The sequence below is a fragment of the Lebetimonas sp. JH292 genome (assembly GCF_000523275.1).
In the GTDB taxonomy this organism is placed as follows: Bacteria; Campylobacterota; Campylobacteria; order Campylobacterales; family Nautiliaceae; genus Lebetimonas.
This window is the reverse complement of the sequence record NZ_ATHQ01000001.1, coordinates 1,274,988-1,456,545: the sequence shown is the minus strand read 5'-3', so window position 1 is coordinate 1,456,545 and position 181,558 is coordinate 1,274,988. Positions and strand designations below refer to the sequence as shown.

The following is a 181,558-nucleotide window of genomic DNA, read 5'->3' as shown; positions in this document are numbered from 1 at the left end:
CTTTGATTTTTGGTATTATTTTATCCGTTATTGCATTTATTGTAGCTGATGAAATAGAAATTTGATAAAGCTCTTCAATATGTGATTTTATATCTTTGTAGCTCATTCCAAGTGCATATAATGATAATATCTTCTCTTCTATTTCATCACTTATCGTTGTTTGATGTTTTTTTATTATTTGAGGCTCAAATCTACCCTCTCTATCTCTTGGAGTAGCTAATTCAAATTCTCCAGATGTTGATTTAACTGTTTTCTTGTTATAACCGTTTCTTCTATTTCTTTTACCTTCTAAAACTTCATCTGCAATATGAGATTCTATTTCTGCTTCAAGTGCAGCTTCTACCAATTCTTTAATTAATGGAGCTAATACTCCATCTTTCCCACCTATCTTTTTACCTGCTAATAAATCTTTTACTGCTTTGTCAAAATTAAATTTCTCCATGTCAGTCCTGTCTTCTTTAGTATTTTACCTTGACTGACACGGAATTGCTAACTAAAAATTTTTTATTTTTTTATTTTTTCCACATTAGGATGAAAAGCTTTTGTTGAAACAATTATTTTATCCCCTATTTTTAAATTTTTTGTTTCTTTTTTTGTTATAACAATTTCTGTTATCTGGTTGCCTATGGAAATAACAGCAATATTTATAACATCATTTTTTTTAATATCTATTATTTCACCTTCAAATGCAAATTTTGCCGAACCGCTGTGTTTTAACAAAACATCTTTGGTTTTTGAATTTTTAATTATTTTTCCCCCGTTTATTTCAATTACCCTGTTTGAAAGTTTATAAATTTCGCTCGGTGAATGTGAAACCATAATTGTTGTTAAATTAAATTTTTTATGTAAAATTAAAATTTCTTTTTGCAGATTTTTTCTCATATTCGGATCAAGAGCAGAAAAAGGTTCATCCATTAATAAAATTTTAGGTTTTCTCATAAGTGCCCTGATTAATGCAACCCTTTGTTTCTGACCGCCGCTGAGTGTATTTGGAAATCTTTTTTTAAGCTCTTTTAAATTAGTTATTTCAAGCAGATATTCGGCCAAATCATAATCTTTATTTACATATAATAAATTTTCGATTACATTCATATTTGGAAAAAGTGCGTAATCTTGGAAAACAAATCCTATTTTCCTTTTCTGAGGGGGCAAAAAAATTTTTTCATCCTGCCAGACTTCATTATCCACAATAATCTTACTGCTGCTTTTTTCAAGTCCGGCGATAATTCTTAAAAGTGTCGTTTTTCCACTGCCGCTTTCACCCATTATTGCCAAAAATTCATCTTTTTCAAGGTTAAATTCCACATCTAAATCCATATTGCCGTTGCTTCCGTGAAGTTTTTTAAAAATTTTAAAATAATTCATATTTTCTCTTTTGCTTTTCATTAAAAATATATACAAACAATAAAACCAAAAAACTTATAATAAGCATTATGGCACTGTAAAAATGAGCTGATTTATAATCCATCATTTCTACATAATCATATATTGCAACACTTGCTACCTCAGTTTTTCCTGGAATTGAACCACCCACCATCAATACAACCCCGAATTCACCCACAGTATGGGCAAAAGTAATAATAACCGCAGTCATTATCGAACTCTTCATATTGGGAAGTATTATTTTAAAAAGTGTGGTTAATTTCCCTTTACCGCTTAAAAAGCTGGCCTCTATCAATTTTTTATCTATATTATCAAATCCGTTTTGCAAAGGCTGAATCATAAACGGAAAAGAATATATACTGCTTGCGACAACAAGCCCTTCAAATGTAAAAACAAGTTTTATATTAAAAATTTCATAAATTATTTTTCCTATAAATGAATTCTGTGATAATAAAATAAGCAGATAAAATCCGAGCACTGAAGGAGGTAACACTATAGGAAGCGCGCTTAACGCCTCTAAAACCGGTTTTATTTTTGATTTTGTATTTGAAAGAAAATAAGAAAACGGAATACCTACAAAAAGCAATATAAGCGTTACTGAAAAAGCCAGTTTAAATGAAAGGAAAAACGGTGTTAAATCAATCAACACTGACTCCTATTTCACTTGCCCTAATCATTAAAAAAACCTTCTCTCCTATATTAATATTTAATTTTTCAAATGATTCTTTTAAAATCAACACTTCTATTTCTTCATTGTTAAAATTACAATAAATATTTGTAAAAATTTCACCAATTTCAATTTTTTCAACTACAGCCGCTAAATTATTTTCTATTGTGCTTTTACATTTTTCTTTTGACAAAGAAACCATCGTCGGTTTAAAAAATAGAAAAGCTTCATTTTTAATTTCAAAATTTATCTCAAGCATAACAACCTTTATCGTTTCATTAACGCTTTTAAACGTTAATAAATTTATATTGTTTTTATTTTCAATATTGATTAATTCGGCCTTTATCTTATTCATTTACATTATATCCGTATTTTTTAAAAATTTTTTTTGCTTCTTTTGAAAACAAAAAATTATAAAAACGAAGCCCTTTTTTATTTAACAATACCGCCCCCTGATTAATAGAATTGTAATTGTGAGGCAATTCAATCCAATTTTTGTACATTTTTGTTTTTGGAGAAAAAAGAAGGGCTTTTGCCACAATTCCGGCATCTGTTGAATGAATAGCATAATTAAGTGCTGCCGAAACTGTTTCGGCATATACAAGTTTGTTTTTTATTTTTTTGTATAATCCCGTATTTTTTAAAAATTCGACAGAGGCTTTCCCGTAAGGCGCTGTTTTCGGATTTGCAATGGCAATGGAAGCAGAATTTAATATTATATCTTTATAACCACCTTTTAAAAGGTTTCTGCTAAAAAGAACTATTACCCCTTTTGCATAAATTTTAGGTTTGGTTAATGTCAATCCTTTTTTATACAAAGCAAAAGGATATTTCATATTGGCAGCTAAAAACACATCATAATTTGCCCCGTGCATTATCTGGGCGGTAAGTTTTCCGCTGCTGGCCAAAATTAAATTAATTTTATCCTTGGGATAATGTTTATTGTAAGATTTTATGATTTCAGGCAGTGCATAGGCATTTCCTGCGGCGGATGCTACATATATTTCATTTGCGGATAAAAAAATACTTAAGAAAAAAATAATAAATTTTTTCATTTATAACCCTTTTAACTTTAATTTTTAAATATAATGCAAATTTTATTCTAATATTATACTTATTCGTTATATAATTTATCTAATTCCATATCATTCATATGTTCTCTTCCCGCTTCAACATCATCTATAATTTTATTAAGCTCTGCATGCCTTTTAATTAAGGCATCAATATGAGGATTTTCAGCAGCTAATTTTTCCATTACTGGGATTAATTCTGGGCAACATTCTTTAAACATAGTATCTCCTTTTTATGAAATTATACCTAAAAAGGGCAGCAAGTTGGATTATCTTCTTCATCTTCTTGAAATTCTTCATAAAAATCATCATATTCTTCATCCAATTTTTCTCTGTTTTCTATTGGCTTACATTCTGTACATTCCGCTATTTCATATTCCTTATATTCATCTTTATTCAAAAAATTTTCAACTTCGTTAAACAGATGAAAATTCACATACTCAAAATTATTATTAAAACCGGTTTTAATTTCTATAAATTTGTCACACAAATCCGAATGAATTTCAATTTTTTTATTATCATTGTCTATTATAAGTTCATAAGCCATTTTACCCCTTTAAATGTATTTCATATTTTTTTTCAAAATCGTTTTTTACTTCTAATGTTAAATTTTTAAAATAAAATTTTCTCCAATTTAAATTAATGCCTTTTGGAACAACAAAACTTCCTCTGTTGCCTTTTATATCCGCAATTTCAATATCGGCGTTTAAAGGAAGTTTTATTTTTGTTGTTTTATTTATTCTGTAAAATTGATTATTTATTTTCAGTTTAACACTTGGGAAAATCTCTTTTAAATCAATATTTTTAATATATTCATCTATATTTGATTTAATATTATATAAATTAAAAAATTCCCTCAGCATTACAAGATGGGTATAAACTTTATCCTTTAAACTCGGCAATTGTTTGGAAGCTTCTATACAAAAAGCCTTTATATTGTTTTTTAAGCACCATCCCGTCAATGCTTTTTTTTGCTCATTGTGAATAGTCGAACTGAATGTTTTGGTATTAATAATGGAAACTGGCCATTTTAAATATTTATTAGCATTTTTTTTAACAAATTCTGCTTCTTTAAAAAGTTTAAAATTTTTATATTCAATTTCATCAATTACTACACTCTGTCCCCACGAATGCCTGTATTTTGAGCTAAATCCGTATCCGTCATGCATAGAAATCAGTAAATCCGGTTTAAAATCAAGTATTGCCTCTTTAAGAAGTTCCACACAATAAAAATCAGGGTCCTTTTTTGAAATATAATCAAATTTTCTATTCATATCCCCGTTATATCCCCTTACATCCGCTAAAATTGAAGTAAAATTGCTTCTTGGAATAATTAAAACATCAGCTTTTATATCCATATCCACCAATAAATCGGCAGCTTTGTAAGCCCCCATCTCATTTCCGTGTATTCCACCGATAATCAATATTCTTTTCCCCTCTCGTTTTTTATGAAAATACTCAAATGGTTTTTTAGGCAAAATAATATGATTGCCGGATCTGGCAAAAGATAAAGTAGGAAGTATTAAAGAAGAGTAATTAAAAAATTTCTTCTTTTCAATTAATAGCCTTTTTTTATAATTATACATCAAAATTATATAAAATTTACTTATATTAATAATAATTTAAACTTATTAAGTTAAAGTTGCAAAAATTTTAAGGAGACATAATGCAACAAATGATTTTACAGGAAAAATATCCGGTATTTGTATTGGATATATATAAAAATGAAACACACTATAAAACAACCGATGAAATAATTAAATTTTTTAAAGAAAAAATTAATTCCCATCCTGTATGCACATATATAGGAGAATTTGACCATTTTACCCATACCAAAAATTTACCGAACGGAGAAATTGCAAAAGGTATTAAAGACTGCAAAATTATTATATTTTGTTTTGGAAATAAAATATTAAACGGAAAAATAACTGCCGTGAGACCAAGAAGTATTGGTGTTACTGAATTTGAAGATAAATTTGAAATAGCTTTTCTCGAAGCTCCTGCTTTAATCGCAAATGATGTTATGGAAAAATGGGTAAAAGATATTAAAGAGAATCTATAACTACTTTCACATCAGCTCCCTTAGCAAAATAAGGGGCTGTTGTAACTATTGAATCAACCCCTGTTTTTGCATACTCTTCCACATTATTAGCATTAATTCCTCCTGCACTTATGGGCAAGTTCTACTATTTTTTTGGTTGTTTCAATATCCACTTTATCAAGTTGAACTACATCCACTTCAATATCTATTAATTTTTTAGCCATTTCTAAATTATCAGCTTCAACTACCCATTTTTTTTCAATTGTTTTATGTTTTATTTTTTTAAATTCCTTAAAAAATTTATCCCAGCCCCCAAAAAGTTTTACATAATTATCAAAAACCAAAACCGTTTCATTTGTTGTAATTCTGTGGGGCATTGCACCTCCGTCTATTATAGCGTTCAGGGCTATTTTTTTAGTAAAAGGAATTATTTTTCTTGTAGTTAAAATTTCAATGTATGGGTTGATGGCTTTTGCCTTTTTAACCATTTCATATGTGTAGGTAGATACGGAAAGCGCATATTCAAAAATATTTTGCGCAACTTTCCAAAGAATTAAAACATTTTCCCCCTCGGCTTCAAATATTTTACTGCCAGCAGTTAAAAATTTAGAATCTTTTTCTTTAAAATTTACTTTTAAATCAAGTTCCCTGCATAATAATTCAACTAATTTATTACCGGTAACAACAGCATCTTTTCTGGTATAAAAAGTAATCTTGCCCAAACCCTCAATATTTAAAAGTTTGGAAGTCAAATCAAAATAAGGCATATCTTCGCTGATAAGTCTTGCAATATCCTCTTTTGTATAATACATCTTTTTTCCTTATATATTTTTTTATATAACGTTGGATGAATTATACAACATTTAAAAATAAAAAAGCAAGTTATATCAAATTGAAGATGGAAAATTAAGGGAAAAAGAGAAGAGTTACCCTTGTCTTTCTTTTATAATTTCTGCTGCAACATTTTGAGGATACCATTGAATATGTACCTCTACCTTGAGTCATACTTCTAAGGTCTGTTGAATATCCGAACATTTCTGCAAGAGGTTACAAACATTTAATTTTTGGAACAGCTTCAAGTGGAGTTAAAACTTTAACTTTTGACTTTTTAAAGCCTTTTTTATCCCGAGTGACAATATAATCAATTCCGTTTAAATAAGCACTTGAATAAATAATACTATCTTCGAAATCATTAAAATCACTCTTAAGTGCACCAAGTATAGTATTTTTATTTACTTCACTTATTTCAAAAATTTTTAAAAGTTTATAAATAACTTCATTAGCAGTAATAAATCGTATCAATACTTGAAGCGCATAGATAACCTATTACTTTTTTATTCTCAATTGCACTAAATATTTTATATATTTCGTCAAAAAAAGGTTCTTCTAATTTTTTATTTTTAAAAATTTCTTTTTCAATTGCTTTATAATATCCGATAATATTAACTATTTTGTGCATCATGAAAAAGAACTCATATTAATACCAATTCTCAATTAGTTAGTTACTTTAAAAATATTTAAAATTCTCATTATTTCAATATTTTCATCATTTTCAATTGTCAATTGGTATTAATTTTTTTTAATTTACAAACAATTTCTCTTTTAAATCCTCTCGATTTCCTTAACCGTCAAACACCTTTAATTATAAAAACAAAAAAAAAAGAGAAGAGTTACCCTTGTCTTTCTTTTATAATTTCTGCTGCAACATTTTGAGGAACTTCTTCATAATGATCAAATACCATTGAATATGTACCTCTACCTTGAGTCATACTTCTAAGGTCTGTTGAATATCCGAACATTTCTGCAAGAGGGATAAATGCTGTCACTTTTTTAATTCCATGGCTATCTTCCATAGAGTTTACTTGTCCTCTTCTTCTGTTAACATCACCGATAACATCACCCATATACTCTTCCGGTACTTCTATTTCAACTTTCATAATCGGTTCAAGTATTACAGGATTTGCTTTTTTGGCACCTTCTTTAAATGCCATGCTTCCGGCAAGTTTAAACGCCATTTCGCTTGAGTCAACCTCATGGTAACTTCCGTCATAAAGTTCCACTTTAAAATCAACCACCGGGAATCCTGCCAATACTCCGCCCTGAGCTGCTTCCTGGATACCTTTGTCAACTGCTGGAATATATTCTCTTGGGATTACCCCACCTTTAATTAAATCAACAAATTCATAACCTTTACCAGGTTCTTGCGGAATAAGTCTTATAAATACATGCCCGTATTGACCTCTACCACCTGATTGTTTTGCATATTTGTATTCTTGTTCTACTGTTTTTTTGAAAGTTTCTCTGTATGCAACCTGAGGTTTACCTGTATTACATTCCACTTTAAATTCTCTTTTAAGCCTGTCTACAATAATTTCAAGATGCAGCTCACCCATACCTGAAATAATTGTCTGACCGCTCTCTTCATCAGTTGCAACTCTGAAACTCGGGTCTTCTTCTGCTAATTTTTGTAATGCAATAGCCATTTTTTCCTGGTCGGCTTTTGTTTTAGGCTCAACCGCAACTGAAATAACCGGATCAGGGAATTCCATTTTTTCCAAAATAACAGGTCTAGATTCATCGCATAAAGTATCACCTGTTAAAGTGTTTTTAAGACCGACTATTGCTCCGATTTCACCGCTGTAAAATTCACTGACTTCTTCTCTTTTATTAGAATGCATTCTAAGAAGTCTTCCGATTCTCTCTTTTTTGTTTTTAGTTGAGTTTAATACATAACTGCCTGCTTGAATTACACCGGAATAAAATCTTGTAAATGTTAGTTTACCTACAAACGGGTCAGTCATAATCTTAAATGCAAGTCCGCTGAACGGTTGGTCGTCACCCGGATTTATGCTTATTTCCTCACCTGTTTTTGGATCAATTCCCTTAATCCATGTAACTTCTGTAGGAGAAGGCAAATAATCAATTACAGCGTCAAGCAATGGTTGAACCCCTTTGTTTTTGAATGCAGTACCGCATAACATTGGAACAATTTCTATATTTAATGTAGCTTTTTTAATAGCCGCTTTAATTTCATCAGCAGTAATTTCTTCTCCGGCAAAATATTTTTCCATTAATGCCTCATCTGTTTCAGCAACTGATTCAATAAGTTTTTCCCTGTATTCTTCCGCTTTATCCCTAAGTTCAGCCGGAATGTCTTCAACTTCGTATTTACTTCCAAGCGCCGCTTCATCTTCCCATACAAGAGCTTTCATTTGAACCAAATCCACAACACCTTTAAAATTTTCTTCCGCCCCGATTGGAATTTGAATAGGTACCGGATTTGCTTTTAATCTTTCTTTTATCTGTTTTTCAACTTCATAGAAATTTGCGCCAATTCTGTCCATTTTGTTTACAAATGCAATTCTTGGGACATGATATTTGTTTGCCTGTCTCCAAACTGTTTCACTTTGTGGCTGAACACCGCCGACGGCACAAAATACTGCAACCGCACCGTCAAGCACCCTCATACTTCTTTCGACTTCAATAGTAAAGTCAACGTGTCCCGGAGTATCGATAATGTTAATTTGATGTTCTTTCCAAAAACATGTTGTAGCAGCCGAAGTAATTGTAATACCTCTTTCTTTTTCCTGCTCCATCCAGTCCATAGTCGCCGCACCTTCGTGCACTTCACCTATTTTGTGACTAACACCGGTATAATATAAAATTCTCTCCGTTGTTGTAGTTTTACCTGCGTCAATATGAGCAGCAATACCTATATTCCTAACTTTTTCGATAGGCGTTTTTCTTGGCATTTTATCTCCTTAAATTTTTTGAAATTATATCAGACTTTGAAGTTAGTAAAAAAGAAAGGAAAAGACATTTCTCCATTTTCAATTCTCCATTTTCCATTAAATTATCACCATCTGTAATGAGCAAATGCTTTGTTTGCCTCTGCCATTCTGTGAGTATCTTCTCTTTTCTTGAATGCCGCTCCTCTTTCGTTTGCCGCATCCCAAAGTTCGTTAGAAAGTCTTTCCACCATTGTTCTTTCATTTCTGTTTCTTGCGGCATCAACTATCCATCTGATAGAAAGTGTTTGTTGTCTTTCAGGTCTCACTTCCATAGGAACCTGATAAGTTGCCCCACCGACTCTTCTGCTTCTAACTTCCAAAAGCGGTTTTACATTTTCAATAGCTTTGAAAAATACATCTATTCCTTTTTCTTCACCTTTGCTATCCAATCTTTCAATAGCACCGTAAACTATTTTTTCGGCAATTGTTTTTTTACCGTCCCACATAATTTTATTAATAAATTTTGTAACTATTTCACTCTTAAATACCGGATCCGGCATTACCGCTCTTTTAGGCGCTCTTCTTCTTCTCATAAAATCTCCTTCTCTTCAGTTTTTTTACCCATATACAGGGACTTACTCTACCAGCTTTGGCAGTGAGGAGGCATTTCAAGTTAAAAGTTAAAAGTGAAAAATTAAAATTTATAACTTTTCATTTTATACTTTTCACTTAATAAATCCTCCTACTATAACCAAAATGCAAATTAACCTAAACTACACTAAAATCAAAATTATTTCTTACCGGCTTCTGCTTTTTTAGTACCGTATTTACTTCTTGAATGTACTCTTCCCTTAACTCCGGCAGTATCCAACGCACCTCTTACGATGTGATATTTAACCCCAGGTAAGTCTTTTACCCTACCGCCTCTTACAAGCACAATGCTATGTTCTTGCAGGTTATGACCTACACCAGGGATATAACTAATTACTTCATATCCGCTGGTAAGTCTGACTTTTGCAACTTTTCTTAAAGCTGAGTTTGGTTTTTTAGGAGTAGTTGTATATACTCTTGTACAAACTCCTCTTCTTTGAGGACAGCTTACAAGTGCAGGTGATTTTGATTTTTTAATAACTTGTTTTCTACCTTTTCTAACTAATTGGTTTATAGTAGGCATTCTTTTCCTTTTATTAGTTTTTTAGTGTGGAATTATATCAAAATATCAGTTAAATATTTAATTTTTTTATTTATTATTTACTTAAAAAAAGGAAATTAAAAATTAAATAAATTTTTTATCGGTAAATTTTTTTCAATCTGTTTTTTTATCTCTTCTTTAGCCTTCCTTTTAATTTCTGCTTTTAAAAATTTACTTGCATCAATTTTTATAGATGGAGAAGTTAATTTACCTTTTAATTTAACATAAATTGGTCTTTTCATTATTTCCAAAAGAAGTTTTGCATCTATATATTCTTTATCTAAATCTACAAAAGCTTTTTTAGAAGAAATATGAGTCAGTCTGCTTTTCATATCCAGATCGCTTACAATTTTTTTATCATTTATAATAGAGTGAATAGTTGTTTTTTTATAAAGCTCTTTTGTTAAATCAAAATGAGCCAGAGAATTTATTAAAAAGCTAAGCTTATTAGGCAAAAAATGACCGTCAATCAAATTAGCATCCAAAACACCTTTTTTACTTAAAACATTATATTTTAAATTAATATTTGCAGTTGAATCAAAAACCTGAGGATACATTAACATATCCATAAGTTTTACAACATATAAATTTTTAGCGTTTAATGTAAAATCGTTGTTTAATAATTTATAATTTATATTACCTCCGAGTGTTTTAGAGTTTCCTGTAATTAATAAATCTTTATCCTTTTTTATATTTCCGTTTACCGTAATTTTACCTTTTAAATGTTTTTTTGTTGCAAAATAGAGTTTGTCTAAATTTGGAATATTTATTGAATAAGTGCCTGTAAATATATTTTTATTAATATTGTATTTTCCATCCGGCAAATTAGCATTAGCAACATTTGAATTTAATTTTGTATTTATATAAGCAATAGAATTTTTTATATTGACATTTGAATTCAGATTATATGAAACAGCAGCATTTGTAAAATTAAACTCTTTATATAAAACGTATTTATCTGTTTTCCCTTTTATATTGGCATTTATTTTTCCGTTTATTTCTTTGTTAAAATTAATTTTTCCATTTGAGTTTATATTTCCGTAACTGTATATCGGCTGATAAACCATATAAGGCAATTTTTTTATTTATATTTCCGCCCGCTAAATATGCGATTCCTTTTACCAATAAATTATTTGTTTTTCCTTTTACAATTCCATCTGTTTTAAATTTTCCTCTTATTTTTTGATTAATAACAGGTGTTAAAACAGATAAATTATCGGCAAGCAAAGTATATTTAGAATTTAAATAATTGTTTTCAAAATTACCTTTAATATTTGCTTTTAATAAATTAGAAATTAAATTGGCAAAAAAGTCTATTTTTTTACCTTTCATTAAAGCTTTTGAATCTAAATTAAGTGTAGTTTTTGGAAGTGTTAAATTATATTCTTTTTTCAATAAACTTCTGTTAACAGTTGCATTTTTAACAGAAGCCAAAATTTTTCCGTCCAAATTGTTAATATCGATACTGTTTAACACAATGTTTGAATTTAATTTTCCGTCTATAAATTTAGGTTTATTTACTATATAAAGCAGGCTTGCCAAATCCAGATTTTTAATATCTGTCAATATTTTTGAAACTTGCTTATTTTTTAATTCTATAAAATAATCAGTGTTACTCTTTGCAAAATTTGTAATTCCTTTTATTTTTATATCTTTGATATTTCCTTTAATATTCCCACTTGTATCCACACCGCCTCTTAAAGGGTAACTCACAATATTTTTTAAATTGTTTAAATTAGCAATATGTATATTGTAATTAATATTGAAATTTTGTGAAAAAAGTGAATAATTCCCTTTAATATTTGCTACCGAATTTTTTAAAAATTTAATTTTTAAATCAATACTGCCAAAGCCAACCCTAAATTTATCAAAAGAGATTTTAACAGGGGATTTTGAATTAATCTGACTTTCAACGATAGGTTTTAAAAGCGCGTTTCCCGGAGGCGTAAATAAAAAAACTATAAAAGCTGCAAATATTACAATAATAGAAGAGAAAAAAATTAAAAATTTTTTCATACCTTCCCCTTTTTGCTAATTATAGCAAAAATAAAATTATGAATTTTTAATTAAATATATAAATTTTCTTTCCTTAAAAGAAGGTATATTCATCTCCTGTCTGTATTTAACAATGGTTCTTCTTTGCATATTTATATTAAATTTCTTATTTACAAATTCAAGAATTTCCTTATCGCTTAAAGGTTGAAACATTGTTTATATTATTTGCAAAAAAATCTTTAAATGCAAATATACCCCATTCTGTCTGAATAAATTTATTCTTTATTGCCCTTTATAATCTGTCGCATACCAAGTTCTTTCGCCTCTACAGAAATTTATTTTAACATCCGGATAAAACTGGCTGTTCATCATAATAATTAAGTCATCTTTTTCAAAAAAAATATGCATATCCGGAACAATATGTTCTTTGTTTTTTTTAAATTCAACGGCAGGGGGATATTTTAAACGCTTTCAAAATATATTTGGCATCTTTAAAACGTGGATGGTTGATAAATTTGTCCATAGAACTGAAATTTTTAATTATATTACTTAAAAGCAGGCTGAGTTCATCATCTAAATCATATTCCACAAGCTGGAACAAATAAGTCTCTTTAAAATTTTCTGCGCCTATTCCGCTAGGCTCCAAGTATTCAAAGCGCTGTCTTACAGATTCCACAAATGTAGGCGTAACATTGCAAATATTGGCAATTTCTTCTATATTTCCCTCAAAATAACCCTCTTTATTTATATTTAATATAATCTGTTTTGCAACTTTTTGGGATTTTTTTGTTTATCTGTTCTTCCAAAATTTCATATAAATTTTTTTCTTTTTTGCTCAAAGCTTCTATAGAATCGGTTGAAGCGTTTGAAACACGGTTTACATATTCACTGTAAGCTTTTGGTGAAGTTTTGTTTGATATTTCAATACAGGGATTTTCATAAGATATGGTTCTTAAATGCTCATCGAGTTCTGTAACTGAATATTTTTACAATATTATATGCAATTTTTGTTCTAAACGAAAACGGCTAAATTATCCGATTCAAAAAGAATCGGAACTAATACCTTATACGTACAAGTCCGTTCGGTTTAGCAATTTTCATCTGACATGCAAGTCTTGCTTTAGGGCTGTTTTCATTCAACATTTTCATAACAGCTTTTTCTTTTTCATTCATTTCACTTAAATACTCCATCCCTGTTTCAATATATACAACACAGGTTCCGCATTCTCCGTCTCTGCAACCAAAAGGTAAAGCGGAACCTGATGCTTCCACAATATCCTGGATAGTTTTACCAGGTTTAACATTTACAGCTAAAAAATCATTTACTCTCTACTCTTGTTGTCATTTTTTACTCCTTTTTTTTATTCAAATGGTTTTATAATTATATCTATTTTTATAATACACTGACATGCAAGTCTAATAGGTGTTTGTCTGTTATACTGCTGGGCTATTTCAGCCTCTTTTTTTGAAATGGCTCCCATTTCTATCAAAGTGTTAAGTTCTTTATCTTCCATATATACCGGAACGGCTTCCGGGTCATAACCCTCTTCATCCGGTTTTAATGATCTTTTAATTTTAATTCTTCAAATTTAACGTATTTTAACCCCGTTTAGTTTTGCAACTCTTAAAAGTAAATCACCTTTTTTTGCAAAAATCCTTTTATCCATTCCTTCACCGAATCCGCAAACATTTATTCTCCTTTTTTGTGTTCTCTAATCCATTTTAATTCTTCTTCCACCTCATCATAAAAATCATCATCTTCCACCGCTTCAAGCTCATCTTCCCTGCATCCGAAAATTACGCCTTTTTCCAAAAAATGGACTTCATAAATTCTTATTACCTGTAAAAAATCCCCAATATGCTTAACATATCCCTCTTCCCCGGGTTCAATCAAAATGGCGTTTCTTTCATAAAAAGGGTTTGTTCCGTCATTTTTTATAGGGACTTTTATCCTGACCCCTTTACACTGCTGCAGCTGCTTGCGCCAAGACAGAATCTACAAGGAGACGGCCTGCTGAATGTGTCCCATATTTCCGCAGCACTCGGGGAATAACCGTTTTCAAAATTTTTATAAATATTGTAAAAGATTTTCAAACTCTTCTTTTCAGCTTTTTTAAACTCTTCAAGTTTACCCATAACCTCTCCTTAAAGATTCATCTCTTTTTTAATCTGTTCAGCCCATGCGGCCACTCTTTCTTCGGTCAAATCCGGCTGATTAATATCATCTATGGCCAAACCGCAAAATTTTCCGTCTTTCGCAGATGCCGAATACTCAAAATTATATCCATCAATCGGCCAGTAACCGTATTCACAATCGGCTCCAAGCTCTTTAAGTTTTGCCAAAGCACTTACAAAATGTTCCCCGTGTGTAACCTGATCCCCGGCACCGAAGAAAGCGACTTTTTTACCGCTTAAATCCGGCATTTCATTTTCAAGCTCAAAAAGCGGGGGGTCCCCCTGTCCCCAGGTTGAAGAGCCTAAAAGCAACACATCATATTCTTCAAACTGTTCAATGCCGTCAAAATCCTCTTCTATATTTATAAGTTCACTCTCTTCAAAAAATTCCTCAAGCATTTCTGCGGCATTTTGGGTAACTCCTCCGCTGCTTCCTACAAATATTCCAATTTTTGCCATTTTTAATCCTTGCATGGTTTATACTGTAAATATGTTTTATAGGCTTTATTTAACATTTTTTCCCCGTCTTCATATAGTTTTTCAAGAGTTCTATAACTAAAACGGTGCGCATCTTTAAAATATTTGTTAACCAAAACAATTTTATCCGCAATAACGACACATCTACCGAAACCTTCATGACTCATTTCCATAACAACATTTTTTATTTGCATATATGCAGTTTTAGTTCTTCTTTTGTTTTCTTACAAGCTCTTTTTTAAAATCTTCTTTGTCAAATTTAATTGCTTTCATTATTTCCCTTTTATATTTCCAAAAATCAAGTCTCGGGTCTTTTTCAGTTTCAAAATGCATAATTTTTTTAATCCAAGGCGGGGGATTATTGTTTAACATATATACAAACTGATTTAACAGTTCTTCAATATAATGCCAGAAGAGATAATTTCTATTCCGTTTTTTCGATTGGAAGTATCTGTTTCAATAATTCCGCTTGTTGTATATCCCTCTTTTGTAATATCGTAAACAATAATGAATAACTTTTTTTTTATCATCAGTTTTAGCCATGTGAAAGCTCCTTATTCAGTATGTTCGCAACTTCAAATAAAAAATATGCCCCGCCTTCATAAAGCTGGTCATTTTTTAACGCATTACTTCCTAAAGAGTGCAATATCCGTTCCCCGTGGAAATTACTGATTAACATATCACACTCATTTAAAAAACTTTCAGCATCTTCCAAATCACCCACCAAAGCATTCTCCGCTTTAATATCTTTTAACACATTTGATGGGGTAGTTGCTATTACAGCCTTTATTTTAGCCCCTGTAATGACAAATTTGTTATCGCTTATTACAAAATGGGTATTAAATTTTTAATATCATCTAAAGTAATGTCTCCGTTTCCGAGTTTCCCCTGTCCTTCTCTTAAACATCCGTCAAGCGAGGTGGAAATATCCGGAAGGGCATATGTTTCAAAACCGAAACTTTCGCAAAAACTTTTTATTTTTTCAATTTCAACAGGCTGCAGGGAGATTTTTTGGCCAATATCCATTCCGCTTGCCACACCGCCTGCAAAATCGGGCGTGTTTACGTAACAGTAAGGTATGTCAATTTAAATTTATTAATTTTATTTTCCACAGCTTTTAATATTGTTTCATATCCGCCCTCAAGAACAGCGGTAATATCTATTACGGAAGTGTTGTACATAGCAATTGGTTCATTATAATGACTTGTCAGAAAAACTTTTGTAAATGAAGCACATCCTTTAGAACCGTGCATTAAAGGAAGGCAGTTTTTAACCCCCATAAATGCCAGAGCAGCACCCATAGGCTGGGAATGTTTTATAGGATTTACCTGAAGCGGTTTTTTTACTGTATTCATAATTCAACCTCCCAAGGTGCTTTTTTTGAGTAATTTTTAAATAGGATTATCCAAAACATTGTCCAAATCTTTTGCTAAATTTAGAAAGGAATTTCTTCTTTTAAAAGCGGTATACAAACTTCTTCCCCCGCCTAAAAGAATGTCAGTGCCATATTCTTCCACTATTTTTATCTGCTCAGACGCCGGGGATTTCATTAAAATAATATCTTCTCCCAAAATTTCTTTTGCTTTTTTTATATCACTTTCAACAGATTTTGCAACAGAAGTGGCTATAACTTTAATTCCCAAATCCTTCAGAGCTGAAGCTATAGACCATGCTTTTTCACCTCCTGTATTTAAAATAGCGTTTTTTCCTCTGAATTTTTCAATATACGGTTTTAGCTTTTTATCGATTTTAGCTTCTTCGTTTTTTGTTACTTCAATAGCTTTTTCAACAAGTTCAGAATCTCCCAAAGCTTTCACTTTTTCCGTAAAATGAGGCGGATATCCAGGGAATATCATATTTTTCTTTCATTTTCCTGCAAAGCGTTATTAAAGATTTTGAACAGTTTATTACGTTCAGTTTTGCCCTCCAACACAGGGGTAATTTGCCACAAATCACCAATAAAATTATAACTATTATCTTAATATCATCTTTTGTGCCTATAAGATATTCCAACACATCTTCACCGGCAAGTCTTGAACCGAGATTTTTACTTCCGACAAAACCCGGTGCATGCACAGGCACTATTGGAATATTAAATTTTTCACTTTTTGTTTTACAAACTGAATCTATATTATCACCTATAAGAGCGGTTACACAGGTCTGGTATACAAAAATGGCCTCGGGAGAATATTTTTTCATAATATATTCAATGGATTCATCAAGCCTTTTATCGGAGTCTGTCTTGTTTCCCACGAAGCGCCGAGGCATGTTTGGGGGCCGTGAACCAGATTCTGCGCACCTTCAAAAGCGCATCCTCCCGCTCCAAGACCGGGTTTAACTATATTACAGCCTTGTTTTTTATTTTTTGAATGCTCGCAGGCACTCTCATTTAATAATTCTTTTATTTTTTTTCTTCCAACCATATCAGCTCCTTTTAAAAAAAAATATTAAAAGAAGAAAAAAATTGAAGATTATCTTATTAAATCGAAGAAGTAATCGGTTGTTGCTATGTCTTTTGTTTCTTCATCTAACCTATCAAGAACACCGTTTACTATCCATGTTAACAGATTAAGGGCCTCATATCCGCTTATTGAATATCTGTGCAAATGATGTCTGTCGAATATAGGAAATCCTATTCTGATTAGTGGAATTCCAGATCCCTGTAAATCTCTTTTCCGTAAGAGTTACAAATCAACTGGTTCTGTGAAAAGAAGACTTCTCATATGCCATAAATCTTTTCCTGCCCATACATGTAAATCATCTTTTGCAGGAGAAGTGTCAAGCAGCGTTCTCATCTCTTCTTCCCATCCTTTAGGAGCGTTATTACATAATACATGTGTAGGTTCTGCACCCATTTCAAGTAAAAAGCTTACAACTCCGAGTAAAAAGTCAGGATCGCCCCAAATGGCAAATTTTTTACCGTGCATATACGGATAACTGTCCTGCATTGCATCCACAAGTCTTCCTCTTTGAAGTTTCAAAGATTCGGGAACCTCTTTACCTGTAAGTTCAGATATTTTCATTATAAAATCATCAAGTTTCATTGTTTTTTCATTTTATATTTACCGGCAGGTGAATCAAACTGGTCGGAATGGTCTCCTAAAATAATATAATCATAACCGAATTCATCAAGAATTTTCTTAATTTCCCTTATGCTTCCAACATAAGGCTCAAACCCGGGAATTATATTAATTCTCTCTTTTTTGTTTGTTTTATCAACATTTCCTTCTGTAAGCTGGCCTAAAATACCGTGCATCATATTGTCATATCCGGTAATATGGCTTCCTACAAATGAAGGTGTGTGTGCATAAGGAATAGGCATACCTTCAGGAATGAACTCTCCTTTGTCTTCTTCAATGGCTGTAGTAATAAACGCACCTAAATCATCACCTATAACTTCAGCCATACACAGCTATCATATCCGGTTTATAAAGTGCACAGCAGTTTTTAAGCCCTTCTTTCATATTACTTAGACCTCCGAAAACCGCCGCATCTTCTGTCATGGAATCACACATAAGGCATGGTTTTTTCAAATCCGAGTGCCGCCATTACAGCCCCTAACGGCTTCTACAAATTCTTTTACCTTTTCAGGGTCGGTTGCCCCGGCTGCGCTTTCAAAATTTTTTTTATTTTTAAAAAGTTCCTGATTTTCCCACGGCGCATCATCTATTTTCCAAACAGGCGAATTAATAGCAAGGTCCATATTTGCTGCAAAAATTGCAAAACCGTCATATCCGTGATAAGGACCGCTGTAATCCCATGAGTGCATTTGTCTATATGGAAGCCCCATTTTTTGGAATACATATTTTTCTTTAATACCGGAACCTACAAGGTCAGGATGTAATTTTTTAACAAAAGCTTCAAATTCATACTCATTTACATCGTCGTAAATAATAGTGGAATTACTGATATCTTCTTTTGTTCTTTCATAATCGTCGTCTTCATAAGCCCCGATAATGTGTCTTGGTCTGAGACCGCCCACAAAAAGCATTACTTTTTTACCCTCAAGTCTCGGTCTGTATTTTTCTATTACAGCATCAACCATCGGTTGATATTTTGCAATTACCTTTTCAGCATTTTCCTGAATTTTTTCATCAAAAAAAGATGCTATTTTTCTAAGGGATTTTGCTATGTTGGTCGGTCCGAACATATTAAACTCAGCCCATGGAACGCCGTATTCCCTTTCTATATGCCTTGCGATATAATTCATACGATAACAGTGCACAAGAACCCTTAAACCCATCTCTTCAAGTAAAATTCTGCTTGTCCAGCCGTCGCCTCCTATGTTGTAATCCCCGAGAATTGCTATATCATAAGGGCCTGGCTCTATTTCTTTACCGTAAGTCGGGACATTAGGATCAACTACATAATCTCTTATTACGTCATTTGCAATATGATGCCCCAAAGACGGTAATACCCCTGTTGAGAGGAAAAAGCTCATCAATTTCTTTTTTATCACCGCCGAAAACGATGTCTTTTTCCTGAAAATCAGAACTAAAGTTCATTGTTCCAAAAGTATCAACCCCGGTTGTTCCTATATAATAGTTTCTTCTTCCCGCACGGGAGTATTGACCGCGACCCCATACAACACCTTTACTTCCGGCATATGCGCATCCTCTTTGGCTCATAACACCAGGAACCGTTTTTTTGTTGCTTCTTACATTTCCCGCCGTTTTTTGGCTTTCATCTTCCGGAGTAGCAACACCTAAATGTCTTGAGCGGTTTTTTGCCGCTTTTTTAGGATAAACACTCAATACTTCTTTTATTGCTTCTTCCTGTAATTCAATTAAGACGCTTTTTTTACTCTGAAATGCTCCATAGAATCAAATTTTTTGCATAAATCCATAGTTTCATCGTCACTGTCAACCCTTTTTGAAATTTCACTCATAAAAATCAGATATTTTTCTCCGTCTTTTTCAATATATTTGTCATCTTTCAAATAAGCTGCCAGTGCCTTGAAAAGAAACGTGTCTTTATTGCAGTAAACAATTTTTTCCACATCTCCGCCTCTTGGGCCCATTTCAAGTTCAATTGCATTAATGTCATCTATTCCGCCAATTGATTCAATAAATGCATCCAGTTTTTTTATTACTTCTTCATCCATATTGTTTCCCATATCTGCTGGAAATTTTAAACCTATTATAAACTTTTCTATCCTTTTAATTTTTGATTTACCAACTTCATCTTCCAAAACATCCTCTTCAAGACCGAATTCCATTAATAAATCTTCCAAATCATCCATTTCAAGCGGTGTAGGAATAACTTTAAAATCATTTTCTAAAATTTTTCTTGCAAGTTCTTTGTATTCCAAAGCCTGATCAGATGTAGGAGAATATATATTGTTTCTTAGAACAAAATGAATCATTTGAGTCCCTAATGCTTTAGCAAGTGCATTTGCCAAATCATATTCCCTGTCTGTCATTCTTGCATTACAAATAAGCCCCGCAAGTCTGACTCCACCTGTGTTTGCATATTTCAAAATACCTTTTGAAATGTTGTTAGCCGCATACATGGCCATCATTTCACCTGACATAACAATATAAACCGCCGCAAACAACGTCCCCTAAAACATCGTAAGATACGGAATCCAAACCGTCCTCTTCATAAGCACCCTCTTCTTCAAGAAAGTTAATCGCTGTAATAACACCTCTTCCCGCACAACCGACACCAGGTTCAGGCCCTCCGGATTCCGCACAGTTAATCCATCCTCCCTTAGTATCCGGACTAAAAATTCCGGCTCCGTGTTTTAACACATCTTCAAGTTCCAAATCTTCAACTGTTCCAGCTTCAGCAGCAAGATGTAAAATAGTGTCCTGAGCTTTTTCGTGTAAAATAAGTCTTGTAGAATCCGCTTTAGGGTCACAACCGACTATCATTATATTTTTTCCAAAATAATAAGCCATAGAAGCCAATGTATTTTGAGAAGTAGTAGATTTACCGATTCCGCCTTTTCCGTAAAAGGCAATTTGTCTTAATTCAGCCATTTTATCTCCTTAATTTTTTTTTGTTAAAAAACCGGAAAAAAATACAAAATATTGACAAAAAGAAACAAAAGAGAAACAAATTTGTAAAAATGTTTACGCTTTGTAATGGAAAACTTTAAGATACGTTTGATACTCAACATGCCCTATATAATCACCTTCCGCACTTGAAATGAGGCGCTGCATTGTAACCATACCCACCACCTTGTCATTATCCCTGGCGACCAACAAAACATTACCTTTTTGTTTATACAGTTTTGTTATACCTGTTAACTGTTTAGTGAAATCTATTTCAAAATCTTTCTCTATTGAAAACAGCTCCCCTATTAAATGCGCCATCTCAGGAAGGTCTGTTTCTTTTGCCTCTTCATCCTTTTTTTGTTTTGATATCACATATTTTTGGATGTAAAATATCTATTACTTTTAAAGCATGGGCGTTTAAAGGGTTCCCCTCGACATACAATATTTTCAAATTGTTAAGATTGGCAAGGTTTTCGGGTAAATCTTTTATATTGTTATCATCAATATACAATTCTTCAAGCTTTGAATAATTAATTATCTCTTCTGACAATTCGGTAAGTTCATTTGAGCTGTAGCACAAATTTTTAATTTCACCTGATTTAAACATTAAAAATTCTTTTAGCCCGCACCCGTCGGCGGAAAAGCTTTCCAAATAAGGGGCAAAATCATCTCTTAAATAAATCTTTTTGTACAGGATTGTTAGTATTCAAGATCTTCCATATCTATAACTTTTAATTCAGAAATCCTGGGCGTTTAAAACATTTAAAGAAACAAGATATGACACTTCATCCGGAATTTCCTTTATTAAATTTGAAGAGATATCAAGTCTTTCCACATTGCAAAGGGATTTACAAATTGAAGAAATTCCTTTTATAAAGTTATTTGAAATATTAACTACCCTTAAATTGCTTAAACTCTGACATTTTTGCAGCACATCGACATTTTCTATCAAATTGCCGTTTGCATTTTTCACCCAAAACTTCAGGCAAAACTTTAAAATTATTCTTGGATATATTTAAATTTATCAGTTTTTTTAAATTTTTAATACTCTCAGGCAGCGCTTCTAAAAAATTGTCACTTAAATCCAGCGTAACAAGATTTTCAAGCAGTTCAATAGAACCTGGAAGTTCTTTTATCTCTTTAGAGCTAAGGTTCAACCTTGTAATATATAAAGGATTGTCAATATTTTCACCTAAAGCCTTATGTTTAATAAGCCATTTTTTAAGTTCACTCCATCCGTTAATATCCATTTTAATCTCCTTCAGCCAGTTTTCTTATTCTCTCCCACCTTTTTTCTATCAGCATTTCTATCTCTTTAAAATCATATTTACCGAATTTTTTTTAAAGGTTCTCTGCAGCAGCATCTGTTGCATTCAGTTACCAATTTTTTTGCCTTTTTAAAAGGTAAAGAAGTATTCTCAAAAATTTCAATAGCCTGTTTTACATTTCTTTTTTAAATCTTGTTATAATCCACCCACAATGTATCTTCCACAATGTCATGAATCTGACCGGCCAGCTCAACAGCTTTTCTTTTTCTTTTTCCAATTTCTTTTTTTAGTTCTCCATTTTTTCCTCCTTTTAAAATGAAAACGAATAAATATTGTTAAAATTTATTTCACAATCCCCATAGCTTAAAAAAACCAGTTTTTCTGTTTTTTCAAAATTGTATTTTTTGAAAAGTTTGTTAATATTTTTAATATCCGGGCTGTATGATATTACTCTTTTTAACCTTTTCCGCTTCATATTCATCCTTTGATATCCAGGGTCCTAAAAAAACATCTTTTGAAGTAATAGAGCAAGAATGCTGAAAACTGTCTGGAAGTGCAAATTTTAATGAGCTGTTCCTTTGCATTTTTAAAATCTATTTTCTACCATAAAATATTTAATCTGAATATTTTTTTCATATTCCACCGTCAGAATTACGCCCGCTAACATATTTTCTTTATATATTCCAAAAACAAATGCGGAAAAGTGTCCACCTCAATGTCCATCTCTTTTGCAATTGAGATTATTTCGGGTGTATCTATTAATTTAAGCCATCTTATAAATTTCCTTGTTGTTACAATTCTTAAAACCTCTTTTTTAGCCTCTATCCCCGCAGCTTTTAAATGATACATAAGCGTGGAAGAGCCTGAATGTTTACCTATTGGAAACGCTTCAAAAGGCTCGTAGGCATCAGCATGTATGCCGCTTTCATGCGCAAAAAGCCTTTTACTTTTTTTATTAAGTTCGGTTCATCAAAACCTGTTCAAACGAAGCATTATGTGTGTGCATTTCTATAGGCAAAAGATTTAATGACGTCAGCTTTTTAATAATTTCATATGTTTTTAAAGGGGTAAGTATTCCAACCGTATCGCAGAATCTAAACCATACATACAAAAACCCCCTCTTTTTTTGCCTCTGTAATTGTTTTTTCAAGATTGTTTAATATCCTTTAAATTCAACTTCTAGCTTTCACACCGCACTCAAGTGAGGCTTCCAAATCTTTCATCACGGCTCTGTTCCATGTCATCATACGCACATCAAGTTCTAAAGAAAGCAGTGTTTTTATATCTCTTTTTTCATCTTCCCCCATAGCCGGAATTCCTATTTCAAGCTCGTCTGCACCACACTCCACAAGCATTTTGGCAATTGCTATTTTTTCTTTTGTGTTAAAAGCCACATAAGGGGCCTGCTCTCCGTCTCTTAGGGTTGTGAACCTACACTCTGGGCATACGCACTGTTTATTTTTCTGTGTTGAACAAACATAACACCCCTGTCTCCTGCTTTATAAATTAAAAATTCTTTTGCTGAGCCGAAGTGCTGGTTAATCATTCCCTCACCTGCGGTTGTAACGGCAACTAAAATGGTTTTATTCTCTGAGCTTAGATTTTCTTCAAGTTCCCTTGCTCTTTCATTTGCCTTTTCAAGGATTTTTCTAAATTCTTCTATCTTGTTTTTCGCTTCTTTTCTTGCTTTCTATAAGACCCACGGCATCGGCCCTGCACTGTCTGCAGTGTTTCATAAGCCTTACATCCACACCGCAGGCTTATATATATTGTGTAAAAACACCCCCATTTCTTTTAATTTTTTTGCAACTTGGAAGATGCTTATCGTTTATTCCCGGAATTAAAACGGAATTGGCTTTAATTAAAATACCCTTTTCCACACATTTTTTAATACCCTCAAGCTGTCTTTGAAGCAGAATACCAAAATGTCTTTTATGGTCGTAATAAACCCAGGAATATATTTTTGAACCTATTTCCCCTGTTTCATCAACAGCTGTTTATTGTAACGGTGACATGATCAACCCCGTATTTTACAAGTTCATCCACATAATCAGGAAGAGCCAGCCCGTTTGTTGAAAGGCAGAGTTTAAGATCAGGCGTTTTTTCCCTGACCAGCCTGAAAGTTTCAAATGTGTTTTTCGGATTTGCAAGGGCGTCACCCGGGCCTGCAATACCCAAAACACTCAGACGCTGAACCTCTCCCCCCACATAAAGTACTTTTTTTATCGCTTCTTCGGGAGTCATTCTCTCACTTGTAACACCGGGGCGGCTTTCATTAGAACAGTCGTATTTTCTGTTGCAGTAATTGCACTGAATATTACATGCAGGAGCCACAGCCGCATGAATACGGGCATAATGATGATGTGCATCTTCACAGTAACACGGATGGTTGTTTATTTTTTCTTTTATATCTTCCGGTAAAAAATTTTTGTTTGTTGAATTCATTTTTTTCTCCTTATTTAAAACGTTCTAAACAATAGAATAAATATTGCATATACATAAAAAAAGGAGCAGTTTTGAAAATAAAATATAAAAATAAATTTTATTATTTGGAAGATATACCGCTTCTTTATATGATAAAAATTCAATCCCGGTTGAATTTGATACTCAGCTTATAATAACCATGCTTTTTATAAGGTTTCAAAATATATAACAGTTATTGTCCTGTTTGATAAAGATAATGAATTCTCAGACATTTACGGTTTAACAATTAAAATGGAAGATAAGGAAACTATTACAAAAGCGCTCATTTTAATATCAAAAGACGGGGCAATATATTATGATCCTGATGATGTTTATCAAAAATTTAATTTAGAAAAACTAAAAAGAAAAATAATCTCTTCAAAAGAGATTTATAACAATAAAGGAATATGAAAGAATTAATTAAAAACATAAAAAAAGAGATTAAAGAAAATAAAACAGTTCCTTATTTGGGTATAGGAATTTTTAAAAATGTTAAAACAAAAGAGGGCGAGCAGATGCCTTATGATTCCGATTCACTTATTTTCCGAGACTAATGTATGAATTTTCAAGAGCAGCTATGCATTTGGAACAAAGAAGAGGTTATGAATATATCCAACAGCTGACAAACTGGATATATTCCAAACCGTTTGAGCCTACGGAAATACACAAAGAAATTGTAAATTTAAATCATATACTTATTGTAGGAAATACAAACAAAGCAGTATATAAAAACCGATGATGAAGAGCTGAAAAACGCACGAAACATTTTTTTTAAACCTATGGGTTCGACGGATTATGTAGATTGGATTACAGAAGTCATGGGCGGATTTGCGGTTCCCGCTTTTTTAAAAAAATACAGAAAAGGCAAAAAATATCTTTTTTTAGGTGCTGATTTTTCAAAAGACACAGAAAGGATGGTGGCAAATGAACTGACTTTGGATTTAGATGGAGGATATTATGTAAAAGAACCCCCTCTTAGTAAAAAAGAGGAAAAATTTTTAAAAAGACATAATTTAACACATATTCCGATATCTCTGGAAGAAAGGTTTAATATGGATAACGAAAAAATATGTTCGTTTTGCGGAAGAAAACAGAGCGAAGTGGAAAAAATGTTTTCCACTGAAAAGTCAACAATTTGCAGCGAATGTGTAAAAACATGTAAAGTGCTTCAAAAAGCAAACTACCTTCAAGAAAAGAAAAAATTGTGGGACATCTTGACAAATATATAATTGGACAGGAAAAAGCCAAAAAAATACTGGCAGTTGCCCTGTATAACCATTACAAAAGAATTGAAAACCCTGTATATAATGACATAGAACTCGAAAAAAGCAATATTATGCTGATAGGCCCGACAGGCAGCGGAAAAACGCTTCTTGCAAAAACACCCGTTTGCCATTGCGGATGCGACTTCTTTAACAGAAGCCGGATATGTGGGGGGTATATTATCAAGGCTTTTGGTTGCGGCAAATTACAATTGTAGAATTTGCACAAAAAGGCATCATATATATTGACGAAATAGACAAACTTGCAAAAAAAAGTGAAAGTGCCGCCATAGGAAGGGATGTTTCAGGAGAAGGAGTGCAGCAGGGACTTTTAAAAATACTGGAAGGCTCTGATGTGTATGTGCCTGTAAAAGGTAATAAAAAAAGCAATTCCGACACTGTTTTAATAAACACATCCCATATTTTATTTATATGCGGTGGTGCATTTGTAAAATAAAACAAAAATATTTGATAATAAAACAATACCGGGCGTTTTTTGACATGGACGGAATAGAGCTTGTTTTTGAAGAAGAAATAATGCTTCCTGTTTTATATTATTATTACAAAAGATTTTATTTTAGGCAGTAAAAAAGAGCCTGTTTATGAATTTAAAAAGAGCGAACAATTGAATTAAATACTTGAAAGTTGAAAATATATTATCTTTGTATTAAAAATTTTTGATATTTTAAAGTATCTTCAATGTCCTCTTGTCAGACCTTTCTTTTTCAATAAGTCTCTTGGAAAAATATGGTGAACATCACCTCTTTGTTCAATCAAGTTTTTTACGGTAATATCTTTCGATAAAAAACCTTTATTATTAAAATAGCATTGAAAAAACGTTAAATACAGGACTTGTAGAACTTGAAGTATTTAATCTTTGAATTAATTCTGCATTCCAAAGAAATATTTTTTATGTCAAAATCAAATCTGCTTTCAGGGGAACCGGAATATCAGTAAGGACAAACCATTTTTTTACATATTTTTCAATTAAAGCAGATCATCGCATTTACAGATCTAATCAATCTATTATCAACAAAACCTGCGGATTTTATAATCATTAAAAATCTTTTAAAATTTGTTTCGTTAATAAAGTTCTTTACGTTGAATTTGAATGTAAATGCAACTCTTAAAATATCTTTGTAGGTTGGATCATATATTCAGCAATATGAGAATAAAATTCAGGAGCAATCGCTAAATGGCTAAAATAATCTATTGCTTTTCGCAAAAGATTACCGCCATATTCTTCATTTGCTGCAATTTTTGACATAACAAAATCTGCCTGACTTAATTCAACACCCTGACTATTAATTCGGATAAAGATTTCTGTTACCTTTTCAATATCGAGATGTCCGCTTAATTCTATAAGCCCAATCTGTTTTTTGGGAATATTTATCAAATCCTGAAAAACTGTCTGAATTTTTAATTTATCCTCTCTAAATAGTTTCCAACTATATCGAATAAATTACCGTTAAAAACAGTTGAAATATCATCTACCCATTTTTTGTCTTTTGCAATAGCAGGTGTTAAAGTCTTTTTTTCTTATGATAAACCGTCTTTGAGTTTAATGTTTGGGTTTCTCCAAGCAATGATATATCCGATTGGATAACCTTGATACCCATCAAATCTCTGACTTTCGTAGAACTCCATACAAAAGGCCTTTGAATTTCGGGAATTGCTATTTCTCCTGATTTTACCCAAGATATCAGGGTTTCGATTAACGGCTGATTTACTGTATATCCCACGAAATAAGAGATTTGCAAATTATCTGTTTTTCCCCTTCAAATTTACTTATTGCATCTTCATAATCAAGGCCTCCCAAAATATTGAAGTAGGTAATGGATTAAAACTCGTTGATTATTTCCACCACCTTTAAAAGTAACTTCTTTGAAGAAGTAAACATTGTGCGTAAGTATGAAAATCTGTTTTATTCCATTAGTTCCGTTTTTTACATTTACTACAATTTTATCCCCAACTCCTGTATCATTTGTGCTACCTCTTAACATATGATAAAAATACCCTCTTCAAGCATAAAATTTGTAAAACCAAATAGCTTTAAAATCTTGTTAATTTCATTTACTGTTGGTATTATCAAGTTTATGTATTAGCTTACCAATTTCAATATCTTCTTTACCGACAATCTTTGTTTTTAAAATTTCAGAATTTTCATATTTGGATAAATCATCAAATGTAAATTCATCAATAGGGTCATAAGCCTTTCTTCATCTACATCATCACTTCTTTTTTGCTTCTTCTATAAATTTCTGAATACCAGTTGCATCTTTGTATATAAAAACATCTATTGGTGAAGTTGCCCATTCTAAATTACAGTGTGGATGTAGAAATATCAGCAATCACTTTTCCTTATTTCGGCATTTTTTTCGCTTTTTAGTATCTCTTCTTCCATTTTTCAACTATGGCTTTTTGTTCGGCAAGCGGGGGAAGGGCAATTTTAATATTTTTAAATGAATTTACAGATACACCTCCTCTTAACCCTTTCTCTTTGTTTATTAAATTCAGATTTAAAATGTGGAGAGTTATACAAAATATAGATATTTTAAAATTTACTTCATTTATGGTATTTCATACATCTTGTGCGGTAATACCGATTTTTTTACCAGAACTACCACCTTCAATACAAATCAATACTGTATTTTTAGGTGCAATTTTGAATTTTTCTAATTCTTTTGTAGGATTATAGTTTATTCCTCTCATATTAAATTCTACATCTTTTGTCCCAATATAAATTAACCCTTTTTGTTGTTTTGTATATTTAGCTTCTTTTTCTGATTTATTTATACTGTTACCAGTGTATAATTCTGCTAATTCACTTATATAACACCAAACCCAACCATTTTTTCTTTTTCTGTTTTTATGTTTTAAAAGTTCGCTTGCAGGTTCAATATTAGGGTTTTGTTTTCGCCAGTCGGCCGTTAACTTACCTTGTATAGCTTCTTGTAAAATGGATTGTTTGAGCTTTTTGGATTTGGATTTCATTTATTGTTTTATTTATTTTATCATACAGCTTTATCAATCTTCTGGCTTGCGGATGAATAACAGGCATATTGTCAATATTTTCACCTCTATCCACCATGAAAGATAAATAATATTTATTTCTATCTAATACTTTAATTAAGTATTTATGGTGATTTAGAGAGTATTTATCGTTTTCGTCAATTAAAAAACAGCGACTTAAAGCCCGTCCATTAGGAACATCACTCATTACGATTGCTATTTCACCTCTTGTGTGATTGGCGGTAGCGGTTTTTCTTTGCGGATTTTTTTCTTTTTTATGAGTTTTTCTTTTTCTGCTTTTATGCTTTTAAAAGTTCGCTTGCCGGTTCAACATCCGGGTTTTGTTTTCGCCAATCTTTGGTTAGTTTGCCTTGTATGGCTTGCTGTAAAATAGCTTGTTTTATATCATTCATCCTATTCAATGAATTCTGAAAAATGGTTATTGCCTCGGCTTACTTTCCAAGCTACCTCGCTTTCTTTACGGTTGTTCCACCACTCGTTTAAATTCATCAAATCTTATTGGTTTTGTTTTGCTGTAAGATTTTTGTCCTTTGGGTAAGCGGTGTTCGTAATACCAAATCTCTTTTGTAGGGCTTCCTTTTTCAAAAAACAATAAATTTTTTTACACCATCACCGGTAATTGAGCCATCGGGCAAAACAATAACAGCCCGTCCTTTGGGTTTTAATAGTTGTAACATTAAAATCACAAACAAGTCGGCAATTACATCCACTTGGTCTTTTCTTCCAATGCTGTTGTATTCTGTTTTTAAACTGTCTTTATATACATAATCGGGAACATCCATTTCGTGCAAAATCAAATTGGTTAAGCCCAAAACATAAGCAACTGGTTTAAGTTGCAAAATATATTCTTCATCAACGGTCAAGCACTTTTTCGCCCAATTTCGGGTTGGTGTGTAATATTCGCCTTTGTTTCCTGCATCACGCAATTCGTAAAATGCTTTCGTAAATATTATCAACAATATGCTTGTCTTCCGAATTATTAAAGTCAATTTCGTTAAGTTGGGTTTTTAATGCTTGTCAGTTCTCGTAATGTTGTAAACAGTTCTTTATCGTTTTGGGCATTGCTGTCTATAAAATTCAAAAGTTCATCGCCTGTAATTCCTTCGGGGTCGCTTGCCCAATTTCTCCATTGAAATTTTTCAGGAATTACCATCTTTTATGATTTCAAGTTCTTGGTCTTTGTCGTCCATTATTTTTAAAAACAACATCCAACCCAATTGCTCTAATCGTTGAGCATCGCCAGAGATACTCTTTTTTAATTGTTTTCGTCTTTATTTTGTTTTTCATCGTTTGATATTTTGCCTTTATAATTAAGAATTTGTTTATCGTTTAATTCCAGTATCTTATCTACATTTTCCCGCCAAAAATCTATTGTAATATCTTGTCTGTTTTTTGCTCTTAATTCGGCCTGTTAAGCGTATCAATCTCATCTTTTGTTAAATTTTTTGCAATATAAATATCTTGTTTTCTAACCATTTCACATCTCCAGGAAGTAAGTGCCATATTTGGTTTGTTGGCATTGGCACGCGAAACGATTATTTCTGCAGCAGTTTGTCCGGTAACGGCAAATAGCAACTTATTTTGTGTTTCGGTAAAAAACATTTGAGTAGCTTTGTATTTCACGAATACGCTCCAATAGTTCATCAAAATAATCGGGTCTGCCATCAGGATTTTTCAGGCGTTCGTCATCCATTACCCTTTGACCATATACTCTTTTAAGTTTCGATTTGCCCAAATTCTAAATTGAGTTCCTGTCAAGTATTCCTTGACAACTGAAAGTTCGTCTAACTCTCCTTCTTTCAGAATATTTTGAATGTGCAGGCTGATATTTTGTTTTGTGGTGGCAAAAAGTTCGGCCAATTGATTTTGATTCATCCAAACTGTTCCGTCCTTTGCCATCAAAGAAACGTATATGATGATTTGATTTTCTTTCATAAACTATGCTACCTTATAAAGTTCTTTTTCTACTTCTTTCAATGCCTTCTGTGCTTTCAATGGTTAATAACCCGTCATCGGCATATTTATCTAATAGTTTTTCCAAAACAAGTCTTGCTTTTTCTCCATATTTTGTAAAATAATTACGCTTTTTCACCTGATTTGCCCGTTCTTTTCTTGTTAATGGTTTTGCATCATATGCAATATGGCAAATCAAATCGAATGGGTCAAAATCTTTGCCTACTTCATCTTTTAGAGCGTCAAATAAAATTCCTTGTTCTTCCAATTCTTTTAACTTTTAAAGTGTTTTAAAACATCAAGATATTGCACTCTTTCGTTGATAATATTTACATCTACGCCGTTGACATAATATTTTACTCCTGTCTCTTGTTTCATCCTCTAAATTTGTTAAATCGTCGTCTTGTGTTACATCTTTTATCATTACAGGTTCACCGATTGGTAACATTACGAAAATCCATAATTGTAAAATAGGTTTTCCCGTATTCCTCATTTATTCGTGTGCCTCTGCCTATAATCGTCATTAATTTTGAAGTCGTTGCAATAACAGGATAAGGCTCACTTGGATTGATAAAACTGTCTAATTCTCTCTTACCATTTGCATTACATATTTGTTGTTCTCTTTGAATAAATCGGCATTGGCGTTAGCCAAAGCAGTTCTCATTCCTTCTGCGTGTTCAATGTCAACACAAAAAACAATAGTTTTAGCAAAGCGGTCGTAACCACTTTGTAAGGGGCAAGGAAACCATCATCAATTCCTTGTTTTAATGAATAAGTGTAAATCGGGACTGAATTTTTTATAAGCATCTTCGCTTTTACTATCTGAAAGTCCTTCTGGCTGTTTGGTCAATGAGTGAAGTTCTGTCTGCAAGAAAAAGTATTCGTTTTTTTGCACCGCTTTTCCAAAGTCTGTAAATTGTTTTTTACCGCTACCGTCTTGATGGTAATCTTGTTTTGCTATTTTTTTAACATCTTCGGTTTCAATCCCTCTATATTTTTTGTATTTCTCCCACAGGAATATAATCTGCAAATTTTCTTTTTCCTCTTGTTGTAATTTTCCCTTTTACATTGTGATGAATTTTGTTTTATTATTCATTTTTCAAATCTTTTTTTTTTATTTTCCAATATAAAATTTAATTCCTATAATACTAAATAACGGAAAAGTAAAAATATGACAGCGTAGTGGAATTTAGCAAAAATTTTACGTTAAAAAAATTGCACTCAACCCGTAAAGGCGCTTGCGTTTGCAATTTTTAGCAAAATTTGAGCGGTGCGTTAGCAAAATGAAGCCCTGAAGCTGTCATATTTTTATCTTTGTAGTTATTCTTATATATTTTACCATTTAGTCAGTGCCTTTTAAAAAACAGTTTATATGATTTAAAAAGAGCGAACAATTGAATTAAATACTTTTATTTCACTCAAATCCTCGGGAATTTCCTGAACTTCTTTTCCAATGCCCCTTAATTCCAGAGGAATATCTTTTCTGTATTTTTTACCTCTTAATGTAGGGGTTTTAAGTTTACCGCTTTTTGTAGTGCCTATTTTATATTTAGAGGAATTTAAAAAATATTTTTCAAATTCTTTAGTATAAGGGTAATCCCATGTTATTGTACCGGTTGATGGACATATAGCCGCACATTGCGGGTCCTCATAAACACCTGCGCACTCAATACATACTTCAGGTTTTACATAATAACGTTTTTCACCTGTAGGGTTTGATAAATCATCAACAATTGCGTTAACCGGGCAAACCTGTCTGCATGCATCAGTTTATACAGCTTTCTCCTATAATTACAGCCATTTTTTTCTCCTTATTTATATAATTTACTCCCACACTTACGTGTGCTTTTCTTAGTTCAATGGAAATATTTTCCCTGTAGGGCTTTGGTGAAACTTTAGGTGACATAAGCCCTTTTTTGCACTCTTATTACATAATTGTTACTTTTTCCAACATAGGCATATCCCATACAATACAGTCATCCACAGGACACACATCCGCACATTTAGGGACAGCCGAATCGACACATTCTATACATTTTTCCGGTTTTACATAAGTAAACTCTGCAAATTCCAAAGGTGAATTGTCCACACTAACTATAGCTGTTGCCGGACATTCATCTATACATGCCCCGCAGTATAAATCCTGAGTAACCATATCGGAGGATTGTTTTTTAACATATTCTGAATTTTTTCAATTGCATCTTTTATACTTTCGTTTTTATCCACTTTCACAGGGAAAATATTAAAAGAGTTTGCTATTTTTGAAGCTCCCGGTCCTATTTGTATGCAATAAAGTAAATCACACTCTTTTAATTTTCCGAATTTAAACAAAAGTTTTTCCCTCTCTTCATCAGGTTCGCTTACAAATTCTACTTTTTCAACAAACTCATTTTTATCTTTATCTAGCGCTTCTCTCTCTTCTAACGGAACTGTTTCTATAAAAGGTTTTTCTTTAACTGTAGGGAGCATTAAGCCTTTCTTTTTATGAACCCTTATTTTGTATTTACCTTCACTGTTTCCTTTTTCGTAATATTCACTGAATTCTTCAGTATAAGGCATATCCCATACAATACACCCTTCTGTCGGGCAAGCTTCGGCACATCTTGGCACATCTGCGTGTCCTACACACTCAACACAGGCTTCGGGTTTTACATAAAAGCGCTCACCCATAAACGGATTTCTGTCTTTTGAATCATCCAAAATTGCAGCAACCGGGCATTCTCCTGCACAGTCCCCGCAGCTTACACAAGTCTCGGTTATCATCACAGCCATTTTTTTCTCATCCAGAACATGCACCGAGATAACGAAGCCAGATTTCCGGAATATCGCCCGGGTTTTTTCTTTTGGCAAATTTTCAATCTGCTGGGCCTGAGGATGCCCGTTGTGAGCCGCTTTTATAAAATATTTCATTGATTTTTCTGTATCTTTGTCTTTGTAATAGAGGGCAAGTTTAAACTGTGCATTTTTGTCATTAAGCTCTGCTGCTTTTTCATAATATTCAATATATTTTTTGTTATTTTCTTTTTCATAAATGTTTGCTAAATAAAAAAATGCTTTTGCTTCGTATTTGATTTTAAAAATTCAAACATATCCATAATTACCCTTTTTTTAACCTATATACTAATTCTATAAAATAATCCAGCAGTATATGCAATGGACGGATAATCGGATTTTGAAACAGAGTTTATAACAAATTAAAAAAAGTGGAAATATAATTGAAAATATTCCAATCATAAGACTCCCGGAATTTGGTGAAAGCTGAAAAACAATGTTTCCTATTCTTCCAAGCCTTCCGAGGATTAATGCCGTAATTAAAATCCCCCCTATAAAACATTCTTTCTCCGTATTTTTCAGGTGCAACTACATAAAGTTTGTCCCCAAACATCAGCGTTAACGAAGGATGAGGTTTAATATCTATTCCCGATCTTCTGACTTTTGTAACAACTGCCCTTAAAGATTTCAGCTCATGCAGATATACATCCTCATTTTCCTCCAAATCGTCCGGATTTTGAGATTCAACCCTTTCTATGATGGTGATTTTCAACCTCTTTACCCAAATCCACCCTGAACATAACAGGAAGCATTCTTATAAAAAAAATTGTCACAAAAATACAAAACGGATAAACTTATAGGGTCGTTTTTAACTTCAAGAGCACTTGCGAGGGAAGGGACATTGGTCAGAGAGCCTGTAAGAATCCCGTCTATTACGCTTTTATCCAAATTAAAATATTTTCCCAGAAAATAAACACAAATAAAAATACTGAGTAATAAAAAAACTGCTATTATATTTAATTTAATCCAAAAAACCGATAAAAAATCAATTTTAGAAGATGAAATCAGTAAGAGATATTGAAAAAAATCTCTCTAAACAGAAAAATGTTTCAAAAAACGAAATATCCTCATACGAAATATTTGCAAATCTCCCGATAGATATTGTTTCAGCTACAGAAGAAAAAATTATAGAGTTCTGGTGGGAAGGAGATAACATAGAAAATATAAAATCTATGGCGGTTGAGAGCATTGAAAGTGTATTAAAGGAAATAAATGAATAAAAAAACTCTCTTTTGGCTTAAAAAAAACAATTTTAACCCGCTTGATATAAATATGCAGGACAATTACGGAAACACTGCACTTATGAAAGCCGCAATGGAAGGGAATATAGACGTTTTTGAAGATTTGTTAAATAACGGTGCGGATATTTTTATAAAAAACAACGACGGAAACAGTGTTTTATGGTTTGCCTGTTTTTCAAACTCTAAAAAAATAGTTGAAACCACTAATGTATGCCGCATCAACCGGAAAAAATGAAATAGCTGCAATGTTGATTAACTGTTGATTTGGCTGTGACACCTCAGATATTAAGATTACTCAGAAACTAATTTTTTTATCTCTTTTTGCAAAACTATTCTTTGAAGCGGATGAATTTGAAGGTTTCCCCTTTTTCATATTCTGAAACTTTCCCTTATAAACGGATGGAGATTATCTTTAATTTCAATAAGAAAAAGTAAATATTTTATTATATCTGTTTTTAATCTTTCATCTAGTCTGTTTTCCACTAATTTAACAAATTCACTTGCAGCTAAAGGATCGGCATAAATATCGTTCCAGATTTTACCGTTTATACCCTTATCAATTGCTAAATCCTTAAATTCAGGAACAAGTTTTAAGACATTATACTGACAAAGACATCCTCATCTTCTATCTGTCTTGGGTGAGAACCGGAAGGTCTGTAAAAAGCCCACTCCATTCTTGCCTGCGGGTCCCCTTTTTTTTCAAAATCCGGCTCTTCGCTTAATTTCGCAATTTCTTTTTTATAATGCAGATTTTCCAAAAATCCTCTTTAAAGGCTTAAAATGAATAACATCCCCGTATTTTTTTACTTTTTTGGTTTTTTAAATTTTCATCATTTTTACCGCCCCCGAAAGATTCATTATAAAGACTGTTATAAACCTCTTCAACACTTTTATTTCTGAATTTTTCCAGCAAAATTTCATTTTCATCTCTTTTACCCGTTCCAAATATTTTTCTTTCTCTCTTTCATACGGGAAGGATGCTTTAATAGTATATGAAAAAGCACATGTGCATACAGATATTTTAATGTTTCATTATCATAATAAGAAGCTTTTTTTTCATCAAAATATATTTTTTCACCGTCTGTTTCAATAACTTCATATTTATTGTTTTTTTGAATTAAAGGAATATTTAATGCCAAAAAACTTAAAAAGGGATTTTCAAAAAGAAATTCTATTCTTATTTTTTCAAATATATTTTTATATTCAGATGATATATTCGCCATATTTGCTTAGCCACTCTTCAAACTTTGTTCCTCTTTTACAGTCATAATATTCAACCAAAGCCGACTCCAGAGGAGATGCATTGGTTTTGTCTATTTCGGGAAACTCTCCGTTTAGAAGAGTAACCGATAGCTCCGTAAATCAACGGTAAAATTTCATTTATATTATCATTATGCTTTAATATATTTGATAGCATATGATAACTTCTCGGAGTTGCAAAGGCCGGGTTTGAATCATCCTCAACAACATCTGTAGAAAGCAAATCCGGACGAAAGCCCAAAAACCCTATAATATAATGGGCTTAAAATCTTCATATTTTGCTTCCACATACAAATGAACCATTCTGTTTACAAGTGGAGAGGGAAGCCTAAACACAACCCCTTTATCCTCCATTCTGTTTCCCGCGGCAATAATTCTCCAGCCTTTTGGAAGTTTATATTCTCCTAACTGCCTGTTTAAAATAAGCTGATAAACAGCTGCCTGAATAGAAGGAGCGGCGGAATTTAGTTCATCTAAAAACAAAATTCCTTGTGAATTTTCATCTTTTGGGAAAAATACAGGAGGCATCCAGATTGTTTGATTTTCTTTAATGGAAGGAATACCCCTTAAATCAACAGGGTCAAGCTGTGAGAGCCTTATATCGATTAACTGAAGATTCTTTTTCTTTGCTATATCCGCAACTATATAAGATTTTCCTATTCCAGGGGAGCCGTGTATAAAAACCGGAATATCTGTATTGATTAAAATTTCTAAATATTTATATAATTCACTTGTGGAAATGGAAACAGACATTATATTTGCATTTCTTTCATTTTACCCATTGCTATTTCAGCCAGTTCAAAACCAAACTCTTCACACTCTTTTAATTCTTCGCCGGTTGGTATAAGCTTTTTTTTAAAGGTTTGTTTGCATTCTGAATTTTAACTTTGACATTCTCTCATGAAGCATATCCGCAGCTTCCCCACTCCATCCGTAAGAGCCGAATGTTGCCCCTATTTTACCGTTATTTTCAATAAGTGCAACACAGGAAAGCAAATCCCATGCCGGTTTTACGGCATCTGAATTGATAGTGGGAGAGCCGATTAATACAACATCCATATTCGGTGTTTCTAAAGCTTCAAGGTCATATACACCTGAAACGAATTTTATCTGCACCTTTTGCAATATGTTTGGCCATTTTTAATGTATTTCCGTAACTGCTTATATAAAAAATTGAAAATATTTTTTGAATATAACTCATGGGATTTGTTCTTAAAACAGGGCCGTGCAAAGATGCAATAATTGAAATATCAAATTTTTTGTAAAGCTTTAAAGCGTTTAAAATAAACGATTTAAACGGTCTCATAATATGCAGATAATAATATTTAAATGCATAGGAAAAATCGCCCACCTTGTCGTCAAATAGTCTTTCATCCTGCTCATAGTATCCGGCCAGTGAAGAAAAGGTGTGCTTAAAAATTCTATTGTTTTATTACCTAAAGAAATTTTTTTTCCCGTGCCTGCCACCTCAAAATTTACATCTTTTTTCATAAGTTTAAAAAGGGCTCCCGAATGGTCTGGTTCTAAATGGTGCAAAACTATATACTTAATTTCATCATAATCGCAAACCTCTTCTAAACGCATGAAAAACTGCGATGAAAATTCTTTTTTGACTTACACATACACCCTCATCCCCTCTTATTACATAAGAGTTGTAAGAACTTCCGTTTGCCGTTCTCATAATAATGTCAAACGTTCTGATTTTAGAATCAAAACGCATAATTTTATTGCATGTTTCATATCTTAATATACATTACTATCTCGCCCTCCTTTTTAATATTACACTGACACCAATAAGACTCAATGTTTTGAGCTTTTTTTCAGATGGTTCATTAAGACATTCCATTCCTTTTTCAACAACCGCCACGCATGTTGAACCCCCGACCCTGCATCCAAATTCCATTGAAGCCCCTGTTTTCTCAGCTATTTTTCTAGCGCTTTAACTTTTATATTGTCATCTTTTAAATATACTGTTGCCATAATTATCCTTTATTTAATTATGTAATATTTTTATCTTTAGTTACTTATATTTACTCAGTGCCTGAAAAAAAGCATTAAATTATTTTAAAGCCGGATAAACAAATTCTTTTGGCATTATGTTTTTTAACCGGGAGCTTTTTACTGCATAACCGAATCAAAAAGAGAATCAATCAATTCATAATTTTTACTTATATAAACAAAAGAGTCCTCCCCCATAAATTTAAAAATATTGATAATATGCCAAGCTTCTTTTTTTAATGTCATTTTAACCTCCTATTGAGATGATATAATGGATTTTTTCATTTGTTTTTAAAAACCTCTGCCACGCCTTATCGTAAAAGGCGCCTATAGCACTGACCTTCCATCCCCTTTCAACCGCTTCTAAATATATTTTTTGCCCAAGCATACCGGGATTTTATCAAGCGTAATTAAATAAAGTGAAAATTCATCTAAAAATTTAAGCATGTAAAAAAAGAAAAAATAAAAATCCAAATATGAATCTCTTTTTTTTTGTATCCACTTCCCATTCGGTATAGTTTGTCGGAAAGACTTTTATTACAGGGATTTTTTAAGATACTTTTGTCTTTTTAATCTCCCCTGTGTAAAAAGCGGCGAGTGCAAATTCTTCATTACAAAAGCCCATAAATTTATTTATTTTTTTATATTCTTTTATTTCTGTTTGATAAATCTCTTTTTTGCATATTTTTGAAGCGGCCAAAAGAGGTTAATTTTGATTTTTTGGCATTAACATGATAAATCCCGCTTATTATGTTTTTTATTCCCCTTATCTGGACATACAGTTCTGTAGGATGTAAATTTCCGGCTGAGGGTATGTTTAACCTGATATAAGGTTTTTTATTGATTTTTTAAACAATCTTGATAAATAAATTTTTTTAACATCTGTTAAATGGGATATTCCTTCATTAAAGGCTGACTTTCCCAATCTATAAATTTTGTATTTTTAGCAACATTTTTATATGTAAGCGAAGTTTTTTCATACATCAGTTTACCCCTGTTTTTTTAATTATATGCATTTTTTATTCGGATATGGATGCCTGATGACTTTTCTTTAGAAAAATGTAAAAACTGCAAGGCTTTAAACTCATACAAACATATGAAACTCTTATATGAAATATCTAATTTATTAAACAGTTATGAAGATATTGGAAAAAGTATTGAAAAAAGTCTAAATTTACTAAAAAATGAGCAATATTTTGAAAGAGGAGCCCTTTTTGTTTATGAAGAGGAGAACAATTGTCTCTCTTTGTTTGCATCTGTTGGCCTTACATCCCAACAGAAAAAATTAGCTATTTACAAATTAGGAGAAGGCGCAACACTTGGCACAAGAAACACATCAATTATTTCATATGTGGCGGTTCCCATTATAAAACCAATATTCGGCTCACTTTCCATCAGAATACAGGTTTGAAAATATAATTGCAAAAAGCACAAAAATGAAAAAAATTTTTAATTTAGTTGAAAAAATCGCCCCAAGTGATGCAACCGTTCTTATCAGGGGGGAAACCGGAACAGGAAAAGAATTAATTGCCACCGCAATACACAATTTAAGCAGAAGAAAAAACGGCCCTTTAATCAAATTAAACTGTGCGGCCACTTCTTGAATCCGAACTTTTCGGACATGAAAAAGGTGCTTTTACCGATGCAAAGGAAACAAAAAAAGGACGTTTCGAACTGGCCAACGGAGGAACGCTATTTCTTGATGAAATAGGAGATATTTCACCAAATATGCAGGTAAAACTTCTGAGGAAATTTAGAAAAGATTTAAAATTTATGAAAGAAAAGCTCATTCAGTATCCGTGGCCCGGGAATATAAGAGAACTTCAAAATATTGTCGAAAGGATAGTGCTGATTTGCCCTGCCGGAGAAATTAAACCGGAAATGCTTGATTTTGTACTTCCTTATAGTTTCCAAAAAGTGTAGATTAAAACGGGACTGTTATAAATTCCGTGTCAGTCAAGGTAAAATACTAAAAATGAAAGGACTGACATGGAGAAATTTAATTTTGACAAAGCAGTAAAAGATTTATTAGCAGGTAAAAAGATAGGTGGGAAAGATGGAGTATTAGCTCCATTAATTAAAGAATTGGTAGAAGCTGCACTTGAAGCAGAGATTGAAACATCAAACAACGATAAGTGATGAAATAGAAGAGAAGATATTATCATTATATGCACTTGGAATGAGCTACAAAGATATAAAATCACATATTGAAGAGCTTTATCAAATTTCTATTTCATCAGCTACAATAAATGCAATAACGGATAAAATAATACCAAAAATCAAAGAGTGGCAATCAAGACCTTTAGAGAATATATATCCATTTGTATTTATGGATGCAATTCATTATAAAATTAAAGAAGATGGGAAATATGTAAATAAAGCGGTTTATACTATATTGGGAATTAATATAAGAGGAAAAAAAGAAATTTTAGGACTTTATTTAAGTGAAAGTGAAGGAGCAAATTTCTGGCTTCAGGTTTTAACAGATTTAAATAACAGAGGAGTAGAGGATATACTTATTGCAAGTGTTGACGGATTAAAAGGATTTCCGGAAGCCATTAATTCAATATTTCCAAAAACAGAGGTTCAGTTATGTATAATTCATCAGGTTAGGAATTCATTAAAATATGTAGCTTCTAAAGATAAAAAAGAGTTTATGAAAGATTTAAAAAAAGTATATCAGGCAATATCCAAAGAACAGGCTGAAACTGAACTTGACAATATTGAAGAAAAATGGGGAGATAAATATCCTATAGTCATTAAATCCTGGAGAAACAAGTGGAATAATTTATCTAATTATTTTAAATATCCAAAACCTATAAGAAAAGTAATTTATACAACCAATATTATTGAATCGGTTCATAGACAATTCAGAAAACTTACTAAAACTAAAGGCGCTTTTCCAAATGAAAACAGCTTACTGAAATTACTCTATATGGGTATACAAAATACAGGAAAAAATGGACTATGCCTATTAAAAACTGGAATCTTACACTCTCTCAACTGGCAATTTTCTTTGAGGGAAGACTGGATGATGCTTTAAAGTTATGATATAATTTCCTCAGCTGACACGGAATTATGAACGGTCTCCTCTCAACTGGCAATTTTCTTTGAGGGAAGACTGGATGATGCTTTAAAGTTATGATATAATTTCCTCAGCTGACACGGAATTATGAACGGTCTCCTTTTATCTCTATATTCTGCAACAGTTGATAATAAATCAAGAGTTTCAAATTGAGCTTTCTCAAGTTTAAATGTAGCTTTTTTAACTTCTTCTTGTAAAGTTTTATTATATTCTTTTAATATTTTCCCCTGCCTCTAAAGCTTTTAATTTTACTTCATTATCTCCTACATCTGTAATCATCACACATAATTTTTTGTTGTCTTTTTAGTATTGTTTTGCGTTCTAACCTGTTTAAATTTTTTTATTGTGTCTATAATGTCTTTTTCTACTCTTCTTAACAATTTTAAATAAGTAACGTCTGCAATGTTTTGTTCTTTAAATTCCAACCGTTTTCTTCCATTTCAACTTTTTCAGCTTCAATTTGTTCTTTTTTTTCTCTTTGTTTTTCCTGTAAAGGATCAATTCCACTTGCAATTTTTTCTCTAATTTCCAAATTCATTTTTCTTGCCTGCATAAGCTTTAACACCTTTTTACCTGTTTTTCTTATGCGCAAATATAATCCTTCTTCAATTCTAATCCATTCTTCTTTGCCTGTCGGCTTAAGGTTTTTAATAACAACGGCTGTAATCTTTTTTGTCCCCAGATTTGTCCCCAAAATCGCATTGTTTTTGCCCCGGGGACAACTCTGGGGACAAATTTTTTTAAATAACAACACGTTTAACAGAATAACGTATTTTCGGGATGTTTAACATTAAAGTGTCTGAGATTAAATTGTTTTAAAAGTAGTATATGATGCAGGAGAGATGCACCAATATTTAGTTTATAGTAGATTATTAAAGCTATGAAAGTTTATAAAATTTTATTGACTTCTATTAAAAATATGTATACTAATGGTTTATATTTAGTTGTCGAAAAAACTAAAAAAGTTTGGAGATTAAGATATAAATTAAAAGAATGGAAAACTCATAAACCTTTTACAGGCAATAGAGTTAAAGAGTTTAGTACAAAAAGGAATAGACTTACAAAAATGGAAAAAACAAAAAGAGTTAGAAAAAGAGAGATTACAAAATAGGAAAAGTGATACAAGAAGTGTAAACAAAACCTATAAAGCTAAAGAAGTTTTACATATTTTACGAGATTTATTTGAATTTGGAATTGATAATGATTATTTAGATTATAATCCAGCCTACAATATAAAAATTGATAGAATATTACCACAACACAAAGAACAGCACATCTCTGCTTTATTAGATATTGATGATTTAAGAGAACTTTATAAAAAAATATTAAACATAGAAAATCCGATAACTTCAAAGATAATTCAATTTCAAGCTTTGACTATCCTCCGTAATGGAAATATCCGTAATCTTAGATGGGAATATATAAGAAGTAATGAAAGCTACACATAGTGATTTTAGATTACCACTTACAGATACTTTAATTGCAATTTTAGAGTCTTTTAAACGATTAAGTGGAGATAAGGAGTTTGTATTTATTTCAAGTAAAACTAATAAGCAAACAAAAAGGCTATAAAGTATCTACACATCTACATCTACAAATTTTTTTGATTTTTGCTTTTTTATCAATAAAATTATAGTTCTAACTATAAATTTTGCTATAATTCTTTCTAGTTATACTTCTTAAAAATTTAAATACTACTTATAAGAGGTATTTTTATGAGGAATTAAAAAAAGATGAAAAACTATTAGCAATTATGGGTGCAAGAGGTGTGGGGAAAACTACGACACTTCTTAAATGAAAAATTATATATGGATTGATGCAGAAAATCTTTTTGAAATAGCAGATACTTTTTTTAAAGAATATGGCAAATTTTTAAAAAAGGCTTAAAAAATCAATTGATCATGCAAAAGCTGATTTAAGTAGAAGTGCATATGGAATGTTAAAAAAAACTATTAGCCTTTTTGTTTTCAATGTTTGCATCTCTCATCCTTTTAAACCAAATATGCAAGAACTTCTTATAAAAATGGATATGCCAAAGACATAATATGACATATAAAAAATTATTAGAAAGCCTGAAAAAAATTTTGAAATAAATGAGTATCCTTTTGAAATTAAAATAAAACAAAAAAACATATAAAAAATTTAAATATGCTTATATAGTTGTTGATGCTATGGAAATTGGCAGCGGAAATAAGATTCCGCTTTGGCTATTCGGATTTTTTTTATTAATTTTTAAATTTTTTTTTATAAACTTACTAAAACTAAAACAAATTGAATTAAATTAAATTTGAATAAAGAATCTTTAATATCAAAAAAAATTCTCTTAATTTAAACTATCAAATACTCCTCCAAGTGTTTTTAATAAATCTATAAATGATACTATACTACAAAATATGCAAGAGTTATTTTTTAGATTAACTAATCCAAATTTGTCTCAGTATTTTTCAACGAATATTATAAAATTTTCAAATATCACTTTTTTGCTTTTTAAGAATTTTTTACAAACACAAGATTTAGAAAAATCTTTAATTGTTACTAAGTATTTATTACATAATTTTCTAACAATAGAAAATAATTTATCAAAAAATAATGATACTCTTGAAAAAAAATAGTATTAAAAATTTTTTTAAACCTTTAAATAAAAATAAAATATTCACAATAATGAGGAACTCATAAATATTTTAAATAAATTGAAACACAAATATCCAATATATTACGAAATTTTCTTTAAAAACTTCAAATGTTCCTTTTAAATTTTATGACTTTAAACATTTCCTTTTTAATGTTTTTATGCTTTTTTTAGATAATTTAATAAAAAAAACAAAAAAAATAATGAAAGAAGAATTCTTAAAAGATTCACGTCCATGGGTTGTTCTACTACAGTATTGCATCTTACAATAGAAATGCTTCTTGAGTTACCTTCTGAAAAAAGAAAAAAAGTATTTATAGTTGCTGGAAATGCCAATTATTACAGAAATATAAAAACCTGAAATTAGATATCCAGCACCAAATGCCTCATTTAGATGGTGTACAGAAAGACTAAAAATAAAACCAGCAACAAAATATTTAACTTCTTTAGCACATAAATATAAATCTATTGTAATGCTTCTTGGAGTTAGGAAGGCTGAATCAAATATAGAAAAAAGAGAATTAAATTTCATAGGTTTTACTAAACACAATAGTGTTTTTTTATCTTCTAATAGCTTTAAATCCACAAGACCCAAGCTGTGGCAAGACAAGATTTGGATGTTGGGTATGTACAGTAGAATATTTTCAGGCATAAGTTGTTTGATAAAATCAATTAAAAAATAAATTAAAAGGGAAAAAACTAATTTTGGATGAAGAAATAATTCAAATACAGCATGAATGGGAAAACGATGGAGACTTTTTAAATGAATATAACGCAAAAGGATTAATTAGAAAAAATATATATAAACATTTAGATGAAGTAATAACAAGCTTTGCTAAAGGTAAAATAGATGTTAATTAAGAATAGAAATGAAAATTTTGAAGGATTAATTACTAAAAATAAACACCATGCTAAAATTGAAATTGAAACAAGTTATTTTCCTAAAAGTTTGAATAAGTTCTTTTTCTTTGATGGAGAAAAAATTCAAGAACTCTCAAATTTTGAAAATAAAGAATTGAAAGAAATGCTTGAATCGGTATTAAAACTTGATATATATGACTTTAAAAATTTTATTAAAAAAATATAGAAAACGAAAAAGAAAGCTTTAAAAGAATTTGAAAAATTAATTTGCTTTTAAGTCCTACTTAGATATGAAATATTATGAGAAGAACTTTCTAAAATTATTAATATAAAAAGAAAAAGAGACTAAAATAGAGTTCAAAAATAGATTAATCCAAGAAAAAATAAATACCGTAAATGACAGTATAAATGTATTAAAAGAAATAAAATTATCTCTTAAATCAAAAAAATTTTGAATTGCTTAAAGAATATAAAATCTGACATTAATTTAAGTCCTCTCAGCATCTTCTGGGCAAAAACAAATTATTGCCACTTCTTTAATTTGGGGAGTAAGTGAATATTTAGGAAAACATATTCCAATTTTATCCTAATGCTCAGGTAATAATGCTTCCTACTCCTAGTGAACTTAGGGCTGAAGAATTTGAACTTTTAAATAAGCATATTTCAGATAGATATTGCTTAACTCCTACATTACCAAAGGTTAAAAAATGCGAACAACAAAATTCATAGAAGAAAGTATCCCAAAAATTGCAAAACTTTATACAGATATTATTGCTTTAATGGTAGCTAATAATGATAATATTGAATTTAAAAATGAAAAAGAATTAGAAAAATATCTTGAACTTCATGCCCAAAGAGGCTTTGAAATTTTAACTTCTTCTTTAAACCAAAACAGTTTTTAGGCCATAAATCTTATAATTCGAGACCGTTCATAATTCCGTGTCAGCTGAGGAGATTATATCATAAGTTTAAAGCATCATCTAATCTTCCTTCAAAGAAAATTGCAAGTTGAGATAAAGTAAAACTCCTATTCTTTAAGAGACCGTTCAAAATTCCGTGTCAACTGAAGAGATTATATCATAACTTTAAAGCATCATCCAGTCTTCCCTCAAAGAAAATTGCCAGTTGAGAGAGTGTAAGATTCCAGTTTTTAATAGGCATAGTCCATTTTTTCTCTGCATTTTGTATACCCATATAGAGTAATTTCAGTAAGCTGTTTTCATTTGGAAAAGCGCCTTTAGTTTTAGTAAGTTTTCTGAATTGTCTATGAACCGATTCAATAATATTGGTTGTATAAATTACTTTTCTTATAGGTTTTGGATATTTAAAATAATTAGATAAATTATTCCACTTGTTTCTCCAGGATTTAATGACTATAGGATATTTATCTCCCCATTTTTCTTCAATATTGTCAAGTTCAGTTTCAGCCTGTTCTTTGGATATTGCCTGATATACTTTTTTTAAATCTTTCATAAACTCTTTTTTATCTTTAGAAGCTACATATTTTAATGAATTCCTAACCTGATGAATTATACATAACTGAACCTCTGTTTTTGGAAATATTGAATTAATGGCTTCCGGAAATCCTTTTAATCCGTCAACACTTGCAATAAGTATATCTTTTACTCCTCTGTTGTTTAAATCTGTTAAAACTTGAAGCCAGAAATTTGCTCCTTCACTTTCACTTAAATAAAGTCCTAAAATTTCTTTTTTTCCTCTTATATTAATTCCCAATATAGTATAAACCGCTTTATTTACATATTTCCCATCTTCTTTAATTTTATAATGAATTGCATCCATAAATACAAATGGATATATATTCTCTAAAGGTCTTGATTGCCACTCTTTGATTTTTGGTATGATTTTATCTGTTATTGTATTTATTGTAGAGGATGAAATAGAAATTTGATAAAGCTCTTCAATATGTGATTTTATATCTTTGTAGCTCATTCCAAGTGCATATAATGATAATATCTTCTCTTCTATTTCATCACTTATCGTTGTTTGATGTTTTTTTATTATTTGAGGCTCAAATCTACCCTCTCTATCTCTTGGAGTAGCTAATTCAAATTCTCCAGATGTTGATTTAACTGTTTTCTTGTTATAACCGTTTCTTCTATTTCTTTTACCTTCTAAAACTTCATCTGCAATATGAGATTCTATTTCTGCTTCAAGTGCAGCTTCTACCAATTCTTTAATTAATGGAGCTAATACTCCATCTTTCCCACCTATCTTTTTACCTGCTAATAAATCTTTTACTGCTTTGTCAAAATTAAATTTCTCCATGTCAGTCCTTTCATTTTTAGTATTTTACCTTGACTGACACGGAATTTATAACAGTCCCTTTTTTACCAAGACATCTCCTTTTTTTAAAAATTTTTTAAATTTTTCAAATTCTATTTTTAATATAATTCCGTCACTTTCCATTGCACAGTTTGCCGGATAAGGCATTTTTTCAAAATTTGCAAGTTCCGCTATAAGTGAAGGTGCAAAAAACTTATGAATAATAAGTTCGTTTCCTTTATTGTCAACCTTATATACTCTTGCAATTCCTTCTATTAAAAGATGTAAATAATGAGGTTCTTCTTTTTCATAAAAAACTATATCTTCTTTTTTAAGGTTTTTTACAATAATAAAATTCTTAATTTCATTAATATCTTTATCATCTAAATTTTTAAATAAAAAAATCTCTTTGAAATTCATCTTCTGCCTTTATATTATCTGGTATTTTCTGAGTTCTTCTTCACTAATTCCCTCAATCAATCCTAATTTTTGTAACTTTTCTATAACTTTTTGTTCCACATCAACATCTGGCGGCCATTCACGCTTAAATCCGTCAAGCTTATTTTTATTTGTCCCGTCAATTCCTATTATTTCATCTATCCAGACATCACGCAAAGCGTCAATATTGTTTGTTACTCTCCACACAAGCATATAAGGGTTATTTGTCTCATTAGTATTTATAAAAACAACTATTCTTATATTATTTTTTAAAGCTTTAATATTCTCAAAAATATCACGGGCTTTTTTTTCTTTTTTATATTTAATTACGCATATTGGATTTTTCGTATCGGTAAAATACTGCTTTACTCCTTCAATTAATGGTTCAATTTCTTTTAATTTTTTTAACAATTCTTCATCGCTTAAAATATTCAATTTTTCATTTTTCACTTTTAATTTTTCACTTTTAGTTGCGTCTATTCCAAGTTTTCCGCCGACCAGTTCTTCAATGCTTGAATGATCAAGCTCATCAACTATTCCTTTTGAAATTAAAATTTTTTCTTTATCAAAATTATTTAAAATATATCTTGTTAAATTTTTATAATCCCTAAGGGCCGGTGCATCATCCCCAACAAAAACAGCATGTTTTACAAAGCTCATCTGTCCCGTTCCCCATAAAGAGTGCATTATTTGAAGAGAATGTCCCGGGTATCTTGGAGCAATTTTTGCCAAAATCAGATTATGAAAAACTCCGTTTTCAGGCATTGCATAATCAATTAAATCCGGAGCCGTAGTTTTTATAAGAGGCAGAAAAATCCTCTCGGTTGCATACCCCATATATTTGTCTTCCAAAGGGGGTTTGCCCACAACCGTTGCATAATATACAGGTTCTTTTTTTGTAGTAATAACCTCTACATTCATAACAGGAAAAGGCTTTTTAAGCGTATAATACCCGGTATGGTCTCCGAACATCCCTTCAATTTCTATTTCATTCGGATTACACCATCCTTCAATCACTATATCCGCATCTGAGGGCACTTCCAAATCATTGCTTATGCATTTTACAAGTTTTGGATTTTCTCTTCTTATAAATCCATAAAGCATAAGTTCAAATATCCCGGGCGGCATTGGGGCCGTTGCACACCATGTATAAAGAGGGTCTCCCCCTATTGCAATACTTACAGGCATTTTAAGCCCCGCTTTTTTATATTCCCAAAACAGATGTGCACTGTCTTTATGAATCTGCCAGTGAAGTCCAAGTCTTTTATTATCATATATCTGAAGTCTGTACATTCCGACATTTCTGCTCTCTCCGTCAATACTTTTTGTATAAACCTGTCCCATTGTTATAAATTTACCGCCGTCAAGAGGCCAGGTTTTTAAAATCGGCAAATCATTCAAATTTACCGCTTCTAAATTCAGCATTAGGATAAAATTCTTTTAAAATTTCGGCAGTTTCTTTTGCACGTGTTGCTTTTGAAGTAATTATAAAATTTATTACAGGATAAATGTTTTTAACGGCCTTAAAAAATTCTTTTGCCCTGATTTTTCCTTTTTCTATCAGCGGCCTGTCAAAGTCATGTCCTCTAAACTCATACTTTTCCATCGCCAAAGAATGTCTGATAAATAAAAATTTTTTCATTATACCCTCCTTAAGAGTACTCCTGTTAAATAAAGCGAATTTGGAATATTCAAAATATACGGATGGTCAACATCCTGTTTAAGAAATTCAATAACTTCCAAATTGCATTTGTTTATTATACTACTACTTAACGCCAAATCCAACAAGTCTCTTGAATTAATGGCATTAGAACAGCTAAAAAGTGCCAAATATCCATTATTTTCAAGAATATTAAGCGAATTTACAATTAAATATTTCCATCCTTTAAGCGCACCTCTTTTAGCTTTTTTATTTTTTGCAAATGCCGGAGGATCAATTATTATTAAATCATATTTCTCTTTTTCATTTTCCAAAAATTTAAATACATCGGCTTTTATTATTTCATAATTGTTAATATTATTTAATTCGCAGTTTTTTTCTATCTGAGAACAGGCTAAAGCAGAAATTTCTACAAATTTAGTAAAATGGGCATTTGCATATATTCCAAATCCTCCTGCGTTTGCAAACAAATCTAATATCTTTTTATTACCATATTCACCTACAATTTTTCTGTTTTTTCTCTGATCAAGAAAAAACCCTGTTTTTTGACCTTCTTTTAAATTGGTTAAAAATTTTTTATCATTTTCAATTATCAAAAATTCATCATCCACATTTCCAAAAAGAGTTTCATTTATAATTTCTAATCCCTCTTTTTGCCTTATTTTATCACCTTTTTCATATATGCCTTTTGGATTTAACAAATCTATTAAAATTTCAATAATAACGCCCTTAAAATTATCCATTCCGGCAGTTGTAAAAGAAACAACAAGATTATCTCCGTATTTGTCTACGATAAGTCCCGGTAGAAAATCCGCTTCTGAGTGTATAAGTCTAAGAGAATTAGAATAAAATTTTTTCTCCAAACTTAACATAATATTTTTACTATTTAAATCGGCACCCCTGTTTTTTAAAGCTTTTTTAATTCTTTCATAAAAAAATTTCCTCTCAATTTGTGTTTTTTCAAAACTTATAACCCTTGCACTGATCTTACTTAAAGGGTTTATAAAAGCAGTTGCCACATATTCTCCGTTATAAATCAAATCGACAACACTTCCTTTGTCGCAATCGGGAATATTTATCAGTTCGTTTTTATAAACCCATGGAAATCTTTTTTTTAATTTTTGGAAAGCCTCTTTAGTTATTTCTACTTTCATACATTAAACCTAAAATGCATTACATCACCGTCTTTTACAATATATTCTTTTCCTTCCAGCCTCATAACGCCGGCTTCTTTTGCACCCTGTTCGCCATTATATTTTATAAAATCCTCATAACTTATAACTTCGGCCCTGATAAATCCTTTTTCAAAATCTGTGTGTATTACTCCGGCCGCCTGAGGGGCTTTTGTACCTTTTTTAATCGTCCAGCTTCTAACTTCAATTTTTCCTGCCGTAAAATAACTTATCAAATTTAGTTTTTCATACGCTTTTTTGATAATCTGATCAAGTCCGCTTTCGCTTGCCCCCATACTCTCTAAAAATTCTTTTCTTTCCTCATCGCTCATTCCGACCATTTCTTCTTCTATTTTCGCACATAGTTTTATTACTTCCCTGTTGTTTTTATTTGCATATTCTTTTAGAGCTTTTACATATTCATTGTCCTCAGCCAATCCCTCTTCATCAACATTTGCTCCGTAAAATATTTCTTTATTTGTTAAAAAACTGAGTTCTCTTTCAAGTATTTTAAAAGCATCTTCATCTTTTTTTGGAAAAGTACTGACCGGATTTCCCTCAGCCAGCCATTCCATAAGCTCCTCGGCTAACTCAAGCTGGGCTTTAGCTTCTTTGCTTCCTTTTGCCTGTTTTTGTAGTCTTTCTATCCTTCTTTCAAGAGTCTGAATATCGGCATATAAAAGTTCCTGTTCTATTATTTCCACATCCCTTATGGGATCTACGCTGTTTTCCACATGAATAACATTAGGATTTTCAAAACATCTGACCATATGCAAAATTATATCTGTCTCACGAATGTTTGCCAGAAACTGGTTTCCAAGACCCTCACCTTTACTTGCACCTTTGACAAGTCCCGCAATATCTACAAATTCTATGGTTGAATATTGAATTCTATTTGGATTTACTATTTTGGCAAGCTCGTCAACTCTTTCATCCGGTACAGGAACTATAGCTTTATTAGGTTCTATTGTACAAAACGGATAATTTTGAGCTTCAGCATTTTGTGTTTTTGTAAGTGCATTAAACGTGGTGGATTTTCCAACATTAGGCAGTCCGACAATTCCAACTTTCATATATATTTTCTCCTTAGTTTTTATGAAATTATATCTTATTTTAATTATTTTTTATTTTGGGAAAATAAGAAGGAGAATCAAAGAGATTTTAAGTAGTTTATAAACGTATCAACCCCGAATCCGCTTGCACCGTGGGGATTAAATCCCCACTCTTTTTCTACAAATGCTGGTCCGGCAATATCCAAATGAGTCCATTTGTCTTTATTTTTTACAAACTCACTCAAAAACACTCCAGCAGTAAGCGCACCGCCGTATCTGCTTGAAGCAATGTTACAGATATCGGCAATATTGCTCTTTAACAGTTTTGGCAAATATTTATTAAACGGAAGATATGCAAAATGTTCACCAGCCAATTGCGCATTTTTAATAATATTTTCTATTTTTTCTTTATTAAAGCCCATTGCACCGGCTGTATAATCTCCAAGGCCTACGACACAAGCTCCTGTAAGAGTGGCAAAATCATAAATTTCATCATATTCTTTAATTTCTTCATCAGCGTAACACAGACAGTCAGCCAAAACAAGTCTTCCCTCGGCATCTGTATTTCTGACTTCAATAGTTTTTCCATTTTTTGCCCTTAATACATCATCGGGTTTATAAGCGTTTCCGCCTATCATATTTTCAGCCGCTCCCAAGATGACATGAACTTCTATATCGAGTTTAAGCTCACTTACAGCTTTTATAATTCCAAGAACTGTAACCGCACCTGATTTATCACTTTTCATAGTTACCATATAATCGGCGGGTTTTAAGCTTAACCCCCCGCTGTCATAACATAACCCCTTACCGATTAATACAATTTTTCTTTTAGGATTTTTCGGTTTATATGTTAAATGAATAAGCCTTGGAGGATTTGAGCTTGCTTTTCCCACGGCATAAAAAGCATGATATCCGTTTTCATATAAATAATTTTCATCATAAATTTTACATTCAAGTCTGTTTTCTTTTGCAACATCTTCGGCAATTGCTGCAAGTTTTGGCGGTGTTATTTCATCCGGAACAGAATTGATGACATCTCTTACAAAATTTATTGTATTTGCTCTTATTTTTGCTTCTTTTATTAATTCATCAAAATCTCTTTTTGAATTAATCGCTATTTTTTTAACCGGATGAGAGGCTTTTTCACTTTTATATTTGTCAAATTCATAATCGCCTAATATAAATCCTTCAAAAAAGGAAATTAAAATTTCTTCTTTTTTGGTATTTGGAGGCATAATTTCCACACTTTCAAATTTATATTTTTTAAGAGATTTTATAATTTGGGCACTTGCTGTTTTTACATTTTCGGCATTGATTTTTTCAATCCCGACATAAATTCTTTTTTTTTCAGCCAAAACCAAAACTTCGCCGTCTTTTCCGTTAAATCCGTATTCTTCGAATTTTTTTGCTCCGTTTATAATAATTTCTGCTTTAACTTGACCTTTTCCTTTAATAAATTCCATTTAATCCTCCTCTTTTTTATTTAAATACCAAAGAAATGAAAACAATATTATTACAAAAGTTACACCGAAATACCAATGATGTTTCAAGAATTTTAAAATTGCCAAAATCTCCTCGCCGAATATATAACTTGGGATTATTGTAACACCAGCCCAGACAAATGCACTAAATAAATTAACCAAAGCAAATTTCTTTGCATCATAATTCAAAATACCTATTGTCATTGGAATAATCGTTCTCATCCCATAAATAAATCTTTGTATAAAAACTACCCATATACCATATTTCTTAAGAAGCAGTTTTGCTTTTGCAAATTTTTTTCTGTGCTGTGTTAATTCTTTTAAAATCCATTTTCTGTTAAATCTCCCGAGATAAAAATATATCTGGTCTCCACTGAATCCCCCCAGTGTGGCGACAATAATGGCAAGCTCCAGATTCATATCACCTGTATGTGATAAAACACCTGCCATAACAAGTCCGGTTTCACCTTCAAATATACACCAAATAAATAAAATTATATATCCGTATTGTTTAAGAAGATAAATTAAATTCTCTTCACTGAAAAATTCTTTTATGGAATGTAAATCAAAAGCCCAAATAAAACTTATAAACAGTGTTAAAATTAAAAATTTTTTCATTAAATTTCAAATTTCAAAATTTTTTTTGCACTCATCATATCTTTATCTCCCCTGCCGGAAAGATTGACAATGACTATTTTATCTTTTATATTCTCTAATTTTTTTAAATAAGCTACGGCATGAGAACTCTCAAACGCCGGAATAATTCCCTCTTTTTGACTTAACCATACAAAAGCATCCAAAGCCTCTTTATCAGTTATATAATCGTATTTAATTCTTCCGGCTTCATAATGAAATGCATGTTCCGGCCCGATTCCCGGGTAATCAAGTCCGGCTGAAATGGAATAAGCTTCTTTAATCTGTCCTTCCTCATCCTGAAGGAGATAACTCATTTGGCCATGTAAAACTCCAGGTCTTCCAGCGTTTAAACTAGCTCCATGTTTTCCACTTTCAATTCCAAGCCCCCCTGCTTCAACTCCAATACATTGAACATTTTTTTCTTCTAAAAAATGCGAAAATACACCCATTGCGTTGCTTCCTCCCCCTATACATGCTATTACATAATCGGGAAGGGAATTTTCCTTTGCCAAAATCTGAGCTTTTGCCTCATATCCTATTATAGCCTGAAAATCCCTAACAAGCATAGGATAAGGATGGGGACCCGCAACAGTTCCTATTACATAAAAGGTATCCCTTGCATTACTTACCCAATATCTGATTGCTTCATTCATAGCATCTTTTAATGTTCTGCTGCCGCTTTTTACAGGATGCACTTTTGCACCCAAAAGCTCCATTCTAAAAACATTGAGTTCCTGTCTTTTTACATCTTTTTCACCCATAAAAACATCACATTCAAGTCCGAAAAGTGCCGCAGCAGTTGCTGTTGCAACACCGTGCTGACCGGCACCCGTTTCTGCAATTACTTTCTTTTTACCCATTTTTTTTGCAAGTAACACCTGACCTATGGTATTGTTTATTTTATGCGCACCTGTATGGTTTAAATCTTCTCTTTTTAAATATATTTTTGCATTAAGCTCTTTACTTAAATTCCCAGCATAATATAAATTTGTGGGACGTCCGATATATTCTTTGTAATAATAATCCATTTCTTTCCAAAAATTTCTATCAAATCTCACACTTTTATAAAAATTTTCCAATTCTTCAAGAACAGGCATTAATGTTTCAGGTACGAATTTTCCTCCGAATTTGTCAAAATGCCCTTCTTTATCAGGATCATATATAGGTTTTGGAATATACATTAATTTCCTTTTTAATTTTTAACTTTTAAAAGTGAATCCACTTCAACTCCAAGCTCTTTTAATCTTTTTTCCCCATCTAAAAATTCAAGTTCTATTAAAAATGCACAAGCTTCTATTTTCCCCCCGATTTTTTGAATAAGTTTTACAGCCGCTTCAGCGGTTCCGCCTGTTGCGATTAAATCATCAACAAGTAAAATTTTCGGATTTTGGCATTCTCTAAAAGCGTCAATATGAATCTCTATTTCATCAAATCCGTATTCCAATGCATATTTTTCACTGACAGTGGTAAAAGGAAGCTTTCCTTTTTTTCTAAGGGGAACAAAACCTTTTTTAATAGCATAGGCTATTGCCGAACCGAAAATAAAACCTCTGCTCTCAATCCCGCATACAAAATCGACATCTTTATATTTATCTGCAAAATAATCGATAACTTCGGCAAAAAGCCCCCCGTTATTAAGCAGTGTTGTAATATCTTTAAAAATTATTCCTTTTTTAGGATAATCAGGAATATTTCTTATAGATTTTTCTATTTTTTTAGCCAATTTATTTTTCATTTTTTTGCCTATTTTACTTTTTCCAAATAATCACCCGTACGTGTATCAACTCTTATTTTATCACCCTCGAGAATATGACAAGGAACTGTCACAACAGCCCCTGTTTCGAGTGTTGCGGGTTTTCTGCATGCCCCGCTTCTGTCTTTGTTGCTTACAGGCTGTGTTTCAATTACACTAAGTTCAACACTTCCTGGAAGCTCAACACCTATAACTTTTCCGTTATGAAATAAAATGTCCACTTCCATTCCGTCTAAAAGAAACTGTTTACTTTCTTCAAAAACACTTACATCCACCGGAATCATTTCATAAGTATTTGTATCCATAAAATAATAAATATCCCCTTCATTATAAGAATATTGATATTTTTTCCTTTCAAGATGAGGCTCATCCGCTTTATCCCCTGCATGAAATGTTTTTTCTATCACCCTGCCGTCAATTAAATTTTTGAGTTTTGTTCTTACAAACGCCGCACCTTTTCCGGGTTTTACATGATGATATTCAACTATTTTATAAGGTATACCGTCTAGTTCTATATTTAAATATTTTTTTAAATCATTCATACTGTATGCCATATTTCCTCCTTAAATTTCCGCAAAAGCCACACTTAAAGCGGCTTTTAAGTTTCTAAGTTCATTTAATACATCTTCATTAACATGATTATCTACAATAATAACAGCCATTGCCTGACCTTTTTGGTTTCTGCCCAGTCTGAAATCGGCAATGTTTATTTTGTTTTTCGCAAGTGTCATTCCGACTTCACCTATTACCCCGGGTACGTCGGTATTTTTAAAGAATATCATTTTACCTTTAGGCTCAAATTCCAAATCAAATCCTTTAAATTCAACAATTCTCGGATATTCATCAAGCATTGTGCCACTTATGGAATATTCCCCTTCATCGGTAATTATTTTTATATTGATAAAATTTTTATAAGTAGTGTTTTTAATTTCTTGGGTATTTAATTCAATTCCTTTTTCTTTGGCCAAAAATTCCGCATTTACATAATTTACACTGTCTGTGATATTTTTAAGAAGCCCCACTACTGTAAATGTTAAAACAGATTTTTCTTCTTTAGCGATATCCCCGCTTAAATTTACTTTTACTTTTTTGATTGATTTTTTAATTATTTGAGAAAGGATATATCCCATTTTTTGGGAGAGTTCAAGATATTTAATAACCCATTCAGGTGTATTTGCCGTATTAATAGGAAGATTAAGAGCATTAGGATAACTGCTGCCCCTGAGGGCTTCTATAATGGCTTCGGCCGCCTGGGTTGCGATTCTTCTTTGTGATTCTACGGTATTTGCCCCTATATGAGGTGTAACAGATATGTTTTCGAGCTCAAAAAACGGATGATTTGTAGCCGGTTCTTTTTCAAAAACATCTATTCCAAGCCATCTTATTTTACCTGATTTCAATCCTTCGTAAACATCTTTTTCATTATATAAACCTCCTCTGGCACAATTGATTAACACTACCTCGTCTTTCATTTTTTCAATTTCTTTTTTTGTAATCATATTTATTGTTTCAGGTGTTTTAGGAGTATGGATTGTAATAAAATCACATTTTAATATTTCCTCAAAATCGGTTGTATAATTACAACCTAAATCTGTTGCTTTGCTTGGATCGATATAAGGGTCATATGTAATTACTTCCATTTCAAGTGCTTTTGCTCTCACTCCCACCCTGCTTCCTATATTTCCAAAACCTATAATTCCGAGTTTTTTACCTGCAAGTTCAATTCCAAGCCATTTTTCCCTGTTCCAAACATGTTCTTTTTTCAAATTCCATACAGCATTTGTAAAACTTCTTGCCCCTGCAAATAAATGAGCCATTGTAAGTTCAACTGCTGCCAATGTGTTTGCCGTAGGAACATTCATAACAATAATACCTCTTTTAGAACAGCTTTTGATATCAACATTATCAACCCCTACCCCCGCTCTTACAATTGCTTTTAATTTTTTAGCTGATGTAAGAAATTTTTCATTTACAGGCGTTGGGCTTCTCGTAATTACACCATCAGCATCTTCAATTACATTTAAAAGTTCATCTTTTGAAAGTCTACTTGCATCAACGAGTTCAATATCTTTTGCTTTTTTTAGTATTTCAAATCCGGTTTTGTGAATTGGATCGCAAATTACTACTTTCATTTAAATCCTTTTTATTATTTTTTGTAATTTTATCGGAAAATTATAATTTTTAAATAAATTCAATATATTTTCAGCTTCTTTTAAATTTTTAAAAATCACATAAACTGAAACATTTTTTTGTTTAATCATTGAATAAGGGACTTTTTTGGTTTTCAAAATTTCCAAAACATTAAAAAGCGAAAACCTGTCTGTACCTTTTATTATTATTTTATATAAAATAACTGTTTTTATTTTTTTAAAATCAATTTTTTCAAATAAAACCCTTGCGGGAAGGGCATTATATTTAAAATTAAAAATTTCAGGAAATTTTTCAGGTTTACTTGTCTTAATTTCAACTTTTTTTTCTTCATATTTTTGCCAAATAAAATTTGGTTTTGAAATTTTAACATAAGTTAATACAAGCAAAGAAAAAATTAAAACGCTTAGCAAAGAAATTATTATTTTCATTCAGCAAGCTTAATTTTATCTCCATTAAGTTCTATAATTTTACCTTGGAATTCATCGCCCACATTATATTCATTTTTCATATCTTCTTTTCTAACCAGTGCTTCAACATCCCCTAAATCTACAAAACTTCCAAAATCAGTAATATGTTTGACTTTTCCTTTTACATTATCTCCAATTTGATAATTTTTTGCAAATTCTTCATAAGGATTTGAAAGAACATCTTTTCTTGAAACAATCACTTTATTATTTTCCGGCTCTATTGTAATTACTTTTACTTCTATTTCATCGCCGATATTTAACACATCGCTTGCTTTTTCCCCTTTTTTAAAACTTACAAATTTATTTGGTAAAAGAACACTTATTCCGTCTATTTCAACAAAAGCGCCTACATTTATAAATTTTGTAACAACACCTTTTAATATGTCGCCTTTTTTATATTTTTTAGAAAATTCTTCGGCAGGTTTATCCAAAAGATTTTTTCTGCTAACTCTCAGTTTTTCTTCATCCGTGTTAATTTCCACTATTTCAACATCTATTTCCTGCCCCAGAGTTAAATCATTCATACCGTCCCAGTTAATTTCACTTATATGCAAAAATCCCTCAGCCCCGTTTCCCAAATCAACAAAAGCGCCGTAATCTGTAATATGTGAAACACTGACTTTTACAACATCGCCTTTATTTAAATCTTTAATTTCTTCCCAAGGGTTAGGCAGGGCTTTTTTAATGGAAAATATTCTTCTTACAGGATCAACAAGCATTACTTCAACATCATCTCCGACACTGATATATTTCTTATGATCTATTTTTTTATAAAAAATTTCATCTTTTGGAACAAAACCGCTGATTCCGTCTATATCTATTACAAGACCGGAATTTTTAACCTTTGTAACATTTGCAGATATTATTTTCTCTTTTAAGCTCTCTAATTTTTCTTTTATTTCATTTAAATATGCTTTTCTATCAACTACAACAGAATTTTCTTTAAATTCTTTTACCTTTGCTTTTACCTTTTTACCGATTACACTTTCATCTTCTTTAAGACCGCTCAGGCTTTTTGGCAAAAATATTTCACTATCGTCTATATGGGAAATAAATCCGCCTTTTATTATTTTTTCCACATTAAATTCAACTATATCACCGATATTCAATTCCATGTTACTTCCTTTATTTTTGAGATTATTTTTTCTACCAGCCATTCCGGAGTCGAGGCACCGGCACTGATTCCGCAAAGCTTTTTTCCTTTAAACCACTCGGGGTTTATTTCTTTTTCATTTTCTATTAAATGGCTCTGGGCATACTCTTTTGCAATATTATATAACTGTTTTGTATTAGAAGAGTTTTTACCACCTATAATTATCATTATATCCGCATCTTTTGCAAGAGCCCTTACAGCATCCTGATTCTCAAATGTTGCATTACAGATGGTGTTGAATACCCTGACTTCTTTATAATTTTTTATTAAATAATCAGTAATTTTTAAATAATCCTGAATTTTTCTTGTAGTTTGTGCAACCGTCGCTATATGCTCTTTAAGTTTTATTTTTTTAAGTTCATCAATATCCAGCACAACAAAAACCCTCTCATGAACGCTGTAACTCATAACACCTTTTATTTCAGGATGATTGATATCCCCGAAAATTACAATATCATATTCAAGTCTGCTCATCTCCTCCACAATTTCTTGGGGTTTTTTAACAAAAGGGCATGTGGCGTCAATTATTTCAACTTTTTTTTCTTTAAGCTTTTGTAAATCTTTTTTCGGAATACCGTGGGTTCTTACAATCACCCTTTTTATGTTTTTATCTATTTTTTCAATTGAATCAACATAATTTACATTATAATTTTTGGCAAGCCTTTTTATTTCAAGTGGATTATGTATAAGCGGACCTAGTGTAACGGCATTTTTAGAATTTTCGGCAATTTCAACCGCTCTTTTTACACCAAAACAAAATCCCTAAATTTCGGGCTTTTTTAATCAGCATTTTCCACCCTGAACTTAGCTATTTTATTAAACAGATTAAAAAAATTAGGAAAAGATGTGTTTATACAATCAATATCAATAATTTTAACAGGGCACAAAAGCCCCAAAATTGCAAAGCTCATGGCAATTCTGTGGTCTCCGAATGAATTTACGGTTCCGCTTTTTGGAAAAGAGCCCGTTATTTTATATCCGTCTTCAGATTCTTCTGCCTCTATTCCTAAATTTTTAAGATTTTTTACAACCGCTTTAATTCTGTCTGTTTCTTTAACCCTGAGCTCTTTTGCATTTTTTACCTCGCTCTCACCCTCGGCAACTGCCATAGCGATACTTAGTGCAGGAAGCTCATCTATCAGCCATGGTATATTATTGCTAACTTCCACCGCCTTTAAATTATCGCCTTCAACTATAATATCCCCTATGGGTTCGTATTTATTCTCTTTTAAAATATATTCTATATTTGCTCCCATTTTTTTAAGAATTTCATAAGCCTCAGTTCTTGTAGGATTAAGCGTAACATTTTTAATAACTGCTCTTGATTTGGTAATGGCGGCGGCTACGGCAAAGAAAAAAGCACTGCTCGGGTCATTTGGAACTTCAATGTCAAGCGGTTCTAACTTGCTTTCAAGCGGATTGATTTCAATCTTAATTTTCCATTTTCCATTTTATATCTGCTCCCATACCTTTTAGCATTCTTTCTGTATGGTCCCTGCTTAAAAATGGCTCTCTGTAAACAGATTTGCCGTTTGCATTGAGTCCGGCCAAAATAAGGGCGGATTTAACCTGGGCGGAAGCTATTTTACTTTTATATACAAAATTTTTGAGTTTATCGCCTCTTATGGCCAAAGGAGCCAAATCACCACCCTCTCTTCCGTCTATTTTTGCGCCGATACTTCTTAAAGGATTGGCTACCCTCGCCATAGGGCGGCGTCTTAGGTATTTGTCTCCGGTTAATACAAAAAAGCCGTTGATTCCGGCTAAAAGCCCCATATATATTCTTATACTCGTTCCTGAATTTCCACAGTATAAAACATCGTCGGCTTCTTTTATCTCTTTTGGGGCACCTATAAGTATTTCATTATTATCATCTTTTATTTCGGCCCCGAGAGCTTTTGCGATAGAGAGCGAATTTAAAGTATCTTCAGCCCTTAAAAAATTTTTTATTCTGCTTGTTCCTTTTGTAAGCAAAGAAAAAATAGCACATCTGTGAGAAATTGATTTATCGGCATCTACAATAAATTCTTCATTAAATCTTTTACCTGCAACCACTTCTAAATTCATCTTAAGCTAAAACCTTTTTCTTCCAATTTTTTTATTATTTTTTGCATTATATCATTTATTTCATTGTCTGTTAAGGTTTTTTCACCCTGAATTACAAATCTGATAGTAAGTGAGTTACTTTTTCCTAAATCATAAATATCTATAGGATAAAAATCTATTAACTCTTTTATATTTAAATTATCTATTAATTCAAATATCTGTTTGTATGTAATATTTTTATCTGTAACAATGGAAAGGTCTCTGTTTACTTTTGGAAATTTATTGATAATTTTCGCCTCTTTTTTTGGTCTTTTCAATTTATTCAAATCAATTTCCGCAAAAACTGTATCTTCAATATCAAATTCTTTTTGTACTTTTGGATGCAACTTTGCCACTACTCCAATTTCTTTCCCGTCTTTTATGATTTTTGCATTTTGATATGGATGGGCTAATGGATGAGAATCATTTTGCATTAATTTAAATTCTCCTATTACAGAAGACAATTTCTCAATCATATCTTTAAATTCAACTTTTTTTGGTTTTCCCTGATTGGTTATGTTTTCAAATTCTGCATTCGAGCTGATAACATAGGCTGCTTTTGTTAATTCGACTCTGTTTTTATTATAAACACTTCCTATTGTAAATAAATATATTGATTTATATCCGTTTGCCCTGTTCCTTTTAATATCATCCAAAAGCTGCAAAAGCAGAGTGCTGCGCAGTGTTGAAAGTTCATTTACAATAGGGTTGGCCAAATCAAGCTTTTCATCAACAACTTCAAAACCATATTTTTTTAATCTCTCTTTATCATCAAACACAAAATGAATCGCTTCATAAAATCCGAGAGAAACAGATTTTAATTTTAATTCGTTTATAAAATCAATTTTGTTTATAATATCGTTTATTCTGTTTTTTTCTTCAAAATTTAAAGGTGAAGATTTTATTTCATCTATTCCGTATATTCTTAAAACCTCCTCGGAAACATCCTGAATATTTTTTACATCCGCCCTGAATTCTGGAATTTTTACCCTGAATGTCTCATCTCCTATTATTTCAATGACAAACCCAAGCTTTTTTAAAATTTCGACAATTTTTTCTTCCTCTATATTCTGACCGATAATTTCGCAAATTTCTTTACTTGAGACATTTAAAACAAGGGGTTTTTTCTCCGTTATAAAATCTATCTCAGATGAATATACTTTTAAATTACTCTCTTTTATAAAATAATCCATACCAATTTTTAAATCAGGCTCACTGCCTCTGCTCGCTTTAAAAAAATATTCATCGGTTTTGAGTTTATTAACAAATACAATTTCGCTTACATATTCAGGGTCTATATAGTTGGCGTCAATAATAAATTGAGAGGGATTTTCAAGTTTTATATCGTTTTTAATTCCGACCTGATATTTTCCGCTTTGGGTTTTTAATTCGTCAACACCGTTATTTTCTTCAAAACTGCTCTTAACGTCCGATGCAACCAAAAGCACTCCTGTGGCGTGCATTGAATATTTTATAAGTTCGTCCAAATCATTTTTTGCTTCTATTTCGCACAAACTCAGTCTGTATTTAATTTTAAGATTACTTTTAACACTTCCCTGAAAAGCTTTGATTAAATGTGAAGAATGTTTAATATCTGTTTTTTCAAATTTTACAATTCTTCCTATACCTTCTGGTATTTCTTCATATGTAAATTCTTCGGAAATTATATTTTTGTTAAATGCGGCTGCCAGTTCCCTTGCAATTCCGTATATAGAAAAACAGTCTCCACTATTGGCGGTAATTCCGAGTTCTATTATTTCATCGTTTAGATAATTTCCGGCGTATTCGCCTTTTTTGAGTTCCCCTAACGAATTGTCCAAAACCAGTATTCCTTCATGAAAATCAGGAAGACCAAGCTCCCTTGCCGCACAAATCATTCCGTTTGATTCAATTCCTCTAAGTTTCGCTTTTTTTATTTTAATTTCAGGCAATGATGCCCCTACTTTTGAAACAACAACAAACTGGCCCGCAGCCACATTTTTTGCACCGCATACAATCTGAAGTGTTTCATCCCCTACATCAACTTTACATACATTTAATTTATCTGCGTTGGGATGTTTAACGCAATCAATCACTTCCCCTATTACCACATTTTCAGGAATCTCTATTTTTTTATAACCTTCTACTTCATTTCCTATTCTGTTAAGTGTGGTTATAATATCTTCGGTTGATATACCGTCTAAATTTATAAATTCTTCCAGCCATTTTCTTGTTACTATCATTTAAACTGCTCCATAAGTCTTATATCTCCTTCATACATACTTCTTAAATCATTTATCCTGTTTATAAGCATTGCAAATCTTTCAACTCCAAGTCCGAATGCATATCCGCTTACATCTTCATACCCCACGGCTTTAAATACATTCGAATCAACCACTCCGCATCCCAAAACTTCAAGCCATCCGGTATGCGAACACACCCTGCATCCTTCGCCTTTGCAAAAAATACAGCTTATATCCACTTCTGCACTCGGTTCCGTAAAAGGAAAAAAAGAAGGTCTAAATCTGACTTTTACATCTCCGAACATATGTATTAAAAAACTTTCAAGTATAAATTTTAAATTTGCAAAACTAACTTTTCCTTTTTTATCCACCACAAGCCCTTCTACCTGATGAAACATGGGAGTGTGTGTCAAATCGTAATCCCTTCTGAAAACGGCTCCCGGACTTATTGCTCTGATAGGAGGTTTTTGAGAAAGCATTGTTCTGATTTGTACAGGGGAAGTGTGAGTCCTGAGCAGTTTTCCGTCGTTAAAATAAAAAGTGTCCTGCATATCGCGGGCGGGATGGTATTTAGGAAGATTTAACGCCTCAAAATTATGAAATTCATCTTCTATCAAAGGACCGGTTTCAACGGAAAAATTCATTCTTGTAAAAAAATTAATGATTTTATTCATTGTATCTGTAATCGGGTGAATCGCCCCTGTGGTTTTTGGAGAATATAAACTTACATCTATTTTTTCAAGTTTCATTTTTTCTTCAAGCAGTTTTTCTTCTAGTTCCACTTTTTTATTTTGAATCAAATTTATGGTTTTTTCTTTTAATTCGTTAAGTTCTTTTGCTACTTTTTTTCTTTCTTCTTCGTTTAAATTTTTTAGTTTTTTAAATTCCTGTGTAATAAGACCGTTTTTACCTAAATATTTAACTCTTAATTTTTCAAGTTCATCCAAATTAAGAGTGTTTTTAATTTCGCTTAAATCCACTAAAGCTCCTTAAAATTTTTGGATATAATACCAAAAAAAAAGGAGGCTTTCAATGGATTGTATATTTTGTAAAATAGTTAAAGGTGAAATTCCAAGCAAAAAAGTAACGGAAAATGATAAATTTTTGGCTTTTTATGACATTAATCCGATAGCACCCGTTCATGTTTTAATAATTCCGAAAGAGCATTTTGAAAAATTCGATTCAACTCCGGACGAAATTTTTCCTCAAATGGCAGAATTTATAAAAGAAGTTGCCAAAACACTAAACCTAAGTGATTACAGATTAATAACAAACAACGGTAAAAACGCAGGACAGGAAGTTTTTCATCTTCATGTTCATATGGTTGCAAATCCGGATGGAAAGCTCAAATGGCCAAAACTTGTATAATTAATGAAAAAAGTGAGCAGTGAGTTGAGAGTTGTAAGTAGCCAAGTACCAAGTAGCCAAGTAAGTTTTAAAATAAAGGAGAAATTTTGAAGTATATCGGAGCCCATGTAAGTGCGGCGGGAGGTGTTGAAAATGCCGTATTAAATGCAAAAAAGATAGGTGCTGACGGTTTTGCCCTGTTTACAAAAAACCAGAGACAATGGTTTGCGAAGCCTTTAAGTGAAAAAAATATAGCTAAATTTAAAGAATATATGCAAGAGCATGGTTTTAGCCCTGATGCAGTTTTACCTCATGACAGTTATTTAATAAATTTAGGGCATCCGGAAATTGAAAAAAGAGAAAAATCTCTAAAAAGCTTTATAGACGAGGCTAAACGGGTTGAAAGTTTGGGACTGAAATACCTTAATTTTCATCCTGGAAGCCATCTGAAAAAAATAAGCGAAAATGAGTGTCTTGATTTAATAAGTGAAAGTTTAAATAAAGCTATTAAAGAGACTGAAAGTTGTATTTTCGTAATTGAAACAACTGCTGGGCAGGGAAGTAATCTTGGATATAAATTTGAACATTTGGAATATATTATAGATAAAATTACCGATAAAGAAAGAATAGGAGTGTGTATCGATACGGCACATATTTTTGCAGCCGGTTATGATATAAGAACAAAAGAGACATATGAAGAAACTATGAAAAAATTTGATGAAACTGTCGGTTTTAAATATCTTAAGGGTATGCATATAAATGATTCAAAGGCAAAATTTGCAAGCCGTGTGGACAGACACCATTCTTTGGGAAAAGGCGAAATAGGACTTGATGCATTTAAATTTATTATGCGTGACAAACGGATTGACAATATTCCTCTGGTTCTGGAAACAATTGAACCTGAAATTTGGGAAGAAGAAATAAAACTGCTTAAAAGTTTCGAAAATGTATAAATATTTACATATTTTTGAGTCTCCAAAACTTTCCGGAAGTGTTGAAATAAGCGGCGCTAAAAACGCGGCATTACCGGTTATTGCTTCTACAATACTTGCCAAAAATGAAGTAAACCTGTCAAATGTCCCGGAAGTTGCCGATGTAAAAACACTCCTTAAACTTTTTGGATATTTGGGTGCAAGCTATAATTTTAAAAACAACACTTTAACAATAAACACATCTACAATAAACAACACTACCGCAGTTTATGAAATTGTAAAAACAATGAGAGCATCAATCCTGGTTTTAGGCCCTTTGCTTGCAAGGTTCGGCGAGGCAAAAGTTTCTCTTCCCGGAGGCTGTGCCATAGGGGCAAGGCCTGTGGATTTGCATTTAAAGGCACTGGAACTTATGGGGGCTGATATCACAATAGAAGGCGGGTATATTCATGCAAAAGGCAGACTAAAAGGTGCAACAATAATATTTGACAAAATAACAGTCACCGGCAGCGAAAATATAATAATGGCGGCGGCACTTGCAAAAGGGAGAACCAAAATAATAAATATTGCAAAAGAACCGGAAGTTAATCAATTATGCCAGATTTTAGAAAATGCCGGCGTTAAAATAGAAAGAAAAAATGACGAAATAGTAATTGAAGGCACCGATGGTGAACTTTTAAATTTTCCTAAAATTAGCATAATTCCTGACAGAATAGAAGCGGGGACGTATTTAACCGCAGGTGCAATTACAAATTCCAACATATTTTTAAAGAATGTGATACCAGAGCATATTGAGAGTGTAATAGTCAAACTTTCCCAAATGGGATTTCCTATTGAAGTGAGAGAAAATGAAATAGAAATATTTCCGGCAAAAAAAATAAACCCTGTAGACATAACAACTTCCGAATATCCGGGATTTCCCACAGATATGCAAGCACAGCTTATGGCTGTCGCCACTCAGGCCGAAGGTGTCAGCTCTATAGAAGAGAGACTTTTTGAAAACAGATTTATGCATGTGCCTGAACTAAACAGACTCGGGGCAAACATACAAATACAAGGAAAAATTGCCACTATTAAAGGGCCTACCCAGTTAATAGGTGCTGATGTAATGGCAACAGACCTCAGAGCCAGTTCAGCCTTAGTATTGGCCGGACTTATTGCAAAAAACGAAACAAAAGTGCACAGGATTTATCATCTTTTCAGGGGATATGAAAAACTGATTGATAAATTTAAAAAACTTTCAGCCGTAATGGAGCTAAAAAGTGAAGAAAGGCCTTAAAATTTTTTTAATTTTTATCAATTATTTAAGTATTTCAAAATAAATTTTTGCAACCTCTTTTCTATTTAATTTTCTCCCCAAAAAATATTCCATTGCAAGAACTCCCTGGAAAACCAGCATATCAATACCGCTTTTGGTAATTAGATTATATTTTTTCGCAAGCTTCAAAAAAGGCGTTACTTTTCCGTAAATTACGTCCACGGCATATTCAGCGTTTAGAAAAAGTTTTTCAATAATCTGAGCTGGGGCCGGCAGAATATTTTCATTAAGCCCCGCACTTGTTGTATTAATTATTAAATCGTAATCAAAATTTTTAAAATTTTTCCAAGTGAAAGTAACTTTGCCTTTTTTTTGAAAAAACTCAAGCCTGTTTTCGCTCCTGTTTAAAATGTGCGCATCAGGCAGCACATAACTTAAGGCCCTGGCTGTTCCTCCTGCCCCTATTATTAAAACTTTTTCAAACTTAAAATCTTTAATTACTTCCAAAAATCCTTCGGCGTCTGTATTGTATCCAACAATTTTTCCCTCTTCTTCCACAAGCGTATTTACCGCTCCAATTTCTTTTGCCTTGCCCCTGACCTCATCGGCCAATTTATATGCCCATTCTTTATGCGGCACAGTGACATTTGCGCCTTTTATTTTAAGTTCTTTAAATTTTTTAACAATCTCTTCTCCGTCACTCAATAAAAATCTTGTATAACAGGCATTGATTTTTTCTTTTTTAAAAAAAGAGTTGTGCATTAAAGGAGATTTGGAATGGCTTACGGGATTTCCAAAAATTAAAAACATTAATTTGCCATTTTCCATTGTCCATTTTCCATTTTACATTGAATATCCTTCACTATTCACCACCCTGCCGCTTTGCAAGCGGCCGGGCAGGCTCACAACTCACAACTCACAACTCACAACTCACAACTCACAACTCACTACTAATTACCTTGTCAAATAAATATAAAATTCTTCTTTTTCAAAATAAAATTTAATTTTTAAAGCTTTTTTCTTCTCAACCAAAACCTTTAATTTTTCCAAATCTTCAAAAACTTTTGGAAGGGTCAAATCAATTTCTATGTCTTTTTTTTGAAATTCGCTTTTTACGTTTCCCACTATAATATTTGCAAACTCCCCTACCATATCTATTAAATCTTCTTTATTTGTCAATTCTTCGCCGATTAGAATTTTTGCTAAGCTCCTCAGCAAAAATCAGTATCATTAATCCATCTACATCCCCGTAAAAACCTATCGAACTCGATACATAGTTTTTATTTATGTCTATTTCTATTTCCGTATATTCCGGTTTTTCTTTTTTTGCTTCTATTCCTGTTAAAAGTTCAATTGTTTCTATTGTAGATTTTACAAAATAAGGCAAAAGTTCAACAAGTTCTTTTGTAATTTTTCTTTGGGTTTTATAAACAATTTGCATATTGGCCTTGGCCTCTTTTAAAACATCACTTTGTAAAAAAGTCTTCTCATCTGCAAAAAACACAAATCCCACAATTTCCAAATCTTCAAGAAGTTTAGGCTGCACACCTTTGGTATCAAGCCCGATTATTGTAAGAAGTGCTCCGTATTCAGCGGCTTCAACACCAAGTTTCGAAAGAAATCTGACAGCATGAATATTAAGACCTTTTACATTATTCATATCAAAAACAAATACTCTAAACCCGGTGAGCAAAGAACGTCTGAAATATTCAATATCAAACATATTTATTATATCGGCATCCAAAAAACCCTCAAAAAAGAAATATACAATATCGTTTTTTGTCACGGCACTTATTGTATTTGCAAACTTAGAAATGATACTGTTTTTTATAATAAGCGCATTTTGAGTATTTATATTATGTTCATTATCCACTACAACAGGCACATAACCTTTTTTTACTAAGTTAAAAATTATTAAATTTTATGCAACAGATGTAAATATCTTTTGTAATTATTTCTTCCGATGTAAAAAGTTTTTCAACTTCTTCATTTTCATAAATATTGAAATATCTGTTTTTAATTCTAAGGGCAATATCCACTATTTGTTTATTGGCAGAAAATATTGCACATTCTATATTGTTCTTATACAGTCTTTCAAATATATCGTTTAAAAAACGCATGCCGGAAATATTAACACTGATAATTTTACCAAAATCAATACTGACATATTTAATTTTTCTGTTTATAAAATTATTGATATCCTGGGGTGTTATTATTAAAGAAGCGTTTTGAGAATCCAAAAACCCCTGAGGCCTGATTAAAACCTTTTTACCTGTATAAGATTTTAATACCCCCATTTTACCTGCTTAATTCTTTTAATGTTGAAACCAATGCGCCCAATTTATTATTAATTTCTTTGAATTCAAGCTCCGGTTTTGAATCTGCAACGATTCCGGCTCCGGCTTGAAAAATTACATTATCTTTTTTAATCAAAGCACTTCTTATTGTTATGGCACTGTCCATATTTCCGTCAAAGCCAAAATACCCGACACTTCCCGCATAATAACCTCTTTTTACCTTTTCATATGTCGCTATTAGCTCCATTGCCTTTATTTTAGGGGCACCGCTTACGGTTCCTGCGGGAAAAGTGGCTTTAAACACATCAAACATATCGTATTTTTCATCTTTTATTCCCACAACATCGCTTACCAAATGCATTACGTGGGAATATCTTTCAACCCTCATAAAATCCTCGACATTCACACTCCCACCCCTGCTTATTCTTCCTACATCGTTTCTGCCCAAATCCACAAGCATTACATGTTCGGCTCTTTCTTTAGGGTCGTTTATCATATCGTTTTCCATTTCCAAATCTTCTTTTAGGTTTTTTCCTCTTTTCCTTGTTCCGGCTATCGGTCTTAACAAAACAACATCATCGGTAAGTCTTACCATAACCTCCGGAGAAGAGCCTATAATTGAAAATTCGCCAAAATCTAAAAAATAGAGATAGGGGGATGGATTTTTACTTCTAAGTTTCCTGTAAAAAGAAAATTTATCAATTTTTGCTTTTAAATAAAGTCTGTTTGATAAAACAATCTGAAATATATCCCCCGCTTTAATATTCTCTTTCGCTTTTTCCACTATTTCAAAAAACTGCTCTTTATTAAATAAAAAATGTGGCTCTTTTTCTATTTTTATAGGTTTTAAAGGCAGATGTTTATATTCCGAAGTCAGCAAATCCTTTATAATATATAAATATTTTTCCATTTTTTCATCATTAATAATAACTGTAATTTCAGAAGATTTATGAGAAAGGCCTATTATAATTTTAGGCCTTATCATATAAAAATCGGGTATATCGGTTTCGTCTTTTAATTTATCCATTTCCTGTTTTAAAACAGGTTCGAATATTTTCACCATATCGTAAGACACATATCCTATAAATCCGTCAACAAAGCCGATATTAAGCTTTTGCAAAATTTTTTTATAATAATTTTTATCGATATCTTTATAATATTTTTTTAAAAAGCTAAACGGGTCTGTATTATAAACTTCTTTTTTATTATTTTTAAAATAAGCCGTTTTATTTCCGTCAAAAACAACTTTTTCCTTTTCGCCGACAAAAATAAAACTGAAATTTCCGTTATCGTTGTTTATAACACTTTCAAGCAAAAAAAGTTTTTCACCTGGAAAAAGTGAAGAGATTTGAGAATATATAGCCACTGCTGAAAGTTCGTCTAACAAAAATTTTGTATATACCATTATTTAACCTTAAATATAAATGCATTTTGGGTTAATTTTTCTTTAACTTTTTTCAAATTTTTTCTTGCATCTTTTTCATTTCTAAACGGACCGATTAATATTTTTGTAACAGATATTTTTTTATGGTTTTTTATTATATAAGTATGATAAATCTTGTAATCAAAGCCTTCTTTTTTTATTAAATTCAAAAATTTTTTATCCGGCTTTTTATATTTTATTAAAGCTGCCACCTGAATATAATATCTGAGTGAAACACTTTTTTTAACTGATGATTCTTTTTTTAGAGTATGTGTGGGTTTATTTTCAGAAATTTCTGAAGTCTGTTTTTTTGATTCTTCCATACCGCTTTGGCCACTGTTTTGAGGCGATTTGTTAATCCTGTTTTCATTGACTTTGGCTTCATTATTTTCATTTGTATTGTTTATAATTACATTTTTATTCAATTTTTCACTTATAGTTGACGTGTTTTCCTCAATAGGAACTTCTTTAAATCCGCCGGAACTCTCTTTTGGAGTTTCATTAACCTGAGGAGGCAAAACAACATTTTCCTGTTTTGAATTTGAATAAATTGCATATACTATAACAGCGATTATAAAAATCAAAAAAGCGATTGCACCGTAAATTAAAGGTTTTTTTATATTTTTCTTAGGTTTAATGTTTAATAAATCATCTTTTTCCATTTTTTCTCCTTACATGTGTTGTGACCAAGATGCACCCCTTTCTTTTTTATACAGTTCATAAGGCAGATTCAATATATTAAATTCCCTTGGCAATTCACCTGTCGGAAACATTCTCCATTGTTTAGGCAGTTTTGAAGATAATTTTAAAGAAAGTTTTTTGGCAAGTTGAATCCCTTCATTTAACGTCGTATGACCTTTATGCACATACAGATGCAAATGCCCGGGTGTTTTTGAATTGTATGCTGTAAAATTTAAAAAACCTTCCTGCCTTAATATTAAAGAAGCCCTGTTCCAGAATTTCTCCGGGTCTCTTCCGTTATAATCAAATACAATATTTTCCACTGTATTTTTATTGATTAAATCAAAAGCAATAATTTTTTTTCCTTCTATATGTTCATTCATTACTCTAAAAGTCAGTGGCTCATTTATTCTTTCATATTTATCAAAATAGGTTCTGCCTTTATAGACAATTTTATTTACAATTTTCCCTTTGTATTCAAAATAATAATTTTTATTTATTTTTATCATTGAAACATCTACATTATAGGCCAAAAACGCTCCTTTCCCCAAAAGGGGGACAAATTAATAAGTAGGATTGTTGTAAATTACAAATTTGCCTGCCAATTCTTTTAATTCTTTCGCCACTTTATCCTGAAGCTCTACATTATAAATATCATCTAAAACATCTGCCATTTTTTCGGCTATAAACTTGAATTCTTTTTCTTTCATACCTCTGGCTGTAAGTGCAGGTGAGCCGACTCTTATACCGCTTGTAACAAAAGGGCTTCTTTTCTCGCCCGGAACCGTGTTTTTATTTACTGTTATTCCTGCTCTTCCCAGTGCTTCTTCTGCTTCTTTTCCGCTAAATTCTTTATTTAAAAAGCTAACCAAAATCAAATGGTTATCCGTTCCGCCGCTTACCAAATCATAACCTCTATCAAGAAGAACTTCGGCTAAAACTTTTGCATTTGCTTTTACCTGTTTAGCATAATCCTTCCAGCTCTCATCTAAATTCATTTTAAACCCAACCGCTTTCGCAGCAATTACATGAACAAGAGGTCCGCCCTGAATTCCCGGGAAAATTGCTGAATTTATTTTTTTTGCGTATTCTTCATTATTAGTTAAAATAAGTCCGCCTCTTGGACCTCTTAGAGTTTTATGGGTAGTAGTTGTTACTATATCGCAGTAAGGAAATGGATTTGGATGTTCTCCCGCTACAACAAGTCCTGCGATATGGGCAATATCAGCCATTAAAATAGCGCCTACTTCATCAGCGATTTCGCGGAATTTTGCAAAATCAATAACTCTTGGATAAGCGCTTGCACCGCATACTATCATTTTAGGTTTAACTATTTTTGCAATGTCTCTTACCCTGTCGTAATCTATTCTGCCTGTTTTTTCATCTATTCCATAAGAAAAACTGTGATAATGTTTTCCCGAAAAATTAACTTTTGCCCCGTGTGTCAAATGTCCTCCGTTGCTTAAATCCATTCCGAGAAGTTTGTCATACGGTTTCATTAAAGCAACATACACCGCCCCGTTTGCCTGGCTTCCAGAATGCGGCTGAACATTTGCATATTTGCATCCAAACAGTTCTTTTGCCCTGTCGATTGCAAGCTGTTCCACCATATCTGCATATTCGCATCCGCCGTAATATCTTTTACCTGGATAACCTTCTGCGTATTTATTTGTAAAAACACTTCCCATAGCTTCCATAACTTCAGGAAGAGTGAAATTTTCACTGGCAATCATTTCAAGATGATCTGTTTGTCTAATTAGCTCTTTTTCTAAAATTGAATATACGTCTGCATCAAAATTTTTTAAACTCATTATAACTCCTTTTTTATTTTGTATCGTCTTTATCAAAAATCTCTTTTTTAGGCTTCATTGTAGGGAATAAAATAACATCTTTAATAGATTCCGTATTGGTCAAAAGCATAACCAGTCTGTCAATTCCTATTCCTTCACCTGCAGTAGGAGGCATTCCGTACTGCAGCGCCCTTATATAATCGTAATCCATATCCATAACCTCTTCATCACCTTTTGCCTTAGCCTCAAGCTGGGCTTTGAACCTTTCATACTGATCCATCGGGTCATTTAATTCGTTAAAACCGTTTGCGATTTCCCTCCCGGCTATAAAAAGTTCAAACCTTTCTGCAAATTCAGGGTTTTCATCGCTTCTTCTTGCAAGAGGTGAAATTTCAATAGGAAACCGGGTTATAAAAGTCGGATTAATAAGCTTATCTTCAACAAATTCGTCAAAAAGTTCCGCCCACAATTTTCCGCGTGAATCTATATGTTCCTCAATTTCAATTCCTTTTTCTTTTAAATATTTTTTCATAGCTTCAGTATCTTCCAAAATATTTTCTGGAACATTTCCTATTTTAATTAATGCATCTTTATAAGTAATTATTTTCCAATCGTTAAAATCTATTTCCCTCTCTCCAAAAGGCATCTTTTTAGGAAGATGTAATTTCTCAAGCAGATAATTAAAAAGCTCTTTTGTCAAATTCATCAAATCCTGCATATTATGATATGCCCAATAATATTCAAGCATTGTAAATTCAGGGTTATGTGTTTGATCAATTCCTTCGTTTCTAAAATTTCTGTTAAGCTCAAACACTGCTTCAAAACCGCCTACTATAAGTCTTTTTAAGAAAAGTTCAGGTGCAATCCTGAGATTCATATCTATATCGAGTGCATTATGATGTGTCATAAAAGGTCTTGCATTTGCACCTCCTACAACTGTATGAAGCATTGGAGTTTCAACTTCCAAAAATCCATGACTTAGGAAAAATTCTCTTATAAGAGAAACAATTTTACTTCTTAATTTAAACCTTTCTCTTGTTTCTTTGTTCATTATCATATCAAGATATCTCTGACGGTATTTAGTTTCCACGTCCTGAAGACCGTGAAATTTCTCCGGCAACGGATGAATTGCTTTTGTGAGTATTTTCACAGCTTTGGCGTGAATTGTAAGCTCTCCCGTTTTAGTAATAAACGGATATCCGCTAACTTCCACAATATCCCCTACTTCAAGGTTTTTTTTGAGCAAGTTAAAATTATCACCCAAATCATTTTTATTCATATAAACCTGCAAAATACCGCTTTCGTCTTCTATTTTAAAAAATGCGGCTTTCCCCATGAGCCTTAGGAATTTAATTCTCCCCGCCACTGTGAATATTCTGTTTTCATCCCTTTTGTTTTCAAGATTCTCTATATCTTTATTTTTTTCCAAAAATTCAGAAATTTTTGTATCTCTTTTAGCATTATGGGCATACGGGTTTATTCCTGCTTCTTTTAAATTGGAAGCTTTTGCCATTCTTTGTTTTACGTATTCGTTGCTAAACATCAATTCCCTTTATTTTTTTGAAATTTTAACATTTTTAGAAAGTTTTTCTAAATCTTTGGGAGAAAGGTTTATTATTTTTTCTCCGGCTTTTAAACATATTGGAAAAGTAATGCTGTTTTTAATATATTTATGGGTTTTTTCTTTAATAAATTCAACTTTATATAAAAGCGCTATAATTACACTTATCAATAAAAAAAACTTAAGCCCGGCAAAAATAAATCCTAAAATTTTATCAAGAGCTCCAAGAGAGCTCATTTTTAAAATTTTATTAATTAAAAATCCTATAAAAACAATGCTTATCCAAAAACCCACAAAAACGACAATAAAACCCACCAAATCTATGGCGGCATAATTTTTTATTGCAAAAAGATTTTTATCGATATATATTCCGACACTGTGGAAATATTCTCTTGCAAGCCATAATCCGCCTATTAATCCAATGAGTCCTGCAATTTCTTTTACAAATCCGTTAAAAAAACCTTTTATCGCCAGTATAAGCGTTATTCCTATAATTACCGCATCAAACCACATTTTTATCCTTATAACTCTACCGCATATTTGTTTCTGCTTTTTTTTGCTTCATATAAAGCCATGTCCGCTCTTTTAACAATACTCTCAATACTGTCTCCGCTTTTATGCATTGTAAGTCCCACTGATACGGTTATGTCTATCAAATGCTCTTTGTATTTCATTTTTGTTTTTTCTATGGTTTTTACTATTCTTTCAATTATAATTTCCGATGCTTTCAAATCGGTTCTGTTTAGTAAAATTACAAATTCATCTCCGCCTATTCTGTATATTTTATGCTCTTTTCTTAAAAGTCTTCTTACTATTTCCACAAGTTTTTTAAGCACAAAATCACCTACCAAATGCCCGTAGGTATCGTTTATTTCTTTAAAATGGTCCAAATCTACAATAGCCAAAGCCATATCCAAATCCCTGTTTTTTCCCGCCTCTAAAATTTCATTTATATCTTTTTCAAAAGCCTTTCTGTTAAATGCTTTTGTGAGGGGATCAACCAAAAGTTCCTTGTAAGCTCTGTCAAGTTCCATCTCAAGTTCATTTATTTTCGTTTGCATTTTATTAATCTGATCAAGCAGTTTGGAAGAATATTGAATAACAAGACTTTTAACTTCTTCTGCTTCGACAGGCTCAATTTTTTCAAGCAGTTTAATCGACTCCTCTTTTATATTGTTGGAGGTTTGATTTATATTTTTTACCGTATCTGCGGTTTTGTTTATAAGCTCTTCGCTAAGATTTGGCTCAATACATAAAAGTCTCGGGTTTAACTGGTCTAATATTTTCTCTTCTCTTGTTATATTTACAAAAACATCCCTGTAATAGAGCGGATAAGCAGGTTTATTTGCTTTTTTAAGCTCATTAATCGTTTTCTCGGATATTTTTTCAATCAATTCTTCCATGATTTGCCTTTTTTTGATATTATAAAGCAATTATACAAAAAAAGGAGTTATTTTGAGAATATCCAAAGAAAAAGCAGTAGATTTAATTAAAAATGAGGATTTAATTACTCTGGGGAAAATGGCGCTTGAGAAAAAAAGAGAGCTTCATCCTAAAAAAATAACCACTTTTATTGTCGACCGAAACATAAATTATACCAATATATGTTTTATAGACTGCAAATTTTGTGCTTTTTACAGGCATAAAAAAAATGAAGATGCGTATATTCTGAGTTTTGAAGAAAAAGATAAACAAATTGATGAACTGATAAAAATAGGTGGAACACAGATACTTTTTCAAGGTGGTGTTCATCCGAATTTAAGAATTGATTTTTACGAAAATTTAGTGGAGCACATTCATAAAAAATATCCAAAGATAACCATACACGGATTTTCTGCGCCCGAAATTGCGTATATAAGCAAAATAAGCAAAATTCCTATAAAAGAAGTTTTAATGAGGCTAAAAGAAAAAGGGCTTTTTTCAATTCCGGGAGCCGGGGCGGAAATATTAAGCGACAGGGTAAGGGACATAATAGCGCCAAATAAAATAGATACTTCCACATGGCTTGAAGTTCATAAAAGCGCACACGAAATAGGCATGCGCTCAACCGCTACAATGATGTTCGGGACAGTGGAAACAGTTGAAGAAATAGTGGAACACTGGGATTTAATAAGAAAATTGCAGGACGAAACAGGAGGATTCAGAGCTTTTATTATGTGGTCTTTTCAGCCGTACAATACTGCACTTTATAAAGAAGGTATTGTAAAATATAAGGCTTCTTCAAACAGATATTTAAGGTATCTTGCGGTTGCAAGACTGTTTTTGGATAATTTTAAAAATATTCAAAGCTCCTGGGTAACGCAGGGCAGTTATATCGGACAGCTTGCACTTTTATACGGGGCTAACGATTTAGGTTCTACCATGATGGAAGAAAATGTGGTTAGAAGCGCGGGTGCTCAAAATGCAATGAATCAGCAGGAAATGATTGAACTGATTAAAGACGTGGGGGAAATTCCGGCTAAAAGAAACACGGCGTATGAAATACTTGAAATTTTTGATTAATGAAAATATAAAATTTAAATTAAGCTCTCTGCTTAATTTATTAAATTTCCATTCTCTTCTCGCTTCTTTAATAATGTTTTTATCAAGTTTGCAGATTATCATCTCTTCTTTATTTCCCAAAATATTTTCAACTTCCCCAAAAGGGTTTATCAGATAACTTTTTCCGTAAAATTCCCACTCTTTCCAGTTTCCCACACGGTTAACCCTTAATACATACATATTTTTTAAAAAAGCGAATGTTTTATGCATTTCAAACCATCTTTTAAAAGAATTAAAAGTTCCAATACTCGGAATTAAAACAATATCAGCCTTTTTAGTTTCAAAATAATCCCAAAATTTAGTAAAATGGCTCTCAAATCCAGACATTATCCCAAACCGTATATTTTGAATATTAAAAATAAAAGGCCTGTTTTCTTTTTTAGCAAAAAATTTTTCTTCATTCCAATGTGAATATGGCATTAAAATCTGCTGATAATATTTATAAATTCTACCGTTTTTTGCTTTGATGATTATCTTAAAAAATTTTTTATCTTCATATGTCACAACAGGTGCAATGATTACGATATTATAAATTTTAGATAGTTTTTTAAGAAGTTCCAACTGATGTCTTGACTGTTCTATAATAAAATTTTTTGGTGTTTTTTCAAGTTCCTTAAAAAACCTGTTTAAAACATATTCGGGAAGAATAAAAATCTTAACTTTTTCTTTTTTTGCAATATTTATATAATAATCAAGTTTTGTTTTATTTATAGGCAGCTCGGCACTTTGAAGGGCCGCTATTTTCATTTTGTAAGTTCTTTAAACTGAAGTTTGGCCTCTTCTATCATTTTAGCAGCCTCTTCAAGCAGTTTTATACCTTTTTTATAATATTCCATCGCCTGAAAAAGCGTAAGTTCAGGGTCGTTTAATTTTTCCAAAAGCTCTTTTGCCTCTTTTAATTTTTTTTCAAAATCCTGCATAATTCTCCTTTATCAAAATTCATTATCCAACATTCACCATTTTCACTACTCACCACCCCGCCGCTTTGCAAGCGGCCGGACAGGCTTTCACCATTTTCACTATTTACTTAGCTCCTCTTTAATAATATCTTCAAATTTATCTACTTCAACCAAAAAACTGTCATGTCCGTAATCGCTTTTTATTTCATAAAACTCGCAAATTCCGTTTATATCATCCATATATTTTTTAATTTCCCTCATCTCTTCTGGAAAAAACAGAGTATCCCCTGAAAAGGAAATCAAAACAAGTTTGTCTTTAATCTGTGAAAAAGCCTCTTTTGTATTAATAAACCCTCTGCCTATATCAAAAAGTGAAATAGCTTTTAACAAATATATATAACTTAGCGGATCAAACCATTTTGGAAAAGAGCTTCCGTTATATTCCAGATAACTTTCAACCTGAAACCTTCCGAAAAGTTCAAACATACCGTCTGTTTTTACATAATCTCTTCCAAATTTTTTATCAAACGTTTTAGGGGAAATATAATTTAAATACCCTACCATTCTTGCAGCCGCCAAACCTTTCAGGCCTTTTTTCCTGATTTCTTTCGGGTCATAATTTCCGTTTTTAAATTCACAATCACTCCTAAGCGCCTCAATCATAGATTTATTAATAGCAATTACATACGGTCTTGTCTGATACGTTGTGGCAATAGGGAAAATTTTTTCAACAAATCCCGGATAATCCACAGCAAATCTTAATGCCTGCATCCCTCCCATACTTCCGCCTATTACGGCTTTTAAGTGTTTAATTCCTAAAAAATCCAATAAAATTTTTTGGGCTTTTACCATATCTTTTATTGTAATTACAGGAAATTTAAGCCTGTATCTTTCACTGCTTCCGGGATATATCGGACTGATAGGACCGGTTGAGCCAAAACAGCTACCTATTACATTTGTTGCTATAACAAAATATTTAGTGGTATCGACCGCTTTTCCATCGCCGATTAAAGAATCCCACCAGCCAGGTTTTCTCTCACCCTCATACATTCCGGCCGCATGATGGGAACCGGAAAGTGCATGTGTTATAAGAATCACATTGTCTTTTTTTTCATTAAGCTCTCCGTATGTTTCATAAATAATCTGCCAAGGTTCAAGAATTCTACCGCTTTCAAGATATAAAGGTTTTGTAAATTTGGCTATTTTGGTTTCAATTTTCATATTTTCCTTTTTTAAATGAAATTTTAACTTATTTTTTTAGATTTTCTAATTTTTCAGGTTTACAAAAATAATAACCCTGATAATAATCAATTCCGAGATTTTTTAATTTATTGTAAATCTCTTCATTCTCAACAAATTCGGCAACAGTTTTAATATTAAATTTTTTGGCAAATTCTATCATCAGTTTTATTATTTCATAATATTTATCATTATTTATATTCTTGACAATCGTTCCGTCAATTTTTATAAAATCCGGTTTAAGCTCCAATATTCTGATATAATTTGAATATCCGCTTCCAAAATCGTCTATTGATATTTTTATGCCTTTACTTTTGACATAATCAATAAATTTTTTTACAAGTTCAAAATCTTTAATACTTTCGCTTTCCAGTATTTCAAATGTTATTTCAGAGGTTTTTTTGCAGTTGTTTACAAGGTTTAATAAAAATCTGTTTGTTTCCTCGTTTACTATATCTATAAAAGAGAGATTAATAGATACATTTTTTATTCTTTCGTTTTTTACATCGTCAAGCACCTTTTGAATCATTATTTCAGAAAACTTATAATAGAGCTTTGCCTCTTTCAAAAGGTCCATAAAATAAAAAGGAGGCATAATTTCACCGTCTATTTCGACTCTCATAAGTGCTTCGTATTTTTCTTTTTCTCCTTTTATACACTGATAATAAGGAATTATTCTTTTATATTCCAAAACTTTTTTAAGTTTTTGTATTGTTTTTATTCTTTCACTCTGTTCTTTTTCTATTTTTTCATTAAACAAAACACAGTTTTCACTGTTTTTTTTAGCTTTTTTTAAAGCGCTTTCAGCTGTTTTTAAAAGTTTTCCCTTTTCATTGCTTCCGCTTATGCTGAAAGATATTTCTATAAGGTTAAACTCATATTTGTTATTTGCAATTTCACACAAATCTTTTTTAGTTATTTTTCTTTTAAACCCTATAACGAATTCGTCATTTCCACTCCTGTAAACATTTTTATATTTTGATAATAATCTTTTGGAAAAATTTCTTAAAATTTCGTTGCCCATGTCAAATCCGTAAACATCGTTTACATCGGAAAAATCATCAATATCAATAAGAATCAAACCTTCGTAATTATCTAAATTTTTTATCAGTTTATGCCTGTTTGGCAAATTTGTCAGGGAATCAAAATAATATCTTTTTCTAAGCTTTTCAATCAGTTTCCCATATTCATTTAATATTCTATTTTGAAACTTTTGAATAAAATAAGTCAAAACAATATATAAAATAATTAATAAAACAAAATATATAAAAATTCCTATCAAAAAAATTTTTTTAAATTCTTTCTGCTGTCCTACTATCTCTTTTTTTATTTCATTTTTTATCTGGGATGCGTAAATACCTTTTAATATATCAAAATTAAAATTTTTTATCAGTGTAAAATAACTTATTTTTTGCTCAATTTTTCCTGTTTTTGGATTTTTAAAATAATACTCTATAAAACAGTTTTTATGTTTTTTAAAACACTCAAGATATTTTTTTCTGAAATAATTACCTTTTACATCAGGTTTTTTAGTTGAAAGAACAAATCCTTCCATTTCTCTTAATTTTAAAGGCATATAATATAAATATCCAAAAATTCCGTCTTTATCCGGGTTAAAAGTAGTTATTTTTCCCATAGCTATATAATTTGGATTGTTTTTATTTATTTCATCGAGATATTTTTTTATTTTATTTAACGCCAGATTATCAAGATATTTTTTATTAATTCCCGCTATATAGACATTTTTTCCTTTATTTATAAAATAAACCAAAAATTTATTATTTTTATAATTCAGTATAATATATCTGTTTTTATATATTTCATAATTTAATTTTTTATTTATCACTTTTCCATAAATAAAACTGTTGTCTTTTGAAATATAAAAATTATTTATTGTATTTTTTTCAAGCAATATTTTTAAAAAAATTTCTAAATTTGAATTTGCCACACTATAGGATGTATCAAAAATCAAATTAAACGTTTTTTTAAATTTATCAACATCCTGTTTTAAATGCATTTTTTCTATATTAATTACCCTTTTTTCAGTTTCATATATATCTTTTTCCAAAATATATCTTATATACTGGTAAAAAATCACAAAAAAAAATACTGAAAAAATAAAAAAAAGCAAAACCGGAATTAAAGAGAGTTTTTTAATCTCCTCTTTCAATTAAGAGCCTTTTTCAAATCATTTATCAAATCCTCCACATCTTCAAGCCCGATACTTAGCCTGATAAGCCCTTCATCAACCCCCGCTTTTATCAGCTCTTCTTTATTTAACTGCTGGTGTGTTGTACTTGCCGGATGCGTTACGATTGATTTAGAATCGCCAATATTCGTTACAAGGGAAAAAATTTCAAGAGAATTTGCAATATTTTTTGCTTTTTCAAAACTCTCCACCACAAAACTTACAATTCCACCTGCGTATTTAAGGTATTTTTTGGCATATTTATAATTTATATCATCTTCCAAAAAAGGATAATTTACTTTTTTTATATTTTTTTGAGATTTTAAAAATTTGGCTATTTCAAGTGCGTTTTCGCTGTGGGCTTTTATTCTAAGATACAAATGCTCAAGCCCCAAAATCATAAGCCAGGCGTTAAAAGGGGACATTACCGCCCCGAAGTCCCTCAGAAGCGCAAGTCTTGCCCTTGCTGTGAAAGGAGTTTCAAATTTTTTATTATAAACAAGTCCGTGATAACTCTCATCCGGCTCGTTAAACTGAGGATATCTGTATGAAGAGAGCTTTTCTTTGGCACTTTTTCCCTCAATTATAACACCGCCTATTGCACTCCCGTTTCCCACTATATATTTGCTTGAACTGTGCAACACAATATCGCATCCGAGTGTAAGAGGCTTTACACCGTAAGGAGTTGCAATTGTATTGTCACAAATCAATATAATTCCTCTTTTTTTAGCAATTTCACCAATTCCTTCAAAATCAGGCACCGCCAAGGCCGGATTTGAAACGCTCTCAATCAAAATTGCTTTTGTTCCCTCATCTATCATATCTTCCAGCATCTCAGGATTATGAACATCAAAAAATTTTGCTTTAATACCAAATTTATTCAATGTATGGGTAGAAAGGGTTATACTTCCCCCGTATAATTTATTTGAAATAATTATATTATCCCCGCTTTGCACTAAATTTGTAAGAGAATAAAACACCGCCGCCATTCCGCTAGCCGTTGCAACGGCTCCTATTCCCCTTTCCAGCGCCGCTATTCTTTTTTCAAAAACTCTTGTAGTGGGGTTATCAAGTCTCGTATAAATATTTCCGGTTTCTTCCAGATTAAAAAGCCTTGCCGCATGCTCCGTGCTTTCATATTCATAAGCCGTGGTCATATAAATAGGAACCTGCATCGCTTTTTGATTGTCTTTTTCATATCCTAAATGTAGGGCTAAAGTTGCATCTTTCATAAAAACGCCTTTTATAGTAAAATTATTAAAAATTATACCATAAGGAAAAAAGTTGAAAGACAAAGTTTTCAATAAACCGATAAAAAAACAGTTCGAATTTGACGAAGAGGTTGCCAGCGTATTTGACGATATGTTAAATAGAAGTGTCCCTTTTTATAAAGAAAATTTAAATTTACAAATAGATATTTTAAAAAATTTTTTAAAAGAAAGCGATAAAATTGTGGATATGGGAAGCTCAACCGGAACTTTTTTAATAGAACTTGCCAAAAAAAGCGATAAAAAATTAAATCTAATAGGAATAGACAATTCAGACGCTATGATTAAAAGGGCAAAAACCAAGGCAAAAGCATTTGGAGTTGATATTAAATTTATTAAAACGGATTTTTTAAATTATGAAATTAAAAATTCAAACGCTATTATTGCAAATTACACAATTCAATTCATAAGACCCCTAAAAAGGGAAAAGCTCATTAAAAAAATTTACAATTCCCTGAAAAATGACGGAATATTTTTAATGAGCGAAAAACTTGTTACAAATGATAAAAAATTAAATAAAACAATGATAGATTTATATTATGATTATAAAAAGAAAATGGGCTATTCGGAATATGAAATAGCTAGGAAGAGAGAAGCTTTGGAAAATGTTTTAATCCCTTATACCATGGAAGAAAACATTGAAATGCTAAAAAATGCGGGATTTAAAGAAGTTGAAGTAATTTTCAGATGGAATAATTTTGCGACATTTATTGCTTTTAAATAGCTACAATTTTATCCCTACCACTATTTTTAGCCTCATATAAAGCTGTATCAACCCTTTTTATAATATTTTCTATATCGCCATCATTTCTGAATTCTGTAATACCACAGCTTATTGTAAATTTTACAGGTTTTTGAACAGACTCATTTTCCTGCAGTTCTTTTTTTAGTTTTTCACAAATTTGTTTAGTTTTTTGTAAATTTGTATATGGGAAAATAAGCATAAATTCCTCTCCTCCCCATCTTGCAAAAAAATCACTTTTTCTAATATTTTTTCTGATATAAGAAGTCATTTTTTTAAGAACGGTATCCCCTGTGTCGTGACCGTATGTATCATTTATTTTTTTAAAATGGTCAATATCTATCATTGCCAGTGAAAACGTTGTATTATATCGTTTTGCCCTTAAAAACTCTTCTTTCAGTTTCTGGTTAAAAAACCTTCTGTTCGGTATTTTTGTCAAAGTATCATGCAAAGATTCAAATTCAGCTTTATTTTTTTCTTTTTCCAATAAATTATTATATTTTGTAAAAATAAATTCTAATCTTTTAGAAAGAAAATATGTCAATAAAACCGAAAATATTAAAACTGCCAAAAAAGTAAAAATCAAACTTTTATAAAACGATTTAAATTCATTGTTTATTCTCCTTTTTTCTTTATTTACATACTTATTTATATCCTGCTGAATATACAAACCACTTCCTATTACGGCATCTATTGTTTTATTGTATATTACATATGTGAGTTTTTTTTCTATTTTATTATCATTTGGATTTAACCATTTATAAATTACAAAAGCACCGTTTTTATTTGAAAGTGCTTTTTTTATCATCTCTTTTATAAAATATTTCCCGTCAACATCTTTTAAATTCAAAATATTTTTTCCTATTTCATTTTTATATGTGGGATTTACAATTAATGTGCCGTCTTTTTTAATTATAAAAAAATAATTATTATTTCCATATTTTTTAATCATTACTCTTTGAAAAATCTGCTTTGCAAGTTTGGCTTTTAATTCTTCCACATATTCTCCGGAACCTATTATCAAATTAAGTTCAGGTATATATTTGATAAAATCTATTTTTAAATATTTTTTATTTGTATGGTTTGGTTTGAAAAATTTTATTTCAATAAACCCTTCACTATTTTTTTGCAAAATTTTTTTACTCATTTCATAAAAAGATATATGATTTGACAAATAAATTGTTTTAATGCTTCTTCCTAAAAAAGAATTTAATTTATGAACTTTTGTTATTCCGTTTTTATCATATACAAAAACATAATGATTTTTTAAATATTTGTTTAACTGATTCAAATAAGTTATTATAAATTTTTTATTTTTATTTAAAGAATAAAGACTTTTAACGGTATAATAAATTAGATAAACTCTGTGTTTTACACTTTTTTTAGTTTCATCAATACTAAATTTTAAAGCATTGTCAACATCTTGCGATAAACCAACCACATGTTCTTTAATAAAACTTTTTTTATTGTTTATTAAATTTTCAATATCTTTATTTATTTCATTTTTTTTAAATGTTTTCAAAGTAATAAATGATGAAATCATTAACAGTAAAAATGAAAACATTATTAATAAAACAGGATATAAAAACATTTTTTTAATTAAACTTTTTTCCGTACTTTTTAACATGCTATTCCTTAAAATTTATACTGATACTTCCAAGCACTTCAAATTTAGCATTAGGGTCTATTTCCGCATGGGATAATACTACCACATCCACACCGAATCTTTCAAGTATTTCAGCAAGAGGCTTTCTGATTAACGGATCCACTATCAACACCACCGGAGCAATTCCCTTATTTACAATTTCGCTAGCCGCATTGCTTATTTCTTCAACCAGTTTATTCATCTCAGAAACCGTTAAGATAAACTGCTTATTATCCCCCTGCTGCTGAAGTTTTGATAATAAATACTGCTCAGTTGCACTGTCAAAAGTAATAAGTTTAAGCGTGCCGTCTTCACTTTCATAAAGTTTTGTAATAACCCTGCTTAAATTGCTTCTTACATGCTCGACTATCGTATCAATATTTTTAGTATATTCGGCAATATCCGCAATAGTTTCAAGAATTGTAATCATATCTTTAATTGGGATTTTTTCATGAAGCAAAGATTTAAGAACACGCTGAATCAGTCCGATATTTGCAACTTTCAAGGCATCGTCCGCAATAGCAGGGAAATCTTTTTTAATTCTTTCAATCAATGCCTGAGTATCCTGACGGGTGAGTAATTCCTCTGCATATTTTTTGATAATTTCACTGAGATGTGTAACTATCACAGTCGAAGCGTCAACAACAGTATATCCGTTCATTAAAGCCTCTTCTTTTTTATCTTCGTCTATCCATATTGCATCAATCCCAAAAGCAGGCTCTTTTACGTGTTCCCCTTCAATTTCTTCAATCACCATGGGCGTTGACATAGCAAGATATCTGTCTGGATATACGTTACCTTTGGCCACCTCAACCCCTTTTAATAAAATCTGATACTCGTTTGGTTCTAACTGAATATTGTCTTTTATTCTGATTTGCGGTACCAAAAACCCAAAATCAGAGGCTATTTTTTTTCTCATTGTTTTTATTCTCTCAAGCAAATCCCCTCCCTGATTCGGATCGGCAATTTTAATAAGCTGATAACCAATATCAAGCTCGAGCAGCTCAACTTTCAAAATATTTTCCAATACCCTCTCTTCTTCTTTTGCAAGTTCTTCAGGGGATTTTTTAGGCTTCTCTTCTTCTTTTGCAAGTTCTTCAGGGGATTTTTTAGGCTTTGGAGGCGGTTTTTTTCTGAATTTTGCGATAATTGCCGCAAGCGGGTCTACCCCTTTTTGGGTTTCCATCATTAAATATCCTGTCATTAAAAATACAAGTCCAAGGAATATCATGCTTCCTCTAGGGAATCCGGGGATAAAAGCCATAAAAAAAAGAAATGTCCCTACAATTAAAATAACCTTGTAATCCTTCATCAACTGTTTAATAACACCCTCTGCAAAATTACTTTCATCTTTACTTGCCCTGGTTATTATAATACCTGTGGCTGTTGAAACCATAAGTGCCGGAATCTGCCCGACAAGACCGTCTCCAATAGTTAATATGGTATATGTAGAAGCAGCCTCGGCAATATCCATATTATGCTGAAAAATACCTATTAAAAGCCCGGCAATAATATTGACAAGGGTAATAATAATACCGGCAATTGCATCACCTTTTACAAATTTGCTGGCCCCGTCCATTGCACCGTAAAAATTTGCTTCCTGGATAAGTTCCGCCCTTCTTCTTTTTGCTTCGTTTTCATCAATAAGTCCGGCATTTAAATCGGCATCTATAGCCATCTGTTTTCCGGGCATCGCATCAAGGGTAAATCTTGCTGCCACTTCAGCAACCCTGGTTGAACCTTGGGTAATTACCATAAAGTTTATAATAACAAGTATTGTAAATACAATAATACCTATAATATAATTTCCACCTACAACAAATTCTCCAAAAGCGGAGATTATTTTACTTACGGCATCAGGGCCTAAATAACCGTTTGAGAGAATCATTCTTGTTGTTGCAACATTCAGTGAAAGCCTGTAAAGCGTAACAATCAAAATCAATGTAGGGAAAGTTGTAAAATCAGTAGGTCTTGGGATATATAAACTAAGAAGTAAAATTAATATACCCACAGATAAAGATATCGTGAGAAAAAAATCGAGTATTCCGTTGGGCAGCGGAATAATAATAATTAAAAGTATTGCAAAAACAAAAGCAACAACACCTAAATCAGTTATTTCGCTTAATAACTTAAGTGAATTTTTAATTTTATTTATCAGATTTCATCCTTATAACATCTTCTAAAGTCATATCTTTTATAATTTCATCAAGTTTATTTTCCAAAAATACAAAAAAAGGTCTCACACAGCATATATTTGCCCTGTTTCTCACACAGTTTTCAGGCTTTTTGGAGCAATAAAAAACCAGAGAATCTTTATCTTCAATAACTTTAAACAGCTCTAATATTTTTATATCTTTGGGTTTTTTTTCAAGTAAAAAACCTCCGTGTATCCCTTTAAAGGATTTAACATAACCTTTTTTTGACAATGTTTGCAGCAGTTTTGCCAAAAACGGTTTTGGCAGTGAAGTTATTTCGGAAAGTTTCGTAACATCCACAGGTTTGTCAAACCTTGAAAGCTCCATCAAAGCCTGCAGAGTATAAGCACTTGATTTTGTAAACAGCATATCAACCCTTTTTGCCAAATTATACCTAAATTATCTGTTTATATTAAAATGAAATAATATTAATTACTCCTATTTTTGTATTTTTTATCAACAGATTGGCATTAAAATATTTTTCAAGTATGATTTTACTGATATAAAGCCCGAGTCCGCTTCCTTTATCTTTTGTTGTAAAATAAGGTTCAAATATCTTATCTATCAATTTTTTCTCAATTCCGCCGGCATTATCCAAAATATATATTCTTTTTAATTTATTTTTTAAAATTATTTCAATTTTTTTATTTTCTTGATTTTTAAAGGCTTCTTTTGAATTGTTTATAATATTTAAAACCACTTGTCTAAACTGGTTTTTATTCCCTTTAATATAAAAATCATCCCCTTTGAATTCAATTATAATTTTTTTGGCATTCAACTGTGCATCCAAAATATCCAAAGTCTCTTTTATGGAAGTTTTTACAGAAAAATTCAGTTCTTTTTTATCATTTTTAAAAAATTTTATAAAATTATCTATGGTATTGGACATAAAATTTATAATTTTTAAATTTTTATCAATAATTTCGCTGTATTTATTTTTATCTCTAATTTCAGGTAAAACCTGCAAATTAATTGCAAGGGCGTTTAGAGGCTGCCTCCATTGATGCGCCACAGCCCCCATCATATCGGACATAGCTGAAAGTTTTGCATGATTAGCCAAAAGTTTGTCTTTTTTTTGAATATCTTCTACAGCTGAATTTATTCTTTTTTGTAATTCAAAATTCAATTTTTCTTTTTCTCTGTTTAATTCTTTTAAAAGAATATTTTTATAAATTAAAATAACAATAACCAAAACCAGATAAAGAAAAAATAAAAGCATTAAAATAATCTCATTTTTGTATTTTTTCCAGAGTGTTTGGGGTTTGTTTACGTAAACGGCATTTTTATAACCCAGATAATACGCATTTACCCCGAATTTTTTAAGATTTAAAACATTTAAATACATTTTATTCGCTTTTTCAAAAGTAAAACCAAGATTTTTCATCTGTTTTTTGTTTAAATATTTTTTTACTTTTATTGCGGCTATTTTGCCCTGATTATGGGAATCGTTAACTTTTCCCCCTACAACATTTGAATTTTTTATATTTACCAGGATATCTGTATGTACAACTATAGGCCTTTTATAAACTTTAGAAAGAAGCTGAACGGCTTTTTTATAAGATATATGTCTGTTTTCATAATTGAAACTAAAAGGATTGATTAACATCATAGCCGAATCATTTGAATAATTGTCTTTAAAAAAATACAATAAATGGGTCAACTCTTTTTCATTTATATAAACAAATTTTATATTTTTAAATGTTTTATATGCTTTTTTATACTGTTTCATTACTATTTTGGCGGAATTTGAATTATCCCCCACCACATACAAAGTTTTTAAATTTACAATTTTCGAAGCAAATTGTAAATTAGTTACCGGTTCTTTCTTTTCAAATACCCCCGCAAATCTGTTTTTATTTAAAATTTTTGCCAATTTCAGATTGTTTATCCCTGCAAAAAAAACTTTTGCATTTGAAAACAAGGCCGAATTTATATTTTTCCTTACAAAATTCAAAGCATTGTCATCGGTAATTATAATAATGTCAAAGGGTATTTTTCTATACTTATTGAATATATAATTATAAAAATTTTTTAATCTTTCAGGTGTGGGTCTGAAAAGTTTGGTGTCCATAAATTCTACATAAATATTTAAATTCTGATCATTTAATTCGTTAAGTATACCGTTTAATTCATTCTGAGTCCATTTCAGCTTTGCGGAATAAGAATTCAATATTAATATATTTGAACTAAATAATATTGAAGCAAATAATAACAGAATTATTTTCTTCATAAACACCTTTTTTTTAAAATTTTATCAAAATTTGATTTTTTATATAAAAAAAGATATACTTTCAATCTTAGTTGAAAAACTAAAATTTACCAATCAGGAGGCTAAAATGGCTTTGGATTCGGCGAAAAAAAGAGAAATTATCGCTAAATTCGGAAATACTGAAACTGATACTGGAAGCCCGGCGGTGCAAATTGCACTATTGAGCGAAAGAATCAATCAAATTAACGAACATTTACAAGCACACAAACACGACCATTCAAGCAGATTAGGACTACTTAAATTAGTTGGGCAAAGAAAAAGACTTATGAGATATTTGAAAAGAAAAGACCATAACAAATATCTTGAAGTAATTTCTGCACTTAATCTTAGAGATAGAGTTTAAACTCTATCTTATTTATTCAAACATTCTTTTTCTAAATTATTCAAACGTTCTTTAAATTCTTTATTCAGTTTTACGGTTTTTGAATGAAAAATATCAAATAAAATTTTGCCTCTGTTTTTATGTGTTAAAACAGATTTAAGAAATTTAACTGCTTTATCGGGAAACTGTTTTACTTTAAATTCAGAGTTAAAATATTCAATCGCAAATACCAAATCTTTAATATTTGATTTTTCATTTTTAGATATTTTTATTAAATCTTCGATAGTTAATTTTTTATTATTGTTTTGAATACTTTTATTTTTTGTTAATTTTGCAACTGTTAAAACAAAAATTGTTGTAAAGAAAAAAAAGAAAAAAAGAAAAATTATATAGGCGAAAGGAGAATTAGGTAAAAAATTCTCTATAAAATCAAATTTGTCAAAATTCACTTAAGCCTTTCAAGAACAGATTTCTGATGTGCAGTAAGTCCTTCACTCTTAGCCAAAATAGCACAATCTTCTCCCATTTTTTTGATAGCTTCTTTGGAAAAAGAGATAATTGAGCTTTTTTTCATAAAAATTTCAACATTTAAAGGAGAATAAAATTTCGCCGTTCCCCCAGTAGGCAAAGTATGATTAGGTCCTGCTATATAATCACCAATCGGTTCGGGAGTATTTTCTCCTAAGAAAATCGCACCCGCATTTTTAATTTTTGGAAGCAGTTCAAATGGATTAGCTGTAACAATTTCAAGATGTTCAGGCGCAATTTCATTCATAAGTGCAATTGCCTCATCAATATTGCGAGCAATAATAATAGCACCTCTTTCATCAATGGATTTTTTTGCAATTTCTTTTCTTTCAAGCTCATTTAAAAATTCGTAAACTTTTTTTTGTGTATTTTTTGCCAGCTCTTCCGAAACTGTTACCATTATTGAACTTGCCATTTCATCATGTTCGGCCTGTGAAAGTAAATCTATTGCCATGTAATTAGCTTTTGCGGTGTTATCTGCAATAATACCAATTTCACTCGGTCCTGCTATCATGTCTATATTTACTTCCCCGAAAACCAGTTTTTTGGCGGTTGCGACAAAAATATTCCCAGGACCCGTAATTACATCCACTTTCGGAATACTCTCCGTCCCGTAAGCCATAGATGCAATAGCGGAAGCACCACCCACTTTAAAAGCTCTCGGCATACCGCATATATAAAGGGCCGCCAACAGTAATTCATTGGGTTTATTTTCAATTACGGGCGTGGTGACAACGATTTCTTTTACTCCGGCTACAATTGCGGGAATTACATTCATAAGCAAAGAGCTTGGATAAAAAGCTTTTCCTCCTGGAACATATACACCGGCTCTTTCGACAGGGGTTACTTTTTGCCCTAAAATAGTCCCGTTTTCTTCAAACGTGAGCCATGTTTTGGGAAGCTGCTTTTCGTGATAAGACTTTATTCTATCATACGCAAGATGTAAAGCGCATTTTAATTTTTCATCCAAATTATCATAAGCTTTTTTCATTTCTTCTTTTGTTATTTCCAAATCACTGTCTTTATCAGGAGTCCATCTGTCAAATTTTGAAATATGTTCAAATAAGGCTCTGTTTTTTTCAATTTTAACTTCGTTAATAATGTTTTTTACTATTCCTTCAACATTTTCTATGTCCATTTTCCCCCGGTTTAAAATTTCTTCAAATTTAAGCCTGAAATTTGCGGCATTTTTTTTAAAATTTGCATAAGCTGCCTTTTTTTTATATAATTGTATCAAAACAAAAAATAGAGATACAATTTATTTATAAATTAACATAATATTTTTTCTATATAATATAAATTTATAATTATGTGATACAATTTTATTAAAAAGGAAACAGTTGAAATTCAATATAGTGGCTTTAAGTTTTATTTTAGTGCTTATACCTTTGTTTATTTCATACAAAAACAAAATCGGTATTGAAAAAGAACTTTTTATCAATTCTCTAAGAGCCCTGCTGCAACTGAGTGTTTTGGGATTCATTTTGGGGTTTTTATTTAAAATTAAAAATCCTCTTTGGTATATACCTATTGTGTTGTTTATGCTCATTTACGCTTCTTTCATAGCAAAAAAGAGAACTAAATTTTTATTCTTATGGGCTTTTTATTCCATTAGTATGTCTGCTGTAATAATTCTAAGTATAATGATAATTTTAAAAATAATTTCTCTTAAACCATATGAATTTATACCTGTTGCAGGAATGATTATAGGCAATTCTCTGAATACCTACACGTTAACCATAGAAAGATTAAAAAGAGAACTGTTTTTGCAAAAAGAATTAATTGAGAGATTTTTTGCCATCGGTGCAAATTTAAAATCAGCTTACAAAATAATGCAAAAAGAAGCTATAAAAGCGGCTTTGATACCTGTTAACAATATGCTTCAAACCATAGGTGTTGTTGCAATTCCCGGTATTACCACAGGAATGCTTTTAGCCGGTGCATCCCCTCTAAAAGCGGTAAGCTACCAGATAGTGATTATTTATATGCTTGTAAGTATAAATACATTTTCCGCTCTTTTTGGCAGCTATTTTTTTATAAGAGAAAAAAATGAAAATTTTAATTGATGCGGATGCCCTGCCAAAGGCAATAAAACCAATAATTTACAGAGCGGTAAATAAAAACAAAATAAAAACAATTGTGGTATCCAATAAAAAAATTTCTTTTGAAAAAAGCTCGTTTATCGAATATATTATTGTAAACGAAGGAATAGACAAAGCGGATGATGAAATAGTAAACCTGTGCGAAAAAAACGATTTAGTAATAACTGCCGATATACCCCTGGCTGACAGAATTGTTAAAAAAGGTGCTCTCGCTTTAGGGCACAGAGGGGAAATATATGATGAAAATTCTATTCAAAATTTCTTAAGCATAAGAAATTTAATGGCTGAGATTAGACAGAGCGGAGAAATTACAAAAGGCCCAAAGCCTTTTTGTAAAAAAGATATTCAAAATTTTGCCAACAGTTTTAGTAAACTTCTTTATAAATTAATCTAAATTATAAACTTTTTTAATATGAAGCTCCTCATCAAATTCATAAACTCTCGGTACTCCTGTAGCTATTTCAAATTTTGGAATATCCTTATCGCTTATGTTGTCAAATTCTTTAACCATCCCTCTTATTGTATTTCCGTGAGCTGTAATCAACACATCTTTACCTTCAACTAAAAGCGGTGCAACTCTTTCATGAAAAGCCGCCATTGAGCGTATCTGATTATCTTTTAAACATTCTGTACTTGGAATTAATTCAACAGGAAAATTTTTATATTTCGGATCAAATCTCGGATGTCTCGGGTCATCTTCACTTAAAGGCGGAGGAGGAACATCATAGCTTCTTCTGTAAAGCAAAAATTTTTCTTCTCCAAGCTCTTTTTTAACCTCGTCTTTATTAAGTCCTGTAAGGGCACCGTAAAATCTTTCGTTAAATCTCCAGTCTTTCAAGTGGTCAATCCACAATAAATCGAGTTCTTCTAAAATAATAATTCCTGTTTTAATTGCTCTTTTTAAAAAAGATGAGAAACATATATCAAAAGTAAATCCTGCGTCTTTTAATATCTGCCCCGCTTTTTTGGCTTCCTGAATACCTTCCGGAGCCAAATCCACATCCACCCAGCCGGTAAAACGGTTTTGTTTATTCCATTCGCTTTTTCCGTGTCTAACAAGAACTAATTTTGCCATATTCATCCTTTCAGTTTAATTTTGAAATTTTATCAAAAATTTATTGCTTCTTTTAGACCACTCAACCAGCTTAATTATACTAAATTTTAAATCAAAATTTTTTGAAATACCGGGAAAATAAACTTTTTTATCAAAAGCAATAAAATAATTTTCATCAAAATCCGATTTTATTTTTCTCTGAATTATCAAATAAGGCAAATCATTATCAATTATTCTTGGAATCTTTTTTTCTATACAAACCCCAATTTGCTCTCTTAAAAATCCGTTCAATGAATTTAGATAATTCAGCACTATATCAACCCACCCTAATTTTTCACCAATATTATTAAAAATATCAATATCATTAAAACTATTTAACATAATATTTTTACTCCAAACTCCTATGTCATAATCTTGAAGTTTTTTTTTGAATTTTTTAAAATCTTTTTCAATTTCACCAAAAGGCATCTCAAAATTTGATAAAATCCTGATATTAATATCATTTCTTATATATTTCATAACCGGCCTTTTTATAAAATTATACCAAAGGACACAGATGCCAAAAATACTTATTACAAATGACGATTCTTTTGAAGCAAAGGGGCTTGAAGTTTTATATGAAGCCATGAGCGAAATAGGAAAACCTCTTGTTGTAGCACCTGCTTCCCCAAAAAGCGCCTGCTCAAAATCTCTTACAATTACAAAACCTTTAATGTTTAAAAAAGTTAAAGAAAATTTTTATAAACTTGATGACGGAACACCGGACGACTGTGTTTATCTGGCAATTAACGAATTTTTTAAAGACAAAAAACCAGATTTAATTGTTTCCGGAATAAATCACGGAGCAAATATGGGCGAAGATGTAAATTATTCAGGAACTGTTGGAGGAGCAACCGAAGGGGCAATTCACGGAATAAAATCCATTGCCATATCTCAGGTTTTAAAGAGTTTCGATAATCCCCCCAGTGAAATTGACTGGAAAAAAGCAAAAAAAATAGCAAAAGATATAGCCTTAATGGTTTTAGAAAATAAAATCCAGCTTCCCCACAGAAAACTGTTAAATATAAACATACCGAATACAAAAGAAATAAAAGGATACCGGTTTACAAAACTTGCATACAGAATTTACGGAAACGATGCGCACAAATATCTTAATCCCAGAGGCGAAGAATATTACTGGCTCGGTCTTCATCCCTTAAAATTTAAAGAAGAAAAAGGAAGCGATTTTTGGGCTGTAAAAAACGGCTATGTTTCAATAACTCCCATTACATTGGATGTTACCGATTATCAATTATTAGAAAAATTAAAAAACAGTGAAAAATAGTGAGTAGTGAGTGGTGAGTGGTGAGTGGTTACAACAATTTTTTTGAAGAGTTAAATTTAGAATATTATTATGAATTTAAAGAAATAAACAATGTTTTTACATGCGAATTAAAACTTAAAAACATACCTTTTACTTCTTTTGGCAAAGGAGAAACATCAGAGAACGCCCTGCTTAGTGCACAGGGTGAAATGGCTGAGCGGCTAATAACCAGAAATTTTTTTGAAGAATATTATATTAACGGTTTATATCCTGATATGAAAGAAGGAAATTTTTTAAATAACGAACTCAATAAATTTTATAAAATAGACACCCTTCAAAAAGAGGAATTAATTGATTTTAACTCTGATTCATTTGAAATACTTTCAATACCTTTTATAAAACGCTCTACCAAAGAAAAAATATATTTTCCAGTTAACCTGCTTCAAAATTTATATGCAAGCAACGGAATGGCGGCACATTTTGATATTATTAAGGCTTATAAAAACGCCAAGGCGGAAATAATAGAAAGATTTGTAAAATTCGAAGTTATAAAATATGCCCTGCCCCTGCCAAAAATAGACCATCCTTTTAATTCAAAAAACATTCAGATATACGATGCCTCTCTTGAGGGAAAATATCCCGTAATGGCCGCAAGCTATATTAAAGACGATAATATTATTTTAGCTTTTGGATGTGATTTAGACCAAGAAATAGCTATACAAAAAGCTTATAATGAACTTCTTCAGACAGGACTAAACAGATTTGGAAAACTTATTGATTCAATTGAAGAGGTTAGAGATAGATTTAATTTAATTAACCATTTTATAGATTTAAGCGGCAATGTACATAAAAATTTTTTAAAAAAGCCGCTTTTTAAAAAGGAAAAATGGAATTTTAAACATTATGACGTATTTCAAAAAGAAGAATATTTCAAAGTCTATAAATGCTGCGGTGTTTTTGCAATTCATTTAATAATTCCTTCTATCAGCGAAATATATCCAGTTGTTGATTTAATATACAATAATATAAATTATCCAAAATTTTTTAGAGATAAAATATTAAATTATCAAAATTATAAAAAAAAAGAGATTGAGGAATTAACCCGGGAAATATCTGATTTATACCCTTTTACCCAGATAGATTCATTAATCGGAGTGATTGCAAAAGAACCTTTATTTATTGAGAAATTTAAAAAAATTATAAATAACTGCGGTAAAATAGAATTTTCAAAAAAATATATAAATATTTTAAATTTAACGCGAAAATTAAAGGAGTTAAATGAAATTTGACAGATGCAAAAAACTTTTTTCAAAATTTCACAAACTTCAAAATTTAAATATATTAATTTGCGGAGCCGGGGGTGTGGGAGGGTATGCGCTTGAGTGCCTCTACCGCTCCGGTGTAAAAAATATAACCGTTGTTGATTATGACATATTTGATATTACAAATCAAAACAGACAAATCGGAAGCGAGTTTGTAGGAAGAAAAAAAGTTGAAGTTTTAAAAAGATTATATCCCGGAATTAGAACAATTGATTTAAAACTGACCCCGGAAAATATCAAAGAACTGGATTTAAATGAATATGACACGGTTATTGATGCAATTGATGATTTAAAAGCAAAAATTTCCCTTATAAAAAAAGCATACCCCAAAATTATCTCTTCAATGGGAGCGGCAAAAAGAATAGACCCTACAAAAATAAGAATAGAAAATATATGGAAAACAAACACTGACCCATTTGCTAAAAAAGTAAGAGATTTTTTAAAAAAAGAAAATTTAAAGGAGATTTTAAAGTTGTTTACTCAACTGAAAAGCCGATAAACTGTGAGATGGGAAGTTTTGTAGGTATTACAGGGGCATTTGGATTTGCCCTCTGCAGCGAAGTAGTTAAAGATTTTGTTTAATCTACTATTGTTCCTTTGTCTCTCATATCAAGATACCATTTTGGAAGTGTATCTGTCCATTTTCTAATTTTAGGGAAGAATGATTTAACGTTTTCATAAACTTTTGCAAAATCTTTGGATTTATTGGAATATTCGTTAAGAATTTCAATAATAGCTTTTTTTGCTGCTTCATTAACATCATCAGGGAAATTACCTAGTTTAACATCATATTTTCCGCTGAGAATATCCTGAAGCTTAAGAGCATTTTGATATTGAAACTCGGAAAAAATTCTTGCATGCATTTCTCTTGTTGCAGCCTCAATAATTGCCTGATGTTCTTTTGGAAGTTTATCATATTTTTTCTTATTAAATGTCATTTCAAGAATACTTCCTGGCTCATGCCATCCTGAATAGTAATATTTTGCAACTTTTTGGAATCCCATAATTGTATCAAGGCTTGGCCCCACCCATTCTGTCGCATCAATAACACCTCTTTCAAGTGCGGTATAAATTTCACCTCCAGGAATATTTACAGGTTTGACTCCAAGTCTTGCCATTACTTCTCCGCCAAGACCAGGAATTCTCATTTTAAGGCCTTTCATATCGGCTAAGCTTTTAATTGGTTTTCTAAACCATCCACCCATTTGATTTCCAGTATTTCCGCCTTTGAAAGGCATTAAATTATATTTTGCATATAATTCTCTCCATAAATCCATTCCTCCTGCAAAATCAAACCAAGGTTCAAGTTCATCGGCAACCATTCCAAAAGGAAAAGAACTAAACAAAGCAAACGCCATATTTTTACCCTTCCAGTAATAAGGGCCTGAATGAAAGCCGTCAATCAAACCTTTGGAACAGGCATCAAATACACCAAGAGCTGGAACTAATTCATTTGCTCCATATATATGAATTTTTAAACTTCCACCGCTTAACTCATCCACTCTTTTTGCAAACCATAAAGCACCCTCACCCATAATAGGAAGTGTTTTTGGCCATGAAAGACAAACTTTAAGTCTTGTTACACTTTTTGCATACAAATTGGTTGTAAATGCAGCACTTGCAGCTACACCTACACCGGTAGCTTTTAAAAATTTTCTTCTGTTCATATATTCTCCTTTTTAGTTTTTACAATTAATTTTAGCACAAAAAAGAAAAGAAGTTTAAAAAATTAATAAAAAATAGCCATAATTGCGTAACTTAGAAACAGCATAAGGTGAGATAGCCCTTCTAAATAATTTGTTTCACCGTTTTCGGTTGTTTTCCATACAAGTAAAATCGTAATCATTAACGCTCCAACCTGCAAAGGGGTAAAATCCAAAGTAAATTTTATCCCGAAAATCAAAGATAAAAAAATAAGTATTGGAACGGTTAAAAGTATAGAAACGGTGCTTGCTCCCATCGCAATATTTACAACCCTTTGCATTTCATCGTTTTTTGCCGCCCTAATTGCGGTGAAAAGTTCGGGAGCCGCTGTTACAAAAGCAATTAAAATACCCACAAATCCTGCCGTTAAGCCCATATTTTTAAATACCCTCACGCCTTCGTTTGCAAAAATTTCAGACAAAAATCCAATTAAAACCAATAAAAAAAGTAAAAAAACAATATTAAACAAAGAACTTTTTTTATCAAAAAAATAATTTTCGTCATCTTCTTCTTTTTGATACCTTTTAACCCTGCTTCGTTTTTTAAATTTAAAAAAATGCACGTGTGTATCTGTTTGGAATTTAAATATAAACAGATAATAAACAAACAAAAGTACGGCAATTATTATACTTGCGTTATGTAGCGCCTCTTTGGTTGAATGAAGAGAAATTGCGCTCGGCACAAGAAGCATCGCCACCGCTACAAAAAGAACAGTTGTATAACTGGCTGATGTATCTTCATTATGGACCTGTTCTTTAAAATTAAGCCCCCCTACAAAAACTGCAAGTCCCAGAAGTGCATTCAAATCCACAATTACCGTGGCGGCAATACCGTTTTTTACCGTTTCCATAACATCCGGATGAACTTTTGCTTCCAACACAACCATAAAAAGAATTAAAATTTCTACCAGCACGGCTGAAAACGTCAAAACCAGACTTCCGTAAGGTTCTCCAAACCTTTCAGCCAAAATTTCGGCTATTTCGGAGATTGTAACGGCAAGCGAACCGATACCTATTGCGGCAAAAACAGCTGCTAAAACACTTAAATGCTCAAAATGAAAAATAATGGCAAAAAAGAAAGAAATAAAACCTGTGACTATATCCCAATACTCTTTAACAACATGCGACTTGGGCTCAGTATCCAATTTAACTCCTTAAAAAATGATTTGATTTTTTTATTAAATAAACTTCACTGTAATTTTTAAAAAATTTATAAGCTTTTTTTAAAGAAATAATTTTATCATATTCTCCTAAAAACACTTCTATTTTTATATTTTTAACTTTTCTTATTTTTTCCCAATCAAAAGTAAAAAGTCCTAACAATTGTTTTTCCGTGCAACTATAATCAATTTCAATATCTTCTAAATCAATTTTCCACTTTCCATTTTCCATTATCCATTGATTAATGCCTGCTTTAGTTAAAAAATTTTTAATATAATCATTTTTACTTTTTTTAAATGCATTTATATTTAACTCTATAAATTTTTCACTCACATCAAAAAATGCTGGGGAGAGTAGCTGCAGTTTATTTATTCTTTCACTGTAATTAAGTGAATATTCAAGAGCCTTACAAGCACCTTTGCTGAATCCTGCAACAATAAACTCTTTTTCTTCTAAATAATCTTTAAAAAATTTTTTTTCATTTTTTAAACAAAAACCGTTAAAATATTTCATTTTTGTTTTTAATTACATCTTCTTTATGAATAATTTCATTTTTTAATAAAATATTATAAACTTTTTCTATTAATAATTCATTGGATTTATATAAATTCTTAACTTCATCTTCACAATATTTAAGCACTTTTGCAACTTCACTCTCATCTCCCACAATATCATCCCCCATTGCATAATCTTTTATCATTTTAACCGCCAACTCTTTTGCCTTTTTCAAATCCATATGTGCATTTGAAAATTTTTCATTATACCTCTCTTCCACAGCCACACGCCCGGCTAAATAAACCATTATTTTATTCATAATCTCCGTTTTTGAAATTATTTCCTTGTCTTCTTCTTTGAAATCATCTTTTACAAGCGAAATTCTCTCAAATTCAACACTTTTTTTACCTATTAAGACTTTATCTTTTACAGCATAAAAATCTTCTTCTTCTATATATTTTTTACCTTTTTTAAGTGCATAAATACTTGCTTCATTAACAAGACTTGCAAGTGCCGCCCCTGAAAATCCCACCGTCATTTTGGCTATATTTTCCAAATTTCCCTTAAAAGGTCTGCCTCTTAAATGAACTTTAAGTATTTCCATTCTGTCGTTAAGCCCCGGAAGCTCCACAAAAACCCTCCTGTCAAATCTTCCTGGTCTCATAAGAGCTTCATCAAGTAGTTCCACTTTATTAGTTGCACCTATTACTATAACTCCTTCGCTTCCTTCAAACCCGTCCATTTCGGTTAAAAGCTGATTCAATGTGGCTTCTCTTTCATCATTTCTAAGAGTACCCCTTGCTTTTCCAATAGCGTCAATTTCATCGATAAAAATAATACTTGGCGCATTTGCTTTTGCACGAGAAAATAAATCTCTTACTCTTTTTGCACCAACACCCACATACATTTGAACAAAACCGCTTCCGCTTTGATAAAAAAACGGAACACCCGCTTCCCCGGCAAGGGCCTTGGCTATCAATGTCTTACCCACACCCGGAGGGCCCACCAGTAAAACACCTTTTGGGAGATTTATTCCAAAAGATTTATATTTTTCAGGATTTTTTAAAAAATCTACAATCTCAACAAGCTCTTCTTTAACTTCGCTTATACCTGCAACATCTTTAAAAGTAACATTGGAAATAGTAGGTTTTATTACAAAATCTTTTTCTATTCCCGTATTCATTTCAACCTGAACCTGCTGGGGATTTTGCTGGGGAATAGATTTTTTTAAAAGCAAAATAAACAGAATAAAAAAAGCAAGCACAATAACCACAGCTACAATCTGGGTTAATAACTCTTCATAATTTCCTTTAAACATATAAGCTACCACAAGGGCAAATAAAACGCCAAAAAGAATAGAAACAATTATCTGATTTTTTTTAGATTTTTGCATAATTAACTTCCTTAACCTCATAATCTTTTACCCTCACCCATTCTCCTTTTAAAAATTTATCACTTTTTATTAGCATTTTATTATAATATTCATCAAATCCTTGATAAAAGCCGTTTTTTTCATCTTCTATGTGGACAAAAAGTTCATTTTTTCTTTTTCTGAAATTATAATTTGTTTTCTGAACAAAATCATGCAGAATTTTGGCTCTTTTTTTGGTTATATCACCTCTTATCTGCTGTTTCATTGCTGCACTTATTGTACCATCTCTTGGAGTAAATCTGAAAACATGGATATGGGTCAACGGATATTTTTTAAAATTATTAAACGCTTCTTCCCATATTTTTTCACTTTCACCCGGATGACCCACTATAATATCAGTTCCAAGTGCAAAACCGTAAGCGGCTAATTTTTCAAAAAGAGGCAGTGTATTGGAAACTCTGTTTCTTCTTTTCATAATTCTGAGCATTGTGTCACTTGTATGCTGCAGGGCTATATGAAAATGCTTTTCAAGTATCGAATCACTGGCTATCTCAATTAATTCCTCATCTATTTGAGTCGGTTCAAGAGAGCCAATCCTAATTCTTTTAATCCGTCCTATTTTTAAAATTTTTTTTATAAGTTTAGCTAAAGAAGAACCGGTATCTTTTCCGTAACTTCCCATATTTATTCCGGTTAAAACAATTTCGTTTATTCCTGTTTGTGATAAATACTTAATCTGTTCTATTACTGTTTTTTCATCCAAACTTCTTGAATGCCCCCTGACTTTGGGCAAAATACAGTAAGCACATTCAAAATCGCATCCCTCCTGAATCTTTACAAAAGCTTTTGTAGTTGAAATGTCAGTAATTATTTTTTTATTTACAAAATCAAAGTCCCCTAATTCAATACCTTCAAAATTTAAATATTTATCAATTTCTTCTTTATATTTATGCCCCAAAACAGCATTTATTTTTTTTTCTTTAAATAATTTTTCACCCTGGGTATAAGCTCCGCATCCTGTAAAAACAATTTTTTTATTTTGCCATTTGTTAATATAACTTCTTACGTCCCTGTCGGCAAAATTGGTAACTGTGCAGGAATTTATTATTATTAAATCGGCTTTTTCTTCATTATCAACGATTACATGACTTTTTTTCAAAATATTTTTCATAAGCTCCGAATCATATATATTGCTTCTGCATCCAAAAGTTTTAATAAAAATATTCAAATCACTCCTTTAATTTTCTTTTTCTTAAAACATAATAAAATACCGGCAGATAAAATAAATTCAATACGGTTCCCCACATAATACCAAAGCCCAGGGCAATTGCCAAAGGCTGAAGTATTTGGGCTTGTCCGTAAGGAAAAAACATAAGTGTAGCAAGACCAAAAAACGTTGTAAGACTTGTAAGCAGAATCGGTCTTAACCTGAAAGATGCCAATATTAAAATATCTTCAAGACTTTTTGCATTTTTAATAAAATCTATCATTACAATCCCGTCATTTACAACCACCCCTGAAAGTCCGACTATGCCTATCATTCCAAGCATTGTAAGATTCATATCCATTATCATGTTTCCGAACACCACCCCCAGAAATGAAAGAGGAATAACGGAAATAATCACAAACGGTAAAAACAGAGAATTAAACATCAAAACCAAAATTAAAAATATTAAAAGTAAAGCCACAACCAGTGATTCTTTAATATTTTGCATAAATTCCCTGCTTTTTTTTGCAGCCCCTCCTATTAATACTGTTAATCCCTGCTTATTAAATTTATTTAAAAGAGGATTTGTTTTTTTATAAAAATCTTTAACCGTTATTATTTTTTTATTAAGCGTTGCATATACCGTTTTGGCAGGAATACCGTCATATTTATGGATTTTTTTGAAATTTTTTATTATATTGAAATCGGCGATTTTATTCAATTGAATATATTTATCCGTATTTGGAATATTTACTCTGAAATTTTCAAGAAACGCTAAAGAATCTTTATTCATATCATAAAATTTTAGCCTCACAATTCCGTCTTTATTAAATGTTTTGTCATACTCGACTTTTGCAAAAAAAGGTCTGATCTGAGAAAAAATATTTCTTTCGTTAAATCCTAATTTTTCACCATATTCATTTAGATTTATTTTAATCTCGCTTGCACCCATCTGCGCATCGTCATAAATATTATATACCCCTTTTATTTTTTTCATTTCATTTTCCAGCAATTTAATGGCTTTTACTACTTTTTTATTATTCCCGCCGAGAGAAATTACAATATCGCTTTTTACAATTCCGGCCTGAGGGACTATTACATTTAATTCTTTCAGCCCTTTTATTTTTAACTTTGATAAATCTTTTTTTATTTTAAATGCCAGAGCCTTGGCACTTAGCTCTCTTGTTTCCCCAGTAACTTTTACAGGTTCAAAAAGAGGGGCAATATATTTATTGTAAAAATCATGAGGCACCCTGTCTTTTAAATCCACAAATATCTGAAAATAATTTTCCCCCCTATTTGCCTCACCTTTATTATTCATCTGCATTCCCACTGCGGTGGTAAAGCCTTCCACATTCTCACCCAAATATTTTTTTAAAACATTTTCAACGGGGGTGAGCGCTTTGGCACTCTGTTCGATTGTAAAATTATTATCAAATTTACCGTTTACATAAAGCTGAGACGTGTCAAAATCAGGAAACAGCTGAAATTTTGAATGTTTAAAGCCTTCAAAAGTTAAAAAAGGGATTACAAGTAAAAAAAACATTAATGTTATATATCTGAATTTGAAAAAACAGCTCAACATTTTCTTATAAACCGATGAAAATTTTTCCCATAAAATTTCTTTTTTATTTTTTGTAACTTTAAGTATTTCTTTTGCATGAAGAGGCAAAAAAACATAAGCTTCAAAAAGAGAAGAAAGTATTAAAACCGTAATCATTATAGGCAGAATTTTCATAAATTTACCTATTTCACCCTTTATCAAAAGCATAGGTAAAAACGCCAAAATAGTAGTGGTTGAAGAGGCCATAACGGGCCAAAAAACTTCACTCGCCCCGTCTATCGCGGCGCTTATTTTATCTTTTCCCTGTACCATATGCCTGTAAATATTTTCACCAACCACTATCGCTTCATCCACAATCATACCAAGTGCTATAAGCATACCGAGCATTGAAAGAAGATTAAGAGAATAATGAAAATAATAAAGTGCTATTAAAGCAATGGCAAAAGAAGTGGGTATCCCAAGTGTAACAATAAAAGAAATTCTTACATTTAAAAAAATCCACATTACAAAAAAAACTAAAATAAGCCCGAAAACAATATTGCTTACAACCGTATTAAACCTGTTTCTGACCCATTTGCTTGTATCTGTGGAAATTCCGAATATGACATCGGGATGGGATTTATGATAATTTTTAAGAATGTTTCTTATTTTTTCACTCAGAGCTATGGAATCGCCGTTTTCGCCTTTTCTTACATCGATTGTTATATTCGGTATTCCGTCATATTTACCTATCTGATCAGGCGTGTCATATTCCATTTTAATATCGGCAATATCTTTAAGTCTTATTTTTTTATTACCTACTTGGATATAAGTGTTTTTTAATTTTTCAATATTAACATTTGCCATAGTGATAAAAAAATGATTTCTGCCTTCTATATAACCGGCAGGAAAAATAGTCGAAAGGGAAGATATGACATTTGCCAATAATGATTTATTTATACCGAGTGTTTCTATTTTTTTTGAGTCAAAAGATATATAAATATTTTTATCGCTTTTTCCCCTTATATCAACCTTCGTTAAATCTTTCAGTTTCAAAAGCTTTTTTTTAATTTTATCGGCAACATCCAAAAGCTGGTCTTTGTTTAATTTATTACTTGCAACAGAAATAAACATCAAGGGGAAAGCTTTTTTTGCTATGCTGACAGAAGGCGTATCCATATCGCTTGGCAAATCTTTTTTGAGATTGGAAACAACACTTTGAAATTCGCTTAATAATTCATTTTTATTTACGCCTTCTTTTAAATCGGCCGTAATTACAAAATTTCCGTTAGTTATAACACTTTCAATGGAATCGACTTCTGAAAAAGATTTTATTTTATCTTCAATTTCATCCACGGCCATTTTATTAAGAGTTTCCGGAGATGCCCCTGGGTAACCTCCGGTAATTAATATTTTATCAAGTTCGGATGGCGGAAACAATTCTTTTGGAACATGTTTGTAAGAGAGAAAAGCCGTAATTATAATTATAAAAAACAGTGTATGGGTAAAAGCGGCATTTTTTATAAAAAATCCTATAAATTTTTTCATTAAACCTCTTTTTTATGGGTATTTTATCATAGATAAATAAAAAATGAATTAAAAAGAAAGTTTTTGAAGTCTGTTTTTAAATTTTATTTTTTCTATTTTGGATGAAAGTATGGACTGCTCTGCCTTTAGGGAATAATATTCGTTTAACAATTTATTTAAATGCAAAGAATATATGTAAATATGATTTGAAATATATATTTTAGGAAATAAGACAGCCAATGAAAAAAATATTACAAATACAACATTTTTAATAATTGATATGGATAACGACTCTTCTTCAATTACTTTTGAGACCTCTTCAATTAAAAGTTCTTTTTCATTCATTATTTCTCCTTAAATAAAAACCCCCTAAGTTTTGCACTTCTGCTTCTTGGATTTGTCTTTATTTCATCATTTGTAGCAGTTACAGGCTTTTTAGTAATAATTTTACCCAACGCATGATTGCCGCCGCATTCACATCTGATAGCTTCGGGAGGGCATATACAGTTTTTCGCCCACTCTTTAAATTTGTTTTTTACTATTCTGTCTTCGAGTGAATGAAAGGTTATTATACCTAAAATTGTGCCTGGTTTTGCAATATTCTTTGCATTTTCAAGCAGATTTTCAAGCTCACCCAGTTCATTGTTTACTTCAATGCGGACGGCCTGAAATATTCTTGCCAGACTTTTTTTATCTTTTATACCGATTTTACCTAAAATATCGGCAAATTCACGGTTTGAATTAATAACACGGTTGGAAATTATGGCTTTTGCAATTTTTTTATACCTTCTCTCTTCGGCAAATTCTTTTAAAATTCTTTCAATTTCCTCTCTTGAATAATAATTAATTACCTCATATGCACTTAAATCCTGATTTTTATTCATTCTCATATCCAAAATTTCACTTTCGAAATTAAATCCCCTCTCGGGATTGTCAAGCTGAAAAGAACTGACCCCTATATCCGCCAAAATACCTGCAATTTCCAAATCTTTCAAATCTTTTAAAGCAACACTGGCCCTTTTGTTGATAAATTGGATTCTGTCTTTAAAAGGAAAAAGTCTTTTCTTTGCAAAATTAAGTGCATCCGTGTCCTGATCTATTCCAATTAGTTTAATATTCGGAAAATTTTTAAGTATCGCAACGCTATGACCGCCAAAACCTAATGTGCAGTCAACAAAATAACCTTCTTTCATTGGAGAAAAAAGTTTTATTACTTCATTTAAAAGAACCGGTATATGAGGAATTTGCATAATAACCTTTTTTTTAAAAATTATACTAAATTTTTGATATAATTTGGCAAAAAAGGTAATATTTGCTTGAAAAACTGTTTTTAGATGATTATAAATTAACCGCCAGGGTTTTGCAAGAAAAAAATATCTTAAATACAGGTTTTGGTAGCATTTCTTTAAAAACAGGCAACGACACCATGCTTATAAATAAAAAAAACAGCTGCATTTTAGAAGAAAATTTTTATATATCTGTAAATATTGCAAACAAAACACTCGCATACAAAGAAGCAAACGAAGATGCCCCTCTTCATGCAAAAATTTACAAAAATATCTCTTTTGCAAAAACTGCATTGAATCTTTATATGCCAAATACCATTGCTTATTCTATAATCCACGAAAAATTCCAGCCCATAGACACATACGGAAAAAAATATTTTAAAAATATAACCATTATCGAAGATTTAATGACAGAAACAAATATAAAAAAATTATTAGCCATTCTTGAAAAAGAAGAAATTGCAATTATAAAAGCAAAAAGCGTGATTATAATAAGCAGAGATATAAAAGAAGCTTTAAAAAAAGCTTTTATTTTAAACAATTCTGCAAGAATTTTATTAAAAATTCCACATTAAAACGGAGGTATCAATGATAATTTTTGAAAAAGATTGCATAGGAAGAAGTTTTTTACAAATAGTTTTTTTAAACTCGGGAAGCATATTTTTTAAAGACGGAGTAGCCAATTTTGCCAAAGAGATATTAAACAGAGGCACCAGCAAAAAAAAAGAAAAATTTTTTTCCTTTTTGGATGAAAACGCCATTAATCTGAATTTCGGAATAAACCATGAATATTTCACCGTTTCCGTTAAATGTTTAAACAATAAAAGAAAAAAAGCCCTCGATTCGTTAATAGAGCTGTTCAGTGATATCAATTTGACAAAAGAAGCTTTTGAAAAAACAAAAAGAGAAATTATTGCCAAAAAAGAGAGCTTAAAAAACAACAACGACTATATTGCAAATAAAAATCTTTATCGTGCCATTTTTGAAAACACACCGCTGGCAATTCCCGTAATAGGAGAAAATATAGAAAATATCACTAAAGATGATATAAAAAATTTTTTTAACGAATTAAGCGAAAACGTAATTATAATCAACGGAGGAGAAAAATTTGATTACGAAAAATTTATAAAATTATTTCCAAAAAAAGAAAAAGAATATCCTTTCTTTGAGCCTATTCAAAAAAACATTAAAGAAAATAAAGAAGTAGAACAAAGTTATATCTATTTCGCAAGTGAATACAATATTGAAAAAAAAGAGATTCATTTGGCTAAAATAGCAACTTTTATTTTGGGAAGCGGGGGCTTTGGAAGCCGTATTATGGAAAAAATCAGAGTAAAAAAAGGTTATGCATATTCGGCATATGCATTTAACACTTTCAAAAAGACCCATAAAATTTTAAGCGGATATATGCAGACAAAACTTGAAAATACTGAGGATGCAATTAATTCTTTAAAAAATATAATTAACGATTTTACACAAAACGGAATAACCGCTGAAGAATTAAACGACGCAAAAAAATTTTTACTTGGTAGCGAACCGCTTAGAAACGAGACACTAAGTCAGAGACTTCTTAAAAAATTTAATGAAGTATATCTTAATTTACCTGAAAATTATTATCAAAAAGAACTTGATTTAATCAAAAACACCAAATTAAATGAAATTAACGATTTTATTAAAAAATATAAAAATATAAAAAATTTAAGTTTTTCAATTCTTACAAATGACTGATTTAAAAACACTTGAAACCGCATTAATAAAACCAAAAGATTGGGAAGATAATCATCTATATCCCTATCTTTTAAACAGACCCCAGGCATTTGAGGCCGAAATACTCGATATTCAAAAATCATCTAAAATCACCAGAATTAAATTTTTTTTAAAAAATATCAATCAGATTATGTGGGGAGTATTTTTTGTTTTTAAAAAATGGCATGAAGCTGTTTTTAAAAAAGGTAAAACTCTATATATAAGAGGAGAAATCAGAAACAACCAATTAATCCAGCCAAAACCAATAAGCAGAATAAATGAAATAACCTCTGTATATTCATCTGTAAAAATAAAAAATGAAATAAAAAAACATCTGAGCTTCGAAAATTTAAAAATACTGCCGCAGGAAATTGCCGAAACTTTGATAAAAATGCATTTTCCGACAACTCTAAAAGATATTGAAGAAAAAAAAATAGAATATGCACTAAAATGGAGCGAAATTTTTTTATATTTATATAAGCTTCAAAACAAAAAGAAAATATTTCCTTCAAATCCGATTATTTCAGAGCCGACGCCTTTTATAGATTCCCTTCCGTTCAAACTTACCAATGACCAGTTAAAAGTTATAAAAGATATACAAAACGATTTATCAAAACCCGTTCAGGCAAGAAGGGTAATAATTGGCGATGTAGGAAGCGGAAAAACAATCGTTATGCTCTCTACTGCATTTATGGCTAAAAAAAGCGCAATTATGGCTCCTACATCAATACTTGCCAATCAGATTTACGAAGAAGCGGATAAATACTTAAATGGAAAATGGACAATGGAAAATGGAAAATTATTTAAAGTGGTATTGGTTACGCAAAAAAGTAAATTCACTGAATATGATTTAAAAAACGCAGATTTATTAATAGGCACGCATGCTCTTTTATATCAGGATTTACCAAAATTAAACGCTGTAATGGTTGACGAACAGCACAGATTCGGAACCAATCAGAGAGCAAAGCTTGAAAAACTAACTTCAAGTGGAAAAGTCTTACCTCACTTTTTTCAATTCAGCGCCACCCCCATCCCAAGAACACAGGCTCTTATTATGAGCAGTTTTGTAAATGTAAGTTTGATAAAAGAACTTCCTTTTAAAAAAGACATTGATACAAAAATAATAGATAAAAGTGATTTTAAGGATTTAATAACCCATATTCAAAAAGAGATAAGCTTAGGCAATCAGGTGGTAATTGTTTATCCTCTTGTAGAAGAATCGCAAAATTTTAATTATCAAAGCATAGAAGAAGGAAAAGATTTCTGGCTTAAATATTTTGGCGGAGTCTATATAACACACGGAAAAGACAAAAACAAAGAAGATATTTTAGTCGAATTCAGGGAAAAAGGAAATATTTTAATAACAACAACCGTAATTGAAGTTGGAATTTCTTTGCCCCGTTTAACCACTATTGTAATAGTCGGAGCCGAAAGGCTCGGACTCGCAACACTGCATCAGCTAAGGGGAAGAGTCGGAAGATATGGACAGAAAGGATACTGCTTTTTATATACAAATAATAAAAACAACAATAGGCTTATTGAATTTTCAAAAACGCTTGACGGTTTTAAAATTGCAGAACTTGATCTGAAATTCAGAAAAGCCGGAGATCTGCTCGACGGCAAAAAACAAAGCGGTGAAAAATTTAACTATTTTGACGAAACAAAAGATTTGGGGATTTTAGAAAATGTTAAAAAATATATTGAGAAAAATCTATCAGATTAAACTTTCTTCAATAAATGTTCTTTTTATTATAGGATAATTATTATTTACCCCATTTGAATACAAAATTTGATATAAATGCTGTTCCCCTATATAAAAAGAAACCGCAGATGAAATTAGATATAAATTCCACATTCTGTAAAATTTTTCATCAAATTTCTTAATAACAGTATCTTTAATATTGCAAAACCTCTTTCTCCATTCAATTAATGTTTTATAATAATGCAATCTCCAATCATCCATATCCATAAAATATAAATCACTCTCTTTTGAAGAATCAAATATTTCACTAACGCAAGGCAAATGACCCCCGGGAAAAATATATTTTCTAATCCATTTACTTGTAGGTGCGGGATGTTGTTTGCCTATTGTATGAAGCAAAAAGAGGCCTTTTTTTTCAAGAATATTATTAACAACTGAAAAAAATTTTTTATATCTTTCTTTACCGACATGTTCAAACATACCTATTGATACGATTCTGTCAAATTTTTTATTTAATTTAGGTAAATCTTCATAATGCATTAAATAAACCTCTACTAAATTATTTAAATTTTCATCTTTTATTTTTTCTTTGACATATTCATACTGGTTTTTTGAAAGTGTAATTCCGACACAAGGTATATTATATTTTTTTGCAGCATTAATTATAACTGAACCCCATCCGCATCCAATATCCAAAAAATTTTTTGCATTTTTTAATCTTAATTTTTCATAAATAATATTTCTTTTTTCTTCCTGGGCTTCTTCTAAACTCATATCTTTTTTTGTAAAAAAAGCACATGAATAAGTCATAGATTTATCCAACCATGATTTATAAAAATCATTACCTAAATCGTAATGATATTGAACCTCTTTTTCCTCAATTTTTTTCAGCATACCCAAAAAATTAAAAAAGAATTTCGTAAAATCTATCTGTTTTTTTTCTTTATCCATTAAATTAACATATGTAAGACCCCCGATTAACAATTTTTCAAGAGAACCGTTTATATTTATGTTTCCATTTACATATTCTTCAGCAAAACCCATCTCTGGATCCATCAAAATTCTTTTTGCTGTTTTATAATCTTTCAAAACAACCCCTAATTTTCCATCCCCCATTTTTTTATCTGGGAATTGCACATAAATTTTTTCAGGCATATATTTATTGAATTCTTTAATAAATTTGTTTATTGTATTTTCCAACATAACAAATCCTTTTTTTTATTATAAAACTAAAAAAAGAAAATGTCAAAATTATAAACCTCTCAATTGATAAGTAATATCCCCCGCTCCGAAGCCTATTACTAAACCATTATTTATTTCTTTAATAATTTTATTATCTTTTATTAACATAATATTTTTTCTATCGGTTTTTATTTTATCTGCAAAAATCGGATTATATCTTTCAAAATGCTTTTTAAAATCAATTTTCACTTTCTCTTCTCCAGCTGACCATACCGGTAAAATTACAAGTTCATCCACCCCTTCAAAACAGTTTACAAAGCCTTGCAGATTATCAACCGTCCTTGAATATTTGTGCGGTTGCCAGATGGCCGTTATTTTATCTATTCCGTTTAATTTTGCATACAAAAGTGCCGAATGAATGGTTGCTTTTATTTCTGTTGGATGATGCCCGTAATCGTCTATTAATATAAAATTATCCTCTTTTTGTAAAATATCAAATCTTTTTTTAATGCCTTTATAATTTTTAATATTTTCAGCAATTTCTTCCATTGAAATAAATTCATTTGCAGCTTCAATTGCAAGGAGAGCATCTAATATCAAATGTTCACCAAATCCGTAAACTTCAAATTCGCGAGTCTTATATTCGAAAATAGTTTTTGGCTGATTGTCTCTTAATTCATATCGTATGTTTTTAGCATCAGTTAAATAAACTTTTTTCATAGGCAAATCAAGACTTTTTATAAATTCATCATTCCCGTTTACAACCCTGATTTTTGCACTCTTTAAAAATTTTTCATAATGGGAATAAAAAAGTTTTAAATCATGATTATAAAATTCCATATGTTCAGGTTCGGTATTTGTAACAACTGCAACAAATGGATTTGAATCTATAAAACTGCCGTCGCTTTCATCCGCTTCAAACACCATTAAATCGTTATTACTAAATCTGGCATTGGAATTAAAATCTTTACTTTCAGCCCCTATCAGGGCATCGGCATCTTTTAAAACAGAAGCTAAAATAGAAGTTGTTGTGCTCTTACCGTGGGCACCGCAGACTGAAATTACCTTTTTATTATTTAAAACAAAAGGCAAAAATTCCCTTCTGCTTAGAGTTTTTATACCTTTTTTCTTAGCGGCTACCCTTTCAGGATTATTTTCTTTTGCAACAGCGGTAAAAACGATTAAATCGATATCATCGGTTATGTTTTCTTCTTTTTGTGGAATATAAACTTTTACACCTAAACTCTTTAGTTTTTCTGTCAACGGAGTGGCATGTATGTCGCTTCCGCTAATTTTATAGCCTTTTGCGCTTAAAAATCTTGCCAAAGCGCTTAAACCTATTCCTCCTATACCGATAAAATGTATTCTCACTCTTGAAACTCTTTTACAAACTGATTTTTATATTTAATAACAAGATCATCTATTTCATCGTTAAACCCTGTAAAAAAATAATCTTCGTAAATTTCACTTAAATCTACATATTTTTCAAAAAATTTATCTAAACCAAATCCGGCCAACATTCCAATTACAAACATAGAAAACATCTCTTTTAGTTTAGCATCTTCAATTAAATATACCATATCATAACCAACCTGTTTAGCTTCGCTAACAGCACCTTCATCCCAAAGTTCAAGCATATATTCCATCATCGCCCTGATTGCCATTTTCTCTTCCGGATTTTTAACATCAAGAGTTTTTTGCTCTTCTATTTTTTTATTAATTATTTCAAAAGTTTCTTTTAAAATTTTTTTAAATGTTTCATCTATCTCATCTTCTCTGTTTTTTCTAACTAATTCATCCAATTTTTTATATTTTTCTACCAAACTCATAAAATTTCCTTTAAAATATTGAGTGCCGTTTTTATTTTTTCCATATCATAAACAAGAGCTATTCTGACATAACACTCTCCTGCGCTATTTCTTCCCATAAACCTGCCGGGCAATACTTTTACACCTCTTTTATATGCTTCAACAGTGAATTTTATATCATCGTCTACTTTTAGCCATATATAAAAAGTGGCTTCCGGGATATCCACCCCTAAAATTTCTTTGGCCACTTCAAAATTTTCAATATATTTTTTTCTGAAAATTTCCGGATATTCTTCATCCTCCCATGCCGCTTTTGCCGCATATTGCAAAGGCAGAGGAATGGCGCAACCTGTATAAGTCCTAAAAAGCAGATATTTTTTTAATATTTCTCTGTCTCCCGCAATAAACCCGCTTCTAAGCCCGGGGGCTGAACTTCTTTTTGAAATGGAATTAATGGCGAGTACATTTTTAAAATTTCTGTTTCCCACTTTCATACTTGCCTCAAGAATTGAAGGTGGTGGATTTTTTGTATAAAGCTCGCTGTAACATTCATCATTCAATATCACAACATCTTTTTTTAGGGCATATTCCACCCATTCACATAATTCGTCCAAATTCATAACACTTGAAGTAGGATTATTAGGAGAATTTAAAATAATAAAATCTTCATCTCCTTCAAGCTGGGAGAGACATGGTTTAAAATTATTTTTTTCGCTGAGCTCTAAATAGTTAATTTTACTCCCGGCTGCAACGGCAGCCCCTTCATAAATTTGATAAAAAGGATTCGGAAAAGCCATTTTTCGAGGCTTTAAAAAAAGCGGAAAATTAAATAAAACTTCCCGTGTCCCGAATGTAGGAATCAGTTCATCTTTTCGAAGTTCTACATTAAATCTTCTTTTTATAAAATCTCTTTGGGATTTTTTTAAAATTTCCTCCCCGGCGGTTTTGGCATATTTATTTAAATATTTAACATTTTTACATAAACTTTTTTCAATAAACTCAGGTGTTTCAAACTGCGGCTCTCCTATTGTCAAAGAAAACACCTCCTTTGGATGAGGCACATCTTTTAACAATTCATTTAATTTTTCAAAAGGATATTTTTCAAACATCACTCCTCCACTAAAGCAAGCTCTATTTTAAATCCGCTTTGAGAAAGCACTTTTACTTTTATTTTATCCCCAACATTGAAATCTTCCGGATTTTTTCCGTTGAGTTTTGATTTATGCAAAAGCCCCTCAACACCTGGTACCAATTCTACAAAAAGACCGAAATCTACGATTTTACTTACTTTTCCTTCTATTATTTCACCTGTTTTAAAATCAGGAATTTTCGGTTTGTCATCTTTACAAATCACATTTAATATATAATCTTTTGTTGCCTGAAGCTGCTCATGACTTTCACCGAAAATTTTCACTTTTCCGCTGACTCTATCCAAATCTATTGTTACTCCGAATTTAGAAATGATATCTTTTACGGTTTTACCCGCAGTACCTATAATATCTATAATTTTATCCGGTTCGACTTTAAAACTAATAGCTTTTGGAAGCACAGCTTCGTTATATTTAATCTCTTTTGCGGCTTTTTCCATAAGTTCGAGTATATAACATCTTGCGTCCCTAGCCTGATAAAGGGCCTCTTTTAAAACATCAAGAGAAATTCCCCCTAATTTTATATCCATCTGCATAGCGGTTATTCCTTCATAAGTTCCTCCGACTTTAAAATCCATATCTCCGTCATGATCTTCAAGCCCCATAATATCAGTAAGTACCGCATATTTATCACCTTCACTTATAAGACCCATTGCAATTCCCGCCGCCATTTTAAGTAAAGGGACTTTTGCGGCTTTTAATGCCAAAGAACCTGCACAGATCGTAGCCATTGAGCTACTTCCGTTACTTTCAAGTATTTCACTTACAACCCTTACTGTTTCATCAAATTCCGGGTCTAAGAGCGGCTCAATTGCCCTTTTTGCCAAATTTCCATGACCCAGTTCCCTTCTGCTCGGAGGTCCCAATCTTTCCGCTTCACCTACTGAAAAAGCCGGAAAATTATAATGAAGCATAAATCTTTCAAGCTTTTCTTCTTTATCTGTCAAATTTCCGTAAACCTGGGCATCCATATCACCGCCTCTGGTTGCAACAGCCAAAGCCTGGGTCTGTCCTCTTGTAAACAGACAGCTTCCGTGTGCTCTTGGAAGAACGTTTGTCTCTATACTTATAGGCCTTATTTCATCGAGTTTTCTTCCGTCTGCCCTGATTCCCTCATATAAAATCATACCTCTTACAATTTCTCTTTTAACTGTTTTTACAGCTTTTAAAATAACATCATAATCTTCTTCTTTATTTAGTAAACCTGCTATTTTTCTTGCAAATTGTTTTAATAAATAATCCCTTTCGCTTTTGCTCAAATATTTTATTATTTCTTTTAATTCATCTATATATTTTTCTTTTATTGTTTCAATATATTCACCCGGGTCTTTTTCAACTCTCTCTTTAAATTCGGCAGGGGCTTTTTTAAATTCTTTTAAACCTTCCTCATAGGCTTTAACACCCTCTTTTATAGCATTTTGAGCAACTTTTAAAACTTCTATTAAATCATCTTCTTTTATTTCATTTGTTTTATAATTTACGATTGTATTTTCAATAGGCGCCCCGTCAAGCATTATATCTTCGACAGGAATAATCTCAATATCTTCCTGACCCTGGGCGGCAAATTCTATCATTAAAAGCTCGTCTTTGCTTCCGGTAACAAACAGATTAAATTCTCCTTTTTCAAGCTCACTTAATGTAGGGTTCACAATTATTTTACCGTCTATTCTGGTAAGTCTTACCCCGTAAACCATTTTTGAAAAAGGCAAATCACTTAAATACATGCAGGATGCGGCGGCATTCATGGCAGCAGCCTGCAGGTCACTCTCTTCATCCGCACTTACCGCCATAATAGTAAGAACGGTATTGTATCCGTATTCTTTAGGAAACAGAGGCCTGAGGCTTCTGTCAACTATTCTGGCTGTTAGGGTTTCAAAATCCCCCGGTTTTTGTTCTCTTTTTACAAACCCTGCAGGAATTTTTCCAACCGCATAGGCTTTTTCGACATATTGAACCACAAGAGGCACAAAATCCTCTTCCACAAGTTCATCCGGATTATACGTAAGCGTAGCAATCATTACCGTATTTCCGTCTTGAAACCATACAGACGAATTTGCCTGTTTAGCTAGCTTATTTAAAACAAATTTCTGAACTCTGTTATTAACTTTTAATTCTACACTGCAACTCATTTATTCTCCTTAATATAAAATTCGGTATCTATATAATCTTTTAGTTTTTGAATATAAAAAAGATTATCTACAATTTTTTCTATTTTATCGGCTGATTCTTTTGAAATAAAAGGCACGGCAACATTTATTTTTAAAACTTTTGCATTTATACAGCTTTTAATGGCACATAAAAGGGTAAGTGCGGTATTAGAGCCTAAATCAACCAATAAAATATTTTTATTCTCAATTGAAATTATACTCTCTCCCAAGCGGAATTTATGCATTTTAGGAATTATTTTTTCTTCATAAATTCTATTTGCTTCGTTATAAATATAATCATCCGTTATATCAAAAGCATTTTTAAGCTCGTCTATTATAACCAATTCTCTAAACTCACTCACGGCACCTATTACAGTTTCTTTGTTCACAGGGGAAAAAATAGGTTCAATAAACAGCATATCACCTTCTACAAAAGAATTTTTTAATCCGATTTCACGGGAGAGAAAAATTGACCTTTCATTTATGCTTAAAATTAACAAATTGTTAAAAATAGTTTTATCTATAATATTGTTTAACTGATAAATAATCTCTTCCGTTGATAATTTCATTCAAAAACCTTAAAATTTTTATGAAATTCCTCCGGGTACTGTTTTTTTATTTCATCTTCGCTGAATGTAAATTTAAAGTTTTTTATATAATCTTTTAAAATATTATAGGCTTTGTTTATTTCTTTCATTTTTTCTTCATTCCCTCCTGTGTCGGAATGATATTTTTTAGCAAGTTTCTTATAATTTTTTTCTATTTCTTTTGCGGTGCTTAAAGGTTTAATATGTAGGATTTTACAGGCTTTTTTTATTTCAGAAATGATGTTGCACCCCCTGAAATTATACTTTTTAAATCATTGTCTCTGAACCTTATACCAAGACCCAAAAACAGTGAAGCAGCACGCGAATTTAAAATATTTTCAAATCCGCCTAAAAATTCAAGATGTTTTAGATATATATATTTGGCTGCTAAATTTAAATGAGGGTTAGTGCCCCTTATATCGTTTACGGCGTTAAAATCATATATTTCGGAACTTAAAATTACTTTGTCATGGTCTAAGAAATAATCGGCTCCGATTCCTCCCGTGCTTTCTATAATACCGCCTCTTATTAAGAGATTATCAAATCTTTTTCCATATTCGGCAGTAATATATGATTTATTTTTAATATGGTTTTTATTTATATTATCCAGATTGGAATAATCTTTTGAGGAAGTCACACCCAGAATATAATATTTTGTCGGAGTCGGCAAATAAGCAATCTGTGCGTAAGATTTTGAATAACTATCACGTGAAAGAAATTTATTGTTAAATTCAACTTCAATTTGGGATTTTGTCGCACTTGAAAGAAGTTTGTCAATTTTTTTAAAGCTTTCACCCCCGCTTACAAAAAAATCTTTAGCCGAAGCTATCGCTGTTTTTATACTTTTTTTATTATCGTTAAGAATAGAATTGGCATTAACCCCTAATTTTTTATATTCGTCAATGGTGGGGCCTAATTTGGAATTAAGGGTATCGCCTGTTTTATTGAGTTTAGCAAGAAGTGTGTCCGACTTATTTATAATATCGGGAATTTTTTTGTTTATTTTTATCCCTATGTCTTTATAAGTGGCAATCAATTCATTTGCGTTATCAAGCAGACTCGGTATTTTTTTATTTGCATTTTTTATAACCGATTTCAAATCAACAGAAGCGTCTTTTATATTTGCCAAAATCTGGTGAAAATTATTTATAGTGTTTTTATCGAGAGTTTTATTTAATTTTTTGATCAATACTTTTACATCATCGACGGCACTGTTGACATTATTCATCAAATCATCTAAAGAAGCCGCATTTAAATATTTTTTTATTGTTTCGTTTTTTGAATAGTAAATATGATTTTTAGAAGGGATTATTTTTACATATTTTCCGCCGAGCATATTATCCTGAGCCAGGGTAACCATGCTTCCTTTTGGTATTTTAACCCCTTGCTTTATTATAAGTTTTAATTTCACTAAAGAATTATTAAGTTTTAAATCTTCTACTTTACCTATTTCAACGCCTCTTAATTTTACTTTTGCTTTTTTTTCAAGCCCGCTTGCATCATTAATATAAGCATAAAGAGTATAACCTTTCTGATTAAAATCCTGAAGGGATTTTACCTGAAACGTCAGATAGAGTATCGACAAAATTCCCAAAAAAACAAATATTCCCACCTTGGTTTCTGTTTTCATTTGTTTCCTTTAAAAATAAATGATTGATTTACGCCGCCTATCGGATAAAATTCCACCGACAGATTAATTATATTGTCTTTTCTGTAATTTGTTCCACTTGTTTCCAGCACAGGAACCCTGTCTTGTTTAAAGCTTATTTCATATTTATAACATTTTTTATTCATACTAACCCCCAACATCCAGTATTTTATATATTTTTCGTTTAAATCAAACGAATATTCAAAATAATATCTTTTATATATATTTGGTTTATATCCGCCTCCAAGTGTAACGGATTTTAAATTATCCCTTTGATATAGATGCGATATAAAATAATCAATTTTACCATTATTATAACCAAATTTTATATTATTATAATCTATTTTCCCCTCATCCACAGAATACTTATTGTTTTCATTAATATAATAATTTAAATAATAAAAATTTAAAATATTTTCCAAATCGGCAAATTTCCTATCATCAAGATAATAAATTTCATTTAATGTATGATCAATGTTTAAATTATTAAATTCAAAAATTTGAAACAGGCTGAAAAGCAGATAATTTTTCATTTTGGGGACATTTATCAAATCCGAATAGATTTCTTTATGTGAATAATTTTTTATATTTATGGAAAAAGAAGGATTTATAATATGATAAAAATTATTATAACTTTTTGCCAAAGAAGTAAAAAATTTAAGCTGGGTCGTTAAATACAGATATTTAGAAACCCCCAGATTATTTTTCTGATAATATTTTCCGTATCCAGAATATAAATTTTCTGTAAGCTTGAATTTCATATAATCATTAAACAGACTTTTATAAAATGAAACCGGCAAATTAATATCGGAAAAAATAAAATTAGAGCCTTTAGCTCTGTAATAATTATAAATATTAAAATCAAGTGAATCTAAAAACACCCCTCTTTTTTCCAAAAAACGGTGATAATTAATCTGCGGCAGAATCTGCCAGGTTGCAGAGTTACTGAGAAGTGAGGTGTCTATAAAATATTTAAAATACATACCGTAATAATTTTTATTTAAAGCTCTTATATATTTCAAATAAGAAGTTATTATTTTATCCGTCAGATAAGAAGTGTCAAATCTGTAATTGTAAGCATCTAAATAGAAATAATCAACATCATTTGCATATTTCAAATCAAGATACAGCTTGTCTTCACCAAAAAGTTTATCTCTTTTATAATACAATGAATAACCATAATGTTTTTTATGTGCCAGATTGTTTTTTTCATAATAACTGTTTTTGTCGCTGAATAAACCGAATTTTATTTTACCCTCTGAATAAGGCGAATCAACAAACCTAAAAACAGAATAAACCCCTTTTCCCCTTTGGGTACGCACAGTAGGTATTATTTCCAAATCGGAATTTAGTGATGTTACAAAATAAATTGGTTGAGAGTATAATAAGCCTTCTTTGTTTGAATATCCTATATACGGCCTTAAAAGACCGCTTCTTCTTTTTTTGTTAAAACTAACCTGCCAATAAGGGAAATAAAACACAGGTACATTGTGGACAACCAATACAATATTTTTAAGTTTTAATAATTTTGAGAGTCTGTTATAATTTCCGCTGCTTGCCTTTATAAACCAGTCCGGCTTATCACTGCAGCATGTGGAAAAATAAGGGCTATTGAAATATAATATATTTTTTTTGGAATCGGCTTTATTTGATCTGACCCAGCCGTCTATATTTTTGTCATAAAAGAAAATATTTTTTATTGTGATTTTTTCTTTTGAATAAGCCAGCAATGAATCGCCAAGCAAAACATCCTGATTTTGATAAAAAACAGTTACGTTGCCAAAAAGTTTTATTATATGATTTTTTTCTATTACCCCGTTTTTAGCCTGTAAAAAAATATTGTTTTTATATATAATAAGCGGATTTTGAAGAAAATAGTTCCCTTTTTTTTCAATTACATCTGTTGAATATATTTTTAAGGCAAATACAACAAAAGGTACAATTAAAAAACTAATTACTCTTAACAGCAACACATTTTCCTACAATATCATGAATTGCCCTGTTGTATGGGTCAAAAACAGCATAAATCATTCCTAAATAAAAAAACATTTCATCAAAATTTCTCATCACGCTTCTTATAAACGCCCTTAAAAAACTGGGTTTGTCAAATGAATCTACATCTATTATTTCTATTTTCACGAGCATTTTCCCTATTGTTTTACCGTAAAGTGCAATAAAAATCCAATGATAAAGTGTATATGCCAAAAAAATATAAACAAAAAGAGAATCAATTAATAAAACCATTTCCTCATATGTTTTCACATTGGCAAATCTGTCATAAAAGGCCAAAATAACCAAAAAACTTATTAAAAAGTCATCTATGCTCATGGAAATGGCTCTTTGCCAAATCGAAGCTGTTTCCCGCTCTTCCCTTTTGAGTTTTTCCCCAAGCATCTATTTTCCTATTGCCTGATAAGCAATGTCACTTCTGTATTTTTTACCTTCAAAATGAACTTTTTCAACTATTTTATATGCTTCATCCCTTGCTTTTTGAACATTTTTTCCAAACCCGACACATACTAACACTCTTCCGCCGGTTGCATAAAGTTTCCCATTCATTTTTTTAACTCCGGCAAAGGCTATATACCCGTTACACCCGTTTAATTTATCTATCGTAATTTCGGCAGGCTCGCTTCTTGAATAAGGATAATTTTTACTTGCACATACAACCCCCACAGCAACCGTATCTTTTATTTTTACATCAATTTTATCAAGCTGCTTGGTCGCCCCGTTATAAAACATATCATAAAGTGAGCTATCAATTAAAGGCATAAGTTCCTCACATTCAGGATCTCCGAATCTTACATTATATTCAAGAACATAAGGTTCATTATCCACTATCATAAGTCCTGTAAACAAAACACCTTCAAAAGGTGCGCCTTCATTTTTCATTCCTTCAAGTGTAGGCTTTATGATTTTTGTTTTTACTTTTTCATATATATCCTCCGTGGCAAGAGGGGTAGGCGCATACGCTCCCATACCGCCTGTATTAGGCCCCTTATCTCCGTCAAGAAGTCTTTTATGATCCTGTGCGGCCGGAAGCAAAACAAAATCTTCCCCGTCGCATATCGCAAACATGCTAAGTTCAAAGCCGTCTAAAAATTCTTCAATTATGACTTTTTTACCCGCTTCCCCAAATGCTTTACCGCTCAGCATTTCCTCCACTGTTTTTTTTGCTTCGTTTTTGCTATTGGCGATAATTACACCTTTACCGGCACAAAGCCCGTCCGCTTTTACAACAATCGGTGTTTTTTGCATTGAATCTATAAATTCATAAGCCTTGTCTTTATCATCTGTTTCAATATATTTAGCGGTGGGAATATTGTATTTTTTTAAAAAATTTTTCATATACACTTTGCTGCCTTCCAGTCTTGCCGCTTCTTTGCTAGGCCCGAAAACACTAAGACCTTGGGATTTAAAAACATCGACAATTCCTTTTACCAAAGGATCTTCAGGCCCCACTATAGTCAAATCAATATTATTGTTTTTTGCAAAATCAGCAAGTTCATTAAAATCTTTTATATCTATATTTGTGGCAAAATCCTCGGTCGCCCCATTTCCAGGTGCATAAAAGATTTCAGCTTCGTTTTTTAAATGATAACCGATGGCATATTCTCTTCCCCCGCTTCCGATTATTAAAACTTTTTTCATAATAAGCCTTTTTTACGAAATTATATCAAATTACCCGCCAATCCTGCCTACTCACCACTCACCACTCACTACTCACTAATATTATGTCCTGTAATTAATGAAAAAGCAATTGGCCATACCAATATTAAAATAACCGCAACAGCCGCGACAACATACCAGATATTAGGTTTTGCTTTTCTCTTTACACATTCAATATCAGGATTATGAATGCCCCCACAGTTTTGTATATCCCTGTCCAATTTGTTCAGATATAAATAATAATAACAAAAACCGCCCAGCAGCGAATTTACAATTATAACACCCACAGGGGAAACATATCCCACCATTAAACTGACAACCAACACTCCGAAAGCTTCGTTAAGTGCTTTTCTGTACAGCAGATAAAACCATCCGAACAAAAATCCCCAAAGATGAAATTTCGCCCTGCATTTTCCAAGACCATCTTCACCCATTATTTCTTCAAATTTTTTTAAATCTTTTTCATTAAGGTGATAATAACTCTTTTTTAAAATTTCCAAATATTTATTTTTCATAAATATTGCCTTTTTTTAGTAAAATTATAATTAAAAAAGGACATAAATGAAAATAAAGGTCCCAAAAGCAATAGATATCAACATAAAAAATTCCGAAAGTGTAAGCAGACTCTCTTTTGCGGCAAAAAACGGCGGGATAACGGCGGCAGTGATGATACCTTCCCACAAGCCTATTTTTGACAAACTTCATTTGGCTTATAATTTAAAAAGGGCACATGAATCCGATTTTAATCTTTTGATAGCTATTGAGGGAATACATGAAAACAGACTTTCTAACATTTCAATTCTAAAAAAAAGGGGTGCAAGTGCAATTTATATAAATTCGGATGAGGATATGAATTTAATAAAAAGAGTCTTTGAATATGCACAATTTCTGGATATACCTGTTTTTGTAAACTGTAACAGCAAGTCCCTCAGCGGTATTATGAATGACAGTGAAACAGCATATTCCCTTGGTATAAGCGGAATCCCGAATTATGCGGAAAGTGCGGAAGTCGCTAAAATATACGAACTTTCCCGTCATTTTGACGCTAAAATAGTGTTTTTGTCAATAACAGCAAAAGAATCGCTTGAAATATTAAAAAATAAAAACAAAAATATTTATATAGACGTGGCAATAGACAATTTATATTTTACGGACGAAATGTTAAAAGAATTCAACACCGTATATAAGACTTTTCCGCCCCTCAGAAGCGAAGAAGATAAAAACGCCCTTTTAAAAGCATGTGAAAAAGGGATAATAGATTTTATATCTTCAAATCATATCGCTGCAAACAATAAAGACCTTCCCATTGAGGAAGCGGAATACGGAATAAGCAAACTTGATATTTTTACCCAGCTTGTCTATTCTCTTCCTTTAAAAAAGGAGACTGTCACAAATTTAATATCCACTAATCCTGCAAAATTATTTAATATACAAATAAATGATTACATTACCCTTGAAAAAGGCGAATTTGAAATAAATACCGAAAATTTTGCAAGCAAAGGGAAAAATTGCCCATATAAAAAGATTAATTACAAAATAGTTGAGTAAATAAGACTAAAATTTCTTTACTTTTCCCCTATTTTTTGATATAATATATTAATCTTAAATTAAGGAGGGGAAATTGAAATTTTTTGAAAAAATAGATAATACTAAAATAAAATGTCTTTTATGCAGACATCACTGCATTTTAAAAGAAGGCCAGGTTGGAATCTGCGGCATAAATATGAATAAAAACGGAGAACTTGTAAATTTAGTATACGGGCATCCGTCCTCTGTAAATGTAGACCCGGTTGAGAAAAAACCGCTTTTTCATTTTTTACCGGGAAGTGCGGTTTTAAGTTTCGGAACAGTGGGATGTAATTTTAAATGCCCGTTTTGTCAAAACTGGCAAATTGCCCATACAAGTAAAGTAAATGATAAAATTTACGTATCACCCCAGGAAATAGTAAATCTTGCTATTGAATATAAATGCAATTCTATTGCGTATACATATAATGAACCGAGTGTTTTTTATCCGTATGCAAGAGATGTGGGTATATTGGCAAAAGAAAAGGGACTTAAAAATATTTTTGTTACAAACGGTTTTGAAAGTGTGTATGAAATAGAAGATATGAAAAGCTGGGTGGATGCATGTAATGTAGATTTAAAAAGTTTTAAAAAAGATTATTACAAAAAAGTTTTAAAAGGCGATCTTGATTATGTACTTGATACTATCAAAAGATTAAAAGATGCCGGAATTTGGCAGGAGATTACCACTTTAATAGTCCCGGGAGACAATGACAGCGAAAAAGAATTAACACAAATTGCCGAGTTTATTGCCGGAGTTGGAGTGGAAATTCCTTGGCATATTACAAGATTCCATCCGGATTATAAAGTCCAAGACAAAGGCCCTACCCCTATTGAAACAATGCTTAAAGCCTATGAAATAGGTAAAAAAGCGGGGTTAAAATATGTATATCTCGGTAATGTGGCAATGCCTGTAATTACATACTGTCCAAAATGCGGCGAAGAGCTTATTGTAAGAAGTATTTACAAAATTGAAAAAAATATTTTAAAAATAGATGAAAATAAAATCGGACACTGTCCGAAATGTGGTGAAATTATCGAAGGAATATGGAAATAAATAGTGAATAGTGAGTAGTGAGTAGTGAGCTTGCCGGCCGCTTGAAAAGCGGCGGGGTGTAAAAGTGAAAAATTAAAAGGAGTGATTATGAGAAATGCGGTAGTAAAAGAATGGTATGGAGGGACATGCGAAGGAGTTGAGGGTTATATAAACCATTTTAATAAAATTATAGATGAGAATATGGATAAAATTAAAGCAAAAGAGATATTTTCCTTAAAACCAAAAGCTATAATAGTTCCACATGCAGGATGGGTTTACAGCGGATTTAGCGCAAATTTTGCTTATAGAATCGCAAGCAACACCAAGCCTAAAAGAATCCTGGTAATAGGCCCAAGCCACAAATTTCCGATTGAAGGAATAAGTGTAACATTGGAAGAATCATATGAAACCCCTTGCGGCATACTGCCTATAGATAAGAATTTTTCAATTGAACTTATGGAAAAATTTGATGTAGCTAATCTTGAATATGTCCATGTAGAACATTCGACAGAAGTTCAAATGCCATTTATTTATCATTATTTTGGGGAAATTCCTGTAGTTGAATTAATTTACGGAAACTATTCGCCAAATAAATTAAAAGAAATAATTAAGTTCGCAATTGATGAGAATTCTTTAATTGTAATTTCAAGCGATTTAAGCCATTATTATGATATAAAAACGGCAAATGCACTTGATTCACACTGTTTGCAGGCCGTTAATGATTTGGATTTATTGGAACTTGAAAAATGTGAAGCCTGCGGTAAAATAGGTATAGCAGCCATTATTGAAGCAGCAAGGGAAGAAAAATTAACACCTTTTATTGTAGATTACAGGACAAGCGCCGATGTAAGCGGCGATGAAAGCCAGGTTGTCGGATATATGAGCGCCTTATTTATAAAAAGCTAATAATTTTTTATTATAATTTACAAATTTAACACTTCCTAAAAAGGAGGGTTAATGGCAAAGGGTAAATTTAAAATGAAGAGGAAAAGAAGAAGAGTTTTATATTCCAGATAATTCTTCTTTTCGAAAGAGAAAAAATGTGATAAAATTTGATAAATTAAAAAATGAACTGTTAATATCCAAAAATTTAAACACTTCAATAACTTTTCTTTCAAAGCTTCTTGATAATTTCAATATTGAAATTGTCAATGTAAAAGAAAATAACGATACCCTGATTTTAAAGATTAATATAACACATCAGGATTTTTTTGAAAAATATAAAAAAATTTTCTTTGATATTATAAAAAAAGCTATTAACAAACAAATAACTTACAACTGTAAATTATATTATTTTGCATGGGTCGGGTTTGATTTAAGAAAAATCGCTTTATTAAGAGCTGTTTTAAAATATCAAAAACAGCTTTTTTATGAATTTAATGAAAGTGCAATTATTAAAACTTTTATTAAAAATTCTGATGTGGTGGAATCGGTTATCAATTATTTTCTTCAAAAATTTTCAAAAAAAGATGATTATTCATATCTTGAGAACAGACTTGAAGAAAAATTAAACACCGTCAATGAATTAAGTGAATATAAAATTTTAAAAATATTTTATTTAATTATAAAAAATATACTTCGGACAAATTATTTTCTTAATAAAAAAACAATTTCTTTTAAAATTGACACTTCCAAATTAAAACCTTATCTGTTTTCTGTTCAACCCAATATTGAAAGTTTTGTTTATCACGAACAATTTAACGGAATCCATTTAAGAATGAGTAAAATTTCACGAGGGGGGATAAGATATTCAAACAGGGAGGATTTCAGGGAAGAAATCAAAGATTTAATGAAAGCGCAAGTTGCAAAAAACGCAATTATTGTCCCTGACGGGGCAAAAGGTGGATTTTATATTTTTTTTAATCCGACAAAAACTGAATTTAAAAAAATTTATACACTTTTTATAGATGCACTGCTTGATTTAGTAGACACCGCGGATACAACAAATTTAATTAAATATGATGAAACGGACAATTATTTCGTAGTGGCGGCTGACAGAGGTACGGCCAATATGAGTGATATTGCAAATGAAATATCGCTAAAAAGAAATTTTAATTTAAAAGATGCCTTTGCAAGCGGAGGCAAAAACGGATATTCACATAAAAAACTTGGCATTACAGCAAAAGGTGCACTTACCTCAGCCGGAAGACATTTTTTGGAATTGGGCAAAAATGTTTTAAAAGATGAAATAAGTGTAGTGGGAATAGGCAGTATGAGAGGTGACGTATTCGGCAACGGAATGCTTCTTAATAAAAACTTCCTGCTTCTTGCGGCTATTTCTCATAACGAAATTTTTATCGACCCGACCCCTGATTCAAAAATTTCATATAACGAAAGAAAAAGACTTTTTTTAGAAGGGAAAAACTGGGATGAATATAATAAAAATTTAATTTCAAAAGGTGGAGGCGTTTTCAAAAAAGGTTTAAAAAAAATTAAAATTTCCCCGGAAATAAAAAAGGTGTTTTCTATAAATGAAAATTATTTATCAAGCGAAGAATTAATAAAATATCTTTTAAAAGCAAATGTCGATATGCTCTATTTCGGAGGAATAGGAACTTATATAAAATCAAGCGAAGAAAACAATATCTATATCAGTGACAAACAAAATGAAAATATAAGAATTAATGCTGATGAAATAAAAGCAAAAGTTATTTGTGAAGGTGCAAATTTGGCTATGACTTTAAAAGCCAGATATGAATACGCTTTAAACGGTGGAAAAATACATCTTGACAGTATTGACAATTCAGCAGGGGTAAATATAAGTGATTATGAAGTAAATCTGAAAATTTTATTAAACGATTTGGTAGAAAAAAATATAATTTCTAAAAAAGAAAAAAATGAAATATTAATAAATCTTACAGAAGAAGTTGTAAACAAAGTCTTAAAAAACAATTATTTACAGCCTTTAAGAATCAGTCTTGATGAAATAAAAATATATAAAGAAAAATTAATAAATATAATAGAAACATTGGAAAAGCATATCGAAATATTTAAACGAGAAAATTTTTCTATTCCCAAAAACTCTGAAATAGAAATAATTTTTTATAAAAATAGGGTAATTAAGCCGGTTTTGGCTATATTATTATTATATTCAAAAATTTTCTTAAAAAATTATATTTTAAAAAATTTTTATAAATGCAAATATGCTTCTACATTTTTAAAACATTATTTTCCGTCTTCTGTTTACAACTCATACAGCGAATATGTAAATTCGCATTTGCTAAAAAATCAAATCATAGCAACACAAATAACTAATGAAATAATAAACAATTACGGTATTTCTTTTATAAATAATTTCAAAGAAAAAGAATTTCCCTATAAAATTACAGCCTATATAATATTAAACGATTTAATTAATGCAAACAGCACAAGGGAAGAAATATATTCCCTTGATTTTCAAATTGAATATCAAAAACTATACGATATGCTTATAGATTTGGAGGAAACAATAAAATTTGCCTCCAGATGGCTTATTAAAGATTTACGAGAACCAAAATATAAAGCCTTTAATGCTTATAACTTATAAAGAAAAACTCCAAAATATTTTTTCAAAAAAGTATAAAAATTTTAAAAATAAAAAAAATATAGGTATTTTTCTTGAATGGAAAGAACTGTTTAAATTTCTTCCGGCAATTATTTATTTTAACCATAAATATTCTTTTAAATTGGAAAATATTTTGAAACTTTTTGAAATTACAATAAAAAAATTTCAAATAAACAAATTATTACACAGTATAAAACACATAAAGCCAAAAAGCAGAATAGAAAAAAATTTAAAAGAAGAAATAGAATCAATGATAGAATATTTTGTAATAACATTTAACGAAGAAATTTTAAAAACCGGCTTTAACGAAAACAAAATTAATAAATCAATAAATAGTTTTTTAGAAATAAAAAAAGAAGAATACAAACATATAATAAATGAAATTGATGAACTATGCAAAGAACACAGCAAATCGTTACTGGAAATCTCTCATATAAGTAACATTCTTATACTAAATTTGCTAAAATAATATTATGAATACTCAAAATCAAATTAAAAAATATTTAATTTTACTTTTAGACACCTTTGTTATAGGACTTATAGGGACAATTTGCGCAAGTATATTTATTTTTTTATTGGATTTAATAAGTAAATTTGCACTGGGTTATATTGCCGGTTACATTCCCTCAGATACTATAAATATAATCAATTCACATATAAATCATCCTTTTAATTCCACTGCATTAATTATCGTAATTGTAACAGGGGGATTAATTTCAGGATTTTTAGTCTACACATTTGCACCGGAAGCCGAAGGTCACGGGACAGATACGATTATCAGAGCATATCACAGGGCGGGAGGATATTTACGACCGATTGTAATACCTATTAAAATTATATCTTCGGCCATAACCATAGGAACAGGAGGAGCGGCAGGAAGAGAAGGGCCTACGGCGCTTTTCAGCGCAGGTATAGGTTCCATTTATGCCAATATTAGACATGCTTCCATTGAAAAAAGACAGCTGTTTGTAATTATCGGTATGGCATCAGGACTTTCCGCCGTATTTAAAGCCCCTATGGGAACGGCAATATTTTCCATTGAAGTTCTTTACAGTGAGCTGGAATATGAGACAAGAGAACTGTTGTTTGTATTTTTTGGACCTTTAATCGCATATATATTTTCAGGATATCTTTTTGGATGGAAGCCTATTTTTACACTGCCATCCAATTTGCAGATAACGGATATTAAAACCTATATAGAAATTATTCTTCTTGGAATTATAAGCGGAATTGTATCAGTAATATTGCCAAATATATTTTATTATACAAGAGATTTATTTAGAAAATTATCTATAAAACCACATTTTAAACCTGCTATTGGCGCATTATTTGTAGGAATAATAGGTATTTACATACCTCAGGTTTTAGGGGGTGGATATGGATGGATTCAACAGGCAATAAACGGAAATTTTACAGAAAAAATTATAATACTTTTATTTATAGGTAAAATACTGGCTTTTTCTTTGACTGTCGGTTCCGGAGGATCCGGGGGTGTATTTGCCCCGTCTTTATTCATAGGTGCAATGTTAGGAGCACTCCTATCCATAATTTTTCACAATACAAGTGCAATTTTCAGCGTTATTGCAATGGCGGCTGTTTTTGGAGCAGCGGCAAGAACACCTCTTGCATCAATTGTAATAGTTATTGAAATGGCGGGAGGATATTCACTGTTGCCTGCTACTATTTTAGCAGTATTTTTTTCTTCTATTACACACAAATTAATATGTTCTGTATTTAATGTAAAATATATCAGTTTATATGAAGCACAGTTATTAAATAAAAATTATTCTATTTTTTATCAAATAAAAACATTAAAAAATATACTGTTTTGCTATCAGGACTTATTACAGCTAAATCCTTCTGAAATTGAAAAAGAAGAAATTGTTGAACTGCTTGAAAGCGGAGCTCCTATAAAACTCCCAAACAACAAATATCTGTTTTTTGGAAAAATAAACAAAAACGCAGAGCTAAAAAAAGAAGGATATATTAAAAAATTTAAAGATTTAAGGGTTTTATATATATTCAGAAACGGTGAGTGGTATCATCCAAGCGAAATGGAATGTTTAAAAGAAAATGATGAAGTTTTGGTTTACGGAGCACAAAGCGCCTTAAACAAACTCAGCTCTTATTTTACACCTGTTTCAGAATATTTTTCAAAATTAAAACGTCAGCATGAAAAATTGGAAGAGGATATAAATAAACCTATACCTATTAAATAGATTTGATGATTTTATTGGCTATGCCTAAATCTACATCCCCTCTTTGTTTTAATCTTTTCATAATTTCACCTATATTTTTTCCGCCTATTTCATTAATAATTTCTTTTATAATTTTTTTGCTCTCTTCTTCACTTAACATTTTAGGCAAAAACTCTTCATATATAGCCAACTCTTTTTTGGCTTCTTCCATTCCTGCATCAATACTTTCTTTTGCCATTTTGGCAAGTTTCTTGGCAGCTTCAATTATATGTTTTTCATTTACCTCTTCATTTTTTGATTTTGCAAGTTTTTGGGCAGTGTCTACAAGCATCATTAATGCATTGGCTTTTGTTTTATCTTCTTTTTTTGCTTTAATCATCATTTTTTTAAGTTCAATTATTGTCATTTTTTCTCCTTTGATTTATTTTCCGACACAAAAACTTCCAAACATTTTATCAAGCATTTCGTCATATTCAAAAGGTCTTGTTATTTCACTTACGGCTTTTATAGCATCCTGGATATTATAACTGAAAAGCTCAAGTTCGCCGGTATCTAAAAATTCTTCCGCTTCATTTATTGCTTTGAGTGATTTTTTTATCATTTCAATTTGCCTTAGAGATGTGAGTATATGCTCATTTTCACCCTCTTTATTGTCCAAAAGTTTTTTTATGGTTTCAATTAATTCATTTATATCTTTTTTTGCTGAAATTTTTACAATTTCAAAGTTTTTAAATCTGTTTAAATCTATATTTATACCCAGATCAACTTTGTTTATCACTATAATAGCCTCTTTTTTTGAATTTTTAATTAAATCAAATATTTTTTCATCTTCTTTATTAAAATTATTGGCTTCAAAAACACCCAAAATAATATCACTCTCTTCTATTGCTTTTTTACTCCTCTCAACACCTATTTTTTCTATTTCGTCTTTGGCAACCCTTATTCCGGCAGTGTCTATGATTTTAATTAAATGTGAACCTATCTGAATATCTTCTTCAATTGTATCGCGCGTAGTACCTGCAATATTGCTAACAATTGCTCTATTTTTATTTAATAAAGCGTTTAAAATAGAGCTTTTACCTACATTCGGTTTACCGACAATTGACACTTTATATCCGTTAATGATACCTTGACGTCTCTGACTCGCTTCAAGTGTTTTTTCCAGAACATTTTTTATTTCATTTAGTTTTTTTCCAATTTCTCCTCCAAGACTCTCAGGCAAATCCTCTTCAGCATAATCTATAAACACCTCAGAATAAGCCATAATTTCCACAAGCCTGTTTCTGATATCTTCCACAAATTCTTTAAGTTCGCCTTCTAACTGACGTGAAAGAACCCTCGCCCCCTCAACACTTCTTGTTTCAATTAATTTGGCTATAGCTTCAGCCTGGGTTGCATCAATTTTCCCGTTTAAAAAAGCCCTTTTGCTGAATTCTCCCGGATTTGCCAATCTTCCGCCCGCTTTTAAAACTTCTTCCAATATAAGTCTGCTTACCACATATCCCCCGTGGCATTGAAATTCAATTACATCTTCCCCTGTAAATGAATATGGGGCTTTAAAATAAATTACAAGGGCTATATCTATGAGATTGTTTTTTAAATCGTATACTTTTGCCAAGGTGGCGATTCTGGGGGTTAATTCTTTTTTTATCAGTTTTTTTGCAATACTTAAAGCCCCCTCTCCTGATATTCTGAGTATCGAAATAGCACCTACCCCGTTAGGAGTTGCTATTGCCGCTATAGTGTTCATGTCTTTCACCTATTACAATATATTTTTCCCTGTTTCTTTCTTTGAGGGCGACATATTTTTCAGGAAATTCTTTTCTTAATATTTCAAGCGCCAAAAAAGCCAAAATTCCGTCAAACGGTTTGGTTTTTCCGTATCCTCTGATTTTTACTTTTTCAATAAAAGGCGCTAAATAGTTTTTAAGCATTTCGGTTTGTGTTTTTAAAAACTCTGCAATTTCAAGTCTTACTTTAAATCCGTATTTTTGATTAATCCAGCTATAGAGCATATAATTTAAGGCGTTATATCTATATCCTTCTTTACCTATCAGCAAAGCAGCGTCGGGACCGTCTATTTTTATTCCCACTGTTTCATCGTTTATTTTATAAACATCTATTGTGTCAATATTAAAACAGGAATTATTAAATAAACTTATTAAACTTTTTTTTATATCCCCAATAACTTCCTCTATATTTTTTTCAGGTTCTTCCACCTCAATTACAGCGGTTTTGGAAAAAAATCCCAAAAAACCTTTCGAAGGATACTGAAGTATTTTTATATTTAGCTCGGTAACAGAGCACTTAAATGTTTCACTTGCCTTTAAATAGGCTTCTTCAAGGGTTTTAGCTTCTATGCGCACTTTTTTATCTTCATAAATGTATTTATTATATATTGTTGCAAAATTGAAAGAATATTGTTCGTTGTCCAATAAAGAACCAAACCTGCCGGAAATGTTGCCATCATAAAAGTAAACACAAGAGGCAGGAATTTAAATATTTTCTCCTGCATAGGATCCTGGAAATTGGTAGGTGTGAGCCTTTGATGCAGATACATACTAACCCCCATTAAAACAGGCAGAATAAAATAAGGGTCCATTGAACTTAAATCATGTATCCATAAAAATGACGCCCCTTTTAATTCAATGGAATATAAAAGAAGTTTGTAAATACCGTAAAAAATAGGTATTTGAAGCACTAAAGGCAAACACCCCCCTAAAGGGTTTGCTCCATGCTCTTTATAAAGCTTCATCATATGTTGTTGAAGTTTTTGAGGGTCTTTTTTATATTTTTGTTGCAATTCTTTCATTTTAGGGGCAAGTTCTTTAAGTTTATACATACTGACCATTCCCTTAAAAGTAAGAGGGAATAAAACAATTCTTACAATAATAACAAGGAAAATAATGGCGATACCCCAGTTTATCACTATTTTATGCAACCAGTCAAGCAATATAAACAGATTTCTCGCAAAAAATGTTCCCACTCCGTATTGAACAACATCAATAAGTTCTTTATTAATTCCAGTAAGTGTATCCACATATTTTGGACCTATATATCCGGTTAGTTCAATATTTTTATCCGTGTTTACAAAAATCAGGGGATTATTTTCTTTATCCGGATAAACAATTGCTTTCAGAGGTTTTTTTGAAAAGAAAAGGGTTGTGTAATATCTGTCAAACCCCGCTATGACAATTGCATTATCATCTGTTTTATTTTCGGCATCGCCGTCTTTGATTATATCAAGCGTATCATCGCTTTTTTTGATTAACGCACCGTGAACCGTCAGTTTATCGACTGCGGCTGAAGGCCTACTTCCTGGGGTGACAAAATAATCCACATTTTTTGATAAATCAATTTTTAAATCATAATGGCCGTCTTTATAAAACGTAATTATTTTTTTTACCGTTAGGGTCGGCAGTTTTTGAGTTAAAGTTATCGTTGCTTTGTCTTTGAGTTTAATTAACTTTTTATCAGATATGTAATCTGTTTTAAAAGCAGCTTCATTTATTTTGGCATCATCAAACCTTATCTCAAGAGGTTTTACATTTGAAACAAGTTCCAGCTTTTTACCGTTTTTGGAAAATTTTTTTTCATCCAATTTGAAAGAGGCAATTCTTCCGAGTGAATCGATTTTGATTTCATAATTTTTAGCAATTATTTTTGCTATTATTTTTATGTTTTTTTCACTGACTTTATTTATTTTTGTTTTTGTAACTGTGTGTATATTAACACTTTTATTCTGTTCTGCACTCTGTTTTTGAACCTGCGGTTCAATAACAAAATATTCATAAATAGCAAAAAAAATAAATGAAATCAATGTTGCTATTATAATATTTTTCATATTGGGTTTATTCATACTTCTGCCTTTATCACATAATATTTATTTTTTTTTAGAGGAATTAACCAGTATTTTACAGGAAGTTTTTTATATTTAATGTTTTTTAGATTCAATTCAATTACAGGATAATCGATTCCGCCTTTAAAAAGCTGATTGCAGGTTAAAATTCTTTTAATAGAAACAATAAAAGCTTTAAGGGGATTATTCAATTCAAACTGAATTTTACTATATTCTGAGCAACTGGGATAATATCTGCAGTTATTACCAAGCATCGGACTTATAAACAACTGATACAAATCAATTGATTTTATTAATAGCTTTTTTAAAATCATATATAAGCTCTTTAAAATTTATTTGTGAAACATCTTCTTTTGCAATAATTGCAAAGAGTCCTTTTTCATCTTTTGCCAACACCCTGATTCTTCTTTTTATTTTATTTCTAACCACCGCTTTTTTCGAAATTTTTTTAGACACAATCGGGGACACTCTCAAACTTTCAGAAGGGAGAAAATATATAACAAAATATTTAGAATAAAATTTTCTCCCTTTTTTTATAATATATTCTATTTCCTTAGAACTTAAACCGCTAATCTTTTTCTGCCTTTGCTTCTTCTTCTTGCTAATACTTTTCTTCCGTTTTTAGTTTTAAGTCTCGCTCTGAAACCGTGGGTTCTTTTTCTTTTTATTTTACTTGGCTGATATGTTCTTTTCATTTATACTCCTTTTTTAAGCTGAAATTTTACCAAACAAATTAATATAATCCAAGTTTTCCGTCTTTTCTTCTGTATATTACTCTTTTTTCTCCGTTTTTATCTCTAAACACCATAAAATAAAGGCCTGATTTTTTATATTCTTCAATAGCTTCATCTATACTTAAAGGTTTTTCCACATCAAGAGGAACCTCGACAATTTCATCCTGACTTTCTTCCACTATTATTTCTTCCAATCTGTCATTTTTACGATAATCTTTAATTTTATCATGATATCTTCTTAATAATTTTTCAAGTTTGTCTTTTGCCTTGTCAAGTGCGGCATACATGTCTTTATCTTTAAAATGAACAACCGCTGTACCTTTTTCAGGTATATTCATTATTATCTCTGCATTAAAAAAATCTCTTTTGTCTTTTTCTATCGTTACAACCGAATGAAGAATCCCCAAATTGTATTTTTCTATTTCATTTATTACTTTTTTGATATGGTCTTTCATAGCCTCTGTTAATTCAACATTTCTGCCAACAACTGTTACGTTCATAATTCTCCTTTTATTTAAAATTGATTAGGAATTATAGCAAATTTATGGATTTTGAAGTGTAAATCTAACTTTTCTTATGTAAAAAGAAGGATTTTTTGAAGTTACTGTTACATAAATTAATGCACTTCCATTCGTATCGGCCGTGTTTATATTTGAACAGTACCCACTGCAACTGCTTGTATTACAATCCGTTAAAAAATAATGATATGTTATATTTACATCAAAAAAAGTATCACTTAAACTGATATGTTTTAAACAGTTATTGTTATAATCATGCCCCTGCATTGCCATAATTGCATATTCTGTTGCGGCCCTGCTCATAAGCTCTGCCCTGCTGTCCATTGAGACTTCGGCTGTATGTTTGTTTGTCGCAGCGGCAAATTCCAGACTCATAACACCTATAATAGCAACAACTATTACAAAAACAAGGGTAATTAGCAGGGAAAATGATTTTTTCAAAATACAACCTTTTCTTTACATATTGTTAAATTATAATCAGTTAATTTTTTATTTTCTGATGTAATACATACATAAATTCTCAAAAGGCCATTTTCTTCTTTAAATTTAAATTTGGTAACATGAGTGGCCAAAATTGAGGCATTCCCATCTGTATAATTTTGATCAAGCCATGGAAAATAATTAAATCTGAGTGTAAGATTATATTCATTGCCGCTTTTTACCGGAACAACCGCTTCCGCTGAATTAATTATATAATATCCTTCATAAACCGTTGTTGAATTGGATTCATCAACAGCACTTAAATTTAATTCAGTGTCACTTAATTTACCTATGGCAAAAACTCTTGTCGCGTTATGTTCATACCAGCCGTAAGAATTGTTTATATCACTGAAATCTCCTCTTCCGTCAGCTCCACTGAAAACTAAAACATCCCGTTTATTGTTAAAAATATTATTATATCCGTTAATTCCCCATGCATGAAACCAATTACCGTCTATTTGCTGAACAATTGAAAAATTACTCTCGGGAGTGGATATATTGTATTCATCGCCTCCGTTTGAGGAATTTGTATCTTTTAAATCCACAAAACCGCTCCAGCCGGGCTGTATTTTAGTACCGTTCCACATTCCTCTTTTTGAATAAACAGAATAATTAAGCCATTCCAATACCCGATATTTCCCGCTGTTTTGAGGGGTTAACTGCGAAACGGCAATAAAATCTCCGTCTGGAATTCCACTGTCACTGCAATGACTCGCAATTACACTGTTTTTTATTCTTGTTTTTAATTTGGATGCAATAATATTAAGGGTTAAATCAGTTTTATAAGCAAGCCTGTTCATCTCTTTTTGCATAATATAATTATTGGCAAGTTTTTGAAGAATTTCAACGCTGATTGTTCCGAGTATTCCCAAAATCACTATTACAATGGTAAGTTCTATCAGTGTGAATGCTTTTTTCATCTACTTATTTCCTCTAAAGATAAAAATTTACTAGCCCCTATATTACATGTCGGATAATAAATTGTAACATTATTGTCGCTTGTTATTTTTATAAGTTTTATATTCGTTTTATTTGCAATATTATTATAGTTATATGAAAAAGATAAATTTTGGTCATTATAACTGGCATTATCTCCGATATAATAAACACGCACTGTTAAATTCACACCGTTTATCATTTCCGAAAAATTATTAAAATCATCTATATCATCATAAGTAGAAACATTATTTTCACCTGTATCTATACCAATTTTTGAAACATCTAAACTTGCTTCCGCTTCTGAATATATTATTATTAAATTCGGCTTTACCTCTTCTTGCAGGACCCGTATACATAGAATTAAAATTTATTAAAAGCCCACTATCCCCATTGCTTGCATTCAAATCTTTATAAAAATTATCCCCTAAAGTATTGTTTTCATCAAAATAATATTGTAAAATCATATTCATTAAACTCATTTCATTTAAAACAATTTCTTCTTTTGTAACCGTTTTTGCCGTTTTGGAAACACTTTCAAGGATTAAAGGAAAAGTAGCTGCTATAATTCCTAAAACCACAATGGAAATTACAATTTCAAATAATGAAAACGCTTTATAATTTTTTTGATTTTTCATAAGTTTTTTTTACTACCTTTATCATAGCACCCCTGACGCTGTTGTCTTCCATTTCCAAAACTCCCTCAGCCGTTGTGCCTTTCGGTGACATAACCCTCTCTTTTATTTCACTAAAAGGCATATCCAAAGCACTGAAACTTTTAAAAAGTCCTTTAACAAGCTTGTTTGCGATATCTCTTTTAAAACCTATATAAACGCCACCATCACTTATCGCTTCCGCAATTATCGCCAAAAATGCAGGGCCGCTTCCAATAATAGCTGTTGCTTTATCTATTTCATCATCATTTTCAAGCCAGATAACATCTCCTATATATGAGAACAATTCCTCCGCTCTTTTTTTTACATCAATATCCCCGGTTACAGCAGTAGTGGATGACCCGTAAGCTGCCGCTATATTTGGCATTGCTCTTATATAGGCTTTTGCTTTAATATATTTTTGAAGTTCTGTTAAACTTTTACCGGCTAAAATAGAATAAAGAGTTTTTGCTTCACCTTTTATTCTCATAGAGACTTCCTGAAGTGCATAAGGCTTAACGGCTAAAATAATTTCTTTATCAGTTATATCAAATCCGTCTAATAAAAAATATTCACATTCAAATTCTTTTGAAAAATTTTTTAATTTATCTTCATTTCTGCCCACAACTGCAAATTTTTCTTTTCCTCTCATTCCCGTTGCAATAGCCCTGGCCATTGCCCCATAGCCGAATATATAAATCACTTCTTTTCCTTTATGTAGTTTCTAAGAGGATCGCTCAGAGAATAAGGATATTTATCTAAAATCACCTGTCCCATAATTTTCTCATCATTGTTAAAAATAACAGGAGCTGCGAAATTAATTGTCGAATCTATAAACGGTTTGTTTATTATCATAATGTTTAAAACAAAATAATTACTGTTTTCATTTAATTTGAGTTTTTTTTGGGCATCTTCGTCTATTTCAAAAAAATAATCCTCTCTTAAAACAGCGGGATTAATTAATGTAAAAGATACATTTCCGTTTTGAAGTTTAAAAAAATTGGGTTCAATCTCTTCCAATTCAAATTTATCTATATTTTCAAATCCAAGAACAGGCAAAGCAACTTTATATTCCATCAATATCCTTTTTTTGTATTTACAGCAATAATTATACCCAAATTTTTAAAAATGAAAAACTTTTTCCCATTATCCATCATGGCCGTTTTTCAAGCAGCCAAGTCAGCTAAATTCGCTTTGCTCATTTTCGCTTATTTTCCATTATCCATTGATAAATTTGTGTTATAATTTCGCAAAAAAGGAACAGCATTGAGAGAATACAACCCTCATGAATATGAAAAAAACACATATGAAACATGGGAGACGGAAGGTTTTTTTGAAGTAGATTATAAAAAAGAAAAAAATTTTTGCATTATGATGCCCCCTCCCAATGTCACCGGAAGTCTTCATATAGGCCATGCATTAACCTTTACCCTTCAGGATATCATTGTAAGATATAAAAGAATGGACGGATATGCCACACTTTGGCAGCCGGGAACAGACCATGCCGGAATTGCCACTCAAAATGTTGTGGAAAAACAGATTTTGGCGGAAGGTAAAACAAAAGAAGAAATAGGAAGGGCCGAATTTTTAAAAAGAGTCTGGAAATGGAAAGAGTTTAGCGGCGGCACTATTACAACCCAGCTTAGACGCCTGGGGGCAAGCCCTGCCTGGTCCAGGGAAAGATTTACAATGGATGAAGGTCTGCAAAGAGCTGTAAGGGTTGCTTTTAAAAAACTTTATGATGAGGGTCTTATAGTAAAAGGCAATTATATGGTAAACTGGTGTCCAAAAGACGGAGCACTAAGTGATATTGAAGTAGAATATGAAACACACGAAGGTGAGCTTGTTTTTATTAAATATCCAATTGTAAATAGCGATGAATATATAGTAGTTGCCACCACAAGACCTGAAACATACTTTGGTGATACTGCTGTTATGGTAAATCCGGAAGATGAAAGATATAAACATTTAATAGGTAAAAAAGTAAGACTTCCTCTGATAAACAGGGAAATTCCGATTATTGCGGATAGCTATGTTGACATGGAATTTGGAACCGGTGCGGTAAAAGTAACACCTGCTCATGACCCAAACGACTATGAAGTGGGGCTTAGACACAATCTTCCTATAATAAAAGTATTTGATGAAAAAGGTATTTTAAACGAAAACGCCGGAGAATTTGCCGGACTTGACAGACTGGAAGCAAGAAGTAAAGTAGTTGAAAAACTTGAAAGCAAAGGATTTATTGAAAAAAAAGAAAAACATATTCATCAGGTAGGCCACTGTTACAGATGCAAAAGCGTAATAGAACCCTATGTTTCAACCCAGTGGTTTTTGAAAAAAGAAGTGGCAAAAGAGGCTATCGAAGCCGCCAACAAAGGCGAAGTAAAATTTCATCCAGCACAATGGAAAAACAATTACGATGCATGGATGAGAGAGCTTAGGGACTGGTGTATTTCACGCCAACTATGGTGGGGGCATCAAATTCCCGTTTATTACTGTGATGAATGCGGACATGAATGGGCAAGCGTGGAAGAGCCGAAAGAGTGCCCTAAATGCCGCTCAAAAAATTTCCATCAGGACCCTGATGTTCTTGATACATGGTTTAGCTCCGCCCTTTGGCCTTTTTCTACGCTTGGATGGGAAAACGGTGAATGGGGGAAAGGGACCAAATGGAAAGAAGTTGATTTAAAAAGATTTTATCCAAACAATCTTTTAATAACAGGCTTTGATATTTTATTTTTCTGGGTTGCAAGAATGATGATGATGGGTGTTCATTTCTTAAAAGAAGTGCCTTTTAGGGATGTTTATTTACATGCCCTGGTAAGAGACGAACACGGCCAGAAAATGAGCAAATCAAAAGGAAACGTAATAGACCCGCTTGAAATGATAGATAAATATTCGGCCGACATTATGAGATTCACCCTTGCAATACTTGCCGTTCAGGGAAGAGATATAAAACTCTCAGAAGCAAAAATGCTTGAATCAAGAAACTTTACCAATAAATTATATAACGCCGCAAGATTTTTAAAAATGCATAAGGAAAAATTTAATGATTTGAAAAATCAGGAGATTAAAACAGACCTCGGTAAATGGATGCTTTATAAATTAAATAGAGCCATTAAAAACGTAAGAGCTGAACTTGATGAATACAGATTTAACGATGCGGCAATGACTCTTTACAGATATTTATGGCAGGATTTTTGCGACTGGGGAATTGAGCTTGGCAAAGTTTCTAAAGATTCGATTGCCGAACTTGGCTCAATATTCAAAGAATCAATGAAACTGCTTCATCCTTTTATGCCTTTTATTACTGAATTTTTATACCAGGAATTAAGCGGCACTAATATAAAAGAAAACACAATTATGCTAAAAACATATCCAAAACCACTAAAAACAGAAAAACCGGCGGATTTTGATATGATTATTGAAGCGATTGTAAGCCTCAGAAGAATAAAAGCTTTAACCGGAAGTAATTTCAAAAAAGCTTATGTCTTGGCAAATTTACCCGAAATGGCAAAAAAATACATTAAAAAACTTGCAAAAATAGACGAAGTTGAATTCGTTGATAAACCGATTGAAAATGCCATAAGGGATATAAGCGACAACCTTGAAACAATGGTAAGCAAAGAAGAAATCGACATAACGCCTATTGTAAACAGACTCAACAAACAAAAAGAAAAATTAAATAAAGAAATAACAAAGCTTGAAAAGAAACTCTCAAATAAAAATTTCATTGAAAAAGCGCCGAAAGAAGTAATTGAAAAAAATAAAAACGAATTAAATGAACTTAAAGAAAAATTAGAAAAAATTGAAGAAGAATTAAGGAAATTAAATGTTTAAAAAAATCCTTTTTATTATCCCTTTTGTGTTTTTGGGCTGTTCTAACAAAAATGTTGTACATTATGAAAACTTAACGGCTCTTACGTGGCACAATAAAATATCAAAAGATGTAAAAGCAAACAATCTTGACCAGGCTGATGATGATTTTCTCTCTCTGGAAGCAGAGCATCCGGCATCTCCATATATAAAAACAGATATACTTATTTTGGCTTTTGCCCATGCAAACACCGGAGAATTTGAAGTTGGAAAATTTTATCTTGACGAATATGAAAAAAGATATGCCTCTTTGGCTGAAATTCCATGGATTGAATATCAAAAAATAAAATTCGATTTCCTCAAATATAATAATCCTTTTACAAATCAAAAAGAACTCTTAAATCTGATTACCGAATGTAAAAATTATTTAAAAAATTACCCAAATTCCGAATTTAAATATGAAGTAAACACAATTTTAGCCAAAGCTGAATTGACAAAAAATTATTTAGATGTTAGAATATATAACCTGTATAAAAAATTAAATAAACCTAAAGCTGCAGACAAATTTAAAACAGATATTCCAAAAAATTCAAAAGAACCTTCTGTTCCATGGTATAAAAAAATATTTTATTGGTAAAGGTGGATTATGACATTAGAAAATTACGAAAAACTTCCAAGCGTTTTACCCGTTTTGACAGAAAAGGAATTAATATATCCGTTTATGATAATTCCTATTTTTCTTGAAAAGAAAGAGGATGTTTTAGCCATACAAAAAGCGATAAACGACCATTCCCTGATTTTTGTATCAATTAACGACAATATAGGCACATACGGTACAATAGGTACAATTATCAGAAAAGTTACCCTGCCTGAGGGAAAAATAAAAATTCTTTTTCAGGGACTCAGCAGAGGTAAAATTATTGAAATAGAAGACAAAAATCCGACAATGGCTCTAATAGACAAAGTTAAACCGATAGCTGAAGATGAAAAAGAGATAAAAGCGCTTCTTGAAACATTAAAAGAGCATATAATAACCCTAAGCGAAATAAATCCTTTTTTCCCAAAAGATTTTATAAAAATAATTGAAAACAATAAAGATGCCAACAGAGTTGTGGATATCATAGCAAGCTCTCTTAAACTTCCGGTGGAAAAAGGCTATGAATTATTCAAAGAAATTGATACAAAAGAAAGAATTATAAAACTTATTCATTTTATTTTGGAAGAAATAGAATCAATAAAAATTAAAAACGAACTCTCCAAAAAAGTAATGGAACAGGTTCAGGAAGTAAACAGGGAGCATTTATTAAGACAACAGTTAAAATTAATTCAAAAAGAACTCGGAATAAAAAATGAAATAGAAGAAGAAATAAAAGAATATTATGAAAAACTTGAGAGTCTCAAAAAATATATGCGAGAAGATGCATATAAAGAAATTAAAAAACAGCTAAACAGACTCTCCCGTATGCATCCCGACAGCGCCGAAGCCACAACAACACAAAATTATATTGAATGGGCGCTTGAAATACCTTTTGGAAAATATACAAAAGAAGAATTTTCAATAGATGAACTTAAAAACAGGCTCAATAAAGACCATTACGGGTTAAAAAAGCCGAAAGAAAGAATTATAGAATACTTCGGTGCAAAAGAGCTGGCCAAAAAAAGGGGTGAGGAATTTTCCGGGGCAATAATATGTTTTGTGGGCCCTCCGGGTGTTGGTAAAACTTCTCTTGCCAATTCTATTGCCGGCTCTCTTGAGAGAAAAATCGTAAGAATCGCTCTTGGAGGACTTGAAGACGTAAATGAACTAAGAGGCCACAGAAGAACATACATCGGCGCAATGCCCGGGCGTATTGCACAAGGGCTTATTAACGCAAAACAGTTAAACCCTGTAATGGTACTTGATGAAATAGATAAAATTTCAAGATTCAAAGGTGACCCAACAGCAGTGCTTTTGGAAGTATTAGACCCAGAACAGAATGCACATTTTAGAGATTTATATTTAAATTTTGAACTTGATTTAAGCAAAATTTTATTTATAGCCACGGCAAACGACCCAAACACCATACCGGCTCCTTTAAAAGACAGAATGGAGATGATTTTTGTTGGAAGTTATACTCCGCAGGAAAAATTTGAAATTGCCAAAAGATATCTTATCCCTCAGGAGATGAAAAAACATTCTCTTAAAAAAAGCGAAATTTCTATTTCAGACGCAGCGTTAAAAGAAATAATAGACAAATATACAAAAGAAGCGGGTGTAAGGAACCTTAGAAGAATAATTGCTAAAATAATGAGAAAAGCCGCTTTACTTGTTTTAGAAGATAAAAAAGCAAGAGTAAATATCAAAAATTTAAAAGATTTTCTTGATAAAGGTTATTTCGGAATAGAAGAAGTCTGCAAAAAAGATAGAATCGGGGTTGTAAACGGACTTGCATGGACCCCGGTGGGAGGGGATGTGTTGAGAATAGAAGCCGTCAAATATAAAGGCAAAGGACAAATAAGCCTTACAGGGCAGCTCGGCGACGTTATGAAAGAATCCGCACAGATTGCCTATACTCTTGTAAAAGTTTTAATTGATACTAAAAAAATTGAAACACAAAAAAGTAGAGAACCCATTTATTACAAATACAACATTCACATTCACGTCCCAGAAGGTGCAATTCCAAAAGACGGGCCTAGTGCCGGAATCACAATGACCACGGCAATTGCGAGTATTTTCAGCAACAGAAAAGTTCACTCAGACATTGCAATGACAGGGGAAATAACATTAAGCGGGGAAGTTTTGCCGATAGGAGGTCTCAAAGAAAAATTAATAGCTGCATATAAAGCAAAAATTAAAAAAGTTTTAATTCCGCAAAAAAATTATGAAAGAGACTTGGACGATATTCCACAAGAAGTTTTAAACGGTCTCGAAATTATTCCGGTTAAAACAATAGATGAAGTGTTAAAAGAAGCCTTAATTTAATGGGAAATGAAAAATGGAAAATGGAAAATTAAAAATTAAATTATTTTTTTTATTTTTACCCATTTTTTTATTTGCTTCTGTAAAAAAAGAACTTGTTAAGTTTTATAAACACTATTATCCAAATATTGAGATTGTTTCTATTTACACCCAAAAACCGTTTCCCAAAAAATATAAAAAAATTTCATTTAAACTTATTGACCCGAAATTTCCAAGCGGAAATTTAATAATAGAGAATAAATATTATTTTTACAGAATAAAAGCAAAATTAACAGTCTATAAAACCATAAAAGTAATTAAAAAAAACGAATCTGTTTTTCCTTATGTCAAAAAAGAAAAAATAGATTTCAGACATTTTTATTCCCCTCCTCTTCTTAAAATAACAGATGATTTGATAGCTTCAAAAGTTATTTCCAAAAATGCGGTGATTACCCAAGAAAACACAAGAATAAAACCCGCTGTTTTACAAGGAGACAATGTAAATGTGGTTTTTAAAGGCAATGGAGTGGTGATTTATTCAAAAGGTACGGCTCTAAACGATGCAAACATCGGTGAAAAAATAAAAGTGAAAATAAATCATAAAATTTATGAAGGTGTTTTAAATAAATCATATGAAGTGGAGATTCAATGAAAATATTAGTCGCCGTCAGCGGGGCAAGCGGGGCAAGTCTTGGAATTAAACTGTTTGAATCGATACCAAAAACTTATGAAAAATATTTAATATTAAGTGAAAGTGCAAAAACGGTTTTGGAAAATGAAGAAAATATTTTTTTTAACACTGACCTCTCAGCCCCTCCGGCAAGCGGAAGTTTTCAGATAGATACAACATTTATAGTTCCTTGCAGTATGAACACACTTGCCAAAATTTCAGCCGGCATTGCGGATAATTTAATTACAAGAAGTGCCCTTGTTGCAATAAAAGAAAAAAGAAAATTAATTTTAGCTCCAAGGGAAATGCCTTTTAGCACTATTCACTTGGAACATATGACAAATCTTGCAAAATTATCCAATATTTTTATAGCACCCCCGGTAATAGGATATTATCACAATCCAAAAACATTGGAAGAGATGGAAAATTTTTTAATCGGTAAATGGCTGGATTTGGCAGGCATTAAACATAATCTTTTTAAAAGATGGAATGGGAGTAATAGTGAAAATAGTGAAAGCCTGTCCGCGCACTTGCAAAGCGGCGGGGTGGTGAGTGGTGAAAATAATTAGAAGTAAAAAAGAATAAAGGAAAAAGATGCAAACAAAAGCTGTATATCCGGGAACATTTGACCCTGTAACCAACGGTCATATAGATATAATAAACAGAGCCTGCAGGATGTTTGATAAAATTATAGTTGCAGTTGCCGACAACAAAGATAAAAAAACGATGTTTAATCTTAAAAAAAGAGTTGAATTTATGAAAAAAGCCACTGAAAAATTCAATAAAGTTGAAGTAAAGAGTTTTTCGTCCCTTTTGGTGGACTTTGCAAAAAAAGAAAATGCCAAAATAATTATAAGAGGTCTAAGGGCGGTAAGTGATTTTGAATATGAACTGCAAATGGGCTATGCCAATAAAACACTGGACAAAGAAATAGATACAATATATTTGATGCCAAACCTCGAAAATGCATTCATCTCTTCAAGTGTGGTAAGAAGTATTTTAAAATATAACGGAGGCATAGAACATTTAGTCCCAAAAGAAATTATAAAGGACATTAAAAGTGTATATAGCGTTTGAAGGAATCGACACCGCAGGCAAAAGCACCCAAATAAATTTATTAAAAAAAGAATATAAAAATTTTTTGTTTGTAAAAGAGCCCGGATACACTGAATTTGGAAAAAAATTAAGAGAGATAATATTAAAAGAAAAAATATCTAAAAAATCGGAACTTTTTTTATTTTTGGCAGACAGAAGCGAAACGATGCAAACAGTAATAAAACCGAATCTTGATAAAACAATAATAACCGATAGAAGTGCAATAAGCGGTATTGCATACGCAATGGAATTTTTCGATTTTGACTTGCTTGTCAATCTAAACAAATTTGCAACGGATGGAATTTTTCCAAATCTGACAATTATATTAAAACTGGACAAGGAAACACTAAAATACAGACTTTCACTTAAAAAACATGACAATATTGAAAAAAGAGGAATTGATTATCTATTAAGAATTCAAAATAATATTATTAACACATGCAACAGACTTGAAATTCCGTATCTTCTGTTGGATGCCTCAAGTTCAGTAGATGAGATATATTTTCGAATAAAAAAGGCAATCAGTGGGTATATTAAATAAAATAAAAAAAGACTTTTTAGCCGTTAAAACAAGAGACCCGGCTTTTAAAAACAATCTGGAGCTGCTTTATGCATATCCTGGCGTCTGGACATTGGTTTGCTATAGAATATCAAATTCCATTTATAAAAAAGGTTTTAAAAGGTGTGCCAGGTTTATTATGGCAATAAATCAGTTTCTGACAAATATAGATATACACCCGGGAGCCAGTATAGGGGAAAATGTTTTTATTGACCATGGAATCGGGGTAGTGATAGGTGAAACTGCAATAATAGGAAATAATGTAACTATATATCAGGGCGTAACACTTGGAGGAGTCAGTTTAAATCCAGGGAAAAGGCATCCCACAATAGAAGACGATGTAACAATAGGCGCCGGGGCTAAAATACTCGGAAATATAACCATAGGCAAAGGCAGTAAAATCGGTGCAAATTCTGTTGTGGTAAATAATGTGCCGCCTTATTCAACAGTTGTGGGAATTCCAGGAAAGGTTATCAAAAGAAAAGATTATTCACCTCTTGCGCATAATAAACTTCCCGATATTGAAAAAGAACTGTTCGAATATTTAATGGACAGAATAAAAATACTTGAAGAAGCCGTTACAAACAACAATAAGGACATCATAGAAAAAGATGAGGAAATAGAAAAAAAATACAGGGATTATTTAGAAGCCCTTAAAAACCGCTGATTAATCCAATTGAATATTTTTTCTGTGATATCTTTGGACTATATCTAGCCCATCAAATTAACTGTGTAAATAAAACCCATATACTAAAGCTTTAAGATATTTTACTAAAAATTCCTAGAAATATATCACAAGTTGCGGATAAATTACAAACCAATTTCTGATTCTGTTACTTTTCCATTTTTGCATAACCTCCTGTGTTGAAGTAAAAAGGACTTTAAAAGCTGCTTCTTTTGAAGGGAATGAGCCTCCCAGTTTCTTTTCCATAAATCATAAATATGAGGGTATCTTTTGCCCCATTTTTCATTGAAATATTCAAGATTTTGAATGGCTAAATCCTCAGTATCAGCTTGTAAGAGACAAATTTTAAAGAGTTTCTTATCTGATGAACTACACATCTTTGAATTTCAGCTTTTGGATATACGGCTTTAATAGCTTCATTAAATCCGTTTAGTCCGTCTATTGAAAATATTAAAACATCTTCTACACCTCTGTTTTTTATTTCATTAAGTATTGAGAGCCAATATTTAGAAGTTTCATTCTCTTCACTTATCCATATACCTAAAATATCTTTTTTACCTTCTATAGTGATTCCCAGCATTATATAACAGGCTGTATTTTTTATATTTCTCTCAACCTTTATTTTTAATACGGTTGCATCCATAAAAATTATAGGATAAATACTTTCCAAAGGTCTATTCTGCCATTCAATAGCTTTTTCTAAGATTTTTTCAGTAATATTTAATATGGTTTCAGTTGAAAGCTCATATCCGTATAAATCTTCAAGATGGTGCTTTTACAATTTTAGGCTCAAATGTTGAATTTCTGTCCCTTGGAATATTTACTTCAATTTCTCCATATTTAGTTTTAAAAGTCTTTGTAGAGTATCCATTTCTGTAATTGCTATTATCAGATTTTTCATTTTTCTCATAACCTAAATGGTTTGTCATTTCACTTTGGGTTGCTGTTTCTTCATCTTTTTGATTTAATTTTTTAATTCATTTTCAAGCTCTTCAATTGTCACTGGATTTCCTAAACTTCTTTTATATTCTTCAATGTTTAAAATATTTTATTTTTTTATTTTAATTTATTCTTAAATTGCTTATTCATGATAACTTATACCAATTCTCAATTAATTAGTTACTTTAAAAGTATCTAAAACTACCATTATTTTAACGCTTTAATCATTTTCATTATTCATTTTCCATTTTCAATTGGTATAATTTATTTTTTTAATATTTGCAAATAATTTTTATAAATAGGCTCATCTACATATAATCCATCAATTGTAAATGGACCGTTTTTTCTGAATCTTTCAACTATCATTTTTGCAAATTCCAAATTTTCTTTGAAAATATTGTTTGCTATTTCCACCTGGGCGGGTGTAATGCATCCTACTCCCTGAGAACCTAAATTTTTTTGAAGCAGACACCATTTGGAAAATCCTTCCAAATCCTTGTAATTTTGATAAACAAACCCTATAGGGGTTTTTTCAATAAATCTTGATTTTAAAGAAAATTCACTTAAAATATGATGAATTAAGGGATTGTTTAAATCAATTATAGAATGACTTATATTTAAGGAATTTAATAAATCATAAATCCCTATATAAAATGTGGTTAATCTCGGATGTATTAAATCTGTTAAATTATGAAACGCTTCTTTTGTTTCGATTGAAGCGTGTAATTCTTTGTTTGTAAGAATAGAGGCGTCGTCAATATCTTCAATTCCTTTTATTTTAGGAATTCTAAAACCGTTAAAAGAGAACCTGTCTAAAAATTTAATATCTTCGCTTCCGCCTTTGTTTAGGGCGTTAACTCTTATTATTATTTCTTTATCCAATGTTGAGATGTTACTTAAAAATACTGCTGTCATTATTTTAGCTATCTCTTTTTTTTCTTTTGCCACCCCGTCTTCAAGATTCAATATAATAATATCCGCCGGTATTTCGTCTATTTTATTTAAGTGTTTAACCTGATGTCCGCTTACCATCAGTGCGCTTTTTCTTTTAGTTTTTTTTGTTTTTAGCTTTTTATTTCCTATTAAAGACAAAGCTTTTTGTATATTATTGCTATTTACTATTTCTTCTAACTCTTTTATATTTTTAAAAATCATTTTTTGCTCCTTAAATAAAGTAAAATACCCTCTATCTCTTCTTCTGTCAGATAATTGTATCTCGGCATAACAGTAAGCTTTTTGTGAAACAGAGCTTTTTTTAATGTAATTAAATTAATATTTTGAATGTTAGGTGCTTTGATATAAGTTTTTAATCCGTTTTTATAAAAATATGTAACTATTTTGCCTTCTCCTTTTTCTCCGTGGCATTTGGCACAGCTTATTCCCCTTGGATTATTGTAAAGCATTTTTCCGTATTCAAAATTTGTAATAAACCAGTCGGTTTTTGCAGATAAAATTGAAAAACTAAGCAAAAGAAGAAGTCTATTTAACATTTAGCAACCTTTATGATAAAATTCTAACATTCATTTTAGCAAAAAAAGGAATAAAATGAGAATTTTAGATGGTAAAAAATTATCCGAAAAAATTAAAAATAAAGTTAAAGAAGAAGTGGATAAATTGAAAAAAGAGGGTATAACTCCGGGGCTTGCCGTTATTTTGGTAGGGAATGACCCTGCGAGTCAGACATACGTAAAAATGAAAAAAGGGGCATGTGAAAAGGTAGGAATGTATTCTGTAGTTCATGAATTTCCTGAAAGTATAAGTGAAAAGGAACTTTTAACCACTATTGAAATGATTAATAAGAATCCAAATTTACACGGTCTTTTGGTTCAGTTGCCTCTTCCAAAACATATAGATACCACTAAAGTTCTTGAAGCGGTGGCACCTGAGAAAGATGTTGACGGATTTCATCCGTATAATATGGGGAAACTTTTTGAAGGGCTTGAGAGTTTTGCCCCATGTACGCCTCTAGGGGTAATGGAGCTGTTTAAAGAATATAATATAGATGTAAAAGGAAAAGATGTATGTATTGTGGGGGCCAGCAATATTGTTGGAAAACCGATGTTTTCCCTTTTGCTTAACGCATGGGCAACCGTGGATATATGCCACATAGAAACAAAAGATTTGGCGACACATACAAAAAGGGCGGATATTGTAATAGTAGGTGTCGGGAAGCCTAATTTGATTACGGCTGATATGATAAAAGAGGGTGCCATTGTAATTGATATTGGAATTAATAAATTAAAAAACGGTAAAATTGTCGGAGATGTGGATTTTGAAAATGTAAGTAAAAAAGCTTCATTCATAACCCCTGTTCCCGGTGGAGTGGGGCCGATGACAATAGCCATGCTTTTAAAAAACACAATAAAAGCTACAAAGCTTCAGAAAGAGAATAAATGAAAGAAAAACTTAAAAAATTTTATAATTGGTCTAATAGTTGGAGTGGAACCATTGTAATAGTCTTAATTATTATTTTCTTTTTAGCCCAGGCTTTTGTAATTCCAAGCGGGAGTATGAAAAGAACTCTTCTTCCAGGAGACGCACTTTTTGCAAAAAAATTTGCTTACGGAGTGCCGATTCCCCATATTCCATGGCTTGAAATTCCTATTTTACCGGATTTCAGGGGGGACGGGCATTTAATAGACGGTCCGAAACCAAAAAGAGGGGATATTGTAATATTCCGTTATCCTGTAAATCCAAAACTGCATTTTGTAAAAAGATGTGTTGGTGTAGGTGGCGATAAATTAATGGTTAGAAATAAAAATTTATATTTAAGAATTCAAAACAGTGATGAAGAAACAAAAGAGTTTGCGAAAAAAATGAAAGCAGAGATTGTAAATATAAACGGGGAAATCTGGATTAAAAATCCTTATATGAAACTTCATCCCGGGATTCATCACGACCCTAAAGTTGATTTTCCGGAAGAAGTGATAAATTACGGTCCTGTAATAGTGCCAAAGGGTCAGTTTTTTATGATGGGTGATAACAGAGACCATAGTGATGACAGCAGATTTTGGGGGCCTGTGCCTTATAAACTGATTGTCGGTAAACCCTGGTTTATTTATATGAGCTGGGATAAAAATTATACAATCAGATGGCACAGAATCGGAATGACTATAAACGATATTGAAAAAGAACTTAGAGAGGGTAAGAAACCGTATTTAACATATGGATGTAAATAAATAGTGAGTTGTGAGCTTGCCCGACCGCTTGCAAAGCGGCGGGGTTGTGAATAGTGAGTAGTGATTTGTGAGTTGCCAAGTTCCAAGAGGCCAAGTTGCTAAGTACTTAATGAAAAGTGAAAAATGAGCGAAAATGAGCAAAGCGAATTACGCTCACCTGGCTATCAAAAACGGCTATGGTGAAAAATGATGGAGGATAGATGGAATATGTAATAAAATATACAGCCTTAATAGGGGCTTTTGTAATTGCTGTTGTAGGCCATGAAATTATGCATGGGGCTGTTGCAAAATATTATGGAGATGATACTGCAAGCAGGGAGGGAAGACTTTCAATTAACCCAATAAAACATATAGACCCGTTTGGTACCGTTGTTTTTCCAATTATTTTATTTTTATCTCAAAAATTAGCGGGAGTAAGTGATCCTATAATTTTCGGGTGGGCAAAACCGGTACCTGTAAATATTTTTAAAGTAGTTGAAAAAGGCGGCTATATCGGGGCTTTTAATGTTTCCATTGCAGGAATTACATATAATTTTATTTTGGCTTTTATAGCCTCAAGCTTAATAGGTTTTTTTGAACCCAACGGATTAATTAGTGCTTTTATGTTTTTATTTTTTTATTATTTAATTATTGTAAATGTAATTTTGGCGGTATTTAATTTAATTCCGGTGCCTCCGCTTGACGGAGCCAACGCCCTTAAATATCTTTCGCTGCAGTTTAAAATTTATTCTATTGCCAGATTTTATAATAAAATAGAGCCTTACGGGATGATTATATTACTAATTATTTTATTTACTCCTATTGCAAATTATGTGTTTTATCCTGCAGAAGTTATTATAAGCTGGCTATTACATTAAAAAAATTAAAAGTGAAAAATTTTCACTTTACATTTTATACTTTTCACTTAACCAGCTTTTCACTTTTTCAATCGCTTCTTCTAAAATGTTTTTATGTTCTTTTACTTCATTTCCGAAACTTTTATGAAGTTTTTCAAGGAGTTCTTTTTGCTCGTCAGTCAGTTTTTTTGGATAGACAATATTTATAACTGCTATCAAATCTCCTTTGTATCCGCTGTTTGGATCGGCAATACCTTCGCCTTTAAAAATAATTTTGGTTCTGTCTTTTGTACCGGGTTTTATTTCTATCTCTTTTTCACCTTCAAGAGTAGGGATTTTAACATTGTCTCCTAATATTGCGCTTGTAAAAAATACAGGTATTTCAACTATTAGATTATTACCTTTTCTTTTGAATATTTTTGATTCTTTTACTTTAAATATCAAATATAAATCGCCTCTGTATCCGCCTCTTGTTTCGTTTCCCCTGCCGGCTATTCTCATTCTCATACCGGTATCAACCCCGGCAGGAATATCTATTTTAACTTTTTCTTCTTTTACAATGTAACCTCTGCCTTTACATTCAGAACATTTCTTCTTAACAATAAAACCTTTTCCCTGGCACTGCGGGCATGTCTGGGCTATTCTCATAAATCCGTTGCCCATTACCACCTGTCCCCTTCCATGACACACCGGGCATGTTTCTTTTTCTTCTGCCCCGCTTCCTTTACATTTAGGGCATATGGAAAAATATGTTGTTTTTATTTCTTTACTGACACCGTACACCGCTTCTTCAAAATCAAGTGTCACTTCAACAGCTTTGTCTATATCATACGGAAGAGGCTCTTCATGCTGCTGGCTTCCAAAGCCTCCTCCAAAAATATCGTTAAACATATCGAAAATATCATTAAAATTAAAATCGGTTTTATACCCTCTGCCCTCTAAGCCTTCTTTTCCGTATCTGTCATAAACAGCTCTTTTTTCATCATCACTTAAAATCTGATAAGCCTCATTGATTTGTTTAAATTTTTCTTCAGCCTCTTTATCTCCCGGATTTTTGTCGGGATGATATTTCATTGCGAGTTTTCTGTATGCTTTTTTTATCTCTATTGCTGTTGCGGTTCTGCTCACACCCAATATTTCATAATAATCCAATACGCTCCTCCTCTTTTTTTAATGAAATTATATCTTTATTTATGTTAAAATTCATTTAAAAAAGGCAAGTAATGTATGAGATTAATAAAAATGAACTCGACGAGCTTTTAAAAAGGCATAAATTAACAAAAGTTGATTATGAACATATTATAGAAATTTTAGGCAGAACTCCGAATTTGGTGGAACTTGGTGTTTTCAGTGCGATGTGGAGTGAGCACTGTTCATATAAATCTAGCAAATGCTATTTAAAAGGATTTCCCACAGAAGCTCCGTGGGTGATTCAGGGTCCGGGTGAAAATGCGGGTGTTATTGATATCGGGGGAAACATGGCAGCTGTATTTAAAATGGAAAGTCATAACCATCCGAGTTTTATCGAGCCTTATCAGGGTGCCGCTACAGGGGTTGGAGGAATACTGAGAGATATTTTTACCATGGGGGCAAGACCGGTAGCCAATCTTAATGCAATCAGATTTGCCCATATTAAAGGTAACGATGAAACAGCCAAGCTTCATAGACACTTACTCAGCGGAGTGGTTGCCGGCATAGCCGGATACGGTAACTGTATAGGCGTTCCTACAATAGGGGGAGAAACATCATTTGAAGAGTGTTATGCGGGAAATGTTTTGGTAAATGCATTTGCCCTCGGGATTTGTCCTCAGGATGAAATATTTTATGCAAAGGCCGAAGGTATCGGAAATCCTGTAATTTATGTGGGAAGTAAAACCGGAAGGGACGGACTTGGAGGTGCCGTTATGAGCAGCGATAGTTTTAAAGAGGGAGATGAAGACCAAAGACCGACGGTTCAGGTGGGCGACCCTTTTACAGAGAAACTTTTAATGGAAGCATGTCTTGAGCTTTTTAAAACAGATTATATTGTCGGAATTCAGGATATGGGAGCCGCAGGGCTTACAAGCAGCAGCTTTGAAATGGCCGGAAAAAGCGGAAGCGGCCTTAAAATGCATTTGGATAAAGTTCCTATGAGGGAAGAAGGGATGAATCCGTATGAGCTTATGCTAAGCGAGTCCCAGGAAAGAATGCTTATTTGTGCTAAAAAAGGGTATGAAGACAAAATAATCGAGATATTTAAAAAATATGATTTGGATGCCGAAGTTATAGGGGGAGTGACAAATACCGGAAAAGTGGAACTGTTCTGGCACGGAGAAAAAGTAGCCGACATTCCTGTTGCCCCGATTACCGAAGAAGCACCGGAGCTGTGCCGCCCTGTAAAAGAGCCTGAATATATAAAAACAATAAAAGATGTTGAAATACCTGAAATTAATCCACAAATTGCTTTTGAAAAATTAATCGTTGAAAGTGAAATTGTGGATAAAGCATGGATTTATGAGCAGTATGATTCAATGGTACAGACAAATACAGTGGATACTAAAAGAGCGGACGGAAGTATAATCAGAGTAAAAGAAAACGGTAAATTTATAGGAATGAGTGCGGACTGTAATGCCAGATTTTGTTATATAAATCCTCGTCTCGGAGCTTCCGCCGCCGTTATGGAATCTGGAAGAAACATAGCGGTTAAAAAAATAACTCCTCTTGCAATAACTGACTGTCTGAATTACGGAAATCCGGAAAATCCTGAAATTATGTGGCAGTTTAAAGAGGGGTGTGAGGGTATAAAAGAAGCGTGTAAGGCTTTAAATACACCGGTAGTCAGCGGGAATGTGTCTTTGTATAATGAAAATGAGGGTGAAGGAATATTCCCTACACCTGAAATTGCAATGGTAGGAGTAGGGGACAGCTTTAGAACCAGTGAAATTAAAAACGAAGGTAATATAATCTATTTATTAGGGGAAACCAAAAGTGAATTTGGAGGAAGCCTGTATCTGAAAGTTTTTGGAAGTATTGTGGCTGGAGTTCATCCCGAAGTAGATTTTGTAAAAGAGCTTAAACTCTGGCGCGTACTTCAAAGCGATTTGATTGAAAGTGCAAAAGATATCTCAACTGGCGGACTTGCAATTGCCGCATATAAATGGGCATGTGTAAGCAATAAAGGGCTTGAAATTAATGTAAATATAAAACAGCCTATTGATATATTCTCTGAGAGCTTAAGCAGGGCTTTTGTAGAAATCGCACCTGAAAACTGTGAAAGTTTTGAAAATTTATGCAATACCCTTGGGTTAAAATATGAAAAAGCCGGAATTGTTGGCGGAAATGAAATAAAAATAAATGAAATTAAAATACCTTTACAAAAAGCGAAAGATATTTATTTTAATACTTTCCCTAAAATTATGAGAAACGAATTTGATATAGCAGATAATTTGGTTTAAAGGTTTGTTTTGGAATACAGATACATAGGAAAAAGTGGACTCAGAGTCAGTGTTCTAAGTTTAGGAACAATGACATTTGGAAGTATGAGCGATAAAAAAGAGGCTTTTAGAATCTTAGATAAAGCATATGACAGCGGTATAAACTTTATAGACACTGCCGAGCTTTACCCTGTACCTCCTGAAGAAAAATATGCGGGAGAGACTGAAAAAATAATAGGGGAGTGGCTAAAAACAAAACAAAGAGATAGCATTATGATAGCCAGTAAAGTTGCAGGGGCGGCAAGCGGGTGGTATATTCCCCCAATCCGTCACGGTTTAACCGCAATGGACAGGTTTCATATAAAAAGGGCGGTTGAAGGAAGTTTAAAAAGGCTTGGGAGCGATTATATAGACCTTTATCAACAGCACTGGCCTGATACTGTGGTTCCAATTGAAGAGACAATGAGGGCTTTTGATGAATTAGTGAAAGAGGGAAAAGTAAGATATATTGGAACTTCCAATGACACTGCATATGGACTTACAAAAGCAAACACTGTTGCAAAATATGAAGGACTTGCAAGGTTTGAGAGTGTTCAAAATAATTTCAGCGTGCTAAATCCCAGATTTTTTGACGAGCTTGAATATGTTTGCAGAAAAGAGCAGGTTTCACTTCTTCCGTATTCTCCGATAGCCGGGGGAATTTTAAGCGGAAAATATAACAGCCCTTATATTCCAGAAGATTCAAGGTTTATGATGTATCTGAATTATCCAAACAGCCGTGTCAGAAACCATGCAAAAAGATTTTATAATGAAAAAACCCTAAAAGCGACTGAGAAGTTTTTAGAAATTGCTAAAAAATACAATATTCATCCTGTCACTCTGGCAGTAGCTTATTCAAAACATTTTGATTTTGTGGCTTCTACAATTATTGGAGCAAGAACTCTTGAACAGCTTGAACCATCACTTAAAGCTGCTGAAATTAAACTAAACAGAGAAATTTTAAAAGATATTAAAAAAATACAAGAAGTAATTCCATATCCTATGGGGTGAAAAAAAAAATTTTTTATTTCAGGAAGAAGTTTTTCTTCTATCTCTTTATATGTTTTTTGAAATTCTTCATAATCTTTCCCATCAGGGTCTTCAAAACCTATATGTATTTTAGGAACCGGTTTTGGGAAAATAGGGCAGGTTTCTTTTGCATGGTCACACACTGTTGCCACTAAATTAAAATCATCGTTTATTACTTCATCTAAATGTTTTGAATGATAATTATTATCCCATATTCCGTTTTCTTCTAAAACTCTTTTTGCATTTGGATTGACTTTTCCTGCCGGTTTTACTCCTGCACTTTTTGCCTCAACTCCTTCAAGTTTTGCATTTACAAGTGCTTCCCCTATAATACTTCTGCAACTGTTTCCTGTACACATTATTAAAACTTTTTTCATTTTGTTTCTCCTTATATTAATATTAAAAGCACAATTAAAAGAACAGGCGGTGTAATAATAAGTCCAAATTTTGTATATTCTTTAAATGTAATTTTTACACCTTTTTTTTCTAATACATGCAGCCAAAGAAGTGTTGCTAAAGAACCAAAAGGTGTCATTTTAGGTCCAAGGTTTGAACCGATAATATTTGCATAAATCATAGCTTCATTTCCTATATGCTTTAATGAAATATCCATAATCATAATGGTCGGCAAATTATTCATAACTGCGCTTAAAAAAGCAGATATAAATCCTGTTGCAATAATTGCTAAATTTTTATTTATTTCAAGCAGATGTTTTAAAATTATACTTAAATAATCTGTCAGTCCTGCATTTTTTAGTCCATATACCACAATATAAAGCCCAATACTAAACCATACTATCTGCCAGGGAGCTGTTAGAATGATTTCTTTTGCATCTACAACTTTTTTATGAGATATAATTAAGAAAATTAAAGCACCTCCAAGAGCAAAAACAGATACAGGAATATGATAAAAATCTCCAATAAAATATCCTATTAAAAGTAATGCTAAAAAGAAAAAAGAAAAAATAAATAGTTTTTCATCTTTAATTACACTTTTTGCAGGTGGCAGTAAATCTATATCAATTTTATTTGGAATATTTTTTCTTAAAAACAGCCATAAAATAAAAGTTGATGCAATTGTACTTACAATGAAAGGAAAAAACATATTTTTAAAATATTCAAAAAATCCTATATGAAAAAAATCTGCTGTTACTATGTTTGTAAGGTTTGAAAATACAAAAGGAAGTGATGCACTATCACTTATAAATCCGCCTGCGAGTAAAAATGCAGTTATTGTTTTTAAATTTAGTTTTAACATTTTTAGTTTCGAAAGTAAAATAGGGGTTAAAATAAGTGCAGCTCCGTCATTTGCAAAAAATGCAGAAACTACGCTCCCAAGTAGCATAGAATTTATAAACATTAAATTACCGTTTCCGCGTGAAAGTTTTGCTATTTTTATCGCCATATATTCAAAAAATCCTAATTTATCTAAAACCATTGAAAGAATAACAATTCCTATAAAAGCAAGTGTCGCATCCCAGACTATTTTTATAACTTCAATAATATCTTCAAAACTTACAACTCCTAATATAAGTGAAACGACAGCTCCAATCACTGCAGTTGTACCTATTTGAATACCTTTTGGCTGCCATATAATAAAAATTAGGGTAATCAAAAAAATTGAAACTGCCAAAATCATTCAAATTTTTTATACATATATAATAAAGAGTTAAAATTACCACTAAAAACATAAAAAAAAATGCGAGAAAAACAAGATATTTGTTCGCATCTGTTCACTCTTAAGTGCCCTAAATGGACAATGCCTTGAATTATTAAAACACTTAATGCTGCTACAGTTGTAATTTCTGTTAAATTTAAAAATAAAATTATAGGAAAAGACCCTCAGTGGAATGAAAAATATTATATTCATATTCTTTTGGAAGTTCCCCGTTTTTTGCTAAGGTATAACTTATTTGTGTAGTTGCATAAAGTGTTGCATTTATTGCACTTGCAGTTGAAATAAGAGCCGTTTTTGCCATAATTTTAAATCCAAGTTCTCCTAATACAGGTTTTGCTGCAAGAGCTAACGCATAATTATAACTTCTTTTAAAGGTAAATTTCCTAAAACGGTAATACTAATTGTCACATATAAAATCATTACAATTAAAATTGATAAAAGCATTGCTCTTAGGATATTTTTTTTGGAATTTTTCATATCTTCAATAGTATTTGTAATAACGCTAAAACCTTGATAAGCAAAGAAAGTAAGCCCTACAGCAAAAAACATATTAATAATTGGAGGAGAAGTTGAAGAATGTCCAAAAAGCCTTGCTCCATATTCTCCAAAACTCTTAGTAACTGCTGCAATAGTGATAAGCTCGGCAAAATAAAACATTACACTCATTCCCTCCAATTACAAATGAAACCCATACAATATTTCCTGCAATACTTCCGGCTTCTCCAATTACAATAAATATCCCGGCTCCAACCATAGAGCCTCCACAGCCCAAAAGCTTTATTTTTCATAAATATATTTTTTCCCCTTCTTCTACAATATGGGCTTTTTTATTCATTTCATTTAAAATGACAGAGCGGAAAATTACCTGTTTGTCATATTCCCCGTGAATCAAAAATATTTTTTCAAGTGTTTTAAATTCCCTCATCCATTCAATTAATTCTCCCTGGTCTGCATGGGCCGAAAAACCGTTAATCGTATAAAGTTTGCTTCTGACAATAATATCTTCATGATAAATTCTAATACTTCTTGCCCCGTCTATCATATCTCTCCCGAGTGTTCCTACCGCCTGGTAACCTACAAAAATAACAGCGTTTCTCGGATTCCAGATTCTGTGTTTGAAATGATGAAGTATTCTTCCTCCGTTGCACATACCGCTTCCGGCCAAAATTACACAGCCTCTTTCAATATCATTAATTTTTTTTGACTCTTCCACATCTTTTACAAAACGCAGCTGTTTAAATTCAAATGGATGGTTTTTATATTTTTGGCAGCTTTTTTTAAGTAATTTATGCCATTTTTTATAAACAGAGGTTACTTTATCCGCCATTGGAGAATCAAGAAACACTTTTGCATCTTTTGGAAGAGATTTTTCATCGCTCATTTCTTTAAGCAGGCATAAAATCTGCTGGGCCCTTTCTATTGCAAATGTCGGAATTAATACATTTCCGCCGTTCATAAGTGTTTGAATAACCGCTTTTTTGAATTCCGTTTTGCTCTCTTCAAAACTCTTATGAAGTCTGTCTCCGTAAGTTGATTCAATAAACAGGGCGTCTGCATATGTCGGTTTTTCAAGAGGAGGTAAAATATTGTTGTTTTTGTTTCCCAAATCCCCGCTGAAAACTACTCTTTTTTTAAGTCCGAATTCTTCAAAAGTAAATTCAATAAAACTACTTCCCAGTATATGTCCGGCATCTTTATATTTTACTTTTAAATTTTTATATTTAAAACTTTTATTATATTCTATTTTTCTTTTTTTCATTTTTTTAAAAATAGATTTTACTTCATCAACGGTGTAAAGAGGTTTTCTAATTAATTTTTCTTTACCTTTTCTCTGGGCTTTTTTAAATTTTGTTTCGTAATCCTCTTCCTGAAGTTTTGCAGCATCAAGTAAAACAATTTTTGCTATGTCAAATGTAGCCGGGTGTGCAAAAACCTCTCCTTTAAATCCGTATTTGTAAAGAAGAGGAATTCTTCCCACATGGTCTAAGTGGGCATGTGTTAAAAATAAAGCGTCAATTTCTTTAGGATTAAATCCTAAAGGTTCGAAATTTTTATATTCATCATGTCCCTGAAACATACCTGCATCTATCAAAACCCTGCTTTTTACAGTATCTAAGATATGCATAGAACCTGTTACTATTTTTGCTGCACCATGAGATTCTTCGTAAGCTTGTTTTTTTAGTATCATTTTTGCTCCATTTCAGCGATATCTTTTATAATTTTCAATACGCTATCCGGGTTTAAACTCATACTTTCAATTCCGATATTGACTAAAAATTCTGCAAAATCAGGGTAATCGCTTGGTGCCTGACCGCAAAGGCCGTTATATTTGTTGTGTCTTTTTGCTCCGTCAACCGCCATTTTGACCATCTTTTTTGCACCCTCGTCCCTTTCATCATAATCGAAAGCAACTATTTGAGAATCTCTGTCAACCCCTAAAGTTAACTGTGTTAAATCGTTTGTTCCAATACTTATTCCGTCGTAAATTTCAAGGAATTTATCTATCTGGATTACATTGTTTGGTATTTCACACATCATATAAATAGGCACATTACCCAAACCGTTTTGAATCATTGCCTCTTTTACCCTTTTTGCCTCATCGATTCTTCTGCAAAACGGTATCATTAAAACAATGTTTTCAAATCCCATCTCACAGATTGCCCTTTTCATAGCAAGACATTCAAGCTCAAACCCTTCTTTATAATTCGGATGCGTATATCTGGCGGCCCCGCGGAATCCGAGCATTGGATTGTCTTCTACAGGTTCAAAATGCCTTCCCCCTAACAGATTAGCATATTCATTTGATTTAAAATCGCTCATTCTGACAATACATTTTTTAGGATAAACGCTTGCTGCAAGAGTCGCCACACCCTCACTTAATGTTTTTATAAAGAAGTCCTGGGCATCTCCGTCAAAAGGAAAGGCAAGTTCATCAATTAAAGCTCTTTCGGTTTCACTGAGTAATTCCGTATGTTTGATCGCCATAGGGTGTGCTTTTATGTAATTTGTAATAATAAATTCCATTCTGGCTAGTCCTATTCCGTCAACAGGAAGTTTGGCAAGTGAAAATGCCAGTTCCGGATTTCCTAAATTCATCATAATTTTTGTTTTTGGACGAGGAAGCTTTGAAATATCAACTTTTTCCACTTGAAATTTAAGTATTCCATCATATACTTTTCCAACTTCCCCTTCAGAGCAGCTGACTGTTACCGGTTGGTTGTCTTTTAATATTTTAGTCGCATTTTTTGCCCCTACGATTGCAGGTTTTCCAAGCTCACGACTCACAATTGCAGCGTGGCAAGTTCTCCCTCCTGTTTCTGTGATAATTGCACTTGCTATTTTCATAACAGGTTCCCAGTCTGGGCTTGTTGTAGGTGCTACTAAAACATCCCCTTTTTCAAATTTATCGGCCTCTGCCATTGAATGCATAATACATACTTTCCCAGCTCCTATTTTTTCTCCCACGGCATTTCCTGTCAGAAGCACTTTACCTTTTTCAAGCAGTTTGTATATTTCAAATTCTGTCGCCTTTTCCTGGGAATGAACTGTTTCAGGTCTTGCCTGAACCATATAAAGTTTTTCATCTATCCCGTCTTTTGCCCATTCCATATCCATAGGTGTGTAATGATTGTTTACTTCGGAATAATGTTCTTCTATTTTTATAGCCCAGTCTGCAAGTTTAAGTACTTCTTCATCAGAAATAGCAAATCTTCTTCTTTTTTCTATAGGTGTTTTAAGGTTTTTTGTAAACTGTTCTGCCAGATTTGCAGTTTCAAGTGTTTTGCTAAACACCATCATTTTTTCTTTTTCACCTAATTTTCTTTTTAAAACCGCCTTTTTCCCTTTTTTAAAAGTCGGTTTATGCACAAAAAAGCTGTCCGGATTTATAGTTCCCTGGACCACATTTTCCCCAAGCCCCCAGGCAGCATTAATAAATACAACATCTCTAAATCCTGTTTCTGTATCAATACTGAACATTACTCCGCTGCTTCCCAAGTCACTTCTTACCATTTTCATAATAACGACTGAAAGATATACTTTAAGTGGGTCGAAATCGTGGGTATATTTATAACTTATACTTCTGTCTGTAAAATTAGAAGCGATACACATTTTATATGCCCAAAGCAGATTATCTTCGCCTTTTATATTAAGATATGTTTCATTTTGCCCGGCAAATGAAGCAGTTGGTGAATCTTCCGCAGTGGCGGAGCTTCTTACGGCTAAGCTTACATCTTCTCCGTATTGCTCTTGAAGTTTGTGGTAATTTTCTAAAATCTCTTTTTTCAAATCTTCAGGAATTTTGGCTTTCATTATCAGATTTCTTGCAGTTTTACCCACTTTTTTAAGTTCATCAATATTGTCAGGATTGAAATTTTTAAATAGCTGGGCTAAAGGCTCGTTTAAATTATTTTTTTCTAAATAATGTCTATAAGCGCTTGCAGTTACAGCAAATCCGTTTGGGACATTTACACCAAGAGGTGTCAGATGGTTATACATTTCACCTAAACTTGCGTTTTTACCTCCCACTTCATCCACATCTTTAATTCCAATTTCACTGAACCATTTTATAAATTCACTCATTTTCTTCTCCTTAAAATTTTTATTGCATCTTCTACTGATTTGTTTTCGCATGTTATTGCATAAATTGCATTTGCCATTTTTATAGCTTCATCTATTGGTCTTTGATGTATATTTCTTCCTGTCCCGTTTCCCCTGGAACCGCCTATATGAATTTGGGCATATAATTCTTTTAAAAATTCTGTTTCGTCTATTTTTTTACCGCCTTCGCATAATACTCCGGTATTTCCTGCAGCAGAAGTTGCTTCTTTTAAAAGTTCAGGTTTGAATTTTCCATTTTTGTAAGGCACTTTGACTTTTGCAAAATCAGCCCCGAGACATGCGGCTACACCTGCAGCCCCTGCTATTATATGAGGGTCGTGCTCGTCTTTTACAAATTTTCCTTTTGGATACATCCATAAAACAGCAATCATTGCGTTTTTGTGGGCATCATGTACTATTTTAGCCGCTTCGCTTAACATTTCCCTTTCATATTCGCTTCCCAGATAAACGGTATATCCAACACCTTTTATATTAACTCCCATATCGTTTTTAAGTTCAATCACATTTTTCATATCAATCATCTGTTTTGAATACGGGTCTTTTGCAGAATAGGGGATTATATTTGTTTTTGAATTTAGTTTTACTAAATAAGGCACATCAGGATAAAGATTTGCATATCTTGTAATCAGTCCGAACTGAGTGGCAAAAACTCCTATTTTTGCGTTTGCTGCTATTTTAAATAAATGTTCTGGATTATTGTCGTCCTGCGATATTCCTTCGCCGTAAAAATCATTATTCAAATGTTCAATTTTCTGGTCTCCTGCAAAAAGCATAAGTCTTCCGGTATTGTTTGTAATTTCTAAAAAATTTTTTAGAAATTCCTCTTTTTTACCTATCGGCACATCTGCCGGGATATATTTTTTCATCTCCCGCTCCTTAAAAGTTTTATTTATTGTAACGCTTTTTTTCTTAAGTATTGCTTAAATTAAATTATAATACCGTAAATTATAGTAATAATTCCTAAAATAATTAAAAAAATGCTTGCTAAAAAAGTGATTTTTTTGCTAAAAATATATGAATACAAAGCTTTTAAAATATTATTGCTTCCTGCCGCTATTATAACTGCGCTTGCAATTTCATTTATATTAATGGAGATTTTGCCTGTGATTAACGATAAAATAAACGGGTCTATATCCGTAAATCCCACAATAAATGAAAGAATTTTTAGCCCCAAATTACCATAATGGATTGTTACAAACTTTGTAATTAAAATCATAAAAACAAAAAGAATTGCAAACACAAAAGCTGTACCAAGTTCTAAAGGGTTTCTATCATCAATAGGAGCTTCAATATTTAGATTTGATTTATAAAGAAAAAAAGAAATAATAATTCCAGTTAAAGAAAAAATTAAAAAAGGCATTAAAAGTTTATAAAAAATATTTTGATTAAAGATAAAAGCAATTACTAAAAGTCTTAAATACATCATAGAAGTTGCTAAAATAATGGATGAATTTATAATACTCAGCACATTGTCTTTTGCATTAATACTAAAAGCTTTTTTAGAAAGAACCACCGTTGTGGCGGTGGAAGAATAAAGACCTCCGAAAATACCTGTAATTAAAAAGGATTTGTTTTTAAAAAGAAATTTCTGTGCGATATAACTGAAATATGAAATTGCAGAAATTATTACAACTACAAGCCATATTTTAAAAGCTGAAATACCAATAAACGGTAAAGGATTTTTTGGTAAAACAGGTAAAATAACCGCACTTAAAAGAATGAATTTTCCAAAAGTTTCTATTTCATTTTGATTTATTTGCGAAAAAATATTTTTGGTGTGTGATTTATAATTTAAAATAAATACAATTGAAACAAAAATTATAGCTATAGACCATATATTTTTGGTAGTAAATAAAAGTCCTGAAAAAGAGTAAACAAGTGAAATTACCAAAAAAGAAAGAATTGAAGTTCTTAAATTTTGGTTTTTAAAATAATAATGAATCGCATAAAGGAGAGTTAAAGAAAAATATCCTAAAATATAAAGATTTATATTAATTTTATAAAAAGCAAAGCCTAAAATTCCTATAAAAGTGGAAGTTCTGGCAGAGCCGAAATGGGGCTTTTGAACCTGTTTTGATAATTTATATGTTTTAAGCTCAAGTCCTGTAAGAAAAGAAAAAGACAGAATTATTAAAAAATATAATAAATCTATTGGAATCATAAAATTTCTTCACCTTTCATTTTTCTGTAATATTTAATTACAGCCATTTTAACTGCATCGTTAAAAATAAACCAAACTATTGCATAAATCCATACAAAAAGCCCCCATGCCCATCCGATAGGTGTCATAAGTCCAAATCCATAAATTGAAATAATTGTTCCAATTATTCTTGTTGAAATTGTTGCACCAAAAAGTATTGCGCTAGGATACGGTTTTTTATAAAACCAGTCGTCAATACGCGTATTGTAAATTGTTCCGTGTCCAGCAATTACAAGTTTTGCAAAAAATGCAGCCTGAACAAATCCGAGATAACTTTTAGGATCGTGTATATTTACCCACTCAGGCACCATAGGCATAAAAAATGGAGTGTCTGGATGATATTGTAAATAAGCCATTAAAAGATAAAAAAATAAAAAGCTGCTAAGCACTCCTGCAATTCCAAGCCAGCTGGAAAGAATCAGTATCTCATGCATATCCCAACGTACCGGTTTTTCACGAACTTTTGTATTATCATATGCAATTGCCAAAATTGGAATATCATTCAAAAGGGCTAAAATAATAAGCATTAAAGCTGTAACAGGATAAATATTAAATAGAACAATAGCCAGTGTCATAAAGAATATTACCCTTAGTGTTTCGGCAATTCTAAAAACAGTATAACTTTTCATTCTTTCAAATGTAATTCTGGCTTCCTTAATTGCGTCTACAATAACTTTAAGTCCAGGAGCCATAAGAATAATATCAGCAGCCGCTCTTGCCGCATCTGTTGCACCGCTTACCGCAATACCTGTATCGGCTTTACGCAGGGCCGGTGCGTCATTTACACCGTCTCCCGTCATACCTACGATATGGTCTGCTTTTTGAAGCTCATCCACTATAAAATATTTATCTTCAGGAAATACTTCTGCAAAACCGTTTGCTTCTTCAATAATTTTTATAATTTCACTTTCATGTCTTTTAACAGAGCCTTTAACAAGCTTTCTTGATTTTTCTATCTCTTCTTTTACAAGTTTTACTATTTCTTTTACTTTTTCATTAACTTCCTCATCACTTAGATTCATAGCTTTCAAGAGTGCTTTTGAAATTACTTCGGAAAGTATTATATATTCGTCGTTTTTTTCGTTTTTAAGGTCTCTTATAGAATATATATTTTCTCCAATTCCCAAAATTCTTGCTATATATTTTGCTACGGCAACATTATCACCCGTTACCATTTTAACTTCAACGCCTTTTGCTTTTGCTTCTTCAATTGCCTCTTTACTGTCAACTCTAGGCGGGTCAAACAGAGGAATTAGACCTACAAAATTAAAGCTGTTTTCCTCTTTTGTTTTATAGGCCACACCAAGCGTTCTAAATCCATCTTCAGCGAATCCTTCAACTTTAGCGTAAGCTTTTTTCTTCTCATCGTCGGTTAAATTGCACATTTCAATAATAACCTGAGGGGCACCTTTTGTAACTATCATTTCTTTATTATCTAATTTTAAATAGCTTTCTGTTCTTTTTCTTACAGGGTCAAATGGAATAAATTTTTCTAATGTAAATTCTGGAATTTTTAAATTGTTTTTGTCTGCCCATTCAAAAATAGGTTTTTCAATCGGGTCGTTGTTTTCTTTTTTACTTGCCAATACTGCGTAAGTAATCACTTCTTCTTGCGTATGCCCGTCTTCTGTGTAAATATTTCCTACGCTCATTTTGTTTTGTGTAAGTGTTCCCGTCTTATCAGAACACAATACATCCATTCCCGCCATTTCTTCAATAGCCGCAAGTCTTGAAACAATTGCCTGTTTTCTGGCAAGGTTCAAAGCCCCCACTGCCATTACAACCGTTAAAACTGTAGGAAGGGCTACCGGAATTGCCGCAACTGTCAAAACCAGTGAAAATTCAAGCAAATCAAAAATAGGGTCACCCCTTTTAATGCCGGCAAAGATAATAATACCTACTAAAAATACAGTAATAATTATCAAAAAGTTTCCAACTTTTATTACCATCTTTTGAAAATGGCTTCTTTGTTTTTCCTGGGCTTTTTCCACCAGTTTTACTGTTTTCCCAAAATATGTGTTAAGAGCGGTTCCAACTACAATTGCTATCATTTCACCCTGTTTTATAATAGAATTGGAATAAGCCACATCTGCCGGTTTTTTATTTACGGGCAGACTCTCACCTGTTAGGGCAGATTGGTCAACCGAAATATAATCACCTCCGCCTGTTAATTTTACATCGGCCGGGATAATGTCACCTATTTTTATTTTTATAATATCTCCGGGGACCAGTTCTTTGGCTAAAATTTCCTGCCAATTGCCATCTCTGAGAACCAGTGCTTTTCTTGCTAATTTTTTCTTTAATACTTCTATTGCGTTTAAGGCTTTGTGCTCCTGATAAAAATCAAGCCCCGCATTTACAAAAAGCATTATCATAATAATAGTAAAATCTTCCCATCTGTGAACAAGCGCACTAAGAATAGCCGCAATTTCAATCATCCAAGGAATTGGTCCCCAGAATCTCCTGAAAATTCTGTGCCACAGTGGCTCTTTATATTCGGGGATTTCATTCTATCCATATTGTTTTAGTCTTTTTTTAGCTTCTTCTTCGCTAAGTCCTTTTTGCAAATCCGTTTCAAATTTTTTTGCTACTTCATCAACACTTAAATTTTTAACTTCATTAACTGGTATGGCCATTATTTAACCCTCCTTAAAACTCTGTCAATTGATTCTGAGAAAGTTGGATGAGGAAATACTGCTTTAAGCAGTGTGTCTTTATCCATCTCTCCTGCAAGGGCAGCACTTATTATTCCTATAATCTCTTCTGCATTAGGCGCTAATATTTCAGCCCCGTTTATAAAATTTTCTTCATCGGTATATAAAATTACCAGTCCGTTTTCACTGTTTAATACAGCTCCGCTTATTCCAAGACGATTTAGTGGAAAAACAGTTTTTTTACCTTCCATTTTCCCGGCAGCTGCGTAATTTAAAGGAATTGTATAGATAAATTTTGGAATATTATCAAGGCTTAGTTTTTCTTTTTTGCCCAAAATCCGGTTTGCTACATTCAGCGCCTCGGCCCTTGCTGCGTGGGCTAGCATAAGTTTTGCATTCACATCTCCAATTGCGAAAACATTTGGCAGAGTAGTTTGAAAATATTCATTTGTATCAATTCCTTTTGAAATTTTTAAATTAGGAGTTTTTATCATCCATGTATTTGGAATTCTGCCGGTTGCAACTAAAAGCAAATCAGCTTCTTTTTTGCCGTTATTCGTTTGAATTTCTACTTTTTTATTTGCAACAGCTTTGGTTATAGATGTGTTAGGAACTAAATTTATGCCTATTAACTTCAACTGCTCTTGTAGTTTTTCAACAATTTCAGGAGCTATTTTTTTAGAAATATTTTCATGTCTATAAATTAAATCAACTTTTACACCAAGTGCTGCAAAATATCCTGCAAATTCAAGCCCAATTGGGCCACTTCCGTATATTGCGATATGTTTTGGCAATTGAGTTAAAGAAAACACTTCTTTTGAAGTGATTATTTTTTTGTTATCAACTTCTATTCCATCAGGTACTCTTGGGTGAGAACCAGTCCCAATTATTATATATTTTGCTTTTAAAATTTCTCCATTTACTTCTATACCTTCATCGGTTACATATCCTTTTGCTTCTAAAACTTCTACGCCTGCGGCTTTTAACTGCATTTTAATAGCCTCAGTATTTTTTTTAATCCTATCAAATGTTTTGTTAAGTAATTTTTCTACATTAACTTTTGCCTTTTCAATAAAAACATCTTCACTTGATTCTAAAACTGTTTTAGCCCTATGAAGCATATTTTTTGAAGGAATACATCCTGCATGCAGACAATTTCCTCCTAAAAAATTTAAATCTTTTTCTATTAACGTGACTTTAAGCCCTGCTTTTGCCAAAACAACGGCGGCTGCATAATTAAGTCCGCCGCCCAAACATATTACATCTCTCATTTTATCCCTTTAATTTCATTTTTAAAATCATTTACAAATTTAGCCGCTTCCACGCCGTTTATAATTCTATGATCAAATGTAAAAGTAACTTTTATTTTTCCGTCAATTAAACTTCCAACAGCCATTATACCGCTATCTTTATCATTTATTAAAGCGCTAAATCTTTTTATATTAAACATTCCAAGATTGCTAAGTCCAAAAGTAGAGTTTGTTAAATCTTCAATAGTAAGTCTTTTTGTCTTAATTTCTTTTAACCATTCATTTATTTCATTTAAAGTTTTTTCTTCTGCTTTTTTAATTACAGCCATATAAAGTCCATCATTTCTACTAACTGCAACAGATATGTTTGAAGCAGGGTAGGTAAGTAAGCTATTGTCTTTTAAAACACTTCTTGTAAGCGGATTTTTTTGCATAGCATTTGCTAAAGCTTTAATTAAAATGGCCGTCAATTTAATGCCTTCTTTTTTTTCAATTTCTATTTCTTCAAATATAAAGAATATAGGTTTTGTAAGTGAATTTTCAACATTTTTAATAACAGCCAACTGATTTGCGTTAAGTTTTATTGTTTTTGCGATATTATTTGTTTTTATATAATTTAATACTTCAGTTTCTCTTATTTTATGGTTTAATTTGAATTCATTTATGTCTAAATTGTATTCATTTATTAATTTAGCTGCTTTTTTTGTAAAATATCTGTTTAGCAAAAATTCGTTAATATCTTTTTCGTGGGCGGGTTTTGGAAGGGCATTTTCATTTTGAAGTTTTTCTATATCAATGTTATACTCTTTTGCTTTTTTCTTTGCCACAGGTGATGCATTGCCGGAAATTGATTGTTCTGAAGAAGAAGTCAGTTCGTTAATTAATTTATCAATATCTATTTCTTCACTACTTGGCTTCTTGGAACTTAAAACTTGGCTACTTGGCTTCTTGGAACTTGAAACTTGGCTACTTGGTTCTTGCCCACTCTTCTCAATTATTGCAATAACGCTTTTTACCGGAACTTCATCCCCAACATTAGCTAAAATTTTTTTAACAACACCGTTTTCGTAGTTTTCTATATCCATGGTGGCTTTGTCGGATTCCACTTCAACTAATTTGTCGCCTTTTTTTACAATATCCCCAACACTAACATACCATTTAACAATTTTACCTTTATCCATTGTGTCGGATAAAATAGGCATTGTAACTTTATATTCCATTTTGGGCCTTCCATTTAAGGATTTTTTGAGTTATTTTATCGGGTGTAGGAATTGAAGCGAGTTCAAGTTTTCTGTTATAAGGAATAGGAACTTCTTCTCCAGCAATTCTAAGAAGTGGTGCGTCTAAATTGTAAAAACACTCTTCTATAATCTCGGCGGCTATTTCAGCTCCCATTCCGCCTGTTTTATGGTCTTCTTCTACAATTACACATTTTTTTGTTTTTTTAATAGACTCGGCTATTGTTTCAATATCTAGGGGTCTAAGAGAATTTAAATCAATAATTTCAGCGTCAATTCCTGCTTTTTCAAGCTCTTTTACAGCTTCGATTACATCATATCTCATTTTAAAATAAGTAAGTATTGTTAAATCTTTTCCCTTTTTTACAACTTCTGCTTTAAAAGGATTGAAGTTTTCAATTTCTTTAAACTCCATATCAACCGGATAAAGCAGTTCATGTTCAAGAAAAATTACGGGGTCGTTGCTGAAAATAGCCCATTTTAACGCATGGTATGCATATGTTGCATTGCTTGCACACAAAACATAAAGTCCGGGAACTGAGCTGAGCATTGTTTCATAATTTTCACTGTGCTGGGCGGCAAGCTGACGAGATACACCCCCAGCCATTCTAATAGTAAGCGGCAGGGTGATTTTTCCCCCGCTCATATATCTGAGTTTACTTGCATGATTTATAATTTGGTCAAATGCAAGAAGCGAAAAATTTTCTGTCATTATTTCGGCTATCGGCCTAAGTCCTCCTATGGCCATACCGACCGCATTTCCCACAATACTGAGTTCCGCTATAGGAGTATCGATTACCCTTTTTTTTCCGTATTTGCTGAAAAGTCCTTCGCTTACCCTGTAACTTCCCCCGTATCTTCCTACATCTTCACCGAGAATAACTATACTTTCATCTTCCGCCATTGATTCGTCAATGGCTCTGTTTAATGCCTCACGATACAACATTTTCACACTCCTTGCAATATACATCTTTATATAATTCATCTATTTCAGGTTCCGGGGAATTAGCTGCAAATTCGACGGCCTCTTCAATTTCTTTTTCTACTTTTTTATCCGTTTGATTAAAATATTCTTTTTCAACAATTCCTTCTTTTATGGCTCTGTTTTTTAGATTTTCAATAGGGTCTCTTCTTTTAAAAATATCTATTTCTTCTTCACTTCTGTATTTTCCGGCATCGCTCATAGAATGCCCTTCGTATCTGTATGTTTGGGCTTCTATAAAATAAGGTCCGAGGCCGTTTTCTATATATTCTTTTGCCTTTAAAACCTCATTATAAACCTCACATACATCCATTCCGTCAATTCTAACGGCCGGCATATAATTTTTTGCCTTTTTGTAAAGCTCTTCAAAAGGGCTGACCCATCCGATTCTTGTGCCTATTGCGTAGAAATTATTTTCTATAAAAAATATAATCGGAAGTTTCCATGCGGCGGCTAAATTGATACTTTCAAAAAAAGCGCCTCCGTTTGTGGCTCCGTCTCCGCCTATTGCAAAAACCCCTGCATTTTCACCCTGAATTTTCCTGGCATATGCGCAGCCTACAGCCATAGGAAACTGGCCTCCTACAATTGCATCTCCTCCGTAAAAACTGAGTTTTGGCTCGAAAAGGTGCATACTTCCGCCTTTTCCTTTTGAAATTCCTGTTTTTTTACCGAAAAGTTCGGCCATTATGAGTTTAGGCTCCATCCCCCTTGCAACTGCAAGCACATGCTCACGATAATGGGTAAAAACATCACCTTTGTCAAATGCCTGCATAGTTCCGACACTCACAGCCTCCTGACCTATATCAAGATGTAAAAACCCAGCAATATTCCCTTTCATATACTCCTGTTTTGCAGCTTCTTCAAAACGGCGTCCCAGTTTCATCAGATAATAAAATGTTTTTATTTCACTAACTTTCATTTCCAAACTCCTCAATTGCCTCAAGTAGAGGTATCATATACATTAGAGCTGGACCTCCGTGCATTAAAACGGCCTGAAATCCCGCATCTAAAATTTCATCTTTTGTTGCTCCAAGATTTAGAGCGTTTTTTGTATGAAATGCTATGCACCATTGACACTGAGCCGCAACAGCCAAAGATATATTTATAAGTTCTTTGTTTTTAGCGCTAATTGCAGAATCTTTTTCAGCCCTCTGCATAAAATTTAAAAAAGACTGAATCTCTTCGGGTTTGTTTTTTTTAAGCTCTTCTAATAATTTTCCGATTTCCTGTAATTTTTCCTTCATTTTCCCTCCTTAAAAGTTTTATATCTATATTTTAACTCTTCAAACTTAAAATGAACTTAATTATAATATTTTTGCCGCCTCTTCAAGCGAAGTAAAATAGAGTCTGTTTTGATTTTCAAGATAATTTATTGCATCAAGAAAACTTTCTTTTCCAAGCAGTATAGGAATATATTTGTCATTGTTTAAAATTTTTACAATAGATAAAGCATCCGTCATATATTGAGGGGTTATAATTACAAAAATAATATCGCCCAAATTTTTTACTGTTTCAAGGGCTGCTTTGTACCTTTCATCTGTCGCATCTCCTATTACATCGATAGGGTTGTTGTGAGACCAGGTAGGAGGAAGCACTTTATTTAATTTCTCAATTGTTTTTTTATCGAGTTCTTTAATTTTAGCGTATTGACTTACCAAATCGGTAAGAATTGTTCCAGGACCTCCTGCGTTTGTAACGATAATTACTTCTTTTGCCTTATATTCCGGCGAATAAATTAAACTCTCAATAGAGTTTTTAAATACAGCTCCTGCATTTTCACTTAAAATTTTAAACATTTCAAAATCTCCTGCTAAATTTCCTGTATGGGAAAATGCAGCTTTTTTGGCGGCTTTGCTTTTTCCTGCTTTAAAAATTAAAATCTCTTTTTTAGAATTACGAATAGCTTTTAAAAATTCTTTTCCGTATTGTATACCTTCGGCATAAATTGAAATTGTTTTGCAATTTTCTTGATTGTTTAGTTCATTGATTGCATTTGCAAAATTAAAATCAGCCATATTTCCCATTGAAATAATATGGGAAAATCCTATTTTATTTTGGGCAGCTTTATCCATAATTGCAGTTAAAACCGCACCTGACTGGGAAATAAGCCCTATATCCCCTTTATAAATTGAGCTTTTTGCAAAGGTTAAATTAAGTTCTTTATCAGCGTTGTAAATTCCGAGACAGTTAGGTCCTACAATGTTTAAATCATATTTTATTGCCAGTTCTTTTAATTTTTTTTCAGCTTCAATATTTCCAATTTCTTTAAAGCCGGCAGAAATAATTATAAAATTTTTACAGCCTTTACATGCCATTTTTTCAACTGTGTCTAATACAAACTTGGTAGGAATTGCAATTACAGAAGTATCAATAGGAGGTAGTTCGTCAATTGATTTATAAACTCTTTTGTCAAAAAGGGTGTTTAAATGAGGGTTTACAAAATAGATGTTTGCTTTTGAATTTAGTGCATTTTTGGCTATTGCGTATCCGACTTTCTCCTCTTTGTCGGTTGCCCCAAATATTGCTATATTTTCATTTTTAAAGATTGAGTGTTTTTTAGAATAAAAAGTTTTTTTACTTTATTTTACCTTCTTTTATTCTTACATCAACTGCAATTGCACCTTTTTCATTTACGATTAAAGGATTTATGTCAAATTCTGTTATATTTTCATTGTTAAACATAATCTGAAGTTTTTTAATTACATCTATTACAGCGCCTAAATTATATTTTTTGCCCCTGAACTCAGGAAATATTTTTGAAATTTTTGTTTTTTTAATTGCCTTTGTTATTTCATTTTCATCCGCATTTGTGTCAATATAAGTTATGTCTTTTTCGATTTCTACTAATGTACCTCCGCTTCCAAAAATTAAAACCTCTCCAAAAATTCCGTCAAATTTCCCGCCGATAATAAGTTCAATTCCTTTAACTTCTTCTTGAATTAAAAACTCACTATTTTCATCAAAAGAGATATCGTGTTTTTTAAGATTATTTAAAATTATTTCTTTTGCTTTTTTTAATTCATCATTATTTTGAATATCTGTAATTACCCCTCCAATATCACTTTTATGAATAGGTAAATCTATTTTTAAAACACAAGGAAATGTATCAAAGCTTAAAGTTTCATTTATTTTTACTCTTTTTTCTTTAGGGGTAGGGATGTTATATTTTTGTATTAGATTCATTTTAATTCCTCAAATATTTTTTGCAATTCTTCTTGAATCTCTTTTATAACTGCTTCAAGATGTTCCTCTGATATAAAACTTTCGGCATAAATCTTATAAATATCCTCCGTCCCGCTCGGTCTAAACGCCACCCATGAATTTTTCGTAACAATTTTCATGCCTCCTATAGGTTCGTTATTACCTGGTGCTTTTGTATAGATTTTTTCTATTTTTTCTCCGGCGAGTGTTTTTATATTTAAATGTGTAATTGATTTTAAATTTTCTTTTTGTTCTTTTGTAGCCGGGGCGTCCACTCTTTTGTAATAGCTTTTACCAAATTCTTTTTCAAATTTAGCATAAATATCTGCTATGTCTTTTTTGGCTTTTGCCATAATTTCTATTGCAAGGAGATTCATTATTATACCGTCTTTATCACTGCTCCAGGGGCTTGCATCGTATCTTAAAAAGCTGGCCCCAGCACTCTCTTCTCCGGCAAATCCGAGCTGTCCTTCGTATAAACCTTCTGCAAAATATTTAAATCCCACAGGTGTTTCATAAACTTCCACGCCAAGAGAATCTGCAACTCTATCAATCATAGAAGAAGTTACAACTGTTTTTCCTACTTTCAAATGTTTTGGCCAGTTTCTATGTTTAAAAAGATACCACATTGCAACTGTTAAATAATGGTTTGGATTAATAAGTCCTCCTTTAGGAGTTACAATTCCATGTCTGTCTGAATCGGTATCGTTTCCAAAGGCTAAATCATAATTGTCTTTAAGTTTTAAAAGATTTTTCATAGCATACGGGCTTGAGCAGTCCATTCTTATTTTTCCGTCTTTATCAGGAGGCATAAATGAAAATGTAAAATCAACTTCACCATCTTTTATATCAAAATCAACCCCCCAGATTTCATTAATTTTTTTATATACGGGAATTGCGCTTCCTCCAAGAGGGTCTGCGGCTATTTTTAATTTTGAATTTTTAATTAAGTCCATATTAACTATTTTGTTTAAATTTTCAACATAAGGCGTTATAAAATCGTCTGTTTTTATTTTTTTGAGTGCAATTTCATAATCTATTGTTTTATAATTTTTGTTTTCCAAATAAAAATTTGCTTTTTTTTCTATTGTTTTTGTTATATTTGTTTCGCTTGCACCTCCGTTTATGGCATTATATTTAAATCCTCCGTCTTCCGGGGGGTTATGCGAAGGCGTTATAACTATTCCGTCAGAGTTTTTATTTTTTTTGTTGTGTTCAATTATTGTGTGTGAAATTACAGGAGTAGGGGTGTAATCGTTATTTATTACAACTTCTATGTCATTTGCGCAAAGTACCCTTATAGCGCTCATTTCAGCCGGAGTAGAAAGTGCGTGGGTGTCTTTCCCTATAAATACCGCTCCTGTAATAGATTTTTCTTTTTTATAATCGGCAATTGCCTGAGCAATTGCAAAAATATGCTCTTCATTGAATGTCTTATTATTTGCATTTCCCCTGTGACCGCTTGTACCAAATGAGACTCTTTCATTTTTATCTTGTGGATCTGGTTTTAGATAAAAATAATTTGAAATAAGTTTAGGTATATTTGTTTTCATTTTTTATTCCTTCCCCATCAATGGATATGCTATTTTTAGAAGTTTTTTATCAAGTGAATATGTTGAGCTTTCAATTTCTTCTAAATCTCTTAAAATAAATTTGTCATCAAAATATGTAACAATTTTATTTGGGTTGTTTTTTATATTATCAAGTGCGGTTACTACAAATTCAGAGGCTCTTAGTCTTTCAATTACAGTAGGACTTCCACCTCTTTGAATATGTCCTAAAACAGTTAGACGACTTTCAAAACCTATTTCTTTTTCAAACCACTCTTTTATTTTTTCACTTATTTTAAGTCCTTCTGCAATAATCGCTATAAAATAATCTCTTCCGTTTTTTATTTCTTTTAAATATCTTTTTTTAAGATTTTCGAGATTATATTCCTCTTCTGGAATCAAGCACATTTCAGCTCCGTTTGCCACAGCGCTGGTCAGTGCTAAATATCCGCACTCCCTTCCCATTGTTTCTATTACAAAAGCCCTGCTGAATGAACTTGCCGTATCCCTTATATCATCGACGGCGTTTCTTATTATATTTAAAGCAGTATCCACCCCGATGGAGTATTCATTTAAAGGTATGTCGTTGTCAATTGTGGCAGGTATTCCCATAAACGGAACTTTAAATTCGTTATAAAAAATATTTAAAGCCCTGAAACTTCCATCACCCCCCAAAATTACAAGTGCGTCTATATTATGCTTTTTAATATTTTCAAAGGCTTTTTTTCTGTAATTTTTATCATACCATCTAATTGAGCGGGCGGATTTTATAACTGTTCCGCCTCTATATATAATTCCGCTTACATCTTTATATTCAGCTTTTTTTATATCTCCGTCAATCAGTCCTTCAAGACCCTTATAAACAAAATATGGTGTAAAGCCTAATTCATAAGAATATTCAACAAATTTTTTAATGGCATTGTTCATACCGCTGGAATCTCCGCCGCTGCATAAAATTGCTATATTCATTTTTTTCTCTTATAACTTATCTGCATAGTAACTGCTTCTAACTAATTCACCACTTGCAACCGCTTCAAATCCCATTGAGTAAGCCAAATTTTCAAGAATTTTAAATTCTTCATGAGAATAATATTTTTTCACAGGATAATGATGAGGTGAGGGACGAAGATACTGGCCTATTGTAATTTGAGAAACTCCTGCATTTTGTAAATCTATTAATGTTTTTTCAATTTCTTCAAAATCCTCACCAAATCCTACTATTAAAGAAGATTTCGTTATTTTGTATTTTGAATAGAATTCAAGAATTTTTAGAGATAATTCATAAGATGATTTAGGTTTTAGTTTTTTATGGAGTCTTTTTGCTGTTTCTATATTATGAGCTAATTTATCTGCACTTGAAGTAGCTAATAAAGATAAAGCCTCTATATCACCTCTAAAATCAGGCGTTAGGGCTTCTATTTTTGTTTCAGGATTAATTTCTTTTATTTTTTCAATTGTCCTGTGCCAGTGAATACTTCCAAAATTTTCTAAATCATCCCTGTCAACCGATGTTATTACGACATATTTAAGTTTCATTTCTTTTATGGCATTTGCTACTTTTTCAGGCTCAGCTTCATTGATTTTTTGAGGTTTTCCCTTATTAACACCGCAAAATCTGCAGTTTCTGGTGCATACATTTCCCAAAATCATAAAAGTGGCAGTGCCTCTTGCGAAGCATTCGCTTATATTCGGGCATTTTGAAGAGTAGCAGACGGTATTAACGCCGTATTTATCGATAATGTTTTTGGTAGTTGAAATTACCTCTTTGCTTGGGGCTGTTACTTTAGGCTTCATCGAAAACTTCTTTTATTATTTTTTTTAAATCTTTTTTTACTTCTTCAATTGAAATGTCAATTCCTTCATTTTTAAAGGATGTGGCTTTTATTCCTTTTAAATTACAGGGATTTATTTTATTAAAATTTCCTAAATCTGGGTTTATATGAATAGAAACTCCATGATTTGAGCGGCATTTTTCATAATGAAACCCGAGGGACGCTATTTTCCTGTTTTGAATGTAATATCCTGGCTTTTTTTTGTCATAAAAAACGGGTTTGTCAAATTTATTGAAAAATTTGTTTAAAACTGTTCTTATTTCTTTGAAAAACAAAGGGGGGTTGTTTACATTAAAAATGAAATATAGCATTAAAGTCCCTTCGTCAAAATATGTAACGCTGCCGCCTCTTTTAACGGGGGTGGCAAAAGGAAAAAGTTTTGCTTCTTTTTCTCCAACAGTATATACAGGATAATGTGTTGCAAAAAGCAAAAAATTTTCTTTTAAAGAAGTTAACTTTTCCTGTAATAATAAAAACTTATTATATTTTAGTAATCCTAAATCTTTAAAATTTATTTCTGAGAATTTGTTTTCCAAGTTCCACTCCCGGCTGATTGTATGTATTTATTCCAAGCAGGCTTCCTATGGCGCTTGTTAAAATTTCATAATACATTATTAAATTTCCCGTGTTTTTTTCATTTATTTGTGAAATTGTTATTAAATCTATCGGATAATTTTTACTAAGCAGTGCTTCAAGCGTGGAGTCGCATTCTTTGTTTATCAGTTCGTTAAATGTATGGGCGTTTACAAAATCTGTTGCTTCTAAATAAGGCAGATTAATATCAGGAATTGTTAATTTGCTTTGAAAATTTTCTATTTTTACAAATGTAAGTGTTTTTTTGCCCATACCTTCCATCAAAAGCTGTAAGAATGAGTGTTGGTCTATACTTCCTATGTGACCTACCGGCATTATCTCTTTGCCGTCTTTTCCCAAAGATTCGCCAAACAGCTGAACAAACCAATCTTTAAATGAAGAGAGCATATTGGAATAGGCAAACATTACATTTATGGGATATTTTTGATAATTTTGGGCATAAAAGGCGGCTTTTTTGTTTAAATGCCATTCTTTTTTTTGAAAAAATTTTTTCCTGAATTCTTTTGCACCTTCAAGCAGATTTTTTACATTAAGCCCGGCGGCTTTAAGCGGAACAGTCCCCACTGCGCTTAATACGGAAAACCTCCCGCCAACATTATGAGGAATATGAAATGTTTCCAGATTCCATTTCTTTGCGAATTTGTCAAGTGGTGAATTTTCGTCGGTGTATTATTTTTAGGTTTTTAGGCGTTTTTTTTTAAATCTAATTTTTTTATTGTTTCTTTAAATATTGAAATTGTTTCAATTGTTTTGCCAGATTTTGATATTACAAAAAACAGCGGTTTTTTAATCTCTTTTATTTTATCTTCAATATCCACAGGGTCCGGATTTTCAAGAAAAATCATTTTTTTTAGTTTGTCTTTAAATATACTATATATAGCTTTTGCTCCAAGAGAGCTTCCTCCAATACCTATTACAACAACTTCATCAAAATCAACATCAAAATTAATATTAAGAAATTTTTTAGAAGTTTCAGGCAGTCGGTAATATCCTGTTTCTCTGTTTTCAAATTCTTTTAAAATATTATCATACGCTTTTTGCTCCAATTTTTTATTGTCGTAATCAAAAAATAAACTGTAATTCATTGAACACCCCTTTAATCATATATTTTAGAAAAATTATATCACTTATTATAAACTTTGAGTAAATTTTAAGCAAAAATTAAGCAAAACTGAGTTATAATTTCCAAAAGGAAAAAAATGAAAACAAAAAACATATTACTTGAAAATTTTCCTGAGGAACTTATAAATCTTAAAAAAATAGCCCTTAATCTTTGGTGGAGCTGGAATCCGAGGGCAAGGGAATTATTCAGACAAATTGACCCTTATTTGTGGGAAGAGCTTAGTCATAACCCCATTTCCCTTCTCAAGAGGCTTGATGATAACGATTTTAAAGCACTTTTAAACAATCATGAATTTATGAAAGAATATAATCTTGTTTCGGCGCTTTTTAAAGACTATTTGAATACTTCCAAAATTTATACTGATGAAAACACCCTTCCGGTGGCATATTTTTGTGCAGAGTTTGGTCTGCATCATTCTATTCCTATTTACAGCGGAGGCCTCGGTTTTTTGGCCGGCGATATTTTAAAAGAGGCAAGCGATATGAATCTGCCTTTTGTAGGTGTAGGATTTATGTATTCAAACGGTTATTTGAAACAGGTAATAGGAAGCGACGGATGGCAAAACAGTGAAAATCAAAATATCAATAAAGATGAAGCGCCAATTGAAAGGGTTATGGATAAAGACGGGAAACAGCTAATAATCCAGGTCCCTTTTATAGACCCTCCGATTTATACGGCTGTATGGAAAGTAAATGTAGGAAAAGTTGAACTTTATCTTTTGGATACCGATATAGAGCAAAATTCACCGTGGGACAGGGGAATAAGCTCTCATCTTTATACCCCCGATATGAATCAGAGGCTACGTCAGCAAATTGTTTTAGGAATAGGCGGTTATGCCGTTCTTGAAGCACTGGGTATTAAATATTCAATTCTACATCTAAATGAGGGCCATCCCGCATTTGCGCTGTTTGAGAGAATCAGGTATTTTATAAATCAGGGATTTAGTAAAGAAGAAGCCTTGCAAAAAGTAAAACAGACTTCTGTTTTTACGACTCATACGCCTCTTGCTGCTGCAACAGATATATATTCTTTTGAAAATGTGGGCAGTTATTTTAAAGATTATGTAAAAACACTCAATATGGATTTAAATGAATTTTTCTCTTTTGGAATAAATCCGGACAATCCTCACGGATTTAATATGACGATACTTGCCATGAGTTTAAGTAACAATATTAATGCGGTATCAAAAAAACATAAAAATGTAACAGAAAATATCTGGAAAAATTTTTTAACTAAAAAAAACAAAAAAATAGATTATGTAACAAACGGAATACATATTCCCACATGGATAAACTATGATTTGTATAAACATTATGATGAGATAATAGGAAGCTGGCTTGAAATACAGGATGATATAAACTGTTTTGATATGGTTGATGAAATAGATGATAAAAAACTTTGGAAAATGCATCAAAAATATAAAATAGAGATGATTGAATTTATTAATGAAAAAGCCAGAAGTAAGTGGGAAAACGGAGCTGATCCGTTAGTTGTTATTGCCGAGGGGGCATTGCTTGACAGTGATATTTTAACCATTACTTTTGCAAGAAGAATGACAAGCTATAAAAGAGCTGATTTGATATTGAAAGATATTGAAAGGCTTTATTCCATTATTCATAATCCTAAAAAGCCGATTCAAATTATTTTTGCCGGAAAGGCGCATCCTGCCGACACCCCAGGAAAACAGATAATTCAAAGAATTTTTAAAGTTTGTGAAGACCCGAGAAGCAAGGGGAGAATTGCTTTTATTGAAGATTATAATGAAGAAATTGCAAAATATTTACTAAGAGGCAGTGATATCTGGCTTAATAATCCCCTTTTGCCGCTTGAGGCAAGCGGTACAAGCGGAATGAAAGCCGGGATTAATGCAACAGTTCATTTATCTACACTTGACGGATGGTGG

Annotated in this window: 207 protein-coding genes and 17 pseudogenes (1 of these 224 running past the window's edge); 49 read left to right on the top strand and 175 right to left on the bottom strand. The window is 31.7% G+C overall.

Going from position 1 to position 181,558, the window contains the following annotated elements:
• The 8 genes from DZ64_RS0109170 to DZ64_RS0109135 all read right to left on the bottom strand — a co-directional run.
• Nucleotides 1-442 (bottom strand): transposase (locus tag DZ64_RS0109170; protein ID WP_024790296.1); only part of this gene is annotated, 442 nt, incomplete at its 3' end.
• Nucleotides 443-504: 62 nt separating this feature from the next.
• The gene (locus tag DZ64_RS0109165; protein WP_024790295.1) at nt 505-1,365 is read right to left on the bottom strand and encodes an ABC transporter ATP-binding protein; all 861 of its coding nucleotides are present in this window, start codon (nt 1,363-1,365) and stop codon (nt 505-507) included.
• Nucleotides 1,352-2,029, bottom strand: a complete 678-nt coding sequence (gene modB / locus DZ64_RS0109160; protein WP_369792099.1) for a molybdate ABC transporter permease subunit — start codon at nt 2,027-2,029, stop codon at nt 1,352-1,354. The genes DZ64_RS0109165 and modB overlap by 14 nt, the downstream gene beginning before the upstream one ends.
• Nucleotides 2,022-2,405, bottom strand: a complete 384-nt coding sequence (locus DZ64_RS0109155) for a TOBE domain-containing protein (RefSeq protein ID WP_024790293.1) — start codon at nt 2,403-2,405, stop codon at nt 2,022-2,024. Before DZ64_RS0109155 ends, modB begins: the two co-directional genes overlap by 8 nt.
• Nucleotides 2,398-3,105, bottom strand: coding sequence for a molybdate ABC transporter substrate-binding protein (gene modA / locus DZ64_RS0109150; RefSeq protein ID WP_024790292.1), 708 nt, complete (start codon nt 3,103-3,105; stop codon nt 2,398-2,400). The genes DZ64_RS0109155 and modA overlap by 8 nt, the downstream gene beginning before the upstream one ends.
• Before the next feature lie 59 nt (nt 3,106-3,164).
• Nucleotides 3,165-3,341, bottom strand: coding sequence for a hypothetical protein (locus DZ64_RS12530; RefSeq protein WP_173391332.1), 177 nt, complete (start codon nt 3,339-3,341; stop codon nt 3,165-3,167).
• 26 nt (nt 3,342-3,367) lie between these two features.
• Nucleotides 3,368-3,667 (bottom strand): hypothetical protein, encoded by a 300-nt coding sequence (locus tag DZ64_RS0109140; protein ID WP_024790291.1) that lies wholly within the window; start codon nt 3,665-3,667, stop codon nt 3,368-3,370.
• 1 nt (nt 3,668) lies between these two features.
• Nucleotides 3,669-4,706, bottom strand: coding sequence for a M99 family carboxypeptidase catalytic domain-containing protein (locus tag DZ64_RS0109135; protein WP_024790290.1), 1,038 nt, complete (start codon nt 4,704-4,706; stop codon nt 3,669-3,671).
• An 80-nt stretch (nt 4,707-4,786) separates the two neighbouring features.
• Between DZ64_RS0109135 and DZ64_RS0109130 the strand changes: the two genes are divergently transcribed.
• The gene (locus tag DZ64_RS0109130) at nt 4,787-5,182 is read left to right on the top strand and encodes a DUF6858 family protein (RefSeq protein WP_024790289.1); all 396 of its coding nucleotides are present in this window, start codon (nt 4,787-4,789) and stop codon (nt 5,180-5,182) included.
• On the opposite strand, the gene DZ64_RS13835 is transcribed toward DZ64_RS0109130, so the two are convergent.
• From DZ64_RS13835 to DZ64_RS12915, 40 genes and pseudogenes are all read right to left on the bottom strand, one after another.
• Nucleotides 5,166-5,300, bottom strand: a complete 135-nt coding sequence (locus DZ64_RS13835; RefSeq protein ID WP_255327530.1) for a hypothetical protein — start codon at nt 5,298-5,300, stop codon at nt 5,166-5,168. The genes DZ64_RS0109130 and DZ64_RS13835 overlap by 17 nt on opposite strands.
• On the bottom strand, nt 5,275-5,973 hold the full coding sequence (locus DZ64_RS11140; RefSeq protein ID WP_051430027.1) for a ModD protein: 699 nt from the start codon (nt 5,971-5,973) through the stop codon (nt 5,275-5,277). Before DZ64_RS11140 ends, DZ64_RS13835 begins: the two co-directional genes overlap by 26 nt.
• 114 nt (nt 5,974-6,087) lie before the next feature.
• Nucleotides 6,088-6,208: pseudogene (locus tag DZ64_RS14245) on the bottom strand (hypothetical protein); the annotation flags it as partial.
• Nucleotides 6,209-6,463, bottom strand: a complete 255-nt coding sequence (locus DZ64_RS0109120) for a PIN domain-containing protein (RefSeq protein WP_024790288.1) — start codon at nt 6,461-6,463, stop codon at nt 6,209-6,211.
• The gene (locus DZ64_RS0109115; protein WP_156922653.1) at nt 6,441-6,620 is read right to left on the bottom strand and encodes a hypothetical protein; all 180 of its coding nucleotides are present in this window, start codon (nt 6,618-6,620) and stop codon (nt 6,441-6,443) included. Before DZ64_RS0109115 ends, DZ64_RS0109120 begins: the two co-directional genes overlap by 23 nt.
• 211 nt (nt 6,621-6,831) lie before the next feature.
• A complete protein-coding gene (fusA, locus tag DZ64_RS0109110) occupies nt 6,832-8,913 on the bottom strand; it encodes an elongation factor G (protein ID WP_024790286.1) in 2,082 nt (693 codons plus the stop codon).
• Nucleotides 8,914-9,017: 104 nt separating this feature from the next.
• Nucleotides 9,018-9,485 (bottom strand): 30S ribosomal protein S7, encoded by a 468-nt coding sequence (gene rpsG, locus DZ64_RS0109105; RefSeq protein WP_024788192.1) that lies wholly within the window; start codon nt 9,483-9,485, stop codon nt 9,018-9,020.
• Nucleotides 9,486-9,682: 197 nt separating this feature from the next.
• On the bottom strand, nt 9,683-10,066 hold the full coding sequence (gene rpsL / locus DZ64_RS0109100; protein WP_024788191.1) for a 30S ribosomal protein S12: 384 nt from the start codon (nt 10,064-10,066) through the stop codon (nt 9,683-9,685).
• A gap of 95 nt (nt 10,067-10,161) precedes the next feature.
• On the bottom strand, nt 10,162-11,151 hold the full coding sequence (locus DZ64_RS0109095) for a hypothetical protein (protein ID WP_024790285.1): 990 nt from the start codon (nt 11,149-11,151) through the stop codon (nt 10,162-10,164).
• Nucleotides 11,096-12,100 (bottom strand): hypothetical protein, encoded by a 1,005-nt coding sequence (locus tag DZ64_RS0109090; protein WP_024790284.1) that lies wholly within the window; start codon nt 12,098-12,100, stop codon nt 11,096-11,098. Before DZ64_RS0109090 ends, DZ64_RS0109095 begins: the two co-directional genes overlap by 56 nt.
• Nucleotides 12,101-12,136: 36 nt before the next feature.
• A complete protein-coding gene (locus DZ64_RS12065; protein ID WP_084029389.1) occupies nt 12,137-12,292 on the bottom strand; it encodes a hypothetical protein in 156 nt (51 codons plus the stop codon).
• Complete coding sequence (locus DZ64_RS14240; protein ID WP_369792123.1) at nt 12,270-12,332, bottom strand: hypothetical protein; 63 nt, start codon at nt 12,330-12,332, stop codon at nt 12,270-12,272. Before DZ64_RS14240 ends, DZ64_RS12065 begins: the two co-directional genes overlap by 23 nt.
• 189 nt (nt 12,333-12,521) lie before the next feature.
• A pseudogene (locus DZ64_RS12060) lies at nt 12,522-12,854 on the bottom strand (RNA polymerase factor sigma-54); the annotation flags it as partial.
• Between the two features lie 281 nt (nt 12,855-13,135).
• On the bottom strand, nt 13,136-13,351 hold the full coding sequence (locus DZ64_RS11135; protein WP_201768502.1) for a 2Fe-2S iron-sulfur cluster-binding protein: 216 nt from the start codon (nt 13,349-13,351) through the stop codon (nt 13,136-13,138).
• Nucleotides 13,352-13,440: 89 nt separating this feature from the next.
• Complete coding sequence (locus tag DZ64_RS12450; protein ID WP_156922650.1) at nt 13,441-13,593, bottom strand: hypothetical protein; 153 nt, start codon at nt 13,591-13,593, stop codon at nt 13,441-13,443.
• A gap of 176 nt (nt 13,594-13,769) precedes the next feature.
• Complete coding sequence (locus DZ64_RS11130) at nt 13,770-14,018, bottom strand: nitrogen fixation protein NifZ (protein ID WP_236618748.1); 249 nt, start codon at nt 14,016-14,018, stop codon at nt 13,770-13,772.
• Nucleotides 14,019-14,026: 8 nt separating this feature from the next.
• Entirely contained in the window at nt 14,027-14,215 is a 189-nt protein-coding gene (locus tag DZ64_RS11640; protein ID WP_024790281.1) for a hypothetical protein, read from the bottom strand.
• Between the two features lie 9 nt (nt 14,216-14,224).
• Nucleotides 14,225-14,713 (bottom strand): flavodoxin domain-containing protein, encoded by a 489-nt coding sequence (locus DZ64_RS0109045; RefSeq protein WP_024790280.1) that lies wholly within the window; start codon nt 14,711-14,713, stop codon nt 14,225-14,227.
• A 2-nt stretch (nt 14,714-14,715) separates the two neighbouring features.
• Nucleotides 14,716-14,925, bottom strand: a complete 210-nt coding sequence (locus DZ64_RS0109040) for a DUF269 domain-containing protein (RefSeq protein WP_024790279.1) — start codon at nt 14,923-14,925, stop codon at nt 14,716-14,718.
• A gap of 10 nt (nt 14,926-14,935) precedes the next feature.
• Complete coding sequence (locus DZ64_RS13830) at nt 14,936-15,064, bottom strand: hypothetical protein (RefSeq protein ID WP_255327529.1); 129 nt, start codon at nt 15,062-15,064, stop codon at nt 14,936-14,938.
• A gap of 202 nt (nt 15,065-15,266) precedes the next feature.
• Nucleotides 15,267-15,488: a hypothetical protein gene (locus DZ64_RS12995; RefSeq protein WP_024790278.1), complete on the bottom strand. Its 222-nt coding sequence runs from the start codon at nt 15,486-15,488 to the stop codon at nt 15,267-15,269.
• A gap of 68 nt (nt 15,489-15,556) precedes the next feature.
• Nucleotides 15,557-15,757: a hypothetical protein gene (locus DZ64_RS12990; RefSeq protein WP_201768501.1), complete on the bottom strand. Its 201-nt coding sequence runs from the start codon at nt 15,755-15,757 to the stop codon at nt 15,557-15,559.
• Nucleotides 15,758-15,792: 35 nt separating this feature from the next.
• On the bottom strand, nt 15,793-16,086 hold the full coding sequence (locus tag DZ64_RS12985) for a nitrogenase component 1 (protein WP_024790276.1): 294 nt from the start codon (nt 16,084-16,086) through the stop codon (nt 15,793-15,795).
• 36 nt (nt 16,087-16,122) lie between these two features.
• Nucleotides 16,123-16,539 carry a nitrogenase component 1 gene (locus DZ64_RS11635; RefSeq protein ID WP_162147545.1) on the bottom strand — a complete coding sequence of 139 codons (417 nt, stop codon included), beginning with the start codon at nt 16,537-16,539 and terminating at the stop codon, nt 16,123-16,125.
• Nucleotides 16,526-16,930 carry a nitrogenase component 1 gene (locus tag DZ64_RS12980; protein WP_024790274.1) on the bottom strand — a complete coding sequence of 135 codons (405 nt, stop codon included), beginning with the start codon at nt 16,928-16,930 and terminating at the stop codon, nt 16,526-16,528. Before DZ64_RS12980 ends, DZ64_RS11635 begins: the two co-directional genes overlap by 14 nt.
• Nucleotides 16,927-17,154, bottom strand: coding sequence for a hypothetical protein (locus DZ64_RS12975; RefSeq protein WP_024790273.1), 228 nt, complete (start codon nt 17,152-17,154; stop codon nt 16,927-16,929). Before DZ64_RS12975 ends, DZ64_RS12980 begins: the two co-directional genes overlap by 4 nt.
• A gap of 48 nt (nt 17,155-17,202) precedes the next feature.
• Nucleotides 17,203-17,754, bottom strand: a pseudogene (locus DZ64_RS13550) (nitrogenase component 1).
• 17 nt (nt 17,755-17,771) lie between these two features.
• Nucleotides 17,772-18,195, bottom strand: a pseudogene (locus DZ64_RS12960) (nitrogenase component 1).
• A gap of 173 nt (nt 18,196-18,368) precedes the next feature.
• A pseudogene (locus tag DZ64_RS11110) lies at nt 18,369-19,518 on the bottom strand (nitrogenase component 1); the annotation flags it as partial.
• Nucleotides 19,519-19,898: 380 nt separating this feature from the next.
• Nucleotides 19,899-20,715 (bottom strand): annotated as a pseudogene (locus tag DZ64_RS14235) (AAA family ATPase); the annotation flags it as partial.
• Nucleotides 20,716-20,808: 93 nt separating this feature from the next.
• Nucleotides 20,809-21,105 carry a hypothetical protein gene (locus DZ64_RS0108965; RefSeq protein ID WP_024790270.1) on the bottom strand — a complete coding sequence of 99 codons (297 nt, stop codon included), beginning with the start codon at nt 21,103-21,105 and terminating at the stop codon, nt 20,809-20,811.
• A complete protein-coding gene (locus tag DZ64_RS0108960) occupies nt 21,080-21,340 on the bottom strand; it encodes a leucine-rich repeat domain-containing protein (RefSeq protein ID WP_156922649.1) in 261 nt (86 codons plus the stop codon). Before DZ64_RS0108960 ends, DZ64_RS0108965 begins: the two co-directional genes overlap by 26 nt.
• A 129-nt stretch (nt 21,341-21,469) precedes the next feature.
• Nucleotides 21,470-21,667 carry a leucine-rich repeat domain-containing protein gene (locus DZ64_RS14230; protein ID WP_162147544.1) on the bottom strand — a complete coding sequence of 66 codons (198 nt, stop codon included), beginning with the start codon at nt 21,665-21,667 and terminating at the stop codon, nt 21,470-21,472.
• Nucleotides 21,624-21,983 (bottom strand): hypothetical protein, encoded by a 360-nt coding sequence (locus DZ64_RS12505; RefSeq protein ID WP_024790268.1) that lies wholly within the window; start codon nt 21,981-21,983, stop codon nt 21,624-21,626. Before DZ64_RS12505 ends, DZ64_RS14230 begins: the two co-directional genes overlap by 44 nt.
• 203 nt (nt 21,984-22,186) lie before the next feature.
• Nucleotides 22,187-22,318, bottom strand: coding sequence for a CCE_0567 family metalloprotein (locus DZ64_RS14225; RefSeq protein ID WP_084029426.1), 132 nt, complete (start codon nt 22,316-22,318; stop codon nt 22,187-22,189).
• 343 nt (nt 22,319-22,661) lie between these two features.
• Nucleotides 22,662-22,850, bottom strand: a complete 189-nt coding sequence (locus DZ64_RS12935) for a hypothetical protein (protein ID WP_024790267.1) — start codon at nt 22,848-22,850, stop codon at nt 22,662-22,664.
• A 106-nt stretch (nt 22,851-22,956) separates the two neighbouring features.
• A complete protein-coding gene (locus DZ64_RS12930; protein ID WP_201768495.1) occupies nt 22,957-23,112 on the bottom strand; it encodes a hypothetical protein in 156 nt (51 codons plus the stop codon).
• Nucleotides 23,113-23,173: 61 nt separating this feature from the next.
• Nucleotides 23,174-23,395: a hypothetical protein gene (locus DZ64_RS12925; protein WP_024790265.1), complete on the bottom strand. Its 222-nt coding sequence runs from the start codon at nt 23,393-23,395 to the stop codon at nt 23,174-23,176.
• Nucleotides 23,396-23,418: 23 nt separating this feature from the next.
• Nucleotides 23,419-23,547, bottom strand: a complete 129-nt coding sequence (locus DZ64_RS12920; RefSeq protein ID WP_201768494.1) for a NifB/NifX family molybdenum-iron cluster-binding protein — start codon at nt 23,545-23,547, stop codon at nt 23,419-23,421.
• 440 nt (nt 23,548-23,987) lie between these two features.
• Entirely contained in the window at nt 23,988-24,446 is a 459-nt protein-coding gene (locus tag DZ64_RS12915) for a radical SAM protein (protein WP_024790264.1), read from the bottom strand.
• A gap of 270 nt (nt 24,447-24,716) precedes the next feature.
• On the opposite strand from DZ64_RS12915, the gene DZ64_RS12440 reads away from it, so the two are divergent.
• The 4 genes and pseudogenes from DZ64_RS12440 to DZ64_RS14220 form a co-directional block, all read left to right on the top strand.
• Nucleotides 24,717-24,875: a hypothetical protein gene (locus tag DZ64_RS12440; protein WP_156922647.1), complete on the top strand. Its 159-nt coding sequence runs from the start codon at nt 24,717-24,719 to the stop codon at nt 24,873-24,875.
• Nucleotides 24,872-25,018, top strand: a complete 147-nt coding sequence (locus DZ64_RS12910) for a hypothetical protein (protein WP_201768493.1) — start codon at nt 24,872-24,874, stop codon at nt 25,016-25,018. The genes DZ64_RS12440 and DZ64_RS12910 overlap by 4 nt, the downstream gene beginning before the upstream one ends.
• Entirely contained in the window at nt 25,018-25,203 is a 186-nt protein-coding gene (locus tag DZ64_RS12905; RefSeq protein ID WP_236618700.1) for a hypothetical protein, read from the top strand. The genes DZ64_RS12910 and DZ64_RS12905 overlap by 1 nt, the downstream gene beginning before the upstream one ends.
• A 313-nt stretch (nt 25,204-25,516) precedes the next feature.
• Nucleotides 25,517-26,174 (top strand): annotated as a pseudogene (locus tag DZ64_RS14220) (AAA family ATPase); the annotation flags it as partial.
• A 719-nt stretch (nt 26,175-26,893) separates the two neighbouring features.
• On the opposite strand, the pseudogene DZ64_RS14215 reads toward DZ64_RS14220, so the two are convergent.
• From DZ64_RS14215 to DZ64_RS13545, 13 genes and pseudogenes are all read right to left on the bottom strand, one after another.
• Nucleotides 26,894-27,468, bottom strand: a pseudogene (locus DZ64_RS14215) (hypothetical protein); the annotation flags it as partial.
• Between the two features lie 643 nt (nt 27,469-28,111).
• Nucleotides 28,112-28,279: a restriction endonuclease subunit S gene (locus DZ64_RS14210; RefSeq protein ID WP_369792122.1), complete on the bottom strand. Its 168-nt coding sequence runs from the start codon at nt 28,277-28,279 to the stop codon at nt 28,112-28,114.
• 27 nt (nt 28,280-28,306) lie between these two features.
• The gene (locus tag DZ64_RS0108835; protein WP_024790257.1) at nt 28,307-28,720 is read right to left on the bottom strand and encodes a hypothetical protein; all 414 of its coding nucleotides are present in this window, start codon (nt 28,718-28,720) and stop codon (nt 28,307-28,309) included.
• Complete coding sequence (locus tag DZ64_RS12425) at nt 28,662-28,946, bottom strand: hypothetical protein (protein ID WP_156922646.1); 285 nt, start codon at nt 28,944-28,946, stop codon at nt 28,662-28,664. Before DZ64_RS12425 ends, DZ64_RS0108835 begins: the two co-directional genes overlap by 59 nt.
• Before the next feature lie 394 nt (nt 28,947-29,340).
• The gene (locus DZ64_RS12500; protein WP_024790256.1) at nt 29,341-29,715 is read right to left on the bottom strand and encodes a type I restriction-modification system subunit M; all 375 of its coding nucleotides are present in this window, start codon (nt 29,713-29,715) and stop codon (nt 29,341-29,343) included.
• Nucleotides 29,716-29,753: 38 nt separating this feature from the next.
• Complete coding sequence (locus tag DZ64_RS12895; protein WP_201768489.1) at nt 29,754-29,912, bottom strand: hypothetical protein; 159 nt, start codon at nt 29,910-29,912, stop codon at nt 29,754-29,756.
• Nucleotides 29,913-30,035: 123 nt separating this feature from the next.
• Nucleotides 30,036-30,694: pseudogene (rhuM, locus tag DZ64_RS14205) on the bottom strand (RhuM family protein); the annotation flags it as partial.
• A gap of 46 nt (nt 30,695-30,740) precedes the next feature.
• Nucleotides 30,741-31,629, bottom strand: a pseudogene (locus tag DZ64_RS14200) (type I restriction-modification enzyme R subunit C-terminal domain-containing protein); the annotation flags it as partial.
• 848 nt (nt 31,630-32,477) lie between these two features.
• A complete protein-coding gene (locus DZ64_RS12870) occupies nt 32,478-32,618 on the bottom strand; it encodes a hypothetical protein (protein ID WP_201768487.1) in 141 nt (46 codons plus the stop codon).
• Between the two features lie 21 nt (nt 32,619-32,639).
• A complete protein-coding gene (locus DZ64_RS11075) occupies nt 32,640-32,867 on the bottom strand; it encodes a 4Fe-4S dicluster domain-containing protein (RefSeq protein WP_084029383.1) in 228 nt (75 codons plus the stop codon).
• The gene (locus DZ64_RS12490; protein ID WP_162147542.1) at nt 32,831-33,622 is read right to left on the bottom strand and encodes a NifB/NifX family molybdenum-iron cluster-binding protein; all 792 of its coding nucleotides are present in this window, start codon (nt 33,620-33,622) and stop codon (nt 32,831-32,833) included. Before DZ64_RS12490 ends, DZ64_RS11075 begins: the two co-directional genes overlap by 37 nt.
• Before the next feature lie 274 nt (nt 33,623-33,896).
• Nucleotides 33,897-34,256 carry a hypothetical protein gene (locus tag DZ64_RS0108775; RefSeq protein WP_024790249.1) on the bottom strand — a complete coding sequence of 120 codons (360 nt, stop codon included), beginning with the start codon at nt 34,254-34,256 and terminating at the stop codon, nt 33,897-33,899.
• A 5-nt stretch (nt 34,257-34,261) separates the two neighbouring features.
• The gene (locus DZ64_RS13545; RefSeq protein ID WP_255327553.1) at nt 34,262-34,495 is read right to left on the bottom strand and encodes a hypothetical protein; all 234 of its coding nucleotides are present in this window, start codon (nt 34,493-34,495) and stop codon (nt 34,262-34,264) included.
• 47 nt (nt 34,496-34,542) lie between these two features.
• Between DZ64_RS13545 and DZ64_RS0108765 the strand changes: the two genes are divergently transcribed.
• On the top strand, nt 34,543-34,764 hold the full coding sequence (locus DZ64_RS0108765; RefSeq protein ID WP_024790248.1) for a hypothetical protein: 222 nt from the start codon (nt 34,543-34,545) through the stop codon (nt 34,762-34,764).
• A complete protein-coding gene (locus DZ64_RS0108760) occupies nt 34,757-35,020 on the top strand; it encodes an ankyrin repeat domain-containing protein (protein WP_024790247.1) in 264 nt (87 codons plus the stop codon). The genes DZ64_RS0108765 and DZ64_RS0108760 overlap by 8 nt, the downstream gene beginning before the upstream one ends.
• 355 nt (nt 35,021-35,375) lie before the next feature.
• On the opposite strand, the gene DZ64_RS12400 is transcribed toward DZ64_RS0108760, so the two are convergent.
• The 10 genes from DZ64_RS12400 to DZ64_RS12390 all read right to left on the bottom strand — a co-directional run bounded on the left by DZ64_RS12400 (nt 35,376) and on the right by DZ64_RS12390 (nt 38,431).
• Nucleotides 35,376-35,543, bottom strand: coding sequence for a hypothetical protein (locus DZ64_RS12400; protein ID WP_156922644.1), 168 nt, complete (start codon nt 35,541-35,543; stop codon nt 35,376-35,378).
• Between the two features lie 174 nt (nt 35,544-35,717).
• Nucleotides 35,718-36,008 (bottom strand): hypothetical protein, encoded by a 291-nt coding sequence (locus tag DZ64_RS0108740; protein ID WP_024790246.1) that lies wholly within the window; start codon nt 36,006-36,008, stop codon nt 35,718-35,720.
• 283 nt (nt 36,009-36,291) lie between these two features.
• The gene (locus tag DZ64_RS11060) at nt 36,292-36,798 is read right to left on the bottom strand and encodes an AAA family ATPase (protein WP_051430025.1); all 507 of its coding nucleotides are present in this window, start codon (nt 36,796-36,798) and stop codon (nt 36,292-36,294) included.
• A gap of 102 nt (nt 36,799-36,900) precedes the next feature.
• Entirely contained in the window at nt 36,901-37,161 is a 261-nt protein-coding gene (locus DZ64_RS12865) for an FprA family A-type flavoprotein (RefSeq protein ID WP_024790245.1), read from the bottom strand.
• Complete coding sequence (locus DZ64_RS12860; RefSeq protein ID WP_024790244.1) at nt 37,130-37,351, bottom strand: hypothetical protein; 222 nt, start codon at nt 37,349-37,351, stop codon at nt 37,130-37,132. Before DZ64_RS12860 ends, DZ64_RS12865 begins: the two co-directional genes overlap by 32 nt.
• The gene (locus tag DZ64_RS12855; protein WP_236618699.1) at nt 37,348-37,581 is read right to left on the bottom strand and encodes a hypothetical protein; all 234 of its coding nucleotides are present in this window, start codon (nt 37,579-37,581) and stop codon (nt 37,348-37,350) included. The genes DZ64_RS12860 and DZ64_RS12855 overlap by 4 nt, the downstream gene beginning before the upstream one ends.
• Nucleotides 37,582-37,600: 19 nt before the next feature.
• Complete coding sequence (locus DZ64_RS12850) at nt 37,601-37,765, bottom strand: hypothetical protein (protein ID WP_201768486.1); 165 nt, start codon at nt 37,763-37,765, stop codon at nt 37,601-37,603.
• Nucleotides 37,766-37,801: 36 nt separating this feature from the next.
• On the bottom strand, nt 37,802-37,948 hold the full coding sequence (locus DZ64_RS12395) for a hypothetical protein (protein ID WP_156922643.1): 147 nt from the start codon (nt 37,946-37,948) through the stop codon (nt 37,802-37,804).
• A gap of 215 nt (nt 37,949-38,163) precedes the next feature.
• Nucleotides 38,164-38,289, bottom strand: a complete 126-nt coding sequence (locus DZ64_RS13825) for a hypothetical protein (protein WP_255327527.1) — start codon at nt 38,287-38,289, stop codon at nt 38,164-38,166.
• Nucleotide 38,290: 1 nt separating this feature from the next.
• Nucleotides 38,291-38,431: a hypothetical protein gene (locus DZ64_RS12390; protein ID WP_156922642.1), complete on the bottom strand. Its 141-nt coding sequence runs from the start codon at nt 38,429-38,431 to the stop codon at nt 38,291-38,293.
• 645 nt (nt 38,432-39,076) lie between these two features.
• Between DZ64_RS12390 and DZ64_RS0108690 the strand changes: the two genes are divergently transcribed.
• The 3 genes and pseudogenes from DZ64_RS0108690 to DZ64_RS11050 all read left to right on the top strand — a co-directional run bounded on the left by DZ64_RS0108690 (nt 39,077) and on the right by DZ64_RS11050 (nt 41,094).
• On the top strand, nt 39,077-39,454 hold the full coding sequence (locus DZ64_RS0108690) for a hypothetical protein (protein ID WP_156922641.1): 378 nt from the start codon (nt 39,077-39,079) through the stop codon (nt 39,452-39,454).
• 25 nt (nt 39,455-39,479) lie between these two features.
• A pseudogene (locus DZ64_RS0108680) lies at nt 39,480-39,966 on the top strand (sigma 54-interacting transcriptional regulator).
• Nucleotides 39,967-40,032: 66 nt separating this feature from the next.
• Nucleotides 40,033-41,094 (top strand): annotated as a pseudogene (locus DZ64_RS11050) (IS256 family transposase).
• Nucleotides 41,095-41,510: 416 nt separating this feature from the next.
• Here DZ64_RS11050 and DZ64_RS0108670 read toward each other — a convergent pair.
• Nucleotides 41,511-41,822 (bottom strand): Arm DNA-binding domain-containing protein, encoded by a 312-nt coding sequence (locus tag DZ64_RS0108670; RefSeq protein ID WP_024790240.1) that lies wholly within the window; start codon nt 41,820-41,822, stop codon nt 41,511-41,513.
• 186 nt (nt 41,823-42,008) lie between these two features.
• Here DZ64_RS0108670 and DZ64_RS0108665 point away from each other — a divergent pair, with 186 nt between their 5' ends.
• From DZ64_RS0108665 to DZ64_RS0108635, 5 genes are all read left to right on the top strand, one after another.
• Complete coding sequence (locus tag DZ64_RS0108665) at nt 42,009-42,239, top strand: hypothetical protein (protein WP_024790239.1); 231 nt, start codon at nt 42,009-42,011, stop codon at nt 42,237-42,239.
• A gap of 1,753 nt (nt 42,240-43,992) precedes the next feature.
• Nucleotides 43,993-44,118 (top strand): hypothetical protein, encoded by a 126-nt coding sequence (locus DZ64_RS13820; RefSeq protein WP_255327525.1) that lies wholly within the window; start codon nt 43,993-43,995, stop codon nt 44,116-44,118.
• Nucleotides 44,119-44,462: 344 nt separating this feature from the next.
• Nucleotides 44,463-44,618, top strand: coding sequence for a hypothetical protein (locus DZ64_RS12385; protein WP_156922639.1), 156 nt, complete (start codon nt 44,463-44,465; stop codon nt 44,616-44,618).
• Nucleotides 44,608-44,844, top strand: coding sequence for a hypothetical protein (locus DZ64_RS0108640; RefSeq protein ID WP_024790238.1), 237 nt, complete (start codon nt 44,608-44,610; stop codon nt 44,842-44,844). Before DZ64_RS12385 ends, DZ64_RS0108640 begins: the two co-directional genes overlap by 11 nt.
• A gap of 481 nt (nt 44,845-45,325) precedes the next feature.
• Nucleotides 45,326-45,520 (top strand): DndE family protein, encoded by a 195-nt coding sequence (locus tag DZ64_RS0108635; RefSeq protein ID WP_024790237.1) that lies wholly within the window; start codon nt 45,326-45,328, stop codon nt 45,518-45,520.
• A 175-nt stretch (nt 45,521-45,695) separates the two neighbouring features.
• Here DZ64_RS0108635 and DZ64_RS0108630 read toward each other — a convergent pair whose 3' ends face one another.
• The 18 genes and pseudogenes from DZ64_RS0108630 to pheS all read right to left on the bottom strand — a co-directional run bounded on the left by DZ64_RS0108630 (nt 45,696) and on the right by pheS (nt 64,151).
• Nucleotides 45,696-46,904, bottom strand: a complete 1,209-nt coding sequence (locus tag DZ64_RS0108630; RefSeq protein WP_024790236.1) for an IS256 family transposase — start codon at nt 46,902-46,904, stop codon at nt 45,696-45,698.
• Between the two features lie 45 nt (nt 46,905-46,949).
• The gene (locus DZ64_RS0108625; RefSeq protein WP_024790235.1) at nt 46,950-47,321 is read right to left on the bottom strand and encodes a Crp/Fnr family transcriptional regulator; all 372 of its coding nucleotides are present in this window, start codon (nt 47,319-47,321) and stop codon (nt 46,950-46,952) included.
• A 9-nt stretch (nt 47,322-47,330) separates the two neighbouring features.
• Nucleotides 47,331-48,764 (bottom strand): menaquinone biosynthesis decarboxylase, encoded by a 1,434-nt coding sequence (locus DZ64_RS0108620; protein ID WP_024790234.1) that lies wholly within the window; start codon nt 48,762-48,764, stop codon nt 47,331-47,333.
• Nucleotides 48,733-48,981: a phosphoglycerate mutase family protein gene (locus tag DZ64_RS0108615; RefSeq protein WP_024790233.1), complete on the bottom strand. Its 249-nt coding sequence runs from the start codon at nt 48,979-48,981 to the stop codon at nt 48,733-48,735. The genes DZ64_RS0108620 and DZ64_RS0108615 overlap by 32 nt, the downstream gene beginning before the upstream one ends.
• Entirely contained in the window at nt 48,981-50,153 is a 1,173-nt protein-coding gene (locus DZ64_RS0108610; protein ID WP_024790232.1) for a class I SAM-dependent rRNA methyltransferase, read from the bottom strand. Before DZ64_RS0108610 ends, DZ64_RS0108615 begins: the two co-directional genes overlap by 1 nt.
• Nucleotides 50,150-51,250: a redox-regulated ATPase YchF gene (ychF, locus tag DZ64_RS0108605; RefSeq protein WP_024790231.1), complete on the bottom strand. Its 1,101-nt coding sequence runs from the start codon at nt 51,248-51,250 to the stop codon at nt 50,150-50,152. Before ychF ends, DZ64_RS0108610 begins: the two co-directional genes overlap by 4 nt.
• A 71-nt stretch (nt 51,251-51,321) precedes the next feature.
• The gene (locus DZ64_RS0108600) at nt 51,322-52,686 is read right to left on the bottom strand and encodes a leucyl aminopeptidase (RefSeq protein WP_024790230.1); all 1,365 of its coding nucleotides are present in this window, start codon (nt 52,684-52,686) and stop codon (nt 51,322-51,324) included.
• Nucleotides 52,687-53,322, bottom strand: coding sequence for a DedA family protein (locus tag DZ64_RS0108595; protein ID WP_024790229.1), 636 nt, complete (start codon nt 53,320-53,322; stop codon nt 52,687-52,689). It abuts the gene before it with no gap.
• Nucleotides 53,322-54,521, bottom strand: coding sequence for a tryptophan synthase subunit beta (gene trpB, locus DZ64_RS0108590; RefSeq protein ID WP_024790228.1), 1,200 nt, complete (start codon nt 54,519-54,521; stop codon nt 53,322-53,324). Before trpB ends, DZ64_RS0108595 begins: the two co-directional genes overlap by 1 nt.
• 11 nt (nt 54,522-54,532) lie before the next feature.
• Nucleotides 54,533-55,075 carry an adenine phosphoribosyltransferase gene (locus tag DZ64_RS0108585; RefSeq protein WP_024790227.1) on the bottom strand — a complete coding sequence of 181 codons (543 nt, stop codon included), beginning with the start codon at nt 55,073-55,075 and terminating at the stop codon, nt 54,533-54,535.
• Between the two features lie 8 nt (nt 55,076-55,083).
• A complete protein-coding gene (gene efp, locus DZ64_RS0108580) occupies nt 55,084-55,647 on the bottom strand; it encodes an elongation factor P (RefSeq protein WP_024790226.1) in 564 nt (187 codons plus the stop codon).
• Nucleotides 55,648-55,656: 9 nt separating this feature from the next.
• Nucleotides 55,657-57,225, bottom strand: coding sequence for a phosphoglycerate dehydrogenase (serA, locus tag DZ64_RS0108575; RefSeq protein ID WP_024790225.1), 1,569 nt, complete (start codon nt 57,223-57,225; stop codon nt 55,657-55,659).
• Nucleotides 57,226-57,672: a hypothetical protein gene (locus tag DZ64_RS0108570; RefSeq protein ID WP_024790224.1), complete on the bottom strand. Its 447-nt coding sequence runs from the start codon at nt 57,670-57,672 to the stop codon at nt 57,226-57,228. It lies immediately after the preceding gene.
• Nucleotides 57,669-58,826, bottom strand: a complete 1,158-nt coding sequence (locus tag DZ64_RS0108565) for a S1 RNA-binding domain-containing protein (RefSeq protein WP_024790223.1) — start codon at nt 58,824-58,826, stop codon at nt 57,669-57,671. Before DZ64_RS0108565 ends, DZ64_RS0108570 begins: the two co-directional genes overlap by 4 nt.
• Nucleotides 58,817-59,593: a 4-hydroxy-3-methylbut-2-enyl diphosphate reductase gene (locus tag DZ64_RS11045; protein ID WP_051430024.1), complete on the bottom strand. Its 777-nt coding sequence runs from the start codon at nt 59,591-59,593 to the stop codon at nt 58,817-58,819. Before DZ64_RS11045 ends, DZ64_RS0108565 begins: the two co-directional genes overlap by 10 nt.
• Before the next feature lie 50 nt (nt 59,594-59,643).
• A pseudogene (aroA, locus tag DZ64_RS14195) lies at nt 59,644-60,931 on the bottom strand (3-phosphoshikimate 1-carboxyvinyltransferase).
• On the bottom strand, nt 60,928-63,171 hold the full coding sequence (ytpR, locus tag DZ64_RS0108550) for a YtpR family tRNA-binding protein (protein WP_024790221.1): 2,244 nt from the start codon (nt 63,169-63,171) through the stop codon (nt 60,928-60,930). The pseudogene aroA and the gene ytpR overlap by 4 nt, the downstream one beginning before the upstream one ends.
• Nucleotides 63,168-64,151 carry a phenylalanine--tRNA ligase subunit alpha gene (pheS, locus tag DZ64_RS0108545; RefSeq protein ID WP_024790220.1) on the bottom strand — a complete coding sequence of 328 codons (984 nt, stop codon included), beginning with the start codon at nt 64,149-64,151 and terminating at the stop codon, nt 63,168-63,170. Before pheS ends, ytpR begins: the two co-directional genes overlap by 4 nt.
• 52 nt (nt 64,152-64,203) lie before the next feature.
• Between pheS and DZ64_RS0108540 the strand changes: the two genes are divergently transcribed.
• From DZ64_RS0108540 to murA, 3 genes are all read left to right on the top strand, one after another.
• Nucleotides 64,204-64,539: a histidine triad nucleotide-binding protein gene (locus DZ64_RS0108540; RefSeq protein ID WP_024790219.1), complete on the top strand. Its 336-nt coding sequence runs from the start codon at nt 64,204-64,206 to the stop codon at nt 64,537-64,539.
• A gap of 86 nt (nt 64,540-64,625) precedes the next feature.
• Nucleotides 64,626-65,471 carry a deoxyribonuclease IV gene (nfo, locus tag DZ64_RS0108535; protein WP_024790218.1) on the top strand — a complete coding sequence of 282 codons (846 nt, stop codon included), beginning with the start codon at nt 64,626-64,628 and terminating at the stop codon, nt 65,469-65,471.
• Nucleotides 65,464-66,729: a UDP-N-acetylglucosamine 1-carboxyvinyltransferase gene (murA, locus tag DZ64_RS0108530; RefSeq protein WP_024790217.1), complete on the top strand. Its 1,266-nt coding sequence runs from the start codon at nt 65,464-65,466 to the stop codon at nt 66,727-66,729. Before nfo ends, murA begins: the two co-directional genes overlap by 8 nt.
• Nucleotides 66,730-66,750: 21 nt before the next feature.
• Here murA and DZ64_RS0108525 read toward each other — a convergent pair whose 3' ends face one another.
• From DZ64_RS0108525 to DZ64_RS0108485, 11 genes are all read right to left on the bottom strand, one after another.
• The gene (locus tag DZ64_RS0108525) at nt 66,751-67,536 is read right to left on the bottom strand and encodes a shikimate dehydrogenase (RefSeq protein WP_236618698.1); all 786 of its coding nucleotides are present in this window, start codon (nt 67,534-67,536) and stop codon (nt 66,751-66,753) included.
• 126 nt (nt 67,537-67,662) lie between these two features.
• Nucleotides 67,663-67,887, bottom strand: a complete 225-nt coding sequence (locus tag DZ64_RS13540; RefSeq protein ID WP_024790998.1) for a chemotaxis protein CheX — start codon at nt 67,885-67,887, stop codon at nt 67,663-67,665.
• Nucleotides 67,877-68,593 carry a hypothetical protein gene (locus tag DZ64_RS13535; protein ID WP_236618697.1) on the bottom strand — a complete coding sequence of 239 codons (717 nt, stop codon included), beginning with the start codon at nt 68,591-68,593 and terminating at the stop codon, nt 67,877-67,879. Before DZ64_RS13535 ends, DZ64_RS13540 begins: the two co-directional genes overlap by 11 nt.
• 19 nt (nt 68,594-68,612) lie before the next feature.
• Entirely contained in the window at nt 68,613-69,005 is a 393-nt protein-coding gene (locus tag DZ64_RS13530) for an STAS domain-containing protein (protein WP_236618696.1), read from the bottom strand.
• Nucleotide 69,006: 1 nt separating this feature from the next.
• The gene (locus tag DZ64_RS0108515; protein ID WP_024790215.1) at nt 69,007-70,410 is read right to left on the bottom strand and encodes an anthranilate synthase component I family protein; all 1,404 of its coding nucleotides are present in this window, start codon (nt 70,408-70,410) and stop codon (nt 69,007-69,009) included.
• Nucleotides 70,410-71,090: an SPOR domain-containing protein gene (locus DZ64_RS11575; RefSeq protein ID WP_024790214.1), complete on the bottom strand. Its 681-nt coding sequence runs from the start codon at nt 71,088-71,090 to the stop codon at nt 70,410-70,412. The genes DZ64_RS0108515 and DZ64_RS11575 overlap by 1 nt, the downstream gene beginning before the upstream one ends.
• A gap of 9 nt (nt 71,091-71,099) precedes the next feature.
• A complete protein-coding gene (locus DZ64_RS0108505; protein ID WP_024790213.1) occupies nt 71,100-71,642 on the bottom strand; it encodes a DUF1882 domain-containing protein in 543 nt (180 codons plus the stop codon).
• Between the two features lie 30 nt (nt 71,643-71,672).
• Nucleotides 71,673-72,923: a serine hydroxymethyltransferase gene (locus DZ64_RS0108500; RefSeq protein WP_173391336.1), complete on the bottom strand. Its 1,251-nt coding sequence runs from the start codon at nt 72,921-72,923 to the stop codon at nt 71,673-71,675.
• 10 nt (nt 72,924-72,933) lie between these two features.
• On the bottom strand, nt 72,934-74,442 hold the full coding sequence (gene lysS / locus DZ64_RS0108495; protein ID WP_024790211.1) for a lysine--tRNA ligase: 1,509 nt from the start codon (nt 74,440-74,442) through the stop codon (nt 72,934-72,936).
• Nucleotides 74,443-74,451: 9 nt separating this feature from the next.
• Entirely contained in the window at nt 74,452-74,973 is a 522-nt protein-coding gene (locus DZ64_RS0108490) for a CvpA family protein (RefSeq protein WP_024790210.1), read from the bottom strand.
• Nucleotides 74,974-74,981: 8 nt separating this feature from the next.
• Nucleotides 74,982-75,863 (bottom strand): GGDEF domain-containing protein, encoded by an 882-nt coding sequence (locus DZ64_RS0108485; RefSeq protein WP_024790209.1) that lies wholly within the window; start codon nt 75,861-75,863, stop codon nt 74,982-74,984.
• A gap of 52 nt (nt 75,864-75,915) precedes the next feature.
• On the opposite strand from DZ64_RS0108485, the gene DZ64_RS0108480 reads away from it, so the two are divergent.
• Complete coding sequence (locus DZ64_RS0108480; RefSeq protein WP_024790208.1) at nt 75,916-76,962, top strand: dehypoxanthine futalosine cyclase; 1,047 nt, start codon at nt 75,916-75,918, stop codon at nt 76,960-76,962.
• A gap of 69 nt (nt 76,963-77,031) precedes the next feature.
• On the opposite strand, the pseudogene DZ64_RS11985 reads toward DZ64_RS0108480, so the two are convergent.
• The 5 genes and pseudogenes from DZ64_RS11985 to DZ64_RS0108455 all read right to left on the bottom strand — a co-directional run.
• Nucleotides 77,032-77,748 (bottom strand): annotated as a pseudogene (locus tag DZ64_RS11985) (carbon-nitrogen hydrolase family protein); the annotation flags it as partial.
• Nucleotides 77,745-77,921: an exodeoxyribonuclease VII small subunit gene (gene xseB / locus DZ64_RS0108470; RefSeq protein WP_024788105.1), complete on the bottom strand. Its 177-nt coding sequence runs from the start codon at nt 77,919-77,921 to the stop codon at nt 77,745-77,747. The pseudogene DZ64_RS11985 and the gene xseB, both read right to left, overlap by 4 nt.
• Nucleotides 77,922-78,020: 99 nt before the next feature.
• Complete coding sequence (locus tag DZ64_RS0108465; protein ID WP_024790206.1) at nt 78,021-79,121, bottom strand: homoserine O-acetyltransferase; 1,101 nt, start codon at nt 79,119-79,121, stop codon at nt 78,021-78,023.
• Nucleotides 79,122-79,149: 28 nt separating this feature from the next.
• Nucleotides 79,150-81,207, bottom strand: coding sequence for an EAL domain-containing protein (locus DZ64_RS11570; protein WP_162147540.1), 2,058 nt, complete (start codon nt 81,205-81,207; stop codon nt 79,150-79,152).
• Between the two features lie 98 nt (nt 81,208-81,305).
• Nucleotides 81,306-82,559 carry an O-acetylhomoserine aminocarboxypropyltransferase/cysteine synthase family protein gene (locus DZ64_RS0108455; RefSeq protein ID WP_024790204.1) on the bottom strand — a complete coding sequence of 418 codons (1,254 nt, stop codon included), beginning with the start codon at nt 82,557-82,559 and terminating at the stop codon, nt 81,306-81,308.
• Nucleotides 82,560-82,611: 52 nt separating this feature from the next.
• Between DZ64_RS0108455 and cmoA the strand changes: the two genes are divergently transcribed.
• Nucleotides 82,612-83,319, top strand: a complete 708-nt coding sequence (cmoA, locus tag DZ64_RS0108450) for a carboxy-S-adenosyl-L-methionine synthase CmoA (RefSeq protein WP_024790203.1) — start codon at nt 82,612-82,614, stop codon at nt 83,317-83,319.
• Here the strand turns inward: cmoA and DZ64_RS0108445 are convergent.
• The 4 genes from DZ64_RS0108445 to DZ64_RS11565 are packed head-to-tail and all read right to left on the bottom strand — an operon-like array spanning nt 83,312 to nt 89,407.
• Nucleotides 83,312-84,964: a diguanylate cyclase gene (locus DZ64_RS0108445; RefSeq protein WP_024790202.1), complete on the bottom strand. Its 1,653-nt coding sequence runs from the start codon at nt 84,962-84,964 to the stop codon at nt 83,312-83,314. The two genes, cmoA and DZ64_RS0108445, sit on opposite strands and share 8 nt — an antisense overlap.
• Before the next feature lies 1 nt (nt 84,965).
• Nucleotides 84,966-87,140 carry a flagellar biosynthesis protein FlhA gene (gene flhA, locus DZ64_RS0108440; RefSeq protein WP_035003213.1) on the bottom strand — a complete coding sequence of 725 codons (2,175 nt, stop codon included), beginning with the start codon at nt 87,138-87,140 and terminating at the stop codon, nt 84,966-84,968.
• Nucleotides 87,130-87,546 (bottom strand): Rrf2 family transcriptional regulator, encoded by a 417-nt coding sequence (locus DZ64_RS0108430; protein ID WP_024788096.1) that lies wholly within the window; start codon nt 87,544-87,546, stop codon nt 87,130-87,132. The genes flhA and DZ64_RS0108430 overlap by 11 nt, the downstream gene beginning before the upstream one ends.
• 43 nt (nt 87,547-87,589) lie before the next feature.
• Nucleotides 87,590-89,407: a HAMP domain-containing sensor histidine kinase gene (locus tag DZ64_RS11565; protein ID WP_024790200.1), complete on the bottom strand. Its 1,818-nt coding sequence runs from the start codon at nt 89,405-89,407 to the stop codon at nt 87,590-87,592.
• Nucleotides 89,408-89,513: 106 nt separating this feature from the next.
• Between DZ64_RS11565 and rpsO the strand changes: the two genes are divergently transcribed.
• Nucleotides 89,514-89,789 (top strand): 30S ribosomal protein S15, encoded by a 276-nt coding sequence (rpsO, locus tag DZ64_RS0108420; RefSeq protein ID WP_024788094.1) that lies wholly within the window; start codon nt 89,514-89,516, stop codon nt 89,787-89,789.
• A gap of 8 nt (nt 89,790-89,797) precedes the next feature.
• On the opposite strand, the gene DZ64_RS0108415 is transcribed toward rpsO, so the two are convergent.
• Complete coding sequence (locus tag DZ64_RS0108415) at nt 89,798-90,217, bottom strand: hypothetical protein (RefSeq protein ID WP_024790199.1); 420 nt, start codon at nt 90,215-90,217, stop codon at nt 89,798-89,800.
• Nucleotides 90,214-91,434, bottom strand: a complete 1,221-nt coding sequence (hisD, locus tag DZ64_RS0108410) for a histidinol dehydrogenase (protein WP_035003503.1) — start codon at nt 91,432-91,434, stop codon at nt 90,214-90,216. Before hisD ends, DZ64_RS0108415 begins: the two co-directional genes overlap by 4 nt.
• A gap of 202 nt (nt 91,435-91,636) precedes the next feature.
• Between hisD and fetB the strand changes: the two genes are divergently transcribed.
• On the top strand, nt 91,637-92,362 hold the full coding sequence (fetB, locus tag DZ64_RS0108405) for an iron export ABC transporter permease subunit FetB (RefSeq protein WP_024790197.1): 726 nt from the start codon (nt 91,637-91,639) through the stop codon (nt 92,360-92,362).
• Nucleotides 92,346-92,792: a YaiI/YqxD family protein gene (locus DZ64_RS0108400; protein WP_024790196.1), complete on the top strand. Its 447-nt coding sequence runs from the start codon at nt 92,346-92,348 to the stop codon at nt 92,790-92,792. The genes fetB and DZ64_RS0108400 overlap by 17 nt, the downstream gene beginning before the upstream one ends.
• Here the strand turns inward: DZ64_RS0108400 and gpmA are convergent.
• Together gpmA and DZ64_RS0108390 are read right to left on the bottom strand one after the other, a co-directional pair.
• Entirely contained in the window at nt 92,784-93,473 is a 690-nt protein-coding gene (gpmA, locus tag DZ64_RS0108395; protein WP_024790195.1) for a 2,3-diphosphoglycerate-dependent phosphoglycerate mutase, read from the bottom strand. The genes DZ64_RS0108400 and gpmA overlap by 9 nt on opposite strands.
• A 15-nt stretch (nt 93,474-93,488) precedes the next feature.
• Nucleotides 93,489-93,971: a hypothetical protein gene (locus DZ64_RS0108390; RefSeq protein WP_024790194.1), complete on the bottom strand. Its 483-nt coding sequence runs from the start codon at nt 93,969-93,971 to the stop codon at nt 93,489-93,491.
• Nucleotides 93,972-94,008: 37 nt separating this feature from the next.
• Here DZ64_RS0108390 and surE point away from each other — a divergent pair, with 37 nt between their 5' ends.
• The 3 genes and pseudogenes from surE to DZ64_RS11015 all read left to right on the top strand — a co-directional run bounded on the left by surE (nt 94,009) and on the right by DZ64_RS11015 (nt 96,659).
• Nucleotides 94,009-94,776, top strand: coding sequence for a 5'/3'-nucleotidase SurE (gene surE / locus DZ64_RS0108385; protein ID WP_024790193.1), 768 nt, complete (start codon nt 94,009-94,011; stop codon nt 94,774-94,776).
• 20 nt (nt 94,777-94,796) lie between these two features.
• Entirely contained in the window at nt 94,797-96,044 is a 1,248-nt protein-coding gene (locus DZ64_RS0108380) for a YcaO-like family protein (RefSeq protein WP_024790192.1), read from the top strand.
• Nucleotides 96,034-96,659, top strand: a pseudogene (locus tag DZ64_RS11015) (tRNA threonylcarbamoyladenosine dehydratase). The gene DZ64_RS0108380 and the pseudogene DZ64_RS11015 overlap by 11 nt, the downstream one beginning before the upstream one ends.
• Here the strand turns inward: DZ64_RS11015 and DZ64_RS0108370 are convergent.
• The 8 genes from DZ64_RS0108370 to rsmH all read right to left on the bottom strand — a co-directional run bounded on the left by DZ64_RS0108370 (nt 96,656) and on the right by rsmH (nt 106,335).
• Nucleotides 96,656-97,744, bottom strand: a complete 1,089-nt coding sequence (locus tag DZ64_RS0108370) for a TRAP transporter substrate-binding protein (RefSeq protein WP_024790191.1) — start codon at nt 97,742-97,744, stop codon at nt 96,656-96,658. The pseudogene DZ64_RS11015 and the gene DZ64_RS0108370 overlap by 4 nt on opposite strands.
• A gap of 62 nt (nt 97,745-97,806) precedes the next feature.
• Entirely contained in the window at nt 97,807-98,925 is a 1,119-nt protein-coding gene (locus tag DZ64_RS0108365) for a calcium:proton antiporter (RefSeq protein ID WP_024790190.1), read from the bottom strand.
• Between the two features lies 1 nt (nt 98,926).
• Nucleotides 98,927-99,454 carry a pimelyl-ACP methyl ester esterase BioV gene (gene bioV / locus DZ64_RS0108360; protein WP_024790189.1) on the bottom strand — a complete coding sequence of 176 codons (528 nt, stop codon included), beginning with the start codon at nt 99,452-99,454 and terminating at the stop codon, nt 98,927-98,929.
• Nucleotides 99,441-100,829: an AAA family ATPase gene (locus tag DZ64_RS13910; RefSeq protein ID WP_024790188.1), complete on the bottom strand. Its 1,389-nt coding sequence runs from the start codon at nt 100,827-100,829 to the stop codon at nt 99,441-99,443. Before DZ64_RS13910 ends, bioV begins: the two co-directional genes overlap by 14 nt.
• Nucleotides 100,816-102,036 carry a tRNA (N(6)-L-threonylcarbamoyladenosine(37)-C(2))-methylthiotransferase MtaB gene (mtaB, locus tag DZ64_RS0108350; RefSeq protein ID WP_024790187.1) on the bottom strand — a complete coding sequence of 407 codons (1,221 nt, stop codon included), beginning with the start codon at nt 102,034-102,036 and terminating at the stop codon, nt 100,816-100,818. Before mtaB ends, DZ64_RS13910 begins: the two co-directional genes overlap by 14 nt.
• Before the next feature lies 1 nt (nt 102,037).
• Nucleotides 102,038-105,106, bottom strand: coding sequence for an efflux RND transporter permease subunit (locus DZ64_RS0108345; protein WP_024790186.1), 3,069 nt, complete (start codon nt 105,104-105,106; stop codon nt 102,038-102,040).
• A 48-nt stretch (nt 105,107-105,154) separates the two neighbouring features.
• Entirely contained in the window at nt 105,155-105,430 is a 276-nt protein-coding gene (locus tag DZ64_RS0108340; protein ID WP_024790185.1) for a hypothetical protein, read from the bottom strand.
• On the bottom strand, nt 105,430-106,335 hold the full coding sequence (rsmH, locus tag DZ64_RS0108335) for a 16S rRNA (cytosine(1402)-N(4))-methyltransferase RsmH (RefSeq protein ID WP_024788077.1): 906 nt from the start codon (nt 106,333-106,335) through the stop codon (nt 105,430-105,432). The genes DZ64_RS0108340 and rsmH overlap by 1 nt, the downstream gene beginning before the upstream one ends.
• Nucleotides 106,336-106,397: 62 nt before the next feature.
• Between rsmH and DZ64_RS0108330 the strand changes: the two genes are divergently transcribed.
• Genes DZ64_RS0108330 through recG form a run of 3 tightly spaced genes read left to right on the top strand, consistent with a single transcriptional unit; the run spans nt 106,398 to nt 109,840 of the window.
• Nucleotides 106,398-106,946, top strand: a complete 549-nt coding sequence (locus DZ64_RS0108330; protein WP_024790184.1) for a class II aldolase/adducin family protein — start codon at nt 106,398-106,400, stop codon at nt 106,944-106,946.
• 13 nt (nt 106,947-106,959) lie between these two features.
• Nucleotides 106,960-108,099, top strand: coding sequence for a pitrilysin family protein (locus tag DZ64_RS0108325; RefSeq protein ID WP_024788075.1), 1,140 nt, complete (start codon nt 106,960-106,962; stop codon nt 108,097-108,099).
• A complete protein-coding gene (gene recG / locus DZ64_RS0108320) occupies nt 108,092-109,840 on the top strand; it encodes an ATP-dependent DNA helicase RecG (RefSeq protein WP_024790183.1) in 1,749 nt (582 codons plus the stop codon). Before DZ64_RS0108325 ends, recG begins: the two co-directional genes overlap by 8 nt.
• Here recG and DZ64_RS0108315 read toward each other — a convergent pair.
• The 12 genes from DZ64_RS0108315 to DZ64_RS0108260 all read right to left on the bottom strand — a co-directional run bounded on the left by DZ64_RS0108315 (nt 109,832) and on the right by DZ64_RS0108260 (nt 122,523).
• Nucleotides 109,832-111,022, bottom strand: coding sequence for a class I SAM-dependent methyltransferase (locus tag DZ64_RS0108315; protein ID WP_024790182.1), 1,191 nt, complete (start codon nt 111,020-111,022; stop codon nt 109,832-109,834). The two genes, recG and DZ64_RS0108315, sit on opposite strands and share 9 nt — an antisense overlap.
• A gap of 48 nt (nt 111,023-111,070) precedes the next feature.
• Nucleotides 111,071-112,372 (bottom strand): UDP-N-acetylmuramate--L-alanine ligase, encoded by a 1,302-nt coding sequence (gene murC / locus DZ64_RS0108310; RefSeq protein WP_024790181.1) that lies wholly within the window; start codon nt 112,370-112,372, stop codon nt 111,071-111,073.
• Nucleotides 112,369-112,830, bottom strand: coding sequence for a hypothetical protein (locus DZ64_RS0108305; protein WP_024790180.1), 462 nt, complete (start codon nt 112,828-112,830; stop codon nt 112,369-112,371). Before DZ64_RS0108305 ends, murC begins: the two co-directional genes overlap by 4 nt.
• Nucleotides 112,827-113,921: a succinyldiaminopimelate transaminase gene (locus tag DZ64_RS0108300; protein ID WP_024790179.1), complete on the bottom strand. Its 1,095-nt coding sequence runs from the start codon at nt 113,919-113,921 to the stop codon at nt 112,827-112,829. Before DZ64_RS0108300 ends, DZ64_RS0108305 begins: the two co-directional genes overlap by 4 nt.
• Complete coding sequence (locus DZ64_RS0108295; RefSeq protein WP_024790178.1) at nt 113,918-116,086, bottom strand: polyribonucleotide nucleotidyltransferase; 2,169 nt, start codon at nt 116,084-116,086, stop codon at nt 113,918-113,920. Before DZ64_RS0108295 ends, DZ64_RS0108300 begins: the two co-directional genes overlap by 4 nt.
• A complete protein-coding gene (locus DZ64_RS0108290; RefSeq protein WP_024790177.1) occupies nt 116,083-116,673 on the bottom strand; it encodes a hypothetical protein in 591 nt (196 codons plus the stop codon). The genes DZ64_RS0108295 and DZ64_RS0108290 overlap by 4 nt, the downstream gene beginning before the upstream one ends.
• Nucleotides 116,670-116,894 carry a J domain-containing protein gene (locus DZ64_RS13805; RefSeq protein WP_255327396.1) on the bottom strand — a complete coding sequence of 75 codons (225 nt, stop codon included), beginning with the start codon at nt 116,892-116,894 and terminating at the stop codon, nt 116,670-116,672. Before DZ64_RS13805 ends, DZ64_RS0108290 begins: the two co-directional genes overlap by 4 nt.
• Nucleotides 116,895-116,917: 23 nt before the next feature.
• The gene (locus DZ64_RS0108280) at nt 116,918-118,321 is read right to left on the bottom strand and encodes an MlaD family protein (RefSeq protein WP_024788069.1); all 1,404 of its coding nucleotides are present in this window, start codon (nt 118,319-118,321) and stop codon (nt 116,918-116,920) included.
• Entirely contained in the window at nt 118,318-120,309 is a 1,992-nt protein-coding gene (locus tag DZ64_RS0108275; RefSeq protein WP_024790176.1) for an LPS-assembly protein LptD, read from the bottom strand. Before DZ64_RS0108275 ends, DZ64_RS0108280 begins: the two co-directional genes overlap by 4 nt.
• Nucleotides 120,290-120,733: an RDD family protein gene (locus DZ64_RS0108270; protein ID WP_024788067.1), complete on the bottom strand. Its 444-nt coding sequence runs from the start codon at nt 120,731-120,733 to the stop codon at nt 120,290-120,292. Before DZ64_RS0108270 ends, DZ64_RS0108275 begins: the two co-directional genes overlap by 20 nt.
• Nucleotides 120,734-121,990 carry a phosphoribosylamine--glycine ligase gene (purD, locus tag DZ64_RS0108265; RefSeq protein WP_024788066.1) on the bottom strand — a complete coding sequence of 419 codons (1,257 nt, stop codon included), beginning with the start codon at nt 121,988-121,990 and terminating at the stop codon, nt 120,734-120,736.
• A gap of 68 nt (nt 121,991-122,058) precedes the next feature.
• Nucleotides 122,059-122,523: a DUF2628 domain-containing protein gene (locus DZ64_RS0108260; protein ID WP_024790175.1), complete on the bottom strand. Its 465-nt coding sequence runs from the start codon at nt 122,521-122,523 to the stop codon at nt 122,059-122,061.
• A 46-nt stretch (nt 122,524-122,569) separates the two neighbouring features.
• Here DZ64_RS0108260 and DZ64_RS0108255 point away from each other — a divergent pair, with 46 nt between their 5' ends.
• The 6 genes from DZ64_RS0108255 (at nt 122,570) to DZ64_RS0108235 (ending at nt 130,373) form a co-directional block, all read left to right on the top strand.
• Nucleotides 122,570-123,556: an amidohydrolase family protein gene (locus tag DZ64_RS0108255; protein ID WP_024788064.1), complete on the top strand. Its 987-nt coding sequence runs from the start codon at nt 122,570-122,572 to the stop codon at nt 123,554-123,556.
• Nucleotides 123,557-123,629: 73 nt separating this feature from the next.
• Nucleotides 123,630-124,631 (top strand): AmmeMemoRadiSam system radical SAM enzyme, encoded by a 1,002-nt coding sequence (amrS, locus tag DZ64_RS0108250; RefSeq protein WP_024790174.1) that lies wholly within the window; start codon nt 123,630-123,632, stop codon nt 124,629-124,631.
• Between the two features lie 87 nt (nt 124,632-124,718).
• Nucleotides 124,719-125,516, top strand: a complete 798-nt coding sequence (amrB, locus tag DZ64_RS0108245; RefSeq protein ID WP_024790173.1) for an AmmeMemoRadiSam system protein B — start codon at nt 124,719-124,721, stop codon at nt 125,514-125,516.
• A 136-nt stretch (nt 125,517-125,652) separates the two neighbouring features.
• Entirely contained in the window at nt 125,653-128,136 is a 2,484-nt protein-coding gene (locus tag DZ64_RS11005; RefSeq protein ID WP_051430022.1) for an NAD-glutamate dehydrogenase domain-containing protein, read from the top strand.
• A complete protein-coding gene (locus DZ64_RS11000) occupies nt 128,120-128,623 on the top strand; it encodes a hypothetical protein (RefSeq protein ID WP_035003211.1) in 504 nt (167 codons plus the stop codon). Before DZ64_RS11005 ends, DZ64_RS11000 begins: the two co-directional genes overlap by 17 nt.
• A 4-nt stretch (nt 128,624-128,627) precedes the next feature.
• The gene (locus DZ64_RS0108235) at nt 128,628-130,373 is read left to right on the top strand and encodes a chloride channel protein (protein ID WP_024790172.1); all 1,746 of its coding nucleotides are present in this window, start codon (nt 128,628-128,630) and stop codon (nt 130,371-130,373) included.
• Here DZ64_RS0108235 and DZ64_RS0108230 read toward each other — a convergent pair.
• Genes DZ64_RS0108230 through fliW form a run of 14 tightly spaced genes read right to left on the bottom strand, consistent with a single transcriptional unit; the run spans nt 130,366 to nt 138,609 of the window.
• Complete coding sequence (locus DZ64_RS0108230) at nt 130,366-130,758, bottom strand: GatB/YqeY domain-containing protein (RefSeq protein WP_024790171.1); 393 nt, start codon at nt 130,756-130,758, stop codon at nt 130,366-130,368. The two genes, DZ64_RS0108235 and DZ64_RS0108230, sit on opposite strands and share 8 nt — an antisense overlap.
• A 15-nt stretch (nt 130,759-130,773) precedes the next feature.
• Nucleotides 130,774-132,111 (bottom strand): tRNA uridine-5-carboxymethylaminomethyl(34) synthesis GTPase MnmE, encoded by a 1,338-nt coding sequence (gene mnmE / locus DZ64_RS0108225; RefSeq protein ID WP_024790170.1) that lies wholly within the window; start codon nt 132,109-132,111, stop codon nt 130,774-130,776.
• Complete coding sequence (locus DZ64_RS0108220; RefSeq protein WP_024790169.1) at nt 132,071-132,718, bottom strand: Jag N-terminal domain-containing protein; 648 nt, start codon at nt 132,716-132,718, stop codon at nt 132,071-132,073. The genes mnmE and DZ64_RS0108220 overlap by 41 nt, the downstream gene beginning before the upstream one ends.
• Nucleotides 132,709-134,211 carry a membrane protein insertase YidC gene (gene yidC / locus DZ64_RS0108215; protein WP_024790168.1) on the bottom strand — a complete coding sequence of 501 codons (1,503 nt, stop codon included), beginning with the start codon at nt 134,209-134,211 and terminating at the stop codon, nt 132,709-132,711. Before yidC ends, DZ64_RS0108220 begins: the two co-directional genes overlap by 10 nt.
• The gene (yidD, locus tag DZ64_RS0108210) at nt 134,208-134,465 is read right to left on the bottom strand and encodes a membrane protein insertion efficiency factor YidD (protein WP_236618744.1); all 258 of its coding nucleotides are present in this window, start codon (nt 134,463-134,465) and stop codon (nt 134,208-134,210) included. Before yidD ends, yidC begins: the two co-directional genes overlap by 4 nt.
• A 25-nt stretch (nt 134,466-134,490) precedes the next feature.
• Nucleotides 134,491-134,748, bottom strand: coding sequence for a ribonuclease P protein component (rnpA, locus tag DZ64_RS11980; protein WP_236617401.1), 258 nt, complete (start codon nt 134,746-134,748; stop codon nt 134,491-134,493).
• Nucleotides 134,749-134,771: 23 nt separating this feature from the next.
• Nucleotides 134,772-134,906, bottom strand: coding sequence for a 50S ribosomal protein L34 (gene rpmH, locus DZ64_RS0108200; protein ID WP_024788053.1), 135 nt, complete (start codon nt 134,904-134,906; stop codon nt 134,772-134,774).
• 38 nt (nt 134,907-134,944) lie between these two features.
• Nucleotides 134,945-135,445, bottom strand: coding sequence for a ribosome hibernation-promoting factor, HPF/YfiA family (gene hpf / locus DZ64_RS0108195; protein ID WP_024790167.1), 501 nt, complete (start codon nt 135,443-135,445; stop codon nt 134,945-134,947).
• A 42-nt stretch (nt 135,446-135,487) separates the two neighbouring features.
• Nucleotides 135,488-135,904 carry a hypothetical protein gene (locus tag DZ64_RS0108190; protein ID WP_024788051.1) on the bottom strand — a complete coding sequence of 139 codons (417 nt, stop codon included), beginning with the start codon at nt 135,902-135,904 and terminating at the stop codon, nt 135,488-135,490.
• Nucleotides 135,901-136,863: a type II secretion system protein gene (locus tag DZ64_RS0108185; protein ID WP_024790166.1), complete on the bottom strand. Its 963-nt coding sequence runs from the start codon at nt 136,861-136,863 to the stop codon at nt 135,901-135,903. The genes DZ64_RS0108190 and DZ64_RS0108185 overlap by 4 nt, the downstream gene beginning before the upstream one ends.
• The gene (locus tag DZ64_RS13510; protein ID WP_051430021.1) at nt 136,860-137,081 is read right to left on the bottom strand and encodes a hypothetical protein; all 222 of its coding nucleotides are present in this window, start codon (nt 137,079-137,081) and stop codon (nt 136,860-136,862) included. Before DZ64_RS13510 ends, DZ64_RS0108185 begins: the two co-directional genes overlap by 4 nt.
• 52 nt (nt 137,082-137,133) lie before the next feature.
• A complete protein-coding gene (locus DZ64_RS13505; RefSeq protein WP_051430020.1) occupies nt 137,134-137,517 on the bottom strand; it encodes a type II secretion system protein in 384 nt (127 codons plus the stop codon).
• Nucleotides 137,495-138,235 carry a pyrroline-5-carboxylate reductase gene (proC, locus tag DZ64_RS0108175; RefSeq protein ID WP_024790165.1) on the bottom strand — a complete coding sequence of 247 codons (741 nt, stop codon included), beginning with the start codon at nt 138,233-138,235 and terminating at the stop codon, nt 137,495-137,497. Before proC ends, DZ64_RS13505 begins: the two co-directional genes overlap by 23 nt.
• Nucleotides 138,232-138,609 carry a flagellar assembly protein FliW gene (gene fliW / locus DZ64_RS0108170; protein ID WP_024790164.1) on the bottom strand — a complete coding sequence of 126 codons (378 nt, stop codon included), beginning with the start codon at nt 138,607-138,609 and terminating at the stop codon, nt 138,232-138,234. The genes proC and fliW overlap by 4 nt, the downstream gene beginning before the upstream one ends.
• Nucleotides 138,610-138,798: 189 nt before the next feature.
• Between fliW and DZ64_RS0108160 the strand changes: the two genes are divergently transcribed.
• Genes DZ64_RS0108160 through cysE form a run of 8 tightly spaced genes read left to right on the top strand, consistent with a single transcriptional unit; the run spans nt 138,799 to nt 147,277 of the window.
• Entirely contained in the window at nt 138,799-141,372 is a 2,574-nt protein-coding gene (locus DZ64_RS0108160) for a valine--tRNA ligase (RefSeq protein ID WP_024790163.1), read from the top strand.
• Nucleotides 141,365-141,985, top strand: a complete 621-nt coding sequence (bamD, locus tag DZ64_RS0108155; protein ID WP_024788045.1) for an outer membrane protein assembly factor BamD — start codon at nt 141,365-141,367, stop codon at nt 141,983-141,985. Before DZ64_RS0108160 ends, bamD begins: the two co-directional genes overlap by 8 nt.
• Nucleotides 141,986-141,994: 9 nt before the next feature.
• Nucleotides 141,995-144,310 (top strand): endopeptidase La, encoded by a 2,316-nt coding sequence (gene lon / locus DZ64_RS0108150; RefSeq protein ID WP_024790162.1) that lies wholly within the window; start codon nt 141,995-141,997, stop codon nt 144,308-144,310.
• A gap of 13 nt (nt 144,311-144,323) precedes the next feature.
• A complete protein-coding gene (gene flgA / locus DZ64_RS0108145) occupies nt 144,324-144,938 on the top strand; it encodes a flagellar basal body P-ring formation chaperone FlgA (RefSeq protein WP_024790161.1) in 615 nt (204 codons plus the stop codon).
• On the top strand, nt 144,935-145,525 hold the full coding sequence (locus DZ64_RS0108140; RefSeq protein WP_024790160.1) for a UbiX family flavin prenyltransferase: 591 nt from the start codon (nt 144,935-144,937) through the stop codon (nt 145,523-145,525). The genes flgA and DZ64_RS0108140 overlap by 4 nt, the downstream gene beginning before the upstream one ends.
• 25 nt (nt 145,526-145,550) lie before the next feature.
• Nucleotides 145,551-146,033, top strand: a complete 483-nt coding sequence (gene coaD / locus DZ64_RS0108135) for a pantetheine-phosphate adenylyltransferase (RefSeq protein ID WP_024790159.1) — start codon at nt 145,551-145,553, stop codon at nt 146,031-146,033.
• Nucleotides 146,017-146,592 carry a dTMP kinase gene (tmk, locus tag DZ64_RS0108130; RefSeq protein ID WP_024788041.1) on the top strand — a complete coding sequence of 192 codons (576 nt, stop codon included), beginning with the start codon at nt 146,017-146,019 and terminating at the stop codon, nt 146,590-146,592. Before coaD ends, tmk begins: the two co-directional genes overlap by 17 nt.
• Complete coding sequence (gene cysE, locus DZ64_RS0108125; RefSeq protein ID WP_024788040.1) at nt 146,576-147,277, top strand: serine O-acetyltransferase; 702 nt, start codon at nt 146,576-146,578, stop codon at nt 147,275-147,277. The genes tmk and cysE overlap by 17 nt, the downstream gene beginning before the upstream one ends.
• 328 nt (nt 147,278-147,605) lie before the next feature.
• Here the strand turns inward: cysE and DZ64_RS14190 are convergent, their stop codons facing one another.
• The 4 genes from DZ64_RS14190 to DZ64_RS0108100 form a co-directional block, all read right to left on the bottom strand.
• Nucleotides 147,606-148,013: a transposase gene (locus DZ64_RS14190; protein ID WP_369792121.1), complete on the bottom strand. Its 408-nt coding sequence runs from the start codon at nt 148,011-148,013 to the stop codon at nt 147,606-147,608.
• A gap of 43 nt (nt 148,014-148,056) precedes the next feature.
• Entirely contained in the window at nt 148,057-148,224 is a 168-nt protein-coding gene (locus tag DZ64_RS14185; protein ID WP_369792098.1) for a transposase, read from the bottom strand.
• Nucleotides 148,225-148,498: 274 nt separating this feature from the next.
• Nucleotides 148,499-149,389 (bottom strand): CoA ester lyase, encoded by an 891-nt coding sequence (locus tag DZ64_RS0108105; RefSeq protein ID WP_024790157.1) that lies wholly within the window; start codon nt 149,387-149,389, stop codon nt 148,499-148,501.
• On the bottom strand, nt 149,386-149,724 hold the full coding sequence (locus DZ64_RS0108100) for a cytochrome c (protein ID WP_024790156.1): 339 nt from the start codon (nt 149,722-149,724) through the stop codon (nt 149,386-149,388). Before DZ64_RS0108100 ends, DZ64_RS0108105 begins: the two co-directional genes overlap by 4 nt.
• Before the next feature lie 55 nt (nt 149,725-149,779).
• Between DZ64_RS0108100 and folD the strand changes: the two genes are divergently transcribed.
• The 3 genes from folD to DZ64_RS0108085 all read left to right on the top strand — a co-directional run bounded on the left by folD (nt 149,780) and on the right by DZ64_RS0108085 (nt 152,270).
• Nucleotides 149,780-150,631: a bifunctional methylenetetrahydrofolate dehydrogenase/methenyltetrahydrofolate cyclohydrolase FolD gene (gene folD, locus DZ64_RS0108095; RefSeq protein WP_024790155.1), complete on the top strand. Its 852-nt coding sequence runs from the start codon at nt 149,780-149,782 to the stop codon at nt 150,629-150,631.
• The gene (gene lepB / locus DZ64_RS0108090) at nt 150,628-151,413 is read left to right on the top strand and encodes a signal peptidase I (RefSeq protein ID WP_024790154.1); all 786 of its coding nucleotides are present in this window, start codon (nt 150,628-150,630) and stop codon (nt 151,411-151,413) included. Before folD ends, lepB begins: the two co-directional genes overlap by 4 nt.
• Nucleotides 151,414-151,613: 200 nt before the next feature.
• The gene (locus tag DZ64_RS0108085) at nt 151,614-152,270 is read left to right on the top strand and encodes a site-2 protease family protein (RefSeq protein ID WP_024790153.1); all 657 of its coding nucleotides are present in this window, start codon (nt 151,614-151,616) and stop codon (nt 152,268-152,270) included.
• Nucleotides 152,271-152,297: 27 nt separating this feature from the next.
• Here the strand turns inward: DZ64_RS0108085 and dnaJ are convergent, their stop codons facing one another.
• Nucleotides 152,298-153,401 carry a molecular chaperone DnaJ gene (gene dnaJ, locus DZ64_RS0108080; RefSeq protein ID WP_024790152.1) on the bottom strand — a complete coding sequence of 368 codons (1,104 nt, stop codon included), beginning with the start codon at nt 153,399-153,401 and terminating at the stop codon, nt 152,298-152,300.
• Between the two features lie 71 nt (nt 153,402-153,472).
• On the opposite strand from dnaJ, the gene purL reads away from it, so the two are divergent.
• Both purL and DZ64_RS0108070 read left to right on the top strand, forming a co-directional pair.
• Nucleotides 153,473-155,683: a phosphoribosylformylglycinamidine synthase subunit PurL gene (purL, locus tag DZ64_RS0108075; RefSeq protein WP_035003204.1), complete on the top strand. Its 2,211-nt coding sequence runs from the start codon at nt 153,473-153,475 to the stop codon at nt 155,681-155,683.
• A gap of 9 nt (nt 155,684-155,692) precedes the next feature.
• Nucleotides 155,693-156,712 (top strand): aldo/keto reductase, encoded by a 1,020-nt coding sequence (locus tag DZ64_RS0108070; RefSeq protein WP_024790150.1) that lies wholly within the window; start codon nt 155,693-155,695, stop codon nt 156,710-156,712.
• 11 nt (nt 156,713-156,723) lie between these two features.
• Here the strand turns inward: DZ64_RS0108070 and DZ64_RS11965 are convergent.
• From DZ64_RS11965 to DZ64_RS13795, 22 genes and pseudogenes are all read right to left on the bottom strand, one after another.
• Nucleotides 156,724-157,107: pseudogene (locus DZ64_RS11965) on the bottom strand (arsenate reductase ArsC); the annotation flags it as partial.
• Between the two features lie 11 nt (nt 157,108-157,118).
• Nucleotides 157,119-158,369: an arsenic transporter gene (locus tag DZ64_RS0108060; RefSeq protein ID WP_024790148.1), complete on the bottom strand. Its 1,251-nt coding sequence runs from the start codon at nt 158,367-158,369 to the stop codon at nt 157,119-157,121.
• A 187-nt stretch (nt 158,370-158,556) separates the two neighbouring features.
• Complete coding sequence (locus tag DZ64_RS13500) at nt 158,557-158,709, bottom strand: hypothetical protein (RefSeq protein WP_236618694.1); 153 nt, start codon at nt 158,707-158,709, stop codon at nt 158,557-158,559.
• A 44-nt stretch (nt 158,710-158,753) separates the two neighbouring features.
• Entirely contained in the window at nt 158,754-159,065 is a 312-nt protein-coding gene (locus DZ64_RS13495; protein WP_024790147.1) for an amino acid permease, read from the bottom strand.
• A gap of 127 nt (nt 159,066-159,192) precedes the next feature.
• On the bottom strand, nt 159,193-160,596 hold the full coding sequence (locus tag DZ64_RS0108045) for an MBL fold metallo-hydrolase RNA specificity domain-containing protein (RefSeq protein WP_024790146.1): 1,404 nt from the start codon (nt 160,594-160,596) through the stop codon (nt 159,193-159,195).
• Nucleotides 160,593-162,989 (bottom strand): phosphoenolpyruvate synthase, encoded by a 2,397-nt coding sequence (ppsA, locus tag DZ64_RS0108040; RefSeq protein WP_024790145.1) that lies wholly within the window; start codon nt 162,987-162,989, stop codon nt 160,593-160,595. The genes DZ64_RS0108045 and ppsA overlap by 4 nt, the downstream gene beginning before the upstream one ends.
• Nucleotides 162,986-163,894: an aldolase gene (locus DZ64_RS0108035; protein ID WP_024790144.1), complete on the bottom strand. Its 909-nt coding sequence runs from the start codon at nt 163,892-163,894 to the stop codon at nt 162,986-162,988. Before DZ64_RS0108035 ends, ppsA begins: the two co-directional genes overlap by 4 nt.
• A 59-nt stretch (nt 163,895-163,953) precedes the next feature.
• Nucleotides 163,954-165,189, bottom strand: coding sequence for a DUF4010 domain-containing protein (locus DZ64_RS0108030; protein WP_173391331.1), 1,236 nt, complete (start codon nt 165,187-165,189; stop codon nt 163,954-163,956).
• A pseudogene (locus DZ64_RS10975) lies at nt 165,186-167,864 on the bottom strand (plasma-membrane proton-efflux P-type ATPase). Before DZ64_RS10975 ends, DZ64_RS0108030 begins: the two are co-directional and overlap by 4 nt.
• Nucleotides 167,864-169,153, bottom strand: coding sequence for an NAD(P)/FAD-dependent oxidoreductase (locus DZ64_RS0108020; RefSeq protein WP_024790142.1), 1,290 nt, complete (start codon nt 169,151-169,153; stop codon nt 167,864-167,866). Before DZ64_RS0108020 ends, DZ64_RS10975 begins: the two are co-directional and overlap by 1 nt.
• Nucleotides 169,150-170,352, bottom strand: coding sequence for a 2-oxo acid dehydrogenase subunit E2 (locus DZ64_RS0108015; protein ID WP_024790141.1), 1,203 nt, complete (start codon nt 170,350-170,352; stop codon nt 169,150-169,152). Before DZ64_RS0108015 ends, DZ64_RS0108020 begins: the two co-directional genes overlap by 4 nt.
• Complete coding sequence (locus DZ64_RS0108010) at nt 170,342-171,316, bottom strand: alpha-ketoacid dehydrogenase subunit beta (RefSeq protein WP_024788022.1); 975 nt, start codon at nt 171,314-171,316, stop codon at nt 170,342-170,344. Before DZ64_RS0108010 ends, DZ64_RS0108015 begins: the two co-directional genes overlap by 11 nt.
• Nucleotides 171,303-172,274, bottom strand: a complete 972-nt coding sequence (gene pdhA / locus DZ64_RS0108005) for a pyruvate dehydrogenase (acetyl-transferring) E1 component subunit alpha (protein WP_024788021.1) — start codon at nt 172,272-172,274, stop codon at nt 171,303-171,305. The genes DZ64_RS0108010 and pdhA overlap by 14 nt, the downstream gene beginning before the upstream one ends.
• Complete coding sequence (locus tag DZ64_RS0108000; RefSeq protein WP_024788020.1) at nt 172,264-172,599, bottom strand: carboxymuconolactone decarboxylase family protein; 336 nt, start codon at nt 172,597-172,599, stop codon at nt 172,264-172,266. The genes pdhA and DZ64_RS0108000 overlap by 11 nt, the downstream gene beginning before the upstream one ends.
• A 60-nt stretch (nt 172,600-172,659) precedes the next feature.
• Nucleotides 172,660-173,835 carry a CoA-binding protein gene (locus DZ64_RS13490; RefSeq protein ID WP_236618743.1) on the bottom strand — a complete coding sequence of 392 codons (1,176 nt, stop codon included), beginning with the start codon at nt 173,833-173,835 and terminating at the stop codon, nt 172,660-172,662.
• A 94-nt stretch (nt 173,836-173,929) separates the two neighbouring features.
• The gene (locus tag DZ64_RS13485) at nt 173,930-174,538 is read right to left on the bottom strand and encodes an acetate--CoA ligase family protein (RefSeq protein WP_024790139.1); all 609 of its coding nucleotides are present in this window, start codon (nt 174,536-174,538) and stop codon (nt 173,930-173,932) included.
• Nucleotides 174,535-176,109: an alpha-D-glucose phosphate-specific phosphoglucomutase gene (locus DZ64_RS0107980; protein WP_024790138.1), complete on the bottom strand. Its 1,575-nt coding sequence runs from the start codon at nt 176,107-176,109 to the stop codon at nt 174,535-174,537. The genes DZ64_RS13485 and DZ64_RS0107980 overlap by 4 nt, the downstream gene beginning before the upstream one ends.
• A 3-nt stretch (nt 176,110-176,112) precedes the next feature.
• Nucleotides 176,113-177,075: a 6-phosphofructokinase gene (locus tag DZ64_RS0107975; protein WP_024790137.1), complete on the bottom strand. Its 963-nt coding sequence runs from the start codon at nt 177,073-177,075 to the stop codon at nt 176,113-176,115.
• A 9-nt stretch (nt 177,076-177,084) separates the two neighbouring features.
• A complete protein-coding gene (gene lipA / locus DZ64_RS0107970; RefSeq protein ID WP_024790136.1) occupies nt 177,085-177,900 on the bottom strand; it encodes a lipoyl synthase in 816 nt (271 codons plus the stop codon).
• A complete protein-coding gene (locus DZ64_RS0107965) occupies nt 177,890-178,369 on the bottom strand; it encodes a lipoyl(octanoyl) transferase (RefSeq protein WP_156922635.1) in 480 nt (159 codons plus the stop codon). Before DZ64_RS0107965 ends, lipA begins: the two co-directional genes overlap by 11 nt.
• 73 nt (nt 178,370-178,442) lie before the next feature.
• Entirely contained in the window at nt 178,443-179,096 is a 654-nt protein-coding gene (locus DZ64_RS13800) for a hypothetical protein (RefSeq protein WP_255327523.1), read from the bottom strand.
• A gap of 119 nt (nt 179,097-179,215) precedes the next feature.
• On the bottom strand, nt 179,216-179,617 hold the full coding sequence (locus DZ64_RS13795) for a hypothetical protein (protein WP_201768484.1): 402 nt from the start codon (nt 179,615-179,617) through the stop codon (nt 179,216-179,218).
• 114 nt (nt 179,618-179,731) lie between these two features.
• On the opposite strand from DZ64_RS13795, the gene glgP reads away from it, so the two are divergent.
• Nucleotides 179,732-181,558, top strand: the 5' portion of a protein-coding gene (gene glgP, locus DZ64_RS0107955) for an alpha-glucan family phosphorylase (RefSeq protein WP_024790134.1). 294 nt of this gene lie beyond the right edge of the window; only the first 1,827 of its 2,121 coding nucleotides appear in the window; it begins with the start codon at nt 179,732-179,734; the stop codon falls past the right edge of the window.

Excerpts from the sequence above, each read along its gene's own strand:
- DZ64_RS0109165 (WP_024790295.1), bottom strand. The coding sequence starts at position 1,365 with ATGAATTATTTTAAAATTTTTAAAAAACTTCACGGAAGCAACGGCAAT.
- DZ64_RS0109155 (WP_024790293.1), bottom strand. The coding sequence starts at position 2,405 with ATGAATAAGATAAAGGCCGAATTAATCAATATTGAAAATAAAAACAAT.
- modA (WP_024790292.1), bottom strand. The coding sequence starts at position 3,105 with ATGAAAAAATTTATTATTTTTTTCTTAAGTATTTTTTTATCCGCAAAT.
- DZ64_RS12530 (WP_173391332.1), bottom strand. The coding sequence starts at position 3,341 with ATGTTTAAAGAATGTTGCCCAGAATTAATCCCAGTAATGGAAAAATTA.
- DZ64_RS0109140 (WP_024790291.1), bottom strand. The coding sequence starts at position 3,667 with ATGGCTTATGAACTTATAATAGACAATGATAATAAAAAAATTGAAATT.
- DZ64_RS0109135 (WP_024790290.1), bottom strand. The coding sequence starts at position 4,706 with ATGTATAATTATAAAAAAAGGCTATTAATTGAAAAGAAGAAATTTTTT.
- DZ64_RS0109130 (WP_024790289.1), top strand. The coding sequence starts at position 4,787 with ATGCAACAAATGATTTTACAGGAAAAATATCCGGTATTTGTATTGGAT.
- DZ64_RS11140 (WP_051430027.1), bottom strand. The coding sequence starts at position 5,973 with ATGTATTATACAAAAGAGGATATTGCAAGACTTATCAGCGAAGATATG.
- DZ64_RS0109115 (WP_156922653.1), bottom strand. The coding sequence starts at position 6,620 with ATGCACAAAATAGTTAATATTATCGGATATTATAAAGCAATTGAAAAA.
- fusA (WP_024790286.1), bottom strand. The coding sequence starts at position 8,913 with ATGCCAAGAAAAACGCCTATCGAAAAAGTTAGGAATATAGGTATTGCT.
- rpsG (WP_024788192.1), bottom strand. The coding sequence starts at position 9,485 with ATGAGAAGAAGAAGAGCGCCTAAAAGAGCGGTAATGCCGGATCCGGTA.
- rpsL (WP_024788191.1), bottom strand. The coding sequence starts at position 10,066 with ATGCCTACTATAAACCAATTAGTTAGAAAAGGTAGAAAACAAGTTATT.
- DZ64_RS0109095 (WP_024790285.1), bottom strand. The coding sequence starts at position 11,151 with ATGGTTTATCAGCCGATATACAGTTACGGAAATATAAACTCAAATGGA.
- DZ64_RS0109090 (WP_024790284.1), bottom strand. The coding sequence starts at position 12,100 with ATGAAAAAATTTTTAATTTTTTTCTCTTCTATTATTGTAATATTTGCA.
- DZ64_RS12065 (WP_084029389.1), bottom strand. The coding sequence starts at position 12,292 with ATGTTTCAACCTTTAAGCGATAAGGAAATTCTTGAATTTGTAAATAAG.
- DZ64_RS12450 (WP_156922650.1), bottom strand. The coding sequence starts at position 13,593 with ATGGAAGATAAAGAACTTAACACTTTGATAGAAATGGGAGCCATTTCA.
- DZ64_RS11640 (WP_024790281.1), bottom strand. The coding sequence starts at position 14,215 with ATGGGTAAACTTGAAGAGTTTAAAAAAGCTGAAAAGAAGAGTTTGAAA.
- DZ64_RS0109045 (WP_024790280.1), bottom strand. The coding sequence starts at position 14,713 with ATGGCAAAAATTGGAATATTTGTAGGAAGCAGCGGAGGAGTTACCCAA.
- DZ64_RS0109040 (WP_024790279.1), bottom strand. The coding sequence starts at position 14,925 with ATGCAAATAAAAAATGTTGTTATGGAAATGAGTCATGAAGGTTTCGGT.
- DZ64_RS13830 (WP_255327529.1), bottom strand. The coding sequence starts at position 15,064 with ATGCATTTTGAAACTGAAAAAGACCCGAGACTTGATTTTTGGAAATAT.
- DZ64_RS12990 (WP_201768501.1), bottom strand. The coding sequence starts at position 15,757 with ATGGATATTGGCCAAAAAATCTCCCTGCAGCCTGTTGAAATTGAAAAA.
- DZ64_RS12985 (WP_024790276.1), bottom strand. The coding sequence starts at position 16,086 with ATGAATACAGTAAAAAAACCGCTTCAGGTAAATCCTATAAAACATTCC.
- DZ64_RS12980 (WP_024790274.1), bottom strand. The coding sequence starts at position 16,930 with ATGAAAAAATATTCTCCCGAGGCCATTTTTGTATACCAGACCTGTGTA.
- DZ64_RS12975 (WP_024790273.1), bottom strand. The coding sequence starts at position 17,154 with ATGGTTGGAAGAAAAAAAATAAAAGAATTATTAAATGAGAGTGCCTGC.
- DZ64_RS0108960 (WP_156922649.1), bottom strand. The coding sequence starts at position 21,340 with ATGTTTAAATCAGGTGAAATTAAAAATTTGTGCTACAGCTCAAATGAA.
- DZ64_RS12505 (WP_024790268.1), bottom strand. The coding sequence starts at position 21,983 with ATGGATATTAACGGATGGAGTGAACTTAAAAAATGGCTTATTAAACAT.
- DZ64_RS12935 (WP_024790267.1), bottom strand. The coding sequence starts at position 22,850 with ATGTATCATTTAAAAGCTGCGGGGATAGAGGCTAAAAAAGAGGTTTTA.
- DZ64_RS12920 (WP_201768494.1), bottom strand. The coding sequence starts at position 23,547 with ATGATTAACCAGCACTTCGGCTCAGCAAAAGAATTTTTAATTTATAAA.
- DZ64_RS12915 (WP_024790264.1), bottom strand. The coding sequence starts at position 24,446 with ATGAATTCAACAAACAAAAATTTTTTACCGGAAGATATAAAAGAAAAA.
- DZ64_RS12440 (WP_156922647.1), top strand. The coding sequence starts at position 24,717 with ATGGAAGATAAGGAAACTATTACAAAAGCGCTCATTTTAATATCAAAA.
- DZ64_RS12910 (WP_201768493.1), top strand. The coding sequence starts at position 24,872 with ATGAAAGAATTAATTAAAAACATAAAAAAAGAGATTAAAGAAAATAAA.
- DZ64_RS12905 (WP_236618700.1), top strand. The coding sequence starts at position 25,018 with ATGTATGAATTTTCAAGAGCAGCTATGCATTTGGAACAAAGAAGAGGT.
- DZ64_RS0108835 (WP_024790257.1), bottom strand. The coding sequence starts at position 28,720 with ATGAAATCCAAATCCAAAAAGCTCAAACAATCCATTTTACAAGAAGCT.
- DZ64_RS12425 (WP_156922646.1), bottom strand. The coding sequence starts at position 28,946 with ATGAGTGATGTTCCTAATGGACGGGCTTTAAGTCGCTGTTTTTTAATT.
- DZ64_RS12895 (WP_201768489.1), bottom strand. The coding sequence starts at position 29,912 with ATGGTAATTCCTGAAAAATTTCAATGGAGAAATTGGGCAAGCGACCCC.
- DZ64_RS12870 (WP_201768487.1), bottom strand. The coding sequence starts at position 32,618 with ATGTCACCTAAAGTTTCACCAAAGCCCTACAGGGAAAATATTTCCATT.
- DZ64_RS11075 (WP_084029383.1), bottom strand. The coding sequence starts at position 32,867 with ATGGTTACTCAGGATTTATACTGCGGGGCATGTATAGATGAATGTCCG.
- DZ64_RS12490 (WP_162147542.1), bottom strand. The coding sequence starts at position 33,622 with ATGAAATATTTTATAAAAGCGGCTCACAACGGGCATCCTCAGGCCCAG.
- DZ64_RS0108765 (WP_024790248.1), top strand. The coding sequence starts at position 34,543 with ATGAAATCAGTAAGAGATATTGAAAAAAATCTCTCTAAACAGAAAAAT.
- DZ64_RS0108760 (WP_024790247.1), top strand. The coding sequence starts at position 34,757 with ATGAATAAAAAAACTCTCTTTTGGCTTAAAAAAAACAATTTTAACCCG.
- DZ64_RS0108740 (WP_024790246.1), bottom strand. The coding sequence starts at position 36,008 with ATGGCGAATATATCATCTGAATATAAAAATATATTTGAAAAAATAAGA.
- DZ64_RS11060 (WP_051430025.1), bottom strand. The coding sequence starts at position 36,798 with ATGTCTGTTTCCATTTCCACAAGTGAATTATATAAATATTTAGAAATT.
- DZ64_RS12860 (WP_024790244.1), bottom strand. The coding sequence starts at position 37,351 with ATGAGACCGTTTAAATCGTTTATTTTAAACGCTTTAAAGCTTTACAAA.
- DZ64_RS12850 (WP_201768486.1), bottom strand. The coding sequence starts at position 37,765 with ATGCGTTTTGATTCTAAAATCAGAACGTTTGACATTATTATGAGAACG.
- DZ64_RS12395 (WP_156922643.1), bottom strand. The coding sequence starts at position 37,948 with ATGGAATTTGGATGCAGGGTCGGGGGTTCAACATGCGTGGCGGTTGTT.
- DZ64_RS13825 (WP_255327527.1), bottom strand. The coding sequence starts at position 38,289 with ATGACATTAAAAAAAGAAGCTTGGCATATTATCAATATTTTTAAATTT.
- DZ64_RS12390 (WP_156922642.1), bottom strand. The coding sequence starts at position 38,431 with ATGCTTGGGCAAAAAATATATTTAGAAGCGGTTGAAAGGGGATGGAAG.
- DZ64_RS0108690 (WP_156922641.1), top strand. The coding sequence starts at position 39,077 with ATGCCTGATGACTTTTCTTTAGAAAAATGTAAAAACTGCAAGGCTTTA.
- DZ64_RS0108665 (WP_024790239.1), top strand. The coding sequence starts at position 42,009 with ATGAAAGTTTATAAAATTTTATTGACTTCTATTAAAAATATGTATACT.
- DZ64_RS13820 (WP_255327525.1), top strand. The coding sequence starts at position 43,993 with ATGGGTTGTTCTACTACAGTATTGCATCTTACAATAGAAATGCTTCTT.
- DZ64_RS0108640 (WP_024790238.1), top strand. The coding sequence starts at position 44,608 with ATGTTAATTAAGAATAGAAATGAAAATTTTGAAGGATTAATTACTAAA.
- DZ64_RS0108635 (WP_024790237.1), top strand. The coding sequence starts at position 45,326 with ATGCGAACAACAAAATTCATAGAAGAAAGTATCCCAAAAATTGCAAAA.
- DZ64_RS0108630 (WP_024790236.1), bottom strand. The coding sequence starts at position 46,904 with ATGGAGAAATTTAATTTTGACAAAGCAGTAAAAGATTTATTAGCAGGT.
- DZ64_RS0108625 (WP_024790235.1), bottom strand. The coding sequence starts at position 47,321 with ATGAATTTCAAAGAGATTTTTTTATTTAAAAATTTAGATGATAAAGAT.
- DZ64_RS0108620 (WP_024790234.1), bottom strand. The coding sequence starts at position 48,764 with ATGCTGAATTTAGAAGCGGTAAATTTGAATGATTTGCCGATTTTAAAA.
- DZ64_RS0108615 (WP_024790233.1), bottom strand. The coding sequence starts at position 48,981 with ATGAAAAAATTTTTATTTATCAGACATTCTTTGGCGATGGAAAAGTAT.
- DZ64_RS0108610 (WP_024790232.1), bottom strand. The coding sequence starts at position 50,153 with ATGAAAGTAGAAATAACTAAAGAGGCTTTCCAAAAATTAAAAAAAAGA.
- DZ64_RS0108600 (WP_024790230.1), bottom strand. The coding sequence starts at position 52,686 with ATGGAATTTATTAAAGGAAAAGGTCAAGTTAAAGCAGAAATTATTATA.
- DZ64_RS0108595 (WP_024790229.1), bottom strand. The coding sequence starts at position 53,322 with ATGAAAAAATTTTTAATTTTAACACTGTTTATAAGTTTTATTTGGGCT.
- trpB (WP_024790228.1), bottom strand. The coding sequence starts at position 54,521 with ATGTATATTCCAAAACCTATATATGATCCTGATAAAGAAGGGCATTTT.
- DZ64_RS0108585 (WP_024790227.1), bottom strand. The coding sequence starts at position 55,075 with ATGAAAAATAAATTGGCTAAAAAAATAGAAAAATCTATAAGAAATATT.
- efp (WP_024790226.1), bottom strand. The coding sequence starts at position 55,647 with ATGGCATACAGTATGAATGATTTAAAAAAATATTTAAATATAGAACTA.
- serA (WP_024790225.1), bottom strand. The coding sequence starts at position 57,225 with ATGAAAGTAGTAATTTGCGATCCAATTCACAAAACCGGATTTGAAATA.
- DZ64_RS0108570 (WP_024790224.1), bottom strand. The coding sequence starts at position 57,672 with ATGAAAATAATAATTTCTTTGCTAAGCGTTTTAATTTTTTCTTTGCTT.
- DZ64_RS0108565 (WP_024790223.1), bottom strand. The coding sequence starts at position 58,826 with ATGGAATTGAATATCGGTGATATAGTTGAATTTAATGTGGAAAAAATA.
- ytpR (WP_024790221.1), bottom strand. The coding sequence starts at position 63,171 with ATGATAGTAACAAGAAAATGGCTGGAAGAATTTATAAATTTAGACGGT.
- DZ64_RS0108540 (WP_024790219.1), top strand. The coding sequence starts at position 64,204 with ATGGATTGTATATTTTGTAAAATAGTTAAAGGTGAAATTCCAAGCAAA.
- murA (WP_024790217.1), top strand. The coding sequence starts at position 65,464 with ATGTATAAATATTTACATATTTTTGAGTCTCCAAAACTTTCCGGAAGT.
- DZ64_RS0108525 (WP_236618698.1), bottom strand. The coding sequence starts at position 67,536 with ATGGAAAATGGCAAATTAATGTTTTTAATTTTTGGAAATCCCGTAAGC.
- DZ64_RS13530 (WP_236618696.1), bottom strand. The coding sequence starts at position 69,005 with ATGGGGGTATTAAAATCTTATACAGGTAAAAAGGTTTTAATCAGGCCT.
- DZ64_RS0108515 (WP_024790215.1), bottom strand. The coding sequence starts at position 70,410 with ATGGTATATACAAAATTTTTGTTAGACGAACTTTCAGCAGTGGCTATA.
- DZ64_RS11575 (WP_024790214.1), bottom strand. The coding sequence starts at position 71,090 with ATGGAAAAAGATGATTTATTAAACATTAAACCTAAGAAAAATATAAAA.
- lysS (WP_024790211.1), bottom strand. The coding sequence starts at position 74,442 with ATGTTTAGCAACGAATACGTAAAACAAAGAATGGCAAAAGCTTCCAAT.
- DZ64_RS0108490 (WP_024790210.1), bottom strand. The coding sequence starts at position 74,973 with ATGTGGTTTGATGCGGTAATTATAGGAATAACGCTTATACTGGCGATA.
- DZ64_RS0108485 (WP_024790209.1), bottom strand. The coding sequence starts at position 75,863 with ATGGAAGAATTGATTGAAAAAATATCCGAGAAAACGATTAATGAGCTT.
- xseB (WP_024788105.1), bottom strand. The coding sequence starts at position 77,921 with ATGCAGGATTTTGAAAAAAAATTAAAAGAGGCAAAAGAGCTTTTGGAA.
- DZ64_RS0108465 (WP_024790206.1), bottom strand. The coding sequence starts at position 79,121 with ATGAAAATTGAAACCAAAATAGCCAAATTTACAAAACCTTTATATCTT.
- DZ64_RS0108455 (WP_024790204.1), bottom strand. The coding sequence starts at position 82,559 with ATGAAAGATGCAACTTTAGCCCTACATTTAGGATATGAAAAAGACAAT.
- DZ64_RS0108445 (WP_024790202.1), bottom strand. The coding sequence starts at position 84,964 with ATGTTAAAAAGTACGGAAAAAAGTTTAATTAAAAAAATGTTTTTATAT.
- DZ64_RS0108430 (WP_024788096.1), bottom strand. The coding sequence starts at position 87,546 with ATGCTGTTTACAAAATCAAGTGCTTATACTCTGCAGGCTTTGATGGAG.
- DZ64_RS11565 (WP_024790200.1), bottom strand. The coding sequence starts at position 89,407 with ATGAAGAAAATAATTCTGTTATTATTTGCTTCAATATTATTTAGTTCA.
- rpsO (WP_024788094.1), top strand. The coding sequence starts at position 89,514 with ATGGCTTTGGATTCGGCGAAAAAAAGAGAAATTATCGCTAAATTCGGA.
- hisD (WP_035003503.1), bottom strand. The coding sequence starts at position 91,434 with ATGGACATAGAAAATGTTGAAGGAATAGTAAAAAACATTATTAACGAA.
- DZ64_RS0108400 (WP_024790196.1), top strand. The coding sequence starts at position 92,346 with ATGAAAATTTTAATTGATGCGGATGCCCTGCCAAAGGCAATAAAACCA.
- gpmA (WP_024790195.1), bottom strand. The coding sequence starts at position 93,473 with ATGGCAAAATTAGTTCTTGTTAGACACGGAAAAAGCGAATGGAATAAA.
- DZ64_RS0108390 (WP_024790194.1), bottom strand. The coding sequence starts at position 93,971 with ATGAAATATATAAGAAATGATATTAATATCAGGATTTTATCAAATTTT.
- surE (WP_024790193.1), top strand. The coding sequence starts at position 94,009 with ATGCCAAAAATACTTATTACAAATGACGATTCTTTTGAAGCAAAGGGG.
- DZ64_RS0108370 (WP_024790191.1), bottom strand. The coding sequence starts at position 97,744 with ATGAACAGAAGAAAATTTTTAAAAGCTACCGGTGTAGGTGTAGCTGCA.
- bioV (WP_024790189.1), bottom strand. The coding sequence starts at position 99,454 with ATGAAATATTTTAACGGTTTTTGTTTAAAAAATGAAAAAAAATTTTTT.
- DZ64_RS13910 (WP_024790188.1), bottom strand. The coding sequence starts at position 100,829 with ATGCAAAAATCTAAAAAAAATCAGATAATTGTTTCTATTCTTTTTGGC.
- DZ64_RS0108345 (WP_024790186.1), bottom strand. The coding sequence starts at position 105,106 with ATGAAAAAATTTATAGGATTTTTTATAAAAAATGCCGCTTTTACCCAT.
- DZ64_RS0108340 (WP_024790185.1), bottom strand. The coding sequence starts at position 105,430 with ATGAATGAAAAAGAACTTTTAATTGAAGAGGTCTCAAAAGTAATTGAA.
- rsmH (WP_024788077.1), bottom strand. The coding sequence starts at position 106,335 with ATGCAAATTCCTCATATACCGGTTCTTTTAAATGAAGTAATAAAACTT.
- DZ64_RS0108325 (WP_024788075.1), top strand. The coding sequence starts at position 106,960 with ATGATAATTTTTGAAAAAGATTGCATAGGAAGAAGTTTTTTACAAATA.
- recG (WP_024790183.1), top strand. The coding sequence starts at position 108,092 with ATGACTGATTTAAAAACACTTGAAACCGCATTAATAAAACCAAAAGAT.
- DZ64_RS0108315 (WP_024790182.1), bottom strand. The coding sequence starts at position 111,022 with ATGTTGGAAAATACAATAAACAAATTTATTAAAGAATTCAATAAATAT.
- DZ64_RS0108305 (WP_024790180.1), bottom strand. The coding sequence starts at position 112,830 with ATGAGTTTGGTAGAAAAATATAAAAAATTGGATGAATTAGTTAGAAAA.
- DZ64_RS0108295 (WP_024790178.1), bottom strand. The coding sequence starts at position 116,086 with ATGAGTTGCAGTGTAGAATTAAAAGTTAATAACAGAGTTCAGAAATTT.
- DZ64_RS0108290 (WP_024790177.1), bottom strand. The coding sequence starts at position 116,673 with ATGAAATTATCAACGGAAGAGATTATTTATCAGTTAAACAATATTATA.
- DZ64_RS0108280 (WP_024788069.1), bottom strand. The coding sequence starts at position 118,321 with ATGAAAACAGAAACCAAGGTGGGAATATTTGTTTTTTTGGGAATTTTG.
- DZ64_RS0108270 (WP_024788067.1), bottom strand. The coding sequence starts at position 120,733 with ATGCTTGGGGAAAAACTCAAAAGGGAAGAGCGGGAAACAGCTTCGATT.
- purD (WP_024788066.1), bottom strand. The coding sequence starts at position 121,990 with ATGAAAAAAGTTTTAATAATCGGAAGCGGGGGAAGAGAATATGCCATC.
- DZ64_RS0108260 (WP_024790175.1), bottom strand. The coding sequence starts at position 122,523 with ATGAAAAATAAATATTTGGAAATTTTAAAAAAGAGTTATTATCACCTT.
- DZ64_RS0108255 (WP_024788064.1), top strand. The coding sequence starts at position 122,570 with ATGAAAATAAAGGTCCCAAAAGCAATAGATATCAACATAAAAAATTCC.
- amrB (WP_024790173.1), top strand. The coding sequence starts at position 124,719 with ATGAGAAATGCGGTAGTAAAAGAATGGTATGGAGGGACATGCGAAGGA.
- DZ64_RS11000 (WP_035003211.1), top strand. The coding sequence starts at position 128,120 with ATGCTTATAACTTATAAAGAAAAACTCCAAAATATTTTTTCAAAAAAG.
- DZ64_RS0108235 (WP_024790172.1), top strand. The coding sequence starts at position 128,628 with ATGAATACTCAAAATCAAATTAAAAAATATTTAATTTTACTTTTAGAC.
- DZ64_RS0108230 (WP_024790171.1), bottom strand. The coding sequence starts at position 130,758 with ATGACAATAATTGAACTTAAAAAAATGATGATTAAAGCAAAAAAAGAA.
- yidC (WP_024790168.1), bottom strand. The coding sequence starts at position 134,211 with ATGAATAAACCCAATATGAAAAATATTATAATAGCAACATTGATTTCA.
- yidD (WP_236618744.1), bottom strand. The coding sequence starts at position 134,465 with ATGCTTGGTAATAACTGCAGATATTATCCCAGTTGCTCAGAATATAGT.
- rpmH (WP_024788053.1), bottom strand. The coding sequence starts at position 134,906 with ATGAAAAGAACATATCAGCCAAGTAAAATAAAAAGAAAAAGAACCCAC.
- hpf (WP_024790167.1), bottom strand. The coding sequence starts at position 135,445 with ATGAACGTAACAGTTGTTGGCAGAAATGTTGAATTAACAGAGGCTATG.
- DZ64_RS0108185 (WP_024790166.1), bottom strand. The coding sequence starts at position 136,863 with ATGAAAAAAGCATTCACACTGATAGAACTTACCATTGTAATAGTGATT.
- DZ64_RS13510 (WP_051430021.1), bottom strand. The coding sequence starts at position 137,081 with ATGATAAACGGTGTGAATTTAACAGTGCGTGTTTATTATATCGGAGAT.
- DZ64_RS13505 (WP_051430020.1), bottom strand. The coding sequence starts at position 137,517 with ATGAAAAATCAAAAAAATTATAAAGCGTTTTCATTATTTGAAATTGTA.
- fliW (WP_024790164.1), bottom strand. The coding sequence starts at position 138,609 with ATGGAATATAAAGTTGCTTTGCCTGTTCTTGGATTTGAAAATATAGAT.
- bamD (WP_024788045.1), top strand. The coding sequence starts at position 141,365 with ATGTTTAAAAAAATCCTTTTTATTATCCCTTTTGTGTTTTTGGGCTGT.
- lon (WP_024790162.1), top strand. The coding sequence starts at position 141,995 with ATGACATTAGAAAATTACGAAAAACTTCCAAGCGTTTTACCCGTTTTG.
- flgA (WP_024790161.1), top strand. The coding sequence starts at position 144,324 with ATGGAAAATGGAAAATTAAAAATTAAATTATTTTTTTTATTTTTACCC.
- DZ64_RS0108140 (WP_024790160.1), top strand. The coding sequence starts at position 144,935 with ATGAAAATATTAGTCGCCGTCAGCGGGGCAAGCGGGGCAAGTCTTGGA.
- coaD (WP_024790159.1), top strand. The coding sequence starts at position 145,551 with ATGCAAACAAAAGCTGTATATCCGGGAACATTTGACCCTGTAACCAAC.
- DZ64_RS14185 (WP_369792098.1), bottom strand. The coding sequence starts at position 148,224 with ATGACAAACCATTTAGGTTATGAGAAAAATGAAAAATCTGATAATAGC.
- DZ64_RS0108105 (WP_024790157.1), bottom strand. The coding sequence starts at position 149,389 with ATGATTTTTAAAAATATAAAAGAGTTAGAAGAAATAGTAAATAGCAAT.
- DZ64_RS0108100 (WP_024790156.1), bottom strand. The coding sequence starts at position 149,724 with ATGTTAAATAGACTTCTTCTTTTGCTTAGTTTTTCAATTTTATCTGCA.
- folD (WP_024790155.1), top strand. The coding sequence starts at position 149,780 with ATGAGAATTTTAGATGGTAAAAAATTATCCGAAAAAATTAAAAATAAA.
- lepB (WP_024790154.1), top strand. The coding sequence starts at position 150,628 with ATGAAAGAAAAACTTAAAAAATTTTATAATTGGTCTAATAGTTGGAGT.
- DZ64_RS0108085 (WP_024790153.1), top strand. The coding sequence starts at position 151,614 with ATGGAATATGTAATAAAATATACAGCCTTAATAGGGGCTTTTGTAATT.
- purL (WP_035003204.1), top strand. The coding sequence starts at position 153,473 with ATGTATGAGATTAATAAAAATGAACTCGACGAGCTTTTAAAAAGGCAT.
- DZ64_RS0108060 (WP_024790148.1), bottom strand. The coding sequence starts at position 158,369 with ATGATTTTGGCAGTTTCAATTTTTTTGATTACCCTAATTTTTATTATA.
- DZ64_RS13500 (WP_236618694.1), bottom strand. The coding sequence starts at position 158,709 with ATGGCAAAAACGGCTCTTATTTCAACTGCAAGTGCAATAAATGCAACA.
- DZ64_RS13495 (WP_024790147.1), bottom strand. The coding sequence starts at position 159,065 with ATGTTTTATTTTGCCGAGCTTATCACTATTGCAGCAGTTACTAAGAGT.
- DZ64_RS0108045 (WP_024790146.1), bottom strand. The coding sequence starts at position 160,596 with ATGATACTAAAAAAACAAGCTTACGAAGAATCTCATGGTGCAGCAAAA.
- ppsA (WP_024790145.1), bottom strand. The coding sequence starts at position 162,989 with ATGAGTGAATTTATAAAATGGTTCAGTGAAATTGGAATTAAAGATGTG.
- DZ64_RS0108035 (WP_024790144.1), bottom strand. The coding sequence starts at position 163,894 with ATGAAAAAATATATCCCGGCAGATGTGCCGATAGGTAAAAAAGAGGAA.
- DZ64_RS0108030 (WP_173391331.1), bottom strand. The coding sequence starts at position 165,189 with ATGATTCCAATAGATTTATTATATTTTTTAATAATTCTGTCTTTTTCT.
- DZ64_RS0108020 (WP_024790142.1), bottom strand. The coding sequence starts at position 169,153 with ATGAGAGATGTAATATGTTTGGGCGGCGGACTTAATTATGCAGCCGCC.
- DZ64_RS0108015 (WP_024790141.1), bottom strand. The coding sequence starts at position 170,352 with ATGGAATATAAAGTTACAATGCCTATTTTATCCGACACAATGGATAAA.
- DZ64_RS0108010 (WP_024788022.1), bottom strand. The coding sequence starts at position 171,316 with ATGTTGTATCGTGAGGCATTAAACAGAGCCATTGACGAATCAATGGCG.
- pdhA (WP_024788021.1), bottom strand. The coding sequence starts at position 172,274 with ATGAAAGTTAGTGAAATAAAAACATTTTATTATCTGATGAAACTGGGA.
- DZ64_RS0108000 (WP_024788020.1), bottom strand. The coding sequence starts at position 172,599 with ATGAAGGAAAAATTACAGGAAATCGGAAAATTATTAGAAGAGCTTAAA.
- DZ64_RS13485 (WP_024790139.1), bottom strand. The coding sequence starts at position 174,538 with ATGAATCTAATACAAAAATATAACATCCCTACCCCTAAAGAAAAAAGA.
- DZ64_RS0107980 (WP_024790138.1), bottom strand. The coding sequence starts at position 176,109 with ATGAAAACAAATATACCTAAACTTATTTCAAATTATTTTTATCTAAAA.
- DZ64_RS0107975 (WP_024790137.1), bottom strand. The coding sequence starts at position 177,075 with ATGAATATAGCAATTTTATGCAGCGGCGGAGATTCCAGCGGTATGAAC.
- lipA (WP_024790136.1), bottom strand. The coding sequence starts at position 177,900 with ATGAAGCCTAAAGTAACAGCCCCAAGCAAAGAGGTAATTTCAACTACC.
- DZ64_RS13795 (WP_201768484.1), bottom strand. The coding sequence starts at position 179,617 with ATGAATTACAGTTTATTTTTTGATTACGACAATAAAAAATTGGAGCAA.